At 71.8% G+C, this 189,725-nt stretch carries 149 protein-coding genes and 4 pseudogenes; 93 read left to right on the top strand and 60 right to left on the bottom strand.

Annotation, left to right across the window (positions count from 1 at the left end):
* Nucleotides 1-2: 2 nt before the first annotated feature.
* Together ACLJWH_RS27590 and ACLJWH_RS27595 are read right to left on the bottom strand one after the other, a co-directional pair.
* A complete protein-coding gene (locus ACLJWH_RS27590; RefSeq protein WP_411144465.1) occupies nt 3-614 on the bottom strand; it encodes an HD domain-containing protein in 612 nt (203 codons plus the stop codon).
* A 48-nt stretch (nt 615-662) separates the two neighbouring features.
* A complete protein-coding gene (locus ACLJWH_RS27595) occupies nt 663-1,148 on the bottom strand; it encodes a MarR family winged helix-turn-helix transcriptional regulator (RefSeq protein WP_411144466.1) in 486 nt (161 codons plus the stop codon).
* A 245-nt stretch (nt 1,149-1,393) separates the two neighbouring features.
* Here ACLJWH_RS27595 and ACLJWH_RS27600 point away from each other — a divergent pair, with 245 nt between their 5' ends.
* Nucleotides 1,394-1,621 (top strand): hypothetical protein, encoded by a 228-nt coding sequence (locus ACLJWH_RS27600; RefSeq protein WP_411144467.1) that lies wholly within the window; start codon nt 1,394-1,396, stop codon nt 1,619-1,621.
* A 75-nt stretch (nt 1,622-1,696) separates the two neighbouring features.
* On the opposite strand, the gene ACLJWH_RS27605 is transcribed toward ACLJWH_RS27600, so the two are convergent.
* Nucleotides 1,697-2,416, bottom strand: coding sequence for a DUF1349 domain-containing protein (locus ACLJWH_RS27605; protein ID WP_411144468.1), 720 nt, complete (start codon nt 2,414-2,416; stop codon nt 1,697-1,699).
* A 194-nt stretch (nt 2,417-2,610) separates the two neighbouring features.
* Here ACLJWH_RS27605 and ACLJWH_RS27610 point away from each other — a divergent pair, with 194 nt between their 5' ends.
* The 3 genes from ACLJWH_RS27610 to ACLJWH_RS27620 all read left to right on the top strand — a co-directional run bounded on the left by ACLJWH_RS27610 (nt 2,611) and on the right by ACLJWH_RS27620 (nt 5,663).
* Complete coding sequence (locus ACLJWH_RS27610) at nt 2,611-4,155, top strand: AlkA N-terminal domain-containing protein (RefSeq protein WP_411144469.1); 1,545 nt, start codon at nt 2,611-2,613, stop codon at nt 4,153-4,155.
* Nucleotides 4,156-4,334: 179 nt separating this feature from the next.
* The gene (locus ACLJWH_RS27615) at nt 4,335-4,850 is read left to right on the top strand and encodes a methylated-DNA--[protein]-cysteine S-methyltransferase (RefSeq protein WP_411144604.1); all 516 of its coding nucleotides are present in this window, start codon (nt 4,335-4,337) and stop codon (nt 4,848-4,850) included.
* Between the two features lie 132 nt (nt 4,851-4,982).
* A complete protein-coding gene (locus ACLJWH_RS27620) occupies nt 4,983-5,663 on the top strand; it encodes a 2OG-Fe(II) oxygenase (protein ID WP_411144605.1) in 681 nt (226 codons plus the stop codon).
* 388 nt (nt 5,664-6,051) lie between these two features.
* On the opposite strand, the gene ACLJWH_RS27625 is transcribed toward ACLJWH_RS27620, so the two are convergent.
* On the bottom strand, nt 6,052-7,035 hold the full coding sequence (locus ACLJWH_RS27625) for a ScbA/BarX family gamma-butyrolactone biosynthesis protein (RefSeq protein ID WP_411144470.1): 984 nt from the start codon (nt 7,033-7,035) through the stop codon (nt 6,052-6,054).
* Nucleotides 7,036-7,213: 178 nt separating this feature from the next.
* Between ACLJWH_RS27625 and ACLJWH_RS27630 the strand changes: the two genes are divergently transcribed.
* The 3 genes from ACLJWH_RS27630 to ACLJWH_RS27640 all read left to right on the top strand — a co-directional run bounded on the left by ACLJWH_RS27630 (nt 7,214) and on the right by ACLJWH_RS27640 (nt 10,371).
* Nucleotides 7,214-7,885 (top strand): ScbR family autoregulator-binding transcription factor, encoded by a 672-nt coding sequence (locus ACLJWH_RS27630; protein WP_411144471.1) that lies wholly within the window; start codon nt 7,214-7,216, stop codon nt 7,883-7,885.
* Between the two features lie 306 nt (nt 7,886-8,191).
* On the top strand, nt 8,192-8,386 hold the full coding sequence (locus ACLJWH_RS27635) for a hypothetical protein (protein WP_411144472.1): 195 nt from the start codon (nt 8,192-8,194) through the stop codon (nt 8,384-8,386).
* Nucleotides 8,387-8,724: 338 nt separating this feature from the next.
* Nucleotides 8,725-10,371, top strand: coding sequence for an MFS transporter (locus tag ACLJWH_RS27640; protein WP_411144473.1), 1,647 nt, complete (start codon nt 8,725-8,727; stop codon nt 10,369-10,371).
* A 647-nt stretch (nt 10,372-11,018) separates the two neighbouring features.
* Here the strand turns inward: ACLJWH_RS27640 and ACLJWH_RS27645 are convergent.
* The gene (locus tag ACLJWH_RS27645) at nt 11,019-11,552 is read right to left on the bottom strand and encodes a GNAT family N-acetyltransferase (protein ID WP_411144474.1); all 534 of its coding nucleotides are present in this window, start codon (nt 11,550-11,552) and stop codon (nt 11,019-11,021) included.
* Between the two features lie 296 nt (nt 11,553-11,848).
* Between ACLJWH_RS27645 and ACLJWH_RS27650 the strand changes: the two genes are divergently transcribed.
* From ACLJWH_RS27650 to ACLJWH_RS27660, 3 genes are all read left to right on the top strand, one after another.
* Nucleotides 11,849-12,262 carry a YciI family protein gene (locus ACLJWH_RS27650; protein ID WP_411144475.1) on the top strand — a complete coding sequence of 138 codons (414 nt, stop codon included), beginning with the start codon at nt 11,849-11,851 and terminating at the stop codon, nt 12,260-12,262.
* Nucleotides 12,263-12,473: 211 nt separating this feature from the next.
* Nucleotides 12,474-13,457 (top strand): phosphotransferase family protein, encoded by a 984-nt coding sequence (locus tag ACLJWH_RS27655; protein ID WP_411144476.1) that lies wholly within the window; start codon nt 12,474-12,476, stop codon nt 13,455-13,457.
* Nucleotides 13,458-13,689: 232 nt separating this feature from the next.
* Entirely contained in the window at nt 13,690-14,874 is a 1,185-nt protein-coding gene (locus tag ACLJWH_RS27660; RefSeq protein ID WP_411144477.1) for a Gfo/Idh/MocA family protein, read from the top strand.
* Nucleotides 14,875-14,896: 22 nt separating this feature from the next.
* Here ACLJWH_RS27660 and ACLJWH_RS27665 read toward each other — a convergent pair whose 3' ends face one another.
* Complete coding sequence (locus ACLJWH_RS27665; RefSeq protein WP_411144478.1) at nt 14,897-16,090, bottom strand: cytochrome P450; 1,194 nt, start codon at nt 16,088-16,090, stop codon at nt 14,897-14,899.
* 784 nt (nt 16,091-16,874) lie between these two features.
* On the opposite strand from ACLJWH_RS27665, the gene ACLJWH_RS27670 reads away from it, so the two are divergent.
* From ACLJWH_RS27670 to ACLJWH_RS27680, 3 genes are all read left to right on the top strand, one after another.
* On the top strand, nt 16,875-17,609 hold the full coding sequence (locus ACLJWH_RS27670; protein ID WP_411144479.1) for a DUF4232 domain-containing protein: 735 nt from the start codon (nt 16,875-16,877) through the stop codon (nt 17,607-17,609).
* A 970-nt stretch (nt 17,610-18,579) separates the two neighbouring features.
* Entirely contained in the window at nt 18,580-19,785 is a 1,206-nt protein-coding gene (locus ACLJWH_RS27675) for a cytochrome P450 (protein WP_411144480.1), read from the top strand.
* Nucleotides 19,786-19,837: 52 nt separating this feature from the next.
* Complete coding sequence (locus tag ACLJWH_RS27680; protein WP_411144481.1) at nt 19,838-21,004, top strand: type III polyketide synthase; 1,167 nt, start codon at nt 19,838-19,840, stop codon at nt 21,002-21,004.
* A gap of 112 nt (nt 21,005-21,116) precedes the next feature.
* On the opposite strand, the gene ACLJWH_RS27685 is transcribed toward ACLJWH_RS27680, so the two are convergent.
* On the bottom strand, nt 21,117-22,379 hold the full coding sequence (locus tag ACLJWH_RS27685) for a Dyp-type peroxidase (RefSeq protein ID WP_411144482.1): 1,263 nt from the start codon (nt 22,377-22,379) through the stop codon (nt 21,117-21,119).
* 352 nt (nt 22,380-22,731) lie between these two features.
* Here ACLJWH_RS27685 and ACLJWH_RS27690 point away from each other — a divergent pair, with 352 nt between their 5' ends.
* Nucleotides 22,732-22,941 carry an acyl-CoA carboxylase subunit epsilon gene (locus ACLJWH_RS27690; protein WP_411144483.1) on the top strand — a complete coding sequence of 70 codons (210 nt, stop codon included), beginning with the start codon at nt 22,732-22,734 and terminating at the stop codon, nt 22,939-22,941.
* Between the two features lie 69 nt (nt 22,942-23,010).
* On the opposite strand, the gene ACLJWH_RS27695 is transcribed toward ACLJWH_RS27690, so the two are convergent.
* Together ACLJWH_RS27695 and ACLJWH_RS27700 are read right to left on the bottom strand one after the other, a co-directional pair.
* The gene (locus tag ACLJWH_RS27695; RefSeq protein ID WP_411144484.1) at nt 23,011-23,445 is read right to left on the bottom strand and encodes an amidohydrolase family protein; all 435 of its coding nucleotides are present in this window, start codon (nt 23,443-23,445) and stop codon (nt 23,011-23,013) included.
* Nucleotides 23,445-23,717 carry a hypothetical protein gene (locus ACLJWH_RS27700; RefSeq protein WP_411144485.1) on the bottom strand — a complete coding sequence of 91 codons (273 nt, stop codon included), beginning with the start codon at nt 23,715-23,717 and terminating at the stop codon, nt 23,445-23,447. The genes ACLJWH_RS27695 and ACLJWH_RS27700 overlap by 1 nt, the downstream gene beginning before the upstream one ends.
* A 97-nt stretch (nt 23,718-23,814) precedes the next feature.
* On the opposite strand from ACLJWH_RS27700, the gene ACLJWH_RS27705 reads away from it, so the two are divergent.
* The 4 genes from ACLJWH_RS27705 to ACLJWH_RS27720 all read left to right on the top strand — a co-directional run bounded on the left by ACLJWH_RS27705 (nt 23,815) and on the right by ACLJWH_RS27720 (nt 29,103).
* The gene (locus tag ACLJWH_RS27705; protein WP_411144486.1) at nt 23,815-24,624 is read left to right on the top strand and encodes a FadR/GntR family transcriptional regulator; all 810 of its coding nucleotides are present in this window, start codon (nt 23,815-23,817) and stop codon (nt 24,622-24,624) included.
* 537 nt (nt 24,625-25,161) lie between these two features.
* The gene (locus tag ACLJWH_RS27710) at nt 25,162-26,733 is read left to right on the top strand and encodes an APC family permease (protein WP_411144606.1); all 1,572 of its coding nucleotides are present in this window, start codon (nt 25,162-25,164) and stop codon (nt 26,731-26,733) included.
* Nucleotides 26,734-27,216: 483 nt separating this feature from the next.
* Nucleotides 27,217-28,050 (top strand): PP2C family protein-serine/threonine phosphatase, encoded by an 834-nt coding sequence (locus tag ACLJWH_RS27715; protein WP_411144607.1) that lies wholly within the window; start codon nt 27,217-27,219, stop codon nt 28,048-28,050.
* A 63-nt stretch (nt 28,051-28,113) separates the two neighbouring features.
* Nucleotides 28,114-29,103 (top strand): MASE1 domain-containing protein, encoded by a 990-nt coding sequence (locus ACLJWH_RS27720; RefSeq protein WP_411144608.1) that lies wholly within the window; start codon nt 28,114-28,116, stop codon nt 29,101-29,103.
* A gap of 105 nt (nt 29,104-29,208) precedes the next feature.
* Here the strand turns inward: ACLJWH_RS27720 and ACLJWH_RS27725 are convergent, their stop codons facing one another.
* Nucleotides 29,209-30,270 (bottom strand): ATP-dependent DNA ligase, encoded by a 1,062-nt coding sequence (locus ACLJWH_RS27725; RefSeq protein ID WP_411144487.1) that lies wholly within the window; start codon nt 30,268-30,270, stop codon nt 29,209-29,211.
* 122 nt (nt 30,271-30,392) lie between these two features.
* On the opposite strand from ACLJWH_RS27725, the gene ligD reads away from it, so the two are divergent.
* The 5 genes from ligD to ACLJWH_RS27750 all read left to right on the top strand — a co-directional run bounded on the left by ligD (nt 30,393) and on the right by ACLJWH_RS27750 (nt 36,171).
* The gene (gene ligD, locus ACLJWH_RS27730) at nt 30,393-31,439 is read left to right on the top strand and encodes a non-homologous end-joining DNA ligase (RefSeq protein WP_411144488.1); all 1,047 of its coding nucleotides are present in this window, start codon (nt 30,393-30,395) and stop codon (nt 31,437-31,439) included.
* 200 nt (nt 31,440-31,639) lie between these two features.
* Nucleotides 31,640-32,500, top strand: a complete 861-nt coding sequence (locus ACLJWH_RS27735) for a hypothetical protein (protein WP_411144489.1) — start codon at nt 31,640-31,642, stop codon at nt 32,498-32,500.
* A gap of 112 nt (nt 32,501-32,612) precedes the next feature.
* Nucleotides 32,613-33,503, top strand: a complete 891-nt coding sequence (locus ACLJWH_RS27740; protein ID WP_411144490.1) for a class I SAM-dependent methyltransferase — start codon at nt 32,613-32,615, stop codon at nt 33,501-33,503.
* A gap of 272 nt (nt 33,504-33,775) precedes the next feature.
* The gene (locus ACLJWH_RS27745) at nt 33,776-35,554 is read left to right on the top strand and encodes an FG-GAP repeat domain-containing protein (protein ID WP_411144491.1); all 1,779 of its coding nucleotides are present in this window, start codon (nt 33,776-33,778) and stop codon (nt 35,552-35,554) included.
* A gap of 287 nt (nt 35,555-35,841) precedes the next feature.
* Entirely contained in the window at nt 35,842-36,171 is a 330-nt protein-coding gene (locus ACLJWH_RS27750) for a putative quinol monooxygenase (protein ID WP_411144492.1), read from the top strand.
* Nucleotides 36,172-36,269: 98 nt separating this feature from the next.
* On the opposite strand, the gene ACLJWH_RS27755 is transcribed toward ACLJWH_RS27750, so the two are convergent.
* On the bottom strand, nt 36,270-36,767 hold the full coding sequence (locus ACLJWH_RS27755) for a MarR family winged helix-turn-helix transcriptional regulator (RefSeq protein WP_411144493.1): 498 nt from the start codon (nt 36,765-36,767) through the stop codon (nt 36,270-36,272).
* Between the two features lie 402 nt (nt 36,768-37,169).
* On the opposite strand from ACLJWH_RS27755, the gene ACLJWH_RS27760 reads away from it, so the two are divergent.
* From ACLJWH_RS27760 to ACLJWH_RS27770, 3 genes are all read left to right on the top strand, one after another.
* The gene (locus tag ACLJWH_RS27760; protein WP_411144494.1) at nt 37,170-38,534 is read left to right on the top strand and encodes an amidohydrolase family protein; all 1,365 of its coding nucleotides are present in this window, start codon (nt 37,170-37,172) and stop codon (nt 38,532-38,534) included.
* Nucleotides 38,531-40,048 (top strand): DHA2 family efflux MFS transporter permease subunit, encoded by a 1,518-nt coding sequence (locus tag ACLJWH_RS27765; protein ID WP_411144495.1) that lies wholly within the window; start codon nt 38,531-38,533, stop codon nt 40,046-40,048. The genes ACLJWH_RS27760 and ACLJWH_RS27765 overlap by 4 nt, the downstream gene beginning before the upstream one ends.
* A gap of 96 nt (nt 40,049-40,144) precedes the next feature.
* On the top strand, nt 40,145-43,066 hold the full coding sequence (locus tag ACLJWH_RS27770) for a helix-turn-helix transcriptional regulator (RefSeq protein WP_411144496.1): 2,922 nt from the start codon (nt 40,145-40,147) through the stop codon (nt 43,064-43,066).
* 26 nt (nt 43,067-43,092) lie between these two features.
* Here ACLJWH_RS27770 and ACLJWH_RS27775 read toward each other — a convergent pair whose 3' ends face one another.
* The 4 genes from ACLJWH_RS27775 to ACLJWH_RS27790 are packed head-to-tail and all read right to left on the bottom strand — an operon-like array spanning nt 43,093 to nt 50,869.
* Nucleotides 43,093-44,406, bottom strand: a complete 1,314-nt coding sequence (locus ACLJWH_RS27775; protein WP_411144497.1) for a cytochrome P450 — start codon at nt 44,404-44,406, stop codon at nt 43,093-43,095.
* Nucleotides 44,407-44,452: 46 nt separating this feature from the next.
* Nucleotides 44,453-46,075 carry an FAD-dependent monooxygenase gene (locus ACLJWH_RS27780; RefSeq protein ID WP_411144498.1) on the bottom strand — a complete coding sequence of 541 codons (1,623 nt, stop codon included), beginning with the start codon at nt 46,073-46,075 and terminating at the stop codon, nt 44,453-44,455.
* Between the two features lie 43 nt (nt 46,076-46,118).
* Nucleotides 46,119-49,355 (bottom strand): ferritin-like domain-containing protein, encoded by a 3,237-nt coding sequence (locus ACLJWH_RS27785; protein ID WP_411144499.1) that lies wholly within the window; start codon nt 49,353-49,355, stop codon nt 46,119-46,121.
* On the bottom strand, nt 49,352-50,869 hold the full coding sequence (locus tag ACLJWH_RS27790; protein ID WP_411144500.1) for a flavin monoamine oxidase family protein: 1,518 nt from the start codon (nt 50,867-50,869) through the stop codon (nt 49,352-49,354). Before ACLJWH_RS27790 ends, ACLJWH_RS27785 begins: the two co-directional genes overlap by 4 nt.
* 325 nt (nt 50,870-51,194) lie before the next feature.
* Between ACLJWH_RS27790 and ACLJWH_RS27795 the strand changes: the two genes are divergently transcribed.
* The 10 genes from ACLJWH_RS27795 to ACLJWH_RS27840 all read left to right on the top strand — a co-directional run bounded on the left by ACLJWH_RS27795 (nt 51,195) and on the right by ACLJWH_RS27840 (nt 63,816).
* Nucleotides 51,195-52,307, top strand: coding sequence for a methyltransferase (locus ACLJWH_RS27795; RefSeq protein ID WP_411144501.1), 1,113 nt, complete (start codon nt 51,195-51,197; stop codon nt 52,305-52,307).
* A gap of 3 nt (nt 52,308-52,310) precedes the next feature.
* Nucleotides 52,311-53,477, top strand: a complete 1,167-nt coding sequence (locus tag ACLJWH_RS27800) for a tryptophan 2,3-dioxygenase family protein (RefSeq protein ID WP_411144502.1) — start codon at nt 52,311-52,313, stop codon at nt 53,475-53,477.
* A 59-nt stretch (nt 53,478-53,536) separates the two neighbouring features.
* Nucleotides 53,537-53,950, top strand: a complete 414-nt coding sequence (locus ACLJWH_RS27805; RefSeq protein WP_411144503.1) for a GlcG/HbpS family heme-binding protein — start codon at nt 53,537-53,539, stop codon at nt 53,948-53,950.
* A 521-nt stretch (nt 53,951-54,471) separates the two neighbouring features.
* Nucleotides 54,472-54,654 carry a hypothetical protein gene (locus ACLJWH_RS27810; RefSeq protein WP_411144504.1) on the top strand — a complete coding sequence of 61 codons (183 nt, stop codon included), beginning with the start codon at nt 54,472-54,474 and terminating at the stop codon, nt 54,652-54,654.
* A gap of 505 nt (nt 54,655-55,159) precedes the next feature.
* The gene (locus ACLJWH_RS27815) at nt 55,160-56,578 is read left to right on the top strand and encodes a cytochrome P450 (RefSeq protein ID WP_411144505.1); all 1,419 of its coding nucleotides are present in this window, start codon (nt 55,160-55,162) and stop codon (nt 56,576-56,578) included.
* Between the two features lie 398 nt (nt 56,579-56,976).
* Complete coding sequence (locus ACLJWH_RS27820; RefSeq protein WP_411144506.1) at nt 56,977-58,101, top strand: selina-4(15),7(11)-diene synthase; 1,125 nt, start codon at nt 56,977-56,979, stop codon at nt 58,099-58,101.
* A 15-nt stretch (nt 58,102-58,116) separates the two neighbouring features.
* Nucleotides 58,117-59,460 carry a cytochrome P450 gene (locus ACLJWH_RS27825; RefSeq protein ID WP_411144507.1) on the top strand — a complete coding sequence of 448 codons (1,344 nt, stop codon included), beginning with the start codon at nt 58,117-58,119 and terminating at the stop codon, nt 59,458-59,460.
* A gap of 514 nt (nt 59,461-59,974) precedes the next feature.
* On the top strand, nt 59,975-61,093 hold the full coding sequence (locus tag ACLJWH_RS27830; RefSeq protein WP_411144508.1) for a diaminopropionate ammonia-lyase: 1,119 nt from the start codon (nt 59,975-59,977) through the stop codon (nt 61,091-61,093).
* A gap of 177 nt (nt 61,094-61,270) precedes the next feature.
* Nucleotides 61,271-62,797 carry an APC family permease gene (locus ACLJWH_RS27835; protein ID WP_411144509.1) on the top strand — a complete coding sequence of 509 codons (1,527 nt, stop codon included), beginning with the start codon at nt 61,271-61,273 and terminating at the stop codon, nt 62,795-62,797.
* Nucleotides 62,794-63,816: an acetamidase/formamidase family protein gene (locus tag ACLJWH_RS27840; RefSeq protein WP_411144510.1), complete on the top strand. Its 1,023-nt coding sequence runs from the start codon at nt 62,794-62,796 to the stop codon at nt 63,814-63,816. The genes ACLJWH_RS27835 and ACLJWH_RS27840 overlap by 4 nt, the downstream gene beginning before the upstream one ends.
* 61 nt (nt 63,817-63,877) lie before the next feature.
* Here the strand turns inward: ACLJWH_RS27840 and ACLJWH_RS27845 are convergent, their stop codons facing one another.
* The 4 genes from ACLJWH_RS27845 to ACLJWH_RS27860 all read right to left on the bottom strand — a co-directional run bounded on the left by ACLJWH_RS27845 (nt 63,878) and on the right by ACLJWH_RS27860 (nt 66,874).
* Entirely contained in the window at nt 63,878-64,450 is a 573-nt protein-coding gene (locus tag ACLJWH_RS27845) for a hypothetical protein (protein WP_411144511.1), read from the bottom strand.
* The gene (locus ACLJWH_RS27850; protein ID WP_411144512.1) at nt 64,447-65,694 is read right to left on the bottom strand and encodes an MAB_1171c family putative transporter; all 1,248 of its coding nucleotides are present in this window, start codon (nt 65,692-65,694) and stop codon (nt 64,447-64,449) included. The genes ACLJWH_RS27845 and ACLJWH_RS27850 overlap by 4 nt, the downstream gene beginning before the upstream one ends.
* A gap of 28 nt (nt 65,695-65,722) precedes the next feature.
* Nucleotides 65,723-66,349, bottom strand: coding sequence for a toxin (locus ACLJWH_RS27855; protein WP_411144513.1), 627 nt, complete (start codon nt 66,347-66,349; stop codon nt 65,723-65,725).
* A gap of 78 nt (nt 66,350-66,427) precedes the next feature.
* Nucleotides 66,428-66,874 carry a hypothetical protein gene (locus ACLJWH_RS27860; protein ID WP_411144514.1) on the bottom strand — a complete coding sequence of 149 codons (447 nt, stop codon included), beginning with the start codon at nt 66,872-66,874 and terminating at the stop codon, nt 66,428-66,430.
* A 755-nt stretch (nt 66,875-67,629) separates the two neighbouring features.
* Here ACLJWH_RS27860 and ACLJWH_RS27865 point away from each other — a divergent pair.
* Both ACLJWH_RS27865 and ACLJWH_RS27870 read left to right on the top strand, forming a co-directional pair.
* The gene (locus ACLJWH_RS27865) at nt 67,630-69,096 is read left to right on the top strand and encodes a prealbumin-like fold domain-containing protein (protein ID WP_411144515.1); all 1,467 of its coding nucleotides are present in this window, start codon (nt 67,630-67,632) and stop codon (nt 69,094-69,096) included.
* Nucleotides 69,097-69,520: 424 nt separating this feature from the next.
* The gene (locus ACLJWH_RS27870; RefSeq protein ID WP_411144516.1) at nt 69,521-70,114 is read left to right on the top strand and encodes a C40 family peptidase; all 594 of its coding nucleotides are present in this window, start codon (nt 69,521-69,523) and stop codon (nt 70,112-70,114) included.
* Between the two features lie 343 nt (nt 70,115-70,457).
* Here the strand turns inward: ACLJWH_RS27870 and ACLJWH_RS27875 are convergent, their stop codons facing one another.
* Nucleotides 70,458-71,231 (bottom strand): SDR family oxidoreductase, encoded by a 774-nt coding sequence (locus ACLJWH_RS27875; protein ID WP_411144517.1) that lies wholly within the window; start codon nt 71,229-71,231, stop codon nt 70,458-70,460.
* 342 nt (nt 71,232-71,573) lie between these two features.
* On the opposite strand from ACLJWH_RS27875, the gene ACLJWH_RS27880 reads away from it, so the two are divergent.
* From ACLJWH_RS27880 to ACLJWH_RS27905, 6 genes are all read left to right on the top strand, one after another.
* On the top strand, nt 71,574-72,719 hold the full coding sequence (locus ACLJWH_RS27880) for an anion permease (protein ID WP_411144518.1): 1,146 nt from the start codon (nt 71,574-71,576) through the stop codon (nt 72,717-72,719).
* Between the two features lie 197 nt (nt 72,720-72,916).
* A complete protein-coding gene (locus tag ACLJWH_RS27885; RefSeq protein WP_411144519.1) occupies nt 72,917-73,936 on the top strand; it encodes a GNAT family N-acetyltransferase in 1,020 nt (339 codons plus the stop codon).
* A gap of 61 nt (nt 73,937-73,997) precedes the next feature.
* Entirely contained in the window at nt 73,998-75,365 is a 1,368-nt protein-coding gene (locus ACLJWH_RS27890; protein ID WP_411144520.1) for an extracellular solute-binding protein, read from the top strand.
* Between the two features lie 68 nt (nt 75,366-75,433).
* Nucleotides 75,434-76,345: a carbohydrate ABC transporter permease gene (locus tag ACLJWH_RS27895; RefSeq protein ID WP_411144521.1), complete on the top strand. Its 912-nt coding sequence runs from the start codon at nt 75,434-75,436 to the stop codon at nt 76,343-76,345.
* A gap of 97 nt (nt 76,346-76,442) precedes the next feature.
* Entirely contained in the window at nt 76,443-77,309 is an 867-nt protein-coding gene (locus ACLJWH_RS27900) for a carbohydrate ABC transporter permease (RefSeq protein WP_411144522.1), read from the top strand.
* Nucleotides 77,310-77,510: 201 nt separating this feature from the next.
* Nucleotides 77,511-77,882 carry a DUF6355 family natural product biosynthesis protein gene (locus tag ACLJWH_RS27905; protein WP_411144523.1) on the top strand — a complete coding sequence of 124 codons (372 nt, stop codon included), beginning with the start codon at nt 77,511-77,513 and terminating at the stop codon, nt 77,880-77,882.
* 124 nt (nt 77,883-78,006) lie between these two features.
* On the opposite strand, the gene ACLJWH_RS27910 is transcribed toward ACLJWH_RS27905, so the two are convergent.
* From ACLJWH_RS27910 to ACLJWH_RS27925, 4 genes are all read right to left on the bottom strand, one after another.
* Nucleotides 78,007-78,939 (bottom strand): aminoglycoside phosphotransferase family protein, encoded by a 933-nt coding sequence (locus ACLJWH_RS27910; RefSeq protein ID WP_411144524.1) that lies wholly within the window; start codon nt 78,937-78,939, stop codon nt 78,007-78,009.
* Between the two features lie 270 nt (nt 78,940-79,209).
* Complete coding sequence (locus tag ACLJWH_RS27915; RefSeq protein ID WP_411144525.1) at nt 79,210-80,571, bottom strand: hypothetical protein; 1,362 nt, start codon at nt 80,569-80,571, stop codon at nt 79,210-79,212.
* Nucleotides 80,572-80,659: 88 nt separating this feature from the next.
* Nucleotides 80,660-81,121: a hypothetical protein gene (locus ACLJWH_RS27920; protein WP_411144526.1), complete on the bottom strand. Its 462-nt coding sequence runs from the start codon at nt 81,119-81,121 to the stop codon at nt 80,660-80,662.
* The gene (locus ACLJWH_RS27925) at nt 81,114-81,614 is read right to left on the bottom strand and encodes a SigE family RNA polymerase sigma factor (protein WP_411144527.1); all 501 of its coding nucleotides are present in this window, start codon (nt 81,612-81,614) and stop codon (nt 81,114-81,116) included. The genes ACLJWH_RS27920 and ACLJWH_RS27925 overlap by 8 nt, the downstream gene beginning before the upstream one ends.
* Before the next feature lie 467 nt (nt 81,615-82,081).
* Here ACLJWH_RS27925 and ACLJWH_RS27930 point away from each other — a divergent pair, with 467 nt between their 5' ends.
* Nucleotides 82,082-82,678: a hypothetical protein gene (locus ACLJWH_RS27930; protein WP_411144528.1), complete on the top strand. Its 597-nt coding sequence runs from the start codon at nt 82,082-82,084 to the stop codon at nt 82,676-82,678.
* A 607-nt stretch (nt 82,679-83,285) separates the two neighbouring features.
* Here ACLJWH_RS27930 and ACLJWH_RS27935 read toward each other — a convergent pair.
* Complete coding sequence (locus ACLJWH_RS27935; RefSeq protein WP_411144529.1) at nt 83,286-83,738, bottom strand: carboxymuconolactone decarboxylase family protein; 453 nt, start codon at nt 83,736-83,738, stop codon at nt 83,286-83,288.
* 46 nt (nt 83,739-83,784) lie between these two features.
* On the opposite strand from ACLJWH_RS27935, the gene ACLJWH_RS27940 reads away from it, so the two are divergent.
* The 4 genes from ACLJWH_RS27940 (at nt 83,785) to ACLJWH_RS27955 (ending at nt 88,787) form a co-directional block, all read left to right on the top strand.
* Nucleotides 83,785-85,347 (top strand): PLP-dependent aminotransferase family protein, encoded by a 1,563-nt coding sequence (locus ACLJWH_RS27940; protein WP_411144530.1) that lies wholly within the window; start codon nt 83,785-83,787, stop codon nt 85,345-85,347.
* Between the two features lie 736 nt (nt 85,348-86,083).
* The gene (locus ACLJWH_RS27945) at nt 86,084-86,938 is read left to right on the top strand and encodes an oxaloacetate decarboxylase (protein ID WP_411144531.1); all 855 of its coding nucleotides are present in this window, start codon (nt 86,084-86,086) and stop codon (nt 86,936-86,938) included.
* A 140-nt stretch (nt 86,939-87,078) separates the two neighbouring features.
* The gene (locus tag ACLJWH_RS27950; RefSeq protein ID WP_411144532.1) at nt 87,079-88,125 is read left to right on the top strand and encodes a bile acid:sodium symporter family protein; all 1,047 of its coding nucleotides are present in this window, start codon (nt 87,079-87,081) and stop codon (nt 88,123-88,125) included.
* 176 nt (nt 88,126-88,301) lie between these two features.
* Nucleotides 88,302-88,787, top strand: a complete 486-nt coding sequence (locus ACLJWH_RS27955) for a hypothetical protein (protein WP_411144609.1) — start codon at nt 88,302-88,304, stop codon at nt 88,785-88,787.
* On the opposite strand, the gene ACLJWH_RS27960 is transcribed toward ACLJWH_RS27955, so the two are convergent.
* Entirely contained in the window at nt 88,780-89,823 is a 1,044-nt protein-coding gene (locus ACLJWH_RS27960; protein WP_411144533.1) for an IS110 family transposase, read from the bottom strand. The two genes, ACLJWH_RS27955 and ACLJWH_RS27960, sit on opposite strands and share 8 nt — an antisense overlap.
* A gap of 1,267 nt (nt 89,824-91,090) precedes the next feature.
* Here ACLJWH_RS27960 and ACLJWH_RS27965 point away from each other — a divergent pair.
* Entirely contained in the window at nt 91,091-91,258 is a 168-nt protein-coding gene (locus ACLJWH_RS27965; protein WP_411144534.1) for a hypothetical protein, read from the top strand.
* A gap of 285 nt (nt 91,259-91,543) precedes the next feature.
* On the opposite strand, the gene ACLJWH_RS27970 is transcribed toward ACLJWH_RS27965, so the two are convergent.
* Nucleotides 91,544-91,741, bottom strand: a complete 198-nt coding sequence (locus ACLJWH_RS27970; protein WP_411144535.1) for a hypothetical protein — start codon at nt 91,739-91,741, stop codon at nt 91,544-91,546.
* A 343-nt stretch (nt 91,742-92,084) separates the two neighbouring features.
* Nucleotides 92,085-92,999, bottom strand: coding sequence for an alpha/beta hydrolase (locus ACLJWH_RS27975; protein WP_411144536.1), 915 nt, complete (start codon nt 92,997-92,999; stop codon nt 92,085-92,087).
* A 186-nt stretch (nt 93,000-93,185) separates the two neighbouring features.
* Here ACLJWH_RS27975 and ACLJWH_RS27980 point away from each other — a divergent pair, with 186 nt between their 5' ends.
* Nucleotides 93,186-94,055: a helix-turn-helix transcriptional regulator gene (locus ACLJWH_RS27980; RefSeq protein WP_411144537.1), complete on the top strand. Its 870-nt coding sequence runs from the start codon at nt 93,186-93,188 to the stop codon at nt 94,053-94,055.
* Nucleotides 94,056-94,271: 216 nt separating this feature from the next.
* Here the strand turns inward: ACLJWH_RS27980 and ACLJWH_RS27985 are convergent, their stop codons facing one another.
* From ACLJWH_RS27985 to ACLJWH_RS27995, 3 genes are all read right to left on the bottom strand, one after another.
* A complete protein-coding gene (locus tag ACLJWH_RS27985; RefSeq protein WP_411144538.1) occupies nt 94,272-95,930 on the bottom strand; it encodes a bifunctional 3-(3-hydroxy-phenyl)propionate/3-hydroxycinnamic acid hydroxylase in 1,659 nt (552 codons plus the stop codon).
* Nucleotides 95,931-95,933: 3 nt separating this feature from the next.
* The gene (locus ACLJWH_RS27990; RefSeq protein WP_411144539.1) at nt 95,934-96,860 is read right to left on the bottom strand and encodes a VOC family protein; all 927 of its coding nucleotides are present in this window, start codon (nt 96,858-96,860) and stop codon (nt 95,934-95,936) included.
* A gap of 118 nt (nt 96,861-96,978) precedes the next feature.
* Nucleotides 96,979-97,824, bottom strand: coding sequence for a fumarylacetoacetate hydrolase family protein (locus ACLJWH_RS27995; RefSeq protein ID WP_411144540.1), 846 nt, complete (start codon nt 97,822-97,824; stop codon nt 96,979-96,981).
* Between the two features lie 395 nt (nt 97,825-98,219).
* Here ACLJWH_RS27995 and ACLJWH_RS28000 point away from each other — a divergent pair.
* The 13 genes and pseudogenes from ACLJWH_RS28000 (at nt 98,220) to ACLJWH_RS28060 (ending at nt 110,955) form a co-directional block, all read left to right on the top strand.
* Nucleotides 98,220-99,125: pseudogene (locus ACLJWH_RS28000) on the top strand (transposase family protein).
* A 96-nt stretch (nt 99,126-99,221) separates the two neighbouring features.
* Nucleotides 99,222-100,039 (top strand): IS5 family transposase gene (locus ACLJWH_RS28005; protein WP_411144541.1). Its coding sequence is split into 2 segments (ribosomal slippage): nt 99,222-99,564 and nt 99,564-100,039, totalling 819 coding nucleotides; the frame shifts between segments, so codons are not numbered across the junction.
* A gap of 47 nt (nt 100,040-100,086) precedes the next feature.
* Nucleotides 100,087-100,894, top strand: a pseudogene (locus ACLJWH_RS28010) (IS5 family transposase).
* Between the two features lie 280 nt (nt 100,895-101,174).
* Complete coding sequence (locus ACLJWH_RS28015; protein WP_411144542.1) at nt 101,175-102,383, top strand: DegT/DnrJ/EryC1/StrS family aminotransferase; 1,209 nt, start codon at nt 101,175-101,177, stop codon at nt 102,381-102,383.
* A 25-nt stretch (nt 102,384-102,408) separates the two neighbouring features.
* Entirely contained in the window at nt 102,409-103,491 is a 1,083-nt protein-coding gene (locus tag ACLJWH_RS28020) for a hypothetical protein (RefSeq protein WP_411144543.1), read from the top strand.
* A gap of 79 nt (nt 103,492-103,570) precedes the next feature.
* On the top strand, nt 103,571-104,362 hold the full coding sequence (locus ACLJWH_RS28025; RefSeq protein WP_411144544.1) for a glycosyltransferase family 2 protein: 792 nt from the start codon (nt 103,571-103,573) through the stop codon (nt 104,360-104,362).
* Between the two features lie 71 nt (nt 104,363-104,433).
* Complete coding sequence (locus ACLJWH_RS28030; protein WP_411144545.1) at nt 104,434-105,360, top strand: radical SAM protein; 927 nt, start codon at nt 104,434-104,436, stop codon at nt 105,358-105,360.
* 11 nt (nt 105,361-105,371) lie between these two features.
* On the top strand, nt 105,372-106,292 hold the full coding sequence (locus ACLJWH_RS28035) for an NAD-dependent epimerase/dehydratase family protein (protein ID WP_411144546.1): 921 nt from the start codon (nt 105,372-105,374) through the stop codon (nt 106,290-106,292).
* Nucleotides 106,289-107,428 carry a DegT/DnrJ/EryC1/StrS family aminotransferase gene (locus tag ACLJWH_RS28040; RefSeq protein WP_411144547.1) on the top strand — a complete coding sequence of 380 codons (1,140 nt, stop codon included), beginning with the start codon at nt 106,289-106,291 and terminating at the stop codon, nt 107,426-107,428. Before ACLJWH_RS28035 ends, ACLJWH_RS28040 begins: the two co-directional genes overlap by 4 nt.
* A gap of 5 nt (nt 107,429-107,433) precedes the next feature.
* Nucleotides 107,434-108,252 carry a phytanoyl-CoA dioxygenase family protein gene (locus ACLJWH_RS28045; RefSeq protein WP_411144548.1) on the top strand — a complete coding sequence of 273 codons (819 nt, stop codon included), beginning with the start codon at nt 107,434-107,436 and terminating at the stop codon, nt 108,250-108,252.
* Nucleotides 108,253-108,306: 54 nt separating this feature from the next.
* On the top strand, nt 108,307-108,948 hold the full coding sequence (locus tag ACLJWH_RS28050) for an SIS domain-containing protein (RefSeq protein ID WP_411144549.1): 642 nt from the start codon (nt 108,307-108,309) through the stop codon (nt 108,946-108,948).
* Nucleotides 108,949-108,979: 31 nt separating this feature from the next.
* A complete protein-coding gene (locus ACLJWH_RS28055; protein ID WP_411144550.1) occupies nt 108,980-109,996 on the top strand; it encodes a zinc-dependent alcohol dehydrogenase in 1,017 nt (338 codons plus the stop codon).
* Nucleotides 109,997-110,094: 98 nt separating this feature from the next.
* Entirely contained in the window at nt 110,095-110,955 is an 861-nt protein-coding gene (locus ACLJWH_RS28060; RefSeq protein WP_411144551.1) for a hypothetical protein, read from the top strand.
* 359 nt (nt 110,956-111,314) lie between these two features.
* On the opposite strand, the gene ACLJWH_RS28065 is transcribed toward ACLJWH_RS28060, so the two are convergent.
* On the bottom strand, nt 111,315-112,454 hold the full coding sequence (locus tag ACLJWH_RS28065) for a glycosyltransferase family 4 protein (RefSeq protein WP_411144552.1): 1,140 nt from the start codon (nt 112,452-112,454) through the stop codon (nt 111,315-111,317).
* On the opposite strand from ACLJWH_RS28065, the gene ACLJWH_RS28070 reads away from it, so the two are divergent.
* Both ACLJWH_RS28070 and galE read left to right on the top strand, forming a co-directional pair.
* The gene (locus ACLJWH_RS28070; RefSeq protein ID WP_411144553.1) at nt 112,430-113,083 is read left to right on the top strand and encodes a D-glycero-alpha-D-manno-heptose-1,7-bisphosphate 7-phosphatase; all 654 of its coding nucleotides are present in this window, start codon (nt 112,430-112,432) and stop codon (nt 113,081-113,083) included. The two genes, ACLJWH_RS28065 and ACLJWH_RS28070, sit on opposite strands and share 25 nt — an antisense overlap.
* Nucleotides 113,083-114,156 (top strand): UDP-glucose 4-epimerase GalE, encoded by a 1,074-nt coding sequence (gene galE / locus ACLJWH_RS28075; protein ID WP_411144554.1) that lies wholly within the window; start codon nt 113,083-113,085, stop codon nt 114,154-114,156. The genes ACLJWH_RS28070 and galE overlap by 1 nt, the downstream gene beginning before the upstream one ends.
* Nucleotides 114,157-114,188: 32 nt before the next feature.
* Here galE and ACLJWH_RS28080 read toward each other — a convergent pair whose 3' ends face one another.
* On the bottom strand, nt 114,189-115,163 hold the full coding sequence (locus tag ACLJWH_RS28080) for a phosphotransferase family protein (protein ID WP_411144555.1): 975 nt from the start codon (nt 115,161-115,163) through the stop codon (nt 114,189-114,191).
* A gap of 158 nt (nt 115,164-115,321) precedes the next feature.
* On the opposite strand from ACLJWH_RS28080, the gene ACLJWH_RS28085 reads away from it, so the two are divergent.
* A complete protein-coding gene (locus tag ACLJWH_RS28085) occupies nt 115,322-117,184 on the top strand; it encodes an ABC transporter ATP-binding protein (RefSeq protein WP_411144556.1) in 1,863 nt (620 codons plus the stop codon).
* Complete coding sequence (locus ACLJWH_RS28090; protein WP_411144557.1) at nt 117,181-119,097, top strand: ABC transporter ATP-binding protein; 1,917 nt, start codon at nt 117,181-117,183, stop codon at nt 119,095-119,097. The genes ACLJWH_RS28085 and ACLJWH_RS28090 overlap by 4 nt, the downstream gene beginning before the upstream one ends.
* A 614-nt stretch (nt 119,098-119,711) precedes the next feature.
* Here ACLJWH_RS28090 and ACLJWH_RS28095 read toward each other — a convergent pair.
* From ACLJWH_RS28095 to ACLJWH_RS28115, 5 genes and pseudogenes are all read right to left on the bottom strand, one after another.
* Nucleotides 119,712-120,486: pseudogene (locus ACLJWH_RS28095) on the bottom strand (transposase family protein); the annotation flags it as partial.
* A 143-nt stretch (nt 120,487-120,629) separates the two neighbouring features.
* Nucleotides 120,630-121,589, bottom strand: a complete 960-nt coding sequence (locus tag ACLJWH_RS28100) for an NAD-dependent epimerase/dehydratase family protein (protein ID WP_411144558.1) — start codon at nt 121,587-121,589, stop codon at nt 120,630-120,632.
* Between the two features lie 169 nt (nt 121,590-121,758).
* Entirely contained in the window at nt 121,759-122,625 is an 867-nt protein-coding gene (locus ACLJWH_RS28105; protein ID WP_411144559.1) for a GyrI-like domain-containing protein, read from the bottom strand.
* 30 nt (nt 122,626-122,655) lie between these two features.
* Nucleotides 122,656-123,657 carry a GNAT family N-acetyltransferase gene (locus ACLJWH_RS28110; RefSeq protein WP_411144560.1) on the bottom strand — a complete coding sequence of 334 codons (1,002 nt, stop codon included), beginning with the start codon at nt 123,655-123,657 and terminating at the stop codon, nt 122,656-122,658.
* Between the two features lie 149 nt (nt 123,658-123,806).
* Nucleotides 123,807-124,736 carry an alpha/beta fold hydrolase gene (locus ACLJWH_RS28115; RefSeq protein ID WP_411144561.1) on the bottom strand — a complete coding sequence of 310 codons (930 nt, stop codon included), beginning with the start codon at nt 124,734-124,736 and terminating at the stop codon, nt 123,807-123,809.
* Between the two features lie 108 nt (nt 124,737-124,844).
* On the opposite strand from ACLJWH_RS28115, the gene ACLJWH_RS28120 reads away from it, so the two are divergent.
* Both ACLJWH_RS28120 and ACLJWH_RS28125 read left to right on the top strand, forming a co-directional pair.
* A complete protein-coding gene (locus ACLJWH_RS28120) occupies nt 124,845-125,573 on the top strand; it encodes a TetR/AcrR family transcriptional regulator (RefSeq protein WP_411144562.1) in 729 nt (242 codons plus the stop codon).
* Nucleotides 125,574-125,950: 377 nt separating this feature from the next.
* The gene (locus tag ACLJWH_RS28125; protein ID WP_411144563.1) at nt 125,951-127,414 is read left to right on the top strand and encodes an SDR family NAD(P)-dependent oxidoreductase; all 1,464 of its coding nucleotides are present in this window, start codon (nt 125,951-125,953) and stop codon (nt 127,412-127,414) included.
* 79 nt (nt 127,415-127,493) lie between these two features.
* Here ACLJWH_RS28125 and ACLJWH_RS28130 read toward each other — a convergent pair whose 3' ends face one another.
* The 8 genes from ACLJWH_RS28130 to ACLJWH_RS28165 form a co-directional block, all read right to left on the bottom strand.
* Entirely contained in the window at nt 127,494-128,438 is a 945-nt protein-coding gene (locus tag ACLJWH_RS28130; protein ID WP_411144564.1) for a trypsin-like serine peptidase, read from the bottom strand.
* Nucleotides 128,439-128,738: 300 nt separating this feature from the next.
* Entirely contained in the window at nt 128,739-129,968 is a 1,230-nt protein-coding gene (locus ACLJWH_RS28135; protein ID WP_411144565.1) for a DUF418 domain-containing protein, read from the bottom strand.
* Nucleotides 129,969-130,144: 176 nt separating this feature from the next.
* Nucleotides 130,145-131,407 (bottom strand): aspartate kinase, encoded by a 1,263-nt coding sequence (locus ACLJWH_RS28140; protein ID WP_411144566.1) that lies wholly within the window; start codon nt 131,405-131,407, stop codon nt 130,145-130,147.
* A gap of 152 nt (nt 131,408-131,559) precedes the next feature.
* Nucleotides 131,560-132,960 (bottom strand): aspartate aminotransferase family protein, encoded by a 1,401-nt coding sequence (locus ACLJWH_RS28145; RefSeq protein WP_411144567.1) that lies wholly within the window; start codon nt 132,958-132,960, stop codon nt 131,560-131,562.
* Nucleotides 132,961-133,047: 87 nt separating this feature from the next.
* The gene (locus ACLJWH_RS28150) at nt 133,048-137,097 is read right to left on the bottom strand and encodes a Pls/PosA family non-ribosomal peptide synthetase (protein ID WP_411144568.1); all 4,050 of its coding nucleotides are present in this window, start codon (nt 137,095-137,097) and stop codon (nt 133,048-133,050) included.
* A gap of 1,768 nt (nt 137,098-138,865) precedes the next feature.
* Nucleotides 138,866-139,957, bottom strand: coding sequence for a hypothetical protein (locus tag ACLJWH_RS28155; RefSeq protein WP_411144569.1), 1,092 nt, complete (start codon nt 139,955-139,957; stop codon nt 138,866-138,868).
* A gap of 243 nt (nt 139,958-140,200) precedes the next feature.
* Nucleotides 140,201-141,322, bottom strand: a complete 1,122-nt coding sequence (locus ACLJWH_RS28160; protein WP_411144570.1) for an NADH:flavin oxidoreductase — start codon at nt 141,320-141,322, stop codon at nt 140,201-140,203.
* Nucleotides 141,323-141,513: 191 nt separating this feature from the next.
* Entirely contained in the window at nt 141,514-141,654 is a 141-nt protein-coding gene (locus ACLJWH_RS28165; RefSeq protein ID WP_411144571.1) for a hypothetical protein, read from the bottom strand.
* A 292-nt stretch (nt 141,655-141,946) separates the two neighbouring features.
* Between ACLJWH_RS28165 and ACLJWH_RS28170 the strand changes: the two genes are divergently transcribed.
* Both ACLJWH_RS28170 and ACLJWH_RS28175 read left to right on the top strand, forming a co-directional pair.
* Entirely contained in the window at nt 141,947-143,404 is a 1,458-nt protein-coding gene (locus ACLJWH_RS28170) for a M1 family metallopeptidase (protein WP_411144572.1), read from the top strand.
* Nucleotides 143,405-144,018: 614 nt separating this feature from the next.
* Nucleotides 144,019-145,785, top strand: coding sequence for a carbohydrate binding domain-containing protein (locus ACLJWH_RS28175; protein ID WP_411144573.1), 1,767 nt, complete (start codon nt 144,019-144,021; stop codon nt 145,783-145,785).
* Between the two features lie 831 nt (nt 145,786-146,616).
* On the opposite strand, the gene ACLJWH_RS28180 is transcribed toward ACLJWH_RS28175, so the two are convergent.
* Nucleotides 146,617-147,366, bottom strand: coding sequence for a hypothetical protein (locus ACLJWH_RS28180; protein ID WP_411144574.1), 750 nt, complete (start codon nt 147,364-147,366; stop codon nt 146,617-146,619).
* Between the two features lie 861 nt (nt 147,367-148,227).
* On the opposite strand from ACLJWH_RS28180, the gene ACLJWH_RS28185 reads away from it, so the two are divergent.
* On the top strand, nt 148,228-148,899 hold the full coding sequence (locus ACLJWH_RS28185) for a hypothetical protein (RefSeq protein ID WP_411144575.1): 672 nt from the start codon (nt 148,228-148,230) through the stop codon (nt 148,897-148,899).
* Nucleotides 148,900-149,506: 607 nt separating this feature from the next.
* On the top strand, nt 149,507-150,130 hold the full coding sequence (locus tag ACLJWH_RS28190; protein WP_411144576.1) for a restriction endonuclease: 624 nt from the start codon (nt 149,507-149,509) through the stop codon (nt 150,128-150,130).
* Nucleotides 150,131-150,313: 183 nt separating this feature from the next.
* Here the strand turns inward: ACLJWH_RS28190 and ACLJWH_RS28195 are convergent, their stop codons facing one another.
* A complete protein-coding gene (locus ACLJWH_RS28195; RefSeq protein WP_411144577.1) occupies nt 150,314-151,027 on the bottom strand; it encodes a TetR/AcrR family transcriptional regulator in 714 nt (237 codons plus the stop codon).
* 369 nt (nt 151,028-151,396) lie between these two features.
* Between ACLJWH_RS28195 and ACLJWH_RS28200 the strand changes: the two genes are divergently transcribed.
* Nucleotides 151,397-151,588 carry a hypothetical protein gene (locus ACLJWH_RS28200; RefSeq protein WP_411144578.1) on the top strand — a complete coding sequence of 64 codons (192 nt, stop codon included), beginning with the start codon at nt 151,397-151,399 and terminating at the stop codon, nt 151,586-151,588.
* 1,613 nt (nt 151,589-153,201) lie between these two features.
* Here the strand turns inward: ACLJWH_RS28200 and ACLJWH_RS28205 are convergent.
* Nucleotides 153,202-154,848 (bottom strand): annotated as a pseudogene (locus tag ACLJWH_RS28205) (alpha/beta hydrolase family protein).
* Nucleotides 154,849-154,866: 18 nt separating this feature from the next.
* Here ACLJWH_RS28205 and ACLJWH_RS28210 point away from each other — a divergent pair.
* Nucleotides 154,867-155,001 carry a hypothetical protein gene (locus ACLJWH_RS28210; protein ID WP_411144579.1) on the top strand — a complete coding sequence of 45 codons (135 nt, stop codon included), beginning with the start codon at nt 154,867-154,869 and terminating at the stop codon, nt 154,999-155,001.
* A gap of 511 nt (nt 155,002-155,512) precedes the next feature.
* On the top strand, nt 155,513-155,644 hold the full coding sequence (locus ACLJWH_RS28215) for a hypothetical protein (RefSeq protein WP_411144580.1): 132 nt from the start codon (nt 155,513-155,515) through the stop codon (nt 155,642-155,644).
* 1,336 nt (nt 155,645-156,980) lie between these two features.
* On the opposite strand, the gene ACLJWH_RS28220 is transcribed toward ACLJWH_RS28215, so the two are convergent.
* Nucleotides 156,981-158,420 carry an aldehyde dehydrogenase gene (locus tag ACLJWH_RS28220; protein ID WP_411144610.1) on the bottom strand — a complete coding sequence of 480 codons (1,440 nt, stop codon included), beginning with the start codon at nt 158,418-158,420 and terminating at the stop codon, nt 156,981-156,983.
* Between the two features lie 164 nt (nt 158,421-158,584).
* Here ACLJWH_RS28220 and ACLJWH_RS28225 point away from each other — a divergent pair, with 164 nt between their 5' ends.
* The gene (locus tag ACLJWH_RS28225) at nt 158,585-159,271 is read left to right on the top strand and encodes a TetR family transcriptional regulator (RefSeq protein ID WP_411144581.1); all 687 of its coding nucleotides are present in this window, start codon (nt 158,585-158,587) and stop codon (nt 159,269-159,271) included.
* 578 nt (nt 159,272-159,849) lie between these two features.
* Here the strand turns inward: ACLJWH_RS28225 and ACLJWH_RS28230 are convergent.
* The 4 genes from ACLJWH_RS28230 to ACLJWH_RS28245 all read right to left on the bottom strand — a co-directional run bounded on the left by ACLJWH_RS28230 (nt 159,850) and on the right by ACLJWH_RS28245 (nt 163,712).
* Nucleotides 159,850-160,602 carry a hypothetical protein gene (locus ACLJWH_RS28230; protein ID WP_411144582.1) on the bottom strand — a complete coding sequence of 251 codons (753 nt, stop codon included), beginning with the start codon at nt 160,600-160,602 and terminating at the stop codon, nt 159,850-159,852.
* A gap of 39 nt (nt 160,603-160,641) precedes the next feature.
* A complete protein-coding gene (locus ACLJWH_RS28235) occupies nt 160,642-161,757 on the bottom strand; it encodes a trypsin-like serine peptidase (RefSeq protein ID WP_411144583.1) in 1,116 nt (371 codons plus the stop codon).
* A gap of 65 nt (nt 161,758-161,822) precedes the next feature.
* A complete protein-coding gene (locus tag ACLJWH_RS28240; RefSeq protein ID WP_411144584.1) occupies nt 161,823-162,680 on the bottom strand; it encodes a hypothetical protein in 858 nt (285 codons plus the stop codon).
* Between the two features lie 33 nt (nt 162,681-162,713).
* Entirely contained in the window at nt 162,714-163,712 is a 999-nt protein-coding gene (locus ACLJWH_RS28245; protein ID WP_411144611.1) for an alpha/beta hydrolase, read from the bottom strand.
* A 276-nt stretch (nt 163,713-163,988) separates the two neighbouring features.
* On the opposite strand from ACLJWH_RS28245, the gene ACLJWH_RS28250 reads away from it, so the two are divergent.
* Entirely contained in the window at nt 163,989-164,960 is a 972-nt protein-coding gene (locus ACLJWH_RS28250) for a hypothetical protein (RefSeq protein WP_411144585.1), read from the top strand.
* 122 nt (nt 164,961-165,082) lie between these two features.
* Here the strand turns inward: ACLJWH_RS28250 and ACLJWH_RS28255 are convergent, their stop codons facing one another.
* The 4 genes from ACLJWH_RS28255 to ACLJWH_RS28270 all read right to left on the bottom strand — a co-directional run bounded on the left by ACLJWH_RS28255 (nt 165,083) and on the right by ACLJWH_RS28270 (nt 167,795).
* Nucleotides 165,083-165,385: a sulfurtransferase TusA family protein gene (locus ACLJWH_RS28255; protein WP_411144586.1), complete on the bottom strand. Its 303-nt coding sequence runs from the start codon at nt 165,383-165,385 to the stop codon at nt 165,083-165,085.
* Nucleotides 165,382-166,635 carry an MFS transporter gene (locus ACLJWH_RS28260; protein ID WP_411144587.1) on the bottom strand — a complete coding sequence of 418 codons (1,254 nt, stop codon included), beginning with the start codon at nt 166,633-166,635 and terminating at the stop codon, nt 165,382-165,384. Before ACLJWH_RS28260 ends, ACLJWH_RS28255 begins: the two co-directional genes overlap by 4 nt.
* A gap of 139 nt (nt 166,636-166,774) precedes the next feature.
* Nucleotides 166,775-167,137 carry a PLP-dependent transferase gene (locus tag ACLJWH_RS28265; protein ID WP_411144588.1) on the bottom strand — a complete coding sequence of 121 codons (363 nt, stop codon included), beginning with the start codon at nt 167,135-167,137 and terminating at the stop codon, nt 166,775-166,777.
* A complete protein-coding gene (locus ACLJWH_RS28270) occupies nt 167,118-167,795 on the bottom strand; it encodes an ArsR/SmtB family transcription factor (protein ID WP_411144589.1) in 678 nt (225 codons plus the stop codon). The genes ACLJWH_RS28265 and ACLJWH_RS28270 overlap by 20 nt, the downstream gene beginning before the upstream one ends.
* Before the next feature lie 637 nt (nt 167,796-168,432).
* Between ACLJWH_RS28270 and cseB the strand changes: the two genes are divergently transcribed.
* From cseB to ACLJWH_RS28290, 4 genes are all read left to right on the top strand, one after another.
* A complete protein-coding gene (gene cseB, locus ACLJWH_RS28275) occupies nt 168,433-169,128 on the top strand; it encodes a two-component system response regulator CseB (protein WP_411144590.1) in 696 nt (231 codons plus the stop codon).
* A gap of 5 nt (nt 169,129-169,133) precedes the next feature.
* Nucleotides 169,134-170,396, top strand: coding sequence for a sensor histidine kinase (locus ACLJWH_RS28280; RefSeq protein WP_411144591.1), 1,263 nt, complete (start codon nt 169,134-169,136; stop codon nt 170,394-170,396).
* 189 nt (nt 170,397-170,585) lie between these two features.
* On the top strand, nt 170,586-171,329 hold the full coding sequence (locus ACLJWH_RS28285; RefSeq protein ID WP_411144612.1) for an ABC transporter ATP-binding protein: 744 nt from the start codon (nt 170,586-170,588) through the stop codon (nt 171,327-171,329).
* Between the two features lie 70 nt (nt 171,330-171,399).
* On the top strand, nt 171,400-173,964 hold the full coding sequence (locus tag ACLJWH_RS28290; RefSeq protein ID WP_411144592.1) for an ABC transporter permease: 2,565 nt from the start codon (nt 171,400-171,402) through the stop codon (nt 173,962-173,964).
* A 408-nt stretch (nt 173,965-174,372) separates the two neighbouring features.
* Here ACLJWH_RS28290 and ACLJWH_RS28295 read toward each other — a convergent pair whose 3' ends face one another.
* Nucleotides 174,373-175,317, bottom strand: coding sequence for a LysR substrate-binding domain-containing protein (locus tag ACLJWH_RS28295; protein ID WP_411144593.1), 945 nt, complete (start codon nt 175,315-175,317; stop codon nt 174,373-174,375).
* A 149-nt stretch (nt 175,318-175,466) separates the two neighbouring features.
* Here ACLJWH_RS28295 and ACLJWH_RS28300 point away from each other — a divergent pair, with 149 nt between their 5' ends.
* From ACLJWH_RS28300 to ACLJWH_RS28315, 4 genes are read left to right on the top strand one after another with little or no spacing between them, the layout of a single operon-like run.
* On the top strand, nt 175,467-176,618 hold the full coding sequence (locus tag ACLJWH_RS28300) for a CaiB/BaiF CoA transferase family protein (RefSeq protein WP_411144594.1): 1,152 nt from the start codon (nt 175,467-175,469) through the stop codon (nt 176,616-176,618).
* A gap of 36 nt (nt 176,619-176,654) precedes the next feature.
* The gene (locus ACLJWH_RS28305) at nt 176,655-177,446 is read left to right on the top strand and encodes an enoyl-CoA hydratase/isomerase family protein (protein WP_411144595.1); all 792 of its coding nucleotides are present in this window, start codon (nt 176,655-176,657) and stop codon (nt 177,444-177,446) included.
* A 42-nt stretch (nt 177,447-177,488) separates the two neighbouring features.
* A complete protein-coding gene (locus ACLJWH_RS28310) occupies nt 177,489-178,652 on the top strand; it encodes an acyl-CoA dehydrogenase family protein (protein WP_411144596.1) in 1,164 nt (387 codons plus the stop codon).
* A complete protein-coding gene (locus ACLJWH_RS28315; RefSeq protein ID WP_411144597.1) occupies nt 178,649-179,755 on the top strand; it encodes an acyl-CoA dehydrogenase family protein in 1,107 nt (368 codons plus the stop codon). Before ACLJWH_RS28310 ends, ACLJWH_RS28315 begins: the two co-directional genes overlap by 4 nt.
* Here ACLJWH_RS28315 and ACLJWH_RS28320 read toward each other — a convergent pair.
* Entirely contained in the window at nt 179,724-180,575 is an 852-nt protein-coding gene (locus ACLJWH_RS28320) for a methyltransferase (protein WP_411144598.1), read from the bottom strand. The two genes, ACLJWH_RS28315 and ACLJWH_RS28320, sit on opposite strands and share 32 nt — an antisense overlap.
* Here ACLJWH_RS28320 and ACLJWH_RS28325 point away from each other — a divergent pair.
* The 6 genes from ACLJWH_RS28325 to ACLJWH_RS28350 form a co-directional block, all read left to right on the top strand.
* Nucleotides 180,574-182,205 (top strand): MmgE/PrpD family protein, encoded by a 1,632-nt coding sequence (locus ACLJWH_RS28325; RefSeq protein WP_411144599.1) that lies wholly within the window; start codon nt 180,574-180,576, stop codon nt 182,203-182,205. The two genes, ACLJWH_RS28320 and ACLJWH_RS28325, sit on opposite strands and share 2 nt — an antisense overlap.
* 669 nt (nt 182,206-182,874) lie before the next feature.
* Nucleotides 182,875-183,891, top strand: a complete 1,017-nt coding sequence (locus ACLJWH_RS28330; RefSeq protein WP_411144600.1) for a ParB/RepB/Spo0J family partition protein — start codon at nt 182,875-182,877, stop codon at nt 183,889-183,891.
* 677 nt (nt 183,892-184,568) lie between these two features.
* Nucleotides 184,569-185,903 (top strand): bifunctional o-acetylhomoserine/o-acetylserine sulfhydrylase, encoded by a 1,335-nt coding sequence (locus tag ACLJWH_RS28335; RefSeq protein ID WP_411144601.1) that lies wholly within the window; start codon nt 184,569-184,571, stop codon nt 185,901-185,903.
* A gap of 35 nt (nt 185,904-185,938) precedes the next feature.
* Complete coding sequence (locus tag ACLJWH_RS28340; protein ID WP_411144613.1) at nt 185,939-187,036, top strand: homoserine O-acetyltransferase; 1,098 nt, start codon at nt 185,939-185,941, stop codon at nt 187,034-187,036.
* Between the two features lie 11 nt (nt 187,037-187,047).
* Entirely contained in the window at nt 187,048-187,641 is a 594-nt protein-coding gene (locus ACLJWH_RS28345; RefSeq protein ID WP_411144602.1) for a carboxymuconolactone decarboxylase family protein, read from the top strand.
* A 117-nt stretch (nt 187,642-187,758) separates the two neighbouring features.
* Nucleotides 187,759-189,725: type I polyketide synthase (locus tag ACLJWH_RS28350; RefSeq protein ID WP_411144603.1), on the top strand; the 1,967-nt coding region annotated here is incomplete at its 3' end.

Raw genomic sequence — 189,725 nt, forward strand, 5'->3', positions numbered from 1 at the left:
ACTCAGCCGTCCAGCGGGTTGTCGGCGATCCGGCCGGCGATGCCGCTGCGGACCGCAGCCGCCGCGGAGCTGTCCGGCTTGCGCTCCGCCTGCTCCTGGAAGCAGGCGAGGAATTCGTCCCCGAGATCCAGGCGCGGGTAGCGCTCCAGCACCTCGGCGCGGAGGCTCGCGGGGACGGCGTCGGCACGCCGTCCGGAGATGTCCAACGACGTGGAGAACGTCAGCAGGTGTGACTCCGGGTCCAGCGAGACGTCCACTGCGTCCCACATATGCCGGACGATCACCTCGGAGACCCGCACCCGCCGCGATACGGGCCAGCCGGCGCCCGCCGCGAAGGCCCACGCCACATGGCCGCCCGCCGCTTCGAACGGCACGGTATGGCTGTCGAACTCCTTCACCAGCCCGATGTCGTGGAGCGTGGCGGCCACGTAGAGGAGTTCCGCATCGAAGGCGATGTCGTTCGCCGTCCCGTACGCGGCTGCCCAGAGGTAGGCGCGCACCGAATGGTTCAGCAGCGCGGGCGAGCAGTACTCGGTCGCCACCTCCAGCGCGGCGTGGCACACCGCGGTACCGGGAATCACCAGGTCGTCGATCGCAAGATCATCAACAGTCATGGCTGCGATTGTCGCGCACCGTCGGCTGCCTCCGCGCCGGTGCACCGGTCACGCCGTGCCGTCCGTCGCGCCCGTCGGGTCCGTGGCCGAGGTCTCCGGTGCGGCGGTCCGCGTCAGCGCCTTGCGGAGCAACCGCAGAGTCGCGGCCTGATCCGCGGCGTCGAGTGCCGACAGCGGTGACCGCGCGACCATCGCCTCGATCAGCTCGCGGCGTACCTGGGTCCCTTTGCCGGTGAGCTCCACCGTCTTGGAACGCCGGTCGGCGGGATCGGGCACCCGCTCGATGAGCCCCTGCCGCTCAAGGCGGGTGACCAGGAACGTGGCGCTGGACGGATCGCAGTGCAGCCGGCCTGCCAGGATCTTCATCGAGGGGGAGGGCAGCCCGGGGTCGAGCGCCCAGAGGGCGTCCGAGAGCGGCGCGGTCAGCCCCAGCCGGTCGAGGGACGTCCGGAGCCGGAGCTGGGACATGCTCATGACGTCACGGACGGCGATGAGGAGTTCCCGGGTCAGTTCCGTCGGGGTCGATGTCGTCATAGGGGCAGCGTACGAGGAGTGCTTGGAGCCTCTAAGTTGAACGCTCCCGATGGCTGCCGATCGGGCGAATCCCTGGCCCGCCCGCCTGCCCGGTGGTGCCTCCGGGGCGGTGCGGCACGTACGACGCCGCTGTCCTGCGAGTCCGACGCCACCGCCGTGGTGGACGGCATGTCGCCTACGGTGCGCGCGCCGGGTGCGCGTGGTGCCGAGGTGCGCGGGCGCGGTGCCCGGCGCACGCTGGAGGCATGACCGAGCATCCGCCTGTCATCGTGCACCCGCCGACGCCATCCGGTGGCCGGCGGGTGACCGTGCACGGACAGATCGTCGGTCTGGCCCACGGCCGTGGCGATGTCGCCGAATTCCTGCGCCGGGCGGGGGTCGCGGAACCGGCCGAGGACATCGTGCTCGACGACCCCCGTCTCGTCGAATGGCGCGGTGGCAACCTGGACGACTGGCCCACGCCATCGGCCTGAGGAGACGGCGGCCGGGCTGTTTCCGCTGCCCGGACCGCCCGCGGCTCGCCGCACTCCACCCGCGCTGGACGGTCGTCAGTGGTCCCCGGCGGCGGGCACCGGCGCATCGAGGTGCAGGGCGGCGTCGGCCGGTCCCAGCGTGAAGCGGGTGAACCGCACCTGGAGCCCCGCCCGCTGCGGTGAACAGCAGAACGGGCCCGCGGACGCCGCGGCCCCCGGGTCCAGCGGCGCCAGCCGGATCAGCCGCCACGGACCGTCCTCGCAGCGCGCACGGATGGTCACCGCATCGCCGGTACGGCTGGCGCGCACGGTGACCCGGCGGCCCGCCCAGTCGGGAACGGGGGAGAGCGACCAGTCCGACTGCCCGCGGGTGACGACGGCGCCCAAGTGCGGGACGCCGTCGGACATTTCGATGCCGGCCTTGAGCCATGTCCGCTCGTCGACGCGGACCATCAGACCGGCCTGGTCGTAGAGCTCGTCGAACCGCGCCACGAACGCCACCTCCACGGCGTGGCCGTCGGGCAGCCCGGTCAGCAGGGCGTGCCCGTCGTCGCGGACGAATCCGTAGCTGGTCGTACGCCAGAAATCACTGTGGCCGCGTGCCGTCACGAGCAGCCCTTCGGCGTCCTGCGACACGGCCGGGGGCGGGTTGAGCCAGACCGCGTCGCTCCAGGCGACCGGCCGCGGCACGCCGCCGGTTCCGCCCGCGACGGCCCCGGTCCCGCCTCCGACCGCCCCGGCGTCACCGGGTGTCCCGGCATCATCGATGGTCCTGGCGCGGCGCGTCTCGTCCATGAGGTGTCCCTGCTCCGTTCGTTCCGCCGGGCCCGCCGGCCTGCTGTTCTCCTGCTCCCACCGATCCCGCCGGTCGCGCTTCGCCGATCGACGGTGATCTTCCGCGAGCCTACGGAACGCCCGGCCGGCGGCCCAGCGCCGTGTCCGATTTCCGCCAGCGTTCGCCGCCCACCTGCTGCACAGTGGAGTCTGTGATGACCGAGGACAGCAGATACGAGGCAGTGCGCAGCCGGGATGCCAGATTCGACGGCGCGTTCTTCTTCGCCGTGTCCACGACCGGGATCTACTGCCGGCCGAGCTGTCCCGCCACCACCCCCCGACGCCGCAACGTCACGTTCTACCCCACCTCCGCGGCCGCCCAGGGCTCGGGCTTCCGCGCCTGCCGCCGCTGCCGCCCCGACGCGGTGCCCGGCTCCGCCGAGTGGAACGCCCGCGCCGATGTCGTCGGCCGCGCCATGCGGCTGATCGGTGACGGCGTCGTCGACCGGGAAGGCGTCTCGGGCCTCGCGGCCCGGCTCGGCTACAGCGCCCGGCAGGTGCAGCGGCAGCTCAACGCCGAGCTGGGCGCGGGACCCGTCGCCCTGGCTCGGGCGCAGCGCGCCCACACCGCCCGCGTCCTGCTCCAGACCACCGGCCTGCCGGCCACGGAGATCGCCTTCGCGGCCGGGTTCGCCAGCGTGCGGCAGTTCAACGACACGATCAGGGAGATCTACGCCCTCACCCCGAGCGAGCTGCGTGCCGCCCGCCCCGGGCGCGGTGCGCGGTTCGGCCCGGTGGCCCCGCAGCGCGCGTCCGGCGGGCTGGCGCTCCGGCTGCCGTTCCGTGGCCCGTACGCCGCGCGGCAGATCTTCGACCACCTCCAGCGGCGTGCGATCACCGGTATCGAGGCCATCAGCGGGGAGCCCGGCGGCCGCACGTACCGGCGCACCCTGCGACTGCCGAACGGCGCCGGTATCGCGGAGGTCGACGAGGTGACCGGCGACGGCTGGCTGGAGTGCCGGCTGTACCTTTCCGAGCTGCGTGATCTCACCACCGCCACCCAGCGCGTGCGCCGTCTGTTCGACCTGGACGCCGACCCGTACGCGGTCGCCGAACGGCTCGGCGCGGACCCGGTCCTGGCCGGGCTGGTCTCCCGGTGCCCCGGTCTGCGCTCCCCGGGGGCCGCCGACGCGCACGAACTCGCCGTGCGCGCCGTACTCGGCCAGCAGGTGTCCCTCGCCGCGGGCCGCACACTGGGCAGCGAGCTGGTCGCCGCCCACGGAGACCCGCTGCCGGAACCGTCCGGCGCGCTCACCCACCTCTTCCCCCGGTCCCAGGACCTCGCCACGGTCTCGCTCGCCGAGCTGGGCATGCCCGGAGCGCGTCGCGAGACCCTGCGCACCCTGAGCGCCGCGCTGGCCGGCGGTGCGGTCACCCTGGACGCCGGAACCGACCGTGACCAGGCAGAACGCGCACTTCTCGGGCTGCGCGGGATCGGCCCGTGGACGGCCGGCTACATCCGGATGCGGGCCCTGGGCGACCCGGATGTGCTGCTGACGGGCGATGTGGCGGTCCACGCCGGGATGCGCCGCGCCGGATCCTCGGCGGCGCACGCCGACACCTGGCGGCCCTGGCGTTCGTACGCGATGCACTATTTCTGGAACGCCCCGCACCCGGGAGATGAGCCCTCCGACCGACCCGAAACGGCACTCGTACCCCAAGGGCATGCCCCGGAGCGATCCCGGATCGCACACAAGTGATCCCAGATCGCAGACCAGCGATCTCAGCCTGTGCGCAAGGCGTCCCCGACCACGCTCAAGCCCCCCGGCCACACTGAAGCGGCCTCGCACCGGAGCCCCCCCACGTGCACCGGAGCCCCCGATCGCGCAGCAGGGACGCCGGACCGCACACCCTTCACGGAAAGAACAGGACCATGACCATGACCACGACCCTCTACTCGACCTTTGACAGCCCGTTGGGCGAACTCCTGCTGGTGGGGGAGGAGTCGGCCACCGCGCAGGGCGGTACCGCACTCGCCTCCCTGTCCGTGCCCGGACAGAAGCGCGGCGCGACGGTCCAGGACGACTGGACGAACGACCCCGCCGCGTTCGACGGGATCACCGACCAGCTGCGCGCGTACTTCGACGGCAGGCTGACGCGCTTCACCATCGAATACGTCACCAGGGGCACGGACTTCCAGCAGCGCGTCTGGAAGGCACTGGAGGCCATTCCGTACGGCACCACGACCACCTATGGAGGCATCGCCGCCGATATCGGCGCGGTGCGTGGCGCGGTGCGCGCCATCGGTACGGCGATCGGCGCCAACCCGCTGCTCGTCGTCCGGCCCTGCCATCGCGTCATCGGCGCGGACGGATCGCTGACCGGCTACGCGGGCGGCCTGGCGCGCAAGCGGCAGTTGCTCGGCCTGGAGGGCGCCGCGCCGGACGCCACCTGATCCCGCCCTCGCCCCACCGCACCCGCCTCCCTGGAGTGAACCGTGTCCACAACCGCCCCCCACCGAGCACAGCCCCCACCCGCGAACCCCACCGGCTCCGGCCTCTCCGCCGCCCTCGGCGCGCGGGTCGCCGTGGCCGACTGGCCGGCGCTGGCCGGCGAACTCGACGCCCTGGGCTGCGCGGTGACCCCGCGCCTGCTGGACCCGGCCGACTGCCGCCGGCTCATCGAGCTGTACGACGAGGCCGACCGGTTCCGTACGACCGTCGACATGGCCCGGCACCGCTTCGGCTCCGGCCAGTACCGCTACTTCGCCGAGCCGCTCCCCGAACCGGTCCAGGCGCTGCGCGAGGCGTTCTACCCGCACCTGCTGACCGTCGCCCGCGACTGGGCCGACCGGCTCGGCAGGCCGGCGCCCTGGCCCGACACGCTGGGGGAGTGGCTGACGCGGTGCCATGAGGCCGGGCAGACCCGGCCCGCCCAGATCCTGCTGCGCTACGGGGCGGGGGACTGGAACGCGCTGCACCGTGACGTCTTCGGCGACCTGGTCTTCCCCCTCCAGGTGGTCATCGGTCTCGACGAGCAGGGAACGGACTACACCGGCGGGGAGTTCCTTCTCGTCGAGCAGCGCCCGCGCGCACAGTCCCGGGGCACCACGACCGTGCTGCGTCAGGGACACGGCCTGATCTTCACCACCCGCGACCGCCCCGTACGTTCTGCCCGGGGCTGGTCGGCGGGGCCGGTCCGGCACGGCGTGAGCACCGTCCGCTCCGGCCGCCGGCACACGCTGGGCCTGGTCTTCCACGACGCCTGATGACGGCCTTGCCCCTGGACGCCCATCGTGGACGCCGGCCATGGACACTGCCGCCCATGGCCGGCCACCGTCCTGGACGATTACGTACTACACAGAACCACTTCGCGCCCCTTCGCACTTCTTCATGCTTTTCATGCTTCTGCATGCTGATTAATATTATTTCGTGTCACTTCCACCATGCCGCGAACCGCTCATGAGTCCTCGTTCCTCCGCGGTCATAGGTGTTCGTCGGTGTTCTTCGGCGGTCAGCGGTGTTCATCGGTGGCCGGTACCTGGCCCTACCGCGCCGTCGCGGCCGTTTCCGGCTGGTCCGGAGCCGGCTGAACGGCGGGTACGGCGACGCGGGCCATGCCGTACACCGGCTGACCGACCCGCGCCCGACGCTCCCTCAGGTGCGCACGTCCAGCGCCGTGAGGGTGGAGGCGAACACCGGCTCGCCCTCCTGGTACCCGGTGACCTGGACCGTAGTGGTGCTGGGAATCGCCGACGGGACACGGTGCGCTTCGATCACGCAGGGCAGACCGTGCTCGGCATAGCGGTGGAATTCGGTACCGAAGGCGTACGGAACGAACGGGCCGGGCGCGGTGACGGCGTGCGCGGCCTGCTGCGCCGCGTCGAGCAGCACCATCCCCGGGACATGGTCGTTCGCCGGGTTCACGACCGCGGCATGGCCGGGCGTGACGCGCAGCAGCCACCGGTCCGGCTGATCGCAGGAGGCGAGCAGGACACCACTGTCGTCGGCGTTCCCGGTCAGCCGGGGCGCGATCGGCGGGCGGACCGGGCAGCCGGCGTGACGTGCGGTCAGGCGCGTGCCGCGGATCCGGCGGTAGGCGGGGGGTGTGGTGACGGTGACGCTGGAATGGCCCGTCGCGATGATCCGGTCCTCCTTGCGGATGCTCATGTCGAAGCGGCCGCTGACCAGTGCGCCGGCCCGCATCCGCAGCCTGCTGCCGGTGACCTCGATCGTCACCTCCGTCGGGCTGCTGCCCACGGTGAGGTGTTCGGGGTGCGTCGTGTACACCAGGTCGCCGAGGATGAAGTGATGGCCGACCGGTACGCCGAGTTCGGCGTGTGCGAGCAGCAGCCCCGCCTGCCGGATGGTCTCGCCGGTGAGGATGGGGTGGTACCGGCCGTGGCTGGGGGTGAAGTACGCGTGGTCGCGCGGCCACCGGGCGGTCAAGGAGAAATGGGTGGCGTCCAGCCGGCGCCACGAGGTGATCAGTACATCCTCCGCGGCGGGCCGGTGCACGAACGCCCCGGGCACGTCGGTGTTCCGGCGGGGCGGCGGCACGGGATGCTCGTTCGGTGCCGGTCGCGGAGGGTGGGTGTCCCCCGGTCGAACCGTGGTGCCGACGTGCATCGTGTCGCTCATGACTGCCCCCAGGCGTCTTCTACGGGATGATGCCGGACGCTATTAAGATACGTACCGTCCGGTTTTATTTTCTACGCCAGGGCGGTGACGAAGGGCAAGTTGTCGTTCCGGGGGGATTGGGCTGTAGTAGCTAACTGTTGCTGAACATGGAAAATTCAACTGACAGGAGGCGCGTCCTATGGCGCAGCAGGATCGTGCGATCCGGACCCGGCGAGCGATCTTGGAAGCGGCGGCCTCCGTTTTCGACGACCTTGGCTACGACCGGGCGACCATCGCCGAAGTCCTTCAGCGTGCCGGAACGACGAAGGGTGCCCTCTACTTTCACTTCGCCTCGAAGGAGCAGCTCGCTCTCGCCGTGCTCGAAGAGCAGTTTGTGGACATCACGCTGGAGCCGCAGAAGATCAAGTTGCAGGAATTCGTGGACGCCGGCCAGATCCTCGCCCACCGGCTGCGGGACGACCCGATCCAGCGCGGCGCCGTCCGTCTGGCGGTCGAGCAGGGCTCCAGCCACCTGGACCGCAGGCGGTCAATGGTGTCCTGGGTGTCCTGGCGTGAGTTCGCCGAGGGCTTGCTGGCCGAGGCGAGGGGGCGTGGTGAGCTCCTGGAGACCGTCGTGGTGCGTGAGACCGCCGAGTTGTTTGTCGGTGCCTTCGCCGGGTTGCAGATGATGTCGCAGGCGTTCTCGAACCGGGCCGACCTCAGCCACCGGCTGGCGGTCTTCTTCGAGCACGCTCTGCCCTGTATCGCGGTGCCCTCCGTCCTGGTCAGGCTCGACCTGGATTCCGAGCGTGGTGCGCGGCTGGAGGCGGCTCTTCGGCGGGGGCCGGTGGCCGACGTGGCGGCGCGGTAGGAGCGGTGGCGCTGTCGGGAGGCGTCACGGGGAAAACAAACCGCTTATCCGGTATTGAATATCGCTCTCATGGTCGGAGGCGCCGCGAATTCGCGGCGCCTCCAGTCTGTGTGGGGGCGCGGTGCTCGGCGCCTTTGCGCCTGCTGTCGACGGGGCGACAGGGCGACGGAGGCGGCTGCGGCGGGGTTCGGCGGGCGGTGGATGAGCGGCGGACCGCGAGCCGTGCGGGGCGTACCGTCGCCCGTGGCCGGGAGTTGGTTCCAAGTGACGGAAGCCGGAATACGGTTCGGAGATAATGCGTTCGGTATGCACGTACCAGGTGCCCCCATCGGCCCGGCCGCCAGGCCCGGCCGCCAGGCCCGTAACGTCCAGGCCCGTAACGTCCAGGCCCGTAACGTCCACGCCCGTAACGTCCACGCCCGTAACGTCCACGCCCGTAACGTCCACGCCCGCAACGTCCGCGTCATGTCCCTTCCTGACAACGCCTGTGAGTACCCGTGAATTCCTGTCAATTCCCTTAGTGCGCAAGACTGTTCCGCCGAAGCGGCCGCCCCTGCCGGGGCCCGCTGTCCCTGCCGTGCTCCGGCGACCGGGCCGTCCGTCGTCCGGTCAGCCGGCCGTCCACCCGGCAGTGCAACCGCCCCGCTCCGAACCGTTCAGCCGTCCCGCCGGACACCGCCCGCCCCGCCCTGCTCGCCCCGCCACCCGACGACCCCGCCGTATCCGGAACTCCGCTGAACCGCTGAACCGCTGAGCTGCCGTTCTGCCGTTCCGCGGACACTCCCGCATCGCATCCCATCCCTGACGAGACGTACTCTGCCGCCCTGGAGGCCGCACGCATGACGCAGACGCCGACGGACCACATACCCGGGAAGGCGACGACCGGCGCCGCGCACCCGGTGTCCGACCCCACCGCGGGCGGCCCCCGCAGAACCGGCCGGGGCATCGTCCCCGTCCTGGCCTTCGCCGGCATCGTCGTCGCGGTGATGCAGACGCTGCTCGTGCCGGTTATCAAGGACCTGCCGACGCTGCTCCGTACGGCACCCAGCAACGCCACCTGGGTCATGACGGCCACCCTCCTCGCCGGCGCCGTCGCGACACCCATCATGGGACGCCTGGGCGATCTGTACGGTAAGCGCCGGATGCTGCTGGCCAGCCTCGCCGTCATGGTCGTCGGCTCGCTGATCTGCGGGTTCACCAACGACCTCGTCGTCATGATCGTCGGCCGGGCGCTTCAGGGCTTCGCCATGGGGGCCATTCCGCTGGGCATCGGCATCATGCGCGACGAGCTGCCGCGCGAACGGCTCGGCTCGGCCATGGGCCTGATGAGCTCGTCGATAGGCGTCGGCGGCGGACTCGCCCTGCCGGTCGCCGCCCTGGTGGCCCAACACGCCAACTGGCACACCCTGTTCTTCACCGCGGCCGGCCTCGGCGTGCTGTCGATGACGCTCACCGTTCTCTTCGTCCCGGAAACCCCGCTCCGTGCCCCCGGACGCTTCGATTTGGCGGGCGCCATCGGGCTCTCCGCCGGGCTGGTCACCCTGCTGCTGCCCATCACCAAGGGCAGTGACTGGGGCTGGAGTTCACCCACCACCCTCGGCCTGTTCGGTGCCGCCGCGCTGATCCTGCTGCTCTGGGGCGTGATGGAGCTGCGCATCGCCGACCCGCTCGTCGATCTGCGCACCAGCGCCCGCCGTGAGGTGCTGCTCACCAACCTCGCCTCGATCACGGTCGGGGTGGCGTTCTACGCGATCTCGCTGGTTCTGCCGCAGCTGTTGCAACTCCCCAAATCCACCGGTTACGGCCTCGGTCAGTCGATGGTGGTGGCCGGGCTCTGCGTGGCACCGCTGGGCCTGACGATGATGCTGGTGGCCCCGTTGTACGCGCGTATCGCCGCTCGGCGTGGTCCCAAGTCCTCGCTGCTGCTCGGCATGCTGATCATCGCGATCGGCTACGGCGCGGGTATCGGCCTGATGGACGCCCCCTGGCAGACCGTCATCGTCGCGGTCGTCGTCGGCGCCGGCATCGGCCTCGCGTACTCGTCGCTGCCCGCGCTGATCATCGGGGCCGTCGACCCGTCCGAGACCGGTGCGGCGAACGGCCTCAACACCCTGATGCGCTCGATCGGTACGTCGGTGTCCAGCGCCGTCATCGGCATGGTGCTCGCCCATATGTCCCTGCGCATGGGCCCGGTGACGGTGCCCACTCTGAACGGTTTCCGCGTCTCCTTCCTGATCGCCACGGCCGCGGTCGTCATCGGTGTGGTCGTGGCCGCGTTCCTGCCCGCGCAGCGGAAGACGGCCCGGCCGACGCTGGTCGCCCGCAGTACGGACGGCGCGGCGGACGAGGCGGACGCGACGGACGAAGGCGGCGCGGAGGGCGTCGGCGCTGCGCGAGGTGCGGGTGAGTCGGTGGCGGCCGGCCCGGTCGGTTCTGGTCAGCGCACGGTCTCGGCGGACCCCGCTGTTCCGGCCAAAACCGACTGAACGGTTGGACACGTTGGCCGTCCGCACCGCGCGGCGGCCCCACCGACACCCGTAGCCCGCCACGTCCGCCCCGGTCGCCGCCTCCGGCTCCGTTGCCCCGCCCGGGGCCGATGCCTCTTCCGGGGTTCGCGGGCGGGTACGGGGATCGGTGGGGGCGCCGGACGTGCGCGCGAGCATCAGGCCGGTCGACCGGCAGGGCCGGCTCGGCAGGCCGGCCGCCGGCCGACGCGCCGTCACCCTCATCCGGGACGGCACGGTTGCCGGATGCACCGTCACGGACCAGGACGATGCCTTCGCGTTCGCGGACCTGACCGGTGGCCACTACTCACTGCCGGCCGCCGGATGCCGCCACAGGCTACCCCGGCGGCCGTCACCGCCGGCGGAATCGAGATCCTCGGCCTGGACTCGTACCGCCGCCCGAAGCTGCCCGAAGCCGCCCGCTGGTGTCCCGTCCTCGGCGGCCGGCGACCTCTTCGGTGACCGGCGACGAGACCCGCCGGTCACCGGTCACCGGATGCCGGTCGCCGAACCACAGCCGCCGGCCGACGGTCGCCGGACACGAGGGCCGACGTCTGCACTGCCTGCCTGCCGGTCCCGCGTCGCCGGGCGGGTTCCGGCTGCGCCCCGGCTCGCGCGACGCACTCGGCTCAGGCTTGATACTCCGTGAGGTCGATGCCGTATACGCACAGCGCGTGACCGGTCACCGGGTGGGTCGTTTCGCGTTCGGGGGTCAGGCCGAGCTTGTCCATCACGTTCGCGGAGGCGGTGTTGCCGATCCGGTCGATGGCGATGACACGGTCGAGGCCGCGGTCCTGGAGGGCGAACTCCAGCACGGCCTGGGCGGCCTCGGACGCGTAGCCCTGGCCCCAGAACTGGCGGCCGAGGCGCCAGCTGATCTCCACATCCGGCAGCGCCTCGGGCAGGTACTCGGGTACGGAGAGACCCGTGAACCCGGCCAGCTCGCCCGAGGCCAGCAGCTCGACGGCGAAGAGTCCGAAGCCCTCGTCGTCCCATTCCTCCTCCCAGCGCTCGATGGCCTCCGCCGTCTGGTCCAGGTCAAGGACGGAACCGTCACCGATCCACCGCATGACCAGCGGGTCCGCGTTGATGTCCGCCATGGGGGCGAGGTCGTCGTCGTGCCAGCGGCGGAGGATGAGGCGGGGGGTGCGGATCTCGATCATGTCGCCCATCCTCTCGAATGCGGAGGTTGCAGTGGTAATCGGTGGATGCGGTAATCGGCGGATGCCGGTCCAGGCGTGGCCGGAGCGTGGGACGGGCCATCAGCGGCCCGGAAGTCGTACGAGCGGCGGAGTCGCTGCCGCCCGAGCACGCCCCGGACCGTTAACTTTTCCGTACATCTGACCAGAAAAGCGCTCGAAGCATACGGCGGAAGAAGCCTCGCCCGAAGACCACCGACGGAAGGCCACTGCCGGAAGGGCGCCGCCCGAGTGCGGCCCGAGAGACCGAGGAGCCGGTCATGAAGTACATGCTGCTGATGCAGTTCAGCGAGACGACGACCGACATCCCGCCGATCTCGACGTGGTCGGCGGACGAGGTCCAGGCGCATATCGCGTTCATGAAGGACGCCGACAAGAAGCTCGCCGAGAGCGGGGAACTGGTCGAGGCGCAGGGGCTGGCGGCGCCTGATACGGCCAAGATCGTGCGTGCGCACGGCGGCGGCCCGCCCCGGATCACCGAAGCACCCTTCCCCGACACCAGGGAATTCCTGGCCGGCTACTGGATCGTCGACTGCGCAGGCCCCGATCGGGCGGTCGAGATCGCCACGTTCCTCTCGACCGCGCCGGGCCCCGGCGGCGCCCCGCTGAACATGCCCATCGAGGTACGCCGGACCATGTCGGCGCCGGCACAGGAAACAGACGCACCGCGGTAGCCGCGCTTTCGCGGAAACGGCTCTGCTGTCGGTCAGCGGACGGGGGCTGCGTACGGGGCTGCGGACGGGGCTGTGACCCGGCCGCTCACGGGTCGGTCGCGGCGGCACCCGCCCTGCGGTCCGGCATCCGCCGCGCTGTCCGCGTTCGGTATCGAACCGACCCGTGCCGTGACCGGCGGTCTCCGCGCAGGCCAGTTCGATGGCCTGCCGGATGGCCGGGGGAGGGAACGTGGGTGCACCCGCGACGGACATCGGTGATCAGGGATGGGCGGCCACCCGCACCTGGGTGGAGAAGGCGCTGCCCGAGGGGGATCGCATCGTCGCCGTCGAGCGGCTGAGCGGCGGGTGGACATCGGAGATGCGGCGCCTGCGCGTCGCCGGGACCGGTGAGCCCCGCTGGCTGGTGCTGCGGTCCTTCGCCAAGCCGTTCTTCGTCCGGCACGCGGCGGGGCTGCTCACCCGCGAAGCCGCCGTGCTGTCCCCGCTCCGCGGTACGGATGTGCCGGCAGCCACGTTTCATGCGGTGGACGCGACAGCGGCGCACTGCGATCACCCTTCCCTGCTGATGTCGCTGCTGCCCGGCAGCGTGCGGCTGGGTGCGGAAGGCGCCGGCGAGCGGGCCGAGCTCCTGGCGCGACAACTGGTCCGTATCCACCGGCAGCGGATATCCGCGGCTGACCGCCCCCGTACCTACCAGGCATGGACCGCGCCCGATCGGGTGCGGGTGCCGGAGGGCACCGACCACCCCGAGCTGTGGCGGCGGGCGGTGGACGTCATCCGCCGCGAGCCCCCGGAGTACCGGGCTTGTCTCCTCCACCGGGATTTCCACCCGGGCAATGTGCTCTTCGACGGGCAGGGTGACGCGTTGCGCATCACCGGTGTCGTCGACTGGGTGGAGACTTCCTGGGGACCGGCGGACTGGGACGTGGCCCATTGCGCGACAGCCCTGGCGCTCCTGCACGGCGCCCGCGCCGGCATGCTGTTCGCCGATCACTACCTCGCCGCTGGTGGCCGACTGGCCGCGGAACCCGCCGGCCATCTGTACTGGCGCATGCTGGACGCCCTCGCCTTCGCCCCGGATGCCGAGAAGGTGGCGATCCCATGGCGCGAACTGGGCCGGGCGGACCTGTCACCGGCTCTGCTCGGCGACAGGCTGGAGGCGTATCTCCGCGAACTCCTCCGCCGCTATGGCTGAGTTGAGCGGCTACGGGCGGGGGTTCATCGCCCTGCCACGGGTGTCCCCCCTGCCACCGCGCTGGACGAGGTGGCCACTCCGCCCGCCGTCCTGGGTAGGCAGTAGCTACCGGAACACACGGGCGGCACCTCGACGGCACCTCAGCAGCACGTCAGCGGTGCGTCGTCGGTACGTCACCACTACGCCGGCGACGTATCGGCACCATATGAGCAGTGGGAGGGGCGGGTACCTCATGGGAGAAGAAGACCTCAGCATCGGTGTCATCGGGCTGGGAATGCGCCGCAACCTGGCGGCCGCGGCCCACCGGCCCGGCCACGGCTGCCTGGTCGGGGCGGTGGCCGACCTCGACCCCGAGGTACGCCACCGGGAAGCCGAGCGGTTCGGCGCCCGGCTCGCCACCGGCGCCTACCAGGAACTGCTCGACGACGACACCGTCGACGCGGTCATCATCGCCACCCCCGACGACACCCATGAACAGATCGCCTGTGACGCCCTGAGCGCGGGCAAACCCGTCTACCTCGAAAAGCCGCTCGGGATCACCGCCGAGAGCTGCGACACCATCCTGCGTACCGCTCACCGGACCGGCACGCGCCTCTACGTAGGCCACAACATGCGGCACATGGGCGTCATCCGGCTGATGCACGACGTCATCGTCCGCGGGGACATCGGTGAGCCCAGGACGGTGTGGACCCGGCACTTCGTCTCGTACGGCGGCGACTACTACTTCAAGGACTGGCACGCGGACCGCCGGCGGACCACCGGCCTGCTCCTCCAGAAAGCCGCGCACGACCTCGACGTGATCCACCTGCTGGCCGGCGGCTACGCCCGGAGGGTCAACGCGTTCGGCGACCTCCTTGTCTACGGTGATCTGCCCCGCCGCGGCCCCGGCACCCCCCGCCCGGACGGCTGGCTGCGCGAGTTCGACTGGCCGCCGACCGCCCGCCGCGATCTGCACGACGTGGTGGACGTCGAGGACGTGTCCGTGCTGAACATGCAGCTCGACAACGGCGTCATCGCCGCGTACCAGCAGTGTCACTTCACCCCCGACTACTGGCGCAACTACACCGTGATCGGCACCGAAGGGCGGCTGGAGAACTTCGGTGACGGCCCCGGCGACACCGTCCGGGTGTGGAACACCGGCCCGTCCGGCTACCGCCCCGACGGTGACGCGAACCACCGAGTGCCGGAAGCGGACGGTTCGCACGGTGGTGCCGACGCCCGGATCATCGGGGAATTCGTCCGGTTCGTCCGCGAGGGCGGTGCCACCGACACCTCCCCGGTCTCGGCCCGGATGAGCGTGGCCGCGGGCGAGGCCGCCACCCGCTCGCTGCGCGCCGGGGGCCGGCCCTACGACGTACCGCCGCTGGACGACGAGCTGCGGGCGTATTTCGAGCGGGGGCAGCGGCGGGGGGAGTAGCCCGGGGAGCGGCCGGTGGGTGTCATCCCGTCCGGAGCGGCAGCGCGCTGAGGCCGGTCAGGTCCGGCGACGGCATGAAGACCGGCGGATCGTCCGGGTGGGTACGCAGCTCGGGAAAGCGGTCCAGCAGGATGTTCAGCGCGATCCGGCCTTCCAGCCGGGCCAGCGGTGCGCCCAGGCAGAAGTGGATGCCGCGGCCGAACGCGAGGTGCGGATTGGGGTTGCGGGCCGGATCGAACACCTCGGGGCGGGTGAACTGGCGCCCGTCCCGGTTCGCAGCCGCGGCCCACACCGCGAGCACGCGGTCCGCGGGGATCCGCTGTCCGGCGATCTCCACCTCGGTGGTGGTGGCCCGGTGGGTCAGCGCGAACGGGGTGAAGAACCGCAGGGATTCCTCGATCGCGGTCGGCACCATCGAACGGTCGGCGCGCACCCGAGCCGCCGCGTCCGGGTGGAGGTCCAGGCACAGCACCGTGTTGCCGAGCAGCATGGTGGTGGTGATGTGCCCGGCGAGCAGCAGGAGGCTCGCGAAGTTCACCACCTGGATGTCGGTGAGCCGTTCGCCGTCGACCTCCGCCTCGACGAGCTGGGTCAGCAGATCCTGCCGCGGCTTCCGCCTGCGTTCGGCGGCGTGTTCGCGGAGGTATGCGAGTAGAACTCCGGTCTGTGCCATCTGGGCCTGGAAGTCGCGTTCCTGTTCTTCGCTGTGGTCGGTCAGCGAGAACTGGTTCGTGCTCTCGAAGAAGGTGTTCGCCCATTCCTTGAACAGCTCGCGGTCACTGCTCGGTACACCCAGCAGTTCGGCGATGACGATCACCGGCAGCGGATACGCGAGATCGGTGACCAGCTCGAAGCGGTCCCGGTCCGCCACCGCATCGAGCAGCTCGTGGGTGAGTCGGCTGATCCGCGGCGCGAGGTCGGCGACGGTCTTCGGGGTGAACGCGTGGCTGACGAGCTTGCGCAGTTTGCCGTGCTGCGGCGGATCCATCTGCACCAGATTGCCCTCGAAGACCGACTTGTCGATCTCGACGGGAAACAGCCGTGCGGTCTCGGACGAGAAGGTCTTCGGATCGCCGAGGACTTCGAGCGCCTCCGGATAACCGTAGACGTGCCACATGCCCAGTTTCTCGTCGAAATGTATGGGCTGTTCCGGCCGGCGCCCGCGCAGCCAGAAGTGCTGCGGGTGGATGCCCCACTGGTCGGCGAGGATGGTCATCGAACTTCCCCTTCCCTGCGGATGATTCGGTGATGCCGCTATGGCGCCAATGTGGCGCCATGGCAACCCCCGGTGGTTCGGCGGGTGTGGCGTCCGTGGGTGATGTGGCGGGTCGTCGGGCTGCCGGGTTCGGCGGCACCGCCCGATCGACGGACGGTGGGTTCGATCCGTCGGAGTCGTGCATCGGCGCATGCTCAAGTCGCCCTGAACGACCGCTTGGGCGGTACGGGCGAGCCCCGGTCGCGCGAGGTGCCGGATGTGTCGTCGGTCGGAGCGCCCGACGGTGGCCGTGCGGCCGTGTGGCCGGGCGGCTGCCGGCGGTGCCCGTCCAGGGTGATGCTTGGTGCGTGCTCGGCGGGGTGGTGGGGGCAGTGAAGGCTCGCGTCGATCCTTGTGCGCACCATATCGACGCCGTGTAGGTGCCACATCGACGCCATATCGGTGCTTCGTGGTGTCGCTTGGGTATCGCGCCGTGGTCAGGGTGGCTGCATCAGCCTGGTGTCGGGCCCGGTCGGCCTAGGCTTGCGCGCGTGCTCGCCCCCGGCTTCGTCGCCTTCGGTGTGGCGCCGCCGCGTGCCGCTCCGGTCATCCGGAACGGTGGCGGAGAGAGCGGCGCCGAGGCCCCGCCGAGCGGCGCGGGGGCCGGGCCGGGGCGCTTCATTAGTGGTGCGTTAGCGCCTCGTTAGCGGACCGGCAGTACCCGGGGCCACTCTGGAAGAGCGACGGAAAGACCGTTCGCACCCACAGCACGAGGGTAAGCACTCACCTGACGAGGGGGAGACCCATGTCGCTCACGATCAAGACCTTCGGCCACGGCCGTCGTGTCGCCGCTGGATCGCTGATCGCCGTCGCCGCGCTCACGCTGACCGCCTGCCAGGATGGGACGGGCAGTGCGTCCGGCCCCTCGTCGGCCGCCACGCGCGTCACGACCGGAGCGGGAGACACCGGCAACGGCTCGCAGTCGACCGGCGGCACGGCGCAATCCCCAGCCGCATCGGGCGCTTCCGGGACGTCCGGCACCTCCGACGGCAAGGCGCAGCCCGCCAACGGTGCGCCCGGCGGAAAGGCCGTGAGCGCCGGACAGGCGAACACCTCGCCGATGTCGGCGTCGGACCGCTGTACCGCCGCCAACATGTCGCTGCGCCTCGGCGCCTCCGACATCGGCGCGGGCAACATCCACTACCCCCTCGTGTTCACCAACAAGGGGAAGACGGCATGTTCGCTGCGCGGCTACCCCGGCGTCTCGCTGATGCTGCGTGACGGCTCGACCATAGGGGTGCCCGCCTCCCGGGAAGGCGCCGCCGGCCAGGTCGTGCGGCTGAAGCCGGGGCAGAGCGCGCACGTCCTGCTGCACACGCTCAACCAGGGTGTCACCGACACCCCGTGCTGGTCCGGCTCGCAGCTCGTCTACGTCTACCCGCCCGGCTCGAAGGAGTCGATGACCACGCACAGCGGCGGACTGCGGGTGTGCGGCGGGCGGTTCACGGTGACCACGGTGGAGGCGGGCTCGCTGGGCTGACGCCGTCCGTCGGCGGGCCGGTCGGGGCGGCCGGTCGCCCTCAAGGTGATGACGGTGCTGTGCGCCCAACTGTCGTACGGGCGAGGCGAATTGGACTTCGGGTCGTCCGCGGATCCCAGCTGCCACGGCCGCAGCTCGCCGGGCCCGGCGAGGACGACCTACGGGCCCGGCAAGGACGCACTACGGGTCCGGCACCCGAGGGAGCACACCACCGGACTCACCTCCTGGAACGACGACCTGACGGCCGATAACCGTCTACGACCGGGAGACAACCACTGTGGCCCGCGCCGTCCGGCCGCGGTGGCGGAAGCCCGGCGCGGAGCGCGGCTACCGATCCGTCACCATCGGAATACTCGTCGGCGAGGTCGGACGGCGTGGACGCCAGGGCGAGGTCGTACGCCGTAGCACCGGCCAGTCGCTCGGCACCCTCTTCCGTTTCCTCTTCATCCGTACGGTTTCTTCCGTACGGAGCTCGCCGGGTCCTCGGCGCCGACCTCCCCCTGGGCCGGTCCCCAGGGCGCCGGCTGTCTGCCCCGGTACGACGCCGAGCCCGCGCGTCCGAGGTCCTGAAGACCGGCGGGACCACCGGCGACCCCCGCGACCGACGGCTCGCCACCGCCGCGTACGAGGCACTCGCCACGGGGTGAGTTCCCTGGTGAGGGCTCCCTCGACGAGTCGTCCCGGTCGGCGTCGCGGGCGGCGCCGAAGGCGGCTGACGGCGCACTCGTGGACCGCTCCGCCCCCGTCCTGCACCGCGGGGAGAGCGGCGTGCCGGACCCGCGTGCGCCCCCCTGTCGGGACTCTGGACACGTTCACACGGCCTCAGAAATACCTCCCCGGATTCCGCACGTGGAACTGACCCGTGTGGGGCGGATGCTTACGCCATTCGGGCGATCTTGCGGCGCGCCGGGCATGCGACCCCTGCCATGGGGTCTACATCTCCATGTCCCCATGAGCTTGGAGTATTCCCGTGAGTCCCGACACCAAGGTCTGGCACTGCCCCTTCGCCCACACCAACGGCCTGGAATTCGACCCGCTGCTGGCGCAGCTGCTGAACGAGGCGCCGATCGCCCGTATCCGCATGCCGCACGGCGAGGGCGAGGCGTGGCTGGTGACCAGATACGAAGACGTCCGCTTCGTCACCACCGACCGCCGGTTCAGCCGAGCCGCGGGCATCGGGCGTGATCTGCCCCGTATGACACCCGCCCCGATCGCCCAGGTGGAGGCGATCAACCTCATGGATCCGCCGGAACACAACCGACTGCGGCGCCTGGTGGCCATGGGCTTCACCAACCGCCAGGTCGAACGGCAGCGATCCACCACGCAGCGCGTCGTGGACGGCTTCCTCGACGAGATGACCGAGCACGGCGCCCCCGCCGACCTCGTCCAGTTCCTCTCCTCGCGGCTGCCCCTCAGGACCATCAGCGAACTGCTGGACATCCCCGCGGACGACCGCGCCCAACTGCGCAGCTGGGCCATCGCCATGATGGCCGTCGGCGTCCCCGACCGGGACGCGGCCAACGCGGCCAAGAAGGGGCTGCGCGAATATTTCAGCGAGCTCACCGCCCAGCGGCGGCGCGATCCCGGCGACGATCTGCTCAGCGGCCTGGCCACCGCGCGAGACGGCGATGAACTCCTCGACGAGAAGGAACTGGCCGTCCTCGGCATGGTCCTCCTCGTCACCGGACACGACACCACCACCTACCAGCTCAGCAACATCACCCACACGCTGCTGACCCACCCGGAACAGCTCGCGAAGCTCCGCAGCGAGCCCGACCTGCTCCCGCGCGCCCTCGAAGAGCTGCTGCGCTACATCCCCTTCCGCCAGGGAGTGGGCATCGCCCGTGTGGCCACCGAGGACGTCGACATCGACGGGGTGCCCATCCAGGCCGGTGACGTGGTCCATGTGTCCTACCTCGCCGCCAACCGCGACCCCCAGATGTACGAGCGGCCCGACGAACTGGACCTCGAACGCGGCACCCCCAACCACATGGCATTCGGCTACGGCACCCACCACTGCCTCGGCTCGCACCTGGCCCGGATGGAACTCCAGGTCGCCATCGGAACGCTCCTCAACCGCTTCCCGGATCTGCGGCTCGCGGTTCCCGAGGACGAGATCGACTGGAACACCGGGTCGATCTGGCGCTATCCGACGGCCCTGCCGGTCGCATGGTGACCCCGGCCCAACCGACGACGTACACCGACTGGATCCTTGGAGGGAGCCAGCCATGACCACGTTGTGCAGACCGGCCATCGCCGTGCCCGAACACATCATCACGCTCGACGAGACCCTGGAGCTCGCCCGTACGCTGCACGCCGACCACGAGCAGCTCGGCCTGGTGCTGCGGCTGATCGAGAACACCGGGGTGAAGACCCGCCATCTCGTCCAGCCCATCGACGAGACACTGCGCCACCCGGGCTTCGAACAGCGCAATGACCTGTACACCCTGGAGGCCAAGGAGCGGGTACCCGACGTGGTCCGGCGGGCCCTGGAGCACGCCGAGGTCACGGCCCAGGAGATCGATCTGCTGATCTACGTCTCCTGCACGGGTTTCATGATGCCGTCGATGACGGCATGGATGATCAACTCGCTGGGATTCCGCACCGACACCCGGCAGCTGCCGATCGCGCAGCTCGGCTGCGCCGCCGGCGGTGCGGCGATCAACCGGGCGCACGATTTCTGCCGGGCCTACCCGGAGGCCAACGCCCTCATCGTGGCCTGCGAGTTCTGCTCCCTGCTGTACCAGCCGACCGACCTGGGAGTGGGGTCACTGCTGTCCAACGGCCTGTTCGGCGACGCCATCGCCGCCGCCGTCGTACGCGGCAAGGGCGGTACGGGCATGGAGCTGGAGCGCAACGGCTCGCACCTGGTGCCGGACACGGAGGACTGGATCTCCTACAGCGTGCGGGACACCGGCTTCCACTTCCTGCTGGACAAGCGGGTGCCCGGCACGATGGCCATGCTGGCACCCGCGCTGCGGACGCTGGCCGAAGAGCACCGCTGGGACGTCACCGACCTGGACTTCTACATCGTGCACGCCGGTGGTCCACGGATCCTCGACGACCTCTCCCGGTTCCTGTCCCTCCCGCCGGAGACCTTCAGGTTCAGCCGGGCGACCCTGACCGAACGCGGCAATATCGCCAGTGCCGTGGTCTTCGACGCACTGGCCCGGCTCTTCGAGGAGGGCCAGGTGCCCGCTCCCGGTACCGGCCTGATCGCGGGGTTCGGCCCGGGGATCACCGCGGAGATGGTGCTGGGCCGCTGGACGGGGGCGCCGCCGTCCCACGACAGGGCGCGCGAATCCGTCGGGTTCGCCCCCGCCGGCCTGTCGTCCTCCGGTGCCCCGGACGCCGGCCGGCCCACCGCCGAACCGGCGGCCGCACCGGCCGGGTGAGGCCCGGCCGCGGCGCCGCCTCCGGGTGACGGCGCCGGATGTCGCTCCGGCCGGTGGCGTGTGGCTCTGCCACACGCCACCGGCCGGAGCCGTGGTCGGCGGGTGAGGGGGATCAGTACCGGCGGTACAGCAGTCCGGAACCCAGCCAGTCGTCGCGGTCCCGCACCCCGGGCAGCACGAAGAAGTAGCCCCCGCCGACCGGCGTGACGTACTCGGACAGCGGCTCGTCCACCAGTCTCCACTGCACGCGGGCGAACTGCCGGTCCACGTCCTGCTGGTAGGCGCAGAAGAGCAGCCCGACGTCCAGCGTGCCGTCCGAGTTGAACCCGCCGTCGTAGTTGTAACTCCGGCGCAGGAAATGGGAGTCCGCCGTTTCCGGGGTCCGCGGGTTGGCGAGCCGGATGTGGGCGCCGAGCGGGATCTTCTCGCCGTCCGGGTCGGAGTCGTAGTCCGGCTTGTCCAGTTCGTTCTCGCCGTCCAGGGGTGATCCGGTGCCCTTGCGGCGCCCGAAGATCTTTTCCTGGTCGCTGGTGTCCACCTGGTCCCAGGAGTCGAGGTCGATGAGGATGAGGCGTACCACCTGATAGCAGCCGCCCATCGCCCAGTCGGGCTCATCGCACGACGGTGTGACCCACATCAGCCGGTCCATCACGTCGGCGGACTTGATGTCGGGATTGCTGATCCCGTCCTTGAAACCGACGAAGGTGCGCGGCGCACCCGTGGGCCGCGACGGGTTGAGGAACCCGTCCGTCCGCCAGCGCGGTTGCAGCATGCCGTCGGTGTGCTGGGCCAGGTCGTGCAGGACGTGCACGATGACATCGTGGTGCTGCGCGCCGATCTGGAGTGACAGGTCGCCGTGGCAGCGCTCCGGATCCAGGTCGTCGTTGGGGAACGACGGCATCTCCCGCAGGCATCTGGGCCGCCGCGGGGCGAGACCGTACCGGTCGTCGAAGAGCGATGCCCCCACGCCCAGCGTGAGGGTGAGCGAGTTGGGAGTGGCCGGCAGCGCGGCGACCGTCCTGTCCTTCGGCGTCAGCCCGTGGACGAGCACGCGGGCCCGCTCGGTGATCGTCCTGAACAGGTCGATGAGTTCTCCGCGGTCATCCGCCAGTACGTCGAAGGAGACGATCCCGGTGTGGACCTGCTGCTCGGTCACGATGCCGGACTGATAGCGGCCGTGGAACGGGATGCTGTCCGGTGGGATCGCTCTGCCCCCCGGGTTCGAGCCGCGGGTCAGCGCCGCTCCTGCCGCGTACGCCGGTGTCTGTCCGGCGACGCCCCCGGCGGCCGCCACTCCTGCTAGCCCCGCCGCGCACTTGAGAAACCCGCGGCGTCCGCCCTCCGACCGGCCGTCGCCGGTTCGATCACTTGTCATTCGTCCCGCCATCCTTAGCGTTCGTGTCGTCCGGCACCCGTCTGCCTGTGCATGGCTGTGCGATGGTCTCCGGCGGGGGCGCGATGGCCGGGATCAACACGGTCCGGCGCCCGACTATCACGCGTGGGCGCGTCAACCGCTCGCCCGATCGGCCCCTTGACCTGATGCGCCGGGCGCACGACGGGGCGCACACCGGGCCTGGTCACGGATGGCCCAGTGGGACGGGCTCCCGGCGCGACACCGTCGTACCGCACGACTAGCCTGATGAGGTGAACGGCCCGAGCGCGAGGCAGTGCGGTGCTCGGGTGCCCGGCACACACGGTGGCGGGCCGTCAAGCACCTGGAACCCCGAATGAACACCCCCGGTGACGTCCCTGGTGACGTCCAACTGCGCGTCGAAAAGGGCCATGCCGAGCCGGAGGAACTCGCCGCGATCGCGGTCATCCTCTGCGCCCACTTCGCCCCCGCCCCCGAGGCGGCCCCTCACCACACCGCCAACCGGCGCCGGATCCGTCATGTCGCCCGCTGCGCCTGCTGGTCGGGCTGCTGGTCCTGCCGCTGACGCCGCCCCGGACCGGCCGGTGCAACGGCGCCTTGCGCGTCCGGAGATCGGCCGTCTACGCGGGCATCGTCACGGACACCTGACGGCGGCCGGGTACGGCCGCGCCCGCGAACTCCAGCAGGGGCCGCGGCCGGCCGAGCGAGACCGCTTCGAAGCACGGTGGTGAGGTGGGGTGGACGAAGACGACGGCACGGCGGCGGTCGAGTTCGGCGTAGACGGTGTGAAGCGCTCGTCGCCGAGGTGGACGCCGCCGGCATTGGTCTCGATCGCCACGCCGTCGCTGCCGAGAGCGTCCAGCGCGTACGCGAGCTCCTGGAGCGACCCGTCGATGTCGGGCAGGGGCAGGGCGGCGACCTGACCGAACCGGCCGGGGTGCGCCCGTACCGCGTCCGCGGCGGCCTCGTTGACGCGTCTGCTCAGGTCCCGCGCGGCCGCGGCGTCGCCGAAATACGTACCGGGCGAGGAGACCGAGAGGAAGGAGGCGGCCACTCCCCAGCGGTCCATCAGCTCCAGGTGGGCCGCGGCAGTCCAGGTGGGCAGCCGGGCATGCCGTCGGGCAGCCGGTGCCCGGCGGCCCGCGCCGCGTCGACGTAGTGGGGTGTCACGAAATGCGCGTGCGCATCGACCAGCGGCGTCGGCTCGGCGGTGCTGGTGCTGGTCGTCTGCGGTTCCCTCCGTGGTGCTGCGGATTCCCGGGGGCTCTCGCGCGGCGGTACGGCACCTCCGGTGCGGGCGGCGGGGGAGTGCCGGAACGGCGGCCCGTGCGCTCGAATCATCATGATGATTATGGGGATGTTGCTTCCTCGTCCGCAGCGACGTCAAGAGGCGCTCGCTGATATCATCATGATGAATTCACGGAGATCGGAGCGCGCATTGGCCACCGCACAGGGCGACGGAGCCGCACCGCGGCAGGCGGGGACCCGTGAGCGCCGTGCCGCGTCCGCGATCCGGCGTGCGCGGGTCCCGGCCGATGCCGAACGGTCCACCGTTCCCCGCCGCGCCGAAGCGGCGGCCGACCGGATCGCCGCCCTGGCCGGCGCGGCCGAGGCCGGTGCCCGCCTCGGCACCAAGGACGAACTGCGGGCCATGTGCCAGGTCTCGGTCGGTACGTTCAACGAGGCGCTGCGCCTCCTCCAGTCCCGCGGTGTGGTGACCGTCCGGCCCGGACCGGGCGGCGGCCTCTTCGCCGCCGAGCAGTCCCCGATGGTCCGGCTCGGCAACTCCGTCCTCGCACTCGACGCCCGGCAGACCGATGTCGCCGACGCGGTCCGTATCCGCGACGCCATCGACCCCCTGCTGATCGAGGACGCCCTGTGGCACGCCTCGCCCGCGGACATCGCCGACCTCCGCCGGCAACTGGACGTCATGCGGGCGGCGGCCGAGGCGGCGGATCCCGACGCCTTCGTGCGCGCCAACTGGGGACTGCACGCCCGCATAGCCGCGATCAGCCCCAACCCCCTGCTGCGCTCGCTCTATGACAGCCTGCTGGAGATCATCGAGTCCCACACCCTGTCGGTCCTGCCGGTCAGCGGACTGTCCCTGCCGGACTACATCCATGAGCGCCACGCACTGCACGTCTCCCTCGTGGACGCGCTCGACGCCCGGGACCGCGGCAGAGCGATCGAGCTCACCCGCGCGCACAACACCAGCGTGAACTGGCAGAGCGAGCACCCGACTTCGTGATGACGGGGTGCCGGGCGGCGCCGTGTGCCCGCCGGGCCGCCGAATGTCAGTGGCGCCCCGTAGCCTGCTGCGCATGAGTGGGGGATGCGGGATCAGCCATCGCCGCCGGAGCGGGCGGCCGGGTACGGAGAGCTCGTGCGGCGGAGTGCCGCGACGGCCTCGCGCGTGCCGCTGTACGGACCGGCCCGCGGAACGGCGCCATGACCACCGGGCCGGGCGCCGGGGGCGCGAGGCCGCTGTGCGGTCTCCCAGCCCTGGTGCGCCGGGGGCCGGGGAGCGAGGTGCCGGTCCGCGGGCGTCCGCGGCCCGCGGCCCGGGGCGGATCCGCTGCCCGGGGCGTGCGCGCCGGCCGTGGCCGCGCGGTGACGTGCCGGTGCCCGGCGGCGGAGCGGCAGAATCCGGAGCAGGGCTCGCGGCGGCGGTGGCTCCGCCGGGCCGGCGCGATCAACCGAGGAGGCCGTGCTCGTGACGGATCATCAGAGGACAGCTGAGGCCGACGGGGCCGGTGCGTCCGGAGTGCGGGCGCAGGAGAGCCGGTTGCGCCGGGACCTGGGGTTCTGGGGGCTGACGGCGATCGGCTTCTCCAACATCGTCGGCTCCGGCTGGCTGTTCGCCGCCATATACGCCGCGCAGACGGCGGGCCCCGCGGCGCTGCTGTCCTGGCTCGGCGCCGGGCTGCTGTGCGGACTCGTCGCGCTGGTCATGATCGAGCTCGGCGCGTCGCGCCCGGAGGGCGGCGGCACGGTCCGCTGGCCGCTCTTCGCCAGCGGACGCCTCGTCGGCACCCTCATCGGCTGGTCGGTGCTGCTGTCGGTCGGCGGCACCGCGGCCGAGATCAGCGCGATCATGCTGTACGCCGCCCACTACCTCCCCGGCATCTACAACGGCCACACCCTCACCGTCGCCGGGCTGGCCGTCGCGGTGGGGCTCAGCGTTCTGCTGACGGCGCTGAACTGGTTCGCGGTGCGGATGTTCGCCCAACTGAACAACCTGGTCTCGGTGTTCAAGATCGCCGTACCGGTGATCACCGTGATCGCGCTCATCGCCTCCGGCTGGCACTCCGGGCGTCTGACGGACCACGGGGGGTTCGCACCGTACGGCTACGCCGCCTGCCTGACCGCGCTCGCCGGCGGCGGCGTCATCTACTCGGTCAACGGCTTCCAGGCCCCGCTGGACTTCTCGGGCGAGACCCGCAACCCCCGCCGGACCATCCCGGCGGCGGTCCTCACCGGTATCGCCCTGGCCGTCGCCATGTACCTGGCCCTGCAACTGGCCTTCCTCTTCACCGTCCCCGAACACCTCCTCGGCGGCGGCTGGCGCGGTGTCTCCTTCGACTCACCGTTCGGGCAGCTCGCGCTGATCCTCAACCTCCACTGGCTCTCCAGCCTGCTCTACGCGGACGCGGCGGTCTCACCGGGAGGCTCGGCGTACGTGGGCGTGGCGATCGACGCGCGGCACACCTACGCGCTGGCCAAGAACGGCACGATCCCCCGGTACTTCATGAAGGTCGACGAGCGGTCCGGTGTGCCACGCCGGGCACTGGCCGTCAACCTCGCCGTGATCGTGATCTTTCTGCTGCCCTTCGGCGGCTGGCAGGACATCGTCAGCGTCATGGGCGACATGTACCTGCTGATCTACGCGGCCTCGGCGGTCGCCGTCGCCGTGTTCCGTGCCGCACCGGGGGGCGGCGGTACGGCCGGATGGGTGCCCGGACTGCGCTGGATCGCACCGCTCAGCTTCGCCGTCGCGAGCGAATTCGTGTACTGGTCGGGCTGGCACAACCTGCGCCTCGCCCTGCCCCTCGTGCTCGCCGGACTCCTGATCTTCCTGGCCATGCGCCGCCCGGGAGCGGGCGGCGGGCAGCCGGCCGGGGAGCGCGACGGCACCGGAATCCGCCCGCTCGTCGCCGAACTGCGCACCGGCGCCTGGCTGGTGGTCTACCTCGCCACGCTGATCGTGCTGTCCTGGCTCGGCACCTTCAAGGGCTCCGGCCGGCTGCCCGCCCCGTACGACTCGGTCGCCGTGGCCGTCATAGCCCTGGCGATCTTCTGCTGGGCGGTGCGGTCGGGCGTCGGCCAGCTGACGGCATCCCGTACCGCTGCCGTGTGAGGGCTCCGCCATGACATGCCGTTCGCAGCGAGCCGGGCCGGCGCAACGACGTGCGGATGCGCGCATCGACGCGACGGCCCGTCCCGCCGTGGACCGTGCCGGCCGGGGCGGAACGGGCGACCCGAGCTGCCCGCCCCGGCGGGTGCCGTCCCTGTCCGGGCGTCCGGCTACGGAAGGTGAGAGGTGGGCGGTGCCGGCGCGGCCCCGCCACGAGGGGTTCGGGGGACGCGACGGGCAGCGGTCCGCCCCCACGGCGTCGCCCGCTGCCGTCAAGCGGAAGTCAAACCGCAGAAATATGATGAATGCAGGGCTCTTGCCGGAGCCCCGCTCGGAGCAGCCCCGCCAGCTTCGGCCAACCGGCCGGTGCGGGCCGGTCCGGCCGCGGCCGGGCCAGGATCCGGCCAGGTCAGGAGGGCAGAACGGATCTGCCGCGCGGCGCACAGCCCGCAGTGGCCCATGACCCGACGCACCCTGGAGCGGTCCATGTCCCGGCGTCGTCCCTGGAGATCGGCGAGCGCCGACGACCTGCTGACCACGCTCGGGCGGCTCACCGCCCAGGTGCGGCGAGGGGCCGAGCTCCAGCAGGCCCGGGTGGAGCTGGCCGAGGTGCTCCAGCGCGAGATGCTGCCCGCCGCGTTGCCGGAAGTGCCGGGGCTGCGGACCGCGGCCACGTACGCACCCGCCCGCCACGGCCTGGACATCGGCGGCGACTGGTTCGACGGGTTCCCCCTGGCCGACGGCGCACTGGCCTTCTCCGTCGGCGACGTACAGGGCCACGACGTCGAGGCGGCCGCCTTCATGGGACAGATCCGCATCGGCCTGCGCGCGGTGGCCGCCGGTGCCGGCGACCCGGGGGAGGTGCTGAACCGGGCCAACGACCTGCTTCTCTCCGTCGACTCCGGACTCTTCGCGACCTGTACCTTCCTCCGTTTCGACCCGGACACCTGGGAACTCGCCAGCGCTCGCGCCGGTCACGTACCCGGGATCTGGGCCACGACCGACGGCCGGTACGGCCTCGCCGAGGACGCGGGCGGGCTGCCGCTCGGCGTCCTGCCGGGGGAGGCGTACCCGGTCACCCGGCGCCGGCTCACCACCGCGGGAGCGTTCGTCCTGCTCACCGACGGTGTGGTCGAGGGGCCGTCCTTCCCGATCGAGGCGGGGCTGGCGCAGGTGGCCCGGCTGGTGAGCGCCCGAGCGGGCGACGATCCGGCCGAGGTGGCCGCCGAGGTGATGACCGTGGCCGAGCGCACCGGACACGCGGACGACGCCGCGGTCATGGTCCTGCGGTTCGACGCGGCACGGGACGGCGGCGGGTGAAGCACGGACCGGGCACGCGTGTCGCGGCCGGTGCACGGCCGGGGGCGTTGTCTGATGACTGCTGTGGTGCGCACCGAGCAGTTCCGGCGATCGGCCACCCCAGTCCTGGAGATCCTCGCCCTGAGCGGCGTCTACTACGCGTCCGCGTGGTGCGGTCTGCTGGAGGAAGTGCGGATCGCGGGCGCGGTGGTGACACCGCTGTGGCCGCCCACCGGCATCGCGCTGAGCTGCCTGCTCTTCTTCGGCATCCGTATCTGGCCGGGTATCACACTCGGCACGTTCCTCGTCGTCGCGACGCTCAGCCCGCTGCACGCCGCCGACTTCGGCATCGTCGTGGGGAACACCCTCGCCCCGGTGTGCGCCTACCTGATGCTCCGCCGGGTGGGCTTCCGCGTCGAACTGGACCGGCTGCGCGACGGGGTGATGCTGGTGGCCCTCGGCGCCCTGGGCGGGATGCTGGTCAGCGCGACGCTGGGCAGCGGCAGCCTGTGGGTGACCGGTTCCCTGCCGTCGAGCGGATTCTGGCCGACCTGGGCCGCGTGGTGGGCGGGCGACGCGATGGGCGTACTCGTGGTGGCCCCGGTCCTGCTGGCCTTCCGCTCGCCCCGGGTGCTCCGGGACATCCGGCACTACCGGTGGGCCGAGGCGGCGGCGCTGCTGGCCGCCTCCGTCGCTGTCTCGGTCCTGGCGACCAGGAGCTCCCTGGCGCTGCTGTTCCTCGTCTTCCCGCTGATCGTGTGGGCGGCGCTGCGCTTTCAGCTGGTGGGGGCGGCGCCCTGCGTACTGCTCGTGTCCGTACAGGCGATCATCGCGGCGACCGGTGGCCTCGGACCGTTCGCCCACCAGAGCCTGTTGGAGTCCATGGTCAATCTCCAGGCCCTGAACGGGTCCGCGGCGCTCACCGCACTGCTGCTGGCGGCGGTCGTCACCGAGCAGAACGGCATCCGGCGCAGGATCGAGCAGGCGTGCCGGGAACTGGCCGAAGTGGTGGACCGCCTGGCGCCGGGCGAGAGCAGCCGCCGGTGGCTGCCACCGGACGGCGAGGACGGGTGAGAGGGCGGGTGAGATGACGGCACCCGGGCTGCCTGGGCCCGGGGGTCGTACTCCGGGGACCACGGCCGGCCCGGCCCGCCCCCGCCGCCCGGCGGCCTTCGCGTCTCAGTCGCCCAGCAGCGTCCGCAGGTCGTAGCCGACCGGCTCCTCCAGTTGGGTGTAGGTGCAGCTCTCCGGTGTGCGGTCGGGGCGCCAGCGGCGGAACTGGGCCGTGTGCCGGAATCTGCTGCCCTCCATGTGGTCGTACGCGACCTCGCACACCCACTCCGGGCGGAGCGGCACCCAGGACAGGTCCTTGCCGCCGCTCCACCGGCTGGGCCCACCGGGCATCCGTGCGGAGGCGTGTGCCGCTTCGTCGGCCCAGTCCGCCCAGGGATGACCCGTGGCATCGGCCATCCGCAGCGGGGCCAGCTCCTCGATCAGCCCGCGCCGTCTGGCCATGGGGAACGAGGCGCACACCCCGACATGCTGCATCCGCCCGGCGCCGTCGTACAGGCCCAGCAACAGGGAGCCGACCACCGGCCCGCTCTTGTGCAGCCGGTAGCCCGCGACGACACAGTCGGCGGTGCGCGCGTGCTTCACCTTGAACATCACGCGCTCGCCCGGCCGGTACGGCAGCCCCGGCGGCTTGGCGATCACCCCGTCCAGGCCGGCCCCTTCGAACTGCGTGAACCAGGTACGCGCCAGCTCTCGGTCCGTGGTGGCGGGCGCGGTGTACACCGGTGGCCGGGCCGGCCGCAGGGCGTCCACCAGGGCCTCCCGCCGGGCCGTCTGCGGGTCGTCCAGCAGGGACGCGGTCCCGAGGGCCAGCAGGTCGAAGGCGATGAGCGAGGCGGGCGTCCGGCCGGCGAGCGTACGGACCCGCGAGTCCGCCGGATGGATGCGTTCCAGCAACTCCTCGAAGTGCAGCCGCCCGTCGTGCGCGATGACGATCTCGCCGTCGACGACACAGCGTGGCGGCAGCTCGGCCCGTACGGCGGCGCTCACCTCGGGGAAGTACCGGGTCAGCGACTTCGTCGTACGGCTGGCGATCTCGATGTCGTCGCCGTCGCGGAAGACGATGACGCGGAAGCCGTCCCATTTGGCCTCGTACTGCATGCCGTCGGGGATCTCGGCCACCGGCTTCGCGAGCATGGGGGAGACCGGGGGCATGACAGGCAGGTCCATGGTCCCGATCCTGCGGGCCGCACGGCCTTCCCGCGCGCCGGGGAGCCCGCACCCGCCCCGCCCGGCACGGCGCCCGCCGCCTCCGGCGCGCGGTTCAGCCGTCCGGAATCTAGCGTGGAGGCATGGCCGGAGCTGTTGAGCTGGAGGTCGCCGGGCGCACGGTGCGGGTGTCGCATCCCGACAAGACGTACTACCCGGAGCGCGGCTTCACCAAGCTGGACGTCGCGCAGTACTACCTGGCGGTCGTGGACGGCGTGCTGCGCGGGCTGCGCGACCGTCCCACCACCATGCAGCGCTTCCCGGACGGGGTGGCGGGCGATTTCTTCTACCAGAAGCGGGCCCCCAAGGGGCTGCCCGAGTGGCTGCCCACCGCCCGCATCACCTTCCCCAGCGGCCGGTTCGCCGACGAGATGTGCCCCACCGAGCCCGCCGCCGTGCTCTGGGCGGCCAACCTCGGCTGCCTGACGTTCCACCCGTGGCCGGTCCGCCGCGGTGACACCGAGCACCCCGACGAACTGCGGATCGACCTCGATCCGCAACCCGGCACGGACTTCGCGGACGCCGTCCGCGTCGCCCACGAACTGCGCGCGCTGCTCGCGGACCACGGGCTGCGCGGCTGGCCGAAGACCTCCGGCGGCCGCGGGGCGCATGTCTACGTCCCGATCCGCCCCCACTGGACGTTCACCGAGGTCAGGCGGGCCGCGATCGCGCTGGCACGGGCGCTGGAGCGCCGGATGCCCGGCCTGGTGACCTCGGCCTGGTGGAAGGAGGAGCGCGGCGCGAAGGTCTTCGTGGACTACAACCAGATGGCCCGGGACCGGACCATCGCCTCCGCGTACTCCCTGCGCTCCCGCCCCCGGGCGACGGTCTCCACCCCGCTGCACTGGTCGGAACTGTCCGAGGCCGATCCCGAGGACTTCGATCTGCGCACCGTCCCGCCGCGCTTCGCGGAACTCGGCGACCTCCACGCAGACATGGACGAGCACGCGTTCGGTCTGGAATCCGTCCTGGAACTCGCCGACCGGCAGGAGAAGGACGGCGGACTAGGTGATATGCCCTATCCGCCCGACCATCCGAAGATGCCGGGGGAGCCGTCCCGGGTCCAGCCGAGCCGCGCCCGGAAGGCCGACTCGACCGGATCCGGTGGCCCGCCCGAGGAGGCCGGCTGAGACGGCGGCCGAGTGTCCCCCGTCCTGTGGTGCCGGCCTGCCTGTAGGGCGGGCAGCGGTCCGCGTAGCCGCCTTGCCATATGCCTCCGACGTGTTCAATGAGATGGTGTATTTATTCTAATTTCGCCATCCGATGCGCGCTTTGGGGGAATTCATGGTGTCAGGGCGATTCGTCTGTGGCGTCGGCGCGTTGACTGTGCATGGAGCCTAGAGAGCTGTGGGACCGGAACGCGGTACTGGCCGAAGCGTTCTGCCGGGGAGACGAGCGGGTCAAGGAGGCGCAGGCCAGACTCGACGAGGCGCAGGCCGACCGGTCCCGGGTGCTGGCCGCGTTCGCGGTGACGGTGGGCAGTGCGGGTGCGGTGGCCGGCCTCTTCGGGCTGAACGAGCGGGAGGTACGCATCGCCCGGCGCACGGTGGGCAAGGCCGACGCCCGCGCAGTCGCCGACGAACTGCTCGCCGCCGCCCCCGTCACACCGCCCCAGGAGCCGGACCTCGCGAACGCGGCCTCCGACACCCCGCCCGGCGCGGCCTCCCCCGCTTACTCCGCCGCTGCCGGAACCAGCCCCGCAGGACCGCCTCGCGACACCTCGGGCGCACCACAGGAACCGGGCTGGTCGGCGGCGGTGGACGCCGTGCTCATCGGCAGCTGGCAGACCGGAGTGGACCTGCGGGAACTCGCCACCGAACTGGGACTCGACCTCACCCGCCTGGTCGCCCGCGCACAACAGCTCTCGGCCCAGGGCCGGTTCCACGGCGCCCCCACACCGGGCGGGGAGACCTACGGCGGACGCCACCGCCGGGGCCACGGCGAGGCACCCGAATCCGAGTACGCGGTCCCCGTACAGCAGACGGTGGCGTGGAACACCCAGCCGCCCGCGTACGCGGTGCCGTCCACCTGGCATGTCGCCACCGGGCCGGTGGGGGAGGCCGTCCCGGACGTGACCCATTTCGTCCCCGAGTGGGACGCCACGCTCGCTCCCTGGGGCAACTTCGGTCCCCCGCACGAGGACCCCCTCCCGTCCCAGCAGCCCTGGGCCCAATACCACCTCAGCTCCTGATCGTTACTGCCTCGGCGGCTCTCCGCTCCGGCGTGCGTATCGTGGTCGATCGGCTGCGTGACGTTCGCGGCCGGCCGGTGCCGCGACGACGACCCGGGCGGATATGCGCCGCATGCCCGCCTACCGTGCGGTGGAGGAACTGGTGCGAGGCGAAGACCAACCGAGGCCGGATCTCACGGGAGTTCCGGAGACGGCCCTGTGGACCGTGTACCACCGGGCGGCGGAGGCCGCCCGCCCGGACACGGTGCTGCCCGATCCCCGGGCGGTGCGGCTGGTGCGGGAGCTGGACTTTCCCTTCCGTGCCCGGCTCGGCGCCGCCCGGCCGTGGGTCGCCCAGGCCATCGCGCTCCGGGCGCTCGGATTCGACGGTGTGGTGAGGGAGTTCCTCGCCGCGCACCCGGACGGGACCGTGATCGCTCTCGGTGAAGGCATGGAGACGCAGTTCTGGCGGGTGGACAACGGCCGGGTGCGATGGGTCACGGTCGATCTGGCCGACCCGCTGGAACTGCGCCTGCGCGTACTGCCGCACGGTGCGCGGCAGCGCCCGGTCGCCTGCGACATCCGCGACCGCCGGTGGATGGACGGGATCGACGCCTCGCGTGGTGTCCTGGTGACCGCGCAGGGGCTGCTGATGTATCTGCAACCGGCACAGGCCCATCAGCTGATCGCCGCCTGCGCCGAGAACTTCCCCGGCGGCACGATGGTGTTCGACACGGTGTCGCGCCGGTTCAGTGCCCGCACCAGGGCCGGCGGGCAGGGGCCGGGCGGCCACCGCCTTCCCCCGATGCCCTGGGGGGTGGACCCGGCCGAGCGGGCGGCCCTGCGAACCGTCCACCCGGCCGTCGCCGAACTGCGTGACATTCCGCTGCCGGCCGGCCGTGGCCTCCTCGGCTACGCCGCCTCGCACGCCGCGGCGCTGCCCTTCCTCCGGACGAACCGCCCCCTGATCACCCGGTTGCGGTTCGCCGCGGCACCGGCCGGCAACCGCGCCGGCGGCGCGTGAGCGAACCCGCGCCGGGCCCGCTCACCGTGTCGTGGCCGGGCCCGGCCACGACACGGTGAGCGTCGCAACACGCCTACCGGAAGCGGCTCGTGGGAGGCCACCTCTCCGCACTCCCCACCGTGATCGAAAACCTCTTCGTTTTCGGCGCCCCAGTTGTACACTCCTTTCCCTCGGGCACTATTCGCCCTCCATGTGCGCCCTTTGGGCCCATGTGTGAGTCGTGCGCATCTGCAATTCGCCCAGCCCTGTTCACTCTTCCCCTGGGGGGGACTATGTCTTCCAAGGCACCCGGCCGTTTCGGCGGGGCACGCTCCCGTCGTGCCCGGCGCATAGCGACCTGCACCGCGCTCGTGCTCTCCATCGGCGCGCTGATATCCGTCCCGGCATCGGCCGAAGCACGGCCGCCCGCGCCGAACGGGCAGGTCAAGCGCATCACCCCCGACGTCCGGCAGCCCACCCTGACGCTCCCGCCGCGGGCCGCCAAGCGGGCGTCGGCGGGCGGGAAGGGGCTCGCCGCGGCGGCCCGCGCCAAGGCCAAGCCACGCTTCGACCTCAACGGGGACGGGTTCGGCGACCTCCTCTACCGAGGCCAGGACGGCGCGTACTACGTGGCGCTGTCCGACGGGTCGGCGATCCGGGAGTACCGCATACCCGGCGACGCCGATGAGATGTTCAAGGACGTCGTGCCCATCGGCGACCCGGACGGCAGCGGCAGGACGGCGATCCTGACCCTGTCGTCGGCCGGCACGCTCAGCATCCGCCAGAACTCCGGTACGAGCGGCGCGAGTTCCCCGATCTGGTCGGGCAAGGGATGGCAGGAGTACAACAAGCTCATCGCGTCCGGTGATCTGACCGGCAACGGCCGGACCGATCTGCTGGCCCGTACGCCCTCCGGCGAGCTGTACCTCTACCCCTCCAATGGCCGGCTGGTGTCCCCGTTCGCCTCGCGCGTCAAGATCGGCGGCGGCTGGCAGGTCTACGACCAGATCGTCGGCGTCAACGACGCCAACGGCGACGGCTACGGGGACCTCTACGCCCGCACCCCGGCCGGTGACCTCTACTTCTACGCGGGTACCGGCAACGCCGCCGCCCCGTTCAAGCCCCGGGTGAAGGTCGGTTACGGCTACGGGATCTACAACCAGCTGCTGAGCACCGATGACGTCGACGGCGACGGATACGGCGACCTCCTCGCCCGTACCCCGGCCGGTGAACTGTTCTACTACAGCGCCGACGGCACCGGGCAGCTGCGCGGCCGTGTCCCGGGCGGCTCGCAGTGGAACGTGGCCTCGCTCTTCGCCGGGGCGGGCGGCAACCCCTCCCTGGGCAAGTCCGAAGTGGTGGGCCTCGACACCCACGGCACGCTCTATTACTACTACGCGGAGAACAACGGGAAGCTGAGCGCCCGCCAGAAGGCGAGCGGCGACGGCGGATGGCTGGGGGCGAAGCCCGTCTTCGCGTCCTCCCTGGACAACGACGGCCGGGGCGATCTGCTGGACATCTTCCAGGGCACCCTCTACAACTACAGCCGCGCCACCGATTCCGGCCCGTACTCCCTCGGCTCCGGCTGGGGCATCTACACCATGGTGCTCGGCCCCGGTGACCTCGACAACGACGGCAAGGGCGACCTGCTGGCCCGCGACGGCGCCGGCAACCTGTACCTCTACCGCGGCGACGGCGCCGGCTACGGGGTCGCGAGCCGGATCAAGATCGGTTCCGGGTGGAACGCCTACAACGCGATCGTCGGCGCCGGCGACCTCACCGGCGACGGTCTGACGGACATCGTCGCCCGCACCCCCGACGGCACGCTCTACCTGTACGAGGGCACCGGCGTGGCCACCGCCCCCTTCAAGCCGCGGGTGAGCCTCGGCGGCGGCTGGAACCAGTACAAGCAGCTGGCCGCCTCGGGCGACCTCGACGGAGACGGCCGCGCGGACCTGCTGGCCACCGACTCCCGCGGTGACCTGTACAGCTACCTCGCCGACGGCACCGGCAAGTTCAAGCCCCGGCAGAAGATCGGCAACAGCTGGAACACCTACACCAGCCTGCACTGATCCCCCTCCGCGCCGGCGGCCACCGTCTCCGGGTGGCCGCCGGCGCGGCGCTCGGCAGCCGGTTTTTCCGGCAGGGCCGGAATCGGCCCGGCCGCAGCGCGTGGTACGGCCCGGTGGCGTGCAGGATGGTGCCGGTCCCGCCGGAGCGGCTGCCGGATCCCTGTGCCCTCGGCGCCGTCCGATGCGCGCAGGGGGCAGCTGCCGGGCGGGCCGGACACGACCGCCGCACCGGCACGCATCCCGGGATTTCCCCCGGTGATGCGGCCGCCGGAGAACAGGAGAATTCCATGATCTTCATTGTCGTCAAATTCACCGTCCGCCCCGACCGCAGCGCGGACTGGCTCTCGCTGGTCGACGAATTCACCCGGGCCACCCGCCAGGAGCCGGGCAATGTCTTCTTCGAGTGGTCCAAAAGCGTGGACAACCCCGACCAGTTCGTCCTGGTCGAGGCATTCGCCTCGGCCGAGGCCGGTGGGCTGCATGTGAACTCCGACCATTTCCGGACCGCCATGGCGTGGATGCCCGAGGTGATCGCCGGTACGCCGGAGATCATCAACACCGAGGTGCCGGGCACCGGCTGGGGAGAGATGGCGGAGCTCGCACCCCGCGAGGCGTGAGCCCCGGCCGAGCGCCTGCCGGAAACCGGCCGTCGACGGGCATCGGCCGCCCGTCGACGGCCGGGGCGGGCCCGCGCCCGGCCTGCCCCGAAACGCGGTCAGGGCTCTTTCTTGTCCCGCGAATTGAGCGTCGACACAAAGGAGTTGAGGTCGTCGAGCACGCGGGTCAGGCCCTCCCGGCCGAGCGGCCGGGTGAGCTCCCGTTCCACCTCGTGGGCTATGGCGTCGCCCTCTCCCATGCGATGGCGCCCGTGCTCGGTGAGGAACGCGCCCACGATGCGGCCACGGGGCTGCGACTGCCGTTCCACCAGCCCCGCTGACTGGAGCCGGTCGAGCATGGTCGTGACGGCCGCCGGGCTCACATCGGACCTGCGGGCGATCTCGGCGCCCGCGATCCCCGGCTGCTCGTCGATCAGGCGCAGGACGGCCCACTGGGAGGCGCTGAGACCGATCGGCGCGAACGCCGCGTTGACCGCGGAGTCCACCGCGCGGCCCGTCTGGTAGAGGGCGGTCATCAGCGGGGGCTTGACCGATGCGGGGTGTGCCCCGCCCGCGGAAACCCCGGACTTCGGAGGGAGTGTGGGGTCCTGCGCCATGGCCTGTCGCCACCTTCCCTGCCGCCGGTCCGCCCCGCCGCACCGGGCGGGCCTGTCCGACTCCGTATCGACTAGCACAATCACTCGATCGAAGTCTGTCCCAACGGCCCCCGCGATGCCAGTGACCCGGCAGCGGCGGTCCGGTGGTGAGTGGTACCGCGGGGTCCGAAAAATCCCCACAATTACACCTTGACGACCTCTATGTTAACACATTAATATCATGGTGAGCGATCTTGGATCTGTGTTCTTTCCGCATGCTCCGCGTGCGGAGATCGGTATTTCTCGAAATTCCCTCCGCAGCACACCACTGACACCGCCATGAGGCGCGCGAATGCCGCCCGGTACCGCGTGCTCGGTGTATGTATCCGACGGTGCAGGTAACCGATCGACGGGAGAGCTTCGATGAGTCACACAGCGGACGCGTCCGCGGACGATTTCGTGAATCAGGTGAATCAGGTGAATCCGGTGAGCCCGATCGGCCCGGACACACCACCGGCAGGCGGCCCCGGTGCGATCGCACTCGTCGGCTGCACCGTCGTCGACGGCGCGGGCTCGCCGCCGTTGCGCCAGGGCGTCATCGTCGTCGAAGCGGGCCGGATCACGGCTCTCGGGCCGGCCGGGAGCGTACGCATCCCGGACGCCGCCCGGATCGTGCGGTGTGACGGGCAGACCGCCCTGCCGGGCATCATCGACTCGCACACGCACATCGACCGGGACGTCCCAGCGGTCCTGGGGGTGCTCCTCAAGGACGGGGTGACCGGCGTGGGCAACACCGGCTGCGGGCCGGACATGGTGCCGCAGCTCCACCGGGCCGGAGAGCACCCCGCCGCCGCTCGCGTCTTCACCGCCGGGCCCGCGCTCACCGCCCCGGGCGGCTATCCGGGCACCCGCGGCGACGGCACCGCCGCCCGCGGTGTCACCTCCGCCACCGAGGCCGAGGCGGCCGTCGACGAACTGGCCGCGCTCGGCGCCGACTTCATCAAGCTGGCCCAGGAGCCGTTCGACTTCCACTACCGCTCCCCGGGCCACCTCCCGGTGCTCGGCCCCGGGCCGATCGCCGCCGCCGTCCGCCGCGCGAGGGCACACGGCCTGCCTGTCCGCTCCCATGTCCACAACGTCACCCAACTGGACATCGCCCTCGACGCCGGTGTCACCAGCGTCGAGCACATGCTCTTCCCGTTGCCGCCCGAGGCGGACTACCACGAGCTCTACCTCGACGGCGCCCTCGGCACGGCCGCGCTCCCCGACCTGCGCCGGCGGCTGCACCGCATGGTCGAGTGCGGCGTCTACCTCGTCCCCACCATCAGCAACGAAATCATCAACATCCGTGACGGCCTGCCGGACTTCCCCGAGGGCGGCCTCCGGGCCATCGAGGACCTCATGGTCACCGTCCTGTCGCAGTATCTCGAAGCGGGCGGACGGGTCGCCCTGGGCAGCGACTGGGTGGGCCGGCCCGGCGTCCCGGCGGGCATGCCGCGCCAGGAGATGCGGTACCTCCTCGCCGCCGGTATGACCCCGCTCCAGGTCGTCGAGGCGAGCACCCGCCATGCCGCCCTGCTCTGCGGCCAGGGACGGACGCTGGGCGTACTGGAACCCGGCCGGTGCGCCGACCTGATCGTGGTCGACGGAGACCCGCTGCGGCCCGACGCCGCCCTGGACGGCATCCGCGCCCGCACCGTCGTCAAGGACGGACAGCTCGTATCCCTCACCGCTGACGACGGTCCCGCACCGCTGCGGCAACCCGTCCCCGTGGACCCTCCGCGATGAAACGCGACGCCCCTCCTGTGGCCGGGGGCGCACCGCCCACCACGCGCGGCGGGCCGTCACCCTGGAAGACGCTGCTCGCGGTAGCCGTCGGCTCCTTCATGACGATCCTGGACGTCACGGTCGTCAATGTCGCCATCCACTCCCTCCAGCAGGAGTACGCGGCATCCACCGCCGATGTGCAGTGGGTGGTCAGCGCGTACGCGCTGGCACTGGGCATCGCCACACCGCTGGCCGGTGCGCTCGGCGAGCGGTTCGGTACGAAACGGGTCTATCTGGTCTCCCTGGGCTGCTTCGCCGCCGCCTCGCTGCTGTGCGGCCTCGCGCCGACCCTCCCGCTGCTCATCGTGGCGCGCGCCGTCCAGGGCATCGCCGGCGGCTTCGCGCTGCCGCTGGGCTCCGCCCGGCTGTTCACCACCTTCCCCGCGGAGAAACGCGGCCTCGCCTTCGGCGTCTTCGGCGTCGTCCTGGTCTTCGCCCCGACCGTGGGACCGCTGGTGGGCGGCGCCTTCGTGGACGCCGGACTGCTCCGCTGGATCTTCTTCATCAATGTGCCGATCGGCGCGCTCGGCGTACTCCTGGGGAGCCGGTTCATCCTGCCCGACGGACCCCGGCCGGTGGCCGCCGCCCGCCGGATCGGCCTGCCCAGCGTCGGCCTCGTCTGCGTGGGCTTCGGCGGACTGCTGCTGGGCGCGTCCCTGCTCGGCTCCCGTACCGCCGCGTCCGGCGGCGCCGGAGTACCCGCCGCGTTCGCCGCCGGCACCCTCGCGCTCGCCGTACTCGTCGTCGTCCAGCTCCGTTCGGCCGCGCCACTGCTCCACCTGCGGCTCTATCGCGTCCGCACCTACGCCATCGGCAGCGTCATCAACGCCCTCGGCCAGATCCCCTTCTTCGGGACGCAGTTCCTGCTGCCACTGTCCATGCAGGTGGTCCGGGGCGTCTCCGCGCTGGACGCGGGGCTGGCCCTGCTGCCACTGGCCCTCGCCTCCGGCATCGCCGGTGTCCTCGCGGGCCGGGTGCGGGACCGCTGGGGGCCCCGCCTGCCGCTCACCGCGGGCTTCCTGCTGCTCGCCGGAGGCATCGCGCTGCTGCGTGCACGGGCCTCGGACCCCGACCCGCTCGCCCTGGTGGGGCCCTTGCTGCTGGCCGGCGCGGGCGCGGGCGCGATCCCGCCGACCACCCAGGTCACGGCCCTCAGCGACGTACCCCATGAAGCGGTCGGCGACGGGACCGCGCTGCTCCAGGCCACCCAGCGCGTCTGCCAGGCACTCGGCGTCGCGGTCCTGGCCACGCTCGTCGCGCGCGAGGTGTCGGCACCGGCCGGCAGCCCGGTGTTCCGCACCGAGTACGTCGCCGGGCTCTCCACCGCCTACACGGTCGCCATGTACGCCGCACTCGTCTGCGCCGCGCTCGCCGTGCTGCTGCCCGGCTGGCCGGCGCTCCACAGAAAACCCCTCCCCACGACGGCCTCCGGCAAGGACATGGCGTCCGGACCGGAGACCCCGTCGGACGTGTAGCAACAGAACAGCCCGCTGCGGCAGGACCTGCCGCGATCCGCGCGCGGTGCGGACGAGCCCGCCGCCTCCCGTCCGCGAAAGGTGCAGGTCCCCGCCATGGGAAAGGTGACCACCCGGTACGACGGCGAGCGCGAGCCGGGATCCGGGGCCCGCGCCGACCGGTCCCGCACGGCCGTACCGCCCCTGCGCGGGCGCGAGGAGGAACTGCGCCTGCTCTGCCGGGCCCTCGACCGGGCGCAGAACTCACGGCGCGGCACGGAAGGATGGCTCAACGGCCCGGCCGGCATCGGGCGGACCCGACTGCTGCGCGAGGCCGAACGCGCGGCGTCCGCACGGGGCTTCACGGTGATCCGGCTCAAGGGCGACGAGTTCTCGCCGTCCGTGGCGCTGGGCTCGCTGGTCCACGCCCTCGCCGGGCCGCTGGACGCCGAGCGCACCCCGAGCGCGCCCGGCGTGACCCGGGAGACGCCCGACGACCGGCATCTCCCAGCCGCCTCGCTGACGCTGCTGGACGCCCACCTCAAGCGGTCCCCGCTGCTGATCACCTGCGACGAGGGCCCCGCCCCCTCCCTGACCCCGGCGCTGCGCCCCGTCATGGCCCGGCTCCGGAACTCCCCACTGGTGTGGCTGACGGCCCGGCGCACCGAGCGGGAGCCGGCGGAGACGGCCGCGCGCACCCTGGCCCGGCCGCCGCGGGATCCGCCGGGAACCCTGCGGATCACCCTCGGGCCGCTCTCCGACGACGCCGCCTCGCAGCTGTTCGCCGACCGCCTGGGCGGTCCGCCCGACGCCGAACTGCGCACCCTGCTCGGCCTCGCACAGGGCAACCCCCGGCTGCTCGTCGCCGTCTGCCGGCAGCTCCTGGAACACGGCGGCGTCCGGGTGGAGAGCGGCACCGCCCGGCTGGTCACCGAGGACGGCGACGCCGCTGCGGAGGTACGGACCCCGGCCGCACCCCGCCCGGTACCCCGCTGGTTCGGCGCGCTGATGGACGACCGGCTGGCGACGGTGTCCCCGCAGACCCGCCTGCTCCTGGAGGTCGCCACCGTACTGGGCCCCTCCTGCCTCCCCGAGGACATCGCGGAGATGCTCGGCGAACCGGTGGGGGCACTGGTCCCGCGGTTCCGTGAAGCCGTCGCGGCGGGCATGCTGCGACGCGGCGGCGACACCGTGACGTTCCGCCACGACCTGATGCGGCAGGCGCTCGTGGCGGACCTGCCCGCGGTGGTCCGCGGCGCCATGCACCGGCAGGCGCTGGGCATCCTCATGGCGCGCGGGAGTTCCGCGGCAGCGGTGGCCACCCACCTCATCCACGGCGCGCACCGCGGGGACCCGGCCATGGCGGGACTGCTCCGCCGGGCCGCCGAGGAGTCCGTGACCACCACCCCCCGGACCGCCGTGGACCTGGCGCTGCGCGGTCTCGAACTGGTCCGGCCCGTCGTCGACGAGGCACATGAACCGCTCACGGTGATCGCCGTGGAGGCATCCGTACGCGCCGGCTCGCTCCCGACCGCCGTCACCCTGGCCCGCGACGCCCTCACCCGCCCGCTCGATCCGGAGACCACGGCGCGGCTGCGCTACTGGCTGTCGACGGCACTGCTGCTGCTCGGCCGGACCACCGACTGCCTGGACGTCGCCGAAGAACTCCTCGCGCATCCCGGCGCCCCCGCCCACCTGCGGCAACGGGCCGTACTCAACCAGCTCGCCGCCTGGTCGGCGCAGGACGAGGCGCGGGGCGTACAGCACGCCGAGCGGGTGCTGCGGGAGGCCGGCGACCAGGAACTCGACATCCAGGCGGGCGCCACCACCACGCTCGCCGTGATGCGGTGGCGCGCGGGGCGGCTCAACGAGGCACTGTCGCTCTGCCAGGAGGCCGCCGAACTGGCGGACGGCGGGGCCGCCATCGAGTGGCACACCCATCCGCGGCTGATGTCCGCCATGATGCTCGCCCACACCGGCCGGTTCGCCGAGGCCGAAGCCGCGCTCCGGAAGGCGCCGCGCACCGTCGAATTCGTCTCGGCGGGGGTGCCCAGGCTGGTGCGCGCGCGACTGCGGCTCGCCCAGGGCGAGCTCGACGAGGCGGTGCGCGAGGCGGCGGCCGGACTCGCCGTCGCCGAGCAGGCCGGGGCCGGGGTACTCATGCCGCTGGCCTGGCTGGTCCTCGCGACGGTGGCCTCGTACCGGGGCGAGCTGGCCGAGGCGGGCGAGTACGCGCGCCGCCTGAGGGACGCGCTGCCGGACGACCGCGGGCGGGTGTGCGCGGCGGCCGCCGCCTGGATCGAGGCGCAGATCGCCCTGGCGAGCGGCGCTGACCAGGCGCTGGAGACCGCCGTCGAGGAGCTCTGGGCGAACGGGTGCGGCCGCCGGGCGCTGCTGATCGAGGAGCCCGCGTTCGCGCCGTGGCTGGTCCGCCTCCTGCTGGCCGGCGGCCGGCGGACCCGGGCGGCCGCCGTCAGCGCGGCGGCGGACCGGCTGGCGCGGGCCAATCCCGGTATCACCGCGGTGCGCGCGGCCGCCGACCACGCCCGCGGCCTGGTCGAACGGGACGCCGCCGCCCTGGAGTCGGCCGCCGCGCACCACCGTGACGCCTGGGTACGCGCCTCGGCGGCCGAGGACCTGGGCGCCCTGCTGACCGACACCTCCCGGGAGCTTGCCGCGCAGCACCTGGAGAGCGCCCTCGCCCGGTACGGCCAGCTGGGCGCGGCGGGCGACACCGCCCGGGTGCGCCGCCGGCTGCGGGCGATCGGTGTCCGCCGTCGCCACTGGACCCGCTCCGACCAGCCGAAGACCGGCTGGCAGAGCCTGACGCGCACCGAACACACCGTGGCCGAGCACGTACTCCAGGGGATGACCAACCGTCAGGTCGCCGTCCGCATGTTCCTCTCGCAGCACACGGTCGCCTTCCATCTGCGCCAGATCTTCCGCAAGCTCGGTGTCCACTCCCGGCTGGAACTGGCGCGCTACCGGCAGAGCCTCGGGCACGACGGCGCGCCCCGCGCCGGGGGCGCCGATCCCTGAGCGAGGCCGGCGTCCCACCGGCCGGTTCAGCCGGCCGGCCGGACCGGTCCGGTACGGAGCGGCCCCGCGCGGCCACGCTGCCCGCCGGTGCGCAACCACAGCTGCGCCGGGCCGTGGAACACCAGATCGTCCGCGTACGGCACCGGCCGGCCGGCCAGGCGGGCCTCGGGCAGGAACTCCAGCATCGCCGCGAGACCGATCTCGACCTCGGCCCGCGCCAGCGCGGCCCCCAGGCAGTAGTGGATGCCCAGGCCGAAACCGAGATGCCGGTCGGCGGGCCGGTGGATGTCGAGGACATCGGGCCGGGCGAAGTGCCGGGGGTCCCGGTTGGCCGACCCCAGCAGCAGCATCGCCTTCGTCCCGCGGCGGATGCGGTGCCCGCCGAGGGACACGTCCCGGTAGGCCCACCGGCTCACGGCCTGCACCGGCGAATCGAACCGGACAAGTTCGTGGACGGCCCCCGGCAGCAGCGACGGTGACGCGCACAGCTCGGCGAGCGTGCCGGGCCGGTCGAGCAGGGCCAGCACCGACTTGGCGAGCGTGTGCGTCGTGGTCTCGTGGCCGGCCGTGAGCAGATGGACGCAGGTCGCGGCGATCTCGTCGTCCGACAGCGGCCCGCCGGGTCCGGACGCGCGGTCCGGGAGCGGGCCGGGCTCCCGGACCAGCAGCGATATGAGGTCCCCCGTCGGCCCGTCGCGCCGCTGCCGTATCTGGTCCTGGAAGAAGCCGAGGAGTTCCCCGGCGGCGGTGCCGGCGCGGGCGTACCCGTCCGCACCGGCACCGGCCCGCGAGGTGCTCGCCTCCTGGAGGCGGACGGAGCGTTCCCGCAGCCAGCCGCGGTGCTGCCCGGGTATGCCGAGCAGCTCGCAGATGACCAGGACGGGAAAGGGCGCGGCGAACTCCGCCACCAGGTCGGCGACGTCCCTGCGCCGCAGGTCCGCGAGGAGTTCCCCGGCGATGTCCCGGATCCGTGCCCGCAGGCCGAGGACCACCTTGGGGGTGAACTCCGCGCTGAGCCGGGACCGCAGGGCGGTGTGCCGGGGCGGATCCAGGAACACCAGCCAGTTCGCGAGCATGGTGTGCAGGGCCTGGTGACGGCCGGCCGGCGGGGGCGCCGCGGCGCCCGCGGCGGCCGCGCTGCGCCCGAACCGCTGACTGGAGAGTGCCTCGGCGACCTCGTCGTAGCCGAAGACGTAGTGGGTGCCCGGTTCGTCCGGCGGCCCCGGCACGTAGTGCACGGGGGACTTCTCCCGGTAGCGCAGATAGACGGGGTAGGGATCGGCGAGGGCCGCGGCGGGCCAGCCCCGCAGGCCGAACGGTGGCAGATCGTCGGTCGGCATGGTGCCTTCTCCTCGCAGGAGTGGTGGGCGGGGGCTCTCGTGCGGCTCAGCGGGCGCCGCGCACGGTGTCCGCGAGCCGGCCGGGGTCGGCGGGCAGCTCCTGCCCCCGCCAGGCCACATGGCCGTCGGGCCGGACCAGGACGAACGGGCGCCGGTAGGCGGCGGCGACCTCGGCGTCGTGGCACACCGTGATGCCGAAGGGCATGTGCCGGTCGGCGAAGGCCCGTTCGTACCCGTCGTGCCGCAGCTGTCCGGGCGCCCCGTCCGGCCCCGCGAAGCACAGCAGCCGGAAGCCGTCACCGAACAGGTCGAGGGTGGAGAGCCCCGGCTTGAGCCAGGCGTGCGGGGCGCGGGATCCCGGTTTGCTGTTGGGGTGCTCCGCGCTCTCGTCGGCGAGGGGCGGGCAGTGGTCGGGGACGATGACCGGCGAGGTGTAGCGGTAGCCCATATGAATCATGGGGGCGTTGAACTCGCGGCTGATGCCGCTGCGGGCCAGCTGTCCGGCCATCGCGGCCCGCGCCCGCTCGCCCGCCGGGGTGTCCTCGTGCAGGCCGTCGGGGAGGGTACGGCTCATCGTGCGGACGAGGTTGCGGTTCGCCTCCTCCACGGCCTCTTCCGCGACGGGCCGCCGCTCGGTGCGGTAGGTGTCCAGGAGCAGCGGCCCCGCCCAGCCGGCCAGTTCGGCGGCGAGCTTCCAGCCCAGGTCGGCGGCGCCGGCGATACCGGTGTTCATCCCGAACCCGCCGGAGGGGGACAGGGTGTGGGCGGCGTCGCCGGCGAGGAAGACCCGGCCGCGGCGGAAGTCCTCCGCCACCCGGTGCGTCAGATGCCACGGATGGTCGGAGAGGACCTCGACCGGGGTGTCGACCGCCAGTGCCCGGCGGAGCAGGGCCGGCGCGGACTGGGCGGACTCCGGGCCGCCGTCCACACGGACCGACAGCCGGAACAGCGCGCGGCCGTCCATCGCCCGCATCGGGAAGCGCAGGGAGTCCGACAGCAGGAGGAAGTAGAACAGCGCCTTGCCCGCCCCGAGCCGGTCGCCGAGTTCCGGGGCGCGGAAGAGGATGTTGCGGAAGACCTGGGTGGGGTGACGGGCCGGTGCGTCGATGCCACAGGCTTTGCGGATCGGTGAGGAAGCGCCGTCGCAGGCCACCAGATAGCGGGCCTCGACGGCGCCGACCGCTCCGGTCGTCCGGTCGATGACGGTGGCGGTGACCCCGTCGTCGTCCTGGCGGAAGGTGTCCAGCCGGCAGTTCAGCCGCAGCGGGCCCGCGGGGTGGCGGCCCACCTCGTCGGCGAGCAGCGGGGCCAGCCAGTGCTGCGGGCAGATCTCGTCGGGCTCCGGGGTGTGGGCGAAGGGCCGCCGGGTCCGACTGGTGCCGACGGAGAGCCGGTACACCTCATGTGCCCCGACGCGGGTGACCCAGACGCTGTCCAGGGTGTGGTCCCGTGGCCAGCCCGCCGCGCGGATCCGGTCCGCGACGCCCCAGCGGCGGAAGAACTCCATGGACCGCGGGCCGATGTTGCTCACTTTGGGGTGGGACACCGAACCGTCGCTCGCTTCGATGACGGTGTGGCTCACCCCTCGCGATCTGAGATCCAGGGCCAACGCCATACCGACCGGGCCGCCGCCGACGATGAGTACGTCGGTCTGGTGCACAGAGACCATCTGTCTCGCCTTCCTGCCGTGGGGAGAACGGGGGCCGGACAGGTCACGACGCACGGAAACGGGCGGCCAGGAAGGCCAGCGTCTCCGGCACCCGGTCCGGGATGACGGGGTACTTCCGCGCGGTCTGCGCGAGGTCGCCGAAGCGCTGTGCGAAGGCGCGTCGCGCGACGTCCGGGCGGGCGAGGGGCTCCGGTGCCCTGCCGAGCGCGAACGGCGCTCCGGCCGTCCGGCCCGGCACCCCCGACGGCAGCACCGCCAGCAGCTCGGCCAGGGGTTGCAGCACACCGTTCATGACCTCGATGGAGCAGTTCATGAGGTCCGATCGCCGCAGGCTCGCGTCCGGGCACTCGCCGAAGTGCTGGACCATGAGCTGGGCCATCATGAAGTAGGAGCCGTTGCAGAGCCCGGCGACCTGACGGGCCGTCGGCTCGGTGATGACCTGCCGGGCGGTGCCGCCCGCGGTCAGGGTCGGGTTGCGCAGCACCGGATAGGCGAAGTCCGGTGCCGGGTGGTGACCCGGTGGCCGGTGCAGACGCATGGCCATCAGCAGATCGGAGATCCGCAGAAAGGCATCGAAGTGCGATTCCTCGTCCGGCGGTGCCGCCCCCGGGGCGAGGACCTGGCCCTCACCCTGTTCGGTGATGAAGTCGACCGCGAACAGCGCGCTGGACAGGTCGTCGACCTCCAGCTGGTAGTCGGGGTGCACGGAGTTGACCGACTTCCGCAGGAACACATGGTGTTCCCCGCCGCCCCTTCCCCGGTCCACCAGGAACAGGCCGGGGACGCGCCGGAGCCCCTCCCGTACGTCGGCGTACAGCTCGCTCAGTGAGGTGTAGACGGCCCGGCCGGGGATCTCGCCGCAGGACGGAGTGCCCAGGCCCCCGTAGCCGACGTCACCGACGATGCGGTGCGGCTGCTCGATGGCGATGAACCGCTGCATACTGCCGACGTCCAGGGCTTCCAGCGAGAAGTCGAGCGGGACGAGCAGTTCGTTGTCGAGGGTGCCAAAATCGATCGCGGGAAAGTGGAACGGCTCACCGAGCGCCATGAGGATGTTGTTGGCGACGAGGAAATGGACCATCTCCTCCCGGGCCACCCGCAGCAGGGTGCTGCGGACCCCGTCGTCGAGGGTCTCCCCGCCGTCGCCGCAGACCGCCCGCAACTGCGCGGCCGTCCACTTCCGCCGGCGCACATACTCCAGCCCGGCGCCGTGCAGCGGCAGCGAATAGGCCGCGTAGAGGTACTGGAGGGTGACCGCGAGCTCGATCATGACGGCGTGGCGCACCGTCGCCACCAGGTGGTCGCGGGTGCGGATGCCCGGGGCCGGGCGCGGGGCGGCCGGGCGGGTGGTGAGGATCGTGCCGGGGGTGTCGCGCAGCCGCAGATAGGCCAGCAGCAGCCGGGCCTTGGGTTCCGACAGGTCGCGGCTGGGCGGCATGTAGTACGTCTTCGCCTTGTTCTTCGGGTCGGACATCTGCCAGATCAGCCGGGCGTAGGTCTCCACCCGGAACCGGTCCGCCAGGCTGAAGACCTTCTCCTTCATGAACGAGAACAGCAGCTCGTAGAAGGCGAAGACCTCGGTGTGGACCAGGCCGAAGGTCACCTCGTCCGGTGGTACGGCGGCCAGCCGCCAGTCGTCGGGCAGCACCCGCACCGACAGGTGGCCGGCGCCCGCCCAGTAGCCGAGCCGGTCGTCGTTGTCGTACGCCACGGCGGCGGAGCCGGGCCGGGACGGCGCGACGGGCAGGTCCTCGTCCGCCGCCGACAGCAGGATTCTGGCGCAGCCGGGCCGCGCGCCCCGCAGCACGAAGGACCCGCGCCCCTCGTCGTCGGTGCTGATGGTGCACCGGTCCGCCCAGCCGGTGCCGGCCTCGGTGTCCCCCTCGGTACGGCCGGGGCGCAGCCGCACGATGCCGATGTCGGTGGCGCGCGCCCGGGGCGAGCGGGCCGCCGGGTCCCGGGGGAGGGCGCGGGGGTTGAAGAACTGCCGGACGTGGACGGCGCCGAGCGGGCCGGGCCGCCCCCGGACCAGGGACCGGACCGCGACCCGGACGTCGTAGGAGTCGTCGCGGTCGCCGTCCGGGTGGTCCACGATGATGCACGCGTCGTCCGCCTGGAGGTTGACCTCCCGCTCGGCCAGCACCGGGATCCGGTCGCCGGCGCCGCCGCGCAGGACCAGGCGCAGGGCCTCGTGCCCGGCAGCGTCCGCCCCCGGCCGGCGGGGCACGGTCACCACGCCGCTGGTCAGGTCCCGGGCCGGGGGCCAGGCGCCGGCGGGCAGTTCGGCCACCAGGCGGTCGCTGCGCGCCGTCCGCAGTTCCCAGACGCCGCCGGCCGCCTGGCGGGCCGCCGCGGCCGCCGCGGCCGGCGCCCCGGCGATCAGGTTGAAGGTGACCTGCGCAGGTCCCACCTCGACGGTGAGCTGGCGCGGTACCGGGTACGGGTGACTGCCCGGCGGCCCGTGCGCGGTGAGCAGCCGTCCCGCGGGGTACGAGCGCAGCTCGTCGGCCCGCCATGGCGCGATCGTGCCGTGGATCCGCCAGGGAGTGGGGTGCTCGGGAACGGGCGGCGTTGCGCCGCCCCGGAGGGCGAACTGCACGACGAGACCGTCGCTTCCACCGGACTCCACCCCGGCGCGCAGGTCCGCCACGGCGGGTGACTGCGCCGACTGCGCGGGCCAGTGCAGCGCGCCGGCACCGGCGACCACGAACTGGTACACCGCCGACAGCGGCAGCCGGGAGGCCGCCGGTTCTTCGGTCTCGGCGGGCGGGGCGAAGACCTGCCAGCGCGGCGGCTGGAACCCCTCGACGTCACCGGTGCACAGATAGCCGACGTCCAGTGACCGCCCCTGCCGGCCGAAGCCGAGCTGGCCGATCATGAGGGTGGTGGTCCAGTTGGAGGACGGATCGACATCGAAGACCCGGGCCCGGTTGGCCGTGGTGGCGAAGTACTCGTTGTAGTGGCCCCACAGATCGACGCTGCGACCGACCACCGGATCGTCGGTGCGCACCGCTCCGGCGGCGCGTTCCGTGCCGACCACCCGGGCCTCGACGGCGAAGTGACCGCTGCCGCCGAACTGCGGACCCGCGCCGGAACCCGGCCCCATGCCGTACAGCACGTCGTGGTACTCACCGGCCGGCCGGTCCACCGGAAACGGCCGGCCGTCGGGGGTGAGCGCGGTGTTCGTCGCGAGGTCGGCCAGTCCGCTGCGCGGACCGGTGGGCAGTTGTGTGGTGGCGGTGCCGGCGAAGTGCAGCCGCGGGAGGTCGAAGACGCTCATGCCGGTTCCTCCGACACCGCGCAGCCGCCGGTGACGACGGCCGTGCCCCCGCCGGCCTCGTGGAACTCGATCTCCTGTACGGCGTTGTCCGCCGATTCGATGGCGCCCTCGATCCAGGCCGGATACGTGGAGCAGTGCTCGCCGGCGAAGAACAGCCGTCCCTGCGGGCGGGCCGCCGAGCGCCGTTCCGCCTCGCAGGTCGCGATGTCCTTGCCCCAGCGGACGGCCGCCGCACCCCTGCTCGACGGAGCCGTCCCCCACACCTGGTCCGCCACCCCGAGGATCATGCCGGGTATCCTCAACTGCGGGTGTATGGCGGTCAGTTCGTCCAGTATCAGGGCGAGACGGTCGGGCCGGCGGAGACGGCCGAGCACATCGGCGTCGTCCCCGATCGTGTAACTGGCGAGCAGGGCCGCGCCGAGCGCCGGGTCGTCCGCGGCCGGCGGGTAGTAGGTCTGCCGGATCAGCCCGCCGGTGAAGGAACCGCCGCCGGTGATGCCCTCCGCCTCCCAGAACGCCTCGCGGCAGTGAAAGGCGACCTTGGTGGCGGACCAGTACTTCATGTCGTGCACGATCGCCCGCTTCTCGTCGTCGAACCCGGCCAGATCCATGGTCCGCAGTACCGAGAAGGGGACGGTGCACAGCACGTAGTCGCAGTTCCTGGTGACCGTGCCGAAGCCGCGCCGCATACGGAGCACGACGTCGCGGTCGCGCACCTCTATCCCCACCACTTCCTGACCCCGGCCGATCGGCCCGCGGACCCGGTCCCGCAGCCGGTGCGCTATCTGGTCCATACCGCCGTGCAGCCGTATGAGGCGGGAACTGGTCTCGTTGACGATGTCCTCGACGAACCGGTACAGCCGCCCCGTGCAGCCCGCCTGGATCTGCGGATGGTCGGCGAACAGGGCGTGCAGATCTATCCGGTCCCCGCCGCGGCCGTACACATAGGGCCTGAGGTCTATTCCCTCGACCAGCCCGAGGATCTCGCGGTCCAGCCCGTCGTGGATGCTCTCCCGGAACCTGCGGGGCGCGATGGCGTTCACCCGCACGGCCAGCCAGGCGCCGAAGAGCACCGTCGCGTCGTCGTAGTCGTGGCTGCCGAGGCGCCGTCGCAGTTCCGCCACGAGTATCTGCGAGGCGTCCCGTATGCGCTGGTGCCCGGAAGGCGTTTCCAGATAGGCGGTGTCGTCCTGGAAAAGGGTCCGGAACTCCCTGACCCGGTCCGCGAGGCCGAGTTCCCGGATGTAGTGCATGGTGCGGTGGTGGGTGGCCGGTACGCGCATGGCCCCGAGTTCGACCGAGGGACCCGGCCGGCCGGGCAGAAAGCGGTGGGTGCGCACTCTGCCGCCGACGTCCAGGCGTCCCTCCAGTATGTCGACACGGTGGCCGCGCCGTTCGAGTTCATACGCCGCCACCAGACCGGATATCCCGGCACCGATGATGGTGATCCTTTTCTTCGGTCTGCCGGGGGAGGGGAGGGGCTGCTCGGTGGTCTGCGGAGGCACGGTCGGCATGCGCATCAACTTCCTCGCTCAATTTCGTCGCCATTGTTGGGTCCGGCGGACGCCCGCCACATCCCCGGTCCGGGCGGGAACGCGGGTGGTTGACGCGCCGTCCGCCACGAGCGGCACGGCGGCGGTACGACCGGCACCCCGCACGAACGGACGGTCTGCCGGCCGCCGCACCGGCCGGGCCCCGGATCCGGGCGATGCTGGGTTCCCCGGTTCTCCGCCGGCGACGCGCACCCCGACCGGGTGTCCGGCCACGGGGTGAGCGGCCGTCACCACGGGCTCACCGGGGTTCCAGCGGTCCGGCGTGAGCCGGCGGGAGGGGGCAGCGGTGGGGCAGCGCACACTCGACGACCGGAGCGGTGGGGACGCACCCCGCACCGCACCGTCCGACCGCGGCGACGCGGCCGGGCCACCGCGGGGCGACGGGGCCATGCCCGAACCGCTGGAGCGGGCGGTGTTCGGCATCCACGCCACGCACGCCGTCCATCTGGCGGACCGGCACGGGGTGTTCGCCCATCTGCTCACGCACGGGCCGAGCAGTACCGGGAGCATCGCCGCCGCCACCGGGACCGACGAGGAGACGCTCCGCCGGCTGCTCATCGCGCTCCACGCGTTCGGCGTGCTGACCGGGGACGACCGCGACGGATACGAGGTGCCCCCGGAATCCGCGCCCTATCTGGACCCGAGCAGCCCCCGCTACACCGGCGCCTTCCTCCAGCACCTCGTCACCAGCACCTCCGGGCGGCTGCCCCAGCTGGCCGCCTATGTCGCGCGGGGCAAGGCGCGGGTGGACGCGGACCTGCCCGCCCCCTTCGACGCGATGTACGCCGACGAGGCATCGACGGCGACCTTCCTGCGCGCCATGTGGCAGCTGAGCTTCGACGTCTCCGACGAACTGGTGGCGCTCGCCGGACTGGGCGGGTCCCGGCACCTGGTGGACGTCGGCGGGGCCAACGGCCCCTTCTCGGTCTCCGCACTGCTCCGTACGCCGGCGCTCCGCGCCACCGTCTTCGACCTGCCGCACGTGGCACCCCACCTCGCCCGCTCCCGGGACGCGTACGGCCTCGGCGAGCGGCTCCGCTTCGCCCCCGGCGACTTCTTCCGCGACGAACTGCCCGAGGGTGACCAGCTCGCCTTCGGCTATGTCCTGTCGGACTGGGACGACGACACCTGCGCGACGCTGCTGCGCAAGGCGCGGCGGGCCTGCGCCCCCGGCGGGCGGGTGCTGGTCATGGACCGGCTCTTCGACGACGACGGCCACCGTCCGCTGGCCACCGCGGTGATGAACCTGTCCATGCATGTCGAGACCCGGGGCCGGCACCGGACCGCGGGCGAATACCTGGGCCTGCTGCGCGACGCGGGGTTCACCGACTGTGAAGTGCGCCGCTCCAGCCGCGAGAAGCACCTCGTCATCGGCCACTCGGCACCCGACGGAGGCTGACGGATGCGAGGCATACCGCCCGAGGTGAGCCTGCCGGGCGCCGCGGAGGACATCGTCCGGATGCAGGGCGCCCACGGCAGGGCCGGGCTGACCGGGGCGGACCGCGCACGGCTGGCCGGCTGGCACGAGAGCGCCGCGGCCGGCGGCAGCGGCGCGGAACAGGAGATCATACGGCTGCTGACCCGGCCGTTCAGCCGCCGCGAACAGATCCCCGAGTACTACCGCTACACCAGCCTGCACGTCTACGACTGGTTCCTGGCCCCGTACGCGGACGAACCGGTCGCCGCGGGAATCAGCGGGCTGCACGCGACCCTCGCCGATCTCGCCGCCCGGGAAGGGGCCCGCGCGGATCTGGTCTCCGGTGCGGCTCCCTATCTGCCGGAGCGCCTGGCCCGATTGCGGGAATTGATCGAACAGGTGGACGCGGTGGTCATCGCCCCCGAAGGGCCGGTGCGGGGCGCCGGCAGCACGGGACGGGCGGGCCACGACGACGTACTGCGCCGGCGGCTTTCCGTGCTCACCCGGTGTACGGCATTTCCCCAGTCCGATGACGACAATGAGCATCTGTTTCTGCGGGCCGTGCATTCCTGCGAACTCGCGTTCTATCTGGCACGGTGGACCGCCTGCCGGGCGATCACCGCGATAGCCGCGGACGACCCGACGGCGGCGGCATTCCGTATCGGCCAGGTAGCGGAATTCGCCCAACTGCTCAACGGAATCTTCCATGTCCTCAAGACGCTCTCACCACAGCAGTTCATGAACTTCCGCGAGGCCACCGGGGCGGCCAGCGCCGTACAGTCGCTCAACTTCCACCTCATGGAGCTTGCGCTGTTCGGCTACGATCCCCGGAAATCCGAGGTGTTCTGCGGGATCCGTCACCTCAGAATGCTGAACGATCCGCCGTATCGTGACCACTGGCCGCTGCGTGAGGCCGTTACCGCCTCCGGGAGACCGGAGTTGAGGACGGCATTCGATGCGGTGGAACGGTCGATGCTGACCTGGCGGGGGCGGCATTACGGATTCGGCCGGCTCTATCTGCCCCGTCAACTCAAGGGGTCCGGTGGCACCGAAGGAGCCGGATACCTCAAGAGATTCGTGAACAAGGACAGTTGCCTTCCCGGAACCCCGGGACCGGTCGACGAGGCGATGTTCAAGTTCGCCTTGCAGTGACCGACCGGCTCTCCCGCCCGTTTTCCGGGGCGCGACCACACGACAACAGGAGCCATTCAGTGACCACCATTCCGATTCTGTCCGCCGCTGCCGCCCGTCGCGTTCTGGACGCCGCACTGGCCAAGGCGGGACAGCTGAACGTCGCCGTCGCCGTCGCCGTCGTGGACAGCGGCGGCAACCTCCAGACCCTCGCCCGGATGGACACCGCCACGTTCTGGTCCACCACCATCGCCACGCACAAGGCGGTCACCGCGGCCGGACTCGGCGTACCCACCGTGGCGTTCGGCAAGTTCGCCGCACAGGACCCGATCCTGCTGGCCACCATGGCCACCCAGCCGGGTTCCGCCCTGCTGCCCGGCGGCATCCCGATCGTCGTCGACGGCGCGATCGCCGGGGCCATCGGTGTGGCCGGCGGGACCAAGGGCGAGGACGAGCCCATCGCCGAGGCGGGCGTGGTCGCCGCGGCGGGCTGACCCGCGGCCGCCGCGTGGCCGGACCGGTGCTCCGGCCACGCGGCGGCGCCCGGCGGAGCACGCTCGCGTCACCTCACCGGAGCCGGGCGACCCCGCCGGGGAGAACCGGCGGCCGGCATGGCGGTGGACCGGACACGCCGAACGGGCCCCCGGAACGAGAACAGGTTCTCGGCGCGTCTTCCCCACGGTCGGTAAGCGTCACCGACCGAGCCGTACCGAGCGGGGAAGGCCGATCACCCGATGACGCACCGCACGAAGAGAGCACGGGACCGCGGTCCTCGTCCGACGGCCGCGGTGCCGGGCGGGGGAGCGGCGACGCCGTCGACGACCGGCCCCACGACCGGGACGGCGGTACGGCGTGGCCTACCGGCCGTGGCGCTGACCGGCGCCGCCCCGCTGACCGGACCGGTGGCACCGGCCGCGTCCGCCGTGTCCCCCGCATCCTCGGTGCCTTGGCGTCCTTGGCGTCCGCCGCGTCCGCCGACGGGATCACCCCGCTGCTGTAGGGCATGCGGTGCGATATGGCACACGGCGCGAGCGGCGGCCCGCACTTCGCCGGATTCGACCCGGCGACCGGAACCGGCACGGTGACCGGCGTCACCACGGCCGGCGAGGACCCCTCCGGCGGCGAGAGCGAGTACGCGTACGCCACCCGGCTGGGCACCGACACCGAGCGGCTGTACCGGCGGGCACAGGCCGGCTGACGGAGCGGCAGCCGGACCGGCGGCCGCGCGCCCCGGTGCCGCCGAACCGTCTCCCCCCCCGAGGACCGCACGGCCACGGAGGCCGTCGTGGCCGGCGCGCGGTGCCCGGCCGGCGGCGGTGGGCGGCGGACGGCAACCGCGGCCGGTGGCCGCCGCCCATCCGGTGGCCCGGCGCCGCCCGGAACCAGGCATCGAACGTTTGTCAGGGGGAAACAGACCAGAGCTATGCTGTGCGCGGCTCATGATCTTGTAGGTGTCCATGCGGCGGGATCTGGGCTGTTGTCGTGACATCCTTGCGCGGGCGGCCACCGGGCAGGGCTGTGGACCGGCAACCGGTATTCCCCTGCGTATGGCTCGATGGCCCGGCCGCCGCACATCCCGGGACCGGGGCAGCGGCAGCCGGCCCCTGGTCCGGCGCCGACGCGATGCCCGTGCGCGGGGAGTCGGCCGCGGCCCGTCGTGATCGCGTGCGCAGCCGACCGTCCTCACCACCTTCGGAGGCCCCGTGACCACCCCGCGCCCAGCTCACCACAGCGACGGCTCCGGACCCGTGCCGCCCCCGGGCTGCCCCGCGCACGGTGCGGGCACCGAGGGGCTGCAACGGCTGTACGGGCCCGAGGCGGAGGGGGACGCGCAGGCGCTGTACGAGGTGCTCCGCCAGAAGTACGGCCCGGTGGCGCCGGTGCTGCTGCACGGCGATCTGCCCGCCTGGCTGGTACTGGGACACCGGGAGAACCTTGAGGTGATGCGCAACCCCTCCCGGTTCTCCCGCGATTCCCGCAACTGGCGGATGTTCCGGGAGGGCCGGGTCACCGCGGACTCCCCGCTGCGCCCGATGATCGAATGGCAGCCGATCTGCGTGTTCGCCGACGGCGCGGACCACGTACGGCTGCGCGGAGCCGTCACCGACAGCCTGGCCCGGTTCGACCGCCGGGGGATCCGCCGCTACGTGGTCCGGTACACGAACCAGCTGATCGACGCGTTCGCCGCGACCGGCGAGGCCGACCTGATCTCGCAGTACGCCGAGAAACTCCCGATGCTGGTGATGACCCAGCTCCTCGGGATGCCCGAGGGGTACGGGCCGCGCCTGGTGGACGCCGCGCAGGACCTGATGCGGGGCAGCGAGACCGCCATGACCAGCAATGAGTTCGTGGTCGAGACACTGCGGACCCTGGCCGAGCGCAAACGGGCCGAACCGGGGCACGACTTTGCGTCCTGGCTGATAGGCCACGAGTCGAACCTCACCGAGAACGAGGTGATGGAGCATCTGCGGCTCGTGCTCGTCGCCGCGAACGAGACCACGGTCAACCTGATCGGCAACACCCTGCGCATGGTGCTGACCGACCGCCGCTTCCGCCTCAACCTGACCGGCGGTCAGATGACGCTGCCCGACGCCCTGGAGCAGGTCCTGTGGGACGCGCCGCCGCTGTCGGCGATCCCGGGCCGCTGGGCCATCGGCGACACCGAACTGGGCGGCCGCCGTATCGCGGGCGGCGACATGCTGCTCCTCGGACTGGCGGCCGGCAATGCCGACCCGGAGATCCGGCCCGATCTGTCCGCTCCGGTCCACGGCAACCGCTCCCACCTCGCCTTCAGCAGCGGCCCGCACGAGTGCCCCGGCCGGGAGATCGGCCGGGCCATCGCGGACACCGGCATCGACACGCTGCTGGCGCGGCTGCGTGATCTGCGGCTCGCGGTGCACGAGGGCGAGCTCCAGACGCACCCCGCGTGGCTGTCGGAGCGCCTGGACAGCCTGCCCGTGCGGTTCAAGCCGGAGCAGGAGCGGGCAGCCACGCCCCCGCGCCTCGGGGCGGCGTCTCCGTCACCCGCCGTACCCGCCACCACGGGCCGGACACCGGCGCCGCGGGAAGCCCGCGCTGCCCGCACGCCCTGGTGGCGGTCGCTCTTCCGGGCACGGTCCTAGGGCGTCTCGGCACAGTGGCGCCTGCCCGTGGCGCCTGGCACAGCACCTCCCGGCGTTGTCGGGATCACCCCGGTACACCCGGTGCCGGGTCGGTCCTCCGCCTTGTGATGCACCGCACCGGACGCCGCGGATCACGCCTTCCGGGCGAACGACGGCACTGTGACGACACGCCCTGGCCTGCGTCCGGCCGGCCCGTCACGGGGCCGGCCGGACACCAGCGGCCCGCCCGGCGTCCATGAAGACCTGGTGACGCCGCTATTGGATCAGACGTACGCGATGCGTACGATGCGCCGTAGTTGATCATTCACGGAGTGCCGGTGGCACATCCGGTAGGCCGGTCACGAGGCATCCGCGTACCCGGCCGAGAGTGCCGCACGACAGCTGAGAGGTGGTCAGAAGTGGGACCCGAGCTGATAGTTCCGCCGACCTACTCGCCCATTCCGCCGGCCATCCACCCTCGCCACGAGGCGATCGAGATCCGGACGACAGCCTGGGCGGAACGTTTCTCCATAGGGTCCGACGAACTGCGGGAGCGGCTCGTCACCCACGGCATCGGGGCATTCTCCGCCCGGATACTGCCCGAGGGCCGCGAGGAGGTGGTATCCCTCCTGGCGGACTTCGTGCTGTGGCTCTTCGGCGTCGACGACGGGTACTGCGAGGAGGGCGACCTGGGCTGTAGTCCGGGCGGACTGACGGCGGTTCTCCACCGCCTGCTGCGGGTGGCACAGAACCCGGAGGCCCAGCTCCTGCGGGTGGACCCGCTCGCGGAGGGACTGCGCGACCTGCGGTCGCGGGTGTCCCGGTACGGCACCGCGGGACAGACGGCCCGCTGGCTGGACGCCCTGCGGGAGTATTTCTTCTCCGTGGTCTGGGAGGCGTCCCACCGCAGCGAGGGCACCGTCCCGAGCCTGTCCGACTACACCCTGATGCGCCTGTACGACGGCGCGACCTCGGTCGTGCTGCCGATCCTGGAGATGGGGCACGGCTACGAACTCCAGCCGTACGAACGGGACCGGACCGCCGTGCGCGCCGCGGCCGAGATGGCCTCGTTCGTCATCACCTGGGACAACGACATCTTCTCGCACCACAAGGAGAGCCGGAGCGAGGGCTACTACCTCAACGTCCTCCGGGTGCTGCAACACGAGCACGGCATCGGCCCGGAGCAGGCCCTGACCACGGCGATCGCCCAGCGGGACCGGGTGATGACGCTGTTCATGCGGCTGTCCGCGCAGCTGCGCGACGAGGCCAGCCCGCAGCTGCGGCAGTACCTGAGCGGCCTGGCCTCCTTCATCCGCGGATCACAGGACTGGGGCATCACCTCCCTCCGCTACACCACCCCCGACGATCCGGCCGGGCTCCCCACGACGCTGCGCGAGACGCCCACCGACGACAGTCACGAGCCCCTGGACATCCCCGTCATCTCCTGGTGGTGGGACCTGCTGCCCGCCGGCGGCAGCACCCCGCCGCGGTACGAGAACGGGGACGCGTCCGCAGCCGAGTGGGCGGCGCGGAAGCCGGCCTAGAGGAAGGACTCTTCGGTGACAGTTGGGATAACGGAGGTGCCCCGCGCGCCGGGCGCACTGCCCCTGATCGGGCACGCCGTGAAGCTGGGGCGCGAGCCACTCGGGTTCCTGCGGTCGCTGCGGCAGACCGGTGATCTGGTCCGCGTCGACCTGGGCACGCTGCCGGTGTACTTCGCCACCAGCGCCGAGCTGGTCCACGCCGTGACCGTCACGCACGCACGGAGCTTCGAGAAGGGCCGGCTGTACGACCGGGTACGGCCACTGGTCGGCAACGGTCTCGCCAATGCCACCGGCCCGGTCCACCGCCGGAACCGCCGTCTGGTGCAGCCCGTGTTCCACCATGAGCGCATCGCGGGCTACGCGCGGACGATGAGCGACCGGGCCCGTGCCCTGACCGGATCGTGGACTTCGGGACAGCGCATCGACGTCGAGCAGGTCATGGGGGAGTACGCCATCGAGACGCTGGCGGAGACCATGTTCTCCGCCGACATCGGGCGTCCCGCCGTGGAGTCGGTCCGCCGGAACCTCCCGGTGATCCTGAAGAACATGCTGCTGCGCGCCGCCTCTCCCAAGCTGCTGGACCGGCTGCCGATCCGCCCCAACCGCGAGTTCGACGCCGCGGCCCGGAGCATGCGGCAGGTCATCGACGAGGTGATCGCGAGCACCCGCCGGTCCGGGCGGAGCGGCCAGGCCGATCTGCTGTCCCTGCTGCTGGACGCGCGCGACGCCGACACCGGTGAGGCACTGACCGACGAGGAGGTCCGGGACGAACTCGTCACCATCCTCTTCGCCGGCTCGGAGACCACGGCCTCCACCCTCAGCTGGGCCTTCCACGAGATCGCCCGTGCCCCCGAGGTCGAGCGGCAACTGCTGGCCGAGGTCGACGAGGTCGTCGGCACCCGCCCCGTGACCGTCGAGGACATCCCCCGTCTCGTCACCGTCCGGCGGGTGCTGGACGAGGTGATCCGGCTGCACGGGGTGACGCTGCTGATGCGCCGCACCACCGAGCCGGTGGAGCTCGGCGGATTCCGCCTCCCCGCCGGGGTGGAGGTCGGCTTCAGCCTCTACGCCCTGCACCGGGATCCGCGGCTCTACACCGAACCGGACCGTTTCGACCCCGACCGGTGGCTGCCGGAGCGGCGCGCCGGCATACCGCGCGAGGCATTCGTCCCCTTCGGCGCGGGCAACCGCAAATGCATCGGGGACGCCTTCAGCTGGACGGAGGCCACGATCGTCCTGGCGACGGTCCTCTCCCGCTTCACGCTCCGCGCCGTTCCCGGGCACACCACCCGCGAAGCGGCCTCCGCGATGGCCCATCCCGACCATGTCCCCATGGAAATCATCGCCCGGGACGCCTGACACCCGGCTCGGACCGCCGGGCGGGCGGGAGGTGTGCGACGGCCGCACCGGCGTCGCGGGTCCCGGGGCGGCGGACCGCTCCGGCACCCGCCGCCGCTCCGGCGCGACGGCCGGCGTATCCTCCGCGGCGTGGCCGGGAGGCGTACACGCCTGCCGGCAGGCGCCTGCGGAGGGGTGCGTGCCGCGGCCGCGGCTTACCGCCGTGAAGATGCCGCGCGCCCGATGGCCGCGCGGCAGCGGATACAGGGGAACGGTCGGCGGCCGGCCGTACCACAGGACACCGGCCGCCGATTCCAGCCGCGTCAGCTGCGGGGAGACGGACGAGGGGCTGTACGAGAGGGCGGCGGCGACCGCCGCTGGCGTGCCGCGGTGCTTGAACTCGCGCAGCAGCCGGAGCCGGTGCAGATCGAACACCGGCAACCCTCCGCCACCACGGGAATCATCGGCATTGCCGAGGAATGTACGCGGGAAACATTCGCTGGACCGATGGATGGGCGCATCGCACGATGGAGGCATGCCTGAGAACTCGCCCCGCCGCCCGCTGCCGTGGTTCGCGCGTCCCGCCGCCCGGCGGTGGACCTGCGCGCCGGTCCCCGCCGGGGCGGGCCAGTACCACGCCTCGCTGCCCGGCTACGCCCCCACCCCGCTGGCCGAACTCCCCGCCCTCGCCGCCGGGCTGGGGGTCGGCCGGGTCTTCGTCAAGGACGAGTCGTCCCGCCTGGGACTGCCCGCGTTCAAGGTGCTCGGCGCCTCCTGGGCCATCCACCGGACCCTCGCCGAGCGGGCGCGCGGCGGGTCGCCGGCCGGCCCCGTCACGTTCGTCACCGCCACGGACGGCAACCACGGCCGCGCGGTGGCCCGTACGGCCCGCCTGCTCGGGCAGCGCGCCCACGTCTTCGTATCGGAGGGTGTGCACCCCGGCGCCGCGGCCGCCATCGCCGCCGAGCAGGCCCGGGTCACCCGCGTGGCCGGGTCCTACGACGACGCCGTACGCCGGGCGGCCGACGCGGCGACCGCGCCGGACGCGGTCCTCCTCCAGGACACCGCCTGGCCCGGCTACGAACAGATACCCGGCTGGATCGCCGAGGGGTACGGCACGCTGTTCGCCGAGATCGACGCACAACTGACCGCCGTGGGAGCGGAGTTGCCCGATCTCGTCGCCGTCCCCGTCGGAGTGGGCTCGCTCGCCCAGGCGGCCGTCACCCACTACCGCAGCCGCCCCACGGGTCACGCGCCCGCCCTGCTGTCCGTCGAACCCGACACCGCGGCCTGCGCCCTGGCCTGCCTCACCGAGCGGCGGCTGCACAGCGTGGCCACCGGCACCACGGCCATGGCGGGGCTGAACTGCGGTACGCCCTCCAGCATCGCCTGGCCCTACCTGCGCGACGGACTGGACGCCGCCGTCGCCGTCACCGACGCCGACAGCGCCGGGGCCGCCCGTGACCTCGCCGCCCTCGGGATCTCCGCCGGCCCCTGCGGCGCCGCCTCCCTCGCGGGGGTCCGCGCCGCCCTCACCGGCGACGGGGCGGCCGGCCGCCGCACCGCCCTGGCCCTCGGACCGGCCGCCACCATCGTCCTGCTGAGCACCGAAGGCGCCGCCGCCAACCCGCACGGCCCGGCGGACCGGCCGTGACGAGCCCCGCCGACGCCCAGGTGCAGGTGTGCAGGTGTGCAGGTGCGCGGGGGCGAGCGGGGGCACCTGACGGCTGCTGACGGCGGGTCAACCGGGATCGCTTTCTGCACCCCGCCCCGCGCGCCCGTCCCGTAGGCCGTCTTCCACCCCGGCGTCCCCGTCCCTACCCTCGGGACCATGGGGGACGCGAGTGCCGGGCGGCAAGAGCGGCGACAGCGGCGGGGCCGGCAACGGCCGAGGGGCCGGCACGCCCGGCAGGGCCGGCCCGAGGTGAGTCTGCGGCGCGATGCCGTGGGGCTGCGGGACGTGCTCTTCCAGAGCGTGACGTCCATGGCGCCCGGGGCCGCCATCGCCGTCTCCATCCCGGCCGGTGCCGCCTTCGCGGGCGGCGCCCTGCCGCTGTCCGTCCTGATCGCCCTGGTGGCCTGCCTGTTCACGGCCTCGTCCGTGGCCGAGCTGGCCCGGCACCTGCCGTCCGCGGGATCGGTGGCCGCCTACAGCTCCCGGGGCCTGCACCCCGCCGTCGGGTTCGTGGTGGCCTGGGTCTACCTCCTCGTCGAAGCGCTCGTCCCGGCGCTGCTGCTGGTGCAGTTGGGCTTCACGGTCGCGGGCACCGCACACCAGGAGTGGCCCGGGTATCCGCAGAGCCTGTGGTGGCCCTGGGTGCTCGCGGGCGCGGCGGTGATAGCCGTGACCGGCTACTACGGCATACGGGCCGCCGCCCGGCTGGGCACCGTCCTGGGCGCCTTCGAGGTGCTGGTCTTCGTCGTCTTCGCGGGCCTGCTGATCGCCCACGCCGGCCGCCACAACACCCTGACCGTCTTCGGCACCGCGCACACCCCCGCGGCCCACGAAGGCGTCGGCGGCGTCATCGCGGGATCGGTCTACACGGTGCTGGCCTTCGCGGGATTCGAGGCGGCGGCGCCGCTGGCGGAGGAGACCCGCGATCCGCGCCGCACCCTGCGCCGCGCGGTGCTGGGCTCGGCACTGGCCATCGGCCTGCTCTTCATCCTGACCACCTACGCCATGACGGTCTTCTACGGCCCGGACGCCTTCCACACCTTCGGCGCGTCCGGTGCCGCCTCCTGGGACGGGGTGGCCCGCGCCTCCTTCGGCGCGTTCTGGGTCCTGGTCTTCCTGGCGGTGGTCAACTCCACCATCGCCAACGCCAACGCCGCCGCGAACGCCTCGACCCGGACGGCCTTCGCGCTGGGCCGCGTCGGCGTCTTCCCCCGCTCCCTCGCCCGCCTCCACCCCGTGCACCGCTCGCCCGTCATCGGCCTGCTCGTCCAGTGTCTGGCCGCGCCGGCCGCGGCGCTGGGCCTGGGCTTCGCGTACGGCCCGGACACCGCGTTCCTGCTGCTGGCCACCGTCGTGGTGACCGCGATCATCTCCGTCTACCTGCTCACCAACCTCGCCTGCGTCGGCTACTTCCTGCGGCGGCGCCGCGCGGAGTTCCGCCCGGTGCGCCACCTCCTCTTCCCGGTCCTGGGCATCGCGGCCTTCACCCCCGCGCTGCTCACCGCCGCGGGGCTGCCGGTGTTCTCCTTCGTCACCGAACTGACCGCTCCGGTCTCCTCGGCCGGTGCCGTGGTGGCGCTGTGGAGCGCGGCCGGACTCGGCATCGCCGTCGTACTGTGGCGGCGGCATCCGGACCGGCTGGCGGCCACCGGCCTCGTCCACCTCGATCAGGAGTCGCCATGACCGATCCCGCTTCGGACCCGCACATCCTCACCGTCCGGCCCGGCGAGGAGGATTACGCCTGGACGTTCGGCGGGGCCGCACCCGTGGCCCGGATCGCCCCGGGCACGGTCCTGGACGTCTTCACCGAGGACTGCTTCGGCGGCCGGGTGCGGACCGCGAAGGATTTGGTGTCGCAGGTCTGCGAATTCCCGTTCGTCAATCCGCAGACCGGGCCGTTCCACGTCGAGGGCGCGGAGCCCGGCGACACGCTCGCCGTGCACTTCGTGTCCATCGAACCCCGCAGGGACTGGGCGGCCTCCACGACCGTGCCGCTCTTCGGGGCGCTGACCGCCACCCATGCCACCGCCGCGCTGCACCCGCCGCTCCCCGAGGCCGTCTGGATCTGGCAGCTGGACCGTGCGCGGCGCCTGTGCCACTTCAGCGCCCGGGACAGCGAGTGGGAGCTGACGCTGCCGATGGACCCGATGCACGGCACGGTCGGGGTGGCACCAGCCAACCTGGAGGTGCGCTCCGCGCTGGTCCCGGACGCGCACGGCGGCAACATGGACACGCCCGAGATGCGGGCGGGCGTCACCTGCTATCTCGGGGTCAACGTCGAAGGCGCGCTGTTCAGCCTCGGCGACGGGCACGCCCGCCAGGGCGAGGGGGAGACCTGCGGGGTCGCGGTCGAGACGGCGATGCACACCGTCGTGATCGTGGAGCTGCTCAAACACGTGGCCACTCCCTGGCCGCGTCTGGAGTCGGACACCCACATCATCTCGACGGGCTCGGCCCGCCCGCTGGAGGACGCCTTCCGCATCTCCCAGCTGGACCTGATCCAGTGGCTCGCGCGTGACTACGGGGTGAGCGAACTGGACGCCTACCAGGTCGTGACGCAGGCGGTCGAATCCCCGCTCGCCAACGTCTGCGACAGCAACTACACCTGTGTGGCCAAGCTCCGCAAGGAGTGGCTGCCGCCCGGCCGGACGCACGGCGGGCTGCACGACGAGCTGCGCGCGCGGGCGGCCGCCCTCCGCTGACCCGCACCGGCCGGACGGCGCGACCGTCCGGCCGGTCCGTGGCGCCCCGCGGTGACGGGGATCAGATCAGCAGGAACGCCGCCGAGGTGGCCGCGCCGAGGGACGCGCCGGCGACGGTCTGCGCGACCGTGTGGAAGCGCAGCGCGACCCGGGACCAGCACACGGCGACGGTCATCGCGTAGGCGAGCAGCCACCAGGGGGAGTGCACCACGGCGAGCTGCGCCACCACGGCCGAGGCGACCGCGGAGTCCACCGAGATCTTCCAGACGGTGTTGACGGCCAGGAGGAGGACGGTCATCGCCCAGAGGGCGAGCATCGTGACCAGGATGCCGACGGGGGCGCGGCCGAGCACCATGATGAGGGAACCGGCGCCGATGGAGCCGAGGATGACGAAGAAGATCGGCGCCCGCTTGGTCCGGTCGACGACATGCCGGTCGCCCCAGGTGCCCCGCTTGCGTTCCCATTCGATGTAGCCGGCGGGCACGATCCCGGCGCACAGGGCGCCGAGCAGGCCCCACAGGAGCCCGGTCCACTCGCCCGCGGCGGCCAGGCCGATACCGAGCATGCCGATCAGCAGGACGTTGCGGGGCTGGAAGATGTCGGTGACGGTGCGGGCCGTCGTGCGGGTACTCATGCGGTGCTCTCCATGGACTCCAGGACGTACCGGGTCCGGTCGTCGGTGACCGTCCGGTAGGCGGCTGCCACGCGCACCAGCCAGGCCACCTCGTCGTCCTGGTCGGTGGCGTGCTTGGACTCGACGGCCGCGGCCGGGCCGGCGGGCGCACCGTCGGCCTTGGCTGCGAGGGCCGCCTTGATCCAGTAGGCGTCGGCCAGCGGAGCGGCCTCGTCGGGCTCCGGGGCGTCGTGTGCGGCGGCCCGCTTGGCGGCCGGGAGCAGGCCGTCCGGCACGTAGTGGCGCAGCTTCTCCACCGCGTCCGCGATATCGGCGGCCCACCGGTCGACCCGCAGGTCCGCGGGGGTGTCGAACCGGGTCAGTTCGCGGGGCAGCGAGGCCGGCGGCGCGAAGGGCTGGTCGGGGAAGGCCGTCATCAACTCGCGCCACAGGGGGTGCAGCCGGGTCTGGGCCCGCCACAGTTTCGCGCGGTGCCAGCCTTTGCCGAAGGCGGGGATGGACGCACCCACCGCGAAGAAGGCGAACAGGACGAGCTGCGCGGACTCGGTGATCTCGTCGAAACGCAGCGCGAACGCCTTGCCGGGCCGGTCGATGACGCTGACCCACAGGAACAGCGTCCGGCTGAGCGTGTAGCCGACGCCGATGAACATGGCGAAGGTCATCATGCCGAGGCCCACCCGGAGATGACGGAGCGTGCTGTGGGCGGTGGCCAGCGCCCACTGGTAGGCGCAGACGGCGGACGCGGCACCCAGATAGACGTAGAAGACGCTCATGTAGAGCGTGGCACCCCACTGGCCGGCGTGGTCGGAGACGAAACGGTCCGAGGGGACGGAACGGTCGACCACGGTGAAGAAGAGCACGGTCAGCAGGACGAGGGTGGCGACCGACGCCTTGGCCGCCACCTGCTGGATCACCCGGGCGAACCGGACGTGCCGGGGGATGTCCCCGCCGTCGGGGTAGTGCCCGTAGATGGCGACGATGTAGCTGAGGATCGCGAGGATCGCGATGGTCGCCGTGTAGTGCTTGATGAGGACGGCGAGATCGGTGACGGAGCTGTTGTTGAGCCCGATTCGAATGATCCTGGTCTTGGTCCACAGGGCGACGGCGAACCCCGCGTAGCAGCCCCAGAGGGCCCGGCGGCGCTTGTCTTCTTCATCGCCCCACAGCGCGGCGGGCATGCGCCACAGCGCGACAGCGGTCATCAGGCCGGCTATGAGATACCCGGCAAGGTCGAGCGGGGTCACGACGGGATTCCTCGGGGAGTGGTGGGGGTTACGGACGGCGGAAGAAACCGCGGCGCCGGTGCGCGACGGGGCGGGAGAGGGAGTTGGTCAGGCGGCCGACCATGTCGTCGCTCGTCACGTCCCTGGCCATGCGGGGGATCAGCGAGGCACCGAATTCAGCCACCCGCTCGTCGTGGGTGTCGTACTGCGCGCGGGCCTGCATCGGGCCGCCGGCCCGGAACGCGTCGGTGACCGCCGGGGGGAAGCACGGCGGCTCGTCCGGGGCGGCGGGCCCGGCGGCCGGGTCCTCGTCGGCGGCGAGCACCCGGGTGATCAGCGAGGTGTCGAAGACGGGCAGCAGCTGCCGGAGCTGGTCCGCGTCGAGCGTGGTGCCGTGGTCGAACCATTCATGGCACAGCTCGTGCAGGATGACGTGCTGGGTCTGGTACGCGGTGGGGCGCCGTCGGTAGAGCACGAAGCTGGTGTCACCGCACTTGAGGCGCAGACCGCAGGCGGCGTTGACCCGGGCCAGCTGGTCGGGGAGTTCGTGCAGCGCGATGGTGCGGCCGCGGGCCGCCTCCATGTTCGCCACCAGTCCGGGGATGCTGAACGGCACAGGGAGGGGCAGATCGGCCAGACCGTCTTCGCACTCTCTCCGCAGCTCGCGCATGGACATGGGGACCTCTTGATCGTCGTCACGCGTGCGTGTGACATGCGCTCGACAGAGTTTAACCACGTCCCCCGGACACCGCGGTCACGGCTCCGGCTCCACGTCGTCCGCGTCCTTCCTGGCCTTGGCGTCCTCCAGAAGGGACAGTGCGAACTTCAGCAGCTCCGGGGGGAGGCCGTTGTCGTCGAGGCCGCGGCCGGCCAGACCGCTGATCTCTCCCGTGCGCCGCTTGGCGAGGAACTGGAGCCCGGCCACGACCTCGTCGACGACCTCGGACTCCTCCTTGAAGAAGCGCCAGTCCACCCCGAAACCCGTACCGAGGGCCCGGAGGATGTCCTCCGACGGGTGGGTGACCTTCCCGGCGAGAATGTTGGAGAAGTAACTGTGCGAGAGGGAGCCGCCCCGCTCCCTGACCCGTTCCGCGAAGACCCGGCCCGAGATCTTCTGGCCCGGGAAGGTCTTCTCCACCATGTACGCGACCTTCTGCTGCAACGTCTTCAGCTCGGGCGTGCGCTGTTCGTCACTGTCCATCAGGCCCCCACGATCACGCCCGCCGCGCGTGCGCTCATCCGACGCCGCGCGGTGTTCGAATTCGGTCAACGGGCTCGTACTGTAACCGACCCTGACGGGGCGCCCGCAGTGCGAGCGGAGAAACGGAGCGTCTTGCTCCGTGGTCGGGGCGGCCGGGCTTGCGTAAACACTCTACGCCACTGTTAACTCGAAAAAACACGGGCAGGGGGCCACGAGGGGAGTCCCCTGCCCGTGTATTGCCCTGCTCTGCCCGGTCACCGGTACGCCCATGGCCGAGAGTGGCCCGCGCCGCCACGACGGGTGGCGCGGGAGGCACGGGCGGACGGGAAATTCACTGATTCCGGTGAACGCCCCCGCTCCGCGGACGAGGCCGCCACCGCGGAACGAGGGCCGGCCGCACGGCACCTCCGGGAAGTCCGGGGGAGTTCACGACCCGGGAAACGCACAACTCCCGCTGGTGACAGGCCCGGTGACGCCGCGCCTGTACACCTCCGCCGGACATCGGCGGCAGCCGCTGTCCGGGCGGCACGGCCCATCTCGCCTGCCCGGTACGGGGCTTGAATTTGTGCAGTTCCTTTGACATTGCCGTGATCGTCGTACTTCTCTGTGTCCGTCTGCGATGCAGACGGACAGGGAAGGGCCGTTCGTCCTGCGTGTCCCCGCGCTGTCCGCGCTGCCTGACCGTGGACAGGGGCCTGAGCCCGTACTGGGCAGCCCAAGTGACGAGGGGACAGAGATACATGCGAATTGCTCGGATGAAGAGACTTTCAGCCATCGGCGCGACGGCCGTGGTCGTGGGGGTCGTCGGCGCGACCGTGCTGCCGGCCACGGCGGCCTCCGCGGAGGACCGGGAGGGGCACAAGGGCAGGGCCGTCGGCTGGCACCTCCGTACCGGCAAGCACACCGCGATGTGGACCGGCACGCACGTCCTGGACAACGGAAGTCCCGCACTCTGCCTGGACCTTGCGTGGTACGGGCCGGACGGCACCGACAACGGATACAAGCGGACCGACGCGCCGTCGGAGCTCAGCGAGGACACCAAGGCCCGGTTGGCCTGGCTGGCTGCGAAGTACGGCAAGCTGCCGGACAACGTGAAGAACCGCAACACCACCGCCGCCGCCTCCCTGCTGACCTGGGCGCTGGCCGCCCATGACGGCATCGACGAGAACGGCTACAACGGCGAGAAGATCCCGTGGCAGACCTGGCTGACCAAGGGAATGCCGAAGGGCGCCATCGCGGGCTACGGCGCCGACGCGAAGGTCGACACGGCGCCCATCGTGGCCGAGTTCAACCAATTGCGCACCGAGATCCAGAAGGTCGACGGCACTCCGTACGCGCTGAGCGTCGAGGGCTCGGGGAAGACCTTCCCCTATGAGCGGACCCCGGAGGAGAAGTCGCTCACCCTCAAGGTCGCGCAGGGGGACAAGCCGGCCCCCGACGTCCACGTCAACACCACGGGCCTCACCAACATCGCCGAACCGAAGACCCCGGGCGAAGTGGGCATCACCGACGCCAAGGGCGAGGCCGCGTTCCGCTTCACCCCCGACAAGCCGGGCACGAAGACGGGCGCGAAATTCGAGGCCAAGGTCTCGGTGAACACGCCAACTTTCTGGCACACCGACCGGACGGTGCACGGCAAGCCCATGCAGCGGCTGATCTACTTCCTGGCCGAGCAGAAGTCGCTCCCCGCCGCCGGCGAGATCGCGTTCCAGCCGCCCGCCATCGTGATCACGGAGAAGAAGGACCGCGCCACCGGCAAGGCCGTCTCCACACCCGCCACCTACGAGATCCACGCGGACGACAAGGGAGCGCCGGGCAAGGTGATCACCACGGTCACCACGGGGAAGGACGGCAAGTCCCAGCCCGTCGACCTGCCCGCCGGGACCTACTGGCTCGTCGAAACCAAGGCCCCGGAGGGCTATCAGATCGACAAGGAACCCAAGCGCATCGACGCCAAGTCCGGTGAGCAGCAGGTGATCACGGTATGGGACAACGTCGTGCCCACCCCCACGCCGACGCCGCCCAGCACACCGCCGGCCACTCCCGAGCAGCCGCAGCCCAAGCCGCCCGCCCCCGCCGGGGTCGTGCCCAGCGGCGGCCAGCTGGCGCGTACCGGCACCAACGCCACCCCCTATCTCGCCGCGGGTGCCGCCGCACTGGTCCTGACCGGTGGGGGCGCCCTGGCACTGGCCCGACGCCGTAAGGCCGCGGACCGCCCGTAACCCGGCCGGCCACGCGCCACGGCCGGCCCCGCCTCACCCTTTCCGTCCTTTCTGCCCTTCCATCCCTGCCACCCTGATCCGCTGACGGCGCGGGCCTCCACCACACGCCGCGGACGGCACGGCAGTGGCGGTGCCCCCGGTCCCGTACCGGGGGCACCGCCATGTCCCGGACGGGCGGTGCGCGTCGGCGCCGCCGGGACGGTCACCGAGCCGCCGCCCGCCCGGCACCGCCGTACGGCGCGCGGCGCGCCGCCCCCGCCGGAACGACCGATCAGCCCCGGACGCCCTCTACCATCCCCTCAGCCGAGATGCCCGCGATATGCCCTGGGCACCGAAGGCGAGGCCGCGGCCTCCCGGCGGGCGGGTGGCAGTTCGGGCACGCATCCGGCGCGGCGGACACGGCGGACACAGGAAGGACGACGCCTTGGAGGACTCCGGCACTCTGGTTCCACGGACCGCGCGGCGTCGGCTGGTCGGGGGATTCCTCGCGGCGGTCCTGGGCGCGGGCACCCTGCCGGTGACCTCGTACGCCGCGGCCGCTTCCGGCCGTGACCGGGATACCGGGCCGCGGGTGCTGGAAGAGGCCGAGCGGCAGATCGGCGTCCCCTACGCATGGGGCGGCGGCGACCGGCTCGGGCCGGGCCCCGGATTCTGTGCCGGGCCCAACGGCTACCTGGACGGCGCGTGCGCGGCCGAGCGGACCATCGGCTTCGATTGCAGCGGCCTCGCGCTGTATGCCTGGTACCGCGCGAGCGGCGGGACCATTGATCTGCCGCACCACACCACCGCCCAGTACGACGCGGGCCGCCCGGTCGGCCGGACCGAACTGCGCCCGGGAGACCTGCTGTTCTTCTCCCGCCCCGACGAGCCGCTGCACCACGTGGGGATCTACGCCGGCGACGCCGCCATGGTCCACGCCGAACGGACCGGTACGCCCGTCGCCCGCCTGGACGACGTCTTCCGGCACCCCCGATGGGGCCGGGAATACGCCGGCGCGGTACGGCCCGTCGCTCCCTGAACCCACCGACGAGCGGCGCCCCGCGGAACCGCCGATGCGGCTGCCGTTCCCCCGGTGAGCAGCCACTCGACCACCGCGGCAGCATTGGCACTCGGGCCGAGGCCCGCGACGAGCTCCCGCACCACCCCGTCCCCGCGCTGAACGCGGCCTGGCGCGGCGCGCCGCCGACGTACACCTTCCGGCAGCACCTCCGGCGGGTCGGCGGGGCCATCGACGAGTAGCCGCGGCCCGGCCGGGACCCGAGCCGGCGCGCCGCCGGCCAGGAACGGCTGTGCCACGAGGGGTCCGACCGCCGAGCGGACGCAGACCGCCCCGCCGCCGCGCGCCCCGGGGGCCGCCGGGATCAGCGTGTGGTGTAGCCGCCGTTGACGAGGAGGGTCTGGCCGTTGGCCCACCATCCGTCGGTCAGCAGCATCCGGACCCACGGCACGATGTCCTCGATCTTGGTGAGGTCACCGTCCATGGACGACGACTTGTGGTAGGCGATCGACTCGTCGTCCTCCGCCGGATAGAAGAACCCGGTGTCCATCGGGCCGGGGGCGAGCGCGTTGACCGAGATGTTGCGGCCGAAGAGCTCTTTGGACAGTGCCCGGGTGAAGTGCTCGACGGGGGCCTTGCTGCCGGCGTACGCCGAGTACAGGCCGGTGTAGGCGGCCAGGAGGGAGGTGACGATCGTGATGATCTTCCCGCCGTCCTCGATGCGCCGCGCGGCTTCGCGCATCACGAAGAACGCGGCCTTGGAGTTGACCGCGAACATGCGGTCGTACTCCTCCTCCGTGATCTCCGTCAGGGGTTTCTTCAGGACCATTCCGGCGGTGTTGACGCTGTAGTCGAGTTTCCCGAACCGGTTGACGACTTCGTTGAAGACCCGCTCGACCTCGGCGACCCGGGTCAGGTCGCCCTGGACCGAGAAGGCTTCCCCCGGACCGGCGTTGATCTCCGCGACGACGCCCTCGGCCTTCTCCCGCGAGGAGTCGCTGTTGTAGTGCACCGCGACCAGGGCGCCTTCCGCGCCGAGAGTGCGGCTGATCAGTCCGCCGAGGTTGCGGGACGCGCCGCCGACGAAGGCGACCTTGTTGCTGAGGGACTTGTCCGGAATCTTCGCCGTGTGCGCCATGGTGGCCTCCTCCGCCGTCCTGACCGGGCCCGCTGCCGCCCGTCGCGAGGTCACCACTCGCCACACCACCGCGTGACCGGGACCCGGCCTCTCCCGACGGGACACCGCGGCTGCCGCGCGGTGCGCGAAACGCTCACCGGACCATTGTCACGCCGACTCACCGCCGCCGCAGTGCGCCACCGCTACGACCGCCTGTGACCTGCTGAAAAAGGGTGGGGCGGCCGCTGCTTCCGGCCGGCCGCGGGTCCGGGGCACGCCGTACGGAGCCGTACCCGACCACTGAAGGGTGGTTCGAGCGGCAGGTGCGTCGCCCGCCTTCCCGCGCGGGGGTATGCCTGCGGGGTGGACCACCTAACGTTCCTCGTCGTAGCGGTGATCGTGACCTCCCTGGCGTTCGACTTCACGAACGGCTTTCACGACACCGCCAATGCGATGGCCACCTCGATCGCCACCGAAGCGCTCCGTCCGCGGATCGCGGTCCTGATCAGCGCGGTGCTCAATGTGGTCGGGGCGTTGCTGTCCACCGAGGTCGCCAGAACGATTTCCGGCGGCATCGTGAACGACGGCCTGGTCACCCCCGGCATGATCTTCGCAGGGCTGATCGGCGCCATCCTGTGGAATCTCGTCACCTGGCTCTTCGGCCTCCCTTCCAGCTCCTCGCATGCGCTGCTCGGCGGGCTGATCGGCGCCGCCTGGACGGGGGCGGGCCGGCACGCCGTGCACTTCGACCAGGTGGTGGCGAAGATCCTCGTCCCCGCCGTCGCCTCGCCGCTGGTCGTCGGGGTGGCCGTCCTGCTGGCCACCCGCCTCGCGTACCGCCTCACCGCCCACACGCCCGAAGGAGCGGTCACCCGGGGCTTCCGGCTGGGGCAGATCGCCTCCGCCTCGCTCGTCGCCCTCGCCCACGGTACGAACGACGCGCAGAAGACCATGGGCGTCATCACGCTCACCCTCATCTCCGTCGGCGTGCTGGGTCACGGCGCCGGACCTCCGCTGTGGGTCATCGTCACCGCGGGCCTGACCATCGGGCTGGGCACCTATGTGGGCGGCTGGCGGATCATCAGAACCATGGGCAGGGGGGTCACCGCGCTCCGCTCCCTCCAGGGCTTCGCCGCCGAAACGGGCTCCGCCACGGTCATCCTGACCTCCGCCCATCTGGGCTTCCCCCTGTCGACCACACAGGTCTGCGCCGCCGGAATCCTGGGCACGGGGCTGGCCGGGCGACCGGCCCAGGTGCGCTGGCGCACGGTCGGCCGCATGGTCATCGCCTGGAGCGTCACCCTTCCGGCCGCGGCCGCCGTCGGAGGGGGCGCGGCGAGCGCCGTGGTGCACGGCGGGCCCCTCGGCACCGTGGCCGTCACACTGGCCGCCGCCGCGCTCGCCGCGCTCATCGTCATCGCCTCCCGGCGCAACCCCGTCACCGCCGACAACGTCAATGTCCTCCCGGTCACCGCCGACTGCCCGGCCCGACGCTCACAAGTGCCGTAGCCCCGGCGGGACGGACGGTACGGAGCGCCCGGCCCGCCACCGCATCCGGCCGAACGGTGCGTGCGGCGGCGTGGCGGGTACGTCTCTGGTGGGCACCGGGCCCGGTCCCGGCGGCCGCCAGGTCCGGGAGAACACACCGTGGCCGTCACGACGCGCCCGGGTGGCGCCGGACGAGACGAGAGGACGGGCCGACGGCGATGGGCGAGGACAGCGGCGGCGGGACCGGCGGGACCAGCAGGATCAGCGGGAACTCCAGGGGCACGGGGATCGAGGTGCGGGGCTTCCGGCCGGGGGACAGTCCGGGGCTGGTGGCGGCATGGCGCCGCGGCATCCCGTACGACCCCATCACGCCCCGGCGGTTCCGCGACAAGGTGCTGCTCGACGCCAACTTCGATCCGCCGGGCCTCCGGGTCGCGGTACGCGGCGGCGAGATCGTCGGCGCCGCCTACGGAGTGCGCCGCCTCGTGGCGATGACCGGTACCGACCGGGAACCCGACCGGGGCTGGATCCCCTTCTTCTTCGTCGTCCCCGATGCCCGGTGCACCGGCCTCGGGCGCCGGCTGCTCACCGACGTACTCGACTGGCTGCGCGGTCTCGGCCGCACCCGCGTGGACTTCGCCTCGTACACCCCGCACTACCTGCTGCCCGGCCTGGACCCGGACGCGTACCCCCAAGCCGCCCGTCTGCTCGGCGAGTTGGGATTCCGGGCCCTCCACGAGGTCGCCGCGATGGACCGGAGCCTGGTCGGCTACCGGATGCCGGCGGCGGTGCTGCGGCGGGCCACGGACCTCACCGGCCTGGGCTACCGCTTCGCCACCCCCGCCGACGACGACCTGGTGGAGCTGCTGCGGCTCGCCGGGGACGAGTTCTCCCCCGACTGGGCGTGGGCCATCCGCAGTTGCCTGGCCGCGGGTACGCCGCTCGACCGGATCGTCACCGCACGGGCCCCGTCCGGCGCACTCGTCGGCTGGGCCATGCACGGCGCGTACGAGGGGCGGAACGAAAGGTTTGGGCCCTTCGGAGTGCTGGCGGAACAGCGTGGCACCGGGCTGGGGCAGGTACTCCTGCATCTGACGCTGGAACGCATGCGGGCACTGGGCGCGCACGGCGCCTGGTTCCTGTGGACGGCCGAGCACAGTCCGGCCGGACACCTGTACCGCCGGGCGGGCTTCCGGACGACCCGGACCTTCCGGGTGCTGCGATGGGAGGACACATGAGACAGGGCGAACGGCCGGGGCGGTACGCGGTGCAGGGCGGCCGGCCCCGGTGGCGGCGCACATGAGGCGGCGCCGGTTCCTCGTCGGACTCGCCGGTGCCGCCGCCGGCTGCGCCGCGCCCGGCGGCAGCGGCACGGGCCGCCCCGGCGACCCCGTCGTCCTGACCGTGCTGTCGCACTACGGAAGCGAACCGCTCAAATCGGCCTTCCAGAAGGTCCTCGACGAGTGGAACACCGGCCACGACCGGGTGCGCGTACGGTCCACCCCCGTCCGGTACGCGGATCTGCTGACCACCGCGATGGTCCGGCAGGCCGCGGGGCAGGGCGCCGACATCATCCACCCGTACACCCTCTGGGCCGGCCAGCTGACCCGGGCGGGCGTGCTGCAACCGGCGCCGCCCGAGGCGGCCGCGCTCATCCGGCACGGATTCACCCGGGCCGCCGTCACCGCCGCCTCCGTACAGGACACGGTCTACGGCTATCCCACCGAAGCGCAGACCTACGCCCTCTACTGCAATATGCGGCTGCTGCGGGCGGCCGGTGTGACCCGGCCGCCGCGCACCTGGCGCGAGCTGGAGCACGCCGCGTACGCCAGCGCCCGGCACGACGGCCACGGCAACACGCTGGTGCAGGGCTTCGGGCTGTCCCGGACCGAGGACGCCACCGTCGTGGGACAGACCCTGGCCCTGCTCGCCTCGTGCGGCGGCTCGTACCTCACGGCCGACGGGGGCCGGGCCGCCATCGACTCCCCGGCGGGGCGGGCGGTGGTCGGACTGGAGCGGCGGCTGATCGAACGGGGTGCCAGCAGTCCGGGCACCGACCTCTACCGGGCGTTCCCGTCCGGCCGGGTGGCGATGGCGATCAGCGCCGGCTGGTGGACCGGCAGCCTGAAGAACGCGATGGGGTCCGGCTACCGCGATGTCAGGGTGGTACCGGTGCCGGTACCGGCCGCGGGGGACCGGGGGACGCTCACCACCGGGTACCTCCTCGGCGTCAACGCCAAGAGCCGGCACCCGCGGGCGGCCTGGGACTTCCTGCGCTGGCTCAACAGCGACGAGGTGCGCGGGGGAGACGGTCTGCACACAGGAGACGGGGCACCCCCGTCGCGCTCCACCGGAACCGCACCGCGCCGGGACACCCGGCTTCCCGGCGTCACCCGGATGAGCGCCCTCCAGTTCTCCGTCGGCTCGATGACCGGCCGCAGCCGCGATATGCGGGCCCTGCTGGGCACCACCGGGGACGCCAACCTCGTCCCGTTCCTCGACGCACTGGGCTACGCGACCCCGGAACCGAACGGCCCGCACGCCCAGAAAGCCAAATCGCTGCTGCGCAAGAACATCGAGGAGGTCTGGACCGGGCGGCGGTCCGTGGACGACGCCCTGCGCACCGCCCGCCGGCAGATCGACCACGCACTGTCCGGCAACCCGTAGCCCGCCGTCCCCGAGGCTCCTCTCCTTTCTCTCGTACCGCTTCCGCAGAGAGGTGGTGTCCCCGCCCCATGGCCGCACCCGGCGGGCCGGCCCGGACCCGGCCCGGCAGCCGCCAGACCGCCGTCGCCTATCTGTTCCTGACCCCGGCCCTGCTCTTCTTCGCGCTCTTCCTCCTCCTGCCGCTGCTGTTCGCGCTGCTGCTGGCGCAGTCGCGCTGGGCGGGCTTCGACCTCGCCGACATCGAACCCGTCGGCCTGGCCAACTTCACCGGCCTCCTCGCCCACGGCGCCACGTTCCTGACCCCCGTCCTCACCAACACACTCCTGTACGCGCTGGGCACCGTCGTCCTCGCGACGGCCGGCGCGGTGGTGGTCGCCACCTGCATCAACAATCTGCGCTGCCAGGGACTGTGGCGCACGCTCTACTTCCTGCCGGTCGTCACGACGGTGGTCGCCGTCGGCAACGTATGGAAGTACATGTACGAGCCCGGCGGCCTGATCAACGGTGTGCTCAACGCCCTCGGGCTCGGGTCCGTGGCTCTGCTCCAGAACCCTGGCACCGCCCTGCCGGCGGTCGTCGTGGTGCAGGCGTGGGCGTCCCTGGGGACCGCGATTCTCATCCTCACGGCGGGGCTCAAGGCGATCCCCGAGTCGTACTACGAGGCGGCGGAGCTGGACGGCGCCCGGCCGTTCACCGTGTTCCGGCGGATCACCCTGCCGCTGCTGCGGCCGTCCCTGCTCTTCGTGAGCGTCACCCAGTTCATCGCCGGGTTGCAGTCGTTCGCGCTGATCATCGTCATGACCGGCGACGGCGGCCCCGGCGACGCGACCGATGTCGCCGCTCTGGAGATGTACCGGCAGGCGTTCACCTACGGCGACTGGGGCAGCGCGAGCGCTGCCGCCTTCACGCTCTTCGTCCTCATCCTGGCGATCACCCTGGTGCAGTTGTGGCTCTTCCGGCGGAAGGGGAGTGAGGCGTGAGATGAGGCGGAACCGTGGCACAAGAACGGACCGGGGCAGGGGACGGAACAGGGGCGCAAAGAGGTGCCGGGGTGGTGCAGGAGGGGAGCGGGGCCTGGTGCGCGGGCGTGTCCCCTGGCTCTCCTCTCTGGTGGTGGCCGTCGGCGCGGTCGTGATGGTCGTGCCGTTCCTGGACCTGCTGATGTCGTCCCTCAAGGGGTCCGGCGAGTACGGCAGACTGCCGTACCGCTTCCTGCCCGAGGCGTTCGACCTGTCCAACTACCGCACCGCGTTCCAACGGCTGGACCTGCCCCTGCTGTTCCGCAACAGCACGGTCGCCACCGCGGTGATCACCGGCTCCACGCTGCTGACCTCGTCCCTCGCGGGTTACGCGCTGGCCAAACTCCGCTTCCCGGGGCGCGAGTTGATCTTCCGGCTGGTGCTCGCGACGATGATGTTCCCGCCGTTCCTCTTCTTCATCCCGCACTTCCTGATCCTGGTGCACTGGCCGCTGGCGGGCGGCAACGACCTCCTCGGCAGCGGCGGCGCGGGCCTCACGGTCAGCCTCGCCGCCCTCGTCATGCCGTTCCTGGTCTCCGGCTTCGGGATCTTCCTGATGCGGCAGTTCATCGTCGCGATCCCCGACGACATCCTGGAGGCGGCCAGGATCGACGGAGCCGGGGAGTTCACGCTCTGGTGGCGGATCGTGGTACCGCAGACGAAGCCGGTCGCCCTCACCCTCGCCCTGCTCACCGTCGTCAACGCCTGGAACGAGTACATCTGGGCGCTCCTGGTCTCCACCGCCAACCCCCGGCTGATGACACTGCCCGTCGGCATCCAGTTGCTCCAGAGTTTCCTCGACCCCGACCGGATGGTGCCCGTCATGATGGCCGGACTGGTGCTCAGTTCCGTCCCGGTCCTGCTCTTCTTCCTGCTGCTCCAGAAGCACTACCTCCGCGGGGTCGTGCTCAGTGGGCTCAAATAGGGCCGAGCCGGGGCGTGCGGGACGGTGCTGAGTGCGCATAGTGCGCCCCCTGTTCACTCTTTCGAGTTATCCCCACGGGCGGCAGCGGCTGCCAGCATTGCCGACGGCACGCAGCGCGTCCGGCCCTTCCTGGTGCCGTTCCTGCCGTCCCGCCGCAGGTCAGACGCATTCCGGCGGGCCCATCGTCGAAAGGAATCCGGCATGCGACCACGCGAACTCTCTTCCGCCGACCGGGAGCTGACCACACCGCCGCGGCGCCGGCTGCTCGGCCTGGCCGCCGTCGCGCTGGCGGGTGCGCTGGCCTTCGCCGCCGCCGCACCGGCCGGCGCGGCCACCGAGCTGCGGATCAACGGCTGCGGCTGGAACGGGAGGAGCTCCGGCAACCACCCCTATTACGAGCACTGCGCGACCAACACCAATGTGTGGATCCAGGTCAAACGATTCCCGCGCGGCAATTACCACCGCTGCGTCGGTCCGGGCAAGACCGTCCTGGACTCCGACGCGACGGGCGCCTGGTACGACAGCGGCTACCAGGGCGGACTCTGCAAGCACCCCGGAGACACCGGACCCTGATGCCGCGTCGGCGCACGTCCGCACCTCGTGATCGGCCGCGGCAGCGCGGCCAGGGCTGATCCGTCGGACGAAGGCCGGTGCCGGGTGAGTGCAGGCTCCGGCCCGGCCGGTCAGGCGGAGCGCGTCATACCGTGCGCCGGTGATCGGTGACGAGTTCGTCGAGCCGGCGACGGGCGTGGGCGGCGCGTACCGGTTCGGCCGCCGAGAGGTCGGCCGGTGCGGGCAGCAGCGCGGCCAGGCCCCAGGCCCGGCCGCGTGCCCACGTCGCGTCGTCGACCGACAGCGTGGTGCGGAAGACGTCCCGGGCCTCGCCGGACAGGACCGTCCACGCGGCGATCAGATCACATGCGGGATCGCCCACGGCCAGGGTGCCGAAGTCGATGACGGCGCTCAGCCGGCCGTCGACGGCCAGCAGGTTCCCCGGAGCGGGGTCCCCGTGGATCCAGACGGGTGGGCCGTGCCACGCCGGTGCCGTCAGGGCCGCCTCCCACACGGCGGTCAGCGCGTCGGTGTCGACCAGGCCCGCCAGGGCCGCGATGCCGGGACGGAGGCGCGTCTCCACCACCGCGGAGTCCCGCTCGTCGCCCACAGGCACACCGCGAAAACCGTTGCTCCACTCGGGCGGCGGGCCGTCGGTGGCGTCGATCCGCTGGAGGGCCGCCAGGAAACCCGCCAGCTCGGTCGCCGTTCGGCACGGATCGGCGAGGTGCTCGGGGGTCGCGTTCTCACCTTCGAGCCACTGGTAGACGGACCAGGGGAGGGGATAGCCCGCGGCGGGGCGTCCCTTCGCGAGCGGGCGGGGGACGGTGAGCGGCAGCTGCGGGGCCAGGCGCGGCAGCCACCGCTGCTCCCGCTCCACCTGCCCGGCCCATCGGGAATAGCGGGGGAGCCGCACGGACATCTCCTCGCCGAGGCGATAGGTCACGTTGTCCACCCCCGGCGAGGGGACCGGCGCGAGCGGCAGGTCCGCCCACCGGGGAAACTGTTCCGCGAGCAACCGGCGCACGAGCGCCTCATCGATACGCATCTCGACGGAAGACGTGTCATCGGCGGACAATGCATCACTCCTCGGAATGTCCCGCGCGGGGTTCCGCACCCCGTTGGGTGCCGGCGGACGCCTGATTCCACCGGCCGGGCGTCTGTCCGTCCACTCGATTTCCGGCGTACGGAATGCATTTCCGGCACCCGGAGTGCACGGCGCCCGGCCGGAGAGCTGACGGAACGCGGCAATGCGTCTCTCCGCATCGCGCAATGTGGAGAGACGCGATGCGCACTACGGGCAGCCGCGAGCGGCACACGGTGAGCGGGGCCGCCGCGGCGTCGGGCGTCAGATCGCGTGCTGCCAGACGGTGAGCATGTAGGCGCCGTACCAGCAGCCGAAGAGGGTGGCGGCGGTCAGGACGATGACCGTGGTGCGCCGGTGGGCGCGGGCCAGGGCGCGGGCGGCCGGGACGAGGAAGATCACCGCGGGGATCAGCAGCCGGAGCTTGGAGTGGTAGTAGTTGCTCTGGCCCAGCGTCAGGATGACGATCCCGGTCCCGTACACCACCAGCGGCGGCCAGGCGTCACGCCGCCAGGCGAGGACGGTGGCGCAGAGCAGCGCGAGCAGCAGCACGGCGGTGCTGACGGGGATCCAGCCGTCGCTGTGGGCCAGGGTCCGGCCGAGGAAGGCGAAGAAGGCGGCGCCGCCGTCCCAGTGGGTGCCCCACCCCGCCTTCTGGAGGGTGAACCACGCGTCCAGATGCCCGGTCCGCTGCCCCACCCACCACAGATAGGCGGGCGTGCCGACGCAGCCCAGGGCGACCGCGGCCACCGGCCGCCAGGTGATCCGGCGTTCGCGCCGCAGATGCAGCACCACGGCGACCACCAGCGCCAGCACCACCGCCGCGGCCGCCGGCCGGGTGAGGCCGGTGAGCAGGGCCAGCACACCGGCGGTGAGCCAGGCGCGGTGGTGGGCGGCGAGCAGCGTGCCCGCGGCCAGCGCCAGGAACAACGACTCGCTGTAGGCCATGAAGAAGGACACGGCCATCGGCTGAGCCCCGGCGAGCAGCACGATGCCGATGGTCGCCGTGCGCCGCCCGTAGAGCCGTGCCAGCAGCCGGTGGACGACGATGAGCGTGGCGATCAGTGCCAGATGGGCGCCGACGACGGCCGCGAGGTCGTGATCGAGGCCGGTCAGCCCGTGCAGGGCGCGGATCAGCAGCGGGTAGAGCGGGAAGAACGCCAGGTTGTTGCCGGTGAGCTGGCCCTGCGGGGTGTAGGTGAGCGCGTCGGCGTAGCCGTCGGCGGCGATGCCGACGTACAGCCCGCCGTCCCAGGCGAGCAGCCGGTTACGCAGTCCGGGCCCGCCGGGCGCGGTCATCGCGGACAGCAGCACCAGGTGCACGATCGCCGTCAGGGCGTAGACCGCCAGCGCGGGCCGCACGGCGCGGTCGAGGCGCCGCAGCCGTCCGGCGAGCCGCGAGGCCGAGGGCGCCGCGGCGGCCGGGACCGAGGAGGCGGCCGCGGGCGCGGGCACCCGCGTGGCGGGCCCGTCGGCGGCGGACTTGGCGGACCCGGCGGAGGCGGCCGTGGATGTGCCGTCGGGTATCGGGTCCGTATCGCCCGGATCCGGGTCGGCGGCGCCGGGTACGGACCGGTGCGCGCCGGGCTGTCCGGGGAGGCGCGGGGCAGAGGAGGAAGGAGGCATGGTTTCCGGGGTGGGTGGGGGAGTGGGTGGGACGGAGTGCCGGGCGGCGACGGGCCACGGGGCCCGTGGACCGCGCGGTGCGGGCGCGTCAGCGCGGAGGCGGGCCGCTCCCGGACCGGACGCCGTGCCCCGGTCCCGGCGGGAGCGTGGGACCGCCGGGCGGTGCGGTGCCCATGGGCGGTGCGGTGGTGGCGGGCGGTCCGGTCGGGGTACGGCCCGGGGCCGGGCACCGCGAGGCACCTTCGGTCCGTGGCGCCGTGGGCTCGGCTGTGGGGTCGGGGAGGCGGCCGTCGGAGGCGGGGGCGCCGCCGGAGGGCCGGTCGGCCGGGACGGCGGGCGGAACCGGTGCGGTACCTCCGGAGAGGGCGGCCACCGGGGCGGCCACGCCGTACAGCGCGGCCGGTCCGGCGCCGGCGGTGAGCCATCGGCCGCGCCTGCGCCACCGGCCACGCGCGGCGATCACCCGGATGTCCGGGGGTGTCGTCCGGCGCTCGGCCGACAGCGCAGCCCGGCGCAGCGCCGCCGCCACGGGGTCGTCGCTCTCAGGCATCGCGGCCCTCCCCGGAGCGCGCGGGCCGGCCGAGGTGGCGGCCGAGCGTGGTCCTGGCTCTGGCGAGATGGGTCTTGACGGTGCCGACGGCCAGACCTGTCTCGGCGGCGATCTGCTCCACCGGCAGGTCGCACACGTAGAACAGGGCGGCGCAGTGCCGTTGCCGCGGGGGCAGCCGCCGCAGTGCCGCCGCGAGGTCGACCGCGTCCGGTCCGGGCTCCGCCGTGGTCGCGGGGTCGGCACGCCCGATCCAGGCCCGCAGCCCGCCGCGTACCGTGCGCCGGCGGCGGACCGCGAGCCGCCAGGCGACGGTGCGCACCCACGCTTCGGGGGCGCGCTGCCCGTCCAGCCGGCGGCGTTTGCTCCAGGCCCGGACGAAGGCTTCCTGGACCGCGTCCTGGGCCTCGTGCAGGTCGCCGGTCATGACGTACAGCTGGCCGGTGAGTCGGTGGACCGAGTGCGTGTAGAACTCCGTGAACTCCTCCTCGGTCAACGTCGGCTCCTTGCGAGATCGGCTTCTGATGGGAGTAGGCCCGGGAGGGCAGGCCGGGTTGACGCGACGAGACGCAGATCACGCGAGAACCGTGCGGCCCGCGCGTCCTGTCAGCAGCGCAGGTCAGCGCGTGCCCGTACGGGTGGTGGATGCCACGGGCCGGTGCCGTACCCACCTGGCATGCAGCTTGACACGAACAGACGTCCGAGGCGCCTTCGGCCCCTTGTGCGCTCCGCACGGTCCCTCTGCTATCGGTGGCGGGCGATGTACCAGTACACCGAGCTCGGGCGCGCCGAGGGAGCAGCGGGTGTCCCGGAGGGCAGGTTGCGCCCCCTGGTACCGATGGTGCGTGTTCCCCGTGGAGCGGTGGTGAGCCGTGCGCCTGGACGGGGCTGAGTACGGCTACTCAGGCACGTTAGGCACCTGACCGCTGGTCGCGGCAGAGCCCCGACGGGTGGGATCGGTGCATGGAATCAGAGCTGCCCACCTCGCCGGATTCCCGGTCGGCCGGGCCCCGGGCCGGGCGCTTCCTGGTCAGTACGCGGCGGTGGGGGATCTGCCTGGCTGTCGCCGCGCTGCTGTGCTGGGGAGCGGTCGCCGTCAACGGCTTCTTCGTGGAACTCGGCGGCGGGCCGGTGCGGTCCGCCGCCGAGTTCCACGAGCGCGACACCCGGACCCGGCAGGCCGGTGGCCGGCTCGGCGCGGAGCTGCGGCTCGGAAAGCTCGTCGACCACGCGGCCGACACCAGCGTGACGTGCACGAGGGGTCTCGCCGCGAACGGCCCCGGCGAGGCCCGCGACGAGCCCTCCTACGAGTGGGAGGTCGCCTTCGGCAGGCGGGCGGACTACGTGGCGGAGGTGCGGCGCCTCCGGGCGGAGTGGTGGGAGCGGGGGTGGCGGGTACACGACGGGCGCTCCGCCAAGGGGCTGCCGGTCGTCAGCGGTACCGACGAGTCCGGCATCGACATCGGCCTCGCCATCGACCCCGACAGCTCCCGGCCGAAGATCTGGGCCGACGGAGGCTGCATCCGGCACCATGTGCGGGACCCGGCCGCCACGCCGTGAACGGTGCGCGTCGCCGCCGCCCGGCCGGGCGACACGGGCCTGACCCGTAGGGACGGCGGCCGACGCGGATGGTGGGCGGATGGAGCAGGGGCGGGCGTACGGCTCCGTATGCGTTGCTCGCCGGCCAGCTGCGTATGCGCCGCCCCCCCCGTGGGCTCCCCGTGTCCGCATGTGGCGGCGGTGCTGCTCGCGGGGAACCCTTGGACGGACCCGGACCCGGACCCGGACCCGGACCCGGACCCGGTCTTGGTCTTGGGCTGGGGCCGGGGCTCGGGCGGGTCCGGTCGGGGGCCTCGGGTCAGGACTGGGGCCGTCGACCGTGATTGGCCGCCTTCCTGCGATGTGTCTTCTTCTTGCGGCGCCGCTTCGATGACATGTCGCGTCCTCTCTCTCCAAGATGCTTTCGTCCGATACATACCCTTTCATGTGGGGATCTCGGCGGCGAGCGCCATACGCGGAGAAGCCGTGCGGGGTGCCGGGGCGGGTGACGAATTCGCGTGGCGGCGGTTCTCGCCGGCCCTGGAGTCCTGGTCGCGACAACGCCGGAGGTCCAAGGGGGCGGTCGCGCAGGGGCGACCGTCACCCGTGACTGCCGGGGGTGCCGCGGTTACTCGGTGCCGGGCGTCTTGCGGGTCGTGACGTTCATGCGGTTCCACGTGTTGACCGTGAAGATCAGCGCGATCAACTGGGCGATCTCCTTCTCCCCGAAGCACTCGGCGGCCTCGGCGTAGACCGCGTCGCTCACGCCCTCGGGAAGCAGCGTGACGGCCTCGGTGAGTGCCAGGGCCGCGCGCTCCTCGACGGTGTAAAGGCTCGACTCCCGCCAGGCGGTGAGCTGGTAGATCCGCTCCTCGCTCTCACCGGCCTTGCGGGCGTCGCGCGTGTGGTAGTCGATGCAGTAGGCGCACTTGTTGAGCTGCGAGGCACGGATCTGGACCAGTTCGAGAAGGACGGGATCGAGACCGTCACGGGCGGCCGCGTCCAGGGCCAGTACGGCCTTGAAGACCTTCGGGGCGACCTGGGAGAAGTTCATGCGCTCGGAAACCTGAAAAGTTGTCATGCCGCGACTCCAGGAAACCGATCGCCCCTCGGTATGGTGCATTTCCGTGGACAATTCTTGGGGCAATTCCTCGGAGGCGGGCATCACGACGGCGGCGGGCGGCACGCCGGAAGCGGATGCCGCGACGGGGGCGGGTGCCGATCTGCACCTCGTGCTGACGGGGCCGGGCGGCATCCGCGCCCGGTTGATGAGGGCGCTGCGCGAGGCGATCGACTCGGGCCGGCTGGCACCGGGCACCCGGTTGCCGCCGCACCGCACCCTCGCCGCCGACCTGGGCATCTCCCGCAACACCGCCGCCGACGCGTACACGGAACTCGTCGAGGAGGGCTGGCTGACCGCCCGGCAGGGGTCGGGGACGCGGGTCGCGCGCCGGGCTGTGCCCCTCGACGTGGGATCGGCACGGGCACCGGTCCGGCCGACCCGACGCCGTCCCGCCTATGACCTCATGCCCAGCTCGCCCGACGCCGCCGCCTTCCCCCGCACCGCCTGGGCCGCCTCGGCGCGGCGCGCGCTGACGGCCGCGCCCAACGACGCCTTCGGGGTCGGCGACCCGCGCGGCAGGATCGAGCTGCGCCGGGCCCTGGCCGAGTATCTTGCGCGGGCCCGCGGGGTGCGCACCGAGCCCGCGCGGATCGTCGTCTGCTCCGGATTCGCCCACGCGCTCCGGTTGTTGTGCTCAGTGTCGTCGGTGCGGGAAGGGCCGATGGCCGTCGAGGCGTACGGCCTGGCCTTCCACCGCGAGCTGGTCGCCGAGACCGGTATCCGCACGGTTCCGCTCACCATCGACACCCACGGCGCACGGATCGACGAACTGCCGGGCACCGGTGCGAAGGCCGTCCTGCTCACCCCCGCCCACCAGTTCCCCACCGGAGGCCCGCTGCACCCGGAGCGGCGCGCGGCCGTCGTCGACTGGGCGCGGGCCGCCGGCGCCGTGGTGCTGGAGGACGACTACGACGGCGAGTTCCGCTACGACCGGGAGCCGGTCGGCGCCCTCCAGGGCCTCGACCCGGAACACGTCGTCCACCTCGGATCGGTCAGCAAGAGCCTGTCCCCTGCCCTGCGGCTGGGGTGGATGGTCCTGCCCGGTCGGCTCGTCGACGACGTGCTCGCCGCCAAGGGAGCCCGCGAGATGTGGTCGGGCGTCGTCGAACAGCTCACCCTCGCCGACTTCCTCACGAGTGGTGCCTACGACCGGCATCTGCGCCGCATGCGTCGGATCTACCGGCAGCGCCGCGACCGGCTCGTCGCCACCCTCACCGAACGGGCACCCCATATACGGGTCAGCGGCATCGCGGCGGGACTGCACGCCGTACTCGAACTCCCGCCCGGCACCGAGCAGGATGCCCTGCGCGGCGCCCGCCGCCAGGGCCTGGCCCTGGACGGCCTCACCCCCTACCGCCACCCCGACACCACGATGCCCGCCCGCGACGGCCTCGTGCTCGGCTACGGAACCCCGGCCGAGCACGCCTTCACCGCCGGGCTCGACGCCCTGTGCCTGGCGCTGCCGGATCCCCACGAGGGCCCGGACCACCGGGACCCGGCCCGGCGCGGCTCTCCGCCCCTCCTTCGGCGCAGCGGGGTTCCGGAGGTTCGTGCGGCGCGGCGGTAGGAGGGGGGAACGGCACCGGCCGGTGCCGTTGTGCGCACGGCGGGGTCTTGCCGGGCGCCGGCGCGCGAGCGCTTGGGGCCGGGTGAGGCGATCGAGGTGAGTAGGGCAAGTGAGGCGGTGCGGGCAGGTGTTGGTGATGTGGTGATTCCTGAGCCCGCCAAGTGCTCTGTCCGGCCCCGGATTTCGGCCATCTGCGGTGGTGGGGGTGGGCTTCGTATCGGCGTTCGGGCCGCGCGGCGGTGTGGCCCGTGTGGGGCTTTCGTGCGGCTGGGGCGGCTGTGTCGCGTACGGCCTTGCCGGGGGACCCGCCTCGCGGCTTCGGTTGCCGCCCCTGGCGTGTGTTGCCGCTTCGGGGTGGGGCGTGCCGGCGGCGGCGTGAAAGTGCCCCCGAATGAATGGCATTACCAACCGATGGTTGTTACATGACCATCTCTTGACTAATGTCGCTGTGGTCGGTCGGTGACCGGCTGTGATGCGGAGCGTTACCCGGCCGTCCCCGTCGGCCGGGCGTTCGCCACCGGCGACTCCGTCCCTGCCGGACATGAGTGAGACCGTCCGGCAGGAGCAAGACCGTCCGACACGAGCAAGTGCGCACCACCACGAGAAAACCGGGGGGCACGCCACATGGCGTGCCACGCCCGGTCCATCCGGCGCGTGCCGACACCGGGCCAACCTCAGGCTTGCCGGCATCAGTTGGTCCCCGTACAGGCATGCGCCCAACTTCGCGGAGGATACCGTGAACCATCCGAACCGGCTACGCACGGCCATCGACGCACCCGGCACCACGCCCCTGATCGGGGTCTTCGACATGTTCTCGGCCTCGGTCTCGGCTCAGCACTACGACGGGATGTTCGTCTCCGGCTTCGGCTTCGCCGCCTCCCACTACGGACTGCCGGACATCGGGTTCATCGCCTGGCCCGACATCGTCGCCTTCGTCCAGAGACTGCGGCTGGCGTTCCCCCAGCAGCACCTCCTCGTCGACATCGACGACGGATACGTGGACCCGGAGACGGCCTGCCACGTCGTCCAGCAGCTGGAGGCGAGCGGCGCGTCCGGGGTGATCCTGGAGGACCAGAAGCGACCGCGTCGCTGCGGGCACGTGGAAGGCAAGCAAATACTGCCCCTGGAGGAGTACCTGGAGAAGCTGGAGATGGTGCTCGCGGCCCGCCGTGATCTGCTCGTCGTGGCCCGTACGGACGCCACGGAGGAGAGCGAGATCCTCCGCCGCGCCAAGGCGCTGGCCGCCACCGATGCCGATGTGATCCTGGTCGACGGCGTGCGCAGCGTCGACCGGATCCGTATGGTCCGCGAGGTCATCGGCAACAAGCCACTGCTGTTCAACCAGATCGCCGGTGGCAAGTCTCCCCGCCTGTCCCTGTCCGAACTCGGCGAACTGGGCGTCGACGTCGCCATCTACAGCACCCCGTGCCTCTTCGCCGCCCAGAGCGCCGTCGACCGTGCGCTGGCCGACCTCAAGGCCGCCGACGGACGGCTCCCCGAACCCACCCCGGAAAGCGTCGGCGTGCCCGAATGCCTCGCCCTCCTGGAGCGCAACCTGAGCCGCCATCACCCACCGGTCCCGGCCTCGTGAGCGTGACTCCGTAACGCACCGGCCGGGCGCGCGTCCCGCGGGCGATGCCCGCGCACGCGGGCCCGGCCGGGTACCTCACGCGGACCCGGCCGGGCAGCAGTCCCGGCCGGGCCCGCCCGCCGTCCGGAAGGTGCTTGTCCATGCGCATAGTCCGCGGGCCGCTGCGCCGCGTCGACTGGTACATCATCGCCCTGCTCGCGGTCATCGGACTGGCCGCCCTGCTCCCGGCCCGGGGCCCGGCGGCCGACGGGCTCGGCTGGGCCACCAAGGCCGCCGTGGCACTGCTGTTCTTCCTCTACGGCGCCCGGCTGTCCCCGAAGGCGGCGTACGAAGGGCTGCGCCACTGGCGGCTCCATGTGCCGATCCTGCTGCTGACCTTCGCCGTCTTCCCGCTGCTCGGGCTGACCGTGCTGCTGCTCCCGCCGGCCTGGCTCGGCCCGGGGCTGACCGCCGGCGTGCTGTTCCTGTGCCTGCTGCCCTCCACCGTCCAGTCGTCCGTCGCGTTCACCTCCATCGCCCGCGGCAATGTGACGGCCGCGGTCTGCTCCGCGACCTTCTCCAGCCTGCTCGGCCTGGTCATCACTCCGCTGCTCGCCGTGCGGCTGCTGGGCACCGGGCAGGAGGCCGGGTCGCTGATCTCCGCCGGGCAGGCCCTCGGCATCCTCGTACAGCTCTTCCTCCCTTTCGCGCTGGGGCAGTTGGCCCGGCCCTGGATATCCGCCTGGGTCACGCGGCACCGGCGGCTGACCGTGCTGTGCGACCGGGGCTCGATCCTGCTGGTCGTCTACGCCGCCTTCAGCCAGGGCGTGACCGCCGGAATCTGGCACCAGGTCCCGCCCGCGCGCCTGCTCGCGCTGGTCGCCATCAGCCTGACGCTCTTCGCCGCCACCTTCGCGCTGGCCCACGGCGCTGCCCGACTGCTGCGTTTCTCCCACGCGGACCGGGTCACCGTGGTCTTCAGCGGCTCGCAGAAGAGCATGGCCAGTGGCCTGCCCATCGCCGCCGTCCTCTTCCCCGCCTCGGAGGTCGGCATCATCGTGCTGCCGCTGATGATCTACCACACCAGTCAGCTGCTGATCTGCGCCGCGCTCTCCCGCCGCTGGTCACGTGCCCCCGTCCTGCCGGACACGGCTCCCATCCATACGTCACCGCCCGCCGCCGCCCGTGCGGCGGGCCCGAACGGATGACTGGGGGCGGGTCCTCCACCGAGGATTCCCCCAGGCTTCTCCGTCGAGGCTTCCCCGCCAGCGGTCGTCCGTGATGTCTGAGGTTGCTCGAACTGATCAGTGCGGGGGGTGCCTCTATGGGGTTCGTCAAGGAAATCGGGCTGCGGTCGGAAGGCAGCGGCGGGCAGCATGGCGGGATGCCGGATCTGCTGTGGGATGACGTCAAGGAGTTCTTCGACCCTGACCTGATGGGTGCTCTGCCGGATGTGTCCGTGGCGGGCACCTCGGTCGAGGACTGGCAGGCGGTGTTCGACCTGGTCCGGTCGAGGGGATGGACGTGGGAGTACTCAGCGGGTGGCGTCGTCGGGCCGCTGCCGCCGGCTGCGGTGGTGCTGTCGCGTCCCGCCGGCGCGGAAACGGTCGATCTGCGGGTGTGGCCGGTCCCGGGCGTGTTGGCGATCTTCCGTACGATGTCTGCCGATGAGATCGACTTCGACGTCGACCTTCGCGAGCTGCAGGGCCAGGCGGGAGTGGACACCCTGTGCGGCTTCCTGTGCGCGATCGGCCGCCGACTGGGCAAGCCAGTGGCCATGACCGCCGAAGGCGACTACGGGAATCCGGTGCTCGGGTTCGACCCCGCTGCCGACTGCGTGGTGCTGCTGGCGGAACCACGGCTCAGCTGACCACATCGGCCGGGCGGGACTGGTAGAAGGTGCCGTCGCGGAGCATGGCGAACAGGACGTCGACCCGGCGTCTGGCCAGGCACAGGAGGGCCTGGGTGTGGCGTTTGCCCTGGCTGATCTTCTTGTCGTAGTAGGTCCGGGAGGCCGGGTCGCTGAGCGAGGCGAACGCGGCCAGGAAGAACGCCCGTTTGAGCTGCTTGTTGCCCCGGCGGGAGGGTTGCTCGCCGCGTATGGAGGATCCGGAACTGCGGGTCGCCGGGGCGAGGCCGGCATACGAGGCGAGGTGGGCGGCGGTTGGGAACGCGCTCGCGTCGCCCACGTCGATCAGGACGCGGGCGCCGGTCCTTGTGCCGATGCCGGGCATGGACGTGAGGATGTCACCGACAAGGCGCTCGAACATCCGCGGGGCCAGGGGCCGGGCAACACCGAGCAGGCGGCGGCGTCCGGCCTTGCGCAGGGCGGCCGGTGAGCCGAATCGCTCCAGCAGGGCCTGGACCGCCGGGTGGTCCAGCCGTGGCCCCAGGACGCGTTCCAGGTGTGGGTGGATCTGGGTGAGCAGTCCGCGTAGGCGGTTGGCGATGCGGGTGGCCTCGCCGGCGAGGTCGTCGTCGAAGCCGACGATCATCTCCAGTTCGGCGATGGTCTCGTCGGTGAACTCGATGCCGCGCAGGGTGTGCGGCACGGTGCGGGCGGCGTCGGCGATGACGAAGGCATCGCGGGCGTCGGTCTTGGCCTCGCCGGGGTAGAGGTCGGTGATCCGGCGCATCGTCAGGCCGGACAGGTAGGCGACGCGGCAGCCGGCGTCCCGGGCGACGGCCAGGGGCAGGGCGCCGATGGAGGCGGGCTGGTCGACGATGACCAGGACGGTGCCGTGCTTCGCGGTGAGCTTGTCGAGCACGGCTCGCATCTTGGGCTCGCTGTTCGGCAGCCGCTTGTCGAAGACTCGCTTGCCGGTCCGGGTCACTGCGGTGCCGTGGTGCTCGCCCTTGCCGACGTCCAGGCCGAGGAAGACGTCCACATCGCCGGTGTCGATCACGCTGATCTCTTACGAGGTTGTGCTGTCCCGGCCTCGTTGGCGTGGCACCAGTCGCCAGCATCCACGTTACGAAGAGCCTCCCAGCACGCTGGTGGTCCTGCCTCTATCAGCGGTCTACCGATGCCTCCGGCCCGGTGACACCACCCCCCGGATCATGCGAACTACAGGGGGGAACAGTCATGCCGGACCGGAGGCCGGCGGGAGCCCCGTTGCGGGGCCACGAAGAAGGTAACGGGCCGGCGGCGAGCCGGTCGACCGCCGGAAAGGCGTCAGCCACCGCCTGGCCGTGCGGTGCATCGCGGGCGGTGGCTCGGCGGCCGAAGGGACGGAGGACGGAAGAGCCGAGGAAGGGGAACGAGGAAGCGGAAGCGGAACCCGGTGGACGTCGCCGTCATCCTGGAGAGCCCGGCGCGGGCGGCGGCGTGAGGGTGGGCGTTCGGGCCGTGGCAGGTGGCAGTTGCCCGGTGCGCTCAGGGTGAAGAGTCCCTCGTGGGGGTTCAGCTGTTCCTGGTCCTCGGCGGGTACGGGCTCGGGGTCAAGGGCCGCGGTCCCATCGCCGGATGTGAGTACGGCGCCCCCGGGCACGGCGTTGCCCGGCCGCCGGCCTCGCTTCCGCAGCCGCTCCTCTGCCTGATGGCGCTGCTGTGTGGTCAGGACCTTCCGGGTCAAGTACACGAGGAACGCCTGGCAAGCACGCTCCGGGGCCGGGGCTTGAGCTCCTTGTACGGGCCGAACCCCTGGCCGGCGAAACGCAGGTCGCCGAGGACTTCCTCCTGTGTCTTGGCCGCGGGCGGGGTCCGTCGCGGTACGTCGGCCTGCGGCGAATGCGCGGCGTGCGAGGCGGTCGGCGCATCCGTGGCCGTACCCGCCGTTGCCGAGAGGGCAGCCATCACACACACGGCTGCCAGGACCCCGGTTCGTCTCACGTTCTCCCCCTCTTGCGGACCGCGTCGCTTCGCGGCACAGGGAAATCGAACGGGAGTGTGGCATGCGGGAATTCTCCGAGGCCCATGTGGGTGCTCCCGCCCGCGAGCGCCCCTGGCTCCTGCGGTCAGGCGGCGAACCCGTCCGACGAGCGCCGGCGACGAGCCGCCACCTCGGACAGGTCGCCGCCCGCGAGCGGATCGGCGAGCAATCTGAACGCCCGGCACAGCGAACACCGTCGCGGTACTACAGGTTGTCGCGGAAGAAGGGAGCGATCCTCTCAAACGCCTGGTCGACCTGCTTGGGCCGGTCGTACAGGTCGTAGTGGGGCGAGTCCGGGACGATGAACAGTTCCTTCTTCGCGGACGCGGCACGGTCGAAGATCTCGTACGCGTCGCGGGTGCGAGCCGAAGGTGCCGGGGGTGTCGCAGTCGACGACCGGCAGAGGCTGCGTCAGCAGGTGCTCCGCCAGGTGGAAGGCGTCGAAACCGACGGCCGCGGCGAGCCCTGAGAAGAGCAGCTTGTCGGGGGAGTTGGGGTGCTGTCCCCGGGGGCGTGTAGTAGTCGACGGCCTCGACGATATCGACGTCCGTGCGACCGGCCTTCTCCCGCTCCTCCTCGGACATGGGGATATAGGTCGTGATCACGGGCTCCGCGCCGCGGGCCTCGGCAGTGCGCTGCGCGCCGATCGCCTCAAGCGTCCGGACCGCCGCGTCCGCGGTCGGATTCCCTTCGCGCATGAGCCGCCCGTAGTTGGCCCCGACCACGGTGACCAGGGCCTTGATCCGGTGCTCGGTCATCGTCGCGGCCACGGCGTACTCGCCGCCCCCCGCAGACGCCCAGGCAGCCGGATCCGGCCCTCGTCGACGTGGTCGAGCGTCACGAGGTGGTCCACGGCGCAGCGGTGGTCCTCCACGCGCGTGGCCGGGTCTTCGGGACGGCGCGGTTCACCGCCGCTCTCGCCCTGGTGGGACGCGTCGAACGCGAGGGTCACCTACCCGAGCCCGGTGGCCGTTCGGCGTAGACGCTGCCGGCGGTCTGCTCCTTGCAACTGCTGGCCGGGTGGGCGCAGATGATCGCCGGATACTTCTTCGCCGGGTCGAAGTCCCTCGGCAGACGAAGGTCCGCCGCCGCCTCCCAGCCCAGGTCCTGTTCTTGAACCGTACCGATTCCACAGCTGCTCCCCCTTTCCGGGTCGTTGACGGGGTGCCGGTCCGGTCCGTCTGGTCCGGCTGGTCCCGTTCGGTCCGGCTGGTCTCGTTCGGTCCGGCTGGTACGGCTGGTACGGCTGGTACGGCTGGTACGGCTGGTACGGCTGGTACGGCTGGGTCGGGTGGTCAGGCGGTCAGGTGCGTGCCGAAGAAGCCGGTGAGCTTGGCGACCGCGGGGGTGACGTACTCGTCCCGGTCGTAGAGGTCGACGTGGGTGGCGCCGTCGATGACGAACAGTTTCTTGGGCTCCTTGGCCCGCTCGACGGCCTCGCGGCTGAAGTAGCCGGTGTCCGCCGCGGAGCCGATGATCATCAACAGCGGCCGGGGCGAGATCAGTTCGATCAGGGCGTACGCGTCGAACTGCGCGATCTGGTCGATGCTGCGCAGCGGCCACTCGTTGGTGGAGTTGCGATGCCGGGCGCGCGGGGTGCGGTAGTAGTCGTGCGCCTCCCGGTAGAGGGCAGGGGCTTCCGCCAGGCCCTCGGGGCTTTCGGGCGCCCAGTTCAGGGTGGCCGGGGCCGCGCCGCGAGCTTCGGCGGTGCGCAGCGCGCCGGCCTGGTCGAGCATGGTGTGCAGGACCTCCGGGCCCTGTGTGCGGCCGAGGCCGTTGACCAGCAGGTCACGGACGTCGAGACCGCTGACGGTGCCCACGGCCTTGATCCGGTGGTCGGTCTGGGCGGCGAAGGGGACGTAGCCTCCTGACGCGCAGATGCCCAGGGCGCCGATCCGGGCCGGGTCGATGTCCTCGCGGGTGGTCAGGTAGGTGACGGCCGCCCGGACGTCCTCGGCGCGCTGGAAGGGGTTCTCCAGACCACGCGGGCTGCCCTCGCTCGCGCCCTGGAAGGCGGCGTCGAAAACGAGCGCGGCGAAGCCCTCGCGGGCCAGGCGCTCGGCGTAGACGCTCGCGGTCTGCTCCTTCACGCCGCCACCCGGATGGGAGACGACGACAGCCGGCAGCGGAGCGCCGGTGTGATCGTCCGGGGTGAACAGAATTCCGGCCAGGTTCAGACCGCTGCTGGGGAAGGTGACGTTCGTCTTCATGCGTTTAGTGATTTCTTCTCGCGGACGGAATGTGGCTCCGGTCGACGGAATTTCCCGTCGGCCACGTCATCGAGAATCACACGCGTCACACACGCTCGCAATGGGACTCTTCCAGCCCAGGACGGGACTGTCCAGGGACAGTTTTGTCCCCCCTTCTCGGTCGGTGTTGTCTGCGAGACTGGTTCCATGACCAGTGATATGCGCGCCAACGAGCTGGGGGAATTCCTCAGGGCCCGCCGGGCCGAGCTCAGCCCCCGCGTGGCAGGGCTCCCGGAGGGTGGTCCCAGGCGCCGGGTCAGGGGGCTGCGCCGGGAGGAGGTCGCCCTCCTGGCCTCGATCAGCACCGACTACTACACCCGCCTGGAACAGGGCCGCAGGCAGGCATCCGCACCCGTACTGGACACCCTCGCCCGAGTCCTGCGCCTCGGCGACGAGGAACGCGCGTACCTGCTCGAACTCGCCGGCAAGGGCACCGCCCGCCCCCGCCGTCAGGCCGCACAGAAGGTCCAGCCTCAGCTGCGGCGACTCCTCGATGAACTCACCACCACCCCGGCCTTCATCATGGGCCGCCGAATGGACATTCTCGCCTGGAATCCCATGGCGGCCGCCCTGCTCACCGACTTCTCCCGAATTCCCGAGAAGAATCGCAACTACGTATGGCTGCTCTTCTCCGAACCGGCCATGAAAGCAATTCACGCGGACTGGGAAAACACCGCGCACGCCTCTGTGTCCATGCTCCGTATGGAAGCCGGCCGCAACCCCCAGGACGAGCGCATGGCCGCGCTCGTCGGTGAACTGTCCATGCGGGACGACGACTTCCGCCGCTGGTGGGGAGACCACCACATCGCCACCCGAAGCAGGGGCAACAAGGTCCTGCACCACCCCGTCGCCGGCGAGCTGTCCCTCGACTGGGACGCCCTCACCTGCGCGACCGACCCCGAGCAGCAACTCGTCGTCTGGACCGCCGAACCCGGCACCCCCTCCCACGACGGCCTGCGCATCCTCGCCTCCTGGGCCGCCGAGCACCCCGGGCCCGTCTCCCGGCCGGTCTCCTGACGGCCGGCACGCCGCCCGGGGCGCGTCACAAGGGGGCGTGGCCTGGGGCCTGCCGATCAGGACGGCCACTTGCCGGACGATGCGGCGGGCGCCGCCCCCGGCACGGCAATTGCCGCGTACGCGAAGACGCTCCCGGTCCGGCCGGACCGGCCGGACCGGTTGGGGGTGGCTGGTGCAGATGGGGGCGGACGGGGCGGTGACGGAACGCCGCTTTCCTCACGGATCGCTGGTGAACAAACGTGACGGACGCGCCGCCGTCGGCCGGCTCCCGGCTGTCCGCGGGAGCAGCCGCAACCGCTCGCGGAGCTGTCCGAGCAGCAGGTGGAGGTGGGCGGGGGTCGCGGCGGTGCCGAACAGGTAGAAGTCGGGACGGATGACGGCCGCGAGGTGCCGGTGCTCGCGCAGGTGCGGCAGATAGCCGCCATCGGTGTCCAGGTAGCCGTGTGCGGGGGCGTCCCGGGTATCCGGGGAGTGCAGCGGTACGACGGTCGCGCCGACGGTGTGGAGGAAGGCGCGGTCGGCGTCGGTGAGGGTGCCGTCGGGGAGTGCGCCGTCGGTGAGGACGGTGAAGCCGCCGCCGGTCACCTCGTCCAGCAGCGCGGTCCTGCCCCGGTGACTGACGCGGTGCTGGGGGGTGAGGTGGCCGGCCTGGGGGCTTCGGGTGGTGCCGTCGGGGCCGCGCTGGAGGACGCCCTCGCCGAGCACGGGGGGTGGTGTGGGTGGCAGCGCGCGTGCGGGATCGGCATCGGCGGCGATTATGCGGGCGTCGCGCGCGGCGGCCTCCTCGGGGTCCAGGACGCACATGACCTGGCCCAGCGCCATGGACATGCCCATGGCGTGCCGGATGTGCGCGCTGCGCTCGCTGGTGTAGGTGTCGAGCAGATCCGGGGCCGCGGTGCCGTCCAGTACCAGATCCAGCTTCCAGGCGAGGTTCATCGCGTCGCGCAGGCCCGAGCACATGCCCTGGCCGGCGAACGGCGGCATCTGGTGGGCGGCGTCCCCTGCCAGCAGCAGCCGCCCCTCCCGCCAGTGGTCGGCCCAGCGGGCCTGGAAGGTGTAGACGGCGTGCCGCTCGATGGTGCTGTTCTCGGGGGTGCGGCCCCATGGCTTCAGCAACGACCAGGCGGTTTCCCGGGAGTTGAGCTGCTCGACGCTCTCCCCGGGCAGGCGCATGAACTCCCAGCGGCGGCGTCCGGGGCCGCCCGAGACGAGGGTGGTCGGCCGCTTCGGGTCGCACAGCTGCCAGTTCATGGGCGACCAGGACACCTCGTCATGGGGAATGATGTCGACGATGAGCCAGTCGTAGAAGAAGCCCAGATCGGTGACGGAGGTGGCCATCCGGCCGCGGACGAAGCTGTTGGCGCCGTCGGCACCGATGACGTAACGGGCGGCGAAGGCCCGTGCGGAGCCGGTGTGCGTACGGGCGGTCAGCAGTACGGGGCCGCCGTCCGCCTCCCGCAGGTCCACCACCTCCAGACCGCGGTGGACCGTGACGGTGGGGAGTCCGGCGACGGCGGTGGCGAGTACGGACTCCAGCTCGGGCTGGGAGAAGAAACTGGTGGTCGGCCAGCCGGAGGGGCCGGTCCCGGACCAGTCGATCCGTACCAGCTGTTCACCCTTGTGGTTGCGCCACTCGTAGTGGTCGGGGACCGGGTCGATGACGGCACCGACCTGCTCGCCGACGCCCGCGGCCTGGAAGATCCGGCCGATCTCGTGGTCGAAGTTCACGGCGCGCGGCAGGTCGTACGGCCGCGGCCAGCGTTCGAGGACGACGACGTCGTGTCCGGCCCGGCCCAGCAGCAGGGCCAGCAGCTGACCGACCGGACCGAAGCCGACGATCGCCACGTCATGGACGGCCGGCGACTCGACGGTCACCGGTCACCCCGCCGCACTGTGGGCTCCGGTCATGAGGGCGGCCAGGTCCTCCGGATGGAGGAAGGACGCGGGCGGCGGCGGACCCCAGGTGAACAGGCTCCTGGCGCCTTCGAGAACGTCGGGGGTCCACAGCTGGCCGTCGACGATGCAGTCCATATCGGAGTAGTACTCGGAGAAATTGCCGGCCGGGTCCTTGAGATACCAGAAGAAATTGGACCCGGCGTGGTGCCGTCCCAGGCCCCAGACGTGCCGCTCGGGGTGGTGCTCCAGCATGGCGGCGGCGCCGCGGCCGACCTCGTCGACGTCATCGACCTGCCAGGAGGTGTGGTGGAGGAAGGCGACGGGGGCGGCCAGGACCAGGATGTTGTGGTGGTCGGTGGAGCAGCGCAGGAACGCTCCGGTGTCCTTGAGGTAGTCGCTGGCCAGGAACCCCAGGCCGTCGCGGAAGAAGGCGGTGGTGGCGGCGAAGTCGGTGGTGCCGACGACGGCGTGGCCGAGCTTGCTGGGCCGTACCGGTGCCGTACGCAGGACGGCGGGGGCGCGGGTGCCGGTGCGCTCGGCGCGGCCGGGACCGTTGTACGAAGTGGGCGGGGTGGCGGGCGGGGTGAGGCGCGGGGCGACCTCCAGGACGGCACGCACCCCCGTGACCCTTTCGTACGCGGTCAGGGTGCTGTCCGTGGCCCGGCTCTCGATGCCCAGGCGCCGAAGCCGGGAGGCCGCGGCGGCCAGGTCGTCGGGGTGGTCGGCGCCGATGCGGACCTCGACCAGGCGGCGGGTGGGGGCGTGGACGATATGGAGCTGGCGGCCGGCGTCCCGGGTGGTGAACCAGCCGTCGCCGTCGGGGGAGAGGCCGAAGTCGGTGTAGTAGGCGGCTGTTTCGGCGGGGTGGGGAACCCCCATGGTGAGGGAGGTCAGACGGTGCAGTGCCATGGGTAACTCCTTGGACGGAGCGCTGGGGCAGCATGCGTGCCGGGCGGGTGGACGGGAGAGGGAGCCCGCGGGCCGGGCGGCGGCGCGGTGCACCCTCTCGTTGTGCCGGACGGCGGCGTCAGCCGGGGAGGAAGGTCTGGCGCAGCTCGCCGATTCCCTCGATGGTGCTGACGAGTTCGTCGCCGGGGGCCAGCCAGCGCTGCGGGTCGCGGCCGAGCCCCACGCCGGCGGGCGTGCCGGTGAAGATGACGTCTCCCGGGAGCAGCGGCAGCACCGCGGACAGCCCGGCGATCAGGGCGGGCACGGAGAAGATCAGGTCGCGGGTGCGGCCCTTCTGGACCTCCTCGCCGTTGATCGTGCAGCGCAGTTCGAGGTCGTCGGGGTCCGTGAACTCGTCCGGGGTGACCAGGAACGGCCCCATGGGGGCGAAGCCGGGGAAGGACTTGCCGAGACTGAACTGCGGTGCCGGACCGGCGAGTTGAGCGATCCGCTCGGAGATGTCCTGGCCGGCGGTGAGGCCGGCGACATGACTCCAGGCGTCGGCCTCGGACACCCGCTCGGCCCGCTTGCCGATGACCGCGACCAGTTCGATCTCCCAGTCGGTGTGGCCGCCCGGCGGGAGGGTGACCTCGGTGACCGGGCCGGTGATGCTGCTGACGTACTTGGTGAAGACCGGCGGCAAGCCCTTGGGTGCGGCGAACCCGGATTCGGAGGCGTGATCCCGGTAGTTCAGGCCGATGGCGAGGATCTGGCGGGGAGCCGGGGCGGGCGAGCCGAGGGCGGACGGTGCGAAGGCCGTCCCGGCCGGCAGTTCCGCCTGTCCGGCCCAGGCGCGGAATTCCGCCCACCGCTCGTAGACGGCCTGCGGATCGGAGGAGAAGAGGCCGCCGCTGGCCTGCTCGATGTCGATCGCCCGCTGGTCGGCGATCAGGACCAGGCGGCCGGAGAAGTTGGCGATACGCAACGGGAGCTCCTGTGCGGGGTCGCGGACCAACCGGATGGCGCGGTGCCCGGCGGCGCGGCGGTGGCGGTGTCGGCGGTGAGAGTCGCGGTCACGGCACCGCGGACGCCTGCCGTCCGCTCGCGGATCGCCCGGTCAGTCACTCGCTCACCCACTTACTCGCCGCGCACCGTGCACCGTTCGCCGTGCACTGTCCCTCGTTCGCCATGCACCGTTCACCGCGGTTGGCCCTATTCAGCATGATGATTACATTGATAATCCTCTACCGTCATACACGCCGTCAAGGTCCCACGGCCGTAACCCTCATAATGAATTGCCTGGCAATGACCTGGTGGGTGATTGGGGCGGTGAGGTGGCCGGGCGGCTTTCGGGCGGCGTGATCTGGCGGTGTGGTGATCGTGGTGAACTGTGCGGTGCTCGGGCATCGGGTGCTGACGGGTCTCTCGCGGCGGGACCTGGTGACCTGGTCGTCGTGCTCGCCTCTGCCTGGCGGGCTGTGGTCGAGGGTCGGCGTCACGCCGCCCGTGCAGGTGCGCGTCGCCGCACCGCCGGAGCAGGGCCGGCACCGGCTTGTGTTCGCCGACGGTGTGGCCGCCACGCTGATCCATCTTTGGCACGACCTGCCGCATGCTGTCCTGGCACTGCTCTTCGGAGTTGACCGGTCGACCGTCAGCCGAGCGATTGCCGAGGCCAGGGACCTCCTCGCCGCCCGCGGCTTCGCGGTGCCCGATCGTCCGGGGATTCGGCTGCGGACCTGGCGGACGTCTTCGCCTGCGCGCAGGCCAGGGCGTAACGCTGCGGCTGGACGCGACCGAGGCCGAGGTCCGCCGGCCCGTCTCCCGTCGCGGTGGAAGGCGGGCCTTCCTCTCCGGCAAGAAGAAGCAGAACACCATGAAGGCCACCGTCGCGGCGGACGAACGGGGCCGGACCCTCTGGGCGGGAAACCTCCGCACAGGACGGATGCACGACACCACCGCGATACGGGCGAGGGCATCGACGGCCTCTTGCGTCGGTTCCCGAAGGCCGAAGTGCTCTTGGACGAAGGCTGCTTGGGACTCCGCCGCGCCACCCGGGCAAGGCGGTCACCCGCCGAGAAAGCCGAACAAGATCTCACCCCCCGAGGTCCACGAAACCCGCGAACGGGCCTGCCACAAACACTCCACCCGGCGCATCCCCCTCAAACACGCCCTCGCCGACCACAAGCGAGGGAAGGGCCTGACCCACTGGACCATCACCGCGACAGCCTCCCCGCCACCTACCCCGCCATCGCTGGCCTCGTCTGCGACCGCACCGCCACTACCTGAGCAAGCGCCACCGACCAACCGGTCACAGCACCGCCCCCATCACACACCAGGTCGTAAGACCGTGTCCTATGTGGTGAGATGGTCGTTGGTCCGGGCATGGGGCGGGGTACGTGGAGCTGGATTGTTCCGGACGGGCTGTGGGAGATCGCGGAGCCGCTGGTTCCGCCGGAGCGGGCGCGGCCGCAGGGCGGCGGGACACCGAACACGCCTGATGAGACGCTGTTCGCCGCGATCGTGTACGTACTGGTCAGCGGGTGTGCCTGGCGGGCTCTGCCGCCCTGCTTCGGGGTCTCGAAGTCCACTGCCCATCGAAGATTTCTGATCTGGTCACGGGCCAGGGTGTGGGGCCGGCTCCACGAGGCGGTCCTGCACCGGCTCGACGACGCCGGCCTGATCGACATGACCCGGGCCGTCCTCGACTCCGCCCACATCAGGGCTGGAAACGTGGCGAACCCACAGGCCCGAGTCCCGTGGACCGGGGCAAGCCGGGTTCCGAGATGCACGTCCTGTCGGACCAGAACTGGCTGCCCCTCATTGTCGGCGGCTCCGCCGCCAACACCCACGACAGCCTCGGACTGAAGCCCATGGTCCTGGGGCTCCAAACGAGACACGACCCCTACCACGGCCGTCACTTCAAGCCCCAGCGGCTGCGCGCCGACAGTGCCTATGACGTTTCCCACCTGTGGAAATGGCTCCGCGGCAAGCGCATCGGGTTCCTTATCGCGCGCAAGCGCATCGAGTCCAGCGAACGTCTCGGCCGCCGCAGGTGGGTGATCGAGCGCACGATGCCCTGGCTGACCGACTGCCGGCGCCTGTCACCCCGCTACGGGCGCGATCCCCGCAGCTACCTGGCCCTTCTCGGACTTGCCGCCGCGCTCTGCTGTTACCAGCGACTCGTCCGCCTTACCACATAGGACACGAGCTAAGAAGTCATCTCATTTGGTTGAGTAGGCTGTCGGTCATGGCGGTGATTGTTGAGCGGCTGGTGCCGGACGAGTTGTGGGAGCTGTTCCAACGCGTGGTACCGGAGGCGCCTTCACGGCCTCAGGGCGGTGGCCGGCGCCGGCACGGCGATCGCGAAGTGCTGGCCGCAATCGTCTTCGTGGCGACCTCGGGCTGCACGTGGCAGCAGTTGCCGACCGCGTCGTTCGGGCCGTCCGGCGCGACGGCTCACCGACGATTCGCGGAGTGGACGAAGGCCCGCGTGTGGGTCAAACTCCACCGCCTGGTCCTCGATGAACTCGGGTCCCGCGGCGAGTTGGACTGGTCCAGGTGCGCGATCGACTCGGTCAACATGAGGGCCTTGGAAGGGGGGAGCTGACAGGTCCGAATCCTGTAGACCGAGGCAAGTATGGATCAAAGATCCACTTGATCACGGAGCGAACCGGCCTGCCCTTGTCCGTCGGTATCTCGGGCACCAACACACACGACAGGCAGGCGCTGGTCCCTTCGGTGAAAGGCGTACTGCCGATCCGCTCCCGCCGGGGACCTCGGCGACGCCTGCCCGACAAGCTTCATGCCGACAAGGGCTACGACTACAACCACCCGCGGCGATGGTTGTCTGTTCGAGGAATCCGGCACCGCATCGCGAGCAAGGGCATCGAGACCTCGCAACGACTCGGCAGCCACGCTGGGCCATCGAACGAGCCATGGCCTGGCTTGCCGGATGCCGACGCCCGCACCGCCGCTACGAACACAAAGCGGACCACTTCCTCGCCTTCACCAGCATCATCTGCATCCTCATCTGCTACCGAAGGCTCACCAAATGAGATGAATTCAAGTGGCAAGACCTTTAAGTATGGTTGACAGTGCTGTCAGTTGGGTGAGTACGCTTTGAACCCTCGCATCCGCTCTGTCCGTCGAGACGTGAGCGTACTTGTGTGAGACCCGTGGCACACCCCCCATTTCCGATCACAGTTCTCGGCATGTCCGTGCTGTGGTCTGTGAGCACGGAGGTCCTCGAACGTGACGACGCAGACCCGGAGCGAAGAGCGTTTGTCCCGAGGCGGGGAGCCGCCTGCCGAAGAGAGCATCTGGCCCGCGTGGCCCGTGTACACGGAGCAGACCGAGCGGCAGCTGCTCGCCGCACTGCGGTCCGGCCGGTGGGCGGTCAGCGGCGCCTATACCGGTACCCCCTCCTACGAGCAGGCGTTCGCCGACGCGTTCGCGGCCTTCACCGGCACCGCCCATGCCGTTCCCACGTGCAACGGCTCCGCGGCGCTGACGGTCACCCTGGAAGCGCTGGGGGTCGGCGCTGGGGACGAGGTCCTCGTCCCCGGGCTGACCTGGGTGGCGTGCGCGTCGTCCGTGCTGCGCGTCGGCGCGGTGCCCGTCCTGGTCGACGTCGAGCCCGACACCCTGTGCATGTCGCTGGCGGCGGCCGAGGCGGCGATCACCGAGCGGACCCGCGCCGTCATGGTGGTCCACCTCTTTGGCTCGGCGGTGGACCTCGACGGCTTCACCGAGCTGTGCCGCAGGCGGGGCGTGGCCCTGCTGGAGGACTGCTCCCACGTGCACGGCGCCACCTGGCGAGGGCGCAGACTCGGCGCGTTCGGCGACGCGGCCGCCTTCAGCCTCCAGCAGACCAAGCTGCTCACCTCGGGCGAGGGCGGCGTGGCCGTCACCTCCGACCCCGAGATCCACGGCCGCCTCTACCGCAAGCGCGTGGACGGCCGCGGGCGCCGCGAGGGCACCCCGCCCGGCGAGCTGGAGCTGGAGGAACTCCCCGGGGTGCAGGGCTACAACTACTGCATGAGCGAGTTCAACGCCGCCGTCGCGCTGGACGGGCTCGGCCGCCTCGACGCGGAGAACGCCCGCAGACGCGTCGCGATGCGACGGCTGGACGAACTCCTCGCCGGTGTCGAGGGCGTGGCCCCGCCGGCCCGCCCCGCCGCGCTCACCGAGGACGCCGCCTACCAGTACTGCATCCGGCTGGACCCGGAGGTCTTCGGCCCCGGCGCCAAGCACGCGGTCTCGGCCGTGATGACGCAGCACCTCGGCGTGCACGTCGAGCCCATCGACTCGGCGCTGAGCGACAACGTCCTCTACCAGCCGCTGGCCTCCGGCTGGTTCCGGCCCGACCTCGATCCGCGGCACGCCCGCGAGCTGGACCCGTCCCGCTTCTCGCTGCCCGTCGCCGAGGCAGCCGGGGAGAGCGCGGTCGTCCTGCCGCACCGTCTGTTCCTCGCTCCGCCGGAGCGCATGGAGCTGATCGCGGCTGCTGTCGAGAAGGCCAGGGCGCAGCTCTCCCGGACCTGAACTCCGCGTACCAAAGGCGATGATGATGGACCTTCAGAAGGATTACGGGCCCGTGCTCGGCATCCGCGCCCTCGCGCACCGCCCGGAGCCGCCCGCGGCACCGGGCACGGCCCGCCCGGCCATGGTCACCGCGCGCTCGCCGCTGCGGATCTCCCTGGCCGGGGGCGGCACGGACATCCCGAGCTATTCCTCGCGCCACGGCGGCCTGGTCATCGGCTGTGCCATCGACCGCTACGTCGGTGTCACCGTCTTCCCCCGGGAGTTCTCCGGGCGCCTGCGCACCGTCTCGGAGTCGAACGAGCTGTGCGACTCCGCCGCCGACCACCCCAACCGCATGACCCGGGCCTGCCTGCTGCGCGCCGGGCTGCACCGCGACCGGCAGGTCGCCATCTTCAGTGACGTCCCGCCGGGCAGCGGGCTCGGGGGATCCGCGGCCTTCGCGGTGTCCCTGCTGCACGCGGCCGCGCACCCGCGCACCGCCTCCGCACGCGAACTGGCCGAGACCGCGGGCCGCGTGGAGATCGAGGACCTCGGCCGCGCGGTCGGCAAGCAGGACCACTACCTCGCCGCGTACGGCGGGATCCGGCTGCTGCGCTTCCACCCCTCGGGCCACGTCGACCCCGAACCCCTCGCACTCCCGCCCCGCGTGCGCGACCGGCTGGAGGAGCGGCTGATGCTCTTCCACACCGGCATCAGCCGGGACGCCGGTGACGTCCTGGCCGAGCAGAACCGGCGCACCCTCGAAGGCCACCGCGAGTCCCTCACCCGGCTGCACGCGATCCGGCGCCTCGCCGACGAGATGGTGCAGTGCCTGAGCGCCGGCGACATCGCCGGGGTGGCCGGGCTCGTCGGGGAGCACTGGCGGCTCAAGTCCAAACTCGGCTCCCGGGTGAGCAGTCCGGCGCTGCAGGCCCTGCACGACCGCGCCGTCGAGGCGGGCGCGGCGGGCGGCAAGCTGCTCGGCTCGGGCGGCGGCGGCTTCCTGCTGCTGGTGTGCGAGCCCGGCCGGCAGGCCGAGGTGCGCCGGGCGATGGCCGAGGCCGGGCTGCGCGCCCTGCCGTTCCGGTTCACCGACAGCGGCAGCGAGGCCAGGTATGTCCCCCTCTGAACGACGGCGGGCCGCGCCCCCCGGCGCGTGTCCCGCCGAGCCCCCGTCCCCCTCCGCACACCCGAAGGGCGGCCCCCTCGTGCTGGTATCCGTCGTCACCATCACCCGAACCCGGCCGGAGCTGCTGGCCCGCGCCATCCGCAGCGTCCAGGAACAGAAGATCCGCGCCCCCCACGAGCACGTGATCGTGCTAGACGACTGCGACGCCTCCCACCGCTCCCTGCGCGAGGCCGGGCCGCTGCCCGCCAACGTCCGCTGGATCCTCGCGAGCCGCGGCCCCGGCGACGTATCGGGCCCCGGCCGCTCGTCACGCCTGCGCAACATGGCCGTACGGATCAGCGACGCCCCCTGGATCGCCTTCCTCGACGACGACAACACCTGGGAGCCCGACCACCTCGACAGCCTTCTGGAGTGCGCCGCGCGCACCGGCCATCGCGCCGTGCATTCGCACCTGCGCATGCTGAACCGGGACGGCACCCCCTATCTGGAACAGCGCGACCCCTGGGCCCGCGACCCGGAGGAAGGGCGCGCCGAGTACGCGCGCATGCGTGCCAAGGGCGTCGTACAGCCCGGCACCTGCGTCCGCCGCGACCGGCTGGACCCGCTGGACGTGCCCGAGCCGGTGATCTCCGTGGACACGGGGGAGTGGCTGCTCTCCCGCGAACTGCTGCTGGAGGTCCCCTTCACCGACGAGTTCGACGCCCGGGACGAGGAACGGCTCATCGGCGAGGACGACAAGCTGGCCATGAGCCTGCGCGAGCTTCGGGAACCCGTCTCGTGCACCGGAAGGCCCACGCTCCATTACCACCTCGGCGGATACTCCAACGACTTCAGCCGCCCCTTCGACGCGTCCTTCTCCTGGCGGGACTGAGCGCCGGGAGCGAGCACACCTACCGAGCGAGGACGAGGCAGTTCGATGACCACCTACCGCATGGTGAATCGATGACCTATCGCATGGTGAACGGCAAGGTCGAAACCCCCGAAGGCTGCGAGATCAACGTCGCCTACCACTGCAACCTCGGCTGTGCGTCCTGCAGCCATCTCTCACCGGCCTTCACCCGCTCCCTGGCCGACCCGGAGACCATCGCCCGCGACCTGGACGTCCTGGCCCGGTCCTTCCGCGCCCAGTTCGTCAAGGTGCTCGGCGGTGAACCACTGCTGCACCCCCGGCTCGTGGAGATCCTGCACGCCGTCCGGGCCTCGGGCATCGCTCCCCGCATCCTCGTCTGCACCAACGGGATCCTGCTGCCCCGCGCGGGCGAGGACTTCTGGGCGGCCGTGGACGAGGTGGAGATCTCCGTCTACCCCGGCCGGGAACTGGGCCGGGAGCAGCGCGAACGCGTGGAGGCCCGCGCGGCCGAGCACGGCGTCACCCTCACCGTCGCCCACTACTCCCACTTCCGCTACTCCTACTCCGAGCACGGCACCGACGACGACCACCTGGTCCGGCGCATCTGGACGACCTGCCAGATCGCGCACGTCTGGCGCTGCCACACCGTCTACGAGGGGCACTTCTTCACCTGCCCGCAGTCGGTGTTCATCCCCCAGGTCCTCGCCGACCGCGACGACATCTGGGCGGACGCCCTGCCACTGGCCGACGACCCCGGGTTCGCCCAGCGGCTCCTGGACCACCTCCGGCGCCCCGAACCCCTGCGGGCCTGCCGCAACTGCATGGGCAGCGTCGGCAGGCTCACCCCCCACGAGCAGCGCACCCGCCGCGACTTCCGCGTCCCCCAGCAGCACACCACGGAGGAACTCGCCGACCGGCACTTCCTCACCGTGCTGGAGGACACGCCGGACGCGGACGACGGCTGTGCGGCGGCCCCTGCCACCCTGCTCCCTTCTCCCAGCCTTCGGAAGAGGTCCTGATGCGTTGCCTGGTGACAGGTGGATCCGGCTTCATCGGCCGGCACGTGGCCCGCAAGTTCCACGAGGAGGGTCACGAGGTCCACGTCGTCGACACCCGGTGGACACCCGACGACCCGTACCCCGGCACGGCCCTGTCCGTCACGGCCAAGGACGACCTGGCCGCGCTCCTCGCCGCCCGGCGGCCCGACGTCGTCATGCACCTGGCCGGGGTCGCCGACGCCAGGGCCGTCCTCGCCGACCCCGTGACCGCCATGGACGTCAACGTGACCGGCACGGCCGCCGTCCTGGAGGCCGCCGCCGGAGCCGGCGTCTCCCGCGTCGTCATCGCGGGGAGCTGCTGGGTCTACAACGCCATGCGCGTCGAGGCCATCGATGAGGACGAGCCGTTCCTGCCCACCGGCGCCGGCCACTTCTACACCACCTCGATGATCGCCAAGGAGCTGCTGGCCCGCGACTACGCCAGGCTCCGCGGCCTCGAATCCACCGTGCTGCGCTACAGCCCCGTCTACGGGCCCGGGATGTGGCCCGGCCTCGTCGTCTCCGCTTTCCTGCGGCTGGCCGCCGAGGGCAAGCCGCTCACCGTCTTCGGCGACGGCACCGAACGCCGCGCCTTCCTGCACGTGCACGACCTCGCCGACGCCTTCTTCCGCGCCACCGCCCCCGTCGCCGCCCACCAGGTCTACAACCTGGAGGGCCCGGAGATCGTCACCACCCGGGAACTCGCCGACCGCGTCTCGGAGCTCTTCGGCGGCGTGCCCGTCGAACACCGCGAGGAACCCACCCGCCGTGGCGAACTCGTCTACTCCCAGCGCTTCGTCTCCACCGCCAAGGCCCGCAAACAGCTCGGCTGGAAACCCGTGATCACCATCGACGAAGGGCTGCGCATGGAGCTCGCCGCCCGCGGAGCCACGGCGGAGGCGAACAGCCGGTGACGAACCCCAAGGTGGTGCCGGTGCGTCCGGACTTCTCGGACACCGACATCGACACGATCCTCGCCTCCGTCCGCACCTCCCTGGAGACCGGACAGCTCGCCCAGGGCGAACAGGTCGCTGCCTTCGAGGCCGAGACCGCCCGCTTCACCGGCGCCCGGCACGCCGTCGCCGTCGCCTCCGGCACCGCCGCCCTGGTCTGCGCCCTGCGCGCCACGGCGGGCGAGCACGGCGACGGCGAGGTGCTCGTCCCGGCCAACTCCTTCTACTCCTCCGCCGCGGCGCCCCTCCTCGCGGGCCTGCGGGTACGGCTGGTGGACGTCGAGGCGGACACCCTCGCGCCCAGCTCCCGCACCCTGGAGCAGGCCGTCACCGACGCGACCGCGGGCGTCCTCCTCGTCCACATGGGCGGCATCATCACCCCCGAGGTCACCGCGATCGCCGACTGGTGCACCCGGCGCGGCCTGTGGCTGCTGGAGGACTGCGCGCACGCCCACGGCAGCCGCCTCGGCGGACGCCACGCCGGGACCTTCGGCGTGGCCGGCGCCTTCTCCTTCTTCGCCACCAAGGTCATCACCTCCGCCGAAGGCGGCATGGTCACCACCGACGACGACGAACTCGCCGCGCGCGTACGTCTCTACCGCAACCTCGGCAAACCGGAGGAGTGGCGCAGCCACCACACCGTCCTCGGCGAGAACGCCCGCATGAGCGAGCTGCACGCCGCCGTCGGCCGCGCCCAGCTGCGCCGCCTCGACGAATTCCTCAAGATCCGCGACCGGCTCGCCCAGCGTTACACCGCCGGCCTGTACGGCCTGCCGCACGTGCGGCCCGTCCTGCCACAGCACGCCCCCGCGAGCTGGTACAAGTACGTCGTCGCCCTCGACCCCGCCGTGGACCGGGCGGCCCTGCGCGCCCGGATGCGGGAGGCCGGGGTGCAACTCGGCGGCGAGATCTACGAGATGCCGCTCGACGCACAGCCCGTCTTCGCGGGCCGGATCCCCGTGGGGCGCTTCCCCGTCGCCGAGGACCTGTGCGCCCACCACATCGCCCTGCCCCTGCACACCCGCATGGGTGAGGACGACGCCGACGCCGTCCTCGCCGCGCTGCGGGCCGCTCTGGACACGTCCGTGGAGAGGTGACCGCCATGCCCGCGCTCTCCCCCGAGCAGCTCTACCTCTTCGACACCACCGGATTCCTGCTGATCCGCGGCGCCTTCGACGCCGGCGAGGTCGCCGCGATGCGCGCCGAACTCGAACGGATCACCCCGGCCGACTCCGGCTTCGCCAACACCGACCGCTTCAGGGACCTGTCCGCCGCCAGCGAGCTCTTCGCCCGGACCGCCCTCGACCCGCGGCTCGTCGGCCCCGTCCGCGAGGTCGTCAACCAGCCGCTGCGCCTGCTGGAGGGCTACGGCCTGCGTCGCGGCCCCGACAGCGTGCTCTACCTGCACGGCGGCAACTCCGAACTGCTGGACCTCGGCGGCGGGACCGTCGGCCGCGACATGTCCATCACGCACACCTACCACGACGGCAAGCTCTACTGCCCGTACGTCAAAACCCTCGTCTACCTCAGCGACATCACCTCCCGTGAGGACGGCTCCTTCTGCTACATCCAGGGTTCGCACAAGGCCAACTTCCCGTTACTGCGTCCGCGCGCCGAACGCGGTGCCCGCGCCTCGCTCATCGACGAGGGCTTCCCGACCCTGTCCGACCTCTATGTGCGCGCCGGTGACGTGGTGGTGCTCAACGAGGCGCTGATGCACGGCACCCGGCGCAAGCGCACCCCCGGCGACCGGCTGCTGGTGGCCTACGGCTACGGGCCGACCTTCCTCACCGACTGGCGCGAGCTCGACGGCGAGACCGACGACCTGCGCGGGGCGGGCTACGTCGACCACGACGTGGAGGAGGACTTCGTCCACGACGCGGAGCCCGCCCACGACACGGAGGAGGACCTTGTCTCCTGACCGGTCCGCGGCGCCGCGGCCGTACGCATCCTCGACACGACGGCAGGTATGCAGATGACCCAGAACTTCCTCGCGACGGACACCTCCACGGCCTCCTCCGGGGGGTCCTCCGACGGCGGCCGGCCGCAGGGCCGGTGGAGCGAGTACCTGGCCACCGCGGGCCCCCTGCTGGACGCCATGGGCGACCAGGTGCGGGACCTCATCGCCGAGCTCGACGAGGTCCGGCGCAGCGGAGCCACCGTCTTCCTCGCGGGCAACGGCGGCAGCGCCTCCGCTGCGTCCCACCTCACGCAGGACCTCCTCAAGGGCACCCACACCGAGGGCGGACGCCCGCTGCGGGCCATATCCCTCGCCGACAACCTGTCCATGCTGACCGCCTACGCCAACGACTGCGGCTACGACCGGGTCTTCGCCGAGCCCCTGCGGCTGCTGGCGCGGCCCGGCGACCGGCTGCTCGTGATCAGCTGCTCCGGCACCAGCCCCAACGTGGTGGCCGCCGCCCGCTGGGCGAGGGAGTCCGGGCTGCGGGTGCTGGCGGTCACCGCCGGCACCGGCGGCACCCTGCGCGAGCTCGCCGACCTGGAGGTCAACACCCCCACCATGGACGTGGGCATGGCCGAGGCGATGCACAGCGTGATCTTCCACTTCGTCACCCAGTCCCTGCGCGACAGCACCGCCGAACCCGCACACCGATGACCCGTAGCGACTACCGGAGAGGTCCCCGTACATGAAGGCAGCCGTGCTGAACGGACCACGCGACCTGACCGTGGAGACCGTGCCCGACCCCCGTCCGCCCGAGGGCTGGGCACTGGTCCGCGTCTCGCACAACGCGATCTGCGGCAGTGACGTCTCCCTCTTCAACAACGCCTGGCACGGCTCCGCCTTCCCGGCCGTCCCCGGCCACGAGTGGAGCGGTGTCGTCGTCGAGAGCCGCAGCCCGCTGGTCGCGACCGGCGCGCGGGTGGCCGGCGAGATCGCCATGGCCTGCGGCCACTGCCGGTGGTGCCGGGCCGACCAGCGCGTGATGTGTCCGGAACTGAAGGAGTTCGGCTTCACCGACCCCGGCGCCTGCGCCGAGTACATCGCGGTGCCGGCCGGGAACCTCGTACCGCTGCCCGACGGTCTCGACCTGCTGACTGCCACTCAGGCAGAACCGCTGGCCGTCGCGTTGCACACGCTGCACCGGGTGCGGCTGGAGGCGGGAGAGCGGGTCGCCGTCGTCGGCTGCGGCGGCATCGGCCTCAACGTGCTCCAGGCGGCACGGGCCGCGGGCGCCCGCGTCGTCCTGGCCGTCGACCCGCGCGAGAACCGTGCCGCCGCGGCGGGCCGCCTCGGCGCGGACACCGCGCTCTCCGGCGACGAGCAGGTCGCCGAGTGGATCGCCGCCACGGGCCCGGCGGGCCTGCCCGACGTCGTCATCGACGCCTGCGGGGAACCCGAGGCCCTGCAGCGGGCCGTCGACCTGGTCGCCCCCGGCGGGCGCGTGGGCATCATCGGCTACCGCGTCGGCAAGCAGGTCGAGCTCCTGTCCGCCAACTGGACGCTCAAGCTGATGGAGACCATCGGTGTCATGGGGCCCGCCCACTACATGCCCCGCGCCGTCGACCTGCTCGCCCGCGGCGCCGTCCGCACCGAGCACGTCATCACCGACGTGCTGCCGCTGGCGGAGGCGGGCAAGGCGTTCCTGCTGGCCGACCAGAGTGACGCCGACGCGATCAGGGTGGCCGTCCGTGCCCATGAGTGACCCGGCGCCCTCGTCGAACGGCCCACTGAGCGACCCGGCGGACGGCCGCGCCGCAGGGCGGGGCGGCCGGGCGTTCCCCGCCCGGAAGGGCAGGCCGCGTGGCTGAGCTGCGGACGGACCCGCTCACCGGGGTCCGCGTGGTGGTCAACGGCAGCAGGCAGGGCAGGCCGCGCAACCGCGGCGCGGACTGCCCCTTCTGCCCCGGCGGCCTGGAGGCCCCCACGCCGTACGCGGTCCGCCGGTTCCCCAACCGGTGGCCCGCGCTCGACGGGGAACGCTGCGAGGTCCTGCTCTACTGTCCGGAGCACGAGGCGTCCTGGAGCACCATGGGAGCCGCGCGGGCCGAGGCCGCGGTGGAGCTCTGGCACGACTGCACGGTCGCGCTGGGCTCCCGCCCCGACGTCGCCTACGTGCTGCTCTTCGAGAACCGGGGCGCCGATGCCGGAGCCACCGTGGACCACCCGCACGGCCAGGCATTCGGCCTCGCCGAGGTCCCCGACGCCCCGGCCGCGCTGCTGGCCCGCGGCGGCGGACTGGGCCGCTGCGCGCTGTGCGAGGCACCGGCGAAGGAACTGGTGGTGGCCGAGGAGGGCGACTGGCGGGCCTGGGTGCCTCAGGCACCGCTGTTCCCCTACGCCCTGCGGATCGCGCCGCGCGAGCACGTCGCGGATCTGACCGAGGCGGGACCGGAGGGGCGCGGCGCGCTGGCCGCCCTGCTGCGCACCGCTTTCGGCCGGCTCGACGCCCTCTTCGGCGCGCCCGCCCCGTACTTCCTCTGGGTGCACCAGCGCCCCGCCGACGGCCGGTCCTGGCCGTGGGCGCACCTGTACGTGGAGATCAACGCCGTGTGGCGGGCCCCCGGAGTGCCCCGCTACATCGCGGCGGGCGAGCTGGGCAGCGGCATCTATTTCACCCCGCTGGAGCCGGAAGCGGCCGCCGAGCACCTGAGGGAGGCATGATGCGCTCCTGGCGCAGCCGGCGGCGGTCCCCGCGGTGGTCCCTGCGTCGGCCGGGTGGCGGGGGATGCGGCACGCCCCGGCCCGGCGGCGGGGGGTGCCTCCTGCGGTGGCCGGGCGGTGGCCGGGGCGGCCCCTTGGCGCGGCCGGGCGGTGGCAGGGAAGGGCTCGGGCTGCGGCCCGGTGGCGGGGGGTGCGGCACACTGAGCGGTTCTGCCGGAGTCCGGTGCCGTACCGGCGTCCCGAAGGGGCACGGGCACCTGCGCGACCAGCCACCACCGGCCCGCGGGGGCCCGACCGCGCTTTCGGCGGAGCGCGTACGGCCGGGCGGCGCCCGCCGCCCGGCCGTACGCGCACGTCCCTCACACCCCGGCGAGCGCCTTGAACTGCTCGACCAGCAGGGCGATCGGGTCCGGCGGGATCTCGCGCCGGACGGCCTCGGCGGCCTTGCGGCCGATCTCCGGCCATTCGGCGCGCCGTTGCCAGGCCCGTTCCAGCGCCTCGTCGAAACACGCGGCGGCGGGTGCGGCGGCGACGAACCCGGTGACGCCGTCCTCCAGCAGCTCGGCATTGCCCGCCACATCGCTGACCACCACCGGCCTGCCGCACAGCATCGCCTCGATGATGACGGTCGGCAGCCCTTCGGCGCGGGAGCTCAGCACGAGGGCGTGGTGGGTGCGCCAGATGCTCTCGATGTCCTCGGCGTACCCGGCGAACTCGACGTTCGTCAGCCCCATCCGGTCCCGGAGGGCCCGCAGGACGCGCTCGTGCGAGCCCGCCCCGTAGACGGAGAGGGTCACCGGCCGCTCGCGCCACTTGGGCAGGGCGAGCACGTCGAAGAGCACGTCGTGGCCCTTGCCGTTGGGGTCGAGGCGGGCCAGGCAGGCCAGCCTGACGCGGCCGTCGTCCCCGGGCCAGGGCGGGGCGGCGGCGTAGTCCACCTTGAAGTGGCAGCGCACCACACGCCCGTTGGCAATCGGCCCACCCACCTGGCGCTCCGTCAGGCTGCGGTTTCCCTCGGAGACGAAGAAGGACGCCAGTGCCCCCTCGTAGCCGCGCGCCAGCCGTTCGGCCACGTCGTCGGGGCACCACTCGTAGTCGGACGCCGAGTTGGAGTACGCGACGTAGGGGAAGCCCCGCCGCCGGCACTCCTCCATCCAGCCCAGACCCTCGTAGTTGTCCCCCTGGGAGACGACGACGAAATCGGGGCGGATCTCCTCCAGGATGCTCGACTGCTGCTCGGACCAGGGGAGTTCATGGACAGGGCGCTGGTCGTAGGGGGCGGGATCCCACCTGCGGTGCACCGTGCACCCGGCCCGCTCCAGCGCGGCCAGCTCGGCGGGGACCTCCTCCCAGCCCTTGATGCTCGCGTGGATGTCGGCGCCCTCGCGGAGCCAGTGCTCCGCGGCCAGCGCCCAGTTGGTCTCGCTCGGTCCCCACGGGGCCGATTCATTGGCCGAGGCGAAGAGAATTCGGGGTGCTGTTCGATCCGTCCGACCCATTCGGGTATCACCCTCCAGAACAGACGATTGGGAATGAACGGAACCGTAACGTGAAATACGCCGCGACGGAAGTGCGCCGATGCGGGGACAGGATCCTCGCCACGCCGGACGCATTCTTTCTGGACAGGGACGGAACGCTGAACGAGAAGCCGCCGCCGGGCGAATACGTGACGTCCCCGCAGCAATTGACGCTGCTGCCCGGCGCGGCCGCCGCGGTGCGCCGCATCAACGCCGCCGCACGTCCGGCCATTCTCGTCACGAACCAGCGTGGAGTGGCCCGCGGCCTGATGTCGGAAATCGACCTGGCCGCTGTACAGAAACGACTGACGGAATTATTGCGGGAAGCCGGCGCCTTTCTGGACGCCTGCTATTGCTGCGTCCACGAGAAGGGCGACTGCCACTGCCGCAAACCGTCCCCCGGCCTGCTGACGCGCGCCGCCGGGGACTTCCCGCACCTCGACCTCCGCAACACCGTCATGATCGGCGACGCGGAGACGGACGTCCTGGCGGGCCGGGCCGCGGGCACCGCCACGGTGCGCCTCGCCGACGCGCCCGGCGGCACCGCGGCGGACCTCGTCGCCCCCGACCTGCGCACCGCGGTCGGCCTCCTGCTGGAAGGGGAACGCTGATGAAGATCCTGGTGACCGGAGGCGCGGGGTACATCGGCAGCGTCGTCGCGCACCGGCTGGTCGAGGAGGGGCACCGGGTCACCGTCCTCGACGACCTGTCGACCGGCTTCGCCGAAGCCGTCCCCGAAGGCGCCGGCTTCGTGCGCGGGACGATGGCCCGCGCGGCCGAGGTCCTCGGCGCCCCCGGAACCCACGACGCCGTGGTGCACCTGGCGGGGCGCGCCCTCATCGACGACTCGGTGCGCCGCCCCGAGCGCTACTGGCAGGGCAACACCACCGAGTCGCTCACCCTGCTCGACGCCATGCTCGCCGCCGGGGTCGGCCGCATCGTCTTCTCCTCGACCGCCGCCGTCTACGGGCAGCCGGAACGCGTCCCGATCGAGGAGAGCGCCCCCACCGTCCCCACCAACCCCTACGGCGACTCCAAGCTCGCCGTGGACCTGGCGCTCACCGCCTACGCCCGCGCCCACGGCCTGGCCGCGGTCAGCCTGCGCTACTTCAACGTGGCCGGGGCGGTCGGGCGGTTCGGTGAACGGCACACGCCCGAGACCCACATCATCCCGCTCGCCCTGGACGCCGCCCTGGGCCGGCGCCCGGAGTTCGCCGTGTTCGGCGGCGACTACCCGACCCCCGACGGCACCTGCGTACGGGACTTCGTCCACGTCGCCGACGTGGCGGACGCGCACGTGGCCGCGCTGCGCGGAGCCGTCCCCGGCGAGCACCGGATCTACAACATGGGCAACGGCACCGGCTTCTCCGTGCGGGAGGTGCTGGCCGCCGTGGGCCGGGCCACGGGCCGCCCGGTCCCCGTCAGGGACGCCCCGCGGCGCTCGGGCGACCCCGCCGCCCTCGTCGCCTCCAACGAGCGGATCCGCCGCGAACTCGGCTGGAAGCCGGACCGGCCGGACCTCGACACCATGATCGAGGACGCCTTCCGCTTTCATCGGGAGCTCCACCAGCAGCTCCGGCAGGGGGGCCGTCAGGAGCCCCGCCGGGAGCCGCCCGCGGAGGCCGGCCGGACCCCGCGCGCGGGGTCCGGCGATGCAGCGGGCGGCAGAGGCGGGGCCCGGTGAGGGGCCCCGCGGCCGGTGCGGTGCCCGCGCCCTCAGACGCCCCAGAGCAGACGTGCCAGCTCGCCGATGTCCTCGACGCCGGTCAGATCGGCGGGGACCTCCTCCAGCACGTCGAAGTCGTGCAGGAACGTGAACTGCAGCATCTCCTCGGCGAACCCGGGCGGCACCTCCCACCCGGCGCCCTCCAGCGCCGCGGCCAGCAGCTCCTTGTCGGCCCGGAACGCGTTCAGGTGAAGCTGGACGAGGCCGTAGCGCGGATCGCCCGCGTAGACGTCGGTGAAGTCGATCAGGCCGGTGATCCGCTCGGCCGCCGGGTCGACGAAGAGGTTCGTGCCGTGCAGGTCGCCGTGGACCAGCACCGGCTTCCGGCCGGCCAGCAGCGTGTCGACCTCGGGCAGGAAGTCCGGCACGTCCGCCAGGAGACGGGGCGAGAGATAGCCCCACTCCCGGTGGTCCTCCAGCGTGGCCTCCCGGCGCTCGCGCAGCAGCTCGGCGAAGACGTCCGACTCCGGGCGCAGCGCGGCCGTGCCGGTCAGCGGCACCTCGTGCACCTGCCGCAGCACGGCACCGAAGCGGCGCGCGAGGGTCAGCAGCCGGGGCCGGTCCAGGGCCTGCATCGCCTCCCGCCAGGTGATCCCGGACGTCGCCTCCATCACCAGGAACGGCCACGGCCAGGCGTCCGTGCCGGGACTCAACTCCCCGCGCGCCACTAGGCGGGGGATCGGCAGGCCGTGCCCCGCCAGGACCTCGTACGCCTCCAGTTCGGCGGCGTGATTCTCCGGACCGCACCAGTGTTCGCCGTAGAGCTTGACGGCGAGACCGGTGTCGGTGAGCACCACCGGATTGGTGCTCTCACCGGGAATGCGCAGCGTGCCGGGGGCGGCAAGTCCGAGGGAATCCAGCGCCCGGCGGACCTGGGGCTCCCAGAAATCGAGGTCGTTACGGAGTTTCGCGTAGATGTCGTCCGAAGTGATTTCGCCGAGATCCGTGGGACGGTTTTCCGGCACTGGGGCTCTCCCGTTCTGTGCGGCAGCGGAGAATAGCGGCGGAATTCGCCTCAGGCTAGCACGGGCGGCGGTGCCGGCGACACGAAGTCCCGTCATCTGCCGCTAGGTTGGGAAGCGGCAGCCGAGGACGCGGAAAAGAGAGCGTGAGGAGCCCCGTATTGAGCGCCGACCCCGTCACCGCCCGCAGAACAAGTTCGTCACTCGCCTCCCTGAGGCGGCTCGCCCCGTACCTGAGACCCGTCCGGCGTCCCGTCCTGGGAGCGCTCGCCGCGACCCTGGGCGCGCAGCTGTGCGGGCTCGGCATCCCCCTGGTGGTCCAGCGGGTCATCGACGGCCCGTTCACCACCCGCGACTACGGCGCCCTGCCCTGGCTGATCGCCCTCGTGGCCGTGCTCGGCGCCGGGGAGGCACTGCTCTTCTACGCGCGCCGCAAGCTGATCGCCCGCCCCACCGCGCTGGTCGAGGCGCGCATGCGGGCCGATCTGCTGCACCACTTGCTGCGCATGCACGTCGCCTTCCACGACCGCTGGCAGACCGGCCAGTTGCTGTCCCGGGCCGTGGGCGACCTGGTGACGCTGCGGAAGTACCTGGCCTTCGCCGCGCTCTTCCTGATCGTCAACAGCGTGACGCTCGTCGTCGGCCTGGGACTGCTGTTCACCATCGCGCCCCTGCTCGCCCTCGTCGGACTGTGCAGCTCCGCACCGCTGTTGCTGATCTCCTACGTCAACGAGACCCGCTACAAGGTCGTGGCCCGCCGGATCCAGGACCAGTCCGGCGACCTCACCACCATCGTCGAGGAGACCATGCTGGGGATGCGGCTGCTGAAGTCCTTCGGCCGCACCCGCGTCCGCACCGGGCTCTTCCGCGACCAGGCCCGCCTGCTGCGCGGCAGCGAGCTGCACATCGTCCGCATCATGGCGGCCCTCTCGGCGGCCGTGCTCGTCTTGCCCGACCTCGGCATCGCCGGGCTGCTCGGCGTCGGCACCACCGGCATCATCCACGGCAGCCTCACCCTCGGCGACGTCGTCGCCGCCATCACCATCAGCACCTATCTCCGCTGGCCCACCGAGTGCATCGGCTGGGCCCTGTCCGAGACCAGCACGGCGGCGTCGGCCTGCGACCGCTACTGGGAACTGCGCGAGAGCGTCCCGGCCGTCACGGACCCGCCCGAGGAGCGGGCGTACGGCCGGGGGGCGGCCGCGGCCCCCCACGGCGATCCCGGCGCCGCGCCGGAGCGGCCGCCGGCCCGGCGGCCGGCTGCGGCACCCGGCGGCCATCTCCGGTTCGAGGACGTCCGCTTCCGGTACCCCGGCGCCCCCCGGTCCCTGCTGTGCGGCGTCGACCTGGAGGTACGGCCGGGCGAGACCATGGCGCTCGTCGGTGCCACCGGATCCGGCAAGACCACCCTGACCGCCCTCGTGCCCCGGCTCACCGATGTGACGGCAGGCCGGGTCACCCTCGACGGTGTGGACGTCCGCGACATGCCCCTGCACGACCTGCGCGCCCGCATCGGCTGCGCCTTCGAGGACGCGATGCTCTCCTCCGCCGGCATCCGCGAGAACGTCATCCTGGGCCTCCCGGGCGCGTCGGAGGAGACCCTCCGTGAGGCCCTGCGCATCGCCCGCGCCGAGGAGTTCGCCGACGCCCTCAGCCCGGACGGGCTCGACACCCGCATCGGCGAGCAGGGCCTCACCCTCTCCGGCGGCCAGCGCCAGCGGCTGGCCCTCGCCAGGGCCGTCCTCGGCAGGCCCGCCCTGCTCGTCCTAGACGACCCGCTCTCCGCCCTGGACCTGCACACCGAGGCGGAGGTGGAGAAGGCCCTGCGCGGCGTGCTCACCGACGCGACCGCGCTCGTCGTCGCCCACCGCCCCAACACCGCGCGGATGGCCGACCGGGTCGCCGTCCTCGCCGACGGGCGGATCACGGCCGTCGGCACCCACGAGGAACTGCTCACGAGCTGTCCCCACTACCGGGACCTCATGTCCGCACCCGAGTCCTGGCAGGAGGCGACGCCGCGGTGACCACCTCCACGGGAGCCCCGCACGGCCCCGCCGCCCACGCCTCGTCCACCGCCGCGGCCCCCGGGGCGTACCCCGGCCTCGACGCCGCCGAGGACCTGTCCGTCCTCGACAAGGCCACCCAGCGCCGCGTCCGCGCCCGGTCCCGGCGGCTGTTCGCCGACCTCATGCGCCCCTGGCTGTGGCGCGCGGGCGTGGCCCTCGCCGCGCTGGTGCTGGAGAACGCCGGCCAGCTCGCCGGCCCGCTGCTCATCGCCCGCGCCATCGACAGCGGTGTGCCCCGCGCGGCCGACGGCCGCGCGGGCACCCTCGTGTGGTGCGTCGCCGGGTTCGCCGTCTGCACCGCGGTGTCGGCCGCCGCCCGCTACGCCTTCTTCCGGATCTCCGGCTCCGTCGGCCAGGCCGTCCTGTACGACCTCCGCATGCGCATCTTCCGGCAGGCGCAGCGGCTGCCGGTCGCCTTCCACGACGCCTACACCTCGGGCCGCGTCGTCTCCCGGCTGACCGCGGACATCGACGCCGTGCGCGACCTGGTCGAGGGCAGCCTGGACGGCCTGCTGACCTCGCTGCTCACCGTGGCCGGCATCGCCGTGCTGCTGCTCTGGCTCGACGTGCCCATGGCGCTGGTCGTGCTGTTCTCCTTCTTCCCCCTCCTGTTGCTGAGCCGCTGGTTCCGCGAGGGCTCGCGCCGCGCGTACCGCAGGGCGCGCAACACCGTCGCAGAGATCCTCACGGAGCTCGGCGAGACCCTGGGCGGCATCCGGGCGGTGCAGACCTTCCGCGCCGAGCACCGCAAGGCCGCCCGCATGAACACCCTCAACGAGGACTTCCTCGAGGCTCAGACCGAGGCGCTCGGCTTCGTCGCGCGCTACACCTCCGGGGTGCGCCTGGTCGGCAACACCGCGCTCGTCCTCGTCCTCGCCATCGGGAGCTGGCGGCTGTCGGAGGGCAGCCTCCAGCTCGGCATCCTCACGGCCTTCGTGCTCTACCTGCGCAAGTTCTACGACCCGCTGGACGAGCTGGCGCACTTCACCAACCTCTACGTGGCGGCGAGCACCGCCCTGGAGAAGATCGCCGCGCTGCTGGCCGTCGAACCCTCCGTGCCCGAGCCCACGGCCCCCGCCGCCCTGCCCGCCGACCGCCCCGGACGCGGGCGCCTCGCCTTCCACGCCGTCGACTTCCGCTACGCGCCCGCCGGACCGCCGGTCCTGCCGCGCTTCGACCTCACCGTGCCCGCGGGCCAGACCGTCGCCGTCGTCGGCGCCACCGGTGCGGGCAAGTCCACCCTGGCCAAGCTCGCCGCCCGGTTCTACGACCCCTCCGGGGGCCATGTGACGCTCGACGGCGTCGACCTGCGCGACCTGCCCGACGAGACGCTGCGCCGCGAGGTGATCCTGGTGACGCAGGAGAACTTCCTCTTCACCGGCACGATCGCGGAGAACCTCCTGCTGGCCCGCCCGGACGCGACGCGCGAGGACCTGCGCGCCGCGGCGGCGGCCGTCCACGCCGACCGGGTCATCGAGGCGCTGCCCGACGGCTACGACACCCAGGTCAGCAAGCGCGGCAGCAGGCTCTCGGCGGGCCAGCGCCAAATGGTCGCCCTCACCCGGGCGTTCCTCGCCGACCCGACCGTCCTACTGCTCGACGAGGCCACGTCGAGCCTGGACATCCCGACCGAACGCGCGGTCCGGGTGGCCCTGTCCAAGGTGCTCGCGGACCGCACCGCGGTGATCATCGCGCACCGGCTGTCCACGGTGCTGTCGGCCGACCGGGTCCTGGTCATGGACGGCGGCCGCATCGTCGAGGACGGCCCCCCGCGCACCCTGGCCGCCGGGGCCGGGCCGTTCTCCCGCTTGTACGCGACGTGGGTGTCGGCGACTTCGGGGAGGGCGAGCCGGACCGCCCCGCCGGGATGACGCGCCTGAGGTGGCGCTGGGCGCACAGCGCTCGCACCGGGCGGTGGAGTACGCGGCGAAGCGGTGGTGCACGCCGTGGTAGGCGGCGGAGCGAAGAGTTTCCTCCGAACCAGGACGGCCGGTCCCGGCGACCGGCCTCAACTCCGGGACACCACACCTTCAAGCGACCACATGAACAACATCAAGTCACATACCGTCCACTGGCCACATGCCACGTCATCCGCGTCGCCTACTCCCAACGGCGCCTGCGACAGCCCGCCAACGACGGCCTCTGGACGAGCAATGGCTGCGCAAGTCCTGCCTGAGTCCCGCGGCGTACCCATGGCGATGACGGCGGCGGGGCCACGGCACGGCGGCCGCCATCGGCGTGCCGGGCGGCAACAGGCGGCGTGGTGATCCGGACGGCCGGCGGCCGGCGAGCACCGGCCGCGCCACCCCACCGTGCAGGCACTTCGACTTCCCCGGCGCGGTTCACCGGCTCGGCAAACCCGACCAGGGCCTGGTGAAGCAGTCTCACCCCGCCGCGCGCGGCGGGATTTCGCCTGTGCTCGCGCAGGAGCGCCGAACAACCGCCGTAATACAGGGTTCTTGCCAAATGTGGCAAGGATGCCGAGGACGCGCCGGGAGGAGTGTTCGTGGCGGGCCCGTTCGCGGGTTTCGTGGACCTCGGGCGGTGAGATCTTGTTCGGCTTCCTCGGCGGGTGATCGCCTTGCCCGGGTGGTCGCGCCGGAGTCCCAAGCACCCTTATTCCAAGAGCACTTCGGCCTTCGGGAACCGACGCAAGAGGCCGTCGATGCTTTCGCCCCGTATCGCGGTGGTGTCGTGCATCCGTGCTGGGCGGAGGTTTCCGCCCAGAGGGTCCGGCCCCGTTCGTCCGCCACGGTGGTGGTCTTCATGGTGTTCTGCTTCTTCTTGCCGGAGAGGACGGCCCGCCTTGCGCCGCGAGGGGAGACGGGCCGGCGGACCTCGGCCTCGGTGGCGTCCAGCCGCAGCGTTATGCCCTGGCCTGCGCGCAGGCGAAGACGTCCGCCAGGTCCGCGGCCGGATCCCCGGACGATCGGGCACCGCGAAGCCGCGGGACGCGAGCAGGCCCCTTGCCTCGGCGATCGCCCGGCTGACGGTCGACCGGTCAACTCCGAAGAGCAGGGCCAGGACAGCATGCGGCAGATCGTGCCAAAGATGGATCAGCGTGGCGGCCACCCGGTCGGCGAACAAGCCGGTACCGGGCCCTGCTCCGGCGGCGCGGCGACGCGCACCTCCACGGGCGGTGTGACGCCGGCCCTCGACCACAGCCCGCCAGGCAGAGGCGAGCACGACGACCAGGTCACCAGGTCCCGCCGCGAGAGACCCGCCAGCACCCGATGCCCAAGCACCGCACAGTTCACCACGATCACCACACCGCCAGATCACACCGCCCGCAAGCCGCCCGACCACCTCACCACCCCAATCACCCACCAGGTCGTTGGTGTCCGGCGTTCCACGGCACGTGACGCGGCGTCGCTTGCCGCGGTGTGGCGAACGGGGCCGGTCGTCAGGCTCCGGCGAGCAGTTCGGCCTCTTGTGCCGGGGACAGCCCGGTCGACAGCGGGGGTTCGCCGCGCTCGCGGTCCCAGGCCAGTACATCGGCCGCGGTCACCGCCAGCGGGGTCGCGGGCAGCCCGGCGGCTCGGGCGCGCGCCGTACTGCGCTGCTGGGAAGGCCAGTCCGACCGCACCAGCGGCAACACCGGCAACACCGGCGAGACCGACTCGGGCGCCACCGGCACGATCTCGACCCGGCGGCCCGCCACGTGCGCACAGGTCTCGATGAGCCCGCCGAGCGTGGTGGGCTCGGCCGGGCCCATGGCGTGGAACGCACCGGGCCGGTCGTCCGCCAGCAGCCGCACCACGAGCCGGGCCAGGTCACGCGAGTCGACGATCTGCACGGGCTGCTCCGGGCGGCCCGGCAGCGCCACCCGGCCGCCGCGGGCGGCCCGGCGCACCCAGTAGGTGAACACGTCCGACGGGTCGTGCGGCCCGGCGACCCTCCCCGGCCGCACGATGGTGGCCCGCGCCCCGTACCGGGCGACCACATCGTCCTCACAGGCCACCTTGAGGGGCCCGTAGGTGTCCTCGGTGAGCTCCTCGGTGTCGCGCACCGGCGGCCGGCGCGGAGCGTCCTCGTCCGCGCCCGGTCCCACGCCGGTCCGGGCGTACACCGCGTTGCTGGAGATGAACAGGTACCGGCCGACCCGGTCGCCGAGCGCCGCCGTCGCCTGCCCGACATGGCGCGGTACGTACCCGCTGACGTCGACGGCCGCGTCCCAGCTGCCGTCGCGCAGCGCCGCGTAGTCACCGGTGTCCCGGTCGCCGGTGCGCCGCGGTACGTCCGGGAAGAGACCGGTGCCGGTCCGGCCACGGCTGAACAGGGTCACCTCGGCATCCTCACGCAGCGCCTCCGCCACGATCGCCCGGCCCACGAACGAGGTGCCGCCAAGTACGAGAATTTTCATGGTGCCCGACCCTAAGGGCTGTTCCGTATGGCGCGCCGGGCGGTGGCCCCGGGCCGCGGCGTGGCGCTTCGGCGTGCTGCGTCGGCGTGGCTCGGTCCGCACCGTTGCCCGGCATCTCCCGCGCGTCCTGGTGGTCCTGGGCCGAAGCCGGCCCAGGACCACCGTGGGCTCAGACCGCGGTCCGCTCCACGGGAATCCAGAGCTCGGCCTCTGCCTCTGCCGCGTCCGGCGACAGCCGCGTGCGCAGGATCTCGGGCCCCGGCCTGCTCCGGTACGGATTCGACGGGAACCACTGTGTGAACACGTCCCGCCACAAATACTGGAGCGTCCGGGGGAACGGCCCGGAGTTCTCGAAGACGGCCCATGTCCCCGCCGGGACGGTGCAGGCGTCCAGATCCTCAGGGGCGGCTGAACGGGTCACGACGCCGTGGTAGTAGTCGAGTTCGGTGCCCTCCGCCCGGCTGTCGGCGAGGTTGTCGCACACCGAGACGATTCCCTTCGGCTCCTGGTCGGACAGCACCTCGATACGCCGTAGCGTCTCCTGGCCGATGCCCTGGACGAACGCGGCGATGGCCGGGTTCACCCCCTCGTGGACGAGGGGGACCCGAGCCCTCTTGCCGACCACACGGAACTCCTCCTTCTCCACTGTCCGGTACCGCATGGTGGTGCTCCCTTCGACGACGAGGCGGAAGGACATCCGTGGCTGGGAGCGCAGCGCCGCACCGGTCCGCCTGGCCTCGCCGGGACCGACCCCGTGCAGGGCACGGAACGCCCGCGCGAACGCCTCGCCCGAGCCGTAGCCGTAGCACACCGCGACGTCCAGCAGGGTGCGCTCTCCGGCGAGCACCTCGGCACCCGCGACGGTCAGCCGCCGGCGCCGGATGTACTCCGACAGCGGGATCCCCGCCAGCGCGGAGAACAGCCGCCGCAGGTGGTACTCCGACGTCACCGCGATCCGGGCCAGTTCGGCCACCTCGATCCGCTGGTCGAGATGGCGCTCGATGTGCTCCATGGTCTGGTTCAACGGCTCCAGCACCCCGGTCTCCTTCCCTTTCGGTCACTCACGTTAGGGAGGGACCGCCCTGCCGGACCCGACTTCCCGTGCCCGCTCCGGTCGGGTGGCCCGTCGGCTCCCGGCGGCGGGGCAGCCGGATCGGGCCACCGCGCCGGCCGGGGGCAGCCGCTCCCCGCTCTCGGGGGAGCGGCGGCCGGTTCCGCGAGCACCGCCGTGTGGCCGAAGGGCCGTATCCCGTCGACGCGTCCGGCCTCGGCGCGCCGTACGGAACGGACGTGGCCCAGTCCGCCGGCTCCGGCCGGCTCCGCGACGGAGGCCGTCGCACGGGACGTCAGCTCGGAGCCGGAAGCGAGCGAGGCAGGGGCCGGCCGCGTCCCGGGCGGATCGCGTAAGCCTCATACCTGCTCCGGCTGGTCGAGGCCGCACTGTCGCAGGCAGGGCGTCAGACCGCTGAGGGTGACCTCCGGACGGTCCGTCAGCTCCCACCGGTCCCGGGTCAGGCGCAGCCGCTGAGACGACGGCGCTGCCGTGCAGGACGTCCCGGGCGATGCCGTCAGGCCGGTAGCCGAGCTTGTCGGAGACGCGCAGCGGGGCGGTGTTGTCGGTGTACGACATCGTCGTCGCCTCCTCGGCGCCGAGGCCGGCAAAGGCCAGGTGCAGTACGGCCGAACGCATTTCGCGGCCGATGCCCTGCCCCTGATGCCGGAGGCCGAGCCAGGACGCGGTCCCCACCTCGCGGAGGATCCCGAAGTCCTGGGCCTCCACTTCCCGCACACCCACCGGGCGGCCGTCCACGAAGACCGCCAGGTCGAGCGTCCAGTCCTGCGGCGTCCAGGTGCCGCGCCGGTGCCAGTGGCGCCGCAGCGTCTCGCGCGCCCGCTCGGCCGGCGGAAGATCCGTCCAGGGCGTCAGGAACGGCCGCCGGCCCGGCTCGTGAACGCCCTGGGCGGCCACGTCGGCCAGTTCCGCCAACTCGCCCTCGGTGGGCAGTCGCAGCTCCAGCCGGGCGGTCCGCACGCGCAGCCCCGGCAAGGGCCAGTGATCCGACAGCATGGGGCATTCTGCGCCCGCGGTTCCGGACGGCGCACCACGTTTACGCGCACCACGTTTACGCGCACCACGTCTACGCCGTCCCGCCGCCCGACGGCGCGGGCCCGCCCGCGTTTCCCGCGGACGGTGGCACGGCCGTGCGGCGGCCGGCTTCAGGCGGCGGCGGTGGTGGCTCCGGCCGCGTGGTCCGCCAGTGCCCGGATCTCGTCGGCGTAGCGCGGCCAGACTTCGCGCGGCAGGAAGTGGCCGACTCCGGGGAAGGTGACCAGCCTGGCGCCCGGGATGGCCGCCGCGGTGCGGCGGGCGGCCGCGGTGCGCAGGATCTGGTCGCCCTCCCCGTGCAGGACGAGGGCGGGCAGACGCAGTTCGGCGAGGCGCCCGCCGCACCACTTGGCGCCTATCTGGCGGCTCTGCGCATCCGGATCGCGAAATCCGGCGATACCCCGCGCCGCCTCCCGGGCGACGGTGTCGCGCACGTCGTCCGCGTCGAACGGATAGCCGGGGGAGGCCAGGGCGCGGCCCACCGCGAGCGCCAGGGCGAGGTCGCCGTCGCGCCCCTCCGGGAAGCGCATCCTGGCCATCCGCAGCGGTGTTCCCAGGCGCAGACAACGCAGTACGCCCAGGCCCTTCGCATCGCTGGGCAGGGCGGACGAGGAGGTGACGCTGCGCACCCGGCCGGGGTGGCGCAGTGCGATGCGCTGGGCCAGGAGGCCGCCCATGGAGTGGCCGAACAGGTGCGCCGAGTCCCAGCCGACGGCGTCCATGACGGCGGCCGCGTCGTCGGTCATGTCCTCGGCGCTGTAGGCGGGGGGCTGCCGGCGGAAGAGCGTGGCGAGCGGGGTGCGGCGGGGGGCGCCGGGCAGGTGGGTGGACTCGCCGGCGTCGCGCTGGTCGTAGACCACCACGTGGAAGCCGCGGTCCACCAGCGCGTCGAGCAGCCCCTGCGGCCACCAGAAGCGCGAGGCGGCGAGCCCCATGACGAGCAGCAAGGGGTCGCCACCGGTGCCGCCGTGGTCGGTGAGGGCGAGCCGGACGGCGCCGTTGCGTGCGAAGCGCACCGGACCGGGGGCTGGGCGGGACATGGCCTCTCCTAGGTTTGCGAACGTCGTTCGCGAATGACATTAGCCATTCGGGTACGCTGTTCGCAAACAGTGGGTGGCAGGGCGGACAACGGGTTGTGGGAGGCGTGGGTGGCCGGTCGGCAGGACATGGTGATCTGGATGCGTCCCGAACAGGCGGCGGTCGGGCGGCCCGCCGAGCGCAGCCGTGCCGAGATCACCGCCGCCGCGGTGGCGCTCGCCGACCGCGAGGGCCTGGCGGCGGTCTCGATGCGCCGGGTGGCCGCGGAGCTGGGGACGGGCGCCGCCTCGCTTTACCGCTACGTCGCCACCCGCGACGATCTGCTCGACCTGATGACCGACTCCACGGCGGCCGAGTACGACCTGCCCGAGCCCACCGGCGACTGGCTTGCCGACCTGGTCGGGGTCGGACGGCAGGCCCGCCGGATCATGCGACGGCACCCCTGGCTCCCGGCCCTGGTGACGGCCAGGCCGGTGCTGGGGCCGAACGGCGTCGATGTCCTGGAGCACGTCCTCGGCGTACTCGCCGCCCAACCGGCCGACGCCGCCGCGAAGTTGGAGGCGTTCGCCCTGATGAACGCGTTCACCGCGGTGTTCGTCCAGCACGAACTCGGCGGCGGCGAACCGGCCGCCCGCCACCACGCCGCCTACCTGCGGCAGGTCGCCGCAGCAGGCGGACACCCCCGGCTCGCCGCGGCCCTCACCGAAGCCGCCACGCCCGTCGGCGGCCCCGCGGACCACATCGAGACGGACCGCTACGAGGCGGACCACCACGAGACGGACCGCTACGAAGCCGCCCTCGCCCGGGTGCTGGGCGGTCTGCTGGCCCCGCCTCGCTGACCTGCGAGGCCGTCGTGCCTTCGGTGGACGGTGCCGGTGTCCGTACGCACGCCCGCGCCCGGCCGCGCACGGGGAACCTCCGGCCGGACGGTGAGGAGGGGTGTGGGATCACCGCCGGGCAGCGGGTGGGGCGGGACGCCGCGTCGCGTGCTGACCGGCTCGGCTGGCCCTCCGGGTGGGCGCCGCCCCGGGTGACCGTCCCGGCGGCGGTCCGCGCCCGCCGCCCGGCCCCCGGCAGCGGCCATCGCGTGGTCACCGGCGGCCCGGGGCTCCGGCCGGTTTGGCGGAGCCGCCCGCGGCTACGTACAGTTCCGCCGGAGCTTTATCCGAACAAACGATCCCAGGAAACCTGGAAACCAGGAAAGCAGCAGCGGTAAATGACGGTGACCGAGGAAGGCCGGGCCGATGGCACGGGTATCGACGTGGAGCGGATGGCGGTCTGCCTGAGCGTGCTGGAGGAACTCGACGCACTGCCGCTCGACCACCCCGACGCGATCACCATACGGCGCGCCACCGCCGGCATCTACCGGACGGTGAAGCAGCGCCGCCGGCAGGAGCGCCGCATCGCCAAGACGGCCAACGACAAGGCGGTGACCGAGGCCACGGCCACCGGAGCGGCCGACCGGATCGACGACGAGACCCTGGGCCTGGCCCTCGCCAGCTCGGTGACCACGGAGATCGCCGGAATCCTGGAACGGCCCCGGTCCTGCTACATCTGCAAGACCCGCTACGTCGAGGTCGACGCGTTCTACCACCAGCTCTGCCCGGACTGTGCCAAGGAGAACCGGGCGCGCCGCGACGCCCGGACGGACCTCACCGGGCGCCGCGCGCTGCTCACCGGCGGCCGGGCGAAGATCGGTATGTACATCGCGCTGCGGCTGCTGCGGGACGGCGCGCACACCACCATCACCACCCGCTTCCCGAACGACGCGGTCCGGCGTTTCAAGGCGATGCCGGACAGCGCGGAATGGCTGCACCGGCTGAAGATCGTCGGGATCGATCTGCGCGACCCGGCCCAGGTGATCTCGCTCGCCGACGCGGTGAGCGCCGAGGGTCCCCTCGACATTCTGATCAACAACGCCGCGCAGACCGTCCGCCGGTCGCCCGAGGCGTACGGACAGCTGGTCGCGGCCGAGTCCGCGCCGCTGCCCGCCGGTGAGCTGCCCGCGTCCCTCGTCATCGGGCACTTCGGCAGCGGTGCCCCCGCGGCCCTGCCCGCCGCCGGGCCGGCCAGGCAGGGCGCGCTGACCGCGGCAGACGTCACCGCCCTAGCGCTGACCAGCGGCTCCGCCTCGCCCGCCCGGATCGAGGCGGGCACCGCGATCGACGCGGGCGGGCTCGTACCGGACCTGCACGCGACCAACAGCTGGATCCAGAAGGTGGACGAGGTCGACCCGGTCGAGCTGCTGGAGGTCCAGCTCTGCAACATGACCGCGCCCTTCCTCCTGGTGAGCAGGCTGCGCCCGGCGATGGCCGCGGCCGCCGCGCGCCGGAAGTACGTGGTGAACGTCTCGGCGATGGAAGGCCAGTTCAGCCGCGGCTACAAGGGAGCGGGGCATCCGCACACCAATATGGCCAAGGCGGCGCTGAACATGCTCACCCGCACCAGCGCCCGGGAGATGCTGGAGACCGACGGCATCCTCATGACCGCCGTGGACACCGGCTGGATCACCGACGAGCGCCCGCACCCCGACAAGATGCGACTGGCCGACGAGGGTTTCCACGCCCCGCTCGACCTGGTCGACGGCGCGGCCCGGGTCTACGACCCGATCGTCCGCGGCGAACTCGGTGAGGACCTCTTCGGCTGCTTCCTGAAGGACTACGCGCCCACGGCCTGGTGAGCCAGCGGGGGCGGCCGTGGCACGCCCCCGCCGGTCCGCGCGGCCGGTCCGGCGTACCGGCCGCGCCGCCGTTCCGCGACTACCCGGCCTGGCGCGGCGCGGCAGGGGTGTCGCCGCGGACGGCGTGCAGATAGAGCGCCAGCGTGTCGAAGGTGAAGTACGAGCTGTAGGAGACGTCCGGGAAGTCACCGCCCGTGTGATAGCCGCCGATGACGCCGATCAGGGCGTATCCGGTGAAGTCCCGTACCAGGAACGGTCCGCCGGACGTGCCGCCGATATAGCCCGCGCAGGCGATCTCCAGGAAGTCGCCGGGGGCGGCGGGATCGGTGCTCGTGTACCGGTGGGTGGCGGAGGCGCAGTCCAGCGGCTTGGGATACGTGGTGTCGCTGCTGCCCGGGTAGCCGATGAGCCGTACGTTCCGGTGGCTGTACCCCGGGTACGGGAGCAGGTCGTAGCCGCCGGTCACCTCCTCCACCACGGCCCCGTCCTCGCGCGCCCCGAGCCGCACGACCGCGTAGTCCCAGCGGGCACCCCCGGACGTTCCCAGGTCGTAGTACCGCTGGTCGAGGTAGACGCGGTCGACGGGGTAGATGCCGTGCGGCTTGAGGCCGTCGTGATACTGCGGCACGAACGACAGATGCCGCTTCGGGTCGGGGGAGCGCAGACAGTGCCCGGCGGTGACGACGAGATCGCGATGCGGACTGCGTACGACCGTTCCGCCGCAGAACCGGCCGGTGTCGGTGCTGTCCGTCCAGAAGAACGTCCCCACCGCCGGGAGACCGTCGAACGGGTGGCTCGGCGGGGTATCCGCCGCCGGACGCGCCGGGCGCGCACCGCGCGCGACGGCGGCCGGTTCGGCGGCGCGCATCCGCTGCGGAGTCCAGTACGCGTCGTCCGCGGCGGCGGGGCCCGGCGCCTGGGCCGCGTGCGCGGGCGGACCGGGCAGGGCGGTGAGCGACAGTCCGAGCAGCAGGGCGGCGAGCAGCAGGGGGACGCGGCCGCGCACGGCAACGGGTCTGTTCATGGTCGGGGTTCCTCCTGAGGGCGCGACGTACGGAACGGGGGAGACGGGTGGGGTGAGCGTGCCATCGTGCTACGGCCGGGTGCCCGGCGAGCGGACCGTGTCGGAATGCGGGCCGGCGGCCATCCGAACCGGACGAGAACAAACCGCGTGCCGCACCGGCGAGTCGGACCCCTCGGTCATCGGTTCGGTGCCCCGGCGGGACCGTCCGCCGGCACCGCCGAACGCCGCCCCGTCTCCATGTTTTCCACTCCCGCGCCGCGCTTAGTCGTCCGCGGCCGGGCGCGCCCGGGTCCCGTCGCGCTATCTGACGTGGCGGGCGACACCGGTGGCGCGGTGCAGGAGGGATTCGAGCGGCCCGCGGCGGAAGTAACGTGACCACGCCAGGGCCAGCAGGGTGATGGCCACGGCGAAGCAGAGCAGCAGGGACAGCGGCGAGCCGGGCACCTCCCTGATGTGCAGGGCCCAGATCCCGACGACGTTGAAGACGTAGGCGGTCAGGGACATCGTGCCCACCACGATGACCGGCCGGGCCAGTTGCCGGAAGCGGGGCAGCTTGTCGGCGGCGGCCAGGCAGGCGGCCAGGACCGCGATGGCGACGCCGCCGTTGCCCAGCACCGAGAGCGTGGTCTCGCTGTGCGGGGAGGCCACCAGCAGCCAGGCGGACGTGGAGTGCGTCGGGTCGCCGATGCCGTCGGACCACCACGCCGACAGGGCGGAACCGGACCCGTCCCCGGCATCGCCGATGGCCGAGACGGCGTCGGGGAGCAGATGCAGCGCCAGCCAGGAACCCCCGTAGCCGACGACGGCGAGGCAGCCGCCGGTCAGGGCCAGCCGGACGCGGACGGCCGTCGAGGACAGGTCGAGCCGCGCCACCGCCATCCCGGCGAGTACGAAGGGCATCCAGGTCAGCACCGGATAGGTGCCGGTGAAGAAGAGGCCGAGGACGCCGTCCGTACCGCTGATCAGGGCGAGCGGATCGACGGCGGTCACCGCCTCGGCCCAGGTGCCGCCGTCGATCGAGTACCGCACCACGTACAGCACCTGCGGCAGGACCAGCGCACTGCCGGCGGCGAGCCCCGCCAGGGTCCCGGGGCGCAGCCGGCGCAGCGGGAGAGCGAGGACGAAGAACAGGCCGTACGAGGCGAGGATGACATCGACCGGGGTGTGGGCCATGGTGAGCGCGGTGCCCAGCGCGAGCAGGACGGCCGAACGGATCAGGACCCGGGCGACGGCCTGGCGGCCGGCCCGCCCGGTCCTGGGTGCCTGACGGCCGGTCAGGAGGACGAGCGAGAAGCCGGCCAGGAGGGCGAAGAGCGCGGACGGCCGGCCGTGCGACAGCTCCAGGAGGAAGCCGACCGGCCCGCCTACGGACGGGTCCGGGCCGACATGAGCGGCGTACATCCCGAAGATGGCGACGCCACGGGCGAGATCCACGCCGATCAGCCGGGCCGTCGCCGCCGTCGGCGGGCCGTCGCGGAGCGGTGGGGCGGCCGGGGCCTGCTGCTCCGGCGGGGAGGTGTTCTGTGTCATGGCTCAAGCGTTGACCGTGCGCGCCCCGAACGGCGGTGATTTACGGGGAATTTGGGCGACGGTTGGGCAGCCGGCCATCCCGCCGTCCCGCGCCCGTACGCCTGGACGACGACGGCTCCGGCCCGGCTCCGGCCTGGCTCCGGGCGGCCCCCGGAACAGGCCGCCCGGCGCCGGTGTCACCGCCCGGAACCCGCGCCGACGAGCGCCCCCTGCGGTGTGGCGAGGTCGAACGTATCGTGCAGCGCGCGCACCGCGTCGTCGAGCTGGGCCGCGCCGCACAGCGCCGAGATGCGCAGCTCGGAGGTGGTCATGGTGTCGACGCCGATCCCCGCCGCCGCCAGCGCCGCGCAGAAGGCCGCCGTCACGCCGGGCAGCGTGCGGATTCCGCTGCCGACGAGGGAGACCTTGCCGACGCCCTCGTCGTACGCCAGCCGGGCGAAGCCGAGGTCCGTGCGCTGCTCCTCCAGCGCGGCCACCGCGGCGGGCCCGCTCTCCCCGGACAGCACGATGGTGAGGTCGCTGTGGCCGTCCGCCGCCGAGGCGTTCCGGACGACGATGTCGACATCACCCTGGGCGTCGACGACGCTCCGCAGCACGCGAGCCGCGAGCCCGTCGCGGTCCGGTACGCCCGTCACCGTGAGCCGCGCACCGGAACGGTCGTGCGCGATACCGGTGAGCGCCGCCCGCTCGGCGGACGGGGCCTTCGCCGTGCCGGTCACCATGGTCCCCGGTTCGCGGTGGAACGAGGAACGGACGTGCAGGGGCACCCCGTGGCACCGGGCGTACTCCACACTGCGCAGCGCGAGCACCTTGGTACCGGCCGCCGCCATCTCCTGCATGACGTCGTAGGGGACGACGTCCAGCTTCCGGGCGGCCGGCACGATCCGCGGATCCGCGGTGTAGACCCCGTCGACGTCCGTGTAGATCTCGCAGACATCGGCCTTGAGCGCGGCGGCCAGTGCGACCGCAGTGGTGTCCGAACCGCCGCGCCCCAGTGTGGTGATCTCCTCGGTGTCCCGGCTGAGGCCCTGGAATCCGGCCACCACCGCGACCTGGCCGCGGTCCAGAATCTGCCGTACCCGGTTCGGTACGACATCGATGATCCGTGCCCGGCCGTGCGCCGACGTCGTGAGCACGCCGGCCTGCGGGCCGGAGAAGGAGCATGCCTGGCCGCCGAGGGCGTGGATGGCGATGGCGACCAGCGCATGGGAGATGCGTTCGCCGGCCGTCAGCAGCATGTCCAGTTCGCGTGGCACCGGCAGCGGGGCCGCCTGCCGGGCCAGATCGAGGAGTTTGTCGGTGGTGTCACCCATCGCGGACACCACGACGACGAGGTCGTGCCCCGCCTTTCGGGTGGCGACGATCTGTTCGGCGACCCGGGTGATCCGTTCGACGTCGTGCACCGAGGAGCCGCCGTACTTCTGGACGATGAGAGCCATGTGATCAGACCTCCTTGGGAGGTTGTCCGGCACGTGCGGGGCGGGGGAGCACGGGGCGGAGCCGGGGGAGCGGACGCCGGTGCCCGCCGGGCGGCCGCCCCGTGCGGGGCCGGCCGCCCGCGGCGCGCGACGGCGCCCCGGGGGCCGGCACGTCAACGGCCTTCGGCCGGCCGGGCAGGGGCGGAGAGCGCCCGGCAGCTGTCCTCGACCGCGGCCAGCAGGATCGTGCAGGCGGTGTCGACGACCTCCGCCGTGACATTGAGCGGCGGCAGCATCCGTACGACACCGTCGTCCCGGCCGCCGAGCTCCACGATGAGCCCCTGCCGCAGGGCGTGTGCCTGCACCGCGGCCGCCAGGGAGCCCGCGGGCCGCCCGGTGCCCGGATCGGCCAGCTCGATGCCCCACATCAGGCCGCGGCCCCGGACCTCGCGCACCCAGGGCAGCCGGGTCAGTACCGCGAGCCGGTCGGCGATCTGGTCACCGCGTGCGGAGACATTGCCCAGCACATCGTCGCGGTGGATGACACGGATCGCCTCCACGCCTGCCGCGAAGGCCAGTTGATTGCCCCGGAAGGTGCCGGAGTGCGCGCCCGGCGCCCAGGTGTCCAGCCGCCGGTCGTAGATGATGAGGGCGACCGGGGTGCCGATGCCGCTCAGCGCCTTGGAGGCGATGATGACATCGGGCTCGATGTCGTACTGCTCGAAGGCGAACCAGGTGCCGGTGCGCCCGCAGCCGGTCTGCACCTCGTCGACCACCAGCGGGATGTCGAGGGCGCGGGTCAGCTCGCGTACCCGCCGGACGAAGTCCGGGCGGGCGGGCACGATTCCGCCCTCGCCCTGCACCATCTCCAGGACCACCGCGGCCGGCAGCGGGATGCCGCCGTTCGCGTCGTTCAGCGCGTTTTCGAGGAGGGTGACGCAGTTGGTCGCGCAGGTGTCCGGGGACAGCCCGACCGGGCAGCGGGAGCAGTAGGAGTACGGGAAGAAGTGCACGCCGGGCATGCCGTTGGCGACCGGCTGCTTCTGCGACACGAGGCCGGTCAGCGCCATCGCGGCGTGGCTGCTGCCGTGGAACCCGCCCTGGAAGGAGACGATGTCGCCCCGGCCGGTCGCGGTCTTGCACAGCTTGAGCGCGGCTTCGACCGCGTTGGCCCCCGTCGGCCCGCAGAAGTGCAGCTTCATCCGGTCCCGCATACCGGGCGGGAGCATCGACAGCTGGGCCTCGGTGAACGCGTCCTTCGCCGGGGTGGGGAAGTCGAGGCCGTGGGTGAGCCGGCCGAGCTGCTTGGTCACGGCCCGTACCAGCTCGGGGTGGTTGTGCCCCAGGGAGAGCACACCGGCGCCGGCGAGGAAGTCGATGAAGACGTTGCCGTCGACGTCGGTGACGAAGCTGCCGGAGCCTTCGGCCAGGGCGATGGGCAGGCGCCGGGGATATGCGCGGGCGTTGGACTCCGACTGCTGCTGGCGGGCGAGGAACCGGGCCGAACGGGGGCCGGGCAGCTCGCCTTGTACGCGGGGCCCGGTCCAGGTGCCCGGATGGTCAACGGTTGTCATGACAGTCTCCTGCGGGGGTGTGGAGGAGCGGGGTGGAACAGGGGAGGCACGGTGGTGTCGCCCCGGTGCGGAACGGTTGTGTGCGGCTCAGCAGCGCCGGGCCGGTATGCCGCGCCAGCGGCTGCCGGCCGGCAGGCTCTCGCCCTTCATGACCAGTGACATCGCGTCCAGGGACGTGCCCGCGCCGACCTCCGCGTCGTAGAGGACGACGGAGCGGATGCCGATGGAACTGCCCGCCGCCACCTTGACGTGCGACATCTTCATCACCCGGTCCTCGAACAGATGGGTCTGCAATGAGGTGACCTCGCCCACCGCGGCGTCGTCGCCCACCTCCACCAGGTCGAACTCGGTCAGGTAGGTCGTGGAGAGCCAGACCCGGCGGCCGATACGGGCACCGAACAGCCGCATGACCGAGCCCATCCAGGGGGTGCCGGTGAGGAAGTTGAGCAGCGAGGGGACGACGAGGTTCTCGAACAGTCCCGTGATGAGTTCGGTGCGCCGTACCCAGACGCTCCACAGCGGCTCCACGCGCGGCCGGTAGCGGCCGATCACCAGCCACTTGAGCAGTACCACCAGCAGGGTCGAGGCCACCGCGGAGCCCAGCACCAGCGCCGGGCCGAGGAGGAACACCAGCCACGGCGGGGCGGACTCGGCCAGGAGCACCGAGGCGCAGAGACCGGCCAGCGTGCTGAGCCCGCCGATCGTGGCCGGCAGGGTCACCCGGAAGAACTCGATGGCCAGCCGCGCGGCGATGAGCGCGCGACTGGGGTCGTAGGTCAGCTTGGCGGGGAACTTCTGGCTCTCCTCCCGCCGGGGCAGGAAGATCGCCGGTGAGCCCAGCCAGGTCGTCTCGGGATCGATCGGCCGGGACGGCGCCACGGAGTGCACCCCCAGCAGGCTGTTGTCCCCCAGCCGCGAGGAGCCGGGCACCAGGGCCCCGTTGCCGACGAAGCTCCGCTGTCCCACCTCTCCCGGAGCCACCGAGATGCGCCCCCGGTGGAAGACGGCCGGAGCCACGACGGCGACATCGGCCACGAAGCTGCGCTCCCCGATGACGAGCATGTCGGGATCGACGAAGCTGACGGTCGCCACCTCCGACCAGCGGCCGGTCCGCGCGCCCAGCAGGCGCAGGAACGGCACGAGATAGAGGGTGGAGTACAGCGCGTGGGTCGCTGTCAGGCTCAGCGTCATCAGACCGTCACCGAACCACTTGCGCACCCCGAAACCGCTGCGCTCGGCATAGATCCCCGGCCGCACCGACGGCAGTACGACCCGCTTGAGGAAGAGGACGAGCAGGCAGGTGGTCAGCGCGACCAGCGGCCCGGCCACGGCCAGGGAGGCGAATCCCCAGAGCAGCCCGTGGTCGGCGACCACATAGGCGACGAGCACCGTGCTCGGCGCGAGGACCAGCAGCGGAGCCAGGGTCAGCAGCAGCGCTCCCGCGACGAACCCGGCCAGTACCCCGGCCGGCCAGCGGCGCTCGTCGGGGTCGGCGGCGAGCGCCGCCAGCAGGGGCGGTACGGCGGGCTGCCGGGTGGCCGGCGAGCCGGACCAGTGCTCGTCCGCCGGTACGACCTGGTCCGCCGGGACGAGCGACTGCTCGCCGACGGTGGCCCCGCTGCCCAGCTCGGCACCGGGCAGTACGACGCTGTTCGTCCCCAGGTAACTGCCGGCGCCGAAACGGACCGGAGCCAGCCGCAGCCAGCCGCCCTCGACGATGTAGGGCTGGACGCGCGCGCCGTAGCCGATGCTCGTTCCGTCACCGATCTCCACGAACGCCGGCAGTCCCACGGGCGAGGACAGGTGGCAGCCGCGGCCGATCCTGGCCCCGAGCAGCCGCAGATACGGCGGCAGCAGCGGGGACCCGGCCAGCACGGCGAGCGGCGAGAGCGCGAGCACCTTGCCGTACATCCAGAACCGCAGATAGGTCGCGCCCCACAGCGGATACCACCCCGGGCGCACCCCGCGCATCAGCAGGCGGCCGCCGAGCACGGGCAGTACGGCGATGCTGAACACCAGCCAGACGACCTCCAGCACCACGAACGCCGGCACATCGAGATGCGCCAGGAAGTCCAGCGGGGTGCCGGCGGCCAGCCCCTGGACGGGTGCGTCCAGCGCGACGCACAGCCGGTAGAGGAGGACGATCACCGGGAGGCCCATGGCCAGCAACCACACGTACAGCGAGCCGAGTTGGACCAGTCCGCAGCCCAGGACGCGCGCGGTGGAATGCCGCCTGGGGGGTGGCGTGGCGGCGGCGTCGGCGGGCTGCTCGTCCGGCGTCGCGGCCTCGGCTTCGAGGAAGGCGGCCAGCCCGCGGACGGTGGGGTGGGCGTAGAGGTCTCCCATGGCCACGCCCTGCAACGCCGGCTGCTGCCGCAGCTTGGAGATCAGCCGGGCCGCGGCCATGGAATGGCCGGCCAGATCGCAGAAGAAGTCGTCCTCGACCGAGATCTCCGTACCGCCCAGGACCTCCTGCCACACGTCCGCCAGCTGGTGCTCCAGCGGCGACCGCGGGGGTACGGGGGGTCCGGAGCGCCGGCCCAGCGGCGGCGACACCGGCGCCGGCAGGGCGGACCGGTCCACCTTGTCGGCGGCCAGCAGGGGGAACGCGGGGAGCACTTCGACGAAGGACGGGATCATGTAGTCGGGCAGCCGGCGCCGTAGCGCGGTGTGCACCCGCTCGCGCAGGGCGCCGTGGTCCGGCGGGTTCGCGCGGTCGGCCGGGGTGACGTAGCCGACCAGATCCTGGACGACACCGTCCCGCTCCAGCGGGGTGACCACCGCGTTCTCTATCTCCGGGTCCTCGCGCAGGATCTCCTCGATCTCCGCCAGTTCGATGCGGTAGCCGCGGATCTTGACCTGTGTGTCGACGCGGCCGAGGTACTCGATCTCGCCGCTGGGGGTGAACCGGCCCAGGTCGCCGGTGCGGTAGATCCGCGGCACCTCGGCACGGTCCCGCTCCACCGGATTGCGCACGAACCGCTCGGCGGTGAGCTCGGGCCGGTTGACGTACCCGATGGCCACTCCCGGACCGCCGACGCAGATCTCACCGCTGGCGCCCTCCGGAACGGGCCGCAGCTGCTCGTCCAGGAGGTAGACGCGGTAGGTCGGCAGCGGACGGCCGATGGTGACGTCCCGGTTCGCGAGCAGTTCGCCGCAGGTCGCCGTGACGGTCGTCTCGGTGGGGCCGTACGCGTTGAGGATGCGGCGGCCCGGCCGGTCCCAGCGGCGCACCAGATCGGGCGGGCACGCCTCCCCGCTCACCAACAGGCTGCGCAGACCGGGCAGTTCGGCCTCGATGGTGGTCAGCAGCGTGGGGACGCAGCAGAGCACGGTGACCGCGTGCTCGGTGAGGAATTCGGTGAGTCCCTGTCCCACCCGCCGGTCGTCGGCCGGGCCCGCTATCAGCGTGGCCCCCGCGATCCAGGCCGGCCAGATCTCCTCTATGGAGAAGTCGAAGGCGATCGACAGCCCCTGGTAGACGCGGTCGGGCTCCGCCACCTGGTAGATCGGCGTGACGACGTCCAGGAAGTTGACGATGCTCGTATGCGCGACGGCCACGCCCTTGGGGCGGCCGGTGGTGCCGGAGGTGTAGATGACGTAGCACGGCGACGACGGATCGACGGTGACTCCGGGACGGCCCGGCGGCTGGGCCGCGAGCTGCTCCGCCACCTGGTCGAGTGCGACCACCGGGCAGGCGACCTCCCGCGTACGGTCGTCCAGCGCCGAGTTCGTCACCAGGGCACCCAGCTCGGCGTCCTGCGCGATGAAAGCCATCCGGTCGGCCGGGAACGACGGATCGAGCGGGACGTACGCCGCACCGGCCTTGAGGACACCGAGCAGTGCCACGTAGGTGTCGACGGACCGCTCCAGCAGGATGCCGACCATGTGGTCAGGTCCGATGCCGCGCTCCAGCAGCAGATGCGCCAGCTGGTTGGCGCGGCGGTCGAGCTCCGCATAGCTGAGCGACGTCTCTTCGCAGACGAGGGCGATACCGTCCGGATTCCGGTCACAAGTCTGTTCGAAGTATTGCGGGAGAATGTGAACCTGCGGCGTCGAACGGGAACGCGCCGGATCCGGGTAATTCGGGAAGGCTTCCGCAACCGTTGGCCGGGAAGCTGGTGTTACTTCTGTCATGCCTCACCTCTCCTGAAGGATTCGCAACAACCTTGGTTATCTGGTCTTGCGTTCACGCGTAAGCGGCACACTGTTCAGCACACGGTTGTTCGATGTGCGTGAGCCATTTCGAAACCGCCCGCCCGGTAGCGTTGCGGCGGCAATCCGTACGTGCCTGACGGCCCCGGCCGGCCTGCCGCTGTACCGCACGGCCGACATATGAAGCCCCCTTGGGAAACTCCGCCCCACGCGCATGGTGCAGACGCCCTGCGGACGGTGGTCCCCATGTTGCGGATGTGTTACCGGTCCGGGTGGTGAGCAGCTGCCGGAATCCGTCACCGGATTCTGGCACGGGCTGCCTTTTGCCCGGCCCGATCATCCTCTGTTCGCTACTGCACAGGCGGGGAATCCGCGGTACTCCGGACCGCATATGCGTCGGAGAACTCGTTGATCACCACGCCCAACTGTCGTACGGGGAACGGCGTCCCGTTGGCGCCGGCCGAACCTCCGCGGACGGAATCCGTGCGCCTCGGGCCCCCTTCGCGCGCCCCATGCCCTGCTACCTGCCGCATTGTGAGTGTCTGCGGCCGACTTGACAGGCCGGCCGCCGTCGCTCGCACCCCGGCGGCCGCTCGTCAGCTGCACGGAAACCCGCTACCTGGAATAACACATTCCGCATCGGCCTCCTACGAGTTGCGCACCAAGTCGAAATGGAAACTAAGTCCAGCGTGCGGGTGCGAACAGTGAGATCCGCGCCAACGCCGATTGGCTGATTGTGGCCGGAGTGCGCCCCCGCCCCCGTCCGGTCTACGCGGGTGTATTCAACAAAAGGTAAGGAGAGGCTGTGAGGTGCAACAGGGGAAGCGGGCGCGCGCACGGCGCCCACCACGACTGCCGCAATCCGGAGGCAAGCCTCCTCGCCGCGCAAAAACCGCAGACAGATCACCTCCCTCCTCATCACTCGGTGTCTGTACGGCACTTCCGCCGGCCGGTGGTCAACCCGTAGACTGTGCAGGGACATGACATATGTGTGGCCGCCCGATGGCGCCTCAGGAAATCAACCGGTAACATTTCGCGGTCCCGTCGATCAGGCGTCAAGGCGGAAATTGGACGCCGCGGTGCATCAGGCTTCTACCGAATCCCGTCTTGAATATGTGGCGGGCACGTAAAGTCTCTCCCCCGGTCACCCCGGTGATTCGGAAAACTGGCAAAGGCCCTCCCTCGCTCTTTCCCGGCGGCCCGGCTTTTAATGGCGCGACGCCGGCATCGTTGACCTGCGGGCGATTCCGGCCCCGCCTTCCGCCGTCCGGAGTGCGGACGTCTCTCGGTATCCGTCGGCACCCGCGGTCCACGCGCGTAGCGGACCGGTACGGCGCGCCTGTGCCCCGCACACCCACGCGCGCCGCGGCCGTATGCGGTAGCGGTGAACGGGTGCTGGAAAAGGGGGAGTTGGACGTCGTGTGGCGTGTATCGCGGCCGGTAAGCGGGTGTGACGTCCTGCCGGCCCGGCCGGTCCACGCGGGCAGCCGGGGGCCTGGGGGATCTGTAGGCCGGTGGGATCGGCGGGACCTGTGTGGACGGGCGGACTCACCCGTAGTGGGGGAGATCCCGCCACGCCGTGCCGTCCGCGTGCGGCCGCCGTACTCACCCCGGCCGTCGTTCTCGCCCCGGTCACAGCTCTCGCCCCGGCCGGTACCGGGGACGGGCCTGCCCCGCGCGCGACGGCGAACCTGCGGGGTGCCCGCGCCGCACCCCGTGGGGAGAGCGCGGGCACCCCGCGGGCGCATCGTCAGGCGTGTTCCTGGCGGCCGTTCGTGTCGTCGTGCGCGGTGGGGCCCTGCGCGGCGGGCTCGCCGGCGGGACGGGCGACGTCGGCGCACGGGTCCTCGACGGGCCGGCTGACGGTGATGGGGGTGCGGTCGTCGAGGGTGATGGCGACTTGGCCGCCGCAGGGGGTCAGCGCGGTGAGATTGTCGGTGACCCGGGTGTAGAGGGTGTGCGCGAGAGCCCAGTCGGCATCGAAGGTGTTACGGGCCCGGGTCTTCCACAGGGTGAGCAGGACGGCGATGAGGGAACGGCCGGACAGCGCGGCCTGGATGCGGCCGTCGCCCGCGTCGGTGACCTGGGGAGGTAAGCGGAAATGCGGCTGGTCGCCGGTCTGGCCGATGACGAATTCCCAGGTGTCGCGGTGACAGGTCAGCAGTACGGAGGCGACCCGCGCCGCGGCCAGCAGATGCTTGTGGTGCGCCTGTTCCGCCGCGTCCGGAGCGGTCGGGGCGGCGGGCTCGGCGGGTACGTGGTGCGGGTCGGGGGTGGGCGGCACGGTGTCCTCCGGTGCGGGTGTGGCGGTGGTGCCGGCGGGGCTGCTGCCCTGGCCGGGGCGGGAAGGGGCATCGGTGCAGGGCACGGGAGCGGCCGGGGCGCCGGGTGGCGACGTGTCCCCGGCGCGGGATGGCGACGCGGCGTCAGCGGCGGCGTCCGGTTCGCATGGGTGGATGCCGGCTGCCGTGTCGGGCGGGGCCGTGGCCGGTGCGGCCGTATCCGGTGGGGTGGGGGCGGGCTCCGCGTGGCTGGGGCCGGTGGCCGTGGCGCCCCGGGCATGGGCGGCCTGTCGCAGGGCGCCGACGTCTCTCTGGAGACGCTGGAGCTCCAGGCGCAGCGCGGAGACGGTGTTGGCCATCCCGTCGGCCCGCTTATGCGCTGCGTCCACCTCGTCGCGGAGTTCGGAGTGCAGTTCCGACAGCCGGTTCAAACGGCTGTCCCGGATCTCATCGCGGACCTGCTGGACGGCGTCGGTGACGGCGTCGATCTTTTTGCCGAGCTCATCGCGGGTCTTCTCGTTCTCGCTCTCCAGTGCCGCCAGCGCTTTGCCTGTCCGCACACCCGCCCCTGCCTTGTCCCTTGTTGTGACTGTCCGACCGCACAACGTAGTGGACGGAGTGAGTGACGTGACAGGGTTCACCGGGGGCGATCACACGTTCCCCCGCCTCCCCGGCCGGCCCCGCACCGGCCGCTGGACCGGCAGCGCCGCGGCACATCGGGTGCCGCGGCGCCGCCGTACGGGAACGGCCACGCTTCAGTGGCCGGGAACGGTTATGGCTCGATGACCGGGAACGGTTATGGCTCAGTACAGGGTGCCGAGCGCCCCCGCATCGAAGGCCGTGAGCTCGTCGGTACGCCCGCTCAGGATCTTCGCGGCCCAGTCGGGGTCACCCAGCAGGGCCCGGCCGACGGCCACGAGGTCGAACTCGTCCCGCTCCAGCCTGTCCAGCAGGCCGTCGATGTCCTGCACACCGCCCCGCTCGCCCTGGAACGCGTTGATGAACTCGTTGTCGAGACCGACCGAGCCGACGCTGATCGTGGGCTTGCCGGTGAGCTTCTTCGCCCAGCCCGCGAGGTTCAGCTCCGAGCCCTCGAACTCCGGCAGCCAGTAGCGGCGCGTGGAGCAGTGGAAGGCGTCCACTCCCGCCGCGGCGAGCGGCGCGAGGACGGTTTCCAGTTCCTGGGGCGATTCGGCGAGCCTGGCCTGGTAGTTGCCCATCTTCCACTGGGACGTCCGGAAGATGATGGGGAAGTCCGGCGACACGGCCCGGCGGCAGGCGGCCACGATCTCCGCGGCGAAGCGGGCCCGGGAAGCGATATCGCCACCGTAGGCGTCGGTCCGCCGGTTCGTGTGGGCCCAGAGGAACTGGTCGATGAGATAACCGTGGGCGCCGTGCAGTTCGATGCCGTCGAAGCCGTGGGCCTCGGCCGCGGCGGCCCCGGCCGCGAAGGCGGCGATCACCTCGTCGACATCCTCCGGGGCCATCGCCCGGCCCGGCTCCGTCCCGTTCAGCGGGATCCCCGACGGGCCGACCCGCGGGGCATCCGGCACCGGCGGCGCACCGGCGGTGCGCGCCATCCCCACGTGCCACAGCTGCGGCACGATCGCCCCACCCGCACGGTGCACCGCGTCCACCACTCCGGACCAGCCGGTGAGCGCGTCCTCGCCGTGGAACCGGGGGACGCGGTCACTGGTACCCGCCGAGTCATGGCCGATATACGTCCCCTCGGTAATGATCAGGCCCACCCCGCCCGCCGCCCGCCGGGCGTAGTACTCCGCCACATCGGCACCCGGCACACCACCGGGTGAGAACTCGCGCGTCATCGGCGCCATCGCGATCCGGTTCCGGAAGGTGCGGCTCCCCAGGGAGAACGGACGGACGAGCGCCTCCGTGGCGCGCGCGGCTGAGCTGTTCGATATCAAGACATCCACCTTCGGTCGACAGATGACCGCGCCGCGGAGGGGCACGGTCCACCTCTGCCAACCCCGGCACCCGCCGTTCCGATTCCTGGCCGGCCGGGAAACTCCCCGTAGGCCCGTGCGGAGCGTCACACCCGGGCCGCCCCACTCCCGCCCGGCGAGGCCGTACGGCCGAGGTGTGGACAGCGGCGTGATCATCGCAGGTCGGCGTGGGCGTAGGCGTCGGGTTCGGGTTCGGGTTCGGGTTCGGCGTCGGCTTCGGACGACATACGGTCGGGCTCCGGCCCGGCGGCGAGGCGGGCCGGAGAGCAGTCACTCCCCGTCTCCCCGTCCATCTGTCTCCTCGACGCGGAGCGGGGACCGTCGCCCGGCCGTCAGCGGGGAGCGGAATCCGGCCGGACGCGGGGAACGGCAACCGGCCGCTGCCGCGGGACCGGAGCCCCTTGGGCGGTGCGACACCGGCGGTGCCGCGGGGCCGCCTCGCCGGAGCTCGTCGGCCGAAATGCGGCCCGGTCCCCCGTACACCGGGAGTACGTTGTGCACGGGCCGAGGGCGAGGGGCCGGGGGCCTTGAGCGGCGACACCGCCACGGATGCGGTGATCCGCTCCCGCCGAAAGGGGCCCGCACATGCACGAAGGACGCGGCGGCCGGCACGCGCCGGCGACCGGTCTGCCGACGACACCTGCGACGGAGGCGCCGCCGCCGATGTCCGCCGAGGCCGGGGAGGCCGTGCTCGGGGCTCCGCGCGCCGGTCTGGACACCGGCCCGGCCACCGACGGCCGGCGCTCCTTCCCGCGCCACGGCGACGACGGCTACCTCGTCCGGCACTACCACCTGCGCCTCGACTGGAAGCCCGCCACCGGCCGCGTCCTGTCCCGCGCCACCCTCACCATTCAACCGCGCCGGACCCTGGACACCCTCAGCCTCGATCTGTCCGGCCTCACGGTCACCCGGGTGGCACTCGCCGGTGCACCGGCCGGATTCCGCCAGCGCAAACGGAAGCTGCACATCACCCCGCACCGCCCGCTGCGCGCGGGGGAGACCGTCACCCTGGACATCGACTACCGGGGGACCCCCCGCCCGTTGGGCATCCCGCAGTTGGAGGACGACGCCGGCTGGTACCCGATGCGGGACGGCAGCAGGGTGATGAGCGAGCCGCTGGGCGCGCCGTCGTGGTTCCCCTGCAACAACCGGCCCGACGACAAGGGCTCCTACCGGTTCGAGATCACCGTTCCCGACGGCTACCAGGTATGTGCCAACGGCAGGCTGATCCAGCAGCGCGCGGTGCGCAAACAGCGCACCGAGTGGGTCTACGAGCACCGCGAGCCGATGTCCCCCTATCTCGCCACGGTCGTCATCGGCCGCTTCGTCTTCCACGAGCAGACCGGCGGCCCGGACGGGGTCCTGATACGCAACGCCTTTCCCGAACGGCTGTCGGAGCGAGCCCGGTACGACTTCGGCCGGCAGCCCGAGATGATGCGGGTGCTCGCCGACCACTTCGGCCCCTTTCCGTTCGACGTGTACGGGGCCGTCGTCGTGGACGAGCCGGTGGGCGACCCGCTGGAGGCACAGACCTTCTCCGTCTTCGGCTCCGACCGGGTGGACGGTGAACGCGGTTACGAGGACGAAGTCGTCCATGAACTGGCGCACCAGTGGTTCGGCAACAGTGTCGGCATCACCGACTGGCGTCACATCTGGCTCAAAGAGGGCTTCGCGACCTACGCGGAGTGCCTCTGGGCGGAGGCTTCCGGCGGCCCCGGCGCCCACCACATGGTCCGTTCCCATCTGGCCGATCTCCACCAGGCGGAACAGGACCTCATCCTCGCCGACCCCGTCTCCGCCACGATGTACGACGACCGCCTCTACAGCCGAGGCGCCGCGACACTGCACGCGCTGCGGCTCAGTGTGGGGGACGAGAAGTTCTTCGCCATCGTCAGGGAGTGGTACGCGCGATACCGGGGCGCCAGTGCGGATACCGAGCAATTCATTTCCCTGGCCCAACAGGTGGCGGACACCGAACTGACCGGACTCTTTCGCGACTGGCTCTACCGCGGTCCGCTCCCCGCTCTCCCGGCGGGCGGCTGATCCGGCACCGGCTCACCGTGGGCAGGTGCTGTCCCGACTCTTCCTTCCGGACGACGGTCAGTTCAGGGGGCGGCTGGGTCTGAGGGGGCACGTACGACTCTCAAGTCCCGGGAACCGTACGGCGATACGCGTACCGGCGGAGCGAGCGCAGCCACGAGCGGTTGCACTACGAGCGGCGCTCCGCTCACGCCGATGAACCAGTACCCGGGGGACGCGGTGCGGACCGCGGCGGCCGACGCCCGACGAGGCGCGGCACGGACCGACGGGGGCAGGGCGGCGCACGATCCCGCCGATTCGGGCGACGTGGTGGACGGAGCCACCGGGCAGGGAGGGCCCAGACACCCGGCCACCGCGCCGGGAGTCCGGCCCGGCCACGGCGGCCGGTCCCCGCGGGGTTCCGGGGTGCGTCACGGCAAGCGGAGAAAAATGAACAGGCAAAGAACCTTGACGCGTTGATGGTCCAGACCAATTATGGTCCTGCCACGCGGCCCGTGTGCGGTCCGCGCGGCCGGTGACTCCCGGCCGGGTTCACAGGACCAGATCCCACCGCCCCTCGCGGGGCGGCTCCATCGCGTGATCCGCCTGTTCTCTCACCCCCTCCTGGGAGCACTTGAATGACACGTCCGAGAACCGTCCGCGCGCTGCTGACCACACTGGTCACCGTGGCCGCCTCCGCCGGGCTCGTCCTGGCGGGCGGCGCCGCCGCCCCGGCCGCCACCCCACAGCCGGCCGCCACCCCCCTGCCCGCCCACGTCTTCGCGCCCTACTTCGAGACGTACAACTCCGACGGCCTCGCCGACCTGTCGGCCAAGTCCGGCGCGAAGTACCTGACCCTGGCCTTCGCCCAGACCGAGGCCAAGGGCTCCTGCACCCCGTACTGGAACGGGTCCACGAGCCAGCCCATCTCCCCGTCCGTCTACGGTGCCGATATCACCACCATCCGCTCCCGCGGTGGCGATGTGATCCCGTCCTTCGGCGGTTACACGGCGGACAACACCGGCACCGAGATCGCCGACAGCTGTACGGACGTGGACGCCATCGCGGCGGCCTACGAGAAGGTCATCACCACCTACGACGTCTCCCGCCTCGACATGGACATCGAGGACAACTCGCTGACCAACCGAGCGGGCATCGACCGCCGCAACAAGGCGATCAAGAAGGTCCAGGACTGGGCGGCCGCCAACGGGCGCTCGGTGCAGATCGCGTACACCCTGCCGTCCACCACGAGCGGGCTCGCGGACAGCGGCCTCGCGGTGCTGCGCAGCGCCGTCACCAACGGCGCGAAGGTCGACGTCGTCAGCCTCATGACGTTCGACTACTACGACGGCGCCTCGCACAACATGGCGCAGGACACCCAGACCGCGGTGAGCGGTCTGCACGGACAACTGGCCGAGCTGTACCCGGACAAGAGCGACGCCCAGCTGTGGGCGATGAGCGGCGTCGTCGAGATGCCGGGCATCGACGACTACGGCCCGGCGGAGACCTTCACCACCGCCGACGCGACCACCGTCTACAACTGGGCGGTCGCCAAGGGCATCAGCACCCTCGCGTTCTGGGCGCTGCAACGGGACAACGGCGGCTGCCCCGGCACCGCCGGCTCCGACACCTGCTCGGGCATCGCCCAGGACACGTGGTACTTCACCCACACCTTCGCGCCGTTCAGCGGCGGTGGTGGCCCGGTGGCCGACGACTTCTCGCTCGCCGCGGCACCGGGCTCCGGTTCCGTCACTCCCGGCGGTTCCGCCACCACGACGGTGAAGACCGCGGTGACCAGCGGCACCGCCCGGACCGTGGCACTGACCGCGACCGGCGCACCGGCCGGGGTGACGGCCGAGCTCAGCCCGTCGTCGGTGACCGCGGGCGGCTCGGCGCAGCTGACACTCCGCAGCACGGCGTCCGCGGCCCCCGGCACCTACCGGATCGACGTCACCGGCACGGCCGGTACGACCAGCCACTCCGCCACCTACACCCTCACCGTCGCCGGGCCCGGCGGGGGCACCGGTGCCGTGGTCAACGGCGGACTGGAGAGCGGCGCTCTCGACCCGTGGACCTGTCAGGACGGCGGCGCGATCGTCACCTCGCCGGTGCACAGCGGGTCGTACGCCCTCCGGGCCGTGCCCACCGCGGGGCAGCTCGGCGACTGCTCCCAGAACCTGACGCTCACCCCCAACACCCACTACACGCTGCATGGCTGGGTGCAGGGCAGTTACGCCTACATCGGCGTGCGGGGCGGCGCGACGGCCAGCGCCTGGACCTCTTCGGCGGGCTGGTCCGAGCTGACGGTCCCGTTCACGACCGACGCGTCCGGCGCGGTCACTGTCTATCTGCACGGCTGGTACGGACAGGGGCCCATCAGCGGCGACGACTTCTCCGTGGCGTAGCGGCGCGGTGCGGTAACGAGTTGGGAAGAACGCGGGAACAGGGCCCCCGGCCGGGTGATCAAACCCGGCCGGGGGCCCTGGCGCACCGGGCCGCGCGAGCGATCGGGGGAGACGGCACGGCCCTGTTCTTCAGTTGTCCGGTCCTGCGCATCCTGCCCATGCAGACGACCGGTCGAGCCCTCTCAGTGCACATCGCCCCTCAGGGGCGGGCGGACTCGCGGTACCGACGTTAGCCGGGGCGGACGGGGCACCACATGGGCCAAAGTCCCTTGTGGGAAGGGTATTTCGTCACCAGCGGCTGTCGCCAGGGCAGTCACCGAGGGCGGTGACCTACGGCGGTCATCAAGGGCGGTGACCTACGGCGGTTATCAAGGGCAGCGACCTGCGGTGGCCATGAACGGCATTCGCCGGTGGTGCCGAGCGGGGGTACGGCGCGGTCGGCGGGGTGGTGGCCTGCCGGAGCGCCATGCGGTGGTCCGGGGCGTGCGTGCCCACGGGTACGGACCTCGGTTCGCCCCATCAAATCCCTGGCGGCACCGGTGAAACCGAGAACTCGCGCCCGAGGGCCCGCCGGGAGACGACCCCAGACCCCAGACCTCTCAGGCACGTCCGGCGCGCCAACTGCCCCGCCGGATTCGGCCCGCGCCTTGCGGCGGCAGCTGAAGGCCGTCTTCTTCCTCTTCCCCTCCACCTCCACCGCGGACATGAACACCCTGGTGGACTAGGCGATGTCCTGATCGGGGCGGCCGACGTGCAACTCGGCTGTCCCCTCACTGTCCGAGCGGTCATCGCCTCCGCCCTCGGGGTAGGGCGGCGAACCAGCCCAGGACGTCAAGCGCGTCCCGGGCGTACCCCGTCGGTCCGCCCGGACCGCCCGGACCGGTCGGCAGTCCGGACGGCGGCCGGCCTGCCGTGAGCCGGCCGCCGGTGTGTGCGCCCTGGGCCGGCAAGGCTTCGGACAAGATGAGCGCGCGAACTGAACTGAAGCGCGATGCGCTCCACTCGCTGCGTCGGCGGAAAGAACCCGTCTACGCAGGGCACAACGGCCTGAAAATTATAGATATCCCGCATGGACGCGCTCTCGGTGATGTTCTGGAACGTGATCGCCACTTCCCAGTCGAGGAGGTACCGGCGCATCGCTTCGCTCCGGACCGCCCGCATCATATGTGCCGAGAGCCCGTTACCGCGGTGGTCCGCACGGACCCACAGGCCACCGGGAAAGCCCACCAGCCCCGATATATGTGGGGTCTCCTGCGGAATTACCAGATCCATGGTGCCCGTGTGCATCGGGCAAGGAGCCTCGCAGAATATCTCCATCGTCCGAATCAGGTCGCGCACATCGTGCGTGCGAAACGTCCGGTAGGCGATACAGCTGGCTATGCCGCCGTCCTGATCCTCTGCACTTATCCAGAAACTCGCACCCGGGGACAGAATGCTGTGGTGCGGATCGAATGCCGGGTTCACGCCGGTGGTGCCGTCAGCATCAACCAGATGATCACGGAACTCCGAGAAATCCGTCTTCACGGTCAGCGTCAGTCCCTTGTCGTCCAGGGGCGCTCTGGCCTGTGCGGCATCATTCACTGATCTTCCTCCATGGTGGCGTTCGCCCCGTCCCGGTTCATGATCCACTACCGAGGGGTGAGCCATACCACGATGGTCTACTTTGCGACCTGTTGAACCATCTACGGCGAGCCCGCGCACCATCCGACGGCGTATCGGCTGATCTGCGCGTTCACCGGAAAAGCGGCTGGCGTAATCCCGCTGGCCCAATCACGGAACCGTGGCGTGATCCCAGCGTTCAGGACGCCGCAGCGCCAATCCGGAAGGGTTCGCGCAACGGGCTCGCAATGCCGCGATGTATCGTCAGCAATCCGCGATGCACGGCCGAAAATCGAGGGGGTTACGCCCGAGGAAACGGAGGTTGAACTCAGTGTGGCGAACTCGTCATGCCGAATCTCCGACTGATCTGCCCTGGCCGCACTGCTCCCACGCACACACGATCCGAGAAAATAATTCTTGATCAGACATATGCGGTCACGAGGCAAAGACGTCGTTTTCGTCTATCGATCAGAAGCTCAAAGGGTTCACTTCGGGGGCCTGGCGGATGTGGGAGTTGTGGAAGTGGCCGTGGATGATGTGGGGGCTGGGGTTGTCGCCAGCGGAGCAACCGGTGGCTTTCTGCGGCGAGTTCGGTTTGGTTCCGGACCCGGTGCCCGTCAAAAGCCGACGGTTCTCGCGCTCGACCGCCCCTGACAGCAGCCCACGCGGGTAGGCGTGGAGGGCAGCCTGGTGTGCCCCCGCCGGAATCGGCCGTGATCCGGACCGGGACCTGGTCGAACTCCGTCCGCCAGCGAGCAAGATCCACGCCACGGCCCGCGCTCTCCACAGAGCCCCCGATGAAAAGGCAGATCAGCAACGTCACGGCTTATTGAAATCCCTTCCGTGCCTGCTGTTAACGTGCGTGATGTGAGGCATCGCCAAATTCTGGACAAGCTGGATGCTCGGGGACTTGTCCAGGCCCTGGACGAGGAACTGGCGCGCTGGGTGCGCGAGCAGATGGTCTACCCGGTGTCGTCGTACGCAGAACTTGAGCGTGCGGTGATACCGCCGGTCCTCGCCCGATGGCGCTGCCTGCTCGATGCCGACGACGTCAGGCCGGCGGCGAAGTACGTCGCGTGGGTGGCGCTCGCCACACTGCTGCACAAGTACGGGTTCCGGGACGACGCCAGCACCTCGATGGCCCTGACGGCGGTGGACGAACTCAACCGCCACGTCGTGCTGTCCGACGCCTTCGAACGGCAATCCCCGGCAATCAAGTCATTGCTGGGATCGACGCCCACCCCACTGACACGGCGGCCACGATCGCCCCGGAACGTGACGTTCCCGCGTCCCGGCGACGTCGTCTCCATCGAGCTCTCCGGGCGCTTTCATGCCGCCTACGTACGGGAGTTGCACGGCATCAACGAATTTCCAGTGATCGAGTTCTATGCCGGTACTTTCGCCCAGTCCCCCACACCGGCGCTGCTGGAGGGCAGGGACGCGGCCCGTGACCACGGCCGTGCTCGCTTCGGCGCTGTCGGGATGACTTACCTGCCGACCCCGCCGGCCAAGTGAGGGCCATCGCAGCGCAGCATCGCCAAGCCCCGCGCGGGGACGATCCGTTGCCAGGCGGAGGGCTTTGGCAACTGACCGACATCCTGAACTTGCAACAAGACCTCAGGAGACTCTTCGGCGACGCCGACGGATGATCTTGATCGACCTGGGCGGTCGGACCGCGACGCCAGGCTTCTGAATCAGTGCATCGCCTCTCAACTGATCACCAAAGTGATCGTCCCCTGACCTGTTGTCAGTGTCGTGTGGTGAACTTGCCGTTGAGGCGGGAAATGTCAACTGGCAAGGGGGTATGCGTGGTTGTAGTCAGCGGCTGCACGAGGAAGGCCGGCGCAGAGGTGAAGGCACACGGTCGCTCGGAACCCGGATCGCGTGAGCAGTTGACCGTACTTGCGGGCCTGGATCTGGTGATCTTGGGCGCGTCATATGAGGGCGCGAAGATCAGGCGTGAGGCGAAGGTGCCTCCTCCGAAACCTTCGGCCGTGGCCCCGGCGTTATCCGGATCCGAGGCACACGGAGTCCCACAGTGACGCGGCGGCCGGCCCGGCGCCGGACGACAGTGAGCAAGCGGCGCCGTAGCAGCCGGAAATCCGCGAGGCAGAACGAGCGCATGTTGCTCGCGCTCGGCTCCGTCGCGGGGGTCCTGCTGCTCTTCGCTGTTCTGCGGTGGCTGTTGACCCACTGGTGGTTGCTCGTCGTCATGGCGGTGCTCGCGGCGGGTGCGGCCGCTTGGTGGCTTCACCGGAAGCAGCAACGGGCGCAGTGGGAGCGGATCCGCGCGCGGGGGCTCCGCTATCAGATATCCCAGCTGGATGCGTTGCACCACCGGCAATTCGAGTACGCGATACGGGACTTGATGCAACGCGACGGCTGCGCGGACGCGGTACAGGTAGGGGGCGCGGGCGATGGTGGCGCTGATGTGAAGGCGACTGACCCATATGGCCGTTGCTGGGTGATTCAGTGCAAGCATCGTCGGGCCGGTTTGGGGGGTTCGCCGGTCGGCACCCCGGACTTGTATGTGCTGAATGGCACAGCGCGGCAGTTGCACGGGGCGGATGTGGTGGTCCTGGTGACCAATGGCAGGTTCTCCGCGCCCTGTGCGCCACTCGCCAAGTCCCAGCGGCTGTACTTGGTCGACCGGCGAATTCTGGGGGAGTGGGCGGCCAGTTCACGTCCGCTGTGGGAACTGTTGCCGAGGCTACCCGCACCGCGGAAGCCGGACTCACTGTCGTGAGTGCCTGCCGGTGAACTTCGTCGGCACCGACCGTGCGGGCAAGTCTCTTGTCCTGGAGGGGTGGGCGCGGGGTCCTCTGCTTGTCGGAACCAGAGCGAGGTTGCCCCGGCCGGCCAGCTCCCTGTGGGGGGTTGCTGCTATGGCCTGTCTATCGGTGTCTCGGTTGCGAAAGGTGATCGGTGTTCATGGTGTGTGGGCGAATGCTTGGTCGATGAGTGTGGCGAGGTTGGTGGTGAAGTGGTTGCAGTGGGTGATGTGGTTGATGAGGGGGGCGATGCGTTGGAGTGTGGGATATGGGTTGGGCGTGGGTGAGGTATTGGTGTGTGGGTGTGGATGAGGTGGTTGGTGCCATTTTTTGTTCTGGGTCATGAGGAGGTGACCCAGGGTGTATTGCCAGATGGCGGTGTGGAGGTGTGCGGCTTGAGTGTCGGTCATTCCTTTGCGGATCATGGTGTCGAGTATGAATTGCGAGAGGCGCAGGATGTGCGGGGTGGGTGGTGTGCCGTCGAGGATGAGGGTGACGGTCCACGGGTGTTCTTTCATTACGTGGTGCGCGTTTTCTACCGCTTTGATGATGTCGTTGCGGGGATTGCCTCCGGGGGTGGGGATGGTGAATTGGCGTGAGACTTCGTCGAACAAGAGTGTCATGAGTTCGCGTTTGTCGCTGACGTGCCGGTAGACGGCGGCGGGCGCTTTGCCGAGTTCGTTGGCGAGTTTGCGCATGCTGAGTCCGGCCGTGCCGTGGTGTTCGAGGAGGCGGAGTCCTGCCGCAACGATGTGGGCACGGGTGAGTGGTTGGGTGGTGTGTGCGCGTGTTGGAGTTCCGGCAGATGTCATGTGGCCTCCATTCCGCACTCCGTTTCCTGTTGTCTGTGACGGGCGGGTGCGGGGCGTCATCTTCTCGCATGTTGCCGGTTGCTGGGTACTGGTTGGGTGTAACGAAATGTGGTCGCCATAATTCCGCCATAATTGCGTGGCATCTGCCGGTGAACTGTTCTGTTTCGAACGGAGTACCGGTTTTGGTGCGAGGTGCGGGTGATGTGTCCATCTTTCCGGGTGCTGTTGCTGTGATGGCTCGTGGTTCGTGCCGGACACCGTATTGCTGGGCCGGTCCGGCTCCGCGCATGCGGGTGCGGGTGCGATTCAAGGCGGACGGCTTCTGGGGCTGTTGCTGGTCGGTTGTGTGGGGTCTCCACCGGTTCGGCCTCGGCGGTTCGGCCTGGTGTTGTCGCGGCCTTGCGCGTGGGCGTTGCCTGATCTCGTGGTGTGCTGGGCGAGCAGGCCCTGGCGTCCGGTTCCCCCGCCGGCAACCCCGTCGTGCCCACTACCGACGAGAAGCAGAACCTCTACTCCCAGATCTACTCCCAGATCTACGCCCGGTGTTCCGTCACCGTGCGACGCCCGCGCGGCGGCGGACAACGCCACCGGGGGCTGGGCGTCGGGCCCCGGACGTCGTAGAGGCCCAGGAACTTGAACCTGCCGCTGGGGCTTTCTGTGTGGGACGAGACGGGTGCTCCGCCCGTCCCTGCGGGCGTTCTCGCCAACGCGTCGGGTGCTCCGGCGACGGCGTCCGTCCACGTCCAACCTTCGGTGACCCGCCCCAGCCGGGTCGCCCCAGGGGGCGAAGGGAGGTCCGCCTCTCGGCCGGAGCTCCGTTGTCGATCGTGTGCCCTTCGTACCGCATCGGTGGGGGATCCGTGGACGGCCGCGCGAGATGACGATGACCAAGTAGGCCGACTTCACGCGGCGTGTGCGCGTCCGTATGGCCAAGCCCGGCGAGTCGTACGCGACGCCCGCGGCCAGATCCTCGCCGGGCGACCGGACACGGCGGCTTCGGGTACCGCCGGCGAGGGGATGTCGGCGGCCTTGCACGTGAGCAGCGGCGATGCCACGGATCAGCCCGGGACCGGGCGTGTCGAGCGCGTGCTGTACCGGCGTGACGTGCTGCATGAAGGACCGGTACCCGAGGTGGGACCGGAGGGGCTTCGCCGGATCCGGGCCGCCTTCCTGCTTCAGGCTGGCCGGGACGACGGGGCCGCGGCACTCCTGCCGAGGGGGACCGCCCCTGGCAGCCCATCGCGCGGGTACATGCGCGCCGTGGTGCGAAGCGGACCTCTACGGCCAGCTCCAGATCATCCAGATCCTTGCCCGCCTCGCCGAGCTCGGCGTGCCCGCGCAGCGCATCACCTTGATCTGTATCGGCCGGCACGCGGGCATGGCCCGCTTCGGTGGTCTCGGCTGACTGCCGAGCAGTTGCGCGAACTGCCCGCCACGAATGCGTACGCCCGGCTGACCCCCGCCGCGGTCCAGCTCGCCACCCGTGCCTGGGCCGCCTCCCGGTCGCCCACCCCGGACGGACTGCGCGCCATCGCCGGTACCCGCTCCGGTGAGCTGCGGTTTCCGGGCGAGGCGTTCGACCGGCTCGGCCGGGAGTACCCGGCCGTCCGCGACGGGCCGTCGCTGTCCGGTCGGCGGATTCCGGTCGTTGGCGCCGACGGCGCGACCGATGCCGAGTCGGCGTTCGCCCGCGTCGCCGCGCGGGAAACGCGTCCGTTCCTCGGCGACAGCTGGCGCTTCGCGATGACGGACCGGACGGCACACGAGCCCGTCCCGCGCCTACCGGCCGAGCCGACGGCCCGCCCGGTCGGGACCGGCACCGGCCTGCGCCCGACCGACACCGGGCCACGGGTGCTCGCCGGTGCGGCAGACCAGCGGACCAGACGACGCTCAACGGCATCGACAGGTGGACCGGCGGGGTGCACCTGCGCGGACGCCACCTGCCGTGGCGCTGGGACGACAGAACCGAAACCCTCGTCCGCTCGACCGCGGAGACGCGGAAGCCGCACCACGCCACCCCATGACGGCGGCCGGGCCCGGTGCGGCAGCCTGACCCGGCCGCCGCGACATCGTGCCGCGGTGCACGGGATGCGGTCTCGCTGTGTGCCGGCCGTGCGCGATACGGGACTGCCGGCCGGGCGGCACAGCGCGGGGGCACGAGCGCTGGGCCGGGGCAGTCACCCTGGTATCGCGTACGCCGGACCCGGTCCCGGCCGGCGCACCGTGGGCCCGGCTCACCGGCCGGCCCGCGCCGGCAGATGCCTGTCGAACCACATGACGACCCGGGTGAGGTAGTCGGTCAGCGCCGGGCACATCCGTATCCCGTGCCCTTCGAGCGGGTAGACGGCGAGTACCGATTCGACGCCGTGGGCGAGCAAGGCTTGGTGGAACTCCTGGGCCTGACCGGCAGGTGTGCACAGGTCCTGCGCCCCCGCGACGTTGAGGCACGGCGTACGGGCCTGGCCGGCGTGCAGGACGGGGCTGCGGTCCTGGGCTCGCGCACCGGGAGCGTCGAGGTCCGCTTGCAGGAACGCGAGGCCCCAGCCGCCGATGTTGCTGGTGAACGTCTGGCTGCATCAGTCGGTCACCGGTGCCGTCGGGACCGAGGCGGCGAACCGCTGGTCCTGCGTGACCAGCCAGGACGACATGAAACCGCCGTAGCTGCCGCTGATCAGCCCGATCCGGTCCGGGGCGGCCAGGCCCCGCTCGACCAGTGCGTCGATGCCCGACAGGATGTTCAGCGCGTCCGCGCCGCCCATGTCCCCGACGACGGCGCCGGCGAACTCCTGTCCGCGTCCGCCACTGCCTCGCGGGTTGGGGTGGAACACCGCGTAGCCGCGCGAGATCAGGAGCGGCACATAGGGGGCCTGCATGGACCACACGTCGCGGTACGCCCACACCGGCCCGCCGTGCACATTGACCACCAGGGGGTGCGGACCGTCGCCGGGCGGGGTGCACAGGATCCCCTCGATCTCCAGGCCGTCGCGCGAATTCCACGTCACCGCCTCGGCGTTGCCGCAGGTCGACAGCAGGAAGTCGGTGCCGGGACGCGACGTCGAGGCCAGTACCCGCGCACTCCCGGCCGCGACGAGAGCGAGGCGCGGCGGCAGGCGGTACGCCGACTGCACGACCAGCGCCCCGCCGTCAGCGGTGAACGTCCCCTCCGGACAGAACAGGCCGCCGGACGAAAGGCTGGTGCTGAACATTTCGGTCACCTTGCTGTGCGGGACGTCGGCGATCGCGGCCACCGAGTCGAGACGGCGCTGGCCCAGGTAGCCGAGCCGGGCCGCGTCCAGCCATTGGAGGCAGGTCACATCGGTCCCGGCCGTGTCGATCGCCGACCTGGCGCCGGACCGCAGGTCGATCACGCCGAGCTCCCCGGCCACCAGCCACCGGTCGCTGCACACCGCTTCCACGACACCCACGTAGCGCCCGTCCGGCGAGCCGGCCGGCCACCCGAGCTGGACGTCGCTGCGCAGCAGTTCGCGGCACTCGCCCGTGCCCAGCTCGATCAGCGTGCGGACCGCCCCGCACCAGTCGTCCTCGGCCGGCGCGTCGCTGGTGACGGCGGCCAGCCGGGACGGGCCGCACCAACCGGCCTCCCAGCAGTTCATCCCCTCCGGCGACACCCGGGACAGCTCTCCGGTGGCCACCGTGCAGAGCCACAGGCTGCGCCACGACGCCTCGCCGGGCCCGGTGTCGATGGCCGGGTGCCACTCCGGCAGGCCGCCGTCCTGGGCCACGTTCTTCCTCGCACCCTGGCCACCGGACAGGTCGGCGCCGAGGCCCGCGACGCCCAGGAGGAGCCGGGCGCCGTCCGGCGACCAGTGCGCGTACTCCACCGTTCCCGGAACGGCGGGGGCCGCTTCGGCCTCGCCCATGCGCCCTTCGTGGAGGAGATGGAGCTGGAACCGGGCGGCTGCGCGCGGTCCGAGAGGAACGCCGGCGTCCGGCCGTCCGGCGAGACGCGCGGGTACCGCGCCGACGCGGTACCGGAGGTGATCGCCCGCAGCTCGCCGTCCTCGACCGTGTAGACCGCGGTGCGGGGCACACCGGCCAGCTCGTCCAGTACCGCTCCGGTCACCACGATCCGGCGGCCGTCGGGTGACGCGTGCGGTTCCGACAGGGCGGCCGGGCGGCCGAATGCCGGCTCGTGCGACCTCAGCAGATAGCTGTGGACGGTCTCGTACTCGGCGGTGTCACGTACGTCGGTCGGCAGCATCGCGATCTCCTTTGCGTTACGTCGGCGCGTGGCGTCACACGACGCCGGCGCCGTCGGCGGTCGTACTCATCCACTGCTGTCGATGGACTGCCGCGGGGCCGCTCGACAGCCCTGGGCCCCTGAGGATCACGGGAACTCTTCCGCTGTGCGCCCCGCATCAGGCCGGCGCCGCTGGCCCGTTGCACGGTTGCCGGGACGCACCCGGAACCGTCCGGTGACCTGGCTCCGTCGGATCGGCCCAGGACAGTGCCGGAGGAGGTGTTGGGGCGGCATGTACGGGAGAAGGTTCCGGGGTTGATGCGGTGGCCGGTGTGCTCGCAGGCATGGTGCGGCGGCCGGCGGTCATGGTCGTGGCCGGCCTCCGTCTCGTGGACCGGGGCGACGACGAACCGGCCGACGAGAGGGCGTTCTTGAACTGGTCGCCGGTGGTGCCGGTGGTGCCGATGGCGATGTAGAAGCCGTCGGGGCTGGTGCGGTCGTAGCGGGCCCGGTCGTCGGTGACGTCGTGAACGCCGGGGACCCCACCGGGCCTGCTGGGAACGCGCAGTCCGGGCAGCCGTCGGCGGCGCGGGGCACCAGCGTGCGAAAGCGTGGCACGGTGGCGCCGGGGCCGGCCAGGTCCGGGGCGTCGATCCATTCCGGCGGGTCGCAGTCCGGTTCGGCGGGTCGCAGTCCGGTTCGGTGCCGCCGGTCATCGGCCGGCTCCTCCGGTACCGGCCGGCTCCTGGACGGCCCGGTGCGCCCGCTGCCGCATCGTGGCCGGCGGCCGGCGGCCGGCGCCGACCGGCCGTCATGACCCGGTGCCCAGCGCCCGGATCGCTGTCGCGGGCGGACTCCCGGGCCCGCCGGAAGGCCAGGAAGCCACCGTGGTGGGAGAGCGCCCGGGCCGGCACGCCGGCGGTGTGGCGAAGAGTTTCGGCGGCGATCCGGCGATCCATCGACAGCTCTCCGGGGGCATGGGGCCTCCTGCTCTGCCGTGCGTCGCCGGGGCGGTTTCGCCGCGGCGGGCGGATCGGGGTTCCGGCCGGGGCCGACCGGAACCGGGAGCCGGGAGGCGGACCGACCCGGTGGGCGGCCGGCGGCAGTGCGGTCCGATCAGCTCTGCGGGAGATGGTAGGAGCCATGGGACTTCACCGCCCCCACACCTGTCGCGAGCGCACGGTGCGGGAATCGACAGATGTCGGCCCGACGCCCCGAGGCACGGGCGCGATTCCGCCGGGACCCATGGGCCTTTACCGTGCGGGCAAGTTCTGCGAACCAGCTGATCGACGCGCTCGGCGTGCGGCTGGGGCGGTCCGTGACTTGGCCGGCCCCCACCCCGCACTGCGGGACGGGCCCGGCCCGGCCGCACATCGCGGGCACGGGGGGCGCTCGATGCCGTCCGCGTCGGCGGGGAAGGTCCTTGAGGTCCGTCATGGCCCGGAATTTCGCGCGGTGCGACCTCAGAAGGAGGTCCGAACCACCTTAGGAGGTCCGAACCACCTTTGGGTGAGCGCGAGTTGGGCGAGCCGATCGAGGGCCCGGAGGACTTCTCCGCCCTCAATTGATCCGGCTCGGGCCAAGGATCGATGGTGAGAAGCGGGTGCGCGGCGGAGCTCGGCTCGGTCGCAGTCTCCGGCCTGCCACAGTGGGAGGACCACGCCCTGGCGGTCGCCGCACCAGAGAAGCACCTCGGGCCGACTGACCGGCTTCGCTCCCTCGCCGCGGAGGGCCGAACCGGAAGGTGCCGGACGCCCCGGGCGGGAGCCGGTTTCATCCGACCCCGCCCGGGGTGCCCCGGCACCAGGGTGATCACAAGCCGATGGACTGGTACTCGGTGTAGGCGCTCAGGCCCGCCGGGCCGTACTCGCGGCCGATGCCGCTGGCCTTGAAGCCGCCGAACGGGGTGCGCATGTCGCGGGACGCGCCGTTGACGGTGAACGTGCCGGTGCGGATGCGGCGCGCCACCTCAAGGCCGTGCTCCGGGTCTGCGGTCCACACGCCGCCGGCCAGCCCGTAGGGGGAGTCGTTGGCGATGGCGACGGCCTCGTCCTCGGTGTCGAACGGGATGACCGCCAGCACCGGGCCGAAGATCTCCTCCTGGGCGATCTTCATGGAGTTGGTGACGTCGGCGAACAGGGTCGGACGCACGTAGAAGCCCTTCTCCAGGCCCGGGGTGTCCGGCGCGCCGGGGCCGCCGAGGACCAGGCGGGCGCCTTCGGCGATGCCGGCCTCGATGTAGGACCGGACGCGCTGCTGCTGCGCCTGCTTGACCATGGGGCCGATCCAGGTGGCCGGGTCCAGGGGGTCGCCCACGGTGACGCCCTGCATCATGGCGGCGATCGCGTCGACGACCTCGTCGTAGCGGCTGCGCGGGGCCAGGATGCGGGTGTGGGCGATGCACGCCTCTCCGTTGTTGCCCAGCGACAGCCCCTTCAGACCCGCCGCGGCCTGGGCCACGTCCGCGTCCGGCAGGACGATGGAGGCGGACTTGCCGCCGAGCTCCAGGCTGACGCGCTTGAACTGCTCGCCGGCGATGGCGGCGATGCGGCGCCCGGCAGTGGTCGAGCCGGTGAAGGCGATCTTGTCGACGCCGGGATGGGCGATCAGGTACTCGCTGACCTCCCGGTCGGCGGGCAGCACGCTGACCACGCCCTCGGGGAACCCCGCCGCGGCCAGGAGCTCGGCGAGCCGCAGGGCGTCCACGGCCGTCTCGGGCGACGGCTTGAGGATGACGGTGCAGCCCGCCAGCAGCGCGGGGACCATCTTGACCAGGGCGGACTGGTGCGGTGCGTTCCACGGGATCACCGCGGCGACAACCCCTACGGGAGCGCGGCGCACCACGGTGCGGTGGCCGCCCTCGCCGGGCAGCTCGGTCTCCCAGTCGAAGCCGGCCGCGATGTCGATGAAGTCGTTGTTGAAGTCCTTCAGGGTGCGTTGCAGCCAGCCGGTGAACCAGATCGCCGAGCCGTTCTCCGAGGTGATGAGTGCGGCGAGTTCGTCGGCGCGCGCGGAGTGCAGCTCGTTGAAGCGCGCGACCACCCGCCGGCGTTCCCCGGGCGCCAGCCGCGGCCAAGGGCCGTGATCGAAGGCCGCGCGGGCCGCGGCCACGGCACGGTCGACGTCGGCGACGGACGCCTCCGGTACGACGCCCACCAAGGACTGGTCGTGCGGGGAGCGGACCGACAGGACATCGGAGGTAGCAGGGGTGGTCCAGGCCCCACCCACCAGCAGCTTGTCGAACGTGATCACGATGTCCTCCCGATCCGGCACGGCCAAGTTAGTGGAACGCCGTTCTCTTATGCTCTTCCACCATAACAGAACTGCGTTCTCTTATGTCGAGGCAGTCAGTATCCTGGCCGCAGCGACACAGCGACACAGCGAGCGGCGCAGCCGGGGCAAGCGGGAAGAAGGCCATGAGCGAGACCACGCAGGGGTTCATCCGCGCGCGCAGTCCCGAGAACCGGGAGCTGCGCCGGCAGTCGATCCTGGACGCGGCCGAGCAACTGCTGGACACGGCGCAGGTCGCCGATATCACCCTTCGCGACATCGGCCGGCAGGCGGGGATCGCCACCTCGAACGTGCTGCGCTACTTCGAGAACCGCGAGGCGGTCTTCCTGGAACTCCTCAACCGGGAGTACGGCGCCTGGCTGGACGCGCTCCCGGCGGAACTGGCACCCGCCGACGACGACAGCACAGGGGCGGCAGCGCCGGTGCGCGGTTTCGCCGACGCCTACGCCGCCTCACTCACCGCCCGGCCGGTGCTGTGCGAGCTCGCGAGCGTACTGGCCAGCGTGCTGGAACGCACGGTCTCGGTGGAGACGGTCCGCGCCTACAAACGCCAGGCCCTGGCCAACAACGACCGGCTCGCCGGCATCATCCACGCCCGCATGCCCGACCTGGACCGGGCGGCCGCGAAGGAACTGGCCTCGGCGACCATCATGCTCATCGCGGGGCTGTGGCCGCTCGCCCACCCCGGACCCACCGTCGTCGCAGCCGTGGAGGACCCCGCACTCCTCGCCGCCCACGTCGACTTCCCCGCCCGCTACAGCCGCATGATCGAGCTGCTCACCGCCTCGCTGCGGGGCCCTGCCGCCCGCTGACGCGTGGCCGGCGGTACCCGGCCGTCCCCGGGTGCACCCCTACGGCTCGCCCTCCTCGGCTCTGATTCTCGTGGCCGGCCCCGCGCTCATCGTGCTGACCGGCCTTGGCGGCCGCTGCTTCCGCAACTGCCAAGCAAAGTCCGAGCGTTCAGCAGATAGCGGCGGAGGGGGTGGCGGCTGAACCACCCGCCGTCCACCATGCCCGTCGAGCTGCACCGCCGCGTCCACAGTCCCGGGCAGCTCCAAGTCGTCGAGGGCGGCGCGCACAGGGACTTCTGCGACGTCCCCGAGTGCGTCGACCGCACCATCGCCGCAGCCACGCCGTTCTGCCTTCTCCTCCTGCTGGCACAACGAAGGGGCCGGCAGTCGAGTTCGCCCTCGATCGACTTGGGGATCGCCTCATGTGGTGGGCCTGCGGCGGCAGATGAGGGTACGGGCGACGCGGGGGAGGGGCGGGGGCGGGAGCCCGGCCTGTCGCGCCGGAGACGCCGCACGGTCTGCCCGTGGCGCGGCAGGGCGCCACGGGCAGACCGGTTGCCGCTGCCCGACGTGATCCGAGGCTTCACGCGTGGCGTGGCCTAGGGAATGACACGGTTCCTCAGGTTGTGAGGGTAGGGGCCTTCGCCGTGGATCCTCAGTTCCGTGGCCACGTCGAAGCTGTAGTAGGGGTGTGAGGTGAAGTAGCTGTCCAGGTTGGCGCCGCCGAAGCAGATGAGATCCGAACCACCCGCCGAGTTGGGCCCGTTGCAGAGGCTCAGCGTCGGGTATTTGAATCCGTCGAGCGGGCGGAAGCCGGCGCCGCCGGGGCCGGGAACGGGCAGGTGGCCGATGAGTCCGCCGGGGTCGCCCGGCCAGTTCGACTCGCCGGGCTGCCGCCGGCCGTCGGCGAACAGGATTCCCTGGATGTTCCGGCCGGGTGGTTCGGTTTCCAGGACGGTGCCCGCGACGAGGGCGCCGAGGCTGAATCCGACGATGTACACCTTGGTGTTGAGGTCGCACCCGTAGGTGACGTAGAGGTTGTAGAGCGCCGTCCTGAGGTTGGCGACACCGGCGTCGACATCGGTGTACAGATTGATGTCGGTGGCACTGTTGGGGTAGGGGATGCGCACCGGGTTGGCTCCCTCGGGGGCGAGAGCCGGGTCCAGGAGCTTCTGGGCCCCGCCGTCCTGGTAGCCCGGGACCACGAACATGACCGGCCCGCAGGGCTGGGCACGCCGTGGAGCGGCCTGGACCGTACCCGCCGACCCGACGAGGGCGCTGGCGACGCCGGCGATCGACAGGACGATGGCCAGGAACCACCTCCGTCGCGGTGGCACGAAGCTGTTCGTCACGCTTTCTCCTTTCGATGGCTGCGGCCGGTGTCGGCCGGATTACGTCAGGGACGCCGACTGGGCGGCGTCGTAGACGGCCCGCTCCTCGTCACCGAAGTGGGTGGAGCTCATGTTCGGGCCCTCCAGCCAGCCGAGGACACCGATGATCTGGCCGGGATCGTCGTAGCGGGAGAAGACTCCGACCTGGAGGCCCGCGCCGGTGGTGGGGTCGAAGTTCTGTAGCTCGGCGCCGCCGCTGCATCCGGGCGACAGGGCCCCGGGCAGCACGTCGCTGTAGTAGACCGGGTCGGCCCGGGTGATGCCCTGCGCGACCATGAGGCTCCGGCCGTCGAAGGTCCGCTGGAGCTCCGGGGAGACGTGGCCGGGGCGGTAGTAGTTGCGTTCGTTGATGGTCGGGTAGCCGAAGACGTGGTCGGTCTGGTTCTGCGGCTGGTCGAAGCCGATCCGCTGGGCGCCGGTGACCTCGCCGATCGGCCGCGGGTCATCGGGGCTGGCCACCAGGACCGCGGCCATGTCGTGCCCCAGCAGCCAGTCGGCGCTCTGGCTCCAGGTGTTGGTGAACCACTCGCGGGTCACTCCCCAGACCCCGTACGGGGCGATGTCCTTGCCGGGGAGCGCCGTGCTGGTGGTGTGGCGGGGCAGGCTCGCGCCGTTGAATCCCGGTACGAAGGCCATGTTGGTGACCACGATGTTCCCGAAGCCCATGTCGACCGGGGTGTGGACGCGCAGGCAGTGGGCGGCGGTCACCACGACGCTCTGATTGGCGCTGGTCACCACGTTGCCGGAGCACGCTTCTTCCGTGACGGCACCGTTGTCCAGGTTCTTGTACTCCATGAAGAACTTGCCCGCGGTGCGCGAGACCAGCCCCGCCTCCCGCGGCCACGGCTTGCTGAGGTTGTCCCAGCCTCCCGGGGGCGGGGTGGCGTCCTGGTCCTCGTGGTTGAGGCCGACGGAGGCCATCTTCGCGAGGGTCCAGTGCTCCACTTCGGCCCTGAGCTTCTGCTGGTGGTCGGCGCCGGCCGGCACCAGCGGAAGGAGCTCGAACGCGGGGGTATCGGCCCGTGCCGGGGTCGCCGCGACGAGCAGTGCGGCCACCAGAGCGAGTACGCCGAGCAGGGTCGTTCTCGTGCGTCGTGACAGCATCCCGATGGACAAGGCTTTCCCCTTAGGGGTAGGGAAGGGACGGTGGCGATGACGTCGGACGATTTCCGTGGCCGGACCTACGGGTTGGCGGTCACCTCGAAGCCCGCGCCGAAGACACCACCGGCGGTGGCGCCGTCACGGGCACGCAGGTCGGCGAGGATGTTCGCCGAGCTGGTGTACAGGAAGGGCGGCAGTGCCAGGGTGATCCCCTTGGTGATGCCGGCCCAAGGGCCCGCTGCCTGGAAGTTGTTGGCCTGGGAGGGGAGGTCGGTGCCCGGTACGTGCCAGATCGCCGGCCCGCCCGAATCGCCCCTCATGTTCGCGGCCGGCGACCGGTAGACGCCGTCGGCGTTGTCCATGACGGTCCCGTACCACACACCCGTCTGGCCGGACGTGATGATCTCGTTGCTGCCGGTGGCGAGCAGCCGCTCGTTGTCGAGCGCGGGGTTCAGGGCGTTGGGGCTGACGGTCCCGCCGGGGACCTTCACCTCGCCCGTCTGCTTCAGGTACGGCCCCTGCGAGGAGAGCGTCACCTGCGGAACCAGCTCGATGACCATGTAGTCCTTGGTCACATGACCCGTCTGGGAGCCCTCCGGGTCCTTGAAGTAACGCACGTATCCGATCGGGCCGAACCCGGCGTCCGCCCGGTCGTAGACGGGAGCGACATTGTCGTGGATCTCGCGGTCCGCGTACCTGGGGTCGTCGAGGCAGTGGCCCGCCGTGATGGCTGTCTTGTGCCCGTACTTGTCGTCACCGACCGCGCCGAGTGTGCAGAAGAGATCGGGTGTCGACGGGCTGAAGATGATCTGCATCGCGTTGAAGACCCGCTTGCCCGGCTGGGCGTGGGCGGCGCCGGCCCCCACGGTGCACAGGACCGCCAGGCTCAGCAGGAGGGTGCACAGCCGCTTGATCATGTACGTGGCCCTGTCTGTCATGTACGTAACCCTGTCTGTCGGGAACGGGAGGGGTCAGGCGGACGCGAAGGCCGCTTCCAGGCGCGGTACGAAGTCGACGAAGTCCTGCGCCCAGCAGTCGTAGTCGTGGCCGCCGTCGCAGCTGCCCCAGCCGGAGCCGTTGCCGTAGTCCACGTAGTGGTAGGGGTATCCGAGGGCGTCGAGGTGGTCCTTGGCGTGTTCGGCCGCCGACCTGACCCAGAACTCCGGGTTGGCGGGGTTTCCCTGGCCGTCGCCGGTGTAGAGCGAGATGCCCATACCGGCCAGCCGGTCCATGTGCGTGGACGGGTCCGCCTCGTTCCAGCGCCAGTCGGCGTCGAGGATCGGATACGGCGTGCCGAAGATCGCGTCGCTGGACACCGCGGGCCCGAAGTCGAGCGAGCAGGTGGAGTTGCTGGAGCCGCAGAGCGGTGCGCCGATGTTGGTGAGCGTGGCGACCACGGCGGCCCGCATGACGGCGTGGTCCCTGGAGAGGTCGACCGCGCCGGAGAACGCCGCGACCTGGCTGAACAGTTCGGGATGCGCCTGGGCGTAGTGCATGGAGCCGAGACCGCCCATCGAGAGACCGGCGACGGCCCGCCCCTTCTTGGCCGCGATGGTGCGGAGGTTGGCGTCGATGAACGGGATCACCTGGTTGATATGGAAGTTCTCCCAGCTCTGCGCGCCGGCGGCGGTCTCCTGGTCGAGCCAGTTGCTGTACCAGCCCCGGTGGCCCCCGTCCGGAATGACCGTGATCATCGACTTGGCCGCGAGGAGGGCGGGGTAGGCGAGTCTCGGGTTGGCCGGGTCGTCGGAGGCGCCGTGCAGGAAGTAGAGCACCGGGTAGCGCTTGGTGGGGTCGGCGGCGTAGTCGCCGGGCAGCAGGATCCGGATGTGGTGCTCACCGGCGACCTGGGCCGTCTTCACGGTGACCACGAAGTTGGTGGCGGAGCCGGATACGGATGCGGTCCGGGTCAGGCCGAAGCCGTCGGCCATCTCCGGCGGACCCGGGGACTGCGCGTGCGCGGCGGGCATTCCCGTCAAGAGGAGGAGGGCGGCGGCCACGGCGGCGACTGCCGCTCTCGCGCGCGGGAGCCGGACGGGCAGGACTAATCTCATCAGGTGTCCTCGGGGTGGGCCGGATGCCGGGCAGCCGGTGGTTCAGCCGGACAGCGGAAATCTCACCGCAGTTGCTTCACCCGGCGCCATACGAGGCGGTGGCGCAATAGGGCCACTGGCACAAGTGCGCCACCCGCGCAGTAAGCTTCGGCGGCCGGGCGGACCGGCCCCGGTTCGGGCGAAGGGAGCGCCGTGCACGACGTGTTGGACCCGGACTCCGACCGCGGGCGCGTCTACCGGTCCCTGGTCGGTCACCCACGTGAGCCCGTCGGCCGGCTGGCGGACCGGGCCGGGCTGAGCGAGACCGTCGTGCGGGCGGTGCTGAAGGAACTCGCCGCCGAGGACATCGTCATCACGACGGACGCCGGCGGCGGGGAGGAATCCTGGGAAGCGCTGCCGCCCACACAGGTCGTCGAGGCGCTGCTTCAGCGCGATGCCGCCCTGTGGCCGGCCCTGCGCCAGGCCGGGACGGAACTGGAACAGCTCTACCGCTTCGCCAGGCGGGACGCCGGTCACTACGGCGCGCTGGAGGTCGTCGAGGACGCCGCCCGCGTCCTCGCCGTCAGCAGGCAGCTTCAGCACTCCGCGCGCCACCAGCTCCGGGCCATCGACATGCCACCGTACTCCGGCACGGTCGACCACTACCTCGGACAGGAGGTGCTCCAGCGCGAGCGGATGGCTGCCGGAGTCGTCTACCGCACCATTTACCACGGAGCCGCGTGCGACGACCCCATCGCGGGGCCCAACATGGCCCGCATGATCGCGGCCGGGGAGCGGGCGCGGGCACTGGACGATCCGCCCATGAAACTCGCCATCGTCGACAGCGAGCTGGCAGTGGTCACCCTCGCCGCCGACGGCCACCCCGGTGTCGTCTCTCTCCTGGTACGTCCCTCCAGCCTCTTCCGGGCGCTGTCCAACGTGTTCGAGTCCCTGTGGAGGCTCGCCGTTCCCGTGACGGCGACGGGCACCGGCACCCAACTCGACGCCCGGGACCGCCAAATACTCACCCTCATGGCCAGCGGCGCCACCGACGACGCGATCGCCCGACGCCTGGGCCTGGGCCGCCGCACCGTCGTCCGCCGCGTCTCCGTCCTCCTCGCCGGGCTGGGCGCCACCACCCGCTTCCAGGCCGGGGTCCAGGCGGCCCGGCGCGGGTGGCTCTGAGCGGGTGCTCTGCGATAACTCGCCGGATTCCGGAATGAGTTGGGGTCAGGGGTGGCCGGTGCGGGCCGGGCGGGGGTGAACAGACCGGGTTCGGGTTCGGGCACGGTCTCGCGGGTGGCGGGTCAGTCGTCGGCGGCGTGCCAGGGGGCGTCCGGGCGGGTGCGGCGTGCCTCGGCGGAGAGGCGCACGGCATAGACCGGCGGTTCGCCCGGGGAGAGGGGCCCGAGGTAGGTGTGACCGGTCATATGGCACCAGGCGGGCAGGTCGAGCGGGGCGGCCGGGTCGGTGGCGATGACGTGGACGACGGTGCCCGGCCCGGCACCGTCGATCTCCTTGCGCAGGCGGAGCAGGAGGGTGACACAGAGCAGGCCGGTGCCGTCCACAGTGATGTCCGGTGCGGGGGAGCCGGGGTTCGTACGGGTCATCGGCGGTAGGCGGTGGCGGCGACGGCGGGCAGGACGGCGAGGGCGAGAACGCCGCCGGTGAGGGCGAGGACGGGGTAGCTGGTGGCGGCGACCATCATGCCCGAGGCCATACCGCCGGTGGCGCCGGCCAGCGCGATGGCGACGTCGACCGTGCCCTGCGTCTTGGCGCGGGTGGCGAGCGGGACGGCGTCGGTGATGATCGCGGTGCCGGCCACCAGGCCGAAGTTCCAGCCGAGCCCGAGCAGGGCGAGGGCCAGGGCGAGGAGGGCGACGGAGTCACCGGGCGCGACGGCGGCGAGCACACCGGCGGCCAGCAGGGTGATGCCGGAGGCCGCGGCGATCGCCATGCGGCCGTAGCGGTCCACCAGCCAGCCGGTCAGCGGCGACGGCAGATACATGGCGCCGATGTGGATGGCGATGACGAGGCCGGAGGCGGCGGTGCCGTGCCCGTGGTCGTGCATGTGGACGGGGGTCATCGTCATGATCGCGACCATGACGAGCTGGGTGAGGATCATGACCAGCGTGCCCAGGACGACTCCGCCGCCGCCCTTCCGTGTGCCGTCGGCGTCGGCGTCGGCTGCTTCGCTCTCGGCCAGGGTGCGGGCCAGGAGCAGCGGGTCCGGTCGCAGCCAGAGGGCCAGAACGACGGCGGCAAGCGCGTAGGCGGCACCGGCGAGGAGGAAGGGGCCGGCCAGGTTCGGGATGCCGAGGGTTTCGGCGAAGGCGCCGGTGGGGGCGGCGAGGTTGGGTCCGGCGACACCGCCGACGGTGGTGGCGACCAGGACGGTGGAAGCGGCGCGGGCGCGGTGGCTGGGCTGGGCGAGGTCGGCTCCGGCGTAGCGGGCCTGGAGGTTGGTGGCGGTGCCGGCGCCGTAGACGAAGAGGGCGAGAAAGAGCAGGACGGGCTGGTGCAGGACGGCGGCGGCGATGACTCCGGCCGAGCCGATGGCTCCGGCGAGGTATCCGGCGGCGAGGCCGGGGCGGCGGCCCCGGGCCTGGGAGATGCGGCCGACGCCGACGGCGGCGAGGGCGGATCCGGCGGTGAACAGGGCGCTGGGCAGTCCGGCGAGGCTGGTCGTGCCGAGCATGTCCTGCGCGAGGAGGGCGCCGACGGTGACACCGGCGGCCAGTCCGGCGCCGCTGAGGACCTGGGAGGCGACCAGGACGCGCAGGATGCGGGCCTGTGCCTGGCCGGTGTCGGGTATCGGGGGTATCGCGGCCGTCGGGCCGGCGGGTGCGGTGCTGGTCATCTCTTCTTTCCGGAGCGGGGGGGCGGGGTGAAACGGGCTGTGGTCCGTGCACCGGCCCGGTCCCCCGAGGGGAGAGGCGCGGGCCGGGTACGAGGGGTGGTCCGACAGCCGGCGTCGGGGGCTGGGGGAGGGCCGGCGGTCAGGTCGTCGGCGTCTTCGGGCCCGGCCGACAGCGGATCGCGCTGCCGGCGATGCCGCGCCTGGTGCGTTCGGCCGGGTCCGGGCCGTGGTGGGTGGTGGTGACCGGCCGGGTGATCAGGGACTCGACGCCGCCGAGGCCGGGAGTAACGGCGAACAGTGCCCGCCCATTGCTGATCGTGGCCGTCCGTGCGGCGTTCGCATCGAGGACGGCGCTGAGCATGCCGCCGCCCCCGTGCGCCTGCGCGTCTGTGAGCTGCTGCCGCCTGCCGGTGGCCGGGCCCGGCGAGTGCGCGCGGCGCCTGCCGGGCCCGGGTGCGGCGGCGGGCCGTCGGCCGGGGCACTCATGTGAGGTCCGCGGCATCGACGGGCATCTGTGACAGGCGCCATTCGAGCATGCCGTCGTTGAGGCGGACGGCGCGGCGGCCGAGGCCGGTCAGCAGGCGTACGGCTTCGTAGGCGAGGGCGCAGTACTCGTCGCGGCAATAGACCACGATCTCGGTGTCCTCGGACAGCTCGTCGATGCGCTCGGCCAGCTCCTCGACCGGGATGGAGACCGCGGCCGGAATGTGCCCGGCCCGGTACTCCGCCACCGGCCGCACATCCAGCACGACGACCTCCCCGGCCGCCACCCGGCCGCGCAGCTCGTCGTGGGACAGCTCGGCTGCGCCGTGCTCGCCGAGGTAGGCGTCACGGGCGGCGGGGACGGCGGCCTGGTGGTTCTCGGCGACCTTGCGCAGCAGCGCGAACAGCTGGGCCACGTCGTCGCCGGCGAGCCGGTAGTGGATGCGGACGCCTTCCCGGCGGGTGGCGACGAACCCCGCCCGCTTGAGGACCTGTAGATGGGCCGACGCCGTGGTCAGGTTCAGCCCGGCCGCCTTCGCCAGCGCGTCGACGGAGCGCTCGCCCTGGGCCAGCAGATCCAGCAGTTCCAGGCGCGCTCCGCTGGCCAGGGCTTTGCCGCTGGCCGCGAAGGCGTCGTACAGCCTGGCCTTCGTCCCGCTCTTCGTGTTCTCCGACACCGCATCCTCCATAAATCCATGGATAAGTGTAGATGGGTCGAGATGGGTGGCCACACGCACCCCTCCTTCCCGGGATCTTGGCGGGCGCCGTGGGCTTCGCGGGCGTTCACCTGCTGCCGCCCGTCGGCGAAGGGCCCGGCAACAGCGCCTGTCCCGCCGATCCCGGTCCGTGGCTCGACGGCATCTCCGGGAGACGCAGGTTCTCTGACGCCGAAGCGTGCGAGTCGCGCCACCCCGGGCGGGTTTGTATCCAGTGGGTATCAGGGAGCGCTTGGTTGTCCATCGAGTTACTGCGCCGGGCCACGGGGGAGGGGCGCGAGGGCAGCGGCAGTGGGGCGGTCCAGGTGGCTTCCCAAGGTCGTGCTGTCCGCTCTGACCTGGGATTTCGATGAGGACGGAGGCGGGGGAGGGCCGGCTGTCCGTCCGCTGGGTGACTGCTCGCTACGCCCGAAGTCTGCCTTATCGTTTCTTTCGGTCCTCCGGTTCTCCGGTTCTCCGGTTCTCCGGTTCTCCGATTCCCGGTTCGCCGGCTCCGCGGTGAGTGTCCAGGGGGCCGATGTCGCATCACCGCCCGAACAGGAGGCAGCTGCCCGTGTCCTCGTCCGCCCCGGCTGGGGTCTCTGCGCGCCCTGTGCGCGTGTTGCTGGTGGAGGACGACGATCTGATGCGCCGGTCCTTCGCCGTCGCCCTGGAGCGCTACGGCTACGAGCTGCGGGTCGCCGCCGACGGTCTCGCGGGGCTGGAGCTGTTCCGCGAGGAGAGCTTCGACCTGCTGATTCTGGACGTGATGCTGCCCGGTCTGGACGGGATCGGCCTGTGCCGCAGGGTCCGGGAGACCAGCTTGGTGCCGGTCCTGATGATGTCCGCGCGCGGTGATGGGCTCGACGTCGTCGCCGGTCTGGAGGCCGGGGCGGACGACTACGTGGTCAAGCCCGTGGACACCTACGTGCTCGTGGCCCGTATCCGCTCGCTGCTGCGGCGGGCGACCTACGCGCCCGCACCGGTAGCCGAGCGGGCAGTGGGCGATGTGCCGCCGCCGTCCGGGGAGGGTCTGCTGGTCTTCGGGGACCTGGCCATCGACACGGGCGGCCTGGAGGTGTTGGTCTCCGGCAGCCCGGTGGCGCTGACCCCGACCGAGCTGAAACTGCTGCTGGAGTTCGCCGCCCACCCGGGCATCGTGCTGGAGCGGCACACCTTGCTCCGCAACGTCTGGGAGTACGGCTGGGACGGGGACAGCAGGGTCGTGGACCTGTGCGTGCAGCGGCTGCGCAGGAAGCTGGGCCGGGACCGGATCGAGACGGTCCGCGGCTTCGGCTACAAGCTCAGGCGCTGAGGCCGGTGCGTCCGTTCCGCCGGCTGTGGCCGGAGCGCGTGCCCCTGCGCTGGAAGATCGCGGGGCTGGCCGCGGCCACTGCGTGCCTGGTCGCGGTGGTGGTGGGCGTGCTGGTGCACCTCTGGACCGCGCACGGCATCCGTGTCCGGGCCGAGCGGGACGCGTTCAACAGCGTGTACTCGGCAACGGATGTCTACCGGCGTACCGGAACGCTGGTGGCGGGCGCCGAACTCGATCCGGCCGCGCTGCCCGCCGCACTGCGACATCCTTCCGACGGCGACCGGCACACGGCCTACGACGGGCGCGTCGAGGGGAATCTGGGCCCGAGCTTCTGGGCCGCCCAGCGGACCGGCGGACCGGGCAGCCGGGTCCTCGCCTTCCAGGTCAACATGAGCGCGCAGCTCTACGATCTGCGCAAGCTCGACATGACGATGGCGGTGGCTTCGCTGGTCGCCCTCGCGGCGGCCACGCCCCTGGCGGTCTACGGCGCCGGGCTGCTCGGCCGCCGGCTGCGGTGGGTCTCCGAGACCGCGGGCCGGATCTCGGCCGGGGACCTCGACGCCCGGACCGGGCCCACCAAGGGCCGTGACGAGGTGGCCGACATCGCCGCCACCGTCGACCTCATGGCCGACAGCCTCGGCAGGCGGCTGCGCAGCGAGCGCCGGTTCACCGCGGATGTGGCCCATGAGCTGCGCACACCCGTCGGCGGTCTGCTGGCCGCCGCCGACCTGCTGCCGCCCGGTGAGACGGAGGACCTGCTCCGGTCCCGGGTGCGCGATCTGCGCGGCCTGGTCGAGGACCTCCTGGAGATCTCCCGGCTCGACGCCGGCGCCGAACTGCCGGTCCACGCCCGTGTCCCGCTCGGCGCGGTCGTCTCCGATGCCGTGACGCGCACCGGCCTCGACACCGAGGTCGCCATCGCCGGCGCACGGAGCGGCGCGGCCGTACAGACCGTGGAGACCGATCCGCGCCGCCTGGAACGGATCGTCGGCAACCTCGTCGTCAACGCCCACCGGCACGGCAGCACGCCGGTGCGGGTCACCGTCGAAGGCCGCACGGTCGTGGTGCGCGACCACGGCCCCGGCTTCTCCCGGGACCTGCTGCGCGACGGGCCGCGCCGCTTCCACACCGGCGCGGCCGAGCGCGGCTCGGGCCACGGCCTGGGCCTGACCATCGCCCTGGGACAGGCCCGGCTCCTCGGCGCCGAACTGCTCCTGGCCAACGCCCCGGACGGCGGCGCCGTCGCCACCCTGCGCCTGCCGGCCTGACCGCCCGCACCACGGAACTGCGACAGAACCGCCCGCACCGCAGAACCGCTACGCAGCGGAGCGGACGCCGATACACAGTGGCTCAGGCCCCGATACGTTCCGCGGACACCCTTCGAAGTGCACCGTTCCGCACTTGACGAGGAGTCTCCCGTGACCGCCGAACCCTTCGCCCCCCATGCGCCGCAGCCGATGCCCGCGATCACGGCCGCCACCTCCGGTCTGACGAAGGTCTACGGCAGCGGCGACACCCAGGTCGTCGCCCTGGACCGGGTCAGCATCACCTTCAAGGAGGGCGAGTTCACCGCGATCATGGGCCCCTCCGGCTGCGGCAAGTCCACCCTGATGCACTGCGCCGCCGGGCTCGACTCGCCCAGTTCCGGCTCCGTACGCATCGGTACCACCGAGCTGAGCACCCTCGACGACCGCCGGCTCACCCAGTTGCGCCGCGACCGGATCGGCTTCATCTTCCAGGCGTTCAACCTGCTGCCGACGCTGACCGCGCTGGAGAACATCACGTTGCCGCTGACCCTCGCCGGACGCCGGCCCGACCCGCAGCGGCTGGAGCGCGTGGTCGCCATGGTCGGCCTTTCCGATCGCCTCGGCCACCGGCCGGCACAGTTGTCCGGCGGGCAGCAGCAGCGCGTCGCGGTCGCCCGCGCCCTGGCCGCACAGCCCGCGATCGTCTTCGGCGACGAGCCCACCGGCAACCTCGACTCCCGCGCCGGATCCGAGGTCCTCGGCTTCCTGCGCGACTCGGTGCGTGCGCTGGGCCAGACCGTCGTCATGGTCACCCACGACCCCGTCGCCGCCGGCTACGCCGACCGCGTGGTCTTTCTCTCCGACGGCCGCCTGGTCGACGAGATGACCCACCCCACCCCCGACCGGGTCCTGGACCGGATGAAGTCCCTCGACACCCGCTCACGCACCAGCTGACCCGCCTCACCCCAGGACCGCATCAGCCCCCGGCTCGCATCCGCCGAGCCACGTCCCCCGGAAGCCACCCATGCTGAGAACAGCCCTGCGCAACATCCTGGCGCACAAGGCCCGTCTGGTGATGACCGTCCTCGCGGTCTGCCTGGGCGTCGCGTTCGTCTGCGGCACCCTCGTCTTCGCGGACTCCACCGCCGCGGCCCACCGCGCCGCCGCGTCGAAGAACTTCGCCGACATCGCGGTCACCGTGACCGCGAAGGAGTCCCCGCCCGGGGGCTCCCCGGACCAGCACACCAGCGTGCTCGACGACGCGCTCGTGCGGAAGCTGGCCGCCGTACCCGGTGTCGCCGCCGTACGGCCCTCAGCTGACGGCTCGGCCGCCTTGAACGCGGCGGACGGCACCCCGCTGCGGACCGGCAGGAGCGGGTCGAACCTGGCCGGCGCCTACGTACCGGACAAGGACGGCAAGGACAGCCGCTACCCGCTCCTGAAGGGCCACGCCCCGAGGAACGGCGGTGAACTCGCCCTGGACAGCGACACCGCCGCAGCCGGCCACCTCCGCATCGGCGACACGGTCACGCTGGCCACCGACGGCCCGGTCATGACCAAGCGGCTCGTCGGCATCGTCACCACCAAGGACACCCGGGTGACCGCCGGCGGCACCCTCACCCTGTTCGACAGGGCGACCGCCCAGAGACTGTTCGCCACCCCGGGCCATTACACCGCCATCGATCTGTCCGCCGCGCCCGGCACCGACCAGTTCGCGCTCTCCCGCCGGGTCACCGGCATGCTCCCGGCCGAGCGGGCCGAGGTCACCACGGGCGCCGACCGGGCCACCCAGCAGGCCATCCTCGTCGACACCCTGACCCGGGGCTACGCGAAGCTGCCGATGGTCTTCGCCGGGGTCTCCCTGTTCATCGGCTCGTTCCTCATCATCAACACCTTCACCATGCTCGTGGCGCGGCGCGCCCGTGAGATCGCTCTGCTGCGGGCGATCGGCGCCTCGCGCCGCCAGGTGGCCGGCTCCGTCCTCCTGGAAGCCCTCCTGGTCGGCCTCGCCGCATCGGCGGCCGGATTCCTGCTCGGCCTCGGCATCGCCGCCGCACTGCCCGACGTCCTGAGCACCGGCGCGGACACACTGCCCCACGGCCCACTGGTGATCGGCCCGCGCTCGGTCGCGGCAGCGCTCGGGGTCGGTGTGGGGGTCACCCTGCTCGACGCGTGGCTGCCCTCCCGCCAGGCGGCGAAGGTCGCGCCCGTCGAAGCGATGCGCTCGGCCGCACAGCCGCCCGCCACCGCCCGGCCCCGGATCCGCGCCGTGGCGGGGCTGGTCCTCCTCGTCTCCGGCGCCGGTCTGCTGATCTCGCTCACGGGGGCGAAGGACGCCTCGGAGGGGAACCTGCGGAGCGCGATGCTCGGCTGCGCCGTCCTCGTCGTCGCCATGATCGTGCTCGCGCCGCTGCTCGCCGCCCCCGTGATCCGGCTGACCGGACGGCTGACCGGCGGCTTCGGGATCGTCGGCCGGCTCGCACGGGAGAACGCGCTGCGCGACCCGCGGCGCACCGCGGCCACCGCCGCCACTCTCATGATCAGCACCGCGCTGGTGACCGGGCTCGCCGTCATCGGAAACTCCACCGGGCAGGCCCTCGACCGCCAGGCCGCGGCCGGCCTCGACGCCGACTACGTGATCAGCTCCCGCACCGCCATGACCGGTATCGACCCGGCAGCCCTGGGGCGGGTGGCCCACACCTCCGGGGTGCGGACCGCGACCGCCGTCACGGATTCCACCATGGTCGCCGGCGGCCATGTCCGGACGATCTCCGGCATCGACCCCGACAGCGTGAACGAGGTCATGAAACTGGACTTCACCAGCGGCTCCGCGACAGACATCGGGCCGGGCCGGATCGCCCTCTCCAGCACCGTCGCCCGGGAACACGGTGTGCGCGCGGGCGGCCGGATCAGCGTCCGCATGGGACGGAGCCAGGACCTTGAGCAGTACACCGTCGTGGGCGTCTACCAGGACAATCCCCTCGCCCATGACGCGCTCGGCGCCCGCAGCGAGGTGGCGCACCACAGTTACCTGCCCGGTTCCGTCCAGCGGCTCCTCGTCCGCACCGAAGGCGGCGCAGCCTCGAAGACCCTTCAGGAGCAGCTGCGCACCGCCGTGGGCAACAGCCCGCTGCTGACGGTGCAGGACCGCGGCGAACTCGTCGACGAGGCCGGTGGCGTCATGAGCGGCCTGCTCGACGTGATGTACGGGATGCTCGCCATCGGCGTCGTGATCGGCGGGCTCGGCATCGTGAACACCCTGGCCATGTCGGTCGCCGAACGCACCCGCGAGATCGGCGCACTGCGCGCCATCGGCATGGACCGCGCCGGTATCCGGCGGATGATCCGTCTGGAAGCGGCGACCGTCGCCGCGTTCGGCACCCTGCTGGGTCTGGCGGGCGGACTGTTCGGCGCCTGGGCGGTCGGCGCCCTGGCCAACGGCGCGATGGAGCAGTACTCCCTGGTGCTGCCCTGGGGGACGCTGCTGCTCGTGTGCCTGCTCTCGCTCGCGATCGGCACGGCCGCCGCCGCCGTCCCGGCCCGCCGGGCAGCCGCCCTGAGCCCGCTGGAGGCTGTCGCGGAGGGGTGACACCGGCCGCGCAGGCGCCGCAGCAGCGCACCAGCGCCGATCGGCCGGTCCTCGGCGCCGCTCGGGTACGCCGCGGCGGCCGCGTCGGCAGCGGCCTGAACGCGGACCTCGGCGATCCGCACCGCTGCCGCGCCCTGCCGGCCGGCAGGGCGTCCGGCACCTGGCACACCAGCCCGGCGCCACCCGCGGGCCCGACGGTCCGCCAGGCGGCCCACACGTGGGCACGATCGGAACACCCCGCCCCTGGCCGCGCCGGTTGACGAGCGCGGCCGCGGCCAGGAGCGGGGCAGCGGCGCCACCGGAGCGCCGATGCCGAACCGCCGGGCCGGCACCCCGGTTCCGCCCTCGCCTGCCACGCCCGACGCCCCTTCCGCGCCGGCCATGCCCCCCAGTGGGACGCACCGCCCATCACGAGCAGGAAGGAGTGTCCTGGCCGGTCCCCGGCCCGCCACTGTCCGACAGGTCGAAGGCCGCGAGCATCCGCAGGACCTGCTGTACGGCGGCGTCAGGCCCCTCCGGGCGGTGGACGGCTGCGACCGCGGTCTCCAGGTAGGGGGAAGCGCCGCGCAGGGGGCGGTAGGCCACACCGGGAATCCCCAGTGAACGCACCTGCGCGGGGGCCAGCGCCAGACAGAGGCCGGCGGCGACATAGCTGAGCAGTCCCGGCAGGTCGTCCGCCCGGCCCCGCGGCCGGGGGGTGAAGCCGGCCTGCGCGCAGGCGAGCGCGACCTGCTGGGCGAGGCCGGGCAGCGCGCCGGGCTTGGGGAGCGCGAACTCCTGCTCGGCGAGTTCACGCAGGTCGAGGGAGGGCTCGGTGGCGAGCGGGTGGCGTTCGGGGAGAACCGCGACCAGCCGTTCCACGCCGATCTGCCGGACGGTCAGCTGTTCGGCGCCGGTGACCGGGAGACGGACCAGCGCGAGGTCGAGCGTCCCGGTGTGGAGCATGCCGACCAGCTCCGCGGAGGGGTGCTGGCTCAGATGCAGGCGCAGGCCGGGCAGTTCTGCGTGGGTGCGGCGCAGCAGGCGCGGCAGGAGGTCGTAGCCGAGGCTGCTGACGAACCCGAGCCGGAGCTCGCCCTCGTGGCCGCTCGCGACCCGCCGGACCCGGTCGATGGCGGCGGCCTGTGCTTCGAGCAGCCGCCGGGCGTCTTCGGCGAACGCGCGGCCGGCCGGGGTGAGCCGGGCGCCACGCGGGCCCCGGTCGAACAGGGCGACCCCCAGGCCGCGTTCCAGCCGCTGGATCGCCTGACTGAGCGGTGGCTGGCTCATGACGAGCCGCTCGGCGGCGCGGCCGAAGTGCTGCTCTTCGGCCAGCACGACGAACTGCTGGAGGAGACGCTGGGTCAGTTCCATATGGCGAAGCATATGGGATGCGGCAGAAAGAAGTATTGGACGATATGGGTGCCGAGAACTTGACTGGCTGTCAACAGATCGGCGTGCGAGCCGATCCCGATGAAGATCGGAGACGTGCCATGCCGTCAGGACGGCAGGAAGCCAGTGACGTGGGACCGCTGAACGGCGTGCGGGTGGTCGAACTGGCCAGCGTGATCATGGCTCCCTACGCGGCGCAGCAGCTCGGGGACCTCGGGGCGGACGTGATCAAGGTCGAACCGCCGACCGGCGACATGACCCGCCACTACCCGCCGACCCGCAGCCCCGGGATGGGCGCGGCGGCGCTCAACCTCAACCGCAACAAGCGCAGCGTCGTGATCGACCTCAAGGCCCCGGGCGGCCGCGACGCGCTGCTCGCCCTGCTCGCGACCGCGGACGTGTTCATCACCAACATCCGCCCACAGGCCCTTCAGCGACTCGGCCTGGGCCACGAGGACGTGGCGGCCGTCAACTCCGGCCTGGTCCACCTGAACGCCCACGGCTTCCGCAGCGACTCCGAGCTCGGCGGACACGCGGCCTACGACGACATCGTGCAGGCGGCCTCCGGCCTGGTGTGGCTGAACGAACAGGTCAGCGGCGTCCCGTACTTCGTCCCCACCGTGGTCGCCGACAAGATCTGCGGCCTGGTGATCGTGCAGTCGGTGCTCGCCGCGCTCCACCATCGCGACCGCACCGGCCAGGGGCAGCACGTCGAGGTCCCGATGGCCGACACCATGCTGGCCTTCAATCTGGTCGAGCACCTGGCAGCGGCGACCCTCGACCCGCCACAGGGACCCATGGGCTACTCGCGCGCGCTCAGCTCCCGGCGCAAGGCCGCCCGCACGGCGGACGGCTGGATGTGCATCCTGCCCTACAACGACCGCAACTGGCGCGACTTCTTCACCTTCGTCGGCCGCCCGGAACTGGCCGACGATCCGCGCTTCGGCTCGCTCGCCGACCGCGCCCGCAACGCCGACGAACTCTACGCACTCATGGAGGAGTTCTCCCCCCGGCACACCAGCGCCGCATGGCAGGAGTTCTGCGATTCGGCCGGCATACCCGCAGCCCCGGTGCTGAGCCTGGACGAGGCTGCCGCCAGCGACTACGCCACCGAAGGCGGCCTGCTGCGGACGGCCGAGCACCCCACCGAGGGCACCTACCGCCTCATCGGCCACCCCGTGCGCTTCCTCGCCACCCCGGCCGGTCTGCACCGGCACTGCCCACGGATCGGCGAGCACACCGAGGAGGTCTTCGCCGAGATCGGCCACCGCCCCTCCGCCTGAACCCGCAAGCCCACCACCCCCGGAATCGAGGACCCCATGAGCGAGCAGGAACCGCTGCGCGTCGAGCACCGGCCGAACGGTGTCACCGTGCTCACCTTCGACAACCCCGACAGACGCAATCCGATGACCGGGCGGCTGACCGAGCAGTGGCAGCGCACCATGCAGTCCCTGCGCGAGGCCCCCGGCCTGCGCGCCGTCGTGGTCACCGGCACCGGCCCCGCGTTCTGCTCGGGAGCCGACCTCAAGGAACTCGCCGACGGGCACGGCCAGGGCCTGCCCGCCGCCCGGACCCGCCTGCCGGCCTTCTACCGGGCCTGGCTGACCATCCGCGACCTGCCCGTCCCCACCGTGGCGGCCGTCGGCGGCCACGCGGTGGGCGCCGGACTGGCCCTGGCCCTGGCCTGCGACCTGCGCTACGCCGCCGAGGAGGCGCAGCTCGGCGCACCGTTCGTCCAGCTCGGCCTGCACCCGGGCATGGCCACCACCGCACTGCTCGCCGAGGCCGTCGGCCTGCCGCGCGCACGTGAACTCCTGCTGACCGGAAGGCTGGTGAGCGGCGCGCGAGCCGCCGCCCTGGGCCTGGTGCACGAGGCCCTGCCCGCCGACCAGGTACTGCGGTACGCGCTCGACGCGGCCGACGAGATCGCCGCCGCCGCCCCTCTGGCGGTGCGGCTGACCAAGAGCGGCCTGGCCCAGGGACAGCTCACCGTCGAACAGGCACTGACCTGGGAGGCGCTCGCCCAGCCGGTGACCACCACCACGGACGACTTCCGCGAGGGCGTCCAGGCCCGCCGGGAACACCGCCCCCCGCGCTTCACCGGCGCCTGACCACAGACCGCTTCTGCACCCCTACCTGTGAGGAGTACCCCGATGGCCCTCTCCGTCCTTGGCACCGGGGCAGTGCGACTGCCCCCCGAAACGCGGCAACTGCGGCAGGAGGTGCGCGACTTCCTCGACGCGGAGCGCGCCGCCGGCACCATCCTGGGCCGGCCCGACTCCTGGCTGACCGGCTGGGATCCCGCGTTCACCCGCCGCCTCGCCGAACGCGGCTGGGTCGGCATGGCCCTGCCGCGGAAGTACGGCGGCGGCGGGCGCGGCAACCTCGAACGCTATGTCGTCATCGAGGAACTGCTGGCGGCCGGTGCCCCGGTCTCGGCCCATTGGGTCGCCGACCGGCAGGCCGGGCCCTCCATCCTGCGCCACGGCACCGAAGAGCAACGGCGCCACTTCCTGCCCAGGATCGCCGCCGGCGCCTGCTTCTTCTCCATCGGCATGAGCGAGCGGAACAGCGGCTCGGACCTGGCCTCGGTGCGGACCCGGGCCGAACGGACCGACAACGGCTGGCGGCTGACCGGCACCAAGATGTGGACGGGCGGTGCGCACGTCAACGACTACGCGATCGTGCTCGCCCGCACCGACGACTCCGAGGACCGCCACGCCGGGCTGAGCCAGTTCATCGTCGACCTGCGCGATCCGCACCTTCGCATCGAGCCGATCCGCCTGCTCAGCGGTGAGCACACCTTCAACTACTGCCACCTGGAAGGCGTCGAGCTCACCGACGACGCACTGCTCGGCCGCCCCGGCGACGGCTGGCAGCAGGTCACCGGGGAACTGGCCCTGGAACGCAGCGGGCCGGAGCGCTTCCTGTCCACGCTGCCGCTGCTCACCGCACTCGTCGGACAGCTGCGGCGGACCACGTGCAGCCCGGACCAGCACGCCCGGGTGGGCCGTCTCACCGCGCGCCTGTCCTCGATCCGGCAGCTGTCGCTGGGCGTGGCCGCAGCCCTGGAGGCCGGCCGCCCGGCCGATGTGCACGCCGCGCTGGTCAAGGACCTCGGGACCCGCTTCGAGGGCGAACTCGTCAACGAGGTCCGCGAGATCCTGCCGGTCGCCGCCCGCTTCGACGCCACTCGCGGCACCTTTCCCGAACTGCTCGCCACCGCGATCCTGCACTCGCCGGGCTACACCCTGCGCGGCGGCACCAACGAAATCCTGCGTGGAATCATCACCCGAGGTCTGGAGCTGTCCTCATGAGCACCGCATCCCTCGTCGAGCGCGCCGCCGCCGTGCTGGCCGGACCGCGGGAGACCGACGCCCGGGAGCGGCCCGCCGAGTCCGCCCGGACGGTATGGGACGAGCTGCGCGCCGCCGACGCCCTGCCGCCGCTCGACACCGATCCGGCCGTCCTGGTGGCGCTGGCGTGCGAGGCCGGCTACCACGGCACCCCGGCTCCCCTCGGCGAGACGCTGATCGTCGCGCGTCCGCTGCTGGCCGCGGCGGGGATTGCCGTCCCGGACGGGCCGCTCACGGTCGCCTCCGGCCCGCTCGACGTACGGTTCACCCACGTGGACGCGGGCAGCAGGGTCGGACCCCTGGGTGCGCGCGGCACCGACGACGCCCTGCGCGTCAGCGGCACACTGGGCCGGGTGCCGTGGGCCCGCGCCGCCGACGCCGTGGTCGTGCTGACCGAGGGGCCGTCCGGCGGGCCCGTGCTCGTCCTCCTCGAAACCGCCGAGTGCCGACGGACCGAGGGCACGAATCTGGCGGGCGAGCCCAGGGACGACCTCGTCCTGATCGACGTGGCCGTCCCCGCCGAGCGGGTTCGCCGGATTCCGGCCGCACTGGTGCGGGAGGCGCAGTGGCGTGCCGGCCTGGCGCGGGCTGCCCTGATCGCCGGCGCGGCACGCCGCTGTGTCGAACTGACGGTGGCCCACACCACGGCTCGCGTGCAGTTCGGCCGCCCGCTGAGCCACTTCCAGGCCGTCAAGCAGGAGGAGGCGAAGCTGGTCGAGGAGGCGGCCCTGATCACGGCGGCCGTCGAGGCGGCGGCGGCCGCCCTGGCCGGTCCGGGCACGGCTACCGATCCGGACACCGCCGAGTTCGCCGCCTGCATCGCCGCCGCGCAGGGCTCCGCCTCGGTGGCCGAGATCACCCGCATCGCCCACCAGCTGCACGGCGCGATCGGTTTCACCGAACTCAGCCCGCTCCACCTGGCCACCACCCGCATGTGGTCCTGGCGCGATGAGGACGGCAGCGAACACGCCTGGTTCCGGAGGATCGGGCGGCGGGTGGTGGAAGGCGGCAGCGACCGGCTGTGGCCGCAGGTCACCGGGGTGGGCGGCGGCCCCAGCAGGTGATCAACGGCGCGGTGGTGACGTCCAGCTCCGGCTCCGGCTCCCGGTCCGATTCCCCGTCGGGATTCTCGTGGCGCAGGTTCGCCAGGTGCTGTTCGACCTCCGCGGGGGTGGCCAGCCCGGCCGCGACCAGCTGCTCGCGCAGCTGGCGTACGGTGGCGGCCTCCAGCTCCCGGCAGGCCGGCGAGGTGACCGGGAAGTACGCCTCGGCCGCCACCTCGCGCAGCCCGGCGGCGCGCAGCAGGGCCGGCAGGGTGCGGCCGAACGCGAGGTCGGCGCCGCGTTCGGCGAGCAGGGCCCGGAAGCCCCGCCGGATCCGGTTGGCCAACTCCTGGGCCGGGCCGCGTTCGTCGGGGCAGGCCAGCGGCTGCAACGCGGGATCGGCGTCCTCGATGACCAGCCGGCCTCCCGGACGCACCGCCGCGGCCAACGTGCGCAGCACCTGGGCGCGTTCGGGCAGATGGACGAGCACGAGCCGGGCGTGCACCAGGTCGAAGTCCCCGCCCGGCGGCTCCTCCCTGACCACGTCGTGGCGGAGCACCCGCACCGGCGCGCTGTCGGGTCCGCAGTCGGCCAGACCGGTCAGCCAGGTGGTGTCGAGGTCGGTCACCAGCACCTGCCCGGTCGGTCCGACCCGGGCGGCGAGCGCGGCCGGCAGGGAGGGGCCGCCGGCCCCCACCTCCCAGCAGCGCAGGCCCGTCAACGGACCCGGCCGCTCCAGATGCCCGAGGGTCCACGGATCGAAGAGCTCGGCGAACGCCTCGAAGCGCCGCCCGGCCTCCCGCTGCCGGTTGTCCAGCAGGTATGCGTTGTCAGCTGCCATGCCGCCCATCCTGCCGCAGGCGGGCGGACCCGCCGGCAACGGCCGGCCGGGCGGTGCCGGCCCCGCTGCTCGGACCCGCGCCGCGGGCCTCGTGGGCGCGTCCGCGTGGACGGGGCCACCGCGGTCGTGTGGTGGCCGTGCACTTTCAGGAGCGGGCGGGCTCCTGGAGAACGTTGTCAGTACACATTCCGACACCAGGGGACAATTAAGTCCGTACTTGCTGTCGTGGGTGCGAACGCAACAAAATCGGTCCGTGCCTGAAAACTCTCCTGGCCTCTCCCGACACCTCGGCGCATGGTCGAGCGGTGTGCGGTGGGAAGACCTACCGCAAGCAGTACGTATCCGGGCGGTTGACGCGTTACGGGACGTGGTCGCGGTGATGTTCGGCGGGGCGGTAACGACCGCCGCCGGAATCGCCGCGGGCTACGCACGGACCAGTCCCGGCGATGTCCCGCTGGCCGCCGGCGGCTTCGCCGAACCGACCAAAGCGGCGTTCGCCAACGCGACGGCGGCCACCGCTCTGGACTTCGAGGACGGACACTACCTCGGCGGCGGCATCCATCCCGGGTCGGTCGTGATCGCGGCGGGCCTCGCCTCGGCGCCCGCCGGCACCACCGTCCGCGACTTCGTCGCGGCACAGGTCGCGGGCTATGAAGTCGGCCTGCGTGCAGGCGCGTTGTTGTGGCCCCAGCACCCTGGGGACTGGTACCACTGCACCGGTACGGCGGGAAGTCTCGGCGCCGCCGCAGCTGCGGCCCGGTTGCGGGGGCTGGACGCCGAAGCCACCACCCGGGCGATCATCCTGGCGTGGCAGCACGCACCGATGGCCACCTTCGCCCTTCCCATGGCCAAGGAGTCCATCGGCTGGGGGGCCGCGGCCGGGGTGACGGCGGCGGAGCTCGCGCAGGCAGGTTTTCTCCGCACTCCGGACGGCTACGAACCGCCCGCCCTGCCGGGATTCGCGGCGACGCCTTTCGATGTCCCCGGGGCCGAGGACAATGAATTCGTCACGAGCTTCGGCAAGGTATTCGAAAGCGGACGAACGTACTTCAAGCGGTACGCCTGCTGCCGCTACATTCACGCGGCGGCGCACGGCCTCGGCGTACTGATGGACCAACTCGGGGTGAACGCCGAGCAGCTCGCGGAGATCGAGGTGCAAACGCACCAAGGCGCACTGTTCCTGACCGAAAGCGACCCCAGGACGCTGGACCACGCCCAGTACAGCTTTCCGCATGTGCTCGCCGCGGTGGCATGGGACGGCGCGGCGGGGGCGCGGCAGATCAGCGAGGCGTACCTGGGTGATCCCCGCCGGACCGAACTCGCGCGACGGGTCGAGCTGGTGCACGCGCCCGAGCTGGACGACGTTCCCCCGGCCGCCTACCCCTCCCGTGTGCGGATCAGGACCTTCGACGGCAGGGAAGCCTCGGAACTGTTCACCGCCGCGCCAGGAGACCTCGAATTCCCTTTGACCGCCGCCCAGTTGCGGAGCAAGTGGCTGGAGACGATGTCTCTCGCGATGTCCGCCGAGGTGGCCGGTCCGGTGCTCGACGGACTGGGTGATCCGGAGCGCGAGCTGGCGGAGGTGCTGGCACCGGCCTGGAAGGCCGTGGCGGCCCCGGCCACCGGCTGATTCCGAGAGGAATGACCAAGGCGCGCCCCGTCGGATTCCGGCGGGGCGCGCCTCTTGCTGCCCCTGTCCGGTCAGCGACCGGCCCGTCGGCCGTTTTCCACCAGTTCTTCCTCATGGGGCAACGGGAGCCGCCGACAACCTTCCGAGCAGGTGTGGACGACGCGCGTATGACGCTTGTCACAGCGTTTCGACGAATGGCGGGTCGGGTGGCGGATCGGAGCTACCGGAAGCGGCGCCGGCCGGGGTTGCCCGTTACCCGAAAACGCGAATATGTCACTGGTGCAGACCTGGTCGGTATCAATCCTGTCCACACCCTCAAGGCGAAAGCGGCCCTGTTCACGGTCACTGTCGGTATCCCCGGAACCAGGAACTCCGGCAGCCTTTTCGCAGTTGACAGGCGTCCGCAGCGGAAGTGTATGTTCGGCTCCAGGTGACGTGGTCAAGGTGTACGCCAAGTACGTGTGTATCGCGAGGACGCACCTTGCCCACTTCCGGTGGTTCCGCTTTGCCGGTGTGGTCGGCATGGGCGAATGAGGCCAGGGGGATCAATTGCTTGCCAAGGTGGCGGATCGGTGGCGCGCGACAATTGTTCGCGGCTGTCCGCGAGCAAGCCTGCCCGTACGGGGGTCGTCCGGTCGCACCGGTGGGTGCTGAATCATGGACGACGAGATGGCAACGACCCCTACGGCTCTGTCTGTATCGGTGCCCGCCGGCGAGTCGCGCGATGACGCGGTCCCGGACCGCGTGGCGCAGGCCGGCCTGACGCCCCCGACGAGAGTGCCGATCACCGCGCTGTCCACGGGTGATTCGCCCCGGCTGAACGGTGCCAACGCCGAGCACTGCCGCGTACTGGCCGAATCCGGCGCCGAGCTCCCGCCCATCGTGGTGCACCGGTCAACGATGCGAGTGATCGACGGCGCGCACCGGCTGCGCGCCGCTGAGCTGCGCGGGGAGCACGACATCGCGGTGCGGTTCTTCAACGGCAGTGCGCAGGACGCCTATGTGCTGTCGGTCGAAGCCAACACCACGCACGGCATGCTGCTGTCCAGAATGGAGCGCATGGTCGCCGCGAAACGGATCGTCGACTCGCACCCCCATTGGTCGGACCGGTCCATCGCGGCCAGCGCGGGACTGTCCGCGCGTACGGTGGCGGAAATGCGACAGCGTTCAACCGGTGAACAGCAGCGGTCGAACAGCCGGGTCGGCCGGGACGGCCGGGTGCGGCCGATCAGCAGCGCCGAAAGCAGACGGCTGGCCGGGGAGCTGATGACGAGCGATCCGAGTGCCTCACTGCGCCGGATCGCCGGCCTCGTGGGACTGTCCCCCGCGACAGTCCTCGACGTACGCCGCAGGCTCGACCGGGGTGACGACCCCGTACCGCCCCGCCAGCGGAATTCCGCCGGGCAGGCCGAACGGCGCCCGCAGGAGGAGATGCCGAGTCAGGAAAGCCTCGACGTCCTCCTCCAGAGTCTGGCCAAGGATCCGGCGCTCCGGTTCACCGAAGCGGGCCGGCTGCTGCTGCGGTGGTTGCACCGGCAGGCAGCAGGCACGGAGGAACAGGCCAGGCTGCTCGACGAAGTACCGGCCCATTGCGCGGGTTCGGTCGCCGAGTTCGTACGCCGCTGCGCGGAACGCTGGCTGGAGCTGGCCGACCAGATGGAACAGCGCCGGAGCCAAGCGGTCTGATCCGGCGCCAGACTTCCCGGCCCGGCGCACACCGGCGATCTGACCTGCAAGAACCCGGGCTCCTCGGAGGCCGGACCGGCGGCCTTCGGTGCGCGTATGCGGAGCGTACGCGCACCGCCCAGCTGCCGCGCCGCCTTGTATGCCCAGGCGAAATGGGTAGTTGCCCGACTGTGTGTTTTCCCGCACAATGCCCGACAGCATCTGTTGTTGTGCCGGGCTTTAGGTTCTGTTGTTGTGCTGGGCTTTAGGCGCGATCTCGTGAGCGCCAGGACTCGTGAATGCGTGGAATCACCACATTATTCACCGACGGTTCGAAGGCCCTCGGCTCTCCGATTTCTACGCGCGTCGCGTATCTTTTGCCGCAATCGGATGTGAGCGGTGGCGAGTTCTGCTCAGCGTGCGTGCCGGCCCGCTTGCCCGTCTGTAAATCCTGCATGAACAGTGTCATGTTCTTGAAAGGTTCTGTTCATGTGTCGCGGCCCCCGTTCACGTATACACAGAACGTGCCTGTTGAACTTCGATTCGCCTCGTTAACATCTTTTTCTGAGCGAAGCCGAAGCGCGATCTGCTCCTCGCCTTTCCCCTTGAATCCAGCACGGGGAATGCCGGCCGGTCCAGGTGACCCCACGCGGTTCGCGTGATCAATCCACGTTCTTCTTCCGTACGAGAGGAAAGCTGTGCCCATTCTCGACGACGCCAACGCCGGACCCGACGACGGCAACCATCCCGACCCCGCGGAAGCGTGGAGCTTCGAGACCAAGCAGATCCACGTCGGGTACGCGCCGGAGGCCGGCGATGCCAGGGCGCTGCCGATCTACCAGACCACCTCCTACACCTTCGACAGCACCGAGCATGCGCGGGCGCTGTTCTCGCTGGAGGAGCCCGGCAACGTCTACAGCCGCATCATGAATCCGACCCAGGACGCGATCGAGCAGCGCATCGCGGCGCTGGAGGGCGGCGTGGCCGCGCTGCTGCTCGCCTCCGGGCAGGCCGCGGTGGCCACCGCGGTGCTGAACCTGGCCACCGCCGGCGATCACATCGTCACCAGCCCACGGCTCTACGGCGGCAGTTACACCCTGTTCCAGCACACCCTGCCCCGCTTCGGCATCACGGTGACCTTCATCGAGGACCCGGACGATCCGGACCAGTGGCGGGCCGCGGTCCGGCCGAACACGAAGGCGTTCTTCGGGGAGAGCATCTCCAACCCCCGTAACGACGTGTTCGACATCGAGGGGGTGGCATCGGTAGCCCATGAGCACGGCATTCCGCTGCTCATCGACAACACGGTGGCCACGCCCTACCTCCTCCAGCCGCTGCGCCACGGCGCCGACATCGTGGTGCACTCGGCGACGAAATACCTCGGCGGACACGGGACCGCGATCGCCGGTGTGCTGGTCGACGGCGGCACCTTCGACTGGACCTCCGGCCGGTTCGCCAACTTCACCACCCCGGACCCCAGCTACCACGGCCTGGTCTACGCCGAGCTGGGCCCGCCCGCCTACGCGATCAAGGCGCGGGTCTCGCTGCTGCGCGACCTCGGCCCCACCCTCGCCCCGTTCAGCGCCTTCCTGCTGGGGCAGGGCATCGAGACGCTGAGCCTGCGGGTCGAGCGCCATGTGCAGAACGCCACCGCGGTCGCGGAGTTCCTCGCCGCGCAGCCGGACGTGACCTCGGTGGCCTATGCGCGCCTGCCCTCCTCGGCCTGGTACGAGCGCGGAGTGCGGCTCGCCCCGCGCGGCACCGGCGCCGTGGTCGCCTTCGAGATAGCCGGCGGGGAGAAGGCGGCAACCACGTTCATCGACGCGCTGACCCTGCACAGCCATGTGGCCAACATCGGCGACGTGCGGTCGCTGGTGCTGCACCCGGCGACCACCAGCCACGCGCAGCTCAGCACGGAGGAGCAGCTCACCGCCGGCGTCACCCCCTCCACCGTGCGACTGTCCGTCGGCCTGGAGGCGATCGACGACATCCTGGCGGACCTGCGCGCAGGTTTCGCCGCCACAGCACAGTGACCGTCGACCTGGTGCGGTCCGGACGCCGGGTGGATATGCCGCCGCCCGACGGCCGGCCGCGCGTCATCGACGTGGGACCGCTGGCCCTGGAGTCGGGAGTGGTGCTGCCCGAGGTGCACCTGGAGGTGCAGTGCTGGGGTACCCCCACGGAGGCCCGGGACAACGTGGTCCTGGTGCTGCACGCGCTGACCGGTGACGCGCACGTGGTCGGGCCCGCCGGGCCCGGCCGGCCCACCCCCGGCTGGTGGCAGGGCCTGGTCGGCGAGGGGTGCGCGGTGGACACCGGGCACTGGTGCGTGCTCGCCGCCAATGTGCTCGGCGGCTGCCGGGGCAGCACCGGTCCGGCCTCCCCGCACCCCGAAGGCGGCGTGTGGGGAAGCCGGTTCCCTCAGGTGAGCGTCCGCGACCAGGTGGCCGCCGAGGCGGCACTGGCCGATGCGCTGGGCATCCGGCGGTTCGCCGCGGTGGCCGGCGGCTCCATGGGCGGGGCGCGGGCGCTGGAGTGGGCGATCGGCTGCCCCGACCGGGTCGGGGCGGCGCTGGTACTGGCCGTCGGGGCGCGCGCGACCGCCGACCAGATCGGCACGCAGAGCACGCAGATCGCAGCGATCACGGGCGACCCCGACTGGCAGGGCGGCAACTACCACGGCACCGGACGCAGTCCGACGGCCGGGCTCGCCGTGGCCCGCCGGATCGCCCACCTCACCTACCGCACCGAGCTCGATCTCGACGAACGCTTCGGCAACGCCCCGCAGCGCGCCGGCCACCCCTTGGCCTCCGTGGACAGCTATCTGAACCACCAGGCACGCAAGCTGGTCGACCGCTTCGACCCGGGCAGCTACGTGGTGCTCACCTGCGCACTCAACGGTCACGACGTGGGCCGGGGGCGGGGCGGCGTGGACGCCGCGCTGGCCGGCTGTCCGGTGCCGACGGTCGTCGCCGGAATCGACAGTGACCGGCTCTACCCGCTGCGGCTCCAGCGCGAGCTCGCCGAGAAGCTGCCCGGCTGCCATGGGCTGGAAGTGATCAGCTCCCGGCAGGGGCACGACGGCTTCCTGACCGAGACCGAGGCCGTCGGCGAGTTGCTGGCCGGCACCCTGCGGCTCGCCGGGCCTGTCCTCCGCACCACCTGAAAGGAACCCTCGTGGCCCGCATCCCCTACCCGGAGTTCGACCGCGAATTCCGGATGCCGACACCGATCTACGGCGACCCGCAGGATGCGTCGTTGCTCAATGTCTTCCGCATGCTCGGGCACAGCCCCGCCCTGCTCACCGCCGTGGCGAACATCGGCTTCACCCAGCTCACGGAGGGTGAACTGACCGACGCCGACCGGGAGTTGGTGATACTGGCAAGTTCCCGGCGCTTCGGCTCGGACTACGTCTGGGCGCAGCACGAGCAGCTCGGCGCGGAGTTCGGCATCTCCGCCGACCAGCTCGCCGCGCTGTGCACGCACGACCTCGCCGCGTCGTGCTTCGATCGCCCGCAGCAGAACCTGCTGGCCCTTGTCGCGGAGACGGCGGCCGGCGCCGAGGTGGACGCCGGCCTGCTGGAACGCGTACGGCGGGACCGGGGGGACCGGCAGATCGTCGAGGTCATCGGCCTTGTCGGCGTGTACTTCCTGGTCTCGCGGATCACCACGACCCTCGGCATCGAGATCGACCGGCGCGAACTGGACAGCACGCTGTCCGCCGTGGGCCAACCGGAGAACGCACCCGTGACCGGGCCCGTGCCCGGATAGCAGCGCCCACGGCGCCGACCGCCGTCCCGCCTCACCTCACCGCACCGCCACAACGCGTCCTGTCTGTTCGCGACGCAGTCCGCCATGCCCGTTCCCGGGTCACAGAAGGGGAAGATTGTGCACCACACGACGTTTTCCAGGGTTGAGATTCCGTCGGACGCGGCAGACGCGATCGCCGTGGTCGGCATGTCCTGCCGGTTCTCCCAGGCATCGACGCCCGCGGAGCTGTGGACGCTGCTGAGCGAGGGCCGCGACACGATCGGCGAAGTGCCCCCGGACCGGTGGGACGCGGCTGCCTTCCACGACGCCGACCGCGCGGCGGCCGGCCGGATGAACTCCCGGTGGGGGTCCTTCCTGGAGAACGTCGACCACTTCGATCCGGCGTTCTTCCACCTGTCGCCGCGCGAGGCCGCGATGATGGATCCGCAGCAGCGGCTCATGCTCGAACTCGGCTGGGAGGCACTGGAGGACGCCCGGGTGCGGCCCGATGTGCTGCGCGGGCGCCGGGTCGGGGTGTTCGTCGGGTCGATCTGGGACGACTTCACGCGCCTGGTCTACCGGGACGCCGTCGCCGAGAGCACCCAGCACACGATGCCCGGCGTGCAGCGGGGCATGATCGCGAACCGGCTGTCGTACTTCCTGGGCGCCACCGGCCCGAGCCTCGTCGTCGACACCGGGCAGTCCTCTTCCCTGGTCGCCCTGCACCTGGCGTGCGAAAGCCTGCGCCGGGGCGAGTCCGAGTCGGCGATCGTCGGTGGGGTCAACCTGAGCCTGCTTCCCGAGACATCGGTGATCTCGACGAAGTGGGGCGGCCTGTCCCCGGACGGCCGCTGCCACACCTTCGACGCCCGCGCCAACGGCTATGTCAGGGGCGAGGGCGGCGGGGCCGTCGTGCTCAAGCCGCTCGCCCGCGCGGTCGCCGACGGGGACCGGATCTACTGCGTGGTGGCGGGCGGCGCCGTCAGTCACGGCGGCGGGGCGAGCGTGACCACGCCGGACGAGCAGGCGCAGCGCGAGGTGCTCCAGCTGGCCTACGAGAACACCCGGCTCGACCCCGGTGCCGTGCAGTACGTCGAACTGCACGGCACCGGGACGAAGGTGGGTGACCCGATCGAGGCCGCCGCTCTGGGCTCGGTGGTCGGCACCGCCGGATCCGGCCGCACGCTTCGCGTCGGATCGGTGAAGACCAACCTCGGCCACCTGGAAGGGGCGGCGGGCATCGCCGGCTTCCTGAAGGTCGCGCTGAGCATCTGGCACCGGCGGCTCCCGGCGAGCCTGAACTACCGCACGCCGAACCCGGATATCCCGTTGGACGACCTGCGCCTGGCCGTGCAGCAGGAGTACGGCACCTGGCCCGCCGAGAACGCCCAACTGATCGCCGGTGTCAGCTCGTTCGGAATGGGCGGCGCCAACTGCCATGTCGTGGTGGCCGAGTCGCCGGCACCGGTTCCCGAGGTGCCCCGGGATGCCGTTGAGCCCTCCGCCGAGCCCCCCGTCACACCCTGGGTACTTTCGGGCCGGACGGCTGGTGCGCTGTCTGCTCAGGCGGAGCGGCTGGGTGCGTTCTTGGCCGGGGGCGGTGAGTGGGATCCGGTGAACGTGGGGTGGTCGTTGGCGTCGACCCGTGCGGTTTTTGATCATCGTGCGGTGGTGGTGGTGGGTGGTGGTCGGGCGGAGTTGTTGGCTGGGTTGGCTGGTGTGTCGTCTGGTGTGTCTGGGGCTGGGGCTGGGGCTGGGGCTGGGGCTGGGGTGTCGGGTGGGGTGGGGTTTTTGTTTGGTGGTCAGGGTGCGCAGCGGGTGGGGATGGGTGCGGAGTTGTATGGGCGTTTTCGGGTTTTTGCGGAGGCGTTTGATGAGGTGTGTGAGGGGTTTGATGGGTTGGGGGTTGGTGGTGGGTTGTCGTTGCGGGAGGTGGTGTTTTCGGGTGTGGGGTTGGATGAGACGGGTGTGACGCAGGCGGCGTTGTTTGCGTTTGAGGTGGCGTTGTTTCGTTTGGTGGTGTCGTGGGGTGTGGTGCCTGATGTTTTGGTGGGGCATTCGGTGGGTGAGGTTGCTGCTGCTTATGTGGCGGGGGTGTTGTCGTT

It is taken from the genome of Streptomyces sp. x-80, from assembly GCF_046549095.1.
Classification (GTDB): domain Bacteria; phylum Actinomycetota; class Actinomycetes; order Streptomycetales; family Streptomycetaceae; genus Streptomyces; species Streptomyces celluloflavus.

Excerpts from the sequence above, each read along its gene's own strand:
- ACLJWH_RS27590 (WP_411144465.1), bottom strand. The coding sequence starts at position 614 with ATGACTGTTGATGATCTTGCGATCGACGACCTGGTGATTCCCGGTACC.
- ACLJWH_RS27595 (WP_411144466.1), bottom strand. The coding sequence starts at position 1,148 with ATGACGACATCGACCCCGACGGAACTGACCCGGGAACTCCTCATCGCC.
- ACLJWH_RS27600 (WP_411144467.1), top strand. The coding sequence starts at position 1,394 with ATGACCGAGCATCCGCCTGTCATCGTGCACCCGCCGACGCCATCCGGT.
- ACLJWH_RS27605 (WP_411144468.1), bottom strand. The coding sequence starts at position 2,416 with ATGGACGAGACGCGCCGCGCCAGGACCATCGATGATGCCGGGACACCC.
- ACLJWH_RS27610 (WP_411144469.1), top strand. The coding sequence starts at position 2,611 with ATGACCGAGGACAGCAGATACGAGGCAGTGCGCAGCCGGGATGCCAGA.
- ACLJWH_RS27615 (WP_411144604.1), top strand. The coding sequence starts at position 4,335 with ATGACCACGACCCTCTACTCGACCTTTGACAGCCCGTTGGGCGAACTC.
- ACLJWH_RS27625 (WP_411144470.1), bottom strand. The coding sequence starts at position 7,035 with ATGAGCGACACGATGCACGTCGGCACCACGGTTCGACCGGGGGACACC.
- ACLJWH_RS27630 (WP_411144471.1), top strand. The coding sequence starts at position 7,214 with ATGGCGCAGCAGGATCGTGCGATCCGGACCCGGCGAGCGATCTTGGAA.
- ACLJWH_RS27635 (WP_411144472.1), top strand. The coding sequence starts at position 8,192 with ATGCACGTACCAGGTGCCCCCATCGGCCCGGCCGCCAGGCCCGGCCGC.
- ACLJWH_RS27640 (WP_411144473.1), top strand. The coding sequence starts at position 8,725 with ATGACGCAGACGCCGACGGACCACATACCCGGGAAGGCGACGACCGGC.
- ACLJWH_RS27645 (WP_411144474.1), bottom strand. The coding sequence starts at position 11,552 with ATGATCGAGATCCGCACCCCCCGCCTCATCCTCCGCCGCTGGCACGAC.
- ACLJWH_RS27650 (WP_411144475.1), top strand. The coding sequence starts at position 11,849 with ATGAAGTACATGCTGCTGATGCAGTTCAGCGAGACGACGACCGACATC.
- ACLJWH_RS27655 (WP_411144476.1), top strand. The coding sequence starts at position 12,474 with ATGGCCGGGGGAGGGAACGTGGGTGCACCCGCGACGGACATCGGTGAT.
- ACLJWH_RS27660 (WP_411144477.1), top strand. The coding sequence starts at position 13,690 with ATGGGAGAAGAAGACCTCAGCATCGGTGTCATCGGGCTGGGAATGCGC.
- ACLJWH_RS27665 (WP_411144478.1), bottom strand. The coding sequence starts at position 16,090 with ATGACCATCCTCGCCGACCAGTGGGGCATCCACCCGCAGCACTTCTGG.
- ACLJWH_RS27670 (WP_411144479.1), top strand. The coding sequence starts at position 16,875 with ATGTCGCTCACGATCAAGACCTTCGGCCACGGCCGTCGTGTCGCCGCT.
- ACLJWH_RS27680 (WP_411144481.1), top strand. The coding sequence starts at position 19,838 with ATGACCACGTTGTGCAGACCGGCCATCGCCGTGCCCGAACACATCATC.
- ACLJWH_RS27685 (WP_411144482.1), bottom strand. The coding sequence starts at position 22,379 with ATGACAAGTGATCGAACCGGCGACGGCCGGTCGGAGGGCGGACGCCGC.
- ACLJWH_RS27690 (WP_411144483.1), top strand. The coding sequence starts at position 22,732 with ATGAACACCCCCGGTGACGTCCCTGGTGACGTCCAACTGCGCGTCGAA.
- ACLJWH_RS27695 (WP_411144484.1), bottom strand. The coding sequence starts at position 23,445 with ATGGACCGCTGGGGAGTGGCCGCCTCCTTCCTCTCGGTCTCCTCGCCC.
- ACLJWH_RS27700 (WP_411144485.1), bottom strand. The coding sequence starts at position 23,717 with ATGATTCGAGCGCACGGGCCGCCGTTCCGGCACTCCCCCGCCGCCCGC.
- ACLJWH_RS27715 (WP_411144607.1), top strand. The coding sequence starts at position 27,217 with ATGTCCCGGCGTCGTCCCTGGAGATCGGCGAGCGCCGACGACCTGCTG.
- ACLJWH_RS27725 (WP_411144487.1), bottom strand. The coding sequence starts at position 30,270 with ATGGACCTGCCTGTCATGCCCCCGGTCTCCCCCATGCTCGCGAAGCCG.
- ligD (WP_411144488.1), top strand. The coding sequence starts at position 30,393 with ATGGCCGGAGCTGTTGAGCTGGAGGTCGCCGGGCGCACGGTGCGGGTG.
- ACLJWH_RS27735 (WP_411144489.1), top strand. The coding sequence starts at position 31,640 with ATGGAGCCTAGAGAGCTGTGGGACCGGAACGCGGTACTGGCCGAAGCG.
- ACLJWH_RS27740 (WP_411144490.1), top strand. The coding sequence starts at position 32,613 with ATGCCCGCCTACCGTGCGGTGGAGGAACTGGTGCGAGGCGAAGACCAA.
- ACLJWH_RS27745 (WP_411144491.1), top strand. The coding sequence starts at position 33,776 with ATGTCTTCCAAGGCACCCGGCCGTTTCGGCGGGGCACGCTCCCGTCGT.
- ACLJWH_RS27750 (WP_411144492.1), top strand. The coding sequence starts at position 35,842 with ATGATCTTCATTGTCGTCAAATTCACCGTCCGCCCCGACCGCAGCGCG.
- ACLJWH_RS27755 (WP_411144493.1), bottom strand. The coding sequence starts at position 36,767 with ATGGCGCAGGACCCCACACTCCCTCCGAAGTCCGGGGTTTCCGCGGGC.
- ACLJWH_RS27760 (WP_411144494.1), top strand. The coding sequence starts at position 37,170 with ATGAGTCACACAGCGGACGCGTCCGCGGACGATTTCGTGAATCAGGTG.
- ACLJWH_RS27765 (WP_411144495.1), top strand. The coding sequence starts at position 38,531 with ATGAAACGCGACGCCCCTCCTGTGGCCGGGGGCGCACCGCCCACCACG.
- ACLJWH_RS27770 (WP_411144496.1), top strand. The coding sequence starts at position 40,145 with ATGGGAAAGGTGACCACCCGGTACGACGGCGAGCGCGAGCCGGGATCC.
- ACLJWH_RS27775 (WP_411144497.1), bottom strand. The coding sequence starts at position 44,406 with ATGCCGACCGACGATCTGCCACCGTTCGGCCTGCGGGGCTGGCCCGCC.
- ACLJWH_RS27780 (WP_411144498.1), bottom strand. The coding sequence starts at position 46,075 with ATGGTCTCTGTGCACCAGACCGACGTACTCATCGTCGGCGGCGGCCCG.
- ACLJWH_RS27785 (WP_411144499.1), bottom strand. The coding sequence starts at position 49,355 with ATGAGCGTCTTCGACCTCCCGCGGCTGCACTTCGCCGGCACCGCCACC.
- ACLJWH_RS27790 (WP_411144500.1), bottom strand. The coding sequence starts at position 50,869 with ATGCCGACCGTGCCTCCGCAGACCACCGAGCAGCCCCTCCCCTCCCCC.
- ACLJWH_RS27800 (WP_411144502.1), top strand. The coding sequence starts at position 52,311 with ATGCGAGGCATACCGCCCGAGGTGAGCCTGCCGGGCGCCGCGGAGGAC.
- ACLJWH_RS27810 (WP_411144504.1), top strand. The coding sequence starts at position 54,472 with ATGGCACACGGCGCGAGCGGCGGCCCGCACTTCGCCGGATTCGACCCG.
- ACLJWH_RS27830 (WP_411144508.1), top strand. The coding sequence starts at position 59,975 with ATGCCTGAGAACTCGCCCCGCCGCCCGCTGCCGTGGTTCGCGCGTCCC.
- ACLJWH_RS27835 (WP_411144509.1), top strand. The coding sequence starts at position 61,271 with ATGGGGGACGCGAGTGCCGGGCGGCAAGAGCGGCGACAGCGGCGGGGC.
- ACLJWH_RS27840 (WP_411144510.1), top strand. The coding sequence starts at position 62,794 with ATGACCGATCCCGCTTCGGACCCGCACATCCTCACCGTCCGGCCCGGC.
- ACLJWH_RS27845 (WP_411144511.1), bottom strand. The coding sequence starts at position 64,450 with ATGAGTACCCGCACGACGGCCCGCACCGTCACCGACATCTTCCAGCCC.
- ACLJWH_RS27855 (WP_411144513.1), bottom strand. The coding sequence starts at position 66,349 with ATGTCCATGCGCGAGCTGCGGAGAGAGTGCGAAGACGGTCTGGCCGAT.
- ACLJWH_RS27860 (WP_411144514.1), bottom strand. The coding sequence starts at position 66,874 with ATGGACAGTGACGAACAGCGCACGCCCGAGCTGAAGACGTTGCAGCAG.
- ACLJWH_RS27865 (WP_411144515.1), top strand. The coding sequence starts at position 67,630 with ATGAAGAGACTTTCAGCCATCGGCGCGACGGCCGTGGTCGTGGGGGTC.
- ACLJWH_RS27875 (WP_411144517.1), bottom strand. The coding sequence starts at position 71,231 with ATGGCGCACACGGCGAAGATTCCGGACAAGTCCCTCAGCAACAAGGTC.
- ACLJWH_RS27885 (WP_411144519.1), top strand. The coding sequence starts at position 72,917 with ATGGGCGAGGACAGCGGCGGCGGGACCGGCGGGACCAGCAGGATCAGC.
- ACLJWH_RS27890 (WP_411144520.1), top strand. The coding sequence starts at position 73,998 with ATGAGGCGGCGCCGGTTCCTCGTCGGACTCGCCGGTGCCGCCGCCGGC.
- ACLJWH_RS27895 (WP_411144521.1), top strand. The coding sequence starts at position 75,434 with ATGGCCGCACCCGGCGGGCCGGCCCGGACCCGGCCCGGCAGCCGCCAG.
- ACLJWH_RS27905 (WP_411144523.1), top strand. The coding sequence starts at position 77,511 with ATGCGACCACGCGAACTCTCTTCCGCCGACCGGGAGCTGACCACACCG.
- ACLJWH_RS27915 (WP_411144525.1), bottom strand. The coding sequence starts at position 80,571 with ATGCCTCCTTCCTCCTCTGCCCCGCGCCTCCCCGGACAGCCCGGCGCG.
- ACLJWH_RS27920 (WP_411144526.1), bottom strand. The coding sequence starts at position 81,121 with ATGCCTGAGAGCGACGACCCCGTGGCGGCGGCGCTGCGCCGGGCTGCG.
- ACLJWH_RS27930 (WP_411144528.1), top strand. The coding sequence starts at position 82,082 with ATGGAATCAGAGCTGCCCACCTCGCCGGATTCCCGGTCGGCCGGGCCC.
- ACLJWH_RS27935 (WP_411144529.1), bottom strand. The coding sequence starts at position 83,738 with ATGACAACTTTTCAGGTTTCCGAGCGCATGAACTTCTCCCAGGTCGCC.
- ACLJWH_RS27950 (WP_411144532.1), top strand. The coding sequence starts at position 87,079 with ATGCGCATAGTCCGCGGGCCGCTGCGCCGCGTCGACTGGTACATCATC.
- ACLJWH_RS27955 (WP_411144609.1), top strand. The coding sequence starts at position 88,302 with ATGCCGGATCTGCTGTGGGATGACGTCAAGGAGTTCTTCGACCCTGAC.
- ACLJWH_RS27965 (WP_411144534.1), top strand. The coding sequence starts at position 91,091 with ATGAACAGTTCCTTCTTCGCGGACGCGGCACGGTCGAAGATCTCGTAC.
- ACLJWH_RS27975 (WP_411144536.1), bottom strand. The coding sequence starts at position 92,999 with ATGAAGACGAACGTCACCTTCCCCAGCAGCGGTCTGAACCTGGCCGGA.
- ACLJWH_RS27980 (WP_411144537.1), top strand. The coding sequence starts at position 93,186 with ATGACCAGTGATATGCGCGCCAACGAGCTGGGGGAATTCCTCAGGGCC.
- ACLJWH_RS27990 (WP_411144539.1), bottom strand. The coding sequence starts at position 96,860 with ATGGCACTGCACCGTCTGACCTCCCTCACCATGGGGGTTCCCCACCCC.
- ACLJWH_RS28020 (WP_411144543.1), top strand. The coding sequence starts at position 102,409 with ATGGACCTTCAGAAGGATTACGGGCCCGTGCTCGGCATCCGCGCCCTC.
- ACLJWH_RS28030 (WP_411144545.1), top strand. The coding sequence starts at position 104,434 with ATGACCTATCGCATGGTGAACGGCAAGGTCGAAACCCCCGAAGGCTGC.
- ACLJWH_RS28045 (WP_411144548.1), top strand. The coding sequence starts at position 107,434 with ATGCCCGCGCTCTCCCCCGAGCAGCTCTACCTCTTCGACACCACCGGA.
- ACLJWH_RS28050 (WP_411144549.1), top strand. The coding sequence starts at position 108,307 with ATGACCCAGAACTTCCTCGCGACGGACACCTCCACGGCCTCCTCCGGG.
- ACLJWH_RS28055 (WP_411144550.1), top strand. The coding sequence starts at position 108,980 with ATGAAGGCAGCCGTGCTGAACGGACCACGCGACCTGACCGTGGAGACC.
- ACLJWH_RS28065 (WP_411144552.1), bottom strand. The coding sequence starts at position 112,454 with ATGGGTCGGACGGATCGAACAGCACCCCGAATTCTCTTCGCCTCGGCC.
- galE (WP_411144554.1), top strand. The coding sequence starts at position 113,083 with ATGAAGATCCTGGTGACCGGAGGCGCGGGGTACATCGGCAGCGTCGTC.
- ACLJWH_RS28100 (WP_411144558.1), bottom strand. The coding sequence starts at position 121,589 with ATGAAAATTCTCGTACTTGGCGGCACCTCGTTCGTGGGCCGGGCGATC.
- ACLJWH_RS28110 (WP_411144560.1), bottom strand. The coding sequence starts at position 123,657 with ATGCTGTCGGATCACTGGCCCTTGCCGGGGCTGCGCGTGCGGACCGCC.
- ACLJWH_RS28115 (WP_411144561.1), bottom strand. The coding sequence starts at position 124,736 with ATGTCCCGCCCAGCCCCCGGTCCGGTGCGCTTCGCACGCAACGGCGCC.
- ACLJWH_RS28125 (WP_411144563.1), top strand. The coding sequence starts at position 125,951 with ATGACGGTGACCGAGGAAGGCCGGGCCGATGGCACGGGTATCGACGTG.
- ACLJWH_RS28130 (WP_411144564.1), bottom strand. The coding sequence starts at position 128,438 with ATGAACAGACCCGTTGCCGTGCGCGGCCGCGTCCCCCTGCTGCTCGCC.
- ACLJWH_RS28135 (WP_411144565.1), bottom strand. The coding sequence starts at position 129,968 with ATGACACAGAACACCTCCCCGCCGGAGCAGCAGGCCCCGGCCGCCCCA.
- ACLJWH_RS28140 (WP_411144566.1), bottom strand. The coding sequence starts at position 131,407 with ATGGCTCTCATCGTCCAGAAGTACGGCGGCTCCTCGGTGCACGACGTC.
- ACLJWH_RS28145 (WP_411144567.1), bottom strand. The coding sequence starts at position 132,960 with ATGACAACCGTTGACCATCCGGGCACCTGGACCGGGCCCCGCGTACAA.
- ACLJWH_RS28150 (WP_411144568.1), bottom strand. The coding sequence starts at position 137,097 with ATGACAGAAGTAACACCAGCTTCCCGGCCAACGGTTGCGGAAGCCTTC.
- ACLJWH_RS28165 (WP_411144571.1), bottom strand. The coding sequence starts at position 141,654 with ATGGACGGGGAGACGGGGAGTGACTGCTCTCCGGCCCGCCTCGCCGCC.
- ACLJWH_RS28170 (WP_411144572.1), top strand. The coding sequence starts at position 141,947 with ATGCACGAAGGACGCGGCGGCCGGCACGCGCCGGCGACCGGTCTGCCG.
- ACLJWH_RS28175 (WP_411144573.1), top strand. The coding sequence starts at position 144,019 with ATGACACGTCCGAGAACCGTCCGCGCGCTGCTGACCACACTGGTCACC.
- ACLJWH_RS28190 (WP_411144576.1), top strand. The coding sequence starts at position 149,507 with ATGTTGCTCGCGCTCGGCTCCGTCGCGGGGGTCCTGCTGCTCTTCGCT.
- ACLJWH_RS28195 (WP_411144577.1), bottom strand. The coding sequence starts at position 151,027 with ATGACGCCCCGCACCCGCCCGTCACAGACAACAGGAAACGGAGTGCGG.
- ACLJWH_RS28210 (WP_411144579.1), top strand. The coding sequence starts at position 154,867 with ATGGAGCTGGAACCGGGCGGCTGCGCGCGGTCCGAGAGGAACGCCGGC.
- ACLJWH_RS28215 (WP_411144580.1), top strand. The coding sequence starts at position 155,513 with ATGGTGCGGCGGCCGGCGGTCATGGTCGTGGCCGGCCTCCGTCTCGTG.
- ACLJWH_RS28225 (WP_411144581.1), top strand. The coding sequence starts at position 158,585 with ATGAGCGAGACCACGCAGGGGTTCATCCGCGCGCGCAGTCCCGAGAAC.
- ACLJWH_RS28240 (WP_411144584.1), bottom strand. The coding sequence starts at position 162,680 with ATGACAGACAGGGCCACGTACATGATCAAGCGGCTGTGCACCCTCCTG.
- ACLJWH_RS28245 (WP_411144611.1), bottom strand. The coding sequence starts at position 163,712 with ATGCCCGCCGCGCACGCGCAGTCCCCGGGTCCGCCGGAGATGGCCGAC.
- ACLJWH_RS28255 (WP_411144586.1), bottom strand. The coding sequence starts at position 165,385 with ATGACCCGTACGAACCCCGGCTCCCCCGCACCGGACATCACTGTGGAC.
- ACLJWH_RS28260 (WP_411144587.1), bottom strand. The coding sequence starts at position 166,635 with ATGACCAGCACCGCACCCGCCGGCCCGACGGCCGCGATACCCCCGATA.
- ACLJWH_RS28265 (WP_411144588.1), bottom strand. The coding sequence starts at position 167,137 with ATGCCGCGGACCTCACATGAGTGCCCCGGCCGACGGCCCGCCGCCGCA.
- ACLJWH_RS28285 (WP_411144612.1), top strand. The coding sequence starts at position 170,586 with ATGCCCGCGATCACGGCCGCCACCTCCGGTCTGACGAAGGTCTACGGC.
- ACLJWH_RS28290 (WP_411144592.1), top strand. The coding sequence starts at position 171,400 with ATGCTGAGAACAGCCCTGCGCAACATCCTGGCGCACAAGGCCCGTCTG.
- ACLJWH_RS28295 (WP_411144593.1), bottom strand. The coding sequence starts at position 175,317 with ATGGAACTGACCCAGCGTCTCCTCCAGCAGTTCGTCGTGCTGGCCGAA.
- ACLJWH_RS28305 (WP_411144595.1), top strand. The coding sequence starts at position 176,655 with ATGAGCGAGCAGGAACCGCTGCGCGTCGAGCACCGGCCGAACGGTGTC.
- ACLJWH_RS28310 (WP_411144596.1), top strand. The coding sequence starts at position 177,489 with ATGGCCCTCTCCGTCCTTGGCACCGGGGCAGTGCGACTGCCCCCCGAA.
- ACLJWH_RS28315 (WP_411144597.1), top strand. The coding sequence starts at position 178,649 with ATGAGCACCGCATCCCTCGTCGAGCGCGCCGCCGCCGTGCTGGCCGGA.
- ACLJWH_RS28325 (WP_411144599.1), top strand. The coding sequence starts at position 180,574 with ATGCCGCCCATCCTGCCGCAGGCGGGCGGACCCGCCGGCAACGGCCGG.
- ACLJWH_RS28320 (WP_411144598.1), bottom strand. The coding sequence starts at position 180,575 with ATGGCAGCTGACAACGCATACCTGCTGGACAACCGGCAGCGGGAGGCC.
- ACLJWH_RS28330 (WP_411144600.1), top strand. The coding sequence starts at position 182,875 with ATGGCAACGACCCCTACGGCTCTGTCTGTATCGGTGCCCGCCGGCGAG.
- ACLJWH_RS28340 (WP_411144613.1), top strand. The coding sequence starts at position 185,939 with ATGCCGCCGCCCGACGGCCGGCCGCGCGTCATCGACGTGGGACCGCTG.